The organism is Massilia sp. UMI-21 (genome assembly GCA_015277795.1).
GTDB lineage: Bacteria > Pseudomonadota > Gammaproteobacteria > Burkholderiales > Burkholderiaceae_D > Telluria.
Genome location: CP063848.1, coordinates 2752473 through 2983158, shown reverse-complemented (window position 1 = coordinate 2983158; position 230686 = coordinate 2752473). Strand labels below are relative to the sequence as shown.

At 63.3% G+C, this 230686-nt stretch carries 208 protein-coding genes, 3 tRNA genes and 4 pseudogenes (3 of these 215 cut by a window edge); 106 read left to right on the top strand and 109 right to left on the bottom strand.

The features are described from left to right. On the top strand, positions 1 to 110 hold the 3' end of the coding sequence (locus tag IM543_13355; GenBank protein QOY92602.1) for a phytanoyl-CoA dioxygenase family protein. It extends 733 nt beyond the left edge of the window; only the last 110 of its 843 coding nucleotides appear in the window; its start codon lies beyond the left edge, outside the window; its stop codon occupies positions 108 to 110. Between the two features lie 103 nt (positions 111 to 213). On the opposite strand, the gene IM543_13350 is transcribed toward IM543_13355, so the two are convergent. The 4 genes from IM543_13350 to IM543_13335 form a co-directional block, all read right to left on the bottom strand. Continuing rightward, entirely contained in the window at positions 214 to 486 is a 273-nt protein-coding gene (locus tag IM543_13350; GenBank protein QOY92601.1) for a hypothetical protein, read from the bottom strand. A gap of 66 nt (positions 487 to 552) precedes the next feature. Then, the gene (locus tag IM543_13345) at positions 553 to 819 is read right to left on the bottom strand and encodes a hypothetical protein (protein QOY92600.1); all 267 of its coding nucleotides are present in this window, start codon (positions 817 to 819) and stop codon (positions 553 to 555) included. A gap of 2 nt (positions 820 to 821) precedes the next feature. Beyond that, positions 822 to 1079: a hypothetical protein gene (locus tag IM543_13340; protein ID QOY92599.1), complete on the bottom strand. Its 258-nt coding sequence runs from the start codon at positions 1077 to 1079 to the stop codon at positions 822 to 824. Next, on the bottom strand, positions 1080 to 1472 hold the full coding sequence (locus IM543_13335) for a hypothetical protein (GenBank protein QOY92598.1): 393 nt from the start codon (positions 1470 to 1472) through the stop codon (positions 1080 to 1082). A gap of 177 nt (positions 1473 to 1649) precedes the next feature. On the opposite strand from IM543_13335, the gene IM543_13330 reads away from it, so the two are divergent. From IM543_13330 to IM543_13310, 5 genes and pseudogenes are all read left to right on the top strand, one after another. Beyond that, on the top strand, positions 1650 to 2441 hold the full coding sequence (locus IM543_13330) for a DNA/RNA non-specific endonuclease (GenBank protein ID QOY92597.1): 792 nt from the start codon (positions 1650 to 1652) through the stop codon (positions 2439 to 2441). Between the two features lie 10 nt (positions 2442 to 2451). Next, complete coding sequence (locus IM543_13325) at positions 2452 to 2709, top strand: hypothetical protein (protein QOY92596.1); 258 nt, start codon at positions 2452 to 2454, stop codon at positions 2707 to 2709. A gap of 189 nt (positions 2710 to 2898) precedes the next feature. After that, positions 2899 to 3285: a DUF2382 domain-containing protein gene (locus IM543_13320; protein ID QOY96674.1), complete on the top strand. Its 387-nt coding sequence runs from the start codon at positions 2899 to 2901 to the stop codon at positions 3283 to 3285. A gap of 13 nt (positions 3286 to 3298) precedes the next feature. Further along, positions 3299 to 4420, top strand: coding sequence for a YsnF/AvaK domain-containing protein (locus tag IM543_13315; GenBank protein QOY92595.1), 1122 nt, complete (start codon positions 3299 to 3301; stop codon positions 4418 to 4420). A 765-nt stretch (positions 4421 to 5185) separates the two neighbouring features. Continuing rightward, positions 5186 to 6214 (top strand): annotated as a pseudogene (locus IM543_13310) (YsnF/AvaK domain-containing protein). A gap of 672 nt (positions 6215 to 6886) precedes the next feature. Here the strand turns inward: IM543_13310 and IM543_13305 are convergent. Both IM543_13305 and IM543_13300 read right to left on the bottom strand, forming a co-directional pair. Then, complete coding sequence (locus IM543_13305; GenBank protein QOY92594.1) at positions 6887 to 7891, bottom strand: diguanylate cyclase; 1005 nt, start codon at positions 7889 to 7891, stop codon at positions 6887 to 6889. A 127-nt stretch (positions 7892 to 8018) separates the two neighbouring features. After that, positions 8019 to 8909 (bottom strand): sensor histidine kinase, encoded by an 891-nt coding sequence (locus tag IM543_13300; GenBank protein ID QOY92593.1) that lies wholly within the window; start codon positions 8907 to 8909, stop codon positions 8019 to 8021. Positions 8910 to 9147: 238 nt separating this feature from the next. On the opposite strand from IM543_13300, the gene queE reads away from it, so the two are divergent. The 9 genes from queE (at position 9148) to IM543_13255 (ending at position 16907) form a co-directional block, all read left to right on the top strand. Further along, entirely contained in the window at positions 9148 to 9783 is a 636-nt protein-coding gene (gene queE, locus IM543_13295) for a 7-carboxy-7-deazaguanine synthase (protein QOY92592.1), read from the top strand. 49 nt (positions 9784 to 9832) lie between these two features. Continuing rightward, positions 9833 to 10279 (top strand): 6-carboxytetrahydropterin synthase QueD, encoded by a 447-nt coding sequence (queD, locus tag IM543_13290; GenBank protein QOY92591.1) that lies wholly within the window; start codon positions 9833 to 9835, stop codon positions 10277 to 10279. After that, a complete protein-coding gene (gene tadA, locus IM543_13285; GenBank protein ID QOY92590.1) occupies positions 10272 to 10772 on the top strand; it encodes a tRNA adenosine(34) deaminase TadA in 501 nt (166 codons plus the stop codon). Before queD ends, tadA begins: the two co-directional genes overlap by 8 nt. 149 nt (positions 10773 to 10921) lie before the next feature. Then, positions 10922 to 11848: an alpha/beta hydrolase gene (locus IM543_13280; GenBank protein QOY92589.1), complete on the top strand. Its 927-nt coding sequence runs from the start codon at positions 10922 to 10924 to the stop codon at positions 11846 to 11848. A 10-nt stretch (positions 11849 to 11858) separates the two neighbouring features. Beyond that, a complete protein-coding gene (gene ldcA, locus IM543_13275) occupies positions 11859 to 12788 on the top strand; it encodes a muramoyltetrapeptide carboxypeptidase (protein ID QOY92588.1) in 930 nt (309 codons plus the stop codon). A gap of 112 nt (positions 12789 to 12900) precedes the next feature. Then, positions 12901 to 14502: an ABC-F family ATPase gene (locus IM543_13270; protein ID QOY92587.1), complete on the top strand. Its 1602-nt coding sequence runs from the start codon at positions 12901 to 12903 to the stop codon at positions 14500 to 14502. 16 nt (positions 14503 to 14518) lie between these two features. Further along, positions 14519 to 15694, top strand: a complete 1176-nt coding sequence (gene nadA, locus IM543_13265; protein ID QOY92586.1) for a quinolinate synthase NadA — start codon at positions 14519 to 14521, stop codon at positions 15692 to 15694. Next, a complete protein-coding gene (locus tag IM543_13260; protein QOY92585.1) occupies positions 15691 to 16587 on the top strand; it encodes a carboxylating nicotinate-nucleotide diphosphorylase in 897 nt (298 codons plus the stop codon). The genes nadA and IM543_13260 overlap by 4 nt, the downstream gene beginning before the upstream one ends. Next, positions 16587 to 16907: a hypothetical protein gene (locus IM543_13255; GenBank protein ID QOY96673.1), complete on the top strand. Its 321-nt coding sequence runs from the start codon at positions 16587 to 16589 to the stop codon at positions 16905 to 16907. The genes IM543_13260 and IM543_13255 overlap by 1 nt, the downstream gene beginning before the upstream one ends. Before the next feature lie 85 nt (positions 16908 to 16992). On the opposite strand, the gene IM543_13250 is transcribed toward IM543_13255, so the two are convergent. From IM543_13250 to nadB, 4 genes are all read right to left on the bottom strand, one after another. Further along, positions 16993 to 17976 (bottom strand): alpha/beta hydrolase, encoded by a 984-nt coding sequence (locus IM543_13250; protein ID QOY96672.1) that lies wholly within the window; start codon positions 17974 to 17976, stop codon positions 16993 to 16995. Positions 17977 to 18047: 71 nt separating this feature from the next. Beyond that, entirely contained in the window at positions 18048 to 18941 is an 894-nt protein-coding gene (locus IM543_13245; protein QOY92584.1) for an NAD-dependent protein deacetylase, read from the bottom strand. 112 nt (positions 18942 to 19053) lie between these two features. After that, positions 19054 to 19953 (bottom strand): DMT family transporter, encoded by a 900-nt coding sequence (locus IM543_13240; protein QOY92583.1) that lies wholly within the window; start codon positions 19951 to 19953, stop codon positions 19054 to 19056. A gap of 43 nt (positions 19954 to 19996) precedes the next feature. After that, positions 19997 to 21637 carry an L-aspartate oxidase gene (gene nadB / locus IM543_13235; GenBank protein ID QOY92582.1) on the bottom strand — a complete coding sequence of 547 codons (1641 nt, stop codon included), beginning with the start codon at positions 21635 to 21637 and terminating at the stop codon, positions 19997 to 19999. Between the two features lie 160 nt (positions 21638 to 21797). On the opposite strand from nadB, the gene IM543_13230 reads away from it, so the two are divergent. After that, on the top strand, positions 21798 to 22298 hold the full coding sequence (locus IM543_13230) for a pyridoxamine 5'-phosphate oxidase family protein (GenBank protein ID QOY92581.1): 501 nt from the start codon (positions 21798 to 21800) through the stop codon (positions 22296 to 22298). Between the two features lie 36 nt (positions 22299 to 22334). On the opposite strand, the gene IM543_13225 is transcribed toward IM543_13230, so the two are convergent. Then, the gene (locus tag IM543_13225) at positions 22335 to 22694 is read right to left on the bottom strand and encodes a hypothetical protein (GenBank protein ID QOY92580.1); all 360 of its coding nucleotides are present in this window, start codon (positions 22692 to 22694) and stop codon (positions 22335 to 22337) included. A 134-nt stretch (positions 22695 to 22828) separates the two neighbouring features. On the opposite strand from IM543_13225, the gene IM543_13220 reads away from it, so the two are divergent. After that, complete coding sequence (locus IM543_13220) at positions 22829 to 24001, top strand: tyrosine-type recombinase/integrase (protein QOY92579.1); 1173 nt, start codon at positions 22829 to 22831, stop codon at positions 23999 to 24001. A 22-nt stretch (positions 24002 to 24023) separates the two neighbouring features. Here IM543_13220 and IM543_13215 read toward each other — a convergent pair whose 3' ends face one another. After that, a complete protein-coding gene (locus IM543_13215) occupies positions 24024 to 24302 on the bottom strand; it encodes a hypothetical protein (protein ID QOY92578.1) in 279 nt (92 codons plus the stop codon). Continuing rightward, complete coding sequence (locus IM543_13210) at positions 24287 to 25666, bottom strand: hypothetical protein (GenBank protein QOY92577.1); 1380 nt, start codon at positions 25664 to 25666, stop codon at positions 24287 to 24289. Before IM543_13210 ends, IM543_13215 begins: the two co-directional genes overlap by 16 nt. Positions 25667 to 26097: 431 nt before the next feature. On the opposite strand from IM543_13210, the gene IM543_13205 reads away from it, so the two are divergent. Further along, on the top strand, positions 26098 to 26790 hold the full coding sequence (locus tag IM543_13205; protein QOY92576.1) for a PepSY domain-containing protein: 693 nt from the start codon (positions 26098 to 26100) through the stop codon (positions 26788 to 26790). Positions 26791 to 26798: 8 nt separating this feature from the next. Beyond that, positions 26799 to 28586: a 2Fe-2S iron-sulfur cluster binding domain-containing protein gene (locus IM543_13200; GenBank protein QOY92575.1), complete on the top strand. Its 1788-nt coding sequence runs from the start codon at positions 26799 to 26801 to the stop codon at positions 28584 to 28586. 58 nt (positions 28587 to 28644) lie between these two features. Here IM543_13200 and IM543_13195 read toward each other — a convergent pair whose 3' ends face one another. The 6 genes from IM543_13195 to IM543_13170 all read right to left on the bottom strand — a co-directional run bounded on the left by IM543_13195 (position 28645) and on the right by IM543_13170 (position 33313). Next, the gene (locus tag IM543_13195) at positions 28645 to 28971 is read right to left on the bottom strand and encodes a copper-binding protein (GenBank protein ID QOY92574.1); all 327 of its coding nucleotides are present in this window, start codon (positions 28969 to 28971) and stop codon (positions 28645 to 28647) included. A gap of 59 nt (positions 28972 to 29030) precedes the next feature. Next, positions 29031 to 29474, bottom strand: a complete 444-nt coding sequence (locus IM543_13190) for a DUF411 domain-containing protein (GenBank protein QOY92573.1) — start codon at positions 29472 to 29474, stop codon at positions 29031 to 29033. Between the two features lie 21 nt (positions 29475 to 29495). Continuing rightward, positions 29496 to 30887 carry a copper oxidase gene (locus tag IM543_13185; GenBank protein ID QOY92572.1) on the bottom strand — a complete coding sequence of 464 codons (1392 nt, stop codon included), beginning with the start codon at positions 30885 to 30887 and terminating at the stop codon, positions 29496 to 29498. Between the two features lie 14 nt (positions 30888 to 30901). Continuing rightward, on the bottom strand, positions 30902 to 32335 hold the full coding sequence (locus IM543_13180) for a TolC family protein (protein QOY92571.1): 1434 nt from the start codon (positions 32333 to 32335) through the stop codon (positions 30902 to 30904). A 19-nt stretch (positions 32336 to 32354) separates the two neighbouring features. After that, positions 32355 to 32753: a hypothetical protein gene (locus tag IM543_13175; protein QOY92570.1), complete on the bottom strand. Its 399-nt coding sequence runs from the start codon at positions 32751 to 32753 to the stop codon at positions 32355 to 32357. A gap of 119 nt (positions 32754 to 32872) precedes the next feature. Next, positions 32873 to 33313: a hypothetical protein gene (locus IM543_13170; GenBank protein ID QOY92569.1), complete on the bottom strand. Its 441-nt coding sequence runs from the start codon at positions 33311 to 33313 to the stop codon at positions 32873 to 32875. Between the two features lie 273 nt (positions 33314 to 33586). Here IM543_13170 and IM543_13165 point away from each other — a divergent pair, with 273 nt between their 5' ends. Continuing rightward, on the top strand, positions 33587 to 33742 hold the full coding sequence (locus tag IM543_13165; protein ID QOY96671.1) for a copper chaperone: 156 nt from the start codon (positions 33587 to 33589) through the stop codon (positions 33740 to 33742). Positions 33743 to 33797: 55 nt separating this feature from the next. Further along, on the top strand, positions 33798 to 36188 hold the full coding sequence (locus tag IM543_13160) for a heavy metal translocating P-type ATPase (GenBank protein QOY96670.1): 2391 nt from the start codon (positions 33798 to 33800) through the stop codon (positions 36186 to 36188). A gap of 27 nt (positions 36189 to 36215) precedes the next feature. Here IM543_13160 and IM543_13155 read toward each other — a convergent pair whose 3' ends face one another. After that, a complete protein-coding gene (locus IM543_13155) occupies positions 36216 to 36683 on the bottom strand; it encodes a hypothetical protein (protein ID QOY92568.1) in 468 nt (155 codons plus the stop codon). A 406-nt stretch (positions 36684 to 37089) separates the two neighbouring features. Here IM543_13155 and IM543_13150 point away from each other — a divergent pair, with 406 nt between their 5' ends. From IM543_13150 to IM543_13130, 5 genes are all read left to right on the top strand, one after another. Next, entirely contained in the window at positions 37090 to 37962 is an 873-nt protein-coding gene (locus IM543_13150) for a hypothetical protein (GenBank protein QOY92567.1), read from the top strand. 630 nt (positions 37963 to 38592) lie between these two features. Beyond that, complete coding sequence (locus tag IM543_13145) at positions 38593 to 39240, top strand: hypothetical protein (GenBank protein QOY92566.1); 648 nt, start codon at positions 38593 to 38595, stop codon at positions 39238 to 39240. Further along, complete coding sequence (locus IM543_13140; GenBank protein ID QOY92565.1) at positions 39237 to 41246, top strand: Mu transposase C-terminal domain-containing protein; 2010 nt, start codon at positions 39237 to 39239, stop codon at positions 41244 to 41246. Before IM543_13145 ends, IM543_13140 begins: the two co-directional genes overlap by 4 nt. Before the next feature lie 8 nt (positions 41247 to 41254). Next, positions 41255 to 42274 carry an ATP-binding protein gene (locus IM543_13135; protein ID QOY92564.1) on the top strand — a complete coding sequence of 340 codons (1020 nt, stop codon included), beginning with the start codon at positions 41255 to 41257 and terminating at the stop codon, positions 42272 to 42274. 1640 nt (positions 42275 to 43914) lie between these two features. Next, positions 43915 to 44160: a hypothetical protein gene (locus tag IM543_13130; protein QOY92563.1), complete on the top strand. Its 246-nt coding sequence runs from the start codon at positions 43915 to 43917 to the stop codon at positions 44158 to 44160. 16 nt (positions 44161 to 44176) lie between these two features. Here the strand turns inward: IM543_13130 and IM543_13125 are convergent, their stop codons facing one another. Beyond that, entirely contained in the window at positions 44177 to 44995 is an 819-nt protein-coding gene (locus tag IM543_13125; protein QOY92562.1) for a hypothetical protein, read from the bottom strand. Positions 44996 to 45575: 580 nt separating this feature from the next. On the opposite strand from IM543_13125, the gene IM543_13120 reads away from it, so the two are divergent. After that, positions 45576 to 45803 (top strand): helix-turn-helix transcriptional regulator, encoded by a 228-nt coding sequence (locus tag IM543_13120; protein QOY96669.1) that lies wholly within the window; start codon positions 45576 to 45578, stop codon positions 45801 to 45803. 69 nt (positions 45804 to 45872) lie between these two features. On the opposite strand, the gene IM543_13115 is transcribed toward IM543_13120, so the two are convergent. Continuing rightward, the gene (locus IM543_13115) at positions 45873 to 47069 is read right to left on the bottom strand and encodes a tyrosine-type recombinase/integrase (GenBank protein ID QOY96668.1); all 1197 of its coding nucleotides are present in this window, start codon (positions 47067 to 47069) and stop codon (positions 45873 to 45875) included. Between the two features lie 194 nt (positions 47070 to 47263). Between IM543_13115 and IM543_13110 the strand changes: the two genes are divergently transcribed. Then, complete coding sequence (locus IM543_13110; protein ID QOY92561.1) at positions 47264 to 48421, top strand: acyltransferase; 1158 nt, start codon at positions 47264 to 47266, stop codon at positions 48419 to 48421. Between the two features lie 177 nt (positions 48422 to 48598). Here IM543_13110 and IM543_13105 read toward each other — a convergent pair whose 3' ends face one another. Together IM543_13105 and IM543_13100 are read right to left on the bottom strand one after the other, a co-directional pair. Beyond that, on the bottom strand, positions 48599 to 49600 hold the full coding sequence (locus tag IM543_13105; GenBank protein ID QOY96667.1) for a cation transporter: 1002 nt from the start codon (positions 49598 to 49600) through the stop codon (positions 48599 to 48601). Between the two features lie 160 nt (positions 49601 to 49760). Next, positions 49761 to 50174, bottom strand: coding sequence for a helix-turn-helix domain-containing protein (locus IM543_13100; GenBank protein ID QOY92560.1), 414 nt, complete (start codon positions 50172 to 50174; stop codon positions 49761 to 49763). A gap of 80 nt (positions 50175 to 50254) precedes the next feature. Between IM543_13100 and IM543_13095 the strand changes: the two genes are divergently transcribed. The 8 genes from IM543_13095 (at position 50255) to IM543_13060 (ending at position 60518) form a co-directional block, all read left to right on the top strand. After that, positions 50255 to 51490, top strand: a complete 1236-nt coding sequence (locus IM543_13095) for a TolC family protein (protein ID QOY96666.1) — start codon at positions 50255 to 50257, stop codon at positions 51488 to 51490. 3 nt (positions 51491 to 51493) lie between these two features. Next, entirely contained in the window at positions 51494 to 52753 is a 1260-nt protein-coding gene (locus IM543_13090; protein ID QOY92559.1) for an efflux RND transporter periplasmic adaptor subunit, read from the top strand. Positions 52754 to 52789: 36 nt separating this feature from the next. Beyond that, positions 52790 to 55975, top strand: coding sequence for a CusA/CzcA family heavy metal efflux RND transporter (locus tag IM543_13085; protein ID QOY92558.1), 3186 nt, complete (start codon positions 52790 to 52792; stop codon positions 55973 to 55975). Positions 55976 to 56023: 48 nt separating this feature from the next. Then, positions 56024 to 57460, top strand: coding sequence for a dihydrolipoyl dehydrogenase (lpdA, locus tag IM543_13080; GenBank protein QOY92557.1), 1437 nt, complete (start codon positions 56024 to 56026; stop codon positions 57458 to 57460). A 25-nt stretch (positions 57461 to 57485) separates the two neighbouring features. After that, on the top strand, positions 57486 to 57989 hold the full coding sequence (locus IM543_13075; GenBank protein ID QOY92556.1) for a lipoprotein signal peptidase: 504 nt from the start codon (positions 57486 to 57488) through the stop codon (positions 57987 to 57989). A gap of 200 nt (positions 57990 to 58189) precedes the next feature. Beyond that, entirely contained in the window at positions 58190 to 58510 is a 321-nt protein-coding gene (locus IM543_13070; GenBank protein ID QOY92555.1) for a hypothetical protein, read from the top strand. 182 nt (positions 58511 to 58692) lie between these two features. Next, the gene (locus IM543_13065) at positions 58693 to 59055 is read left to right on the top strand and encodes a CzcE family metal-binding protein (GenBank protein QOY92554.1); all 363 of its coding nucleotides are present in this window, start codon (positions 58693 to 58695) and stop codon (positions 59053 to 59055) included. 218 nt (positions 59056 to 59273) lie between these two features. After that, positions 59274 to 60518 carry a cytochrome P450 gene (locus IM543_13060; GenBank protein QOY92553.1) on the top strand — a complete coding sequence of 415 codons (1245 nt, stop codon included), beginning with the start codon at positions 59274 to 59276 and terminating at the stop codon, positions 60516 to 60518. Positions 60519 to 60674: 156 nt separating this feature from the next. Here IM543_13060 and IM543_13055 read toward each other — a convergent pair whose 3' ends face one another. From IM543_13055 to cadR, 4 genes are all read right to left on the bottom strand, one after another. After that, positions 60675 to 61289, bottom strand: a complete 615-nt coding sequence (locus IM543_13055) for a cation transporter (protein ID QOY92552.1) — start codon at positions 61287 to 61289, stop codon at positions 60675 to 60677. Positions 61290 to 61692: 403 nt separating this feature from the next. Further along, positions 61693 to 62646 (bottom strand): bile acid:sodium symporter, encoded by a 954-nt coding sequence (locus IM543_13050; protein ID QOY92551.1) that lies wholly within the window; start codon positions 62644 to 62646, stop codon positions 61693 to 61695. A gap of 115 nt (positions 62647 to 62761) precedes the next feature. Beyond that, positions 62762 to 64690, bottom strand: coding sequence for an FTR1 family protein (locus IM543_13045; protein QOY92550.1), 1929 nt, complete (start codon positions 64688 to 64690; stop codon positions 62762 to 62764). A 130-nt stretch (positions 64691 to 64820) separates the two neighbouring features. After that, a complete protein-coding gene (gene cadR / locus IM543_13040) occupies positions 64821 to 65249 on the bottom strand; it encodes a Cd(II)/Pb(II)-responsive transcriptional regulator (GenBank protein QOY92549.1) in 429 nt (142 codons plus the stop codon). A gap of 90 nt (positions 65250 to 65339) precedes the next feature. On the opposite strand from cadR, the gene IM543_13035 reads away from it, so the two are divergent. Beyond that, a complete protein-coding gene (locus IM543_13035) occupies positions 65340 to 67769 on the top strand; it encodes a heavy metal translocating P-type ATPase (GenBank protein QOY92548.1) in 2430 nt (809 codons plus the stop codon). An 89-nt stretch (positions 67770 to 67858) separates the two neighbouring features. Here IM543_13035 and IM543_13030 read toward each other — a convergent pair whose 3' ends face one another. The 15 genes from IM543_13030 to IM543_12960 form a co-directional block, all read right to left on the bottom strand. Beyond that, positions 67859 to 68455 (bottom strand): SIS domain-containing protein, encoded by a 597-nt coding sequence (locus IM543_13030; protein QOY92547.1) that lies wholly within the window; start codon positions 68453 to 68455, stop codon positions 67859 to 67861. Beyond that, positions 68452 to 69411, bottom strand: a complete 960-nt coding sequence (locus tag IM543_13025; protein ID QOY92546.1) for a cation transporter — start codon at positions 69409 to 69411, stop codon at positions 68452 to 68454. The genes IM543_13030 and IM543_13025 overlap by 4 nt, the downstream gene beginning before the upstream one ends. Positions 69412 to 69453: 42 nt before the next feature. Continuing rightward, positions 69454 to 69639 carry a hypothetical protein gene (locus IM543_13020; protein QOY92545.1) on the bottom strand — a complete coding sequence of 62 codons (186 nt, stop codon included), beginning with the start codon at positions 69637 to 69639 and terminating at the stop codon, positions 69454 to 69456. Between the two features lie 46 nt (positions 69640 to 69685). Continuing rightward, positions 69686 to 70276, bottom strand: a complete 591-nt coding sequence (locus IM543_13015) for a hypothetical protein (GenBank protein ID QOY92544.1) — start codon at positions 70274 to 70276, stop codon at positions 69686 to 69688. A gap of 48 nt (positions 70277 to 70324) precedes the next feature. Further along, positions 70325 to 73489, bottom strand: a complete 3165-nt coding sequence (locus tag IM543_13010; protein ID QOY92543.1) for a CusA/CzcA family heavy metal efflux RND transporter — start codon at positions 73487 to 73489, stop codon at positions 70325 to 70327. A 14-nt stretch (positions 73490 to 73503) separates the two neighbouring features. Next, positions 73504 to 74727: an efflux RND transporter periplasmic adaptor subunit gene (locus IM543_13005; GenBank protein ID QOY92542.1), complete on the bottom strand. Its 1224-nt coding sequence runs from the start codon at positions 74725 to 74727 to the stop codon at positions 73504 to 73506. After that, the gene (locus IM543_13000; protein QOY92541.1) at positions 74724 to 76028 is read right to left on the bottom strand and encodes a TolC family protein; all 1305 of its coding nucleotides are present in this window, start codon (positions 76026 to 76028) and stop codon (positions 74724 to 74726) included. The genes IM543_13005 and IM543_13000 overlap by 4 nt, the downstream gene beginning before the upstream one ends. 114 nt (positions 76029 to 76142) lie before the next feature. Beyond that, on the bottom strand, positions 76143 to 76469 hold the full coding sequence (locus IM543_12995; protein QOY92540.1) for a cobalt-zinc-cadmium resistance protein: 327 nt from the start codon (positions 76467 to 76469) through the stop codon (positions 76143 to 76145). A gap of 86 nt (positions 76470 to 76555) precedes the next feature. After that, positions 76556 to 77476 (bottom strand): cation transporter, encoded by a 921-nt coding sequence (locus IM543_12990; GenBank protein QOY92539.1) that lies wholly within the window; start codon positions 77474 to 77476, stop codon positions 76556 to 76558. Between the two features lie 231 nt (positions 77477 to 77707). After that, complete coding sequence (locus IM543_12985; GenBank protein ID QOY92538.1) at positions 77708 to 78058, bottom strand: hypothetical protein; 351 nt, start codon at positions 78056 to 78058, stop codon at positions 77708 to 77710. 339 nt (positions 78059 to 78397) lie between these two features. Next, entirely contained in the window at positions 78398 to 78769 is a 372-nt protein-coding gene (locus IM543_12980; GenBank protein QOY92537.1) for a four-helix bundle copper-binding protein, read from the bottom strand. 303 nt (positions 78770 to 79072) lie between these two features. Further along, entirely contained in the window at positions 79073 to 79507 is a 435-nt protein-coding gene (locus IM543_12975; GenBank protein ID QOY96665.1) for a copper-binding protein, read from the bottom strand. A 140-nt stretch (positions 79508 to 79647) separates the two neighbouring features. Further along, on the bottom strand, positions 79648 to 82824 hold the full coding sequence (locus IM543_12970; protein QOY92536.1) for an efflux RND transporter permease subunit: 3177 nt from the start codon (positions 82822 to 82824) through the stop codon (positions 79648 to 79650). Continuing rightward, on the bottom strand, positions 82821 to 84425 hold the full coding sequence (locus tag IM543_12965) for an efflux RND transporter periplasmic adaptor subunit (GenBank protein QOY92535.1): 1605 nt from the start codon (positions 84423 to 84425) through the stop codon (positions 82821 to 82823). Before IM543_12965 ends, IM543_12970 begins: the two co-directional genes overlap by 4 nt. Further along, positions 84426 to 85769 carry a TolC family protein gene (locus tag IM543_12960; protein QOY92534.1) on the bottom strand — a complete coding sequence of 448 codons (1344 nt, stop codon included), beginning with the start codon at positions 85767 to 85769 and terminating at the stop codon, positions 84426 to 84428. A 907-nt stretch (positions 85770 to 86676) separates the two neighbouring features. On the opposite strand from IM543_12960, the gene IM543_12955 reads away from it, so the two are divergent. The 7 genes from IM543_12955 to IM543_12925 all read left to right on the top strand — a co-directional run bounded on the left by IM543_12955 (position 86677) and on the right by IM543_12925 (position 96278). Beyond that, positions 86677 to 87027 (top strand): hypothetical protein, encoded by a 351-nt coding sequence (locus IM543_12955; protein ID QOY92533.1) that lies wholly within the window; start codon positions 86677 to 86679, stop codon positions 87025 to 87027. A 263-nt stretch (positions 87028 to 87290) separates the two neighbouring features. Continuing rightward, complete coding sequence (locus IM543_12950) at positions 87291 to 89057, top strand: copper resistance system multicopper oxidase (GenBank protein QOY92532.1); 1767 nt, start codon at positions 87291 to 87293, stop codon at positions 89055 to 89057. A gap of 491 nt (positions 89058 to 89548) precedes the next feature. Continuing rightward, complete coding sequence (locus IM543_12945; GenBank protein ID QOY96664.1) at positions 89549 to 90283, top strand: copper resistance protein B; 735 nt, start codon at positions 89549 to 89551, stop codon at positions 90281 to 90283. A gap of 85 nt (positions 90284 to 90368) precedes the next feature. Next, on the top strand, positions 90369 to 90698 hold the full coding sequence (locus IM543_12940; GenBank protein QOY92531.1) for a four-helix bundle copper-binding protein: 330 nt from the start codon (positions 90369 to 90371) through the stop codon (positions 90696 to 90698). 294 nt (positions 90699 to 90992) lie between these two features. After that, a complete protein-coding gene (locus IM543_12935; GenBank protein ID QOY92530.1) occupies positions 90993 to 93701 on the top strand; it encodes a TonB-dependent receptor in 2709 nt (902 codons plus the stop codon). A gap of 88 nt (positions 93702 to 93789) precedes the next feature. Then, complete coding sequence (locus IM543_12930) at positions 93790 to 94482, top strand: PepSY domain-containing protein (protein ID QOY92529.1); 693 nt, start codon at positions 93790 to 93792, stop codon at positions 94480 to 94482. Next, positions 94479 to 96278, top strand: coding sequence for a 2Fe-2S iron-sulfur cluster binding domain-containing protein (locus IM543_12925; GenBank protein QOY92528.1), 1800 nt, complete (start codon positions 94479 to 94481; stop codon positions 96276 to 96278). Before IM543_12930 ends, IM543_12925 begins: the two co-directional genes overlap by 4 nt. A 336-nt stretch (positions 96279 to 96614) precedes the next feature. Here the strand turns inward: IM543_12925 and merP are convergent, their stop codons facing one another. Both merP and IM543_12915 read right to left on the bottom strand, forming a co-directional pair. Further along, positions 96615 to 96899, bottom strand: coding sequence for a mercury resistance system periplasmic binding protein MerP (merP, locus tag IM543_12920; GenBank protein ID QOY92527.1), 285 nt, complete (start codon positions 96897 to 96899; stop codon positions 96615 to 96617). 12 nt (positions 96900 to 96911) lie between these two features. After that, the gene (locus tag IM543_12915; protein ID QOY92526.1) at positions 96912 to 97256 is read right to left on the bottom strand and encodes a mercury transporter MerT; all 345 of its coding nucleotides are present in this window, start codon (positions 97254 to 97256) and stop codon (positions 96912 to 96914) included. A gap of 65 nt (positions 97257 to 97321) precedes the next feature. Between IM543_12915 and merR the strand changes: the two genes are divergently transcribed. Then, on the top strand, positions 97322 to 97720 hold the full coding sequence (merR, locus tag IM543_12910) for an Hg(II)-responsive transcriptional regulator (GenBank protein ID QOY92525.1): 399 nt from the start codon (positions 97322 to 97324) through the stop codon (positions 97718 to 97720). Positions 97721 to 97874: 154 nt separating this feature from the next. Here the strand turns inward: merR and IM543_12905 are convergent, their stop codons facing one another. The 3 genes and pseudogenes from IM543_12905 to IM543_12895 form a co-directional block, all read right to left on the bottom strand. Then, positions 97875 to 98204, bottom strand: a complete 330-nt coding sequence (locus IM543_12905) for a winged helix-turn-helix transcriptional regulator (GenBank protein ID QOY92524.1) — start codon at positions 98202 to 98204, stop codon at positions 97875 to 97877. A gap of 28 nt (positions 98205 to 98232) precedes the next feature. Continuing rightward, a pseudogene (locus tag IM543_12900) lies at positions 98233 to 99447 on the bottom strand (MFS transporter). Positions 99448 to 99500: 53 nt separating this feature from the next. Further along, on the bottom strand, positions 99501 to 100907 hold the full coding sequence (locus tag IM543_12895) for an NAD(P)-binding domain-containing protein (GenBank protein ID QOY92523.1): 1407 nt from the start codon (positions 100905 to 100907) through the stop codon (positions 99501 to 99503). 248 nt (positions 100908 to 101155) lie between these two features. On the opposite strand from IM543_12895, the gene IM543_12890 reads away from it, so the two are divergent. The 7 genes from IM543_12890 (at position 101156) to arsH (ending at position 105648) form a co-directional block, all read left to right on the top strand. Then, positions 101156 to 101680 carry an arsenate reductase ArsC gene (locus IM543_12890; protein ID QOY92522.1) on the top strand — a complete coding sequence of 175 codons (525 nt, stop codon included), beginning with the start codon at positions 101156 to 101158 and terminating at the stop codon, positions 101678 to 101680. A gap of 10 nt (positions 101681 to 101690) precedes the next feature. Continuing rightward, positions 101691 to 102200 (top strand): arsenate reductase ArsC, encoded by a 510-nt coding sequence (locus IM543_12885; GenBank protein QOY92521.1) that lies wholly within the window; start codon positions 101691 to 101693, stop codon positions 102198 to 102200. A 91-nt stretch (positions 102201 to 102291) separates the two neighbouring features. Further along, entirely contained in the window at positions 102292 to 102636 is a 345-nt protein-coding gene (locus IM543_12880; GenBank protein ID QOY92520.1) for a helix-turn-helix transcriptional regulator, read from the top strand. A 26-nt stretch (positions 102637 to 102662) separates the two neighbouring features. Further along, on the top strand, positions 102663 to 103142 hold the full coding sequence (locus IM543_12875; protein QOY92519.1) for an arsenate reductase ArsC: 480 nt from the start codon (positions 102663 to 102665) through the stop codon (positions 103140 to 103142). Between the two features lie 77 nt (positions 103143 to 103219). Continuing rightward, a complete protein-coding gene (locus IM543_12870) occupies positions 103220 to 104500 on the top strand; it encodes an arsenic transporter (protein ID QOY92518.1) in 1281 nt (426 codons plus the stop codon). Positions 104501 to 104512: 12 nt separating this feature from the next. Continuing rightward, positions 104513 to 104935 carry an arsenate reductase (glutaredoxin) gene (gene arsC / locus IM543_12865; protein QOY92517.1) on the top strand — a complete coding sequence of 141 codons (423 nt, stop codon included), beginning with the start codon at positions 104513 to 104515 and terminating at the stop codon, positions 104933 to 104935. After that, positions 104932 to 105648 carry an arsenical resistance protein ArsH gene (gene arsH / locus IM543_12860; protein QOY92516.1) on the top strand — a complete coding sequence of 239 codons (717 nt, stop codon included), beginning with the start codon at positions 104932 to 104934 and terminating at the stop codon, positions 105646 to 105648. The genes arsC and arsH overlap by 4 nt, the downstream gene beginning before the upstream one ends. A gap of 102 nt (positions 105649 to 105750) precedes the next feature. Here arsH and IM543_12855 read toward each other — a convergent pair whose 3' ends face one another. From IM543_12855 to IM543_12815, 9 genes are all read right to left on the bottom strand, one after another. Continuing rightward, complete coding sequence (locus tag IM543_12855) at positions 105751 to 106194, bottom strand: nuclear transport factor 2 family protein (GenBank protein QOY92515.1); 444 nt, start codon at positions 106192 to 106194, stop codon at positions 105751 to 105753. A gap of 25 nt (positions 106195 to 106219) precedes the next feature. Further along, the gene (locus IM543_12850) at positions 106220 to 107158 is read right to left on the bottom strand and encodes a CopD family protein (protein ID QOY92514.1); all 939 of its coding nucleotides are present in this window, start codon (positions 107156 to 107158) and stop codon (positions 106220 to 106222) included. Position 107159: 1 nt separating this feature from the next. Then, positions 107160 to 107525, bottom strand: a complete 366-nt coding sequence (gene copC, locus IM543_12845) for a copper homeostasis periplasmic binding protein CopC (GenBank protein ID QOY92513.1) — start codon at positions 107523 to 107525, stop codon at positions 107160 to 107162. Between the two features lie 64 nt (positions 107526 to 107589). Then, positions 107590 to 107946: a copper-binding protein gene (locus IM543_12840; protein ID QOY92512.1), complete on the bottom strand. Its 357-nt coding sequence runs from the start codon at positions 107944 to 107946 to the stop codon at positions 107590 to 107592. Between the two features lie 32 nt (positions 107947 to 107978). Next, positions 107979 to 108422 carry a DUF411 domain-containing protein gene (locus IM543_12835; protein QOY92511.1) on the bottom strand — a complete coding sequence of 148 codons (444 nt, stop codon included), beginning with the start codon at positions 108420 to 108422 and terminating at the stop codon, positions 107979 to 107981. A 23-nt stretch (positions 108423 to 108445) separates the two neighbouring features. Beyond that, a complete protein-coding gene (locus tag IM543_12830; protein ID QOY92510.1) occupies positions 108446 to 109840 on the bottom strand; it encodes a copper oxidase in 1395 nt (464 codons plus the stop codon). A gap of 18 nt (positions 109841 to 109858) precedes the next feature. Further along, positions 109859 to 111226 (bottom strand): TolC family protein, encoded by a 1368-nt coding sequence (locus tag IM543_12825; GenBank protein QOY96663.1) that lies wholly within the window; start codon positions 111224 to 111226, stop codon positions 109859 to 109861. 63 nt (positions 111227 to 111289) lie between these two features. After that, the gene (locus tag IM543_12820) at positions 111290 to 111652 is read right to left on the bottom strand and encodes a hypothetical protein (GenBank protein QOY92509.1); all 363 of its coding nucleotides are present in this window, start codon (positions 111650 to 111652) and stop codon (positions 111290 to 111292) included. A gap of 102 nt (positions 111653 to 111754) precedes the next feature. Then, the gene (locus IM543_12815) at positions 111755 to 112183 is read right to left on the bottom strand and encodes a hypothetical protein (protein QOY92508.1); all 429 of its coding nucleotides are present in this window, start codon (positions 112181 to 112183) and stop codon (positions 111755 to 111757) included. Positions 112184 to 112456: 273 nt separating this feature from the next. On the opposite strand from IM543_12815, the gene IM543_12810 reads away from it, so the two are divergent. From IM543_12810 to IM543_12785, 6 genes are all read left to right on the top strand, one after another. Then, positions 112457 to 112831 (top strand): DUF305 domain-containing protein, encoded by a 375-nt coding sequence (locus tag IM543_12810; GenBank protein ID QOY96662.1) that lies wholly within the window; start codon positions 112457 to 112459, stop codon positions 112829 to 112831. Positions 112832 to 113487: 656 nt separating this feature from the next. Continuing rightward, entirely contained in the window at positions 113488 to 114156 is a 669-nt protein-coding gene (locus IM543_12805; GenBank protein QOY92507.1) for a PEP-CTERM sorting domain-containing protein, read from the top strand. Between the two features lie 29 nt (positions 114157 to 114185). After that, positions 114186 to 114908 (top strand): DUF305 domain-containing protein, encoded by a 723-nt coding sequence (locus IM543_12800; GenBank protein ID QOY92506.1) that lies wholly within the window; start codon positions 114186 to 114188, stop codon positions 114906 to 114908. A 339-nt stretch (positions 114909 to 115247) separates the two neighbouring features. Next, the gene (gene fdx, locus IM543_12795; GenBank protein ID QOY92505.1) at positions 115248 to 115586 is read left to right on the top strand and encodes an ISC system 2Fe-2S type ferredoxin; all 339 of its coding nucleotides are present in this window, start codon (positions 115248 to 115250) and stop codon (positions 115584 to 115586) included. 85 nt (positions 115587 to 115671) lie between these two features. Continuing rightward, a complete protein-coding gene (locus IM543_12790) occupies positions 115672 to 118080 on the top strand; it encodes a heavy metal translocating P-type ATPase (GenBank protein QOY96661.1) in 2409 nt (802 codons plus the stop codon). Beyond that, a complete protein-coding gene (locus IM543_12785) occupies positions 118077 to 118262 on the top strand; it encodes a hypothetical protein (GenBank protein ID QOY92504.1) in 186 nt (61 codons plus the stop codon). The genes IM543_12790 and IM543_12785 overlap by 4 nt, the downstream gene beginning before the upstream one ends. Positions 118263 to 118361: 99 nt before the next feature. On the opposite strand, the gene IM543_12780 is transcribed toward IM543_12785, so the two are convergent. Further along, positions 118362 to 118889 (bottom strand): hypothetical protein, encoded by a 528-nt coding sequence (locus tag IM543_12780; GenBank protein ID QOY92503.1) that lies wholly within the window; start codon positions 118887 to 118889, stop codon positions 118362 to 118364. A 616-nt stretch (positions 118890 to 119505) separates the two neighbouring features. Here IM543_12780 and IM543_12775 point away from each other — a divergent pair. The 8 genes from IM543_12775 to IM543_12740 all read left to right on the top strand — a co-directional run bounded on the left by IM543_12775 (position 119506) and on the right by IM543_12740 (position 132242). Then, complete coding sequence (locus IM543_12775) at positions 119506 to 122346, top strand: type VI secretion system tip protein VgrG (GenBank protein ID QOY92502.1); 2841 nt, start codon at positions 119506 to 119508, stop codon at positions 122344 to 122346. A gap of 16 nt (positions 122347 to 122362) precedes the next feature. Then, entirely contained in the window at positions 122363 to 124636 is a 2274-nt protein-coding gene (locus tag IM543_12770; GenBank protein ID QOY92501.1) for a DUF3274 domain-containing protein, read from the top strand. Continuing rightward, a complete protein-coding gene (locus IM543_12765; GenBank protein QOY92500.1) occupies positions 124633 to 126456 on the top strand; it encodes a DUF2875 family protein in 1824 nt (607 codons plus the stop codon). Before IM543_12770 ends, IM543_12765 begins: the two co-directional genes overlap by 4 nt. After that, complete coding sequence (locus IM543_12760) at positions 126457 to 126726, top strand: PAAR domain-containing protein (GenBank protein ID QOY92499.1); 270 nt, start codon at positions 126457 to 126459, stop codon at positions 126724 to 126726. 552 nt (positions 126727 to 127278) lie between these two features. After that, the gene (locus tag IM543_12755) at positions 127279 to 128826 is read left to right on the top strand and encodes an SAVED domain-containing protein (GenBank protein ID QOY92498.1); all 1548 of its coding nucleotides are present in this window, start codon (positions 127279 to 127281) and stop codon (positions 128824 to 128826) included. 105 nt (positions 128827 to 128931) lie between these two features. Then, a complete protein-coding gene (locus IM543_12750) occupies positions 128932 to 130086 on the top strand; it encodes a nucleotidyltransferase (GenBank protein ID QOY96660.1) in 1155 nt (384 codons plus the stop codon). Between the two features lie 420 nt (positions 130087 to 130506). Then, on the top strand, positions 130507 to 131760 hold the full coding sequence (locus tag IM543_12745; protein QOY96659.1) for a ThiF family adenylyltransferase: 1254 nt from the start codon (positions 130507 to 130509) through the stop codon (positions 131758 to 131760). Next, positions 131757 to 132242: a Mov34/MPN/PAD-1 family protein gene (locus IM543_12740; GenBank protein QOY92497.1), complete on the top strand. Its 486-nt coding sequence runs from the start codon at positions 131757 to 131759 to the stop codon at positions 132240 to 132242. The genes IM543_12745 and IM543_12740 overlap by 4 nt, the downstream gene beginning before the upstream one ends. 3 nt (positions 132243 to 132245) lie before the next feature. On the opposite strand, the gene IM543_12735 is transcribed toward IM543_12740, so the two are convergent. From IM543_12735 to IM543_12725, 3 genes are all read right to left on the bottom strand, one after another. Then, on the bottom strand, positions 132246 to 132992 hold the full coding sequence (locus tag IM543_12735) for a hypothetical protein (protein ID QOY92496.1): 747 nt from the start codon (positions 132990 to 132992) through the stop codon (positions 132246 to 132248). 16 nt (positions 132993 to 133008) lie between these two features. Then, entirely contained in the window at positions 133009 to 133275 is a 267-nt protein-coding gene (locus IM543_12730) for a hypothetical protein (GenBank protein ID QOY92495.1), read from the bottom strand. Positions 133276 to 134545: 1270 nt separating this feature from the next. Next, the gene (locus tag IM543_12725) at positions 134546 to 134782 is read right to left on the bottom strand and encodes a hypothetical protein (protein QOY92494.1); all 237 of its coding nucleotides are present in this window, start codon (positions 134780 to 134782) and stop codon (positions 134546 to 134548) included. Positions 134783 to 135145: 363 nt separating this feature from the next. On the opposite strand from IM543_12725, the gene IM543_12720 reads away from it, so the two are divergent. Both IM543_12720 and IM543_12715 read left to right on the top strand, forming a co-directional pair. After that, positions 135146 to 136213 (top strand): DNA-binding protein, encoded by a 1068-nt coding sequence (locus IM543_12720; GenBank protein QOY92493.1) that lies wholly within the window; start codon positions 135146 to 135148, stop codon positions 136211 to 136213. A gap of 200 nt (positions 136214 to 136413) precedes the next feature. Then, positions 136414 to 137400, top strand: a complete 987-nt coding sequence (locus tag IM543_12715) for an ATP-binding protein (GenBank protein QOY92492.1) — start codon at positions 136414 to 136416, stop codon at positions 137398 to 137400. Between the two features lie 317 nt (positions 137401 to 137717). Here IM543_12715 and IM543_12710 read toward each other — a convergent pair whose 3' ends face one another. From IM543_12710 to IM543_12680, 7 genes and pseudogenes are all read right to left on the bottom strand, one after another. Continuing rightward, positions 137718 to 138503 carry an AAA family ATPase gene (locus IM543_12710; protein QOY92491.1) on the bottom strand — a complete coding sequence of 262 codons (786 nt, stop codon included), beginning with the start codon at positions 138501 to 138503 and terminating at the stop codon, positions 137718 to 137720. Beyond that, positions 138500 to 139579: an IS21 family transposase gene (locus IM543_12705; protein ID QOY92490.1), complete on the bottom strand. Its 1080-nt coding sequence runs from the start codon at positions 139577 to 139579 to the stop codon at positions 138500 to 138502. Before IM543_12705 ends, IM543_12710 begins: the two co-directional genes overlap by 4 nt. 653 nt (positions 139580 to 140232) lie before the next feature. Continuing rightward, positions 140233 to 140769 (bottom strand): hypothetical protein, encoded by a 537-nt coding sequence (locus IM543_12700; protein QOY92489.1) that lies wholly within the window; start codon positions 140767 to 140769, stop codon positions 140233 to 140235. Positions 140770 to 141208: 439 nt separating this feature from the next. Further along, on the bottom strand, positions 141209 to 141583 hold the full coding sequence (locus IM543_12695) for a DUF1311 domain-containing protein (GenBank protein QOY92488.1): 375 nt from the start codon (positions 141581 to 141583) through the stop codon (positions 141209 to 141211). Between the two features lie 115 nt (positions 141584 to 141698). Continuing rightward, a pseudogene (locus tag IM543_12690) lies at positions 141699 to 141893 on the bottom strand (IS3 family transposase). Further along, positions 141874 to 142272, bottom strand: a complete 399-nt coding sequence (locus tag IM543_12685; protein QOY92487.1) for a DNA-binding protein — start codon at positions 142270 to 142272, stop codon at positions 141874 to 141876. The pseudogene IM543_12690 and the gene IM543_12685 overlap by 20 nt, the downstream one beginning before the upstream one ends. 10 nt (positions 142273 to 142282) lie before the next feature. Beyond that, positions 142283 to 142465, bottom strand: coding sequence for a hypothetical protein (locus IM543_12680; protein ID QOY92486.1), 183 nt, complete (start codon positions 142463 to 142465; stop codon positions 142283 to 142285). 301 nt (positions 142466 to 142766) lie between these two features. Between IM543_12680 and IM543_12675 the strand changes: the two genes are divergently transcribed. Next, positions 142767 to 143759 carry a tyrosine-type recombinase/integrase gene (locus IM543_12675; GenBank protein QOY92485.1) on the top strand — a complete coding sequence of 331 codons (993 nt, stop codon included), beginning with the start codon at positions 142767 to 142769 and terminating at the stop codon, positions 143757 to 143759. Between the two features lie 54 nt (positions 143760 to 143813). Here the strand turns inward: IM543_12675 and IM543_12670 are convergent, their stop codons facing one another. Next, a complete protein-coding gene (locus tag IM543_12670; GenBank protein QOY92484.1) occupies positions 143814 to 144377 on the bottom strand; it encodes a DUF305 domain-containing protein in 564 nt (187 codons plus the stop codon). 449 nt (positions 144378 to 144826) lie between these two features. Here IM543_12670 and IM543_12665 point away from each other — a divergent pair, with 449 nt between their 5' ends. The 9 genes from IM543_12665 (at position 144827) to IM543_12625 (ending at position 159050) form a co-directional block, all read left to right on the top strand. Then, positions 144827 to 145684: a Lateral flagellin gene (locus IM543_12665; protein QOY92483.1), complete on the top strand. Its 858-nt coding sequence runs from the start codon at positions 144827 to 144829 to the stop codon at positions 145682 to 145684. 202 nt (positions 145685 to 145886) lie between these two features. Next, a complete protein-coding gene (locus IM543_12660; protein ID QOY92482.1) occupies positions 145887 to 147773 on the top strand; it encodes an AI-2E family transporter in 1887 nt (628 codons plus the stop codon). A 136-nt stretch (positions 147774 to 147909) separates the two neighbouring features. After that, entirely contained in the window at positions 147910 to 148869 is a 960-nt protein-coding gene (locus IM543_12655) for a chemotaxis protein CheV (protein ID QOY92481.1), read from the top strand. A 243-nt stretch (positions 148870 to 149112) separates the two neighbouring features. Further along, positions 149113 to 149310 (top strand): hypothetical protein, encoded by a 198-nt coding sequence (locus tag IM543_12650; GenBank protein ID QOY92480.1) that lies wholly within the window; start codon positions 149113 to 149115, stop codon positions 149308 to 149310. A 124-nt stretch (positions 149311 to 149434) separates the two neighbouring features. Then, entirely contained in the window at positions 149435 to 149986 is a 552-nt protein-coding gene (locus tag IM543_12645) for a putative glycolipid-binding domain-containing protein (protein QOY92479.1), read from the top strand. 471 nt (positions 149987 to 150457) lie between these two features. Continuing rightward, positions 150458 to 150979: a phage tail protein gene (locus IM543_12640; GenBank protein ID QOY92478.1), complete on the top strand. Its 522-nt coding sequence runs from the start codon at positions 150458 to 150460 to the stop codon at positions 150977 to 150979. A gap of 25 nt (positions 150980 to 151004) precedes the next feature. Beyond that, positions 151005 to 151499, top strand: coding sequence for a phage tail protein (locus IM543_12635; GenBank protein ID QOY92477.1), 495 nt, complete (start codon positions 151005 to 151007; stop codon positions 151497 to 151499). Between the two features lie 16 nt (positions 151500 to 151515). Then, complete coding sequence (locus tag IM543_12630; GenBank protein QOY92476.1) at positions 151516 to 152049, top strand: phage tail protein; 534 nt, start codon at positions 151516 to 151518, stop codon at positions 152047 to 152049. 86 nt (positions 152050 to 152135) lie between these two features. Further along, positions 152136 to 159050: a DUF4347 domain-containing protein gene (locus tag IM543_12625; protein QOY92475.1), complete on the top strand. Its 6915-nt coding sequence runs from the start codon at positions 152136 to 152138 to the stop codon at positions 159048 to 159050. A 4-nt stretch (positions 159051 to 159054) separates the two neighbouring features. Here the strand turns inward: IM543_12625 and IM543_12620 are convergent, their stop codons facing one another. After that, positions 159055 to 159555 carry a GNAT family N-acetyltransferase gene (locus tag IM543_12620; protein QOY92474.1) on the bottom strand — a complete coding sequence of 167 codons (501 nt, stop codon included), beginning with the start codon at positions 159553 to 159555 and terminating at the stop codon, positions 159055 to 159057. A 147-nt stretch (positions 159556 to 159702) separates the two neighbouring features. On the opposite strand from IM543_12620, the gene IM543_12615 reads away from it, so the two are divergent. Both IM543_12615 and IM543_12610 read left to right on the top strand, forming a co-directional pair. After that, on the top strand, positions 159703 to 161685 hold the full coding sequence (locus tag IM543_12615; GenBank protein ID QOY92473.1) for a U32 family peptidase: 1983 nt from the start codon (positions 159703 to 159705) through the stop codon (positions 161683 to 161685). 155 nt (positions 161686 to 161840) lie between these two features. Then, positions 161841 to 163097 carry a PEP-CTERM sorting domain-containing protein gene (locus IM543_12610; GenBank protein ID QOY92472.1) on the top strand — a complete coding sequence of 419 codons (1257 nt, stop codon included), beginning with the start codon at positions 161841 to 161843 and terminating at the stop codon, positions 163095 to 163097. A 96-nt stretch (positions 163098 to 163193) separates the two neighbouring features. On the opposite strand, the gene wrbA is transcribed toward IM543_12610, so the two are convergent. The 12 genes from wrbA to mltG all read right to left on the bottom strand — a co-directional run bounded on the left by wrbA (position 163194) and on the right by mltG (position 172018). Continuing rightward, positions 163194 to 163793, bottom strand: coding sequence for an NAD(P)H:quinone oxidoreductase (wrbA, locus tag IM543_12605; protein QOY92471.1), 600 nt, complete (start codon positions 163791 to 163793; stop codon positions 163194 to 163196). A gap of 217 nt (positions 163794 to 164010) precedes the next feature. Next, positions 164011 to 164910 (bottom strand): lipid A hydroxylase LpxO, encoded by a 900-nt coding sequence (gene lpxO / locus IM543_12600; protein QOY92470.1) that lies wholly within the window; start codon positions 164908 to 164910, stop codon positions 164011 to 164013. 186 nt (positions 164911 to 165096) lie between these two features. Further along, positions 165097 to 165324, bottom strand: a complete 228-nt coding sequence (locus tag IM543_12595) for a hypothetical protein (protein ID QOY92469.1) — start codon at positions 165322 to 165324, stop codon at positions 165097 to 165099. 122 nt (positions 165325 to 165446) lie between these two features. Beyond that, positions 165447 to 165647 (bottom strand): hypothetical protein, encoded by a 201-nt coding sequence (locus tag IM543_12590; protein ID QOY92468.1) that lies wholly within the window; start codon positions 165645 to 165647, stop codon positions 165447 to 165449. Positions 165648 to 165839: 192 nt separating this feature from the next. Next, positions 165840 to 166754: a methyltransferase domain-containing protein gene (locus IM543_12585; protein QOY92467.1), complete on the bottom strand. Its 915-nt coding sequence runs from the start codon at positions 166752 to 166754 to the stop codon at positions 165840 to 165842. 134 nt (positions 166755 to 166888) lie between these two features. Next, positions 166889 to 167563, bottom strand: a complete 675-nt coding sequence (locus IM543_12580; protein ID QOY92466.1) for an ankyrin repeat domain-containing protein — start codon at positions 167561 to 167563, stop codon at positions 166889 to 166891. Between the two features lie 3 nt (positions 167564 to 167566). Next, positions 167567 to 168349, bottom strand: coding sequence for a TatD family hydrolase (locus IM543_12575; protein ID QOY92465.1), 783 nt, complete (start codon positions 168347 to 168349; stop codon positions 167567 to 167569). Between the two features lie 62 nt (positions 168350 to 168411). Continuing rightward, on the bottom strand, positions 168412 to 168930 hold the full coding sequence (locus tag IM543_12570) for an N-acetyltransferase (GenBank protein ID QOY92464.1): 519 nt from the start codon (positions 168928 to 168930) through the stop codon (positions 168412 to 168414). 53 nt (positions 168931 to 168983) lie between these two features. Continuing rightward, complete coding sequence (locus IM543_12565; GenBank protein ID QOY92463.1) at positions 168984 to 169361, bottom strand: PilZ domain-containing protein; 378 nt, start codon at positions 169359 to 169361, stop codon at positions 168984 to 168986. A gap of 10 nt (positions 169362 to 169371) precedes the next feature. Continuing rightward, on the bottom strand, positions 169372 to 170397 hold the full coding sequence (locus IM543_12560) for a DNA polymerase III subunit delta' (protein ID QOY92462.1): 1026 nt from the start codon (positions 170395 to 170397) through the stop codon (positions 169372 to 169374). Then, positions 170394 to 171023 (bottom strand): dTMP kinase, encoded by a 630-nt coding sequence (locus tag IM543_12555; GenBank protein QOY92461.1) that lies wholly within the window; start codon positions 171021 to 171023, stop codon positions 170394 to 170396. The genes IM543_12560 and IM543_12555 overlap by 4 nt, the downstream gene beginning before the upstream one ends. After that, positions 171020 to 172018, bottom strand: coding sequence for an endolytic transglycosylase MltG (mltG, locus tag IM543_12550; GenBank protein QOY92460.1), 999 nt, complete (start codon positions 172016 to 172018; stop codon positions 171020 to 171022). Before mltG ends, IM543_12555 begins: the two co-directional genes overlap by 4 nt. Positions 172019 to 172155: 137 nt before the next feature. Between mltG and IM543_12545 the strand changes: the two genes are divergently transcribed. Genes IM543_12545 through IM543_12535 form a run of 3 tightly spaced genes read left to right on the top strand, consistent with a single transcriptional unit; the run spans position 172156 to position 174292 of the window. Next, complete coding sequence (locus tag IM543_12545; protein ID QOY92459.1) at positions 172156 to 173250, top strand: folate-binding protein YgfZ; 1095 nt, start codon at positions 172156 to 172158, stop codon at positions 173248 to 173250. Between the two features lie 2 nt (positions 173251 to 173252). Further along, entirely contained in the window at positions 173253 to 173543 is a 291-nt protein-coding gene (locus tag IM543_12540; GenBank protein ID QOY92458.1) for a DUF4936 family protein, read from the top strand. Then, positions 173534 to 174292: an NRDE family protein gene (locus tag IM543_12535; GenBank protein QOY92457.1), complete on the top strand. Its 759-nt coding sequence runs from the start codon at positions 173534 to 173536 to the stop codon at positions 174290 to 174292. Before IM543_12540 ends, IM543_12535 begins: the two co-directional genes overlap by 10 nt. 82 nt (positions 174293 to 174374) lie before the next feature. Here IM543_12535 and IM543_12530 read toward each other — a convergent pair whose 3' ends face one another. From IM543_12530 to IM543_12520, 3 genes are read right to left on the bottom strand one after another with little or no spacing between them, the layout of a single operon-like run. Continuing rightward, a complete protein-coding gene (locus IM543_12530; protein ID QOY92456.1) occupies positions 174375 to 175283 on the bottom strand; it encodes an SDR family oxidoreductase in 909 nt (302 codons plus the stop codon). Between the two features lie 23 nt (positions 175284 to 175306). Next, a complete protein-coding gene (locus IM543_12525; GenBank protein ID QOY92455.1) occupies positions 175307 to 176089 on the bottom strand; it encodes an SDR family oxidoreductase in 783 nt (260 codons plus the stop codon). A gap of 28 nt (positions 176090 to 176117) precedes the next feature. Next, a complete protein-coding gene (locus IM543_12520) occupies positions 176118 to 176420 on the bottom strand; it encodes a Dabb family protein (protein QOY92454.1) in 303 nt (100 codons plus the stop codon). 342 nt (positions 176421 to 176762) lie between these two features. On the opposite strand from IM543_12520, the gene IM543_12515 reads away from it, so the two are divergent. Beyond that, the gene (locus IM543_12515; GenBank protein QOY96658.1) at positions 176763 to 178445 is read left to right on the top strand and encodes an MHS family MFS transporter; all 1683 of its coding nucleotides are present in this window, start codon (positions 176763 to 176765) and stop codon (positions 178443 to 178445) included. A 101-nt stretch (positions 178446 to 178546) separates the two neighbouring features. On the opposite strand, the gene IM543_12510 is transcribed toward IM543_12515, so the two are convergent. Then, a complete protein-coding gene (locus tag IM543_12510; protein ID QOY92453.1) occupies positions 178547 to 180634 on the bottom strand; it encodes an enoyl-CoA hydratase/isomerase family protein in 2088 nt (695 codons plus the stop codon). 162 nt (positions 180635 to 180796) lie between these two features. Here IM543_12510 and IM543_12505 point away from each other — a divergent pair, with 162 nt between their 5' ends. From IM543_12505 to IM543_12490, 4 genes are all read left to right on the top strand, one after another. Continuing rightward, on the top strand, positions 180797 to 181561 hold the full coding sequence (locus IM543_12505; GenBank protein QOY92452.1) for a hypothetical protein: 765 nt from the start codon (positions 180797 to 180799) through the stop codon (positions 181559 to 181561). 71 nt (positions 181562 to 181632) lie between these two features. After that, the gene (locus IM543_12500; protein QOY92451.1) at positions 181633 to 182259 is read left to right on the top strand and encodes an MEDS domain-containing protein; all 627 of its coding nucleotides are present in this window, start codon (positions 181633 to 181635) and stop codon (positions 182257 to 182259) included. After that, complete coding sequence (locus IM543_12495; protein QOY92450.1) at positions 182237 to 184072, top strand: EAL domain-containing protein; 1836 nt, start codon at positions 182237 to 182239, stop codon at positions 184070 to 184072. The genes IM543_12500 and IM543_12495 overlap by 23 nt, the downstream gene beginning before the upstream one ends. Before the next feature lie 18 nt (positions 184073 to 184090). Continuing rightward, positions 184091 to 185086 carry a 2-hydroxyacid dehydrogenase gene (locus IM543_12490; protein QOY92449.1) on the top strand — a complete coding sequence of 332 codons (996 nt, stop codon included), beginning with the start codon at positions 184091 to 184093 and terminating at the stop codon, positions 185084 to 185086. A 9-nt stretch (positions 185087 to 185095) separates the two neighbouring features. Here IM543_12490 and IM543_12485 read toward each other — a convergent pair whose 3' ends face one another. Next, positions 185096 to 186724, bottom strand: coding sequence for a fatty-acid--CoA ligase (locus IM543_12485; protein QOY96657.1), 1629 nt, complete (start codon positions 186722 to 186724; stop codon positions 185096 to 185098). 196 nt (positions 186725 to 186920) lie between these two features. On the opposite strand from IM543_12485, the gene IM543_12480 reads away from it, so the two are divergent. The 6 genes from IM543_12480 to IM543_12455 all read left to right on the top strand — a co-directional run bounded on the left by IM543_12480 (position 186921) and on the right by IM543_12455 (position 191655). Continuing rightward, positions 186921 to 188450: a YdiU family protein gene (locus tag IM543_12480; GenBank protein QOY92448.1), complete on the top strand. Its 1530-nt coding sequence runs from the start codon at positions 186921 to 186923 to the stop codon at positions 188448 to 188450. 99 nt (positions 188451 to 188549) lie between these two features. After that, positions 188550 to 188945, top strand: coding sequence for a peptide-methionine (R)-S-oxide reductase MsrB (gene msrB / locus IM543_12475; GenBank protein ID QOY92447.1), 396 nt, complete (start codon positions 188550 to 188552; stop codon positions 188943 to 188945). 20 nt (positions 188946 to 188965) lie between these two features. Beyond that, positions 188966 to 189607, top strand: coding sequence for a septation protein A (locus IM543_12470; protein QOY96656.1), 642 nt, complete (start codon positions 188966 to 188968; stop codon positions 189605 to 189607). Further along, the gene (locus tag IM543_12465) at positions 189597 to 189875 is read left to right on the top strand and encodes a BolA family transcriptional regulator (protein QOY92446.1); all 279 of its coding nucleotides are present in this window, start codon (positions 189597 to 189599) and stop codon (positions 189873 to 189875) included. The genes IM543_12470 and IM543_12465 overlap by 11 nt, the downstream gene beginning before the upstream one ends. Before the next feature lie 128 nt (positions 189876 to 190003). Further along, positions 190004 to 190783, top strand: coding sequence for a peptidyl-prolyl cis-trans isomerase (locus tag IM543_12460; protein QOY92445.1), 780 nt, complete (start codon positions 190004 to 190006; stop codon positions 190781 to 190783). Positions 190784 to 190863: 80 nt separating this feature from the next. Then, positions 190864 to 191655, top strand: coding sequence for a peptidyl-prolyl cis-trans isomerase (locus IM543_12455; protein QOY92444.1), 792 nt, complete (start codon positions 190864 to 190866; stop codon positions 191653 to 191655). Positions 191656 to 191722: 67 nt separating this feature from the next. On the opposite strand, the gene IM543_12450 is transcribed toward IM543_12455, so the two are convergent. Continuing rightward, entirely contained in the window at positions 191723 to 192292 is a 570-nt protein-coding gene (locus tag IM543_12450; protein QOY92443.1) for a hypothetical protein, read from the bottom strand. A gap of 239 nt (positions 192293 to 192531) precedes the next feature. On the opposite strand from IM543_12450, the gene IM543_12445 reads away from it, so the two are divergent. Then, the gene (locus IM543_12445) at positions 192532 to 192996 is read left to right on the top strand and encodes a hypothetical protein (protein ID QOY92442.1); all 465 of its coding nucleotides are present in this window, start codon (positions 192532 to 192534) and stop codon (positions 192994 to 192996) included. A 135-nt stretch (positions 192997 to 193131) separates the two neighbouring features. Here the strand turns inward: IM543_12445 and purL are convergent, their stop codons facing one another. Further along, positions 193132 to 197193 (bottom strand): phosphoribosylformylglycinamidine synthase, encoded by a 4062-nt coding sequence (gene purL, locus IM543_12440; protein QOY92441.1) that lies wholly within the window; start codon positions 197191 to 197193, stop codon positions 193132 to 193134. 198 nt (positions 197194 to 197391) lie between these two features. On the opposite strand from purL, the gene IM543_12435 reads away from it, so the two are divergent. Next, positions 197392 to 199020 (top strand): response regulator, encoded by a 1629-nt coding sequence (locus IM543_12435; protein ID QOY92440.1) that lies wholly within the window; start codon positions 197392 to 197394, stop codon positions 199018 to 199020. 186 nt (positions 199021 to 199206) lie between these two features. Here IM543_12435 and IM543_12430 read toward each other — a convergent pair whose 3' ends face one another. Continuing rightward, positions 199207 to 202818 carry a hydantoinase B/oxoprolinase family protein gene (locus IM543_12430; GenBank protein QOY92439.1) on the bottom strand — a complete coding sequence of 1204 codons (3612 nt, stop codon included), beginning with the start codon at positions 202816 to 202818 and terminating at the stop codon, positions 199207 to 199209. A gap of 85 nt (positions 202819 to 202903) precedes the next feature. Here IM543_12430 and IM543_12425 point away from each other — a divergent pair, with 85 nt between their 5' ends. Beyond that, complete coding sequence (locus IM543_12425) at positions 202904 to 204418, top strand: NAD(P)H-hydrate dehydratase (protein ID QOY92438.1); 1515 nt, start codon at positions 202904 to 202906, stop codon at positions 204416 to 204418. A gap of 124 nt (positions 204419 to 204542) precedes the next feature. On the opposite strand, the gene IM543_12420 is transcribed toward IM543_12425, so the two are convergent. Next, positions 204543 to 205181 carry an ABC transporter ATP-binding protein gene (locus IM543_12420; protein QOY96655.1) on the bottom strand — a complete coding sequence of 213 codons (639 nt, stop codon included), beginning with the start codon at positions 205179 to 205181 and terminating at the stop codon, positions 204543 to 204545. Between the two features lie 76 nt (positions 205182 to 205257). On the opposite strand from IM543_12420, the gene IM543_12415 reads away from it, so the two are divergent. Both IM543_12415 and mnmH read left to right on the top strand, forming a co-directional pair. Then, the gene (locus IM543_12415) at positions 205258 to 205896 is read left to right on the top strand and encodes an arylesterase (protein QOY92437.1); all 639 of its coding nucleotides are present in this window, start codon (positions 205258 to 205260) and stop codon (positions 205894 to 205896) included. Further along, positions 205896 to 206951 (top strand): tRNA 2-selenouridine(34) synthase MnmH, encoded by a 1056-nt coding sequence (mnmH, locus tag IM543_12410; protein ID QOY92436.1) that lies wholly within the window; start codon positions 205896 to 205898, stop codon positions 206949 to 206951. The genes IM543_12415 and mnmH overlap by 1 nt, the downstream gene beginning before the upstream one ends. A gap of 178 nt (positions 206952 to 207129) precedes the next feature. Here mnmH and IM543_12405 read toward each other — a convergent pair whose 3' ends face one another. Continuing rightward, entirely contained in the window at positions 207130 to 207465 is a 336-nt protein-coding gene (locus IM543_12405) for a DUF2004 domain-containing protein (protein ID QOY92435.1), read from the bottom strand. 132 nt (positions 207466 to 207597) lie between these two features. Further along, positions 207598 to 208095, bottom strand: a complete 498-nt coding sequence (locus IM543_12400; GenBank protein QOY92434.1) for an ankyrin repeat domain-containing protein — start codon at positions 208093 to 208095, stop codon at positions 207598 to 207600. Between the two features lie 121 nt (positions 208096 to 208216). Here IM543_12400 and IM543_12395 point away from each other — a divergent pair. After that, positions 208217 to 209644: pseudogene (locus IM543_12395) on the top strand (IS1182 family transposase). A gap of 219 nt (positions 209645 to 209863) precedes the next feature. On the opposite strand, the gene IM543_12390 reads toward IM543_12395, so the two are convergent. The 15 genes from IM543_12390 to IM543_12320 all read right to left on the bottom strand — a co-directional run bounded on the left by IM543_12390 (position 209864) and on the right by IM543_12320 (position 225519). Then, complete coding sequence (locus IM543_12390) at positions 209864 to 210280, bottom strand: hypothetical protein (protein QOY92433.1); 417 nt, start codon at positions 210278 to 210280, stop codon at positions 209864 to 209866. Between the two features lie 203 nt (positions 210281 to 210483). Further along, positions 210484 to 211269 carry an AAA family ATPase gene (locus IM543_12385; protein QOY92432.1) on the bottom strand — a complete coding sequence of 262 codons (786 nt, stop codon included), beginning with the start codon at positions 211267 to 211269 and terminating at the stop codon, positions 210484 to 210486. Next, complete coding sequence (locus tag IM543_12380; protein QOY92431.1) at positions 211266 to 212345, bottom strand: IS21 family transposase; 1080 nt, start codon at positions 212343 to 212345, stop codon at positions 211266 to 211268. The genes IM543_12385 and IM543_12380 overlap by 4 nt, the downstream gene beginning before the upstream one ends. A 408-nt stretch (positions 212346 to 212753) precedes the next feature. Further along, on the bottom strand, positions 212754 to 213779 hold the full coding sequence (locus tag IM543_12375; GenBank protein QOY92430.1) for an IS110 family transposase: 1026 nt from the start codon (positions 213777 to 213779) through the stop codon (positions 212754 to 212756). A gap of 127 nt (positions 213780 to 213906) precedes the next feature. After that, on the bottom strand, positions 213907 to 215823 hold the full coding sequence (locus tag IM543_12370) for a SurA N-terminal domain-containing protein (GenBank protein QOY92429.1): 1917 nt from the start codon (positions 215821 to 215823) through the stop codon (positions 213907 to 213909). Between the two features lie 119 nt (positions 215824 to 215942). Next, positions 215943 to 216019, bottom strand: a tRNA-Asp gene (locus IM543_12365). An 18-nt stretch (positions 216020 to 216037) separates the two neighbouring features. Then, positions 216038 to 216114: transfer RNA gene (locus tag IM543_12360), tRNA-Asp, on the bottom strand. 110 nt (positions 216115 to 216224) lie between these two features. Further along, entirely contained in the window at positions 216225 to 216497 is a 273-nt protein-coding gene (locus tag IM543_12355; GenBank protein QOY92428.1) for an HU family DNA-binding protein, read from the bottom strand. A 217-nt stretch (positions 216498 to 216714) separates the two neighbouring features. Beyond that, positions 216715 to 219126 carry an endopeptidase La gene (gene lon, locus IM543_12350; GenBank protein QOY92427.1) on the bottom strand — a complete coding sequence of 804 codons (2412 nt, stop codon included), beginning with the start codon at positions 219124 to 219126 and terminating at the stop codon, positions 216715 to 216717. A 258-nt stretch (positions 219127 to 219384) separates the two neighbouring features. Then, positions 219385 to 220653 (bottom strand): ATP-dependent Clp protease ATP-binding subunit ClpX, encoded by a 1269-nt coding sequence (clpX, locus tag IM543_12345; protein QOY92426.1) that lies wholly within the window; start codon positions 220651 to 220653, stop codon positions 219385 to 219387. Positions 220654 to 220810: 157 nt separating this feature from the next. Continuing rightward, entirely contained in the window at positions 220811 to 221428 is a 618-nt protein-coding gene (gene clpP, locus IM543_12340) for an ATP-dependent Clp endopeptidase proteolytic subunit ClpP (protein ID QOY92425.1), read from the bottom strand. 219 nt (positions 221429 to 221647) lie between these two features. Beyond that, a complete protein-coding gene (locus IM543_12335) occupies positions 221648 to 222988 on the bottom strand; it encodes a trigger factor (GenBank protein ID QOY92424.1) in 1341 nt (446 codons plus the stop codon). Positions 222989 to 223019: 31 nt separating this feature from the next. Further along, positions 223020 to 223106: transfer RNA gene (locus IM543_12330), tRNA-Leu, on the bottom strand. Positions 223107 to 223311: 205 nt separating this feature from the next. Further along, a complete protein-coding gene (locus tag IM543_12325) occupies positions 223312 to 225174 on the bottom strand; it encodes a diguanylate cyclase (protein QOY92423.1) in 1863 nt (620 codons plus the stop codon). Between the two features lie 207 nt (positions 225175 to 225381). Next, positions 225382 to 225519: a hypothetical protein gene (locus IM543_12320; protein QOY92422.1), complete on the bottom strand. Its 138-nt coding sequence runs from the start codon at positions 225517 to 225519 to the stop codon at positions 225382 to 225384. A 148-nt stretch (positions 225520 to 225667) separates the two neighbouring features. Here IM543_12320 and hpnC point away from each other — a divergent pair, with 148 nt between their 5' ends. From hpnC to IM543_12290, 6 genes are all read left to right on the top strand, one after another. Beyond that, positions 225668 to 226477 (top strand): squalene synthase HpnC, encoded by an 810-nt coding sequence (gene hpnC / locus IM543_12315; protein ID QOY92421.1) that lies wholly within the window; start codon positions 225668 to 225670, stop codon positions 226475 to 226477. Between the two features lie 183 nt (positions 226478 to 226660). After that, a complete protein-coding gene (hpnD, locus tag IM543_12310) occupies positions 226661 to 227494 on the top strand; it encodes a presqualene diphosphate synthase HpnD (protein ID QOY92420.1) in 834 nt (277 codons plus the stop codon). Then, positions 227481 to 228899: an FAD-dependent oxidoreductase gene (locus IM543_12305; GenBank protein QOY92419.1), complete on the top strand. Its 1419-nt coding sequence runs from the start codon at positions 227481 to 227483 to the stop codon at positions 228897 to 228899. Before hpnD ends, IM543_12305 begins: the two co-directional genes overlap by 14 nt. A 30-nt stretch (positions 228900 to 228929) precedes the next feature. Further along, positions 228930 to 229082 (top strand): hypothetical protein, encoded by a 153-nt coding sequence (locus IM543_12300; protein ID QOY96836.1) that lies wholly within the window; start codon positions 228930 to 228932, stop codon positions 229080 to 229082. A 12-nt stretch (positions 229083 to 229094) separates the two neighbouring features. Next, positions 229095 to 229892, top strand: coding sequence for a DUF1700 domain-containing protein (locus IM543_12295; protein ID QOY92418.1), 798 nt, complete (start codon positions 229095 to 229097; stop codon positions 229890 to 229892). 3 nt (positions 229893 to 229895) lie between these two features. Beyond that, positions 229896 to 230686 carry the 5' portion of a DUF2807 domain-containing protein gene (locus IM543_12290; GenBank protein ID QOY92417.1) on the top strand. It continues 16 nt past the right edge of the window, so only the first 791 of its 807 coding nucleotides appear in the window; the start codon lies at positions 229896 to 229898; its stop codon lies beyond the right edge, outside the window. After that, a protein-coding gene (locus IM543_12285) for a TIGR03862 family flavoprotein (GenBank protein ID QOY96654.1) crosses the window boundary here: on the bottom strand, position 230686 shows a 1-nt sliver of it. Its footprint extends 1253 nt past the window's final position; a 1-nt sliver of its 1254-nt coding sequence is all that appears in the window; its start codon lies off the right edge, out of view; only part of the stop codon is in view: it crosses the right edge, with 1 base visible at position 230686. The two genes, IM543_12290 and IM543_12285, sit on opposite strands and share 17 nt — an antisense overlap.

Here is a 230686-nt window from a genome sequence, read left to right as displayed (position 1 = left end):
TGCCGGAGCAGGTGCGCCGGCACCTGAACTGCCGGGTGGTCGAGCAACTCGAGCCGATTCGCCAGGCGCACACGATCGAGGGCCTGAAGATGGGTGTGACCATGGGCTGAACGACGGCTGCACGACAGACAAGGCAGCGGGGGAGCGGGGAGCGGGAATGAAGCGCAAGGGGGCGGAATCAGGCACAGGCCGCGCATGGCGGCCTGGCAAGGCTTACTTTTTTTCCGGCACGCCCTGGGAGGGAACCGGGGTTTTCAGCGCATCCGGCACGGCGTCGGCGATGCCGTTTTCCGGCATCTGCCCGACCCGCCGGGCTTCATCGGAGTGCTGGTCGAGGCTGACTTCTTCGGCCACGTCGAAGCGGCCGTCGTCGGCGCCTTCTTCTCCGGGGAGCAGGTTCTCGGAACGCTGGTCCTGGCCGCCGGCCGCGACCGGGTTACCAGTGGGTTGGGCCGGGTCGTTTCCTGCTGGGTGTTGTGGGGCCATGCTGTCCTCCTGTTGACGGTTTTTCATGGTCCCATTATCGCGCCGCGCCCGGCGCTCGGGCGCACGCTAGCCGCGATCCTTGCGCGGCAGGTTCTTCTCGACGATCGCCCACACGATCAGGCCGTAAGCCAGGACCCGGATCAGGTAGTGCATGGGCGAATCCTCGCCAGCCTCGTTCAGCACCGCCGAGTACACCCGGTGCAATCCTTCGATGAAGAACGAGAGCGCGAAATACAGGAAGAAACGGTCACCCGTGTTACGCCAGAAGCGCAGGAAGAACAGGGCGATCGTGAGCGATGCCATCGAGATCGCACCGTACATCATCTGGGTCATCGTCACTCCTTTTCGTAGATCAGGCCGTAGAGCAGCAGCATGCATGCCGCCAGGGCGCTGATCACACGCAGCGGCATGAAATCGACCGTCGGGAACACGACCTTGTCGAAAATCAGGAACAAATTATTGAAGGTCATCACCGCGAAGCACAGCCCGCTCCAGAACAGGAGACGGTAGCGCGTGCGCCGGTAGCTGGCAAGCAGCAGCCAGGTACAGGCCAGTGACGTCAACATGCACAAGGTATAGATGAGTTCGCCCATTTACGAATCCTTTCGCAGGCGGAAGGCGTCGGCGAACTGCTGCGCCTTGCGGTCGAGTGTGGAATGGATGAGGTTGGTAACGTCCACCAGATGTCGAGCGTACACATCGGCCAGGCCGTCGATACGCTCGCGCAATTCGTCGGTGGCCGGCGCATAGCAGTAGCAGTGCTCGTCCGGAGCCGGACAAGACTCGGCCATGCCGGAACGGCAAAGCTCGTCGAGCAGGCCGAGCGCAGTGCGCTCGCTGGTGTACAGCCGGCGCGCGAGCATCTCACCGCTCCATTTCTGGCGGGGACTGGCGCGCAGCAAGAGCAGCGCCTCGAGGAAGGGCACGGAGGGGATGCTCGTCAAGACGAAACGACGCAACTCCTCAGGGATCGGCGGACGATTCATTCGCTTCGGGCTAACTTTCCCAAAAGGAATCTTTTGTTAAGAAAGGCGCAAGTGTAGCGCATTCTCGTGGGAAATGGAGTTTCAATCGTGCGCGAGTTGACGTGCTGCCATTTGCGCCCGCTCAAGCCCGTACGGATACAATGCGCGCTGACGATCCACGAATTGCCGTACACGACCATGCTCCTTTCTTCTCTGGCCCGCATCAAGCGTGCTGCTCTTTTCGCACTCCTGCTTGCCACTGGCGCAGTCCACGCCGCGGAAGCAAGCTGCGCCGACCACTATCTCGACGGCCGCCCCCCGGAGATCCGCAATCCGAAGCTGGGCGCGGCCACCCGCGCGCTGTGCTACCGCGAATTCGGCGTGCTGCATTCGGGTGTGACCCGTACCGCCCTGTGGTCGGCCGAACACCTGGCGCCCGGCCAGCTGGCGGCGGCCCGGGGGCTGGACCGCGACAACGCCTTCCATCCCGAGCCGCGCCTGCCGCGCGGGCAGCGGGCCGAACTGTCCGACTATGCCCGCAGCGGCTTCGACCGGGGCCACCTGGCGCCGAACGGCGACATGCCCGACCGCCGCGCCCAGCGCGAAAGCTTCTCGCTGGCCAACATGGTGCCCCAGGACCGCGACCACAACCGCCACATCTGGGCGCCCATCGAAGGCGCGGTGCGCCAAATGGCGAAGAAGGAGGGTTCGCTGTACGTGATCACCGGTCCGGCCTTCCTCGGCAGCAGCCTGCGCAAGGTCGGCAACGTGATCGTGCCGAGCCACCTGTACAAGGTGGTGTACAGTCCCCGCCAGAAGGCGGCTGCCGCCTGGTTCGTCGAGAACCGCGGCGACGCGCCGATCCAGGTCATCCCGGTGGCCGAACTCGAGCGCATCATCGGCATCGAGCTGCTGCCTTCCCTGACCCGCCAGCAAAAGGAACGCATGCTGGCGCTACCCAGGATTCGCCAAAGGAAGAGCCGGAACTAATGGAGAGCCCATGAGTCGCAACAAGAATTTCACCCCCTTCGCCAACGAAGCCGATGTGCTCGAGATCGGCAACCTGATGCTGGAGAACCGCCTCGACCGCATCAGTATCTCGGGCGATCTCGACCTGACCGCCGACAAGGCCGGACTGGCGGCGGCGCGCCGCCTGCACGAGCAACTCGGCGCCGTGGTCGCCGCCCTCGAAGCGCGCGCGCTTCCGGACCGCCTGCCGCCGCCCGATATCCGGCAGGTCGACAACCCCTTCGCCTGACCCCCGCGGTCCGCTTGCGCGCGGCGCAATCGCGCCGTATGCGCGGCTCATCATTCTAAGTAGCAAGGGTGCGCATGCCCCGTCGGGAAAAGAGTAAGCTCGTTCGCTCTGAAACCAGCGATGCGAGGAGCCCTCCGGATGTCGAGCAATATCTCCGAGAACAAGCAGCAGGAAGGCATGCGCATTCCCGTGATCGAAGAGCAACTGGCCGTCGGGACCCGCGTCGTTGAAACCGGACGCGGCGTACGCATTCACAAGACGGTCTCCGAACAGCCGGTCACCATCGACGAGCGCCTCGCGCGCGACGAGGTGAACGTCCGGCACGTTTCCGTGGACCGTATCGTCGCGCCGGAAGAAGCACCTGCAACCCGCTACGAAGGCGACACGCTGGTGGTGCCGGTTCTCGAAGAAGTGCTGGTGGTCGAACGCCGCCTGCGCATCAAGGAAGAACTGCACATCACCCGCGTGCGGCACGAGGAGCACTACCGCGACACCGTTCCGCTCAAGGCGGAGCGGGTCGAGGTCGAGCGCTTCGACGAAACCGCGCCGCCCCCAGCATCCGATACCCACCAATGATGGAGGAACGACCATGCAACATACTTTGGTAGCCGTATTCGACAACAACGCCGACGCCCAGAGCGCGATGGACGAACTGCTTGCCTCGGGCTTCTCGCGCCAGGAGGTGCGCATGTCCAGCGGCGGCAGCACCGGCAGCACCGGCAGCACCGCCTCCACCCACGCCCACGACAGCGATACCGGCATCGGCAGCAGCATCAAGCACTTCTTCAGCGACCTGTTCGGCAGCGACGACCACGACCGTTCCCACGTCAACCGCTACGAAGGCGCCGTCTCCAGCGGCAAGTGCGTCGTGACCCTGTCGGCCGACTCGCTGCCGGAAGTCGAGCGTGCCGCCGATATCGTCGAGCGTTTCGGCCCGATCGACATCGACGAGCATTCGGACGGCGGCGCGATGTCGGCCGGCGCCATGGGCATGGACAGCGGCCGCCAGCAGTCGGCGCCGATGTCGGCCCAGTCGGCCAACCTGCAGGGCAGCACCGCGCGCACCGATTCGCTGCAGCGCGACACGTCTACCCAGTCCGGCGCGACCCAGTCGATTCCGGTGGTGGAAGAAGAGCTGAAGGTCGGCAAGCGCGAAGTCCAGCGCGGCGGCGTGCGCATCTTCTCGCACGTGGTCGAGACCCCGGTCAACGAAAGCGTCAACCTGCGCGAGGAACACGTGGACGTGCAGCGCCGCACGGTCGACCAGCCGATCAGCCCGACCGACGCCACCGCCTTCAAGGAGCAGACCATCGAGATGCGCGAAACCTCCGAGGAAGCCGTGGTGCAGAAGTCGGCCCGCGTCGTCGAAGAGGTGACCGTCGGCAAGCAGGTCAACCAGCGCCAGGAGCAGATCAAGGACACCGTGCGCCACACCGAAGTCGAGGTCGAGCGCCTGGCCGGCGCCGACGACGACAGCGAGTACCGCAGCCACTACCAGGCCAACTATGCCGCCACCGGCGGTTCGTACGACGACTATGCGCCAGCTTACACCTACGGCTCGCAGATGCGCAGCCAGTACAAGGGCCGCCAATGGGACGACGTCGAAGGCGACCTGCGGTCCGACTGGGACGCGCGCCATACCGGCGGCCCCTCGACCTGGGAAAAGATGAAGGCCGCGGTCCGTCATGGCTGGGACCGCATGACTGACTGAAGCTGTCGACCACCCGGGAAGAACGGCGCTGCGGCGCCGTTTTTTCATTCGTATTCACTGTCGGCCTCGCTCCGCCGGACCGGCCCGGCAGGCGCGCGCGCGCCTGCGGGGGATTGATGTAATCTCAACTCACTAGCCTGACGGCCATGAGGCCTTTGATTTCACCATCACGGAGGAACGACCATGCAACATACCCTTGTAGCCGTGTTCGATAACCGGACCGATGCACAGAATGCGATGAATGAACTCCTGTCGTCGAATTTTTCCCGCCAGGACGTGCGCCTGTCGAACGCCGACCCGACCGGCATGACCGATAGCGTGACCGGTGCGAACTCCGTCAATACCGATGCGGACGACGACGGCAGCGGCATCGGCGCCAGCATCAAGAACTTCTTCACCGACCTGTTCGGTGCCGACAACAGCGTGCATGCCAGCAAATACGAGGGCGCCGTCACGCGCGGCCACCATGTGCTGACCGTCAGCGCCGATTCGCTGCCCGAAGTCGAGCGCGCGGCCGACATCGTCGAGCGCTACGGGCCGACCGACATCGACGAGCAGGCAACGGGCGCAGGCTCGATGAGCGCGGGCGCCATGGCGAGCGGCATGTCGCCGGGCATGTCGGAGTCGATGCGCGCCGGCGGCGCGGGCGGCATGCAACAGACCAGCGGCATGGCGATGCAGTCGGGCGCTGGCGTCGACCGGCAGCTCGACAACCCGGGTGACCGCAAGCTGTTCGCCCAGCAGTCGCTCAACCAGGCCGAGCCCATGGGCCAGACCTACCAGGAACCGCAGGGCAAGAGCGGCCTGAGCGCCACCGGCGGCACCTCGCTGCAAGGATCGTCCCTGCAGCAGAACGCGGTGCAGTCTTCCGCGCTCGAGGGCACCCAGAAGAGCGACACCTCGTTCCTGAGCTCGGCCCAGCAGGGCGGCACGCTGCAGGGCTCGACCCCGACCGGCGCGATCCAGTCGCCCGGTTCGGGCCTGGGCGGCGACCCGGTCGGCAGTCCCACCCATTCGCACCTGGGGTCGCGCCAGCTCGATGGCGGCAGCCAGTCCGCGGCCGGGGCCGCCACCGGCGCCGGTTCGCAACAGCTCGACACCGGCTATCAGGCCGGCACGGGCCGCACCGACACCCTGGGCGCCGACGCGCTGCGCGCCGGCGGCACCCAGAGCATCCCGGTAGTTGAAGAGCAACTGCGGGTCGGCAAGCGCGAAGTCCAGCGCGGCGGCGTGCGCATCTACTCGCGCATGGTCGAAACGCCGGTCAACGAAAGCGTCAGCCTGCGCGAAGAACACGTGGACGTCCAGCGCCGCCCGGTCGACCGTCCCCTGAGCGAGGCCGATACGGCCTTCCGCGAACAGTCGATCGAGATGCGCGAGACCTCCGAGGAAGCGGTGGTCGAGAAATCGGCGCGCATCGTCGAGGAAGTGTCGGTCGGCAAGCAGGTGAGCGAGCGCCAGCAACAGATTCACGACACGGTGCGCCATACCGAGGTCGAGGTGCAGCGCCTGGACGGCGACACGCACGCCATGTCGGACCTGCGCGACGACGACAGCTATTACCGCCAGCACTTCGACAGCACCTATGGCGCGAGCGGCGATGCGTACGACGACTACGCGCCTGCCTACAGCTACGGCTCGGCCATGGCGCGCAGCGGCAAGTACCGCGGCCGCCAGTGGGACCAGGTCGAGCGTGACCTGCAAAGCGACTGGGATACCCGCGCCAGCGGCGGCCCCTCGACCTGGGAAAAGATGAAGGCCGCGGTACGCCACGGCTGGGACCGCATCACGTCCGACCATGACGACGACACCCACTACCGCAAGCACTACGACACCCACCTGAGCGACTCGGGCATGGACTACGAGAGCGTCAAGCCGGCGTATTCGTACGGCGCCGAGATGCGCAAGAGCGAGCTGTACCGCAATCGGCCGTATGACGACATCGAGGGCGACCTGCGCAGGGGCTGGGATTCGCGTATCGCGGCTCCCGCCAGCACCGACCGCAGCGGCGTCACCACCAGCGGCGCCGGCGCCGCGGTCTCCGGCGCCTGGGACAAGATGAAGTCCGCCGTTCGCCACGGCTGGGACCGCATGACCGACGACGACGACAATGAGCGTGAATACCGCTCCCACTGGAACGCGACGTACAGCACGGTGTCCGACGCCGGCAGCTACGACGACTACAAGCCTGCCTATTCCTACGGTGCCTCGATGGCGCAGGATCCGAAGTACCGCGGCCGCCAGTGGGGCGAGGTCGAGAACGACCTGCGCACCGACTGGGATACCCGCTACGGCTATAGCGGCCAGTCGACCTGGGAGAAAATGAAGTCGGCGGTGCGTCATGGCTGGGACCGCATGACCTCGTAAGCTGCAGCGGCGCGCCGGCGAACCCGGCCAGCCGGCGCAGCCATCTGCTTGCAAGGAATCGGCGCCTCGAAGGCGCCGATTCCTTTGTCGGCGCGGGGCTCAGGCTGCTTCGCTGAGGGGCAGGCTGATGCGGTTCCGGCCCAGGTGCTTGGCCCGGTACAGGGCGGCATCGGCGGTGGCCATCAGCTGACTGGCATTGTTGTCCGGGCCGGCGATGGCGGTGGCGGCACCGATCGAGACCGTGACGTGGCGGGTGGGGGCGCTGGAGGGCAGTTGCAGCTGTTCGACACGGCAGCGGATGCGTTCGGCGACGATGGCGGCGCCCTTGAGCGACTGGTTCGGCAGGATCACCGCGAATTCTTCGCCCCCATAGCGCGCCACCAGGTCGTTGGCGCGCATCTCGCTCGCTACCGCCTTGGCGATCCGTTTCAGGCATTCGTCCCCGCCGAGGTGGCCGTTGGCGTCGTTGTAGGCCTTGAAGTTGTCGACATCGACCATCAGGAGCGACAGCGGCTGTTGCTGGCGCAGTGCGCGCGCCCATTCGGCGTGCAGGGTGTCGTCGAAGCAGCGGCGGTTGGCCAGGCCGGTCAAGCCGTCACGGGTTGCCAGTTGCTCGAGCGCCACCTGGGCCATCTTTTCGTCGGTGAGATCGCGCAGCGTCTCCACCACCGCCGCCAGCGTGCCGTCGGCGCCGAAGATCGGGCTGGCGTCGGCCGCCAGGTAACGGCGGCGGCCGGCCCGCGGCATGTCGAACCAGCTCTCGATGCACAGGCTGGCGGGCGAAGCTTCCGGCGCACAGCGGGGCAGGATGCGGCGCACCTCATCGGTCCGGTTCTGCAGGACCAGGTCGGCCAGGGTCGGGCGCGGGTGCTCGTGGAAGCTGCGCCAATGTTCGCTGGTTCCCAGCACTTCGTGGGCCGCGACCCCGGTCAGCTGCTCGCACGCGCGGTTCCAGATCATGACCCGGCCCTCGGTGTCGAGCACGAAAACCGGAATCGACAGGGACGCCACCAGCTGCCCGACGAATGCGCCGTCTCCGACCTGTGCGGCGTGGGCGGGTGTACTGGCGCCGGCACCTGTGCCGGTGATGGATGCGCTGATCATGGTCGTCCTCTGCGGTTCCGGTCGGGCAATCGAATGACTGCCAACAGGAAACGATTCTGCTACCGCGCAGGCTCGACCTTCTTGATTTTCAGCAAGGCAAATTCTCGAGTGAGTAAGTTGGCAAGCACTACGCGGGAGCGGCTGCCGCCATGCGAGCCAAGGGAAGCGTCGCGCACACGATCGTTCCGCCGCGCCGGCCGGCCGACAGCGCCAGGCTTCCGCCGAGCGCCTCGGTGCGTTCGCGCATGCCGTCGATCCCGCAGCTGTGCGCGTCGAGCCGGTCCGGGCCGGGCGGGCCGATACCGTCGTCCTCGACCTTCAGGACCGCTTCGGCGGCCGATTCCACCAGGGTCACGCACACCAGCGTGGCCTGGGCATGACGGGCCACATTCGAGAGCGACTCCTGCAGTACGCGGAACAGCACCGCATCGTGCTCCGGGTCGCGCCGGCTGTCGTCGAGGGAGCTGGCGTCGAAGCGGTAGTCCAGGCCGTTCAGGCGGGCGAACTCGGCCAGGTGGCGTTCGGCGGCCTGGCGCAGGTTCTGGCCCGGCCCGATCGGGCGCAGCCCGGCGACGATCGTACGCACCGACCGGATGACGGCGTCCAGGTTGGCGATCGCGAGACTCAGCTTGTCGTGCGCGGCCGGGGAGGTGCCGCGCATGGCCGCCTGCTGCAGGGCCAGCTCCACCCGCAGCGACAACAGCCGATGCCCCAGTTCGTCGTGCAGGTCGCGGGCGATCCGGGTGCGCTCGGCCTCGCGCACGTGCTCCTGCTGGCGCACCAGCCGGCACAGCACCTCATGACTGCCGGCGAGGGCGTCCTCGACGTCGGCGTGCGCCCCGCGCTCCGCCTCCAAGCGCTGCTCGAGCGCGCGGGTGCGCTCGTGGGCAGCCTGCGCGCGGCGCTGCAGCAGCATTGCCAGGGCGAGGCAGGCCAGGCTGACCATGCCGGCCGCCACCAGCTCGGGGGCCGTGCCGCGCAGCGGCAGGGGCAGGGCGGCAGCGGCGGGCGCGCTCACTGCCATTGCAGCGAACGCGGATACGTAGCTTAGGAATGAAGTGGGCTTGCTCATAGCATCCTTCTGACTAGCATTCGGAAGATTCCGTATGAAGGTACACCGCATTCCGATCAGAAATATTGCTCATTCTCAATGCATGAACAGCGTCCCGGTCGCCCCCGTCCGGCCGGCGCCGGCGGGGGGGCGCCCACGACAGGCGCGGCGCCGGTTATAATGGAAGGTTGACGAGAGGCTTAACGTGACTTACAGCATCAAAGAGATCTTCTACACCCTGCAGGGCGAAGGCGCCCACGCGGGGCGTCCGGCCGTGTTTTGCCGGTTTTCCGGTTGCAACCTCTGGACCGGGCGCGAGGCCGACCGCGCGGCAGCCGTGTGCACCTTCTGCGATACCGATTTCGTCGGCACCGACGGCGAGCGCGGCGGCAAGTTCCGCGATCCCGACGCGCTCGCTGCCGAGATCGACGGCCTGTGGCCATCGGCGCATGCCGCCAGCAAGTACGTGGTGTTCACCGGCGGCGAGCCGCTGCTGCAACTGGACCGCCCGCTGATCGATGCGATGCACGCGCGCGGCTTCACGATCGCGATCGAGACCAATGGCACCCTGCCGGTGCCGGAAGGGGTGGACTGGGTCTGCGTCAGCCCGAAGATGGGCGCGACGCTGGTGGTCGCCAAGGGCAGCGAGATCAAGGTCGTCATCCCGCAGGCGGGCCAGGACCTGGCTGCCTACGAGCAGCTCGATTTCGAGCATTTCTACGTGCAGCCGATGGACGGCCCGCTCGCCGCGCACAACACGCGTCTGGCGATCGAGACCTGCCGCCGCAACCCGAGGTGGAAGCTGAGCCTCCAGACCCATAAACTCCTCCAGATCCCCTGAGGGATTCATCAAGCGATTCACAAGTTCGCCAGAATCTACCGAGCACCCCATGCTGACCATTACCCGCAAGCTGGAATTCGATGCAGGCCATCGCATTCCCGACCACAAGAGCCAGTGCCGCAACCTGCACGGGCACCGCTACACCCTCGAGATCACGCTGACCGGCGATGTCATCGACCTCGAGGGAAATTCCGACAACGGCATGATCATGGATTTTTCCGACGTCAAGACCCTGGCCAAGCAGCACCTGGTCGACGTGTGGGACCATGCCTTCCTGGTCTATGAAAAGGATGACAGCGTGCGCGAGTTCCTGGGCTCGCTGCCCGACCACAAGACCGTGGTGATCGACTGCATCCCGACCGTCGAAAACCTGGCGCGCGTCGCCTTCACTATCCTCAAGACGGTGTTCACCGACCGCTACGGCACCGGCCTGCGCCTGCACAAACTGGTGCTGCACGAGACCCCGAACTGCTGGGCCGAAGTCACGGATGACTGAGTCAGCGATACCCGAGCCCGGCGCCGTCGGGTACATGCAGCTGGCCCTCGATCAGGCCCGGCTGGCCTGGGCCGAGGGCGAGGTGCCGGTCGGCGCGGTGGTGGTCAAGGACGGCGAAGTCATCGCCACCGGCTACAACCGGCCGATCGGGCGCCACGATCCGACCGCGCACGCCGAGATCGTCGCCCTGCGCGCGGCCGCCGAAAAGCTCGGCAACTACCGGCTGCCGGGCTGCGAGCTGTACGTCACCCTGGAACCCTGCATCATGTGTTCGGGCGCGATGATGCATGCGCGCCTGGCGCGCGTGGTGTATGGGGCGGTCGACCCGAAGACCGGCGCCTGCGGGTCGGTGCTCAACCTGTTCGACGAGAACCGGCTCAATCACCACACCGAGGTGGTGGGCGGGCTGTTGGCCGTCGAGGCCAGCAGCCTGCTGAAAGCGTTTTTCGCGGAGCGCCGCGCCGCTGCGCGCAGGCTGCCCGCGGTGGACTGACGCGGCTCCCCCGGCGTAAGACAAATCGTACGCTCGCGCGAGCGCCCGCGTGATGTCGAAAGTGATATGCTGGCCGCATGCCGCTTTCGCGGCGAGCCTAGCCTGCTGTTTCGATGAGCTCACGCCGCCTGAGCGGCCGACACGTTGCCATGCCTACGCTGAACGCCAACGGAATCCGCATCGCCTTCGACACCGCAGGCGACCCCAAAGCCCCGCCGCTGCTGCTGGTGCATGGGCTCGGCATGCAGCTGAGCGCCTGGCCCGACGAGTTCGTCGACGGTCTGGTCGAGCTCGGCTTCTACGTCATCCGTTTCGATCACCGCGATTGCGGCCTGTCCACCAAGTTCGAGCGGGCCGGGGTGCCCAATCTGGGCCTGGCCCGGTTCAAGTCGAAGCTCGGCTGGCCGCTGCGCGCCGCCTACCGCCTCGACGACATGGCCGAAGACGCGATTGGTGTGCTGTCCGCGCTCGGTGTGGCGCGCGCCCACGTGGTCGGGGTCGCGATGGGCGGCATGATCGCCCAGATCCTGGCGGCGCGTTACCCGCAGCGCATCCTCAGCCTGACTTCCATCATGTCGAGCAGTTGCCGGCGCGGCCTTCCGGGTCCGGAGAAAAAAATCAGCAAGCTGCTGGCGCGCCGCCCTGCCGATCCGGCCGACACCGAGAGCATCATCGCGCATGAGCTCAGCGTGGCGCGCGGCATCGGCAGCCCGTCCTACCCGACGCCCGACAAGGTCTTGCGCAAGCGGGTGGCCCGTTCGGTTCACCGGAGCTATTGCCCGGCGGGGGTAGCGCGCCAGACGATGGCCATTGCCGCCTCGGGCGACCGCTGCGCGCTGCTGCGCACCATCACCGCGCCATCCCTCATCATCCACGGCGCCGCCGACCCGCTGGTGCCGCTCGCCTGCGGCGAAGACACCGCCAGTCGCATCCCCGGCGCCCGCCTCGAAATCATCGAGGGCATGGGCCACGACTTGCCGCCGCAACTCGTCGAGCGCCTGCTTGCCTTGATCGACGCCCACGCCAGGGGTAAGATGTTGCCGGACTCAACACCTCGCTTATTCGTCAAACAATAGTCGTCAACCAGTGATCACCCAACAAATCGGCATCGCCATCGTGGCCCCGGCCGGCCAGGCGCTCGAGCCCTGCGCCGTCGACCGCGGCATCGCCCGCCTCGAGCAGCATGGCTGCCTCGTCCATAACTACTACGACCACGCCGGCATCCACGAGCGCTTCGGCGGCACCGACCAGGGACGGCTGGAGCAGCTGCGGGCGGCGGTCGCCGACCCCGACGTGCAGATCATCATGGCGCTGCGCGGCGGCTACGGCAGCACCCGCCTGCTGCCGCACATCGACTTCGAGGCGATCGCCGCCAGCGGCAAGCTGGTGGTCGGCTTTTCGGACATCACGGCCATCCACATGGGCCTGATGGCCCGGACCGGCGCACTGAGCTATGCCGGTCCGATGATCGCCGGCGATTTCGGCGCCAGGGAGCCGGTCCGGTTCACCCTGGACGACTTCTGGCGCTGCCTGGCGGGTCCGGCCCATACCATTACCGAGTGCGCGCGCGGCAACCCGTCCATCCAGGAAGAGGGCACCGTCTGGGGCGGCAACCTGGCGATGATCGTCTCGCTGCTGGGCACGCCGTATTTCCCGCGCATCGACGGCGGCATCCTGTACCTGGAAGACATCGCCGAGCATCCCTACCGGGTCGAGCGCATGCTGCTGCAACTGGACCAGGCCGGTGTGCTGGCGCGCCAGCGCGCGGTCGTGCTGGGCGACTTCTCGGGCTACAAGCTGGCGCCCAACGACAATGGCTACGATTTCGACACCATGCTGGCCCACCTGCGCGCCACGTTGCCGGTGCCGGTCATCCATGGCCTGAGCTTCGGCCACATCCCGCGCCGGGTGACGATCCCGTTCGGGGCGCAGGGCCGGCTGGCCTCGGATGCGGACGGTTTCAGCCTGGCGCTGTCCGATTATCCGACCCTGCGCCTGGCGGGCCACTGCGGCTGAGCTGGCGTCCCGGGGCGCAAACGGGGCAAGGATTTCGCCCTGCGCCCCCAGGATGGTAAAATCGCGGGTTATTCGGCAACATCGTTGCTAACTCGCTTTTAAAGGTCTCCCAGTGCTATCCACAGCCAACATCACGATGCAATTCGGCGCCAAGCCGCTGTTCGAGAACATTTCCGTCAAGTTCGGTGACGGCAACCGTTACGGCCTGATCGGCGCAAACGGCTGCGGCAAGTCGACCTTCATGAAGATCCTGGGCGGCGACCTGGAGCCATCGGCCGGCAACGTCAGCCTCGATCCGGGCGAGCGCCTCGGTAAACTGCGCCAGGACCAGTTCGCCAACGAAGACGTGCGCGTGCTGGACGTCGTCATGATGGGGCACACCGAACTCTGGAACGCCATCTCCGAGCGCGACGCCATCTACGCGAACCCGGACGCGACCGACGAGGACTACATGAAGGCCGCCGAGCTCGAAGGCAAGGTCGCCGAATACGACGGCTACTCGGCCGAAGCGCGCGCCGGCGAACTGCTGCTGGGCCTGGACATCGCCGGCGACCTGCACCAGGGCCCGATGAGCGCCGTGGCGCCGGGCTGGAAACTGCGCGTGCTGCTGGCCCAGGCCCTGTTCTCGAACCCGGACATCCTGCTGCTCGACGAACCGACCAACAACCTGGACATCAACACGATCCGCTGGCTCGAGGACATCCTGAACCAGCGCAACTCGACGATGATCATCATCTCGCACGATCGTCACTTCCTGAACCAGGTCTGCACCCACGTGGCCGACATGGACTACGGCACCCTCAAGGTCTATCCGGGCAACTACGACGACTACATGCTGGCCTCGACCCAGGCCCGCAACCAGCAGCTGGCCAACAATGCCAAGGCCAAGGAAAAGGTCGCCGAACTGCAGGACTTCGTGCGCCGCTTCTCGGCCAACAAGTCCAAGGCGCGCCAGGCGACCTCGCGCGCCAAGATGATCGACAAGATCAAGATCGAGGAATTCAAGCCGTCCTCGCGCGCCTATCCGTTCGTCCGCTTCGAAGGCGAGAAGAAGCTGCACCGCCTGGCGGTGGAAACCGAAGGCCTGTCGAAAGCCTACGACCGCCAGCTGTTCAAGAACTTCTCGATCATGGTCGAGGCCGGCGAGCGCATCGCGATCATCGGCGCCAACGGCGCCGGCAAGACCACGCTGCTGCGCTGCATCGGCGGAGAAGACATCAGCGGTCTCGGCGCCGACCAGGGCCGCGTGAAGTGGGCCGAGAACGCCGACGTCGGCTACATGCCGCAGGATCCGACCGAGGAGTTCGCCAGCGGCGAGAACCTCACCGACTGGATGGGCCAGTGGACCCAGGAAGGCGACGACGACCAGGCGGTGCGCTCGATCCTGGGCCGCCTGCTGTTCGGCGGCGACGAAGTGAAGAAGTCGGTCAAGGTGCTCTCCGGTGGCGAGAAGGGCCGCATGATGTACGGCAAGCTGATGCTGGGCCGTCACAACGTGATGCTGCTCGACGAGCCGACCAACCACATGGACATGGAATCGATCGAGTCGCTCAATATTGCGCTTGATAAATATGCCGGCACCCTGATCTTCGTCTCGCACGACCGCGAGTTCGTCTCCTCGCTGGCGACCCGCATCCTCGAGATCCGTGAAAACGAGGTCATCGACTTCCGCGGCAACTACGAAGAATACCTGACCAGCCAGGGCATCGACTGATAGGAGATCCGTCCGCATGATCACTATTCCCATTACGAACAGCGCGATCAAGACCTACGAATACGACCACCCCCAGGTCGGCGCGGCCTGCACCATCAACCCGGCCACCGCCGAAGCCTGGGCGCGCGTGCCGGCCGTGCCGAGCGCCGCCGAGAAAGCGGAGCTGAAAGAGCGCATCAAGCGCCTGCTGAAGGAGCGCGATGCGGTGCTGGTGGCCCACTACTACGTGGACGCCGACCTGCAGGACCTGGCCGAGGAGACCGGCGGCTGCGTCTCCGATTCGCTCGAGATGGCGCGTTTCGGCCGTGACCACCCGGCCCGGACCCTGGTCGTGGCCGGGGTGCGCTTCATGGGCGAATCGGCCAAGATCCTGAGCCCGGAAAAGACCATCCTGATGCCCGACCTGGACGCGACCTGCTCGCTCGACCTGGGCTGCCCGGCCGACGAATTCGCGGCTTTCTGCGACCAGCATCCGGACCGCACGGTGGTGGTGTACGCCAACACCAGCGCCGCCGTAAAGGCGCGCGCCGACTGGATGGTGACCTCGTCGATCGGCCTGGACATCGTCAGGCACCTGCACGAGCAGGGCAAGAAGATCCTGTGGGCGCCCGACCGCCACCTGGGTGCGTACATCCAGAAGCAGACCGGCGCCGACATGCTGCTGTGGCAGGGCTCCTGCCTGGTGCACGACGAATTCAAGGGCGTCGAACTGGACCTGCTCAAGCTTGAGCACCCGGAGGCCAAGGTGCTGGTGCACCCGGAATCCCCGGCATCGGTGGTGGCCCAGGCCGACGTGGTCGGATCGACCACCCAGCTGATCAACGCGGCGGTGAACCTGCCTGCGACCACCTTCATCGTCGCCACCGACAACGGCATCCTGCACAAGATGCGCGCCGCGGCGCCGGGCAAGCACTTCATCGAAGCGCCGACCGCCGGCAACAGCGCCACCTGCAAGAGCTGCGCGCACTGCCCGTGGATGGCCATGAACGGCTTGAAGAACCTGGCGGAGGCGTTGGAACACAGCGTTGAGAGCGCCGCCAACGAGGTGCACGTCGATCCGGAGATCGGCCGCCAGGCCAAGCGCGCGATCGACCGCATGCTCGATTTCGCCGCCGCCAAGAAGGCGCAAGCCCTGCCGAGCGGTGCGCTCGAGCAAAACACTTCCCTGTTCAACGGAGTAGGCCCGGCATGACGACCCTGCGCAATCCTTTTATTTCGGACGCCAAGCTCGACGAGAAGCTGCAAGCGGCCTTCGAAGCGAATATCCTGGCGGCCCTGCTGGAAGACGTCGGCACCGGCGACCTGACCGGCATGCTGGTGCCGCTCGAACCCCGCGTGCAGGCGCGCGTCATCGTGCGCGAAGCGGCGGTGTTGTGCGGGGCGCCCTGGTTCGAAGGGGTGATGCTGGCGGTCGACCAGGACATCGCCATCGACTGGAAATATGCCGAGGGCGACCTGATGGAAGCCGATAGCGTGGTCTGCACCATCGAGGGCTGCCCGCGCTCGCTGCTCACGGCCGAGCGCGCGGCGCTCAACTTCATGCAGCTGCTGTCGGGCGTGGCCACGGCCACCCGCAAGTACGTCGACCTGGTCCAGGGTACGCATGCGGCCATCCTCGACACCCGCAAGACCCTGCCGGGCCTGCGCCTGGCGCAGAAGTACGCGGTGCGCGTGGGCGGCGGCCAGAACCAGCGCATGGCGCTGTACGACGGCATCCTGATCAAGGAAAACCACATCGCGGCGGCCGGCGGCGTGACCCGGGCCCTGCAGGCAGCCGCCGCGCTGGACTCCGGCGCGCCGGTGCAGATCGAAGTCGAGACCATCGCCCAGCTGGAAGAAGCGCTGGCGGCCGGCGTCAAGTCGGTCCTGCTCGACAACTTCAATCTCGACATGATGCGCGAAGCGGTGCGCGTGAATGTCGGCCGCGCGCTGCTGGAAGCCTCGGGCGGCGTCGGCATGGACACCGTGCGGGCGATCGCCGAGACCGGCGTGGACCGTATCTCGATCGGCAGCCTGACCAAGGACGTGCGTGCGACCGATTACTCGCTGCGCATCGCAGCCGCGCCGGCAGAGGTGGCGGCATGATGGACTGGAGCCGGCTGCGTCTCTCCACGGGCGCGCGCGTCATGTGGCTGGCCCTCGGACTGCTGCTTGGCCTGCCGACGCTGGCGAACGGCCTGAGCACGCACAACACGGCCGACCTGTGCTTCGGCATCGGCATGATCCTGGTGGGCGTGCGCGGCTTCCTGCGCCCGGTCATGTTCGGCAAGGCGGTGCGCATGGAAATGGACCCGCGCACGTCCCAGGTGTCGATCGGCTCGCCGATGCTGCATGGCGGGCTGTCGCTGGTGATCTTCGCGGCGCTGACCGCAGGCATCGTCATCAAGTACGTACTCAAGGGCTGAGCGGCGCGTTCCGCAGCACTCGACAGGCGCCATCCCGGCCATCGGCCGCGATGGCGTTTTTTTCAGCCCGGCGCCCGGGTGAAACTCATACCCCGCTCTCGCTGTTCCTGGCCAGCGCTTCCGCCTCGGGCGTGCGCGGATGCACCGGCTCTCCCACGCGGGCCGCGATCTCGTCGATCGCCGCCAACACCTTCCCGGGATCGGCGTAATGCGTCATGTGGCCCACGCCGGGCTCGAGCTGCAACTGGCTGTCGGGAAGGCGCTCGTGCAGACGCTCCGAGTTATGGCCGGCGTCGACGATCCTGTCGCGGGTACCCGCCACGACGATCGCCGGCACCTTCAGTTCCGCGTAGCGCTTCGACAGCGACAGCGCCGACGGGATCATCAGCGCCGTCTCCGCCGCACTGGCGCGGAGCTGCTTCGGACGCAGCGCCATCCAGATCGGGAAGGCATCGAAACGGCGCGGGACCGGCATCGGGGAGAAGGTCCGTTTCGTGAGGCTCGGCCACATCAGCCGCGTCAGCAGGGGCGACACCGTGTAGCGCATCACATCGCCGATGACCGGAATCGCCGGCGACGAGAACGCCGCCACGTCCAGCCGCACGCTCGGGTAGTAATAACCCGACAGCAGCACCAGCCCGCGCACGACGTCCGGCCGCTGCAGTCCCATCGCCAGCGCGACCATCGTGCCCCAGGAATGACCAAGCACGATGGCAGACTCCACGCCGATCCGCTCGAGCGCGCGATGGAGCAGCGCCGCCTGCTTCTCGGGCGTCCATAGGGTGCCGCGCGGGCGCTCGCTATAGCCGAAACCCGGGCGGTCGAAGGCGATCACGCGGTAGTGCGCGGCAGCCTGCTGCAACAGGCCACTGGTGTCGAAGTCCGCCGAATACACCCCATTGCCGTGCAGCAGGACGAGAGCCGGCCCGGTACCGCGTTCGAGGTAGTGCAGGCGCACGCCGTCGACGTCGACGAACTTCCCTTGCGGCGGATTGTCGCGCTCGGCTTGCCTCGTCTTGTTGCGGACAAAGAAAAAGGACGCGGCCAGGCCGATCCCGGCCAACAGCATGCCGGCCGTGGCGCCCGTGTGCGATCGGCTGGAAGCCGTGCTGCTCTTGATTGTCCTGCGGTAGCTCTTGGTCACGAAATCCCCCTGTGATTGATGATTGGATGTGACTCCTCCGGCTCCTCCGCGTGGAGCAGGTCGGCGACGCGCGGCAACAGCCGCTCGGCCGACTCTTCTATTTTGAGTGCGATCAGGTGGTCGGCGCGCGTGCGCCCGAGGTTGACCGCGGCAATCGGCTTGCCGCTTTCCTGGGCCATGCGGCAAAAGCGAAAGCCCGAATACACCATCAGCGAGGACCCGACCACCAGCAGCGCGTCGGCGTCCTCCATCTGCGCCAGTGCGCGGGCGGTGCGCGGCGGCGGGACGCCGTCGCCAAAGAATACGACATCCGGCTGGAGCGCGCCGCCACATTCGATACAGAAGGGCAGGTGGAAGTCGGTCAGGGCATCCGGCTCGATCGCCGCGTCGCCATCGGGCAGGGGCGCAGCGAGCGTATTCGCCAGTTCCGGATTCGCTTCCTCGAGCAGCGTCTGCACGAACGCCCGTGCAAACTGCGCCTTGCAATGCATGCAGGCGACGCTGTGGACGTTGCCGTGCAGTTCGAGCACGGCAAGGCTGCCGGCCTGCTGGTGCAGGCCGTCGACATTCTGGGTCAGCAGGTGGCCGAATCTGCCGTGCCGTTCGAGCCGGGCCAGGGCGCGGTGGCCATCGTTCGGCCGGGCCTGGGCCATGATCGGCCAGCCGACCATGCTGCGCGCCCAGTAGCGGCGCTGGATGTCGGCCGAGCGCCGGAATTCCGGCCCCTGGATCGGTTGCCGGCCGCGCCGGGTGCCGTCGCGGTCGCGGTAGTCGGGAATGCCGGAAGCGGTGGACAGGCCCGCGCCCGTCAGCACCAGTGCGCGCGGGTACCGTTCGAGGAATTCCGCCAGCGCCTCGGCCTGGTCTTGAACGGTGAAGACTGCTGCCATGTTGGGTGATCCTCCATTGGCTGGGATCGTAGCACCGGCCTTACCCAGACGAAAACACGATTCCCCAGCAAAAGTTCCGGAGCGCCGGCCCGCGAGGCATGGGGGCGCCGCCTCAGCGGGCCGAGACCGCGATGCCGCCGACGATCATGGCAAAGGCCAGCACATGGTAGAGGTGAGGCGCCTCGCCCAGGAACGCCGAGGACAGCAGCGCCGTAAACAAGGGGGTCAGGTTGATGAAGAAGGCCGCGATGCCGGGGCCGGCACGCTCAACGCCGGCGCCCCAGCAGCGCATCGCCAGGATCGCCGGACCGACCGCCACGTACAGCAGCGCGGCCCCCAGCGACCAGCTCCAGCCGATGTGCACGTCACGCAGCGCCCATTCGCCGCCGGAGAGCAGCGCCGACCACAGCACCCCGTAGCCGACCTGCGCCAGCAGGAAAGCCGCCCAGTCGGCGCGCAGGCCGGGCGCATCTTTCTGCTGCATCAGCATCCAGCTGTAGAAGGACCAGGCGATGGTGGCCAGGATCATGTACAGGTCGCCCGCCACCAGGCGCAGCCCCAGCAGGCCTTGCAGGTCGCCCCGGCACAGCACCACCAGCACCCCGGCGATCGACAGGATCGCACCCGCAACCTGCTTGCGCCTGACCGGCACACCATAGAACAGGCGGCCCACCAGCAGCATCCAGACCGGCACCCCGGAGGCCACCAGGGTCACGTTGATCGGCGTGGAGCTCTGCAGGGCAAGGTACTGGAGCGAGTTGTACAGGCCCACGCCGAGCAATCCGAGCATGGCGTAGCGGCGCCAGTTGGCCAGCACCCCGCTGCCCGCCTCGAGCGCCGCCCGTCCGAGCGGCAGCAGGATCAGCAGCGCGATCGACCAGCGGATCAGGTTGAGCGTCATCGGCGGCACCGCGTCGCGCACCAGGCGCCCGACGACCGCGTTGCCGGCCCACAGAATGGGCGGAACGCTCAGGAGCAGGATGGTGGAAGGGGTGAGGGCGGGGCGGTGCATGGCATGGTGACCTGCCCGCGGGAGCAGGCAGGTAGCGAGGCTGTCAGCGGCGTTCCGGCGTCAGTACGCTCGGCAGCGCCTTGGGCAGCGTGTCCGGGAAGTCGCGTGAATAATGCAGGCCGCGGCTTTCGTGGCGCGACAGTGCGCTGTTGACGATCAGGCTCGCCACTTCGACCAGGTTGCGCAGTTCCAGCAGGTCGTGCGTGATGCGGAAATTGCGGTAGTACTCGTCGATCTCTTCCTTGAGCAGCGCGATGCGGTGCTGGGCCCGCTCGAGGCGCTTGGTGGTGCGTACGATGCCGACGTAGTTCCACATGAAGCGGCGCAGTTCGTCCCAGTTGTGGGCGATGACGACTTCTTCGTCGGCATTCGTGACGCGCGACTCGTCCCAGGGCGGCAGGGCCGGGTTCTGGATCGGCGGCGCGGCCGCGATCTGGTGCGCGCAGGCGCGGCCGATCACCACGCACTCGAGCAGCGAATTGCTGGCCAGGCGGTTGGCGCCGTGCAGGCCGGTGCAGGCGGTCTCGCCCACCGCGTACAGGCCCGGGATATCGGTACGGCCGGCCAGGTCGGTGACGATGCCGCCGCAGGTGAAGTGCACCGCCGGCACCACGGGAATCGGCTGCTGGGTAATGTCGATGCCCAGTTCCAGGCAACGCGCATAAATGGTCGGGAAGTGTTCCTTCAGGAATTCGGGATCCTGGTGGCTGATGTCGAGGTGGACGTAATCCAGGCCGCGCTTCTTCATTTCGAAGTCGATGGCGCGCGCCACCACGTCGCGCGGGGCCAGTTCGCCGCGTTCGTCGTGGGCCGGCATGAAGCGCGTTCCCGCCGCGCTGCCCGCCTCGGGCGGCAGCTTCAGCAGGCCGCCTTCGCCGCGGATCGCCTCGGTGATCAGGAAGGATTTCGCATACGGGTGGTACAGGCAGGTCGGGTGGAACTGGATGAATTCCATGTTCGACACGCGGCAGCCGGCGCGCCAGGCCATCGCGATGCCGTCGCCGGTGGCGGTGTCAGGGTTGGTCGTGTACAGGTAGACCTTGCCGGCGCCGCCGGTGGCCAGCACCGTGTGCTCGGCCTCGAAGGTGAGCACCTCGCCGGACTGTTCGTCCTGCACGTACAGCCCGTAGCAGCGCGGCTGGCCCACCAAGTGTGGAGCGCCACCATGCACCGCGCCCTGCGCGCCCTTGCCGGTCAGCTTGTCGGAGGTGATGACGTCGATCGCGCAGTGGTGCTCGAACAGCGAGATGTCCGGATGCGCGCGTACCTTCTGTTCCAGCGTCACCTGCACCGCGTGGCCGGTGGCGTCGGCGGCGTGGATGATGCGGCGCTGGCTGTGGCCGCCCTCGCGGGTCAGGTGAAAGCCGAGTTCGGCCGAGGCGTCGCGGGTAAACGGCACGCCCTGTTCGATCAGCCACTCGATCGCGGCGCGGCCGTTCTCGACGATGTAGCGGGTGGCCGCTTCCTCGCACAGGCCGGCGCCGGCCACCAGCGTATCGGCGATGTGCTGGTCGTGGCTGTCGCTCGAGTCGAGTACCGCGGCGATGCCGCCCTGGGCCCAGTTGCTCGCGCCGTCGAGCAGCGTGCGTTTGGATATGACCGCAACCTTGCGCGTCTGCGCCAGGTGCAGGGCCACCGACAGGCCGGCCAGACCGCTGCCGACAATAGCGACGTCAAATTTCATGGCAATGTGATGTTTGTACAGAGGCATCACTATAGACGATTTGGACATTCTTCGTCAGAACCACGGTGGGGGGACAAGGCCGGGTCAGCGTACGGCGACGCACGGATCGTTTGGCGCGCAGGGGGTAGGATCGTCGTTCTATCAAACTGCGAGGAATGCCATGTCAGACCATCACGCCCAGGCCCACGCGGCCGCCTTGTCCGAGAAAATCGGTTCGATGCGCTTCGCCATGTTCACCACCCGCGATGCGAACGGCCACCTGGTCAGCCAGCCGATGACCAACCAGGAGGTCGATGCGGACGGCGCCCTGTGGTTTTATACCCGCACGACCACCGAACTGTGGGAAAACATCGTGCACCAGCCGGAAGTCAACCTCAGCTTCGCCGACCCCGACAACAGCACCTGGGTGTCGGTCAGCGGCACGGCCGAACGCGTGGTCGAGCGCGCGAAAATCCACGCGCTCTGGAACGCGATGGTGCAGGCCTGGTTCCCGGCCGGCCCCGAGGACGAGCATGTGGTCCTGGTGCGGGTGATGCCGCACGCGGCCGAGTACTGGGATGCGAACGACAGCAAGATGGTGCGCATGTTCGCCATGGCCAAGGCCGCGGTCACGGGCTCGACCCCGGACCTGGACGCCGACCACGGCACCATCCGCATGTAGCACGAACTGCCCGGCGCAGGCCGGGCTCGCCCCCCCCTAGTCGCCGGGAGGCAGGTCGCCGGCGTCCTGGTTGCCGCCGGTCTGGGGCGTCCCGAGCCCGGCGCCGGCCGGGCTGGCGCCGGCCTGCTCGGGACGGGTGTCCTGCGGCCCGCGCCCGATGTTGGTCATCGCGCTGCCTTCGGCCTCGACGTGCGGGGGGCCGCCCGGGGCCGCTCCGCTTGGGGCGTTCGCGGTTTCGCCGGACTGGTTGCGCGTCAGCCCGTCGCCGCCGCTGCCTCCGGTTTCCTGCTGGGTTTCGTGGGCAGGCGTCGCGCCCTGCTGGCCGCTGGTCGTGCCGCCGACGCCGAGCGTCGTCGACGGATCCTGCTGCTGGCCTGGATTGACTGCTTTGTTCATGCTGGGCTCCTCGATGCTGGAAGCCCATTATGCGCACGCCGCCGCGGGCGTGGCGCAGGCCTGATGCGGATGGGCGCTTGGTGGCAGGGGCCGGCGCTGCTATACTGTATATAAACACAGTATCGATTCCGCCCATGCCCACTTTCCTTCCGATCGACCTCGACCCGCTCCCAGACGATTCGCCGCAGCGGCTGGCGGCCAGCGCGCGCGGGGCCGTCTTCCGCGGCGTGGCCGACGAGCCGGTCACCGATGCCCGCAGCGACGCCGAACTGGCGCGCGAATACATCGGCCAGGGCGAGCTGAGCCCGAAATCCATCGCCAACACCCAGAAGGAACTCTACCGCTTCCTTACCTGGTGCCGGGAAGAGGCGCGCAAGCGCTTCCAGCAGCTGACGGTGGCCGACCTGAACGCCTACAAGGAATTCATGCGGCATCCGCCGCCCGAATGGGTGTCCGCCACCAAGTGGCCACGCAACGATCCGCGCTACCGGCCGTTCTCGGGCCCCTTGTCCGACGCCAGCCGGCGCCAGGCCATGATCGCGGTCAAGGGACTGCTCGCCTATGCCGAGCAAACCGGCTACCTGCGGCGCAATCCGGCGCGCCTGGTGCGCAATGTGCGCGCCGCCCACGCCGGCCGCATCACGCGCTACCTGTCGCCGCAGGCGATCGCGCATGCGCTGGACGCGGTCGCGGCGCGTGCGGCCGACACCCCGGCCGCGATCCGCCAGCGCGAACGCGACCGCTTCCTGCTGGTGGCCTTCGCCCAGACCGGCGCGCGCCTGAACGAGATCGTCGGCGCCCACATGGGGGCGATCTACAGCGAAGGCGACGGACGCTGGTGGCTGGACGTGATGGGCAAGGGCGCCAAGCCGCGCCGGCTGCCGGTGCCGCCGGCCATGCTGGCCGCCTTCCGCGACTACCGCCAGGCGTTCGGCTTGCTGCCGCAGGCCAGCCGCGCCGACCGCACCCCGCTGGTGCTGTCCAGCCGCAGCAAGGAAGCGCTGCGCATCACCGACGAAGCGGCGTCCGAAGCACTCAAGGCGGTCTTCGCCGCCGCCGCCGAACGCGCCGCGGCGCAGGGCGACGGCGACAGTGCGGCCGCGCTGCGCCAGGCCTCGACCCACTGGCTGCGGCACACCATGCTGACCAACCATGCCAACAGCGGGGTCCAGCTCAAGACCCTGCAGGACACCGCCGGCCACGCCAACATCGCGACCACCGCGGGCTACCTGCACAAGCGCGACCACGAACGCCACGACGAGATCGTGGGTTCGAACGCGAACCTGCCTCCCGGCCTGCTGCCCTAGGCAGGGCCGGTGGCCACGGGTCTCAGATTGGCAGTTCCGAGCTGCCGCCGGCCGAGCTGCCGAAGTTCTGCAGGTCGTCGAGCGACAGCCGCCCTTCGTTCAGGGCCGCGACGATCGATTTCAGCTGATCCGGGTCCGGATGCAGGTAGACGATGCGTTGCTCGAGCTCGTTGTCCCAGTACCTGGTGTACGGCACGTCGGTCTCCGCCATCACCCTGGCGTCGAAGCTGCCGTCCATCATTTCGCCCACCAGGGTGACCTTGGCCGTATCCGGCGTGGTGTTCTTCACGGTGATGCCCATGCTCTTCCTTTCGAGTGATCAGTTCGCATAGTGCATTCTGACCCACCTCGGTGCGGCGATGCAAACGGCGCGCCGTCAGCCGTGCGCGCCCCGTCAGGGCAGCATTCCAAGGCGTGCACGGCCCTGGGCGCACGAGGGTGCTCCGTCGAGGTAGCGCCAGCCCCCCGGATAGTTGCCGCTGGCGCCGTCCTGCCGCACCTGTCCGCCGGCGCCGCACAGCGCGGCATTGGCGGCCTTGCTGTCGGCGTTGAACAAGACCTTGAGCGGCGCCGCCGCCGACGGGTAGGCCGCGACAAGGTCGTCGTGCATGACACCGTCTTCGTGCAGCGTGCGTTCGGCGAAGATTTCCGGGTCCGGTTCATAGGCCGCCGGGAAGGCGGCCAGCACCAGGCGCGCGGCCGGGCTGAACTCGACGTATGGGGCAGCCAGCGCAGGCGATCCCGGGCCGCCAGTGGCGCCAGCACCAGCAGCATCGCCACCGGCAAACCGACAATCGCCCCCTGGTTCAGGTCGAAGAAGAAGGACAGCAGGCGTGCCGGGGTGATCAGGGCCGGATTGGTTGCGAGCACGGCAATTGCGCTGGGCACGCCGAACTTCGCCAGGTTGAACAGCACCGGCAGCGCCGCCAGGGCCACCAGCAGGACCGAGGCCAGGACGGTGTGGCGGTGCAGGACCCTGCGCAAGGCAGCCCCGAACGGGATGCGTTCGTGCGCGTGGAGATAGCAGATGTGCACCAGGGGCGCGAACACCGAGAACAAGACCAGCGGCGGATTCTGCATCGCCGCCACCCCGGCCAACAGCGCCGCCAGGTAGGGGCGGCCCAGCAGCACGAACAACAGGCCGGACAGCAGGGCGCAGGCGCTGAAGAACTCGGGGCTGCCCCAGTTCGAGTACAGCAGCGCACCGGAGAGCAGGAAGAACAAGGTACCGAACATCGCGCGCCGCGCCGAGCCGGTGGACTGGAACAAGGCGACGCCGAGGATGGCCAGCGCGCCCAGGTTCACCAGCTGGAAGGCCTTGAACGGCTGGCCGCCGGCGGCGTCGATCAGCTTGAACGGCAGCGCGGCCAGCGCCGGATAGGCGAAAAAGTGGATCGCGTAATAGCCGTCGTCGCCGGCGCGGATGAAACCGGGGAAGGGATGGTCCACGCCCTGGCGCATGCCGGCGCGCAGCCGCTCGTGCATGTCGACGAAACCGGGTTCAGGCGAGAGCCTGGCGGCCACCGCGATATCGGACGGGCGGATATCCGGCGTCCCGTGCCCGGCCAGCGCGATCGTCATCAGCGCATATTCCTGGAAGTCGCCGCTCTTGGACGGACGGGTCAGCAGCAGCCAGCGACAGCAGGACGATGAACAGGGCAACACGGGCGGCGGGGCGGGCAGGGAGCAGACGCTGCATGGAATGCGGGGACATGGGCCGGCGCCGCATCTGCATGCGGCCGGCGCTGCCACGAATCCTTTGTGAAGGTCAGTGAACGGACATGATTCTAGCTTGCAACTCCTGCAAGTGGAACTCCTCCCTTGGCCCCAGGCGCACCGGCCTGCCTTGGCGCTGGGTATGCCTTCGGCAAGGCCATGGCGCTTTCGTCCGGGGGCGACCAGCTGTTCGACAAGCGCCAGCCATCTATCCGAAGCTGGTCCGCAGGCAACACGGACACGATGAGCCAGGACCCGCTCGGCCACCGCCGGCACCTGCGCCCGGGCTCCAGGTTCTGACGGGGCGCCGTGGTATAACACCGGCTTTGCGTGTTTCCGGCCCCGCACGCGGGCCGGGATAACCCATCCGACGACAAGATATGCAATCAGCTTTCTGGGTGCGCCGCGCACATCAATGGATCGGACTCGTCATCGGGGTACAGGCCCTGCTATGGATGATCAGCGGCCTCTACATGGTGGTGGTGCCGCTGGAGGTGATCCACGGCGACCATCTCGCCCAGGTACCGAGCGAGCCGCTGGCGCCGTCCGCCATTCGCATCACGCAGGCACGGCTGCATGCGCAGCACCCCGGCATCGTCGCGCTGCGTCTCAAGCGCCTGCTTGGCAGGGAGGTATACGAAATCAGGCAGGGCAAGCAGACCAGCCTGGTCGATGCGGCGAGCGGCAAGACCATCAGTCCGCTCGGCCGCGAGGCCATCGTCGCGCTGGCCGACGCCGCCTACGTGGGAGAGGGCCGCATCCGCGGCGTCGAGTGGATCACCAGGGCGCCGCAGGAGATCGGCGGCCGGCCGGTGCCCCTGTGGGCCGTGCACTACGACGAGCCGGGCAAAAGCACCTTGTACTTCTCGCCGTATTCGGGCGAACTGGTGGCGCGCCGACACGCACTGTGGCGCTGGTTCGACTTCCTCTGGATGTTCCACATCATGGACTACGCCGAGCGCGAGAACGTCAACAATACCCTGCTGCGTGTCGCCTCGCTCAGCGGCCTGGCCTTTGCCCTGAGCGGGATCTGGCTGCTGTTCTACAGCTTCCGGCGGAGGAAGGCGGCATGAGCCACTGGATGAAGAAGCTACACAAATGGATTGGACTGCTGATCGGGATCCAGTTCCTGCTGTGGATGTCGAGTGGCGTGGTGATGAGCCTGCTCGACGCGGACAAGGTCGCGGGCCGCACGCTGCGCACCGCCCTGCCGCTGCCCGCGGCGTGGCCGGCCGATGTGCTGGCGCCGGAAGCGGTGCTGGCCGCGAACGGCGCCCAGGTCATGACGCTCAGCTCCGCCTGGCTGCTCGGCCGCCCGGTGTACATGCTGCAGAACGACCAGCGCAGCTGGCTGGTCGGGGCCACCGACGGCCGTCCCGTGGCGATCGACGCGCCGCTTGCGCTGGCCATCGCGCGCGCCTCGTATGCCGGCCGCGCGGCGCCGGCCGCGCCACGCCTGTTGACTTACTCGCTGGAGACGCGCGCCCACAAGGACGCGGTATGGCGCGTCGATTTCGCCGATGCCGACGAGACGACGGTGTACGTGTCCAGCGTGTCCGGCAAGGTGCTCGAGCACCGCAACAGCAGCTGGCGCCTGTTCGACTTTTTCTGGATGCTGCACATCATGGACTACAGCGAGCGCACCGATTTCAACCATCCGCTGCTGGTTTCGAGCGCAGCGGCCGGCCTGTGGATGGCCTTGAGCGGCGTGTGGCTGCTGTTGACGAGCCTGCGCCTGGCAGAGTTCGTGCCGGCTTCCTGGCGCCGCCGGCGCAGCGTCAAGCTGCGCGGCTGCGATGGCGAGACGGTGCGTTTGGTCGATGCGGCCGAGGGCGATACCGTGTTCCGCGCGCTGGCGCGTGCCGGCCTGGCCTTGCCGTCGACTTGCGGTGGCGGCCAAAGCTGCGGCCTGTGCGAGGTCCGTTGCCTCGGCCAGGCGCCTGCGCCCACGGCGGCTGATCGGGCCTTGCTGTCGCCGCGGAAGCTGGCGGCAGGCTACCGGCTTGCCTGCAACCTGCCGGTGCGCGGCAGCGTCGACATCGCGGTGGAGGCGTCGGCCGCACTGCAGACCGAACATACCGCCACGGTCACCGGCACACAGGCGCTCACGCCCTTCCTGCGCGAGATCACGATCCGTGCCCGGCAGCCGCTGGCCTGCCGTCCCGGCTGCTACGTGCAGATCCACGTGCCGGCCTACGCCCGCGACGCCGGCGACATCGAGCTTCCCGAACATCACCGCGCGGACTGGCGTGCCGCGGGCAATCCGGCGCGCCTGGTCAACCACGCACCGCTGCGCCGCGCGTATTCGGTCTGCGTTCCGGTCGAGCAGCTCGACGGCCAGTTGTCCTTCCTGGTACGCTTCATGCCCGGCGCCAGTCCTGGGCGCGGCTCGGGCTACATGTACACGCTGAAGGCAGGTGAAGAGGTGAGATTCAGCGGCCCGTTCGGCGACTTCGCACTCAAGACCGGCGGCCGCGAGAAGGTGTTCATCGGCGGCGGCGCAGGCATGGCGCCACTGCGCGCCATGATCCATGCGCTGCTCGCCAAGGGCAGCGGCGAGCCGCTGCATTTCTGGTACGGCGCGCGCAGCCTGCGCGATGCCCCCTACGTCGAGGAAATGCAAGCCTTCGCCGAGCGCCACCCCAACTTCCGCTGGCGCCTGGTGCTGTCGGAGCAGGCCGCCGATGGCTGGATGCATGGGCTGGTGGACGACGCGGTGGTCGACGGCTTGTTGCGCTGCCATCCCGATCTGGCTTCGCTCGAGTTCTATGTATGCGGCCCGCCGGCCATGCTGGAGGCCACCCGCAGGACGCTGCGCCACCTGGGCGTGGACGACGCCCAGGTGGCCTTCGAGGACTTCAAGGTCTGAAGGGCGGCGCAGCGCACCGGCTGCAGTGAGGGCGCCTTACTACGTCCTCACTGCGTCCTTACTGCTGCTTCTCCAGCTGCACGACGGTGATCGCGCCGTTCACGCGATCGGCCGCGAAGCGCACCTTGTCGCCCACCTTGACCTGCTCCAGCATCGCCGCATCCTTCACGCGCAGGACCATGGTCATCCCGTTCATGTCCAGGTTCTTGATGGGGCCGTGCTTCATCGTGATCTTTCCGGCATCGGTGTCGATCTTCTTCACTTCGCCCTCGGTCAGTTCCACGGGCGCGGGCGCGGCGTGCGCGCCATGCGAGTCCTGTGCGAATGCGACAGTGCCGCAGGTGGCCATGGCGATTGCCAGGGCCAGCATCGGGAATGCGTTCATGGTGTTTCCTTCCGTTTTTCGATGCAGTGGCCGGTTCAGTGGCCAGTTTAGTGGCCGGTTCAGTTGTAATGCTTGAAGACGCTGGCCTTGCCCTTGCCCTGCACCAGCAGGACGTCGAACGGGTCCTTGCGCGGGCCTTCCATGCCGGGCGAGCCGAGCGGCATGCCGGGAACGGCCAGTCCCTTCGCCTTCGGCCTGGCCGCCAGCAAGCGCTTGATGTCGCTGGCCGGGACGTGCCCTTCGATGGCATAGCCCTCTGCCGTCGCCGTGTGGCAGGAGCCCAGTTCGTCGGGGATGCCGCCGCGTGCGCGGTAGTCCGCCGGGTTGGCGACGTTGTGCACCTTGGGTGCGAAGCCATTGGCCTTCAGGTGTTCCACCCAGGCCGCGCAGCAGCCGCAGGATTCGCTCTTGAAGACCTCGATGACCGGGGCGGCCGCCATTGCCAGCACCGGCATGGCCAGGGCGGCTGCAAAAGCAGACCGCAGGATGAATCGATTCAGCATGATGCAGCTCCTTGAAATGTGTCAGTGATGGCCCTGGTGGCCAGTGGGTTTGCGCACCGTGACTTCCACCTCGGGCGCGTTTGCCGCGGGCATCGACTGGCCGCCCGCGTCCTGCTTGCGAAGCGCCGCCGGCGGCTCGCCTTTCCACTCGTAGGCGAGGGTGCCGGGCGGATGCCTGTACCAGCCCGGGTCGCTGTAGTCGCCGGGCTTCTGGTCCTTGCGCACTTTCAGCACGGTGAACATGCCGCCCATTTCCACGCCGCCGAACGGCCCCTGGCCGGTCATCATCGGCAGCGTGTTGTCGGGCAGCGGCATTTCCATGTCGCCCATCGAGCCGCCCTTGTCGCCCATGACCATGTAGTCGGGCACCAGCCTGGCGATCTTCTCGGCGACCCCGCGGTGGTCCACCCCGATCAGGTTCGGGACGTCGTGGCCCATGGCGTTCATGGTGTGGTGCGACTTGTGGCAGTGGAAGGCCCAGTCGCCCGGTTCGTCCGCGATGAATTCGATCGCGCGCATCTGTCCCACCGCGACATCGGTGGTCACCTCGGGCCAGCGCGACTCGGGACGGGTCCAGCCGCCGTCGGTGCCGGTGACCTCGAACTCGTGACCGTGCACGTGGATCGGATGGTTGGTCATGGTCAGGTTGCCCACCCGGATACGCACCCGGTCGTTGCGGCGCACGTTCATTGTGTCGATGCCGGGGAAGGCGCGGCTATTGAAGGTCCAGAGATTGAAGTTGAGCATCTCGTTGACGCGCGGGGTGTAGCTGCCAGGGTCGATGTCGTAGGCATTGAGCAGGAACACGAAGTCGCGGTCGACCCGGTGCTGGGCCGGATTCCTCGGGTGCGTGACCCAGAAGCCCATCATGCCCATCGCCATCTGGACCATCTCGTCCGCATGCGGGTGGTACATGAAGGTTCCCGGACGGCGCGCGACGAATTCGTAGACGAAGGTCTTGCCCGGCTGGATGCCGGGCTGGGTCAGGCCGGTGACCCCGTCCATGCCGTTGGGCAGGCGCTGTCCGTGCCAGTGGATACTGGTGTGCTCGGGCAGCCTGTTGGTCACGAAGATGCGCACGCGGTCGCCCTCGACCACCTCGATGGTCGGTCCGGGGCTCTGGCCGTTGTAGCCCCACAGGTTGGCCTTCATGCCGGGCGCGATCTCGCGCACGACCGGCTCGGCGATCAGGTGAAACTCCTTGACGCCATTGTTCATGCGCCAGGGGAGCGACCACCCATTCAGGGTCACCACCGGGTTGTAGGGGCGGCCGTTCGGGGGCGGCGGCGGCGGTTGGGTCGCCGCGCTACTCATGATCGGTGCTTCGGGCAGGGTGGCGGCGCCGGCCCGGCTTACCAGGCCCGCGCCCACCAGTGCTGCTGCGCCGGTAAAGAAATCTCGACGAGAACGCATTGCTCTATTCCTTATTAATGTTCAGGCGCTGCTGCATCCACAGAACCGGCGGCGGAGCTGACCACCGATGCCGCTGCGGCGGCGCTCCCGCCGCTGCCGTTGATCGCGGCTTGCAGCGCTGTCTCGGCAATCCAGAAATCGCGCTGCGCCTCGATCGACGCGGTCACGCGGGTGATCTGGGCGCGCGCGTCGGCCAGCAGCTCGAACACGCCGATCAGCATGCCGTTGTAGCGCAACAGGGTTTCTTCCGAAATCTTCTTCTGGAGGGGCACGATCTCGTCGCGATAGTGGCGGGCCAGGTCGTAGTTGGTGCGATAGGCCGAGTAGGCTTCGCGCACCTGCGAGCGGGCGCTCGTGGCGGCATGGGCGGTGCGGTGGACCGACTGCATGTACAGGGCCTCGGCCTTGGCGACGCGCGCGCCGCCCCAGTCGAAGATCGGCAAGACCAGCTCGATCTCGTAACCCTGTTCGCGCGGCGCGCCGGTCTTGCTGGTGTTGACGTAGCCGGCATCCAGCACGTTGACGAAACCGGTGGCCTTGCTCAGGCCCAGCGCGCGTGCCGTGGCTTGCGCATCCAGCTTCGCGAGCTGGACGTCGAGCCGCTGCCGCATCGCCAGCGACTCGACATTATCGCCGTCGCGCGGCGCGGCCGGCAGGTCGGGGAGCCGCTCCAGCAGGGTAAACGCGGTCTGCGCGCCCCACACGCCCATCAGGCGGGCAAGCTGTTCGCGCGCCGCGGTCGCCTGGTGACGCGCCCGCGCCAGCTGCGCCGTGGCCTCGGCCGAGAACACCTGTTCGCGCGCCCCGTCGAGGGCGCTGAGGTTACCGGCCCTGGCCATCCGCCGGGCCAGCTCGGCGCTGGCCTGGGCGGCTTCGCGCACCTGTTCCGCGTATTGCGCGGACTGGGCCGCGGCAACCGCGTTGAACCAGGCCTTGCGCGTGTCGGCGGCCAGGCGCACCGCGTCCATTGCGGCAGCCAGCTTGGCGCCCTGGAAGCGACGCGCTTCGATATCGCGCCGGATGGGGATGGTCAGCAGGCCGACCAGGTCGAACATCACGCCGCGTTCGATTTCGGTTTCGCCGCCGCCGGACATGCGGCTGAAGCTCAAGCCCGGGTTGCGCATCCGTCCAGCCTGCACCAGGTCGGCTTCGGCCACGCCCAGGCCGGCCAGCGAAGCGCGCAGACCGCGGTTATTCAGCAGCGCCACCCGCACGGCGCCGTCGGCCGTGAGCGGTGCGCCCAACAGGCGCGCGACTTCGGCCTGGGTTGCGCCGCTGTCGTGCTTGGCCTGCGTCAGCTGCAGGTCCTGGCCGGTGCGCGCCGAGGTCATTGCCGATACGGCGTCGAGGCCGCCGTCCGGCGAAAAGCTGGCGCAGCCGCCCAGGAGCGCCGCGAGCGCGCCGGTGGCGACGGCGCGCAGCATGGGAGACGAGGTGTATCTTGTCATTGTTGTGCCTTGGCTTGTCTCAGTGGTGTTGACGACCCGAGTGCGCGGACGAAGCCGCAGGTGTGGCTGGCTGGGCCGGCGCCGGCGCCTTCCGGGCGTGCGCGTGGCCGCCGGCCTGCGCCGGGGCGGCGTAGGTCGTCTGCGACGCATGCGCCGCATGGGTAGCCTCTGCCGGCTTCTCCGTGAGCGCATCGTTCATCCGGCGCCAGGTCTTGTCCGGCGTGGCGCCGCTGTCCTGCTGCAAGGGGGCATGGTCCGCGAAGGCGGGCGCGAAGGCGGACACATATTCGGGCCGGGGAACTGCAAGCGTCGGATCGGCGGGGTCGCCCGGGTCGGACGGGCGGGACGCTTGCTGGGCATGCGCGAACGGCGCCGCCGCCAGCACGCCGAGGACGGCGGCCAATTGCATGGGTTTCATCGTGACTCCTCAAAATCGGTAGCAGCTCGTGCGTCGGACGCACGCTTGCCAGGGATGCATGCGCATCGGCGCCGGATGGCTGAAGTCAGCTTCCGGTGCGCGCGCTGCGCGGGGCCTGATTAAGCGGAGCGATGCCGGGGAGGTCGCTGTAGACCGTCCGGGATGAAGCCGGCGGCGAAGTCCGCGGGCGACACGACGCGGGCGTCGGAGCCGTCGAAGGAGGGGAGGGACAGGATGGCCGATGGTGGCGCCACCGCGCCGGCACAGAGCGCCGAGCAGGCGCTGCAGGACGAGTGCGCCTTTTTCGCAATGTCGCTTGCCGAGCCATGATGGCCGGCATCCGGCGCCGCGCCGTGATCCGCCTGCACCGCATGGTCGCCGTGCGCGCCGCCGTGGTGCGCATGGGCTGGCGCCGCCGGCTGGTGGTGCGGCATGCCGACCTCGGCCGTCACATGCTGGCGAACCGGCGCGCAGGACATCCCGACGCTCGCAGCGGCCGCATGGAGCGGCAGCATGAGCATCAATAGCCAAACGAGGAATGTCTTGACAGTGCGGTTCATGGGCAGGCGGAGTATATCACGGCGGTTTTCAAGTGATAACCGACTCGAGGCTGACCAAAGTCACGACCTGCGAGCGCCGATCGGATGAAAGTGCGCGGCAGGAAGCAGGTCGAAAGCGCTTGACCTTGCCGTAACTGGAAGGGCGTGCGCCTTCTGTCGGTGGCATCGTCGGCCCCCCAGCCTGAGCTTAATCTTCCTGCGATGGGAAAGTTCAAGCTGCAAGCATATCGATCGTGCAGGAGCAAATCCGTGCGTACACTCAAAGTGGAAAAGATGGTCACGCGTGCCGTGCGGGCACTGGACCCGCAGGCAAGGGTCGATGTATCGTTGAAGGACCGACTGGCCCAGGTGGAGCGCGCGGAAGCGCCGGCCGCGCTCGCCCATGCGACCGCCGCCGCCGGCTATCCGGCAAGTGAGGCGGCGGACTGAACGGCGGTGCCGGCGCACACCGGCGCCCATGGACGACACCGGAAAAGCTGTCGACATGAACGAGCTGACGCCTGACGACCACCCCGGCCACCACGGCCCTCAAGCGGATCGAGGGCCGGGAAGTGGCCACGGCATCGGCCACGGGCAGGCGACCGGTGGCGCGTGCTTCACCGACCCGGTGTGCGGGATGACAGTCGCCGCCGAGCCTTCGAGAGAAGTCCGGCACGGGGGGCAGGCCTATTACTTCTGCAGTACCGGATGCATGGACAAATTCCGTGCGGCGCCCCAGCGGCACCTGGGCGGGTCCGGAGCCGGACCGGCGCCCGCCGCGCCGGAAGGCAGTCTCTACACCTGCCCGATGCATCCCGAGATCCGCCAGCCCGAGCCCGGCAATTGTCCGATCTGCGGCATGGCGCTCGAGCCGATGCTGCCCTCGCTCGAACAAGAGGACAACCCGGAACTGCTGGATTTCAAGCGCCGCTTCTGGTGGACCCTGCCGATGACGGTGGTCGTGACGGTGCTGGCGATGGCGGGGCATCGCCTGTTCGGGGGCGGGCTGCCCGGGCAAAGCTGGATCGAGCTCTTGCTGAGCACCCCGGTCGTGCTGTGGGCCGGCAGGCCGTTCTTCACGCGCGGGGTGCAATCCATCCGCAACCGCAAACCGAACATGTGGACGCTGATCGGACTGGGCGTGGCCGCAGCCTACGGCTACAGCGTGGTCGCGACCGTTGCCCCCGGCATCTTCCCGCGCAACTTCGCCATGCACGGGCGCATCGGCGTGTACTACGAGGCGGCGGCGGTCATCATTTCACTGACCCTGCTGGGGCAGATCCTGGAACTGCGGGCACGTTCGCAGACCTCGGCTGCGATCAAGTCGCTGCTCGGCCTGGCGCCGAAGACGGCGCGGCGCGTCCATGCCGATGGCAGCGAGGAAGACATTCCCTTGACACATGTTCACCCCGGCGACGCGTTGCGAGTGCGTCCCGGTGAGAAAGTTCCCGTGGACGGTGTCGTCCTCGAGGGCGAAAGCGCAGTCGACCAGTCCATGCTGACCGGTGAGCCGGTGCCGGTGACCAAGCGGCCGGGCGACAAGGTAATCGGCGCCACGATCAACGCCAGCGGCAGCCTGGTCGTGCGCTCGGACAAGGTGGGCGCGCAGACTATGCTGTCGCAGATCGTCCAGATGGTGGCGCAGGCCCAGCGCTCACGCGCGCTGATGCAACGCCTGGCCGACGTCGTGGCCGGCTATTTCGTGGCGACCGTGGTGTCGGTCGCCGTGCTCACGCTCTTCGCTTGGGGCTTGTTCGGACCGCAGGCAAGCTGGGTGTACGGCTTCGTCAATGCCGTCTCGGTGCTGATCATTGCCTGTCCCTGCGCGCTGGGGCTGGCGACGCCGATGTCGATCATGGCGGCCACCGGCCGTGGCGCCACCGAGGGCATCCTGTTCCGCGACGCGGCGGCCATCGAGGACCTGCGCAAGATCGATACCCTGATCGTCGACAAGACCGGCACGCTCACCGAAGGCAAGCCGGCCTTCCACGCGGCGGCCGCGCTGTCGGGCGGCGGCGACCACGCGGCGGAGGAAGTCTTGCGGGTGGCCGCCAGCATCGACCAGGGCAGCGAGCATCCGCTGGCCCATGCGATCGTCGCCGAGGCCCGGCGCCGCGGCCTGGCCATGGCCAAGCCCGAGCACTTCGAGTCGTCCAGCGGCATCGGCGTGCACGGCGTGGTCGAAGGCAGGCAGATCGCACTCGGGAATACCGCGCTCATGGACGTCGAGGGGGTCGACTGGAAACCACTGGCTGCGCAGGCGGAAAGCTGGCGTCTCCAGGGCGCGAGCGTGATGTACCTGGCGGCCGACCGGCAGCTCCTGGGGCTGGTGGCGGTCTCCGACCCGGTCAAGCAGAGCACCCCGGAGGCCCTGGCGGCGCTCAGGGAAGCAGGCATCACGGTGGTCATGGCCACCGGCGACGGCGTCAGCACCGCCAGGTCGGTGGCGGCGGCGCTCGGCATTTCCGCATTCCACGGCGAGGTCAAGCCGCAGGACAAGCTGGCCCTGGTGGAGAAGCTGCAGGCCGAGGGAAAGACGGTCGCGATGGCGGGCGACGGCATCAACGACTCCCCGGCGCTGGCCAAGGCCGATGTCGGCATCGCCATGGGGACCGGTACCGACGTCGCGATTCATTCGGCGCACGTGACCCTGGTAAAAGGGGACCTGCGCGGCATCGCACGGGCGCGCCTGCTGTCCTTCGAGACGGTACGCAACATGCGGCAGAACCTGGCCTTTGCCTTCCTGTACAACGCGCTCGGCATCCCGCTGGCTGCCGGCCTGCTGTATCCATTTACCGGCCGCCTGCTGTCGCCGATGGTCGCGGCGCTGGCGATGAGTCTGAGTTCGGTGTCCGTGATCAGCAACGCGCTGCGCCTGCGCGGCCGCGCGAAGTAGGGCGCTGCACGCCGGATTGCGCCGATGCTATTGGCACTGCTGTTGCATCATCTCCATGTGCCGTTGACGCATCTCGGGTGACATGGCCGGCATATATTGTTCCATCATGCCTTGCCGGGCCTGTTCGTTGGGGGCATCCCGCATTCCGCGGTACATCGAGCACATTTGCTCCCGGTTTGTCTGTTGCATCGCACCGGCGCCGCTCGCCTGGCTGCCGCCCGCCATGGGGCAGCCGGCCCGGGTTCCTGCGCCGGCGCCGCCCGTCATCGCGCAAGCGCCGTGGCTGCCGGTCATGCCCGGCCCCATCATCCCGCCCTGGGCGGAGGAGGTCCCCCAGGAAGTCCCGGAGGTGCCCGCGGCGCCCGGGTTCGCCGACCGGGTCGACGCTTGTCCGGCAGCATCCTGGCTGGCGGGGGGAGTGGCACAGGCGACCAGTCCGGTTGCCACCAACAGCGCGGCCAGGCTGCGCATTGAAAGGATCGGTTTGATGGGCATGTCGGGCTCCTGAGCTAAGTTCCTTCGCGCGTTCGATCGGGAATTCCAGGGGTCGCACTCCGCAGGGCGCGATCTGCGTCGAGCGGGGCAGTGTGGAGCGGTGGAACGGCGGCCACTGCAGGCGCACGGCCGCGACAGCGACGCACGCCTGCGTCATCCCGACCAAAGGGTAGACCGCGCAATTCCTGGAAAAGTTCGCGCGCCAGCTTACGCGGATCCTGGTGCCGACAAGGGTTTGCCGCTCAGGCAGGCGCCTCCGTGTCGCCGATTCCTGTAGCATATTCATGCTAAATCTCAGTCGACATTAGCATATATAATGTCGAGTTCGATAACCCGGCGCGGACATGTGCCTTCGTGCTCTGTCGAAGAGGCCGCCGTTCAGCGTCGTTTCAAAAGGAAACCAGATATGTCCATCGCCGTGCTCTCGTCCGGCGCGCAAGCGCATCACAACGAAGACTGGGCCGGACATGTTCGTGGCCCTCGGGGTACCGATCTTTTCATCATCGACGGTGCCAGCCCGGTTGCCGACCGCGATTATATCGATCCGCTCGATGGCGACGTCGTCTGGTTCGTACGGCGGGTGGCAGCCGCACTATGCGCCGGCAGCGCGTCCGCCCAGGACCAGGCGGCGGCCGTGCACGCCGCCGCCGACGCCGCCTACCGCGAGTTTTGCGAACGCAGCGCAGGCCGATCGATTCCGCTGCATGCCTGGCCGATCGCGGCCCTGACATGGGTGCGTGCGCGCCAACTCGGCGACGGCCACCGGCTCGACCTGTACTGCCTGGGCGATTGCAAGGTGCTGATGCGCACGCCGGACGGTGCGGTACACGATCTCGACCCGTTCGTGAATCCGCAGGAAGCGATCCTGCGCGCGGAAATCGCCATTCTGCAGGCCGCTGGCCTCGACGACGACGCCACCCGCCAGGCCCGGCTGATGCCGATCCTGCGCGCGCGGCGCGAATTCCAGAACACGGTCGCCGGCACGAATGCGCTGTGCCTGCGCCCGAACGGCCCGTTCGGCGCACGCAGCGTCGCCGTGGATGCGCCGGCCGGCGCGACGCTGCTGTGCATGACGGACGGGTTCTATCGCCTGGTCGACACCTATGAACTGCTGACGCCGGAAAGCCTGTTCACGCTGTGCATGGAACACGGGCTACCGGCGGCGCTCGATGTGCTGCGGCGTCACGAGGCGCACATGCAGGACGCTGCGGCGACCACGGTGAAACGGGCGGACGACGCGTCGGCGATCCTGTGGCGCGCAGGCTCCGTGCAGGACTGATTCCAGCCCGCGGGCAGCGCAGCGGGCCGGGCCTGAGTGGACGCCTGTGACGCGGCCAGCACGGAGGTCCTGCCGGCGCCGGCATCATCGGTGGCGAGTGCTTGTCTTCGACGCGAGGGGACGGCGGTTCAGGCAGTCGTCCGGCGAACTAAATTCGACCTGTCTCGTTCGCATGTAACTATTTGATTCTACGCGATTTCTTTACTCTGCTATCTCAAAGTTAGTTCGCTTTATCGCGAACTAACTTTGAAACTCGGCGAACGCGCGAACTAATTCTGAAACTTCGCGATGACTCTGGCCTGGGGTGCGCTGCCACCTAGAGCGGTTTCGCCCATGCGAGTCAATTGGAAGGTCTTCATACTCTATTCAATGGAGTTCACTCGGCACCCTTCATGAAGGTCCCTGTAGATCTCGCAGACATGCCGGCAAAGACTTCATCATAGCCTTCTTGCGCGGCCTCAATGTCGCGAATCGCAGGCTTCTCAACCAAAAACTGGATCCAACGATCTTAGACTCAAACGCCTAACAGCACATCAGAGGGTAGAGCAGGGCCGCGGAAAAATGTTATGGCACAAAAAGATTCTCTAAGTTAAGATTGCCTAATCGCTAACGTTGGGTTCAGGAGGTGTCATGTCTGTTCCACTGAGGTTCGCAAGTCCCACTGACAATAGTCGTCCGCACGGAAGCCATCGCTATGATGTGTTCGGTCCCAAGATACAACGGCAGTTGGCACTCTTCGGACGTGACGCGCTCGATGCATGGACTCTGCTTGAGGCCGATCCAGACGTCGTAGCCTATTGCGAGCGTCCGCTTAGCCTCCCCGACCTTAAGCGCAAGCGGGTAGTGGATTTCTGGGTCTGCCGGAAGGAACGCGAAGAATTCATTTTTCTACTGCGCCCCAGCGAACTTGCATCCAGATTAGATCATCCTTCTTCGATCCCAGCGTTCAGGGCCTGGGCTGCTAGTTCGAACGTCGAGCCTGCCTTCGTGGATCCTGATGACATTGCGCGGCAAAAATTGTTGTTGTCGAATTGGGAGTCTTTCCTCTGCGACCTCTCTGCTTTTGGAAGATATGTTCCAAAGGCATTATCGGACCAGGTACTAAAAGCGCTTCCTTCCTTTAAAACCCTGACCGAACTCGAGCAACATTTCGCTGAAGAGGATCCCGTACTGTTACGTGTTGCGGTCGTGTCCTTACTTCACCAGGGGCGTGCAATATGCAGCACCCTTGGAAGCGAAACGTTCTCGTCCCGAACTGTGATCGAGGCTAAATCATGAAAGAGCTAGTCTTTGGGGCGCTGAAGTTTGACAGATTCTCGATACCTGAGCACCTGGCCGACCTCATAAGCTGGCCTGCCGTCGATCCAATGGCACTTTCAGAGGAGTCGCGATCCTCCTTCAAGCAGCTTTGCGAAGCTATCACAATCTTCCTGACAGACCCACACACACCTGTCTCCATCATCCTCGAGACCACTGGAGTGACCAGGGCCTCACTATATCGTGCGCTCGCTCGTTGCTGGAAAAAACACCCTGATGGGCGCATCTACGGATTCCGAGGGGCCATTCCCTATAGTCGACTGAAGTCCTACGAACGATCCGCAGCGATACGTGAGGAAATGTTGGGGCACGGCGGTTCATCGGGGGCATTCCAGCGCTTGTTGCGCAACTATCCGAATATCGAGAAGCTTCTGAACAAGCATGCAAGGAAACGCAACGAGAAGATAAAGTCGGCGCGCGAAGTGCGCAAGCCACTTCGAGAGGTGCACGATCTATTCCTCAAAGCGTGCCGTACGGAAGGGATCAAGCCAAACGAATACCCGTTCACCGAGAGTCGACTCGGCTTTCGAACGCTGCAAAAGTATTTCAAAACCATGGCAGAGAAGGAATACGGGACAGCAGTGACCAATGCAGGCGGCCTGAAGGCGGGTGCGGCGGTAAGTGGTAAAGAACAGGCGCCTGCTGCCACGCGTGCGTTCGAAGTCGTTGAGTTTGACGGGCACAAGATCGACCTACGTTTGACGGTAAAACTGAAGGATCCCTTCGGGTTCGAGCAGTGTCTCGAACTTCACCGCATCTGGATTCTTGTGCTTCTCGATGTCTATTCGAGAAGCGTGATTGGGTATTCGCTCGCCCTTGGAAAAGAATATAACAAGGACGACGTGGCAACCGCATTGCAGTCAGCGCTCAGCCCATTCGCGCCACGCTCGTATACGATTCCTGGTCTCCAAATAAAGGCTGGTGGAGGTTTTCCATCGTCATCGGTTCCAGGCGCCGCGTACGCGTGCTGGAACTGGTTGCGTGTCGACGGCGCAAAGTCGCATCTCGCCGTGGATACGCAGATCAGGTTAAACCAGATTATCGGCTGTTGGTCGGACAATGGGCCGGCTGGTGAGCCAAACGAGCGACCCTTCATCGAACGTTTTTTTCACCTTATCTCACTTCACTTCGCGCACCGACTGCCGGGAAATCTGGGGAGTGATCCGTCGTCAATAGAGAGGGCCCTCAGCGATCCTGGCTCTGATATCTCTCTGCTAGTGGAGTATCACGAATTGGAAGAACTGATCGAAGTTCTTCTCGGAAATTATAACGGTGAACCTCACGGCGGCATTGGCGGGCGCACTCCGTTGGAGGCGGTCGCATATTCAGTGAATCGACCTGGATATTTACGAAAGCTTCCAGTATTCCTGCGCTCAAGTCTTTGCCTGTTACAGGAGGCTCGCGTCGTTACAGTGAAAGGTTCACTTCGAAACGGCGTCCGTCCCCACATCAACTTCTCCAACGCTCGGTATACCAACGAAGTCTTGGCTAGTAATGCTGGATTAATTGGAAAAAAATTGCGAATCTATTATGACGTTCGGGACATCCGAGTTGTGAAGGCGTTCTTCGAAGATGGATCGGAACTCGGCATTTTAACCGCAGCGCGGCCATGGTGCTTTACGCCGCATTCGCTTCGCGTTCGACAAGAGATACATCGCCTGATAGCAGAGAAAAAGCTGCTCGTCCGAGAAGGTGAAAACCCGATCGAACTGTGGGAAAAATACAAGTGGAGCCAAGCTCAAACAAACAAGAAGGCGGCAAATGATTTAGCGAAAGCACATGTGAACGTTTCGTTGCTTCCCCCGGCAAGCGCCCCAGCTCCACGCGTACCGGAGAACAGTTTAGCTAGCCGAACTCTCCGTGCAAGCAGCGAGGAGCAGAAAGAAAACACCGCTGAACCAAATTCCTCCGATCTGACTCCAGCGCAGCCACGGGTTCTTAAAATCCGTCGTACTGTTACATTCTAGGAGTTGCTTTGATAACGTATCTCCGGCCCGTCACATTTGCTGAGCATCCGGTAACACAGCAAACCTACATTGTTCCGACGCCTTCGATCGATGCTCTGACTGAACGTGTCAAACGCCTGATTCGCCTACGAACTCCTGGTGCGATTATCTACGCGTATCCCCGTTTCGGCAAAACCTACAGTATTCGCTACGTCATCAATGTCCTCCAGGCAGACTTCCCTGAATCGGTTTTTATTAGTTTCGGCTGTGAGTTTAAGAAAGCGCCATCGGAAGATGGCTTCTTCGCAAACCTTCTTGAAGCAGTAGGACATAAGGGAGCAGCGCCAGGGTCTGTAACGAAGAAACGCATACGACTGATTGAGCGAATATGTGAGCTTGTCGACAGATCGGGGCACAACTGGGTTGTTTTTTTCGGGGACGAGGCGCAGAAGCTCGGGGTGACGGAGTACGAATGGTTGCGCGATGTGCACGATAAGCTTGAAAGGAGAGGGATTCGAATGATCACTTTTTTGGTGGGGCAGCCACAATTGCTTCATCAGAAGACAGCATTACGGCAAAGTAACCACACCCAGATCGTATTACGCTTCATGATTGTAGAAATGCGCTTCGACGGGCTTTGCAGCGCCGAAGACATAGCTACTTGTTTAGCAGCATACGACGAAGCTTATTTTCCTCAAGGGTCCGATTGGTCCTACACAAGGTTCTTCTATCCGAATGCTTATGACAGTGGCCTAAGGCTGCTTGATCAGGCAAACGTCCTGTGGGAGGCATTTTGTACGGCGCATGCTAATGCCGGCTTTACCTTTGACATCGAGATTCCTATGCAGTACTTCGCCCATACCGTAGAGATCGCGCTGTCAGAGAATAAGCATCTTGACGCGCCTGATTTTCGATTTAGTCGGGATATCTGGAACAAGGCGATCAAGGATGCCATGTATGTAGAAGCGCAGGAGGAGCTGCGCTTAGGGTTGCCAGCGACGGATTTAGCCGCGAAGAAGCGTAATGAAGAGCGCGCGAATAATTCTTGATACTGTTCGGCCACCAGTCGCTGGATGGACCTGGCGCGACGACTGGTACAGCGGCATCGACTCAAGCTTCGGCCTGCTTATGAAGTTTGCTATGCTCAACGCGCTGTCCGCTCGCGAGCTTGCAAAAATATTCGTGAGCGCAAATTGCCGGAGGAGGGCTGCGATATGTGGTCGACCCGATGTCGACCTCCGCAGCGCCGACGTATTCGATCTTGAAGAGATGAGCAATATTTTTCGAGTTGGTCAAACTCAAGTGCGCTCGGCATTTCTCCAAGAAATTCTTCCCGAGGGGAGGCTCAGATCAAGCGACAATCTGCGTTGGTGCGAATTATGCCTTCAGCGCGGGTTTCATCCGGCTATATTCCAAGTCTCGATGGCAGCTTATTGCCCTATTCATCGGACTGCTATTCGCTCCACATGCCCTCAATGTAATTCTGAGATGCCTTACAGGTTGAGGTCGGATATATTCTCAAAACCTTTTGCATGCATCCATTGCGGAATGGACTGGGCTCCCAGGTTGCGCGCGCCGCGTGCGAACATGCTGATACCTCGGTTAAAAGAGCATGGTTTCTTAACCAGGCTTCAACGGTTTTTTCAGTTCGAGGATCGTGTGCTTACCTCGAAACTCGAACTCGGCAAAAAGACCCTTCAGCTCGCACAGGGGGAAATTTCATTCTCGCCGATCGAGCGCTCCGGCTACATCTCAAGATACCTCGGATTCGTTTCGCATGTACTTGAGGAAACTGGATACGGCAGAGGTAGTCAGCAGCTGCATCTTACAATGGAACGCGTTGAACATTGTGAGCGAGGTGTATCACGTACCATTCTATTTGAAGACGATGACCCTTTAGCAGATGATTCCGCCGACGTTGACCTCTCGGTTGCACGGACAGTCGCATCAAAGAGCGATGCCGAGTTGGCGAGCTTAAAGGCTGTGTATCGAGCCCTGCGTCGGCGATTATGGCGGCACGTGGTAGGTCCCCATCGCCGTTGTGTTTTCACCGCCGCCCAGCATCTCTGGTGGCGGGTTGAAGGAGAGATCACCAGCAGTTTCTGTCCAGTCGCCGAGGCTTTTATCCGCTGGAGGATGATCTGGGAAGGCTGCGGCACTCCACGATATCTTTTTAGCGAAACCGATCTAGAAATGTACGGTATTGTCGGCTGGCTGTCAGCTCGGGCTTCTCCTTGCCCTGGGCACTGGTCGCCAGCGACACAAGTTTGGGTGCTCGCCCATATATTTTCTAGTGCTTGCATTGAAAGTTTCCGGGAACTACTAGCGGTAGCACAAAAAAACTCAGAGCGAGGCAAAACATACTGGCTCCGCCAGCGCACTGCTTCCCGGTACGACACATACTGGGCAGTCGGAGGCGCCGACTGTGCCGACCGCCCAACCTATGTATATGTGCGATCGCCGATGCCGGCGTTTCGCCCTCGAATAGCTGAAGCTACTCGGCAGGCTCACTTTAAGAACCACATCACACGTCTTTCGACAATCTATCGATAGCTTCCTGCTGTCCGGTCCAGGAAAGTGCCGCAACGAGCGCCCACACAACAGGACCTCGTCGACGTGTGATGCGTCAAGATATTGCTCTCAGCGCTGAGTACACTCGTCGTTCGGCTATTGCACGCCTAAACACAGCATGGGTATCGACGAGTCCTCAGAAGAATCCGACGCGCCAGCGTCCGTCGCCCAAGTCATCGCGAAGGCTTGGCACACCAATTCCGCACTCAGTCTGGACAGGGAAGAGTCAGCCTTTCTTGCTGGAATTCATGCGTACTTGCTCGACGCCCGTGAGCCGAGCGCGGATGACAAGACTCTCCGCCGCATTTTCGAACCCGTGTATGAATTAGCCCAGTCAGGCACCGACAGCGAGGCGCAACTTTGATGGGTCAGGCCAGTAGTTAGCCGATCTGCTCGGGCAACCGGTGGTTGAACTCCACGTGCGCCCCCACCGACTGCCCGGTTAGCATTTCAAACGACACATTTCCATCTCCTAGAACCTTGTCAAAAAGGATACTGGTCATCCATGATTCCGTTATCGGTGCCGGACGGTTCCACGGCCGTATCGTTTTGTTGTTGCTTAAGCGGTAGTCGAGGTAGCGCCGTATGCTTCCAGGAATCATGTTGTAAACGTGTTGGCGGGCGTAACTCCTCTCTTGCGATAGCGCAGCGATGTCCTTTAATACGTAGTAGATTACGTTCCACATCTGTCCAATGGAATAGTGGGGCAGGAAGTCACGTATCGCGGCCGCGACCTTTGCGGAATAGATCTCCGGCTGAAAAAAGCGATACCGCTCACACTGCTTGACGAAGTACCGGCGGCATTCGCTTTCTGCGACCATGAACCACAGCTGCTCAACGGCTTCCGGCTCCGGGTCGTCGAGACGCGTGAGCAGTAGGGAAAAGACCTCTTTCATGGTGCGCCCGGATGCATCAGGAGCCAGTACCCACGCGACGCTGCCTAAGGAGAAGTCAATGTCTCCGTCCCCATCAGGAAGTTTGAACGCCCGAGTATCGGACGCGGGATCAGGAGAAATGATCTTGTCTTCGTAGAGCGCCCTATAGACATGCTCCGACAAGTCTGGCGTTGGACCGAGGTCCCCTGGTTGCGAGTCCAGCGGCGCGATCCGATTACCTTCCCATCCGCCATTGGCTGCGACCAGTACGGAGTAAAGGAAGAACGACTGTATATAGCTTAATTCCGAGTAATCAATGGACAAGGCCTCCCCTCGGGCACGCGACAGTGCCTGCGTTACGCGAGCTCTGTGTTGCACCAACGCGAGTTCAATGGCCCTCTTGTCGGCGGCGAGGGCTGCAGCCGAACAGGATCCACACCGGTTCACTCTCCGATAGTACGCGGAGCCAACTGGCCGCCCGCTCAGCGGCGCATACTGGCTTCTATTTCGTATCTCCAGTGGAGCACCGCAATCGACACAGGGAAAGTGACGCAAGTATGCGCGGCAACTGGACTTCAGTATCTCAAGCAGTTTGGGTTTGCTGATTCCTGAATCGTGCAGTATTGCGTCAAATTTTTCGACCCATGCTCCGTCGTTCACAGCCCAGTACCTTAGGCAGAAGGCTTGATGGAGAGGGTCATCGGTAAGAAAGCAGAGAAAAGGAAAGCTGGTTGACATCGTTGAAGAATGAGGCAGGGAGGCGTGCAGCACCCAATAGCCCGGAAGCTGCGTAAGGCGACTCCGGTTCTGTGCCGCCAAAATGATGACTATAGTCCGAAGACGAAATGATACAGCAGAGACATGATTTCTCCTATGCAATCGGGAGAATTCTTTGGATCCAGGACTGGCGTTCGGTAAAGTTTTGCGGGTAGTGCGGAAGGAAGTCGGTATGACGCAGGAGGAGCTGGGCCACGCTGCAGAGATAGACCGGACATTTGTCAGCCTCATGGAGCGCGGCGAGCGGCAGCCGACTGTGCGTGTACTCTTCAGGCTCGCAGCTGCCTTAAAGCTGGAGCCAGTGCGATTGATTCAACTCACCCAGGAACTGGTCGAACAAGACCCTGACGCATAGTTCAGTACCTCAACCAGCTGAAGCTGGGCCTCGCGTTCATCGGATCGCCAGGATCACGATGAACCACAGTTACCATCCGATCTTGTGCTTGCTCTCTGTCTCGGCATGGCGAGCGTCGTCCGACGAATGCAAGTAGGTATTCGTCGTGCTGATCGACTCGTGCCCGAGGTTATCGCGCACGTGCCGAAGATCGACATCATTGTTCGCCATATGGGAACCTGCTGTATGTCGCAACCAGTGGGCTGACGCCTGCGTCATCCGGGCGGCAGCCGCCGCGTACTCGGGACCACGCTGACTAAGTCGATCGGCGGTTTGGGCAAAAATCACTTTGAAAATTTCGTGCACGCCGCCACGTGTCATCGCCCGCAGTTGGCCCCCGATCGGCAACAGCAGAGGCATCGACTCCCCGGGTACAGGGTACGGTGAATGTCCGAGCTCACGTCTGTAACGACCGAGCTCTACCATCAGCTCGTCGGTTGCCGGCACGATGCGCAACTTGTCGCCCTTTCCGACCACTTCCAGCCACCACCGCTCTTCGCCGTCGCGGTCGCGTCGGCGAAAAAATCCGCCCATGCTGTTGCTGGTAATCTCAGAAATGCGCAACCCGCAAACATACGAGAGCGAAACAAGCCAACGCAACCTTAAATAGCGTTCGCGTTCCCGCGGTGTTTCTCGCGGCATCGTGTCGACCGTCATCTTGACCTCGTGCCACATTTCGTCATCGAGATATCGGGTAACCCTTGCTTGGGGCCGGCGCCGACGCTCACGCGAGAGCGCGAGTGGATTCCCGGCCAAATAACCCGCGTTGACAAGCCAGGAGAACATGGTATTCAGGATAACCGCAGCCTGACGCTGGCTTGATGCCGACAGCGGCCCGGCGAAAGGTCGCCACCCGGGGTGGCTTCGCGGATACTTGCGGCCCTCGGCGCTAATCCATCGGCCAACAGGTTTGGGATCACGAAGGAATCCTTGATAAACGAGCCAATCCTCGTGGGTCAGCGATGAAAGCGGCTTACCGAGTTGCAGCGTGGACCACAGTAGCAACCGCTCGGCTTCCTTGCGATAGTTGTCGAACGTGGTCTGCTTATCCAGGAAACGTGCTAGCCAGGCCTTGATCGCATCGATATCGTTATCGGCACGAATCTGGCGCGTGCCGCCGTGTGCCCGGTTGCTTCCGTTTGAACCATCGATATGTGCTGGTACCACAACCAATTCAAGGGGCGCAACGGAATGTGAGGTGGCAATGATGCTGTTCGAGTCAGGCATGAGCAGGGGAGGGTTAAAGGATTGTCTGCCGATTATAGGAAACCAGGGCGAATTAAACGAGTGAATCACTGTGCCGCCGGCGCCGGGGGGGCACTCCCATTGCTGAAGCGCGAATCCAAAGCGCTTGTCCATTATCAGATCGTTAAGTTTGGCTGGCCCTAGGATTGGTAAACCTCGACATCCGGACTTCAGCCATGCCAAAGATCACAGTACTTCAGCGCGCGAACCTGTCCGAAGACCAATGGCATTCGATGCTCATCTCGCTTCTGCGCGGCCTGGCTGCGCTACAGGTTGCTGCAGCTCACCTGCGCGCCCAGGTATACCCAGGCTTCGACACCGTCCAGGACCCCTCGCTTGCATTCCAGGGACTGGCCTTCGCTACAGGATTCGCCTACCTTGCTGTCATCGTATTTTTCGTGCTCAGTGGTTGGCTGGTCGGAGGCAGTCTGCTGAACCGCCTAGACACCGACCGTGCGATCGCGAATTACGCTATCGACCGTGTGACCAGGTTGTGGATCGTGTTGATACCGACGTTCGGCGCAATGCTCTTGTTGGGAATGGCCACATCCACGCTCGATCCTGCGCGCCCCTCGTTTGCGCTCGACAATGCGTACTCGGCGCCGGCGTTTATCGGCAACCTCGTCGGACTGCAAAATATTGTCGTGCCCGAGTTCGGCGGAAATTTCCCGTTGTGGAGCCTGTCGAACGAGACCTGGTATTACGTGCTGTTCCCACTGCTGGTGATGTTGTTTCGCACGCGGTCCACTTCATATCGGCTCGTGATACTGGTAGCAGTCGTGGCAATCGTGCATTTGCTGAACGAAGCAATCCTGCTGTACTTCTCGATCTGGCTCTTGGGGGCAGCATTCTCACGCGTGCGCATTGAATGTGGCCCGCTCCTGCGCTGGGCATTATTCCTTGGTGTCGTCGCTGCCGCAGTCATTATTCGACTGAAAGGAAAGAGCCATATCGCCGTCGACAGTTTTGCCCAGTACCTGTTGTTCAGCCTGGTCTTCGTGCTCTTTCTCTCGAGCATGCAGTTCCGGCGTACGCGAGGGCACGCAACCGAGTGGCTGAACCGGATTGGCCGATTCTTCTCGGAGTTTTCGTTCACGCTGTATGTGCTGCACATCCCGCTGATCGCGGCGCTACTGCGGCTTGCCGCGCCAGTCCTCGGAGATGGCAAGCTGAACCCGAACCAGCCGCTGGACATGCTTGTGTACCTGATCTTGTATCTCGGGCTGGTCGCCGGGGCTTACCTGTTCCACCTGCCGTTCGAAGCCAAGACCTACCGTGTTCGGGAATGGCTGAAAACAGTGCTTTATGCCCGCGGACGTGCTGTCCGAGCGTAATCACGTGGGGTTGCACAGTCGGCTCAGTGGTCGGCACTCCCACAGCCGACGTGGGAATATGCGCAGCCGATGCCCCGTTGTACTGGTGCAGCTACTGTGAGTGGATGATGTAGCAGAAGAAGTTCTTTCGCCGGGCTGCGCCCCCGCTGTCAAGGCAGGGGGCGCTCGGCAGCAACGTCACTTCAGCTTGAGAATCCGACGCGCGCCAGTAAGAACGATGACGGCGATGACAGTGCCAACGATCAGATCCGGATAAGGCGATCCAGTCCAGGTGACGAGCGCCCCGGCGGCGATCACGCCGAGGTTTGCGATGACGTCGTTCGCAGAGAAAATATAACTTGCCTTCATATGCGCTCCGCGATCGCGCTTCTTGGCGATCAACACCAGGCAAGCAACGTTCGCAACGAGGGCCACCGCGCCGACACCCATCATCAACGCCGATTCGGGTTCGCTGCCGAAGAAGGCGCGGCGAACCACTTCACTCAGGGCGCCCAAGGCCAATACGAGCTGCAGCCACCCAGCCACGTGGGCTGCACGGGTCTTCAGCGCAGCCGCACGGCCAACCGCGTACAAGGCCAGGCCGTAGACGGCAGCGTCGGCGAACATGTCCAGCGAATCAGCCACCAACCCGGCTGATTGTGCAATCAATCCCCACACCAGCTCGACCACGAACATCACGGCATTGATGGCAAGCAGCAGTCGAAGCGTCTTCGCCTCCGATGCGTCACCGGCCTTGTCGCTATCAGGGGCCGCTTGAGACAAGTCAGGTCGGGATCCAATCAAATGGGTGCCGAAGTTTAGCGGGGCAAGCTTCGCCAATATGGGATTGACATCTGCCGTGTGCGAGACGTGGAGCTGCCGCTGGGAGAGATCGAAGTTGAGCGATTGGATGCCATCGACATCAGCGAGTGCCATGCGGATCATGTTTTCCTCGGATGGGCAGTCCATCTTCGGAATTCCAAGTGTGCTGATCGTACGCTGGCTGGCTGGCTTGGCCGGGCGCGATCCGCGCAGTTCGACGCCGAGTCGCAAGGGTTGCAGCACCTCGACAATGGCATCTGCGTTCCCATGGTGCAGCACAGTGACAGTGCGGGTATTGAGGTCGAAGGCGATGTGATCGACGTCGTCGACTTTGCCCAAAGCCATCCTGATCAGGTTTTCCTCGGACGGACAGTCCATTTTCGAAACGAACAGTTCGGTTTCAAGGCGGGTTCCCGCTGTGGTTTGATCTTGTGTCATGACAATGAACCTATGGTGACTGATTATCGGAGGATAAACCTTCAACCAGCTTTAAGGTCAAGTGTGTTCAGGACCTGCGATCGGCGCCAGGCTGAGTGAGCTACCCGGCTTGTCCCGGCGGCGTGAGGGCATCAATGATCCGACAATCGGCAAATCGACCGCCCCGGCATGAAACCAGCAGACGGGAAAGGTGTTCTTTCAATACGTTGAGGTCTCTGATCTTTTGCTCGACCTCGGCAAGGTGTTGTTCTGTCAGCGCTGTCACGGCGCAGCAGTCGCCGTCTCGCTGGTCGGAGAAGGCCAACAGGCTTCGAACTTGGTCGACCGTGAACCCGATCTCCCGTGCACGGCGAACAAAGCTCAGGCGGGCTACATCCTCGTTCCCATACAGCCGGTAGTTGCTGCCCGAGCGGGATGGAGAGTCGAGCAACCCAATTTTCTCGTAATAGCGAATCGTCGCTGGGGGCATCTGCGCCGCAGCGGACAGCTGTCCTATCGTAAATGTGCGTGACATGTGCTTGACATTAAAGTGGCTTCAAGGTTTATAAAGCTCATTTATTAATCCGTCAAGCAAATCCAATCATGCGCATCAAGATGAACGCTTCCGTTGCCACGGCCCTGCTGGTCATGTGTATGACCGCAGGCTCTGCCTTTGCTGAGGGCACTCCACTGACGCTTGGCGAGGCCGTCGCTCGGGCACGTAGCCAAGCACCGCAATTGCAGGGCGCTGAAGCAGCCCTGCGCATCGCCGATGCGAATGTGCGGCAGTCTGGACTTCGACCGAACCCGACACTTTCCCTTGAGGCCGAAAATGTCATGGGATCGGGACGCTACTCCGGTTTTGGTGGGGGAGAAAAGACAGTCGCGCTGTCGATGCCCCTGGAGCTCGGTGGGAAGCGGGGCGCGAGGATGCGCGTGGCACAGGCCGAACGGGCCGCCGCGGGTATTGGAGCGCGCTCCGCTGAAGCGGAGCTGACATTCCTGATTACCGAGGCGTTCGTTACCCTTGCTGCCAGCGAACGCCATGTCGCGATCGCAAAAGCTGGTCATGAACTGGCTGCGCGTGCTCACCATGCAGCACGTGAACGGGTACGCGTCGGAAAAGCATCTCCGATAGAAGAGCAAAGGGCGGACGTGCTGCGAATCAATGCCGAGGTTCGGCTGGGCAAAGCACTACGCGCCGTCGAACTGGCGCAGAAAACGATCGCACGACTGACAGGTATGGCGATGCCGCTCACGATCGCTTCCACGTGGTTCGAGCAGATCGAACGCAGCGAGACGCCGCCGCCGGCAGGGCAGGGGCTGGCGATCGCGACAGCAGAGGCCGAGGTGGCCGCTGCGGAAGCCCGCGTCGATGCGGCCAGGCGCGACCGGATACCGGACGTAACGCTGACCGCAGGCATGCGCCGTTACGGCGAATCGTCCGACAAGGCCGCTGTGCTCGGCCTCTCGGTCCCGCTGCCATTGTTCAATCAGGGTACGGCCGCGCTGGCGCGCTTGCGGGCGGAATTTGATCGGGCTTCCGCCGCGCGCCGCGCCGTCGCACTGGAATTCGAGCAATCCAGCGCGCAGGCGGAAGGCGAGGTGGCCGACGCATTGGCAGCCGCACGGGCCGCCAATGGCCCCGCGCTCGCCGCCGCAGAAGAAGCGGCGCGCATCGCCAGAATCGGCTATGCGGAAGGGAAATTCCCGCAACTCGAATTAATCGAGGCCGAGCGCTCTTTGGCCGAAACCCGCGAAAGCTCGGTCGACGCGCTCGCAGCACTCCATACTGCCCGGGCACGTCTGGCTCGGCTCCAAGGTTCCAACTCTCCAATTTATAAGGATTGACCCATGCAAGCGGTATTCCGATCGGGCCTGTGCGCCGCGATGATCCTGTTGGGCGCATGCTCCCCCAAACCAGAAACAGCCCCAAAAGAAGCTGCCGAACAGGGTGAAAAAACGGCGAACGCCTCAGGCGAGAAAGCCGAAAATTCCGAAAAGGGCGAGAAAGCCGAGAAGGCCGAGAAGAGCGGCGAAGCCGGCGAGCGGGGCGAAGCCGCGGAGAGGGAAGGCGAAGCCGAAGGCAAGGAAGACTTTGTTGCGCTATCGGACCAGCAAATCAAAGCCGCGGGTATCGAGATCATGTCGGTTCGACAGTCCTTCGCTGGGGCGGTCGAGGCGCCTGCAGTCATCGCGGCAGACCCGAAGCATGCAGCCGTCGTCTCGAGCGCCGTTGGCGGCCGGGTTGTCGAGGTCCGGCGCAACCTGGGCGACCCGGTCGCTCGGGGCGACGTGCTGGCTGTAATCGAAAGCCGTGACGTAGCCCAGCTCAGGGCCGACGTCGAAATCGCCAAGCGGCAATACGAACTCTCGCAAGCCACGTTCGCGCGCGAAGAACGTCTGTTTGGCGAAAAAGTCACCTCGCGACAGGAATTCGAGATTGCGCGCAATGCCGCGCAAGAAGCACGCACCCGCCTTCGCCTGGCCGAGCAACAACTTGCCGCCGCCGGGGGAACGGGCGGAGGGCAGCTTAACCGCCTGATGCTGCGCTCCCCGATCAAGGGTAACGTCACGGCGCGGCAGATCGCACTGGGCGACATCGTCGCGCCGGACGCACATCTGTTCGAAGTGGCCGACCTCAACGAACTGGCCGTCGAGCTTTCGCTGTCGCCGAACGACGCTGCCCGCGTCACGGTTGGTACGGCGGTGGACGTGTCGACTGACGGCCGAACCGGTGCAGGCCGCATCACCCACGTATCGCGCGTCCTCGATCCCGCCACCCGCCAGGTACGCGCCATTGCACGGCTGTCGAACGGGCAGGGCAGCTGGCGCATCGGCGAAACGGTCAGGGCGTCGATCGCGCTCGAGGGCGGTACCAGCGGCACTCAGCTGGCCATTCCACGGACCGCCGTGCAGACGGTGGAGGACAAGCCGAGCGTGTTCGTCCGGGAGAAAGAAGGGTTCGCGATCAAGCACGTTGTCCTCGGCGGTAACGCTGCCGGCTACGTCAAGGTGATGTCCGGCCTAGACGGCAAGGAACAGATTGCGGTCAGCAATACTTATCTGCTGAAGGCGGAGCATGGCAAGGGAGAGGCAGGGGACGATGACTGATTTCCTCATTCAACGGCTCCTGAAGGATACCCAACCATGATTGCTCGCATCGTCAACTTTTCCGTTGCGCGGCGGTGGCACGTCCTCATCGCCACCATCCTGCTGTCGATCCTCGGCGCATTCGCACTGACGCGCCTGCCGATCGACGCGGTACCGGACATCACCAACACGCAGGTGCAGATCAACGTCGTCGCACCAGCGCTCGCGCCGGCCGACGTCGAACGGCAGGTCACCTATCCGATCGAAACGGCGTTTGCCGGCATTCCCGGACTGGAATCCACGCGCTCGCTGACCAGGCATGGATTTGCACAGGTCACGACGGTCTTCAAGGACGGCACGGATATCTATTTTGCTCGCCAGCAGATGGCGGAGCGGCTGCGCGCCGTCGAGCGCAACTTGCCCCCGGGTGCTACCGCGAGCCTGGGCCCGATCGCGACCGGGCTTGGCGACGTCTACATGTGGACGGTGGAGTATGCCTCCAAGCCGGCCCAGAAAGCCGGCACGTCGGCGGGCTTGCAGGCGGACGGCAGCTATATCACCCCGGAAGGGGAAGTGCTGCGCAGCGCTGCCGAGAAGGCGACCTACCTGCGCACGGTGCAGGACTGGATCGTCGCACCGCAGCTCAAAAATACCGAAGGGCTGGCGGGCGTCGACGTCATCGGGGGCTACGTCAAGCAGTATGTGGTCACACCGGATCCGCAACGACTCGCGGCCCTGGGCATCAGCCTGACGATGCTGGGCGAGGCACTGGAGCGCAATAACACGAGCGCCGGCGCCGGCGTCGTCGTCCAGAACGGCGAGGCCCTCACCGTCAAGGCCGATGCGCGCATCACCTCGTCGGAAGAACTGGCGAAGACCGTCATCACCACCCGTAACGGCACGCCCGTGCTGGTGTCGCACGTCGCTAGCGTCGGCCTGGGGCAGGAGCTGCGTTTCGGCTCGGCGTCCGAAGGCGGCCAGGAGGTCGTCGTCGGTACGGCTGTGATGCGCATTGGCGAGAACAGCCGGACCGTTGCCGCCGCCGTCGACGTCCGACTGAAGGAAATCGCACGTTCCCTGCCGCCCGACTTGCTGATCCGGCCAGTCCTCGACCGGACACGCCTGGTCGATGCCACGATCAAGACCGTGGCAACCAACCTCACCGAGGGCGCGCTCCTGGTCATTGCGGTGCTGTTTGCACTTCTCGGAAACCTGCGCGCGGCGCTGATTGCCGCGGCAGTCATCCCGGTCACCATGCTCCTGACCTCGGCCGGCATGCTCGAAGCGGGACTCTCCGCAAACCTGATGAGCCTTGGTGCGCTGGACTTCGGCCTGATCGTCGATGGCGCCGTGATCATCGTGGAGAACGCGCTGCGCCGCATCGCCGAACGCCAGCACGCCACCGGCAGGATACTCACCAGGGCGGAGCGTCTCGATACCGTTGCCGCCGCCGCGCGCGAGATGATCCGGCCGAGCGTCTATGGCCAGGCGATCATCATTCTCGTCTACGTCCCCCTGTTGACGTTCCAGGGAGTGGAAGGCCGGATGTTCGCACCGATGGCGGTAACGGTGATTCTGGCCCTGGTCTTCGCTTTCATCCTCTCGCTCACCTTTGTGCCGGCTGCGATCGCGCTGTGGCTTTCGCGCCATGTCAACGAAAAGGAGAACAAGCTGGTTAAGGCTGCCTCGTCGTCTTACGCGCCCTGGCTGGACCGCGCGCTCGCGAAACCCAAGCTGGTCGGCGTGCTGGCGGCTGCCGGTTTCGCAGGCGCGCTCGGCCTGTTCACGACGCTTGGACAGGAGTTTCTTCCGACACTCGACGAGCAGGACGTGCTGCTGCAGGTAGCCCGCATTCCCGGCACCTCCCTGGACCAGAGCCAGGCGATGCAGTTCGCTGTCGAGAAAGCGGTCGGCAAGCTGCCTGAGGTAAAGCTGGTGTTCTCCCGAACAGGTACGGCTGAACTGGCCGCCGACCCGATGCCGCCGAATATCACGGACACTTTTGTCATCGTTAAAGACCGTTCGGAATGGCCGGAACCCGGGATGAGCAAGGCCGAGCTGGTTGAGAAGATCGAGAAGGCGGTTGCAGGCATCCCGGGCCAGAACTACGAGCTGACCCAGCCGATCCAGATGCGCTTCAACGAACTGCTGGCCGGCGTACGGGGCGACATCGCGGTCAAGGTCTACGGCGACGATTTCGACGCCATGATCCGCACCGCCGAGCAGGTTGCCGAAAAACTGCGTGCGGTCGAGGGCGCGGAAGACGTCCGGGTAGAGCAGGTGCAGGGGCTTCCGCTGCTCGATGTCCGCCTGGACCGCGACGCCATGGCCAGGGTCGGGCTGACCGCCCAGGACGTGCACGACACCCTGGCGGCAGCCGTCGCGGGACGTGAGGCCGGCTCGATCTACGAGGGGGATAGGCGCTTTGACGTCGTGGTGAAACTGGGCGAGAAGACCAGGAACGATGTCGAAGCCTTGCGCCTGTTGCCGGTGCTGACGCCGGGCGGCAGCTTCGTGCCGCTGGGGTCGGTGGCCGCGCTGGAGACGGCCAAGGGACCGAACCAGATCAGCCGCGAGAACGGCAAGCGCCGGGTCGTCGTTCAGGCCAACGTGCGCGGACGCGACATCGCCGGCGTGGTCGGCGAAGCGCGCGCAAGCATCAACGCGGACGTGCGGGTGCCCGCCGGCGTATGGCTCGCCTGGGGCGGGCAGTTCGAGAACCTCGAGCGTGCGCGGATGCGCCTGGCGGTCGTGGTACCGGCCTGCTTCGCGCTCATCGTCCTGTTGCTGTACTCGGCCGTCGGTTCCTGGCGCGCTGCCGCGGTCGTGTTCACGGGTGTGCCTCTCGCCCTGATCGGGGGTATCGCCGCACTCTGGCTGCGTGGCCTGCCATTTTCGATTTCGGCAGCCGTCGGATTCATCGCACTGTCCGGCGTTGCCGTCCTCAATGGGCTGGTGATGGCGGGTTCGATCGACGACCTGGCGAAACAGCTTCCGTGGGCGCAGGCGGTGCGCGAAGGTGCGCTGCGGCGCCTGCGCCCCGTTTTGATGACGGCACTGGTCGCGTCGCTGGGCTTCGTCCCGATGGCATTGGCAACCGGCGCCGGCGCCGAGGTGCAGCGCCCGTTGGCCACCGTCGTGATCGGCGGCCTGATCTCCGCCACGATCCTGACGCTGTTCGTGCTGCCGACGCTTTACCAGCGCTTCGCCCGTCCGCCGGAGAACGTGGCGGAGGGAATTTGAACAATCCAGTAGAGTGAACGCAACGACTCGGACATTAAAAGGAATCACATGAAAGCGCAATACGACCTGGTCATCGTTGGCGCGGGTTCAGGCGGTTACATCGCCGCAATCCGCGCCGGACAACTCGGCTTGTCCGTGGCCTGCATCGAATCGAATCCTTACGCCGCACCCGACGGCCAGGCGCGCCCCGGAGGAACCTGTCTGAATGTGGGATGCATCCCATCCAAGGCATTGCTTGCGTCGAGCCACCTGTACGAACAGGTCCTGCACCACACTGCCGAGCACGGTATCACCACCGGCGGCGCGGCGATCGACGTCGACAAGGTGATCGACCGGAAGGACGGGGTGGTCTCGAAGATGGCCAAAGGGATCGAATACCTGTTCAAGAAGAACAAGGTCGACTTTATCAAGGCGCGCGCGCGCTTCGTCGGGATGCAGGACGGGGTGTATTCCCTGGAAGTCTCGGCCGGGGATTCCGTGCAGCAGATCAGCGCGCGTAACGTGATTATCGCCACCGGGTCGAAGCCGCGCCAGCTGCCGGGCACCCGGATCGACAATGCGATCATCTGCGACAACGCCGGAGCACTCGATTTCCGCGAGGTGCCGAAACGCCTGTGCGTGGTTGGTGCCGGCGTGATCGGTCTCGAGCTCGGGTCAGTGTGGCGGCGCCTGGGTGCGGATGTCACCCTGCTCGACGCCATGCCGGACTTCCTGCCGGGCTGCGACACCGCCGTGTCCAGGGAAATGCTCAAGCTGCTGTCTGGACAGGGGCTGAAATTCGACCTTGGCGTGGCGATCGACAGCATTGCACTCAGCGTCGGCGGGGCGCACATTTCGTATCGCGACCGCGCCGGCGCCGCCAAGGAGCTCGCCTGCGACAAGGTGATCGTGGCGATCGGGCGCGTGCCGAATACGGATGGCTTGGGAATCGAGGCAATTGGCCTGGAGCTCGACCAGCGCGGCTATGTTCCGGTCGATGAACACTGCCGGACGAAATTGCCGAACCTGTTCGCCATCGGTGACGTCGTGCGCGGGCCAATGCTTGCGCACAAGGCCGAGGAAGAGGGAATCATGGTCGCCGAGATCGTCGCAGGGCAATCCGGGCACGTGAATTACGCCGCCATCCCCTTCATCATCTATACGAGTCCGGAAGCCGCGTGGGTTGGCAAGACGGAGCAGGAACTGGCCCGCGAAGGACGCGCATTCAAGTCGGGACAGTTTCCTTTCTCGGCCAACGGGCGCGCACTCGGCCACGGCGACGCACAGGGGTTTGTCAAGGTCCTGGCCGATGCCCAGTCGGACCTTGTGCTGGGCGTGCATATCGTCAGCTCGCTCGCGTCGGAAATGATCGGTGAAGCGGCAATGGCGCTCGAGTTTTCGGCGTCTTCGGAGGACATTGCCCGGATCTGCCACGCGCACCCGACATTGTATGAAGCAATCAGGGAAGCGGCGCTCGCTGTCGACAAGCGTGCGCTGAACATCTGACCGGCAACTGCACAGGAAACGAATAGTGGCCAAACCCTTTTCACCGCTCGCTGCCGTATTGGTCGCCGGGCTGATCGCCCTTGCCGACCTGGTCACCAAGGCCGCAATCGTGGAACATCTGGCCTACGGCCAGCAGATCGAGTTGTTACCCTTGTTGAACATCGTCCATGTGATCAACCAGGGAGCGGCGTTCGGTCTTCTGGCCACGGCTGGCGGATGGCAACGCTACCTTTTCATCGTTGTAGCCGTACTCGCGTCGATCCTGATCGTCCGGATGATCCGGAAACCGGAAACAGGCTCCGCGGAAAGGATCGCTCTGGCCATGATCCTTGGCGGAGCGCTTGGCAATCTCGTTGACCGAACTGCGCGGATGGGCGTCGTTGACTGGATCGATGTGCATGTAGGAGCGCATCACTGGCCAGCTTTCAACATCGCCGATATCGGGATCACGGTCGGCGCCGCGGTCATCGTGTTGCACGCACTGTTCGGCGACCGCGCAGCGCCTTCGGTAACCGACAAGACAAGGTAGTCATCGCCTCCCTGGGCGCGCACTGCCGCCGGAAGCATGGGCAGTTGCGCCGGGCGGTCTGAGCAGGGCGACGATCCGGGCCCACAGAACAAAGATAATCAGATCTACAACAATTCGAGACCCATGTTTTTGCCCAGCGGGCGTTGTAAAATTTGCCATACTCCAGTGTTCTCTTCCGTGACCAAGCAGTCAACGACTCCATGAAGCGCCTGTTTCTGATCATATTGCTCGCGCTTTTGCCCTTACAGACCGGCTGGGCGGCAGGATGGTGCGTGATTTCCGACGAAGCGTCGGCCACCGAAGCGGTGTCCGACGTCACCGGTTCTAAGAATCCAACAGAAGTGCTGTTCGAAGCTGGCTGCAGCGCGACTTGTGTATCGGCATGCGACTTGCAGCCCCTCGGCAGCGGTTCTTCCGCAATCGGATGGTCAGGACAGTCACGCTCCTGCCCCGCCAGTCTTAGTCAACTGAATTACCAGTCTCCAATACTGGACGGCCCGATTCGGCCGAAATGGTTCTGATCATCGAAGCCGGCAACTACCGCCTGCGCTTGATGGGTAATCGTGCACAAGCACTGCACGACTCCATCCGTCTCTACAAATAAAGCAGTCGCATCTGACTTACTCCCGACCATGGCGGTCCACAATCGGCCACGTCGAGAGTCAGTGCGCTTGAAAAATCAAATGTTCAACAGGAAAATTCAATGAAAACTCACATCAACTTCTTATCCGCGGTACTTCTCGCGTGCATGTTCATTCCACTCGACTCGCGGGCCAATGAGGGGGGCATACCCGCAAGGAGCGCTGCAGAAGCGAAGACTGGTCGAGAAGCACCGTTCGGATACTCCTCCAATGCAGCGCCTGACCGCGTTATCACGATAGTGGCAGGCAAGACCAGATCGATTCACGTCAAGCGACTCGAGACTATCCGTATTGTAGACGGTCCAAGAAGCGTTACCTGGACCTTCGATACGCTCGGCCTGTTGCCGATCTCCTTGGCGAACATCCTTCCAAACGCAACGAATGTAACAATCTATGTTGAGGAAAGTCCAATGTACGCCAACTAAGCTTCGCCATTTGGCGTTCTGGTAGGGCGCTATCACTAGTTCGAAGCCGCCCGCGGCATCGAACTAGTGTGAAGCCTGATATGCAAGCTACCGGGCGACAACAAGCGGGGTGCGCGTACCCCGCGTGCGACGCTATTGATATAAGCAGTGCTGAAACAAGCGCCGCTGAACTATGTACTCGGGCAGTATGAAGACGGCTCAATTTGACGGAGACGCTCATGCATGAGATACCGCGAGATGGTGTTCCGGACAGTACTCTTTCGTTCGCCTGGGACGGCTATCTTTTCATCACTAAACGCTGTACGCGCCTGGGGACCGACCTGTTCCGCTCACGACTGATGCTTCAATCGACAGTTTGTATGCGCGGCGAAGAATTGGCCAGACTCTTTTATGACAATGAGAGGTTCGAACGCGCCGGTGTTGCTCCATCGAGACTCCAGCAAACACTGTTTGGCCGAGGAGGCGTGCAAGGACTGGACGGTAATCCCCATCGGTGCCGAAAGGAGATGTTTCTCTCCTTGATGAGCGCCGAGCGTATTGCGGAACTGGCGGAGCTCAGTGCCGCGCAATGGCACAGGTCCGCGGCAAATTGGGAGCGCCGCAGTCAGGTGGTTTTATTCGACGAAGCGTGTGAAAGCTTGTGCCGGGCCGTCTGTGCCTGGACAGGAATCCCGCTGGTTGAGTCCGAAGTCAGGCGTAGAACGGATGACTTCGTAGCGATGATCGACGCTGGCGCGGCGATCGGCCCGAGACACTGGCGTGGAAGATGGGCGAGAAACCGCGCTGAGCGCTGGATCGAGGGTCTGGTAGAAGATGTGCGTCATCATCGGCTAACGGTGGATGAAGACTGCGCACTATATGCGATCTCCTGGCATCGCGATTTGTCTGGGGAATTGCTCGACAAGCGGACTGCGGCGGTGGAACTCATCAATGTTGCAAGGCCAACCGTCGCGGTCGCCTGGTATATCATGTTCGCAGCCATGGCTTTGCATCAGCACCCGCAATGCCGGGAGCGTCTGCTGGCTGCTGAAGCGTACTACCTCGATTATTTCGTTGAAGAAGTCCGCAGGTTTTATCCGTTTTTCCCGGTGGTAGCTGCACGCACGCGGCGGGAGTTCGAATCGAAGGGCTATCGTTTTCCGAAAGGCGAAAGAGTCCTGCTCGACTTGTATGGGACGAATCACGATCCGAGGCTTTGGGACGATCCCCATACATTCATGCCCGAGCGTTTTCGTCAATGGAAGCGTAGCCCTTTCAGCTTCATTCCACAGGGAGGGGGGGAATATCTCGATGGTCACCGTTGCCCTGGTGAGTGGATCACCATCGAACTGATGAAAGTTGCCGTTATGTTTCTCAGCACAAGCTTACGGTACAGCGTGCCTCAGCAGGATTTGCGGATGAGCCTCTCACGCATACCGGCGTTGCCGCCCAGCCGTTTTGTGATTGGTAATGTACAAATCTGATCACCTGAGGGAAGGGAAATACCTGCCTGATGAGAATGTCCAGGGTCCCGCGCCAGGCTTCCCTGATTTGCGTCGCCATTCATGCTCCGACCAGACAGAGAACCACACTGGATGTATTTCTGTTGCGCGTGCAGAATTCGGATGGCAGACCTCGTATCACGACTGATGTCCTTTTGCCTCTGAGAGGATTTCATAACCTCCCTTGGCGGCGATGAACGAAACCACTGTTCCAAGCAACAGATCAGGAAGGTTTGAATTTGTCCACATTACTAACGCGCCCGAAAGCACGATCGCGCCATTTACAAGCGAATCGTTATTCGTGAATATAGTCGAGGCCTTGAAATTGATGTCCTGGCCGCGATGCTGCTTCAGCACGCGAATGCAATAGATATTCAGTAGGGCATTTGTTGCAGCTATGGCCATCATGGCTGGTCCCAGTGGTGCCTCACCGCCAAGAAAGCGACGGACAACTTCAACTAACAACAGGCAAGCGAAACCAATGAGGAGCCAGCCAGATAATTGCGCCGCACGCTTCTTGATTGTGCTGGATCTGCCGACCGCGTACAGACTGACGCCATAGACTGCAGCGTCACCCAAGTTGTCAAGGCCAGCGCCAACTACGGCAGTTGAAGATGCCCATGTTCCGACAGCCACCCCGGCCAAACACTGGCCCAGATTGATTAGCAAGACCTTCCATAAAATGCCACGATCACGCTCGTTGGAAGCGTCCAGACCTGATTCGTCATCGCTGTCCTTGCCAATATCCGACATCGGATCTCCAAAAGATTGCAGGAAGAATGCGCCCTGCGCTTTTCTCGACCGGACGCGCTTGGATGAACACAGAATACGTCAGTTACCAAAGCGAGCGCGCACATATCAAACAAGATCCAGGTAAGAGGCTTGGATTAGGGCTGCCGAGCACTTGCAGTAAACTGCCAGGACAACGCAAGCATGGAGGTTTTCGGGAGGCTTGAAGAACGAATTGATCCATCGCCAGAGGTATGCGACCAGGGCCAACGCTGAATCGGCAATTACAAAATAAATCAAGATTTTCTGGAACCGCCAGCGGCGCCATTCGCGTCTCGACTATCTATCGCCAGCATCGTTTGCCGAAAAGATCAGCAGACGGCAGCTGGCTGCTTGAAACGGACGTGTCCACGATTGACAGTACACCTCACTTGACCAGGGCAGGAATTGCACGGACGTAGACCAGTTCACTGCCCAGTTCGCTCAGGGTTTGTGTGATCACAGCCGCCGCCGCAATTCCACGCAAATCTTCGGGTAACGCGAGCGCGAGTGGCAGCACTACCAGGGAATTGCGCGTCGACGCGCTGAAGGTCACGGCGCGAGCCGCTGCTACCGGCAGTTTAAACATGCGCGACGTAAAGGCTCCTATCAGTGGGGCGAGCACCATGAAGCCAATATAAACCGGAATGACCGGCACCAATTGCTCGATCTCCCTGATGATCGCCCCGATCTGCGAACCGATGACGACGACCAGCACTGCGGCCATGGCAGGGACCGGAAGCCAGGCCCATCCGGCATTCCATTTCTCGACGATGGACGATCGCTTCGCCAGCCCGGCAGTAGCCACTGCAAGCAACAGCGGAGCCACGATCAGCAGCAGGAATGCGTCGACAAACGGCGCGACAGCGATGACGACCCCGGATTCTCCGCCAGTCATTACGCTGAGGTAGATGGGCAGAAGGAGCAGCTGAAGCAGAAGCAGGATTGGCGTAGCGGCCAGGGTCAGGCGCGAGTCGCCCTTCCCGAGATGGGTGAATACGACCACGTAGTCAATACATGGGGTCAGCAGGACCAGGAGAGCGCCGATGAGGAGCGCGGGATGATCGCTCAGTCCACGCGTCAAGACCCATACCAGAAGCGGTATCAGCACAAAATTGGCGACCAAAACTGCAGATATGTACGCTCTATTACCCAACCCCTGCTTTAGCTCGAGAAAGGGAATCTGCAGAAACATCGCATACATCAGGACCGCAATGGCAGGTGTCACCAACAGGTCAAGCTTGGCCGCAGCGTCAGGCGCAAGGATCCCCCCAAGCACGGCCAAGGCGGCGCTTACAACATAGACTGGAATCTGATTCCGCTCCAAGCTTTCGCGGTTCAAGCTGTTTACCTCCCGGCGATAACGTGATGATTGCATGCGTCAAGCCAGGTAAGGCTCAAGCCGAAGATTGCTCCGGCTGGCATCGGTCGCGATGCCAGCTGCGAGCGTCCGCTTGTTATTTGCGGACCTTCATCAGATTGAAGCCGAAGCCAAGACCAGCCGCCAGGAGCAGGGCCAGTTGCGCCGCATAAGTCTGTATCGTCGGGTAGAGGCCCAGAACAGGCATGCGCGGTCCCGAGACTGGCGTGGCCGTCAGCCATCCGGCTTCCTGCAGCCCTGCAATCCCTTTTCCGACCAGGACAACTGCCAGGGCGGCCACCAGCACGGAGCTGAACGAGAAGAATTTGCCGATCGGCATGCGTGCACTGGTACGCAGGAAAATCACGGCAATCACCGACAGCAGGACCAGGCCTGTAACGAATCCTGCCAGCAGGGCGGGGCCGTTGCCGTCGGCGGCGAGCGCCGAGTAGAACAGGACCGTTTCGAAGACTTCCCGGTATACCGCGATGAATGCCAGGGCAAACAGGGCCCATGCGGAGCGTTTTTCCATTGCCGCCGTCAGATGCTGCTTGAGGTAGGCTTGCCATTGTCCAGCCTGGCCTTTCTGGTGCATCCATAGCCCGACCGACAGCAGCACCGCTGCGGCGAAGAGCGACGACAGGCCTTCGGTCACTTCACGGCTTGCGCCACTGATGCTGACCACATAGGTGGCTACCACCCAGGTCAAGGCGCCGGCGGCCAGCGCCGAGATCCAGCCTGCGTGCACGTAGTGCAAGGCCTGTGGACGCTCCGCTTTGCGGAGGAACGCGACCATCGCGATCACGATCAACAGGGCTTCGACACCTTCGCGCAGGAGAATGGTCAACGCGCCCACGAACACCGTCGTCGCGTCGGTCTTGTTCGCGCCGGTAAGCTCCTCGACACGTACGAAATACGCGTCCAGCTGCCCGGCATATTCGGTCGCACGCAACACATTGCCTTGTGCAACCGCGCCCCGGTACAGCTGCATGGTTCGCTCCACGTCCACCAGGAGCTGGCGGTCCGTCGCGTCGAGCCTGGCCTCGAGCGGCTCGAAGCCGTCCAGGTAAGCCGATAAAGCAAGCTCGGTGGCCTTCGCCCGCTGGTTATTCTTCAAGGCATCCAGGCTGTCCTGCAGCAGTTTGCGCGCAAGGACGATGCCCTTGCGTTCCTGCTGCTCCTGTACGGCCTCGGGGTGGATGCGTGCGTAGGCCAGAACCGCCCGCGCGGTCGACGGTGAGCCTGCCTTCGCCAGTTCTTCTTCGGTTGCCGTCACTAGCGTGTTCATGTCGGGAATCGTTGCGGACGCGGCGTTGTTCTGTGCGAATGCAGACTCTCCGGCTGCGATGTCCGTGTCCTTGAACGCCAGGCTGCCGACATAGAACGCCAGAGACCAGCGGTCATGCTCGGACAAGCCTGCAAAGGCCGGCATCGATGTGCCCTCGACACCCTGGCTGATGACCTGATACAGGGCCATGAGAGAGCGCGAGCGGGCTCTTTCCTCATCGGTAAATGCGATTGGTTTGGGTTCGAGCTTGGCCGCGAGTGCCCCATCGCCGGCGCCGGCCGCTCCATGGCATGAAGCGCATTGCGCCTGGTACAGCGCCGCACCGCGGGCCAGATCGGGCAGGGCGCGCGGCGCAACAGGGAAGGGGTAGGCCTGCAGCAGCAAACGGTTTGCCTCGCGCGCAAGCTGGGCAACCTGTTGCGGCGACTCCTTACGCTCGACCGCCTGCTTTAGTTTGATGGTGGCAGCTGCCAGTTCTGCATGCAGGGGATGCGGAGGCAATGCCTTCACCTGGTTCTGCGCGCGCGTCGAGAACTCCTGCATTTCGCCGTATTCGAGTTCGCTGACAATCGCTCCGTTCTGGACCGCGCCGGCGTAATCGACGGCGACATAATCGAGCAACTGCCAGAGCTGTCGGACTTCTGCTTCCGATGATGTGGGATTAGCGTGTGTCGTACCGATCACGCAGCAGCAGAACATTACGAAGGCGATTAGCCGACGCCAAATGGGGTACGTCATATCGGGATACTTGTCTTCAGGTTCGAGAACCTGATATTAAACACCTTCTAGCTACTTGAAGGTCAAGCGCATTGTTCCGGCTGTTCGCTGATTCGGCAATGCAGTGATGGCGCGGAAAGTCCAGGGCTGGTCAATGGCGCCCAAGCCTTGCTGGCTCGTCGCAAGCGTCGGCAGTGCCGAGCGCCTGCAGGATTTCACATGGGTTTGTGCTGTTGGTGGCGACGCAACGGCTTCTGAGGTCTCTGAGCTGCGCTTCCAGTACTGACAGGTTTGCTATACGGTCGACGATGTGCCCGATGTGCTTGTCGAGCAGCGCGTTGACGCTCTCGCAATTTTTTCCCGGCGCCTCGCGAAAATCGAGCAGCGTCCGGATCTCATCGAGTGTCATGTCCAAGGCGCGGCAATGCCGGATGAACAGCAAGCGCTCAGCGTGAAGCTCGTTATAGGCTCGATAATTGTTTGCCGACCGCTCTGGCGGGGCAAGCAACCCGATGCGCTCATAGTAGCGGATGGTTTCAACCAAGCAGCCCGAGCGGTCTGCCAATTCGCCAATTTTCAAGAGAAATCCCGGTACGTTAACTTAATGCTTGACCCCGTACCCGCTACAGGGTGTTCAATGGGAACTATACACAGTTCTCAAGGAGTCGTCATGTCGGAATGCCAGACCAAATCATGTTGCGAAAAATCTGCACCGATCGAGACCGCGGGTGCCTCATCTGCAGCCCTGGACCGTTCCCTTGTCATTCGCATCGACCAGATGGACTGCCCGACAGAAGAGGGACTGCTGCGGCAAGCGCTCGGGCGCGTCGCAGGCGTCGGAAAGCTCGAGTTCAATCTTGTCCAGCGCCGCTTGCGGGTGGAGCATAGCCTCGGCGATCCACATGCGATCCTTGCAGCAGTACGGGCGGTCGGCATGGACCCGGTGGTTGAACAGACCGATGAGCAAAGCGGCTCAGCAGCCGGTACCATTTTCCGCATCGACAACATGGATTGCCCAACCGAGGAGACGCTCATCCGTAACAAGCTGTCCGGCCTGGCTCAGGTTGAACAGCTCGACTTCAATCTCGTCCAGCGTCGTTTGGTCGTCAGGCATAGTGGGCCGGCAGCGGCGATCCAGGATGCACTGACGTCCATCGGTATGCAGGCGGTGCTCGTTGCAGCGGGACAAGGACGAGCCGAGACGGTCCCACCTGCCTCCCGAAAGCGGCAGTATGCAGTCCTTGCCCTGGGCCTGGCCGCAGCAGTCGGTGCCGAAATCGTCGCATGGACGACGGGCGATGAAAACTGGTGGCCAGTCATCCTGCTATCGCTGCTTGCGATCGCGACGACGGGCTTGAACGTATACAAGAAAGGCTGGATCGCGCTCAAGAACCGCAACCTGAATATCAATGCCCTGATGTCGATCGCCGTGACCGGCGCGGTACTGATCGGGCAGTGGCCGGAAGCGGCAATGGTGATGGTCCTTTTCGCCATCGCCGAGATGATCGAGGCCCGCTCGCTCGACCGTGCGAGAAACGCCATCCAGGGCCTGATGGCACTGACACCCGAGCGGGTCAGCGTGCGCCTTGACGACGGTAGCTGGAGTGAACAGGACGCCACCACGGTCGCGATCGGCGCCCTGGCCCGTGTCGCGCCGGGCGAGCGGATCGCCCTGGACGGGGAAGTGACCACCGGTCAGTCGTCCGTCAACCAGGCGCCGATCACGGGTGAGAGCATGCCGGTACCAAAGACAGTCGGCGACAAGGTGTTTGCCGGCACGATCAATGAAACCGGCTCTTTCGAATACCGTGTCACCGCGGGCCACAGCAACTCGACCCTGTCGCGCATCATCCGCGCGGTCGAGGACGCGCAGGGCAGCCGCGCGCCCACGCAGCGTTTCGTCGACCGCTTCTCCAGCATCTACACGCCCATCGTGTTCGCCATCGCGCTCGGAGTCGCCCTCGTACCGCCGCTCATGCTGGGCGCCGAATGGATGCCATGGATTTACAAGGCGCTCGTCCTGCTGGTGATCGCGTGCCCCTGCGCCCTGGTGATCTCGACCCCGGTCACCGTCGTCAGCGGCCTGGCTGCCGCGGCGCGGGCCGGCATCCTCGTCAAAGGCGGCGTCTACCTGGAGCAGGGTGGCAAGCTGCGCTCGCTCGCACTGGACAAGACCGGCACGATCACCCAGGGTAAGCCCGAGGTGACGGATGTGTTGCCCCTGCAAGGCGATGCACAGACTCATCTGCAGCTCGCAGCCGCGCTCGCGGACCGGTCCGACCATCCGGTATCGACCGCGGTGAGCCGCTACTGGCAAAACTCGGGCCTGGACCTTCCCCTCGCATCCGTGACCGCGTTCGAGGCCTTGACCGGCCGTGGCACGAAAGGGCGGATCGACGGGAAATGGTACTACCTCGGCAATCACCGCCTGGTCGAGGAGCTCGGCATCTGCAGCACCGCGACGGAAAGCGTCCTGTCGACACTGGAGGGTGAAGGCAAGACTGCGATTGTTCTCTGCGATGAAACGTCGCCACTGCTGGTGATCGGGGTGGCCGATACCATTCGTGAAACCAGTCGCGAAGCTGTGGCCCAGCTTCACGGGTTGGGAATCCGGACGATCATGCTCACCGGCGACAATGCAGTGACGGCCAAGGCGATCGCACGGCAGGTCGGCATCGATGACGCCCGCGGGAACATGCTGCCCGAGGATAAGCTCTCTGCCATCAATGACGAAGTGGCGCGATTCGGTACCGTCGGCATGGTGGGGGATGGCATCAACGATGCTCCGGCGCTGGCCAAGGCCGATATCGGGTTCGCGATGGGCGCAGCGGGCACCGACACCGCCATTGAAACAGCCGACGTCGCGCTGATGGATGACGACCTTCGCAAGATCCCGCAGTTCATCCGCTTGAGCAGGCAGGCCGCTGCCATCCTCAAGCAGAACATCGTCGCCGCCTTGCTGATCAAGGCTGTGTTCCTGGTGCTCGCTATTGCAGGATCGGCTACCTTGTGGATGGCCGTGTTCGCGGACATGGGCGCGAGCCTGCTCGTGGTGTTCAACGGACTGCGGCTGCTCAAGAGCCGGGAGAAACGCGGCTAGGCATGGCGGCCGTGCGATGCCGGCTCGCCTTGTACCCGGCAGCCGCCCCCCATGGGGGAGGGGCCATTCTTGCGACCGTTATCCTGATCTTATGGTTTTACGACATAGTTGGCTGGTTGAAGGGTGCGCTCCACCAATTCGATCAGGATGTGAATCACCTTGATGTGGAGTTCCTGCACCCGGTCGGCATAGCGTCCCGCACTCGTGCAGATGCAGACATCGGAACTTTCCGCGAGCGCCGCGCCGGGACGCCCGGTCAAGCCAATCACCTTCATGCCCTTCGCACGGGCGGCTTGCGCGGCGAGGATCACGGACCGGCTGCTGCCGCTCGTGCTGATCGCAAACAGGACGTCGCCGGCGGCGCCATTGCCCTCGACGAAGCGAGCGAACACCTGCTCGTAACCATAGTCGTTGGCGACGCAGCTGATGTAGCTTGGGTCGCTGATGGCTACCGCTGCCATGGCAGGGCGGTCCTCGCGGAACCGCCCCGACAGCTCTTCCGCCAAGTGCATGGCATCGCACATAGAGCCGCCGTTACCGCACGAGATAACGCGGTGCCCGCTTCCCAATGCGTCGACGAGCAGGTTTGCACCGGCCTGGATATTGCCCAGCTGGGCATCGTCGCTGATGAGGCGATCAAGTGCATCGCGCGCTTCAACAAGATTGTTCCTGATATGGTCGATCATCGCTTTTCTCCCTCATGTTCATCGTGACCGGCATGGTCGTGGGATGCAGCCGGGCCGAAGCTGTGTTCCTCGACAGCCTGCTCGCACGGCGTTGTCTCGATCTGAATGGTGCAGTGGTGGATATCGTACTTGCTCGCGATGAGCTGGCGTATGCTGGTCAGGAGCGCTTGCGCGTCAGTGACGTCTTCACGTTGCACGACGTGTGCCGTCAAACTGGCCTTGCCGCTTGTGATCGACCAGACGTGCAGGTCGTGCACGCTGTCCACGCCCGGTATGCGCGTGATCGCGTCCTTGACTTCAGCAATGCCGAGACCCTCGGGGACGCCTTCGAGCAGCACGTTCATGCTTGCCTTGAGCAGCGTCCAGGTGCGGGGAAGCACCCATAAGCCGATGGCAACGGCGATCGCCGAGTCGACCCAACTCCAACCGGTATAGCGGATGACGAGGGCGCCGATGATGACGCCGATCGAACCGAGCATGTCGCTCCATACCTCGAGGTATGCGCCCTTGACGTTCAGGCTGCTGTCCTTGCCGCTCGATAGCAGCTTCATGCTGATGAGATTGACGACCAGGCCAAAGGCAGCAACCAGGAGCATCGTTCCTGACTGGATTTCCGGCGGGTTGTTCAGACGCTGGTACGCCTCATACAGGATGTAGATGGCCACCAGGAACAGCAGTATGGCATTGAAAGCCGCGGCCAGGATCTCGAAGCGGTAGTATCCGAAGGTTCGTTCGCTGTCGGCCGGCCGCTTGCCGATGCGGATCGCCGCAAGCGAGATCGCCAGCGCCGCGGTGTCGGTGAACATGTGCGCCGCATCCGAAATCAGCGCAAGACTGTTAGTGAGAATACCTCCGATGATTTCGGCTACAAGAAAAGTCGTCGTGAGAATGAGCGCTATCCAGAGCGGACGCTCATTCTGACCCGGCTGCGCTGCATGAGAATGTCCTGAACCCATCGTGCTCCCCTCACGTTGTGATGATCGTGTTGCTGCCTTCTCCTACTTTTTCTTGCCATTTTCCTTTGCACGCTTCCGAGGTTTCGGCCCGGGGCGCTTGTAACGGTCTCTGTACTTCAGCCAGCCGAGAAAAACCATAATCACCCCGACCAATGCAAGGCCGATAATGCCGAAAACTTCAAAGAGGTTTTCGTGCAATGGCTCTGGTGCCTGTTGTGGCAGTCTCATGTCACCTCCATTCGATGTTGTCCTTCACTTGCTTGCTTCCAGCCATTCAATCCAGCGTCTGGCCGAGATTGATCACGGTGCGCACACACAGGACCAGTACAGCTGCAAGTCCGGCGAGCGCGTCCAACCTTCCTGCAGCGATGCCCAAATCGCAAAAAGCGACGCCGAGCGCGAGTGCGGTCGGTACCGCGGAAAGAATTGCATCGACTCTGCTGGGGGCCTCGCCGGCGCTAGCCCGCCCACATGCCAATCCAGCCGTCGTGGCAATGGCGACCGATCCAGGCAGGGCAAACGCAGCAACGGCCACGGCATCGAAAGATTCTCCGTGAAAGATGCCATGCGTCCCCAGCGCGATCACGACCAAGACCATGACAACGCAACACATGCATAGAGCGATCTGCAGGACCGAGAACGCGACCTCGGTTTTGGGTCTCGTTTGCATCGTCAGCTTTTCGATCGATAACAGCCGGAACGCAATCGTTGCGGCGTGATGCGTAGCGGCTGCCACCAGGATAACGCTTTCAACAATGATTCCTCCCGCCGCGCAACTGGCGAAGGCCGCTCCATGCGCAGCGAGGTCCAGCCTGACAAGCCGGCGCCCGACCGGGAAACGCCGACCCGGATTGTCTCGACCCATATCGTCCTCTCTGAGTTGGGCCGCAAACGGCAGCTGCGGCCCATACGCTTACTGGACGACCACTTTCGCCGGCTTTACCGGTTCGTCATCAGGATCCTTGCGATGCGCGAGCCGATAGAGCAGGGGAAGAACGAGCAGCGTCAGTGCGGTCGAGGACAGGATCCCGCCGATGACGACGGTTGCCAGCGGCCGCTGGACTTCGGCGCCCGTCCCGGTCGCTATCGCCATTGGCACGAAGCCCAGCGATGCGACCAGGGCAGTCATCAGGACCGGCCGCAGTCGTGTGAGCGCGCCATGCGTGATTGCCGTGTCCAGGTCCATTCCCTCTTCACGCAAGGTCCGGATATAGGAAATCATCACGAGGCCGTTCAGGACGGCCACGCCGGACAAGGCGATGAATCCCACTGCCGCGGAAATCGACAGCGGAATTCCCCGCAGGGCCAGGGCGATGACGCCGCCGGTGAGCGCGAACGGGATGCCGGTAAAGACGAGCAAGCCATCCTTCACGTTGCCGAACATCGCGAATAGCAAGGTGAACACGATGAAGAGGGCAAGCGGCACGACGATCTGCAGGCGCTGGGTCGCCGACTCTAGCTGCTGGAAGGTGCCGCCCCAGCTGGTCCAATACCCCGGTGGGACCTTGACCTTGCCTGCGATGGCAGCCTGCGCTTCAGGAACGAAGGTGCCGATATCCCGGCCTCGCACGTTCGCACTCACGACGATGCGCCGCTTGCCGTTCTCCCGGCTGATCTGGTTGGGCCCTGGCGTGAAGTTCAGGGTGGCGACTTCGGCGAGGGGAATGTAGGTCGTTGCGCTACCTTCCTTGGCTGGCAGGGGAATTGGCAGCTGCCGCAATGCGTCCAGGTCGGTGCGCATCGCTTCGGGCAGGCGAACCACGATGTCAAAGCGGCGGTCACCCTCGAACATGGTGCCGGCTTCGCGCCCACCAGTGGCGATTGCCAGTGCTTCCTGCACGTCGCCGATGTTCAGGCCGTACCTGGCCGTCTTTTCGCGGTCGATATCGACGGTCAGCATCGGCAGGCCGCCGGTCTGCTCCACCTTGACCTCAGCCGCACCAGGCACCCGTTGGAGGACCTCGGCAATTTCCTTGCCAGTGGTTTCCAGCACGGCCATGTCGTCACCGAAGACCTTCACGGCGACGTCGCTGCGTACACCCGAAATGAGCTCGTTGAACCGCAGCTGAATCGGCTGCGAAAGTTCATATGCATTGCCGGCATACTTTTCCGCTTCCTCCTCGATCGCCTCGATCAGCTCGGCACGGGTCTTCCTTGGTGCCGGCCACGCGGACTCGGGCTTGAGCATGATGTAACCGTCCGAGATGTTGGGTGGCATCGGATCCGAAGCAATCTCGGCGGTACCGGTGCGGGCGAATACGCGATCGATCTCCGGGAACTTCGCCTTCAGGCCGGCCTCGAGCTTCTGCTGCATCTCCACCGACTGGCTCAGGCTCGTGGCAGGGATGCGAATCGCCTGCAGCGCGAGGTCGCCTTCGTTCAGGTTCGGGATAAATTCGCTGCCCAGCCGTGTGGCCAGCAGTCCCGACAGGAGCACCAGCACGACGGCGCTGGTAATCACTAAGGCGCCGTTACGGAGGACCTTTTCGAGGGCCGGTGCATAGGCTCGCTTGGCCGCAACCATGATGCGGTTTTCCTTTTCCGTGACGCGCTTGCCGATGAACAGGGCGACGGCTGCGGGAATGAAGGTGATCGACAGGATCATCGCCCCGAGCAGCGCGACGACAACGGCAAAAGCCATGGGATGGAACATCTTGCCTTCGACGCCTGAAAGAGCAAAGATCGGCAGGTACACCACCATGATGATGAGCTGGCCGAACAGCAGAGGGCGACGCGCTTCTTTTGCAGCCGCGAACACCTCGTGGAAGCGTTCGGTAAGGGTCAACTGGCGCCGGTGGTGTTCCTGCGCGTGCGCGAGGCGCCGTACGCAGTTCTCGACAATGACGACCGCGCCGTCGATGATGATGCCGAAGTCGAGCGCACCAAGACTCATCAGGTTCGCGCTAACCCGGTAAGTCACCATCCCGGTAAAGGTGAAGAGCATCGAGAGCGGGATGACCAGGGCCGTAATAATTGCAGCGCGGATATTGCCGAGGAAGAGGAACAGGATCACGATCACGAGAACCGCGCCCTCGAGCAGGTTCTTCTTGACCGTATTGATCGCCTTGTCCACCAGTGTCGTGCGGTCGTACACGGGAATCGCCACTACGCCCTTCGGCAGCGAACGGTTCACCTCGACCATCTTGCTGGCCACTGCCTGGGAGACGGCCCGGCTGTTTTCGCCGATGAGCATGAAGACCGTTCCCAGCACGACTTCGCGGCCGTTCTCCGTTGCCGCCCCGGTACGCAGCTCGCGTCCGACGTCGACCGTCGCGACGTCACGCACGCGGATGGGAACGCCGTCGACGTTGCTGAGGATGGTGTTGCGGATGTCGTCCAGTGTGCGCACCTGGCCGGGCGCCCGGACGAGGAACTGCTCGCCGCGGCGCTCGATGTATCCCATGCCGACGTTGCTGTTGTTGCGGTCAATCGCATTGACGACGTCCGACAAGGACAGCCTATAGGAACTGAGTTTTGCCGGATCCGGGGCAATCAGGTATTCCTTTGCGAAGCCGCCGATCGAATTGATCTCGGTGACCCCGGGAACCTGGCGCAGCTGCGGCTTGATGATCCAGTCCTGGATCTCGCGCAGGTCGGTGGGCGTGTAGGGCGTGCCGTCAGGCTTTTTGGCCCCTGGCTCGCTTTCGACCGTCCATAGGTAGATTTCACCCAGGCCCGTCGAGATCGGCCCCATCATGGGCGTCACGCCGGGAGGCAGGTTTTCCCTGGCTTCCTGGATCCTCTGGTTGACGAGCTGGCGTGCGAAATAGATGTCGGTGCTGTCCTTGAAGATGACGGTCACCTGCGACAGGCCATAGCGCGACAGCGAGCGGGTCTCTTCGAGTCCAGGCAGGCCGGCCATCACGGTCTCGATGGGAAAGGTGACACGCTGTTCGACTTCGAGCGGCGAATAGCCGGCCGCCGAGGTGTTGATCTGCACCTGGACGTTGGTGATGTCGGGTACCGCGTCGATGGGCAGCTTCTGGTAGTTGTAGATGCCGACGGCGGCCATCGCAATGACGGCCAGCATGACTAGCCATCGGTGTTCGATGGCAAAGCGAATGATGCGTTCAAACATGTCCGGATCCTCGCTCAGTGTTCATGCTCGGCACTGCCCTTGCCCTGCTGGGCCTTCACGACGAAGCTACCGGTCGTGACATAGGGTGCGCCCGAGGCCAGGCCGGAGACGATCTCCGTCAGCTTTCCGTCGCTGACGCCGGTGGTCACCGGCTGGGCCTGGAACCCCTTGGCGGTTTTGACGAACACGACGTTCTTGCCTTCCAGTGTCTGCAGGGCGTCGGAAGCAACGGCAACCGCAGCGTCCTTCTGCCCACTGACCACGGAAACGTTGACGAACAGGCCGGGGCGCCATGCGAGTCCCGGATTGTCGATCACGACCCGTGCGCTTGCGGTCCGGGTCTCTTCGCCGAGAAGGTTGCCCACGTAACTGACCTTGCCTGCTACGGACGGGCCACCGGCTGCCGACCTGACTGTGACCGCTTGGCCGACGCGGACCGAGGCCAGGTCTTTCGGCGCGACCGCGATGTTCACCCACACGGTCGACAGATCCGAGACGAGGAAGACGTTCGCGTCCTCCTTCACTGCTTCACCCTGGGCGAGGTGTTTTTCGACGACGACACCGGTAAACGGAGCTCGCAGGACAAAGCGGTTGACCGCGCCGGCCGATACGTCCGCGCCGAGTGCGGTCAGTTTCGAGCGAGCCGCCTGCGACTCGATCTCGGCTTCGCGATAGGCCTGTTGGGCCTGGAGGTAATCCTGCTCAGCGGAGACCTTTTGTTCCCACAGCTTCTTTTCGCGCTCGTAGGTGATGCGCGCCAGCTCGAGCCTCTTGCCGGCAGCGAGCGCGGCACTGCGCAGGTCCGCCAGTTCGGCGCTGGCGATGACGGCCAGGGGTTGTCCCTTTTTCACATCCTGGCCAAGCGAGGCGGCAACCGATTCGATCACGCCCGCAACGCGCGGCACGACGTGTGCCGTCCGGTCTTCGTTGAAGCGCACCTCGCCGGGGAGGACAAGTTCGGTGCGAATGGCTGCCGGACCGGCCGTTGCAGTGGCGATGCCGGCGGTCTGGATCTGCTGCGGGCTCATTTCGATGAGGCCGGGCTCTTCGGCATGACCTTCTTCCTTCTCGTCGCCGTGTTCGGCCTTCGTCTCGGCGGTTTCCTCCGCGTGCTCGCCGCCTTCCGGTGCCGGAGTGCTATCGCTTTTCCAGAACACGATCAGCAGGGCCAGTACGATGCCGACTGCGATCACAGCCGCGATGGAAAGCGCCGATTTTTTGTCGATATTGAACTTCATGGGGTAATCCTGTTGGTATTGGTGGCGCCGGTGCCAGCGTCGGCAAATCGGCCAAGCTCCGCGCTGAATCGGTAGCTGTCGTAGAGTGCCTGTACGTACTGCGCGCGGCTTTGCAGCAGAGTGCGCTGGGCATCGAGAACATCCAGGAAGTTGAACTTGCCAGCCTCGAAACCGATGACGGCGGCATCGAAAACACGTTGCGCTTCCGGCAGAATTTCCTGCCGCATGGTGCGCACTTGGTCCCTCGCCAGCTGGGCGCGCTGATAGGTACTGGTCAAGGTCTGGTCGAGCCTCAGCTGCTGCGCATCGCTTTCGGCGCGCGCCTTGTCCGCACGGGCGAGCGAAGCTTGCAGATTGCCCTGGTTCCGGTTGAACAAGGGGAGCGGGAGCGAGACGCCGAGCACGGTTTGCGTTCGCCCCATCTCCTCATCCTTCTGGCGGCCGACGACAAGGGTGACGTCGGGCATGCGCTGCGCGCGGTCGACCGACACCTGCGCCTCTTCGCGCTCGACCTGCAGGCGTGCGCGCTGCAGCTGCGGCGAGCCCGCCAGGCGTGTTCGCAAGTCTTCAAGGGAAGGAACAGCCGCGAGCTCGTCTACTGGCTCGACCAGGGCCAGAGTTCCCGGCTGTGCCTGGCCCCAATACGCCGTCAGCAAGCCGCGCGCGATAAGCAGTTCGCCGTCGGCCTGGGAAAGGTCGAGGCGTGCAGTCGACTCGGCTACCTTTGCACGCGACAGTTCGACAGGCGAGACACGCCCGGCGGCAACACGCTTCTCAGCCGCCGCCCTTGCTTTTGACGCAATGTCGAGCGAGGTTTGCGCAAGGCGTACCTGTTCCTGGGCGCCCAGCGCGTTGAAATAGGCGGCAGTGACGTCAGCGCGTAGTTCGGCCCGAGCCACGCTTGCGGCCGCAAGTGCAAGCCGGCTGTCGCGCTCGGCGAGCTCCACGCGGGCGCGCCGCTTGCCGCCAAGCTCGACCAGCTGGCTCAGCTCGAAGGTACGGGTTCTCGTACCGCGCTGCGTTCCCTCGGTCGTGTAGGAGATTGTGGGATTTGGCAGTAATCCCGCCTGGCGGCGCCCGGCGCCGGCGATGACGATGTCCAGGGCGCTGGCGCGCAGGCTCGGGTTGGCGGCCATGGCCATGTCGACCGCCTTTTCGAGGGTCAATAGCGTGCCGGCGGCGGGTACGGTGGGAACAGCGGCCGCGCGCCCGACTGGCGGATCGCCAGCCAGTTGTGCGGCCGCAGGGAGCGCCCATGCCAATAGCACGAGCGACCCAACAACAATACGTTTGGGGTGCATGAATAAACTCCGAAAACAATAGGCGAAGGATATTCAGCGACGATCCGCATCAGGAGTGCCGTGACGACACTCCTGAGAGACATTAAGACTGACTAGTTACGAGTCGCCGCCGAATCAGACGACGGCAACCCATTGGGGCCGCTCGGGCGGGGCCACATCGATAGAGGAGAGGCGAAGCAGGGGGGAGATGGGTGCAATGCGCAGAGGTTCGGAAACCGCGGCCATGACAGGCAGCGCCTCGAACGTCAGGGGCGTGTGGGTACAGGAAGTGCAGTGCGAATGCAGCGTCCCTGTTTTCGACTTGGATGGCTGGTCGAGCGAACTGAAAGCCTCTTGAGCAGGCTCGTCGTGCGACGCATGGTGGCCAAGATGCTGTGCAGCGCGGCCGGTTTCGTGCTCGCAATACTCTGCCACGACGCTCCAGCTAAGCTGAAGCATCATGATTGTAAGCACAAGGTAAATAAACCGGCGGGTCATAGGAAAAGTATAGCATGGCCTCATGCAATGGACTGCGCTCTTGTCATTCTTCAGTCCTGCCGCCTTTGTCGAATCTCGGACCCTGTACGTGTTTTCTCTTCAATATGGTCCATAGGCGTTCCGATGTCGATTGCAATGTGTTCAAAGGCCTTGTCGCCAATGAGGGTTGTCACGTGCGACTTGATCGACATGACTTTGTCTGGAAACGCTTTCTGCGAGACGATGACGTGGGTTGTCAGTACGTGCTTCTCGCCGTCGATCGACCAACTGTGGGTATCGTGTACATCGATGACCTCGGGAATAGCCCTCACCGCAGTTTCGAAGGCAGGAAGGTCAAAGGTGGACGGAGTCCGCTGCAGAAAAACTTCGAAGAACTTCCGGAGATTGCGGAAAACGTTCCACAACACGAAGAGCGAAATACAGATCGATAGGGCCGGGTCGATCCAGGGGAGGTCCCAGACTGCCATCACCGCTGCGCCGATCAGCACCGCAATCCAGCCGAGGGTGTCCTCCAGCAGGTGCCAACTGACGACTTTCTCGGTCAGCGACTCCCCCTTGCGAACACGCAGAACCGCTGCGCCATTGAAGATGACGCCAACCACCGCCAGAACGATCATACCCGTCGCGTTGACTTCCTCCGGATCGAGAAGGCGCTGCGCTGCGTTCCACAGGATAAAGCCGATGCCGGCAATCAATACGATAGCGGTGATCAGGCCGCCAAGCAGTGAGTATCGAGCGTAGCCGTAGGTGTCTTTCGGGGTGCTGCCGTGCTTTGAAAGACGATCGAAGTACCAGGCGAGTCCGAGCGAGATCGAGTCACCGAGGTCATGCACGGCATCGCTGAGAATGGCCACGCTATTCGTCCACAGTCCGCCGGCGAATTCGATCAGCGTAAACGTAAAGTTCAGTAGAAATGCAACCTTGAGGTTGCCGCTGCCGTTGTGGACGTTGTGGCGGTGCTGGTCTCCCATCCATCATTCCTCATCGGTAAATGCCAGTCGAATGGCTTATCAGACTCTTTAAAGTACTGTTGAGCATCCTACAGTTATGCGAATAAAAACGACGCCCGTAAGAGGAGGCTAGTCAAACTGTCTGCGATCGGCGGCCTCCTGCCAAGCGCCCGAAGATCGGAAGGTTGGTGTTCGCGGCCTTTTCGAATCGTAATGCGAAGCACGCCTTCATGGACGTCCGGCGCCTTGAAGCTAGGTCACTTCGTTCTGACGCTTACCTATACGCCGCTCTTGTAGTAGCCGCCAGGCGGCAGGGATCACAAACAGCGAAAGTAGCGGTGCGGTGACCATTCCGCCAATCATCGGTGCATCGATGCGCTGCAAGATTTTGGAGCCGGCCGCGCTTCCGAGATATTCGAACTGCCCCGACCAGCCGATGGCATAAGCTGGCGGCAGCGAGACGTTGTCGCGGACACGCTCCGGCATCGCACGAACCGCAGTGAGCAGGCCAACACCGCGGGCATCGACGTATACCCAACCTGACAGGCGCGCTTCCTCGCTTCGGATCGTTAGAGAACTGTCCATCACGACGACCGTCGTCACGTCGCCAAGACGAATCTGCGGGCCCAGCGGTGACGATCGGCAGCTAGCGCAGGACCTGGAATGAGTCGCGGTGGTCCTGCGGGTAGCGCAAGCTGATCGGGAAGCGCCGGCGCCCGTCGACGACTTCGCGGGCGTTGTCGCCACCGATCGCCGGACACCACTGTCTGGATGTCGGCCACGCTCATCCCATAGCGCGAAGCGCGCAGCCGGTCTATGCTGGCGCCGATATGAATTGGGTCGTGGGTTCGAAGGTCGCAAGTAGCAGCAATTCGACGGGATCACCCGCATAACGGCAGAGTCAACTTCGGGATCCGCGCCGCAGATCCCGAAAAAGGTACTTTAGTGGGCGTGAGTGCCTACGGAAGTTCCTTGACCACTGGTCGGCTGCATCATCCTGCGGCACTCGTCCGCACAGCGGCGGCAGGCGGCGGCGCAATCTTGGCAATGCTGGATCTGGTGGCTTGCGCATTCCTGGGCGCAGGCGTCGCAAATGTCGGCGCACAGCTGGCATAGCTGATGAGCATGCTCGGTTGCGCGGCTCATCAGCTGCGCGGCAAGACGGCAGATTGCCGCGCACTCGTCATCGAGCATAATGCAGCGCGCCATCATCCTGGGGTCCGTCTCCCGCAGGCACGCCGCGGCGCAGGTATCGCACGCCTCGGCGCATTCGTAACACGCCTTGATACACGACTGGAATTGACTTTGCACCATGATATTCTCCTTGAATGTACTCAGGGTTATGGGAGCCTCTTTGGGAACCCCGTCACGCTCTGCTGGCGAGTCAATCAGGTCAGGACGACAGCTCGTTGTGCCATTTCTCGGTTCTATTTACGCCACTTTCCAAAAGCGTTTGAACAAAACCCAAAACTGACACGTGACGCGTCTTCCTGAAGATGTAGTGCGCAAGATCATATTCAATCAACCTCAGCGCAATGGCATGTCGGAGGCTAGGAATGCCTTGGCCTGCCACCGCACTGAACAGCTCGGATACGAGCATGAACGCTCGCGTCCGCCTTATTTGACGGATGAGATGACGTAGTCCGACCCTTGCTGGGTGAACTCCACCTCAACTTTTTTGCCGACTACCAGCTTGTCAAGCAATGACTTGTCCTTAACGCCGAAGCTCATCGTCATTGGTGGCCACTTAAGCGTTTTCACCTGGTCATGTGCAAGCGTCACTTTGTCGTTTGCTCGATCGACCCCCTTCACTACAGCTGAGGTTTTGTGTACCACTCCATTCTTGGATGCACCTTGGGCTTTGCTATCGGCCGCTTTCTCCTTCATCATGTCCTTGCATGCCGACATATCCATACCCTTCATGTCCTTCATGTCCTTCATATCCATACAGGCTTGTTTCATGCCCATCCCCTTCATATCGGCAGCTTGACCGAAGGCCGCGCCGGAACTGGCCAATGCAGCGAGAAGGGACAGGGGGGCAAAACGTTTCATGAGATTTCTCCTCAAAGTGGGTAAAGTAATTTTCGTCCGTGAGCAGACGACATCCCAAATATCTTCTTCATGATCGTCTCCTTTAATGATTGAGTAATCCACGGAGACCTGGTCGACTCGTGCTATCCCGTCGTTGTAACTCATGTATTTTCATAGATGGCCTCCTTGGCTCCGGATTGACGGACGTTCTCTTGTTGTACCTCCCGACGGCGCATCAACATGTAGACCACTGGCACCACAAACATCGACAGCAATGGCGCGGACAACATCCCACCGACCATTGGCGCTGCAATACGCTGCATGATTTCCGAACCCGTGCCATGGGCGATCATGATCGGCACTAAACCGGCAATGATGACCGCGACGGTCATTGCCTTTGGCCTCACACGTTGAACCGCGCCCTCGCGAATAGCGTCTAACAGATCAGCTTCCGACGCCTTTCCTGCCGCCAGGCGGGCTTCCCAGGCATGTTTCAGGTAGAGCAGCATGATCACCCCGAATTCTGCCGCAACGCCTGCAAGTGCAATGAAGCCCACCGCGCTGGCGACCGAAATGTGGTGCCCAAGTATCCAGAGCAACCAGATACCGCCGGCCAGTGCGAACGGCAAGGTCGCCATGATGAGGATGGCCTCGTCAAAGCGCTTAAATGTCATGTAGAGAAGGATGAAGATTACCAATAGCGTTGCCGGCACCACGAACTTGAGCTTCGCACTGGCGCGTTCCAGGTATTCGAACTGACCTGACCAGGAAATCGAATACCCCGGTTGCAGCTTGACCTCCTTCGCGACAACCTGCTGCATGTCGCGCACCACCGAATTCATGTCGCGTCCTCGAATGTCGACGTACACCCAACCGGACAGGCGCGCGTTTTCACTCCTGAGCATGGGTGGGCCGTCATTGATGCGGATCTCTGCCACATCACCCAGGCGAATCTGTGCCCCGCGCGGCGTCAGGACGGGCAATTGCCGCAGGTTTTCGATGGAATCCCGGACCTCGCGCGGATAGCGGACGTTGATCGGGAAGCGCTGCAGGCCTTCCACGGTCTCACCAATGTTGTCACCGCCAATTGCCGCCGAGACGACGCTCTGCACATCGGCGATATTCAGGCCGTACCGGGCTGCCTGGTCGCGGCTGATGTTGACGTCGATATAGCGTCCTCCATTGAGACGTTCAGCCAATGCCGATGACACGCCCGGAACCTTCTTGACGATCCTTTCGATTTCACTGGCAACGCGATCGATTTCCTGCAGGCTGCTACCGGCCACCTTGACGCCGACCGGACTCTTTATGCCCGTAGCCAGCATGTCGATGCGGTTCCGGATCGGCGGTACCCAGATATTGGAAAGTCCAGGCACCTTGACTACGCTGTCCAGTTCCTCCACCAGCTTGTCCGTGGTCATTCCTGAGCGCCATTGATCCCTGGGCTTGAATTGAATCGTGGTCTCGAACATCTCCAGGGGCGCAGGGTCGGTTGCCGTCTCGGCCCGCCCTGCTTTGCCAAACACGCTTTGCACTTCGGGTACGGTTTTGATCAAGCGGTCAGTCTGCTGGAGCAGCTGCGACACTTTGCCTGCCGACAGTCCTGGCAGCGCCGAAGGCATGTACAGGAGGTCGCCTTCATCAAGAGGCGGCATGAATTCCCCGCCGAGCCGCGTCATCGGCCACACGGTCACAAGGGCAATCGCAGCGGCCGCGATCAGCGTCGCCTTGGGGAAGCGCAGCACCCCATCGAGCAAGGGGCGGTACACGGCAATCAAGAAGCGATTCAGTGGGTTCTTGTGCTCCTCGGGAATGCGTCCGCGGATCAGGTAGCCCATCAGTACCGGGATCAAGGTCACAGCCAGCCCTGCCGCCGCTGCCATTGAGTAGGTCTTCGTGAACGCAAGCGGCGAGAACAGGCGGCCTTCTTGCGCCTCCAGCGTGAACACTGGAATAAACGACAGCACGATGATCAACAGCGAGAAGAACAGCGCCGGCCCGACTTCGGCCGCTGCATCTCCAATGACCCGCCAGCGATCTTCTCCTTCCAGCTTCGTCCCCGGATGAGCGTGGTTCCACACTTCGATATGCTTGTGCGCGTTCTCGATCATGACCACGGCGGCGTCCACCATCGCGCCCACCGCAATCGCGATACCGCCGAGCGACATGATGTTCGCGTTTACCCCCTGGTAGTGCATGACGATGAAGGCGATTAAGATACCGATCGGCAGTGTGACAATCGCAACTAGCGCCGAGCGCAAATGGAACAGGAAGATTGCGCACACAATTGCAACGACGACGAATTCCTCGACCAGCTTGTCGCGCAGATTGTCTACCGCCCGTCTGATCAGGTGCGATCGGTCGTAGGTCGGAACGATCTCAACTCCAGGGGGCAGACTTGGCTTGAGAGCCGCCAGTTTCGCTTTCACCGCATCGATAGTCTCCAGCGCATTTTTCCCTGAGCGCATGACGATGACGCCACCTGCAACCTCGCCTTCGCCGTTGAGCTCGGAGATGCCGCGTCGCATTTCCGGACCCAGCTGGATTCGCGCGACGTCACCCAGCAGGACGGGAACACCGGCCTCCGAAGTCATCAGGGGAATCTTGCGGAAGTCGTCGAGCGACTGCAGGTAACCGCTCGCACGTACCATATATTCGGCTTCGCCCAGCTCGAGCACTGAACCGCCGGCCTCCTGGTTGGCCTTCTGCACCGCGTCGATGACCATGCCATGCGCAATGTTGTAGCCGCGAAGCTTCGCGGGATCGAGTACGATCTGATATTGCCGCACCATGCCGCCCAGGCTTGCGACTTCCGACACATTGGCGACCGTCTTGAGCTCGTACTTGAGGAACCAGTCCTGAAACGCGCGCAATTGCGACAGGTCCATCCTGCCACTGCGGTCGACGAGTGCGTATTCGTAGACCCAACCAACTCCCGTAGCGTCGGGGCCGAGCGAGGTCTTCGCCTGCGGCGGCAAGCGCGACTGCACCTGATTCAAGTATTCCAGTACACGCGAGCGCGCCCAATACGGGTCGGTGCCGTCCTCGAACAGGATGTAGACGAAGGAATCGCCAAAGAAGGAATAGCCGCGTACCGTTTTCGCGCCCGGCACCGACAGCATTGTCGTAGTGAGCGGATAGGTGACCTGGTTCTCGACTAGTTGAGGCGCCTGGCCCGGGTAGGATGTGCGGATGATCACCTGCACGTCGGATAAATCAGGCAGGGCGTCGAGCGGAGTACGCTGCAACGCGTAGATGCCCCACGCCGTGATCCCCACTGTTGCCAGAAGTACCAGGAAGCGATTCAGGATCGACCAGCGAATGAGTTTGGCGATCATTTCTTTGCGTCTCCCATAGCGGCAGGAGTGTGGGCGCCATGCTTGATAGCGGCGGCGCCCATGTCACCCATGCCCTGCATCGACGGTCCAGCAGGGGAAATGCTGGTGATCTGGAACGAGCCGTCCTTGGTTTGCTGGAACTCGAAGTTCACCGTATCGCCGATTGCCAGATTTTTCGGTGCGCCCGCCACCGGCACCTTGAATCCCATCGTCATTGCCGGCCATTGCATGCTTGGGATCGGATCGTGCGAAAGCGTAATTTCATCCTTGTCGATATCCTCGACTTTGCCTTGAGCGCGATGCGTCGTCGGGCCAGCGGTTTGCTGATTGCCTTCGGTTGGCACGGGGCCGCTTAGCCGGTTCGTGGTACCTCTCAGGCTGGCTTCCGAATCGATCAGGAACTGACCCGAGACAATGATTTTTTGCCCAAGGTCGAGACCTTTGAGAATTTGAGTCTGGCCATTGCTCTCGCGGCCGGTTTGGACGTCGACAGGGCTGAATTTGCCCTGACCTTGAGCGACCATCACAACACTGCGTGTACCTGTCTGGATCACCGCTTCCGTCGGGACCATCAAGGTTTCCGCGCTGGCTGCCGGCGTGAAGCTTACGGTCGCGAACATACCCGGCACCAGGCGTTGCTGTGGATTGGCGAGTTCGACACGCGCCGTCAATGTGCGTGTAGTCGCTTCAACTTCAGGCAAGATTGCGCTGACCTTGCCATGTAAGACAGTGCCTGGCAGCGCGGGGGTACGGGCTTCGACTCTGGTGCCAGGACGTACTTCAGCCGCCGCCGCTTCGGGCACCTCGGCGTTGACCCAGATTGTACTGAGCCCATTGATTCGGAACATCGGAGCGCCGGAGGCGAAGGTCATCCCTTCACGAACTGCGAGCTCTGCAACGACACCACTGATGGGCGCGCTGATGGTTACCCGAGGCTGCACCTTGCCGCTGGATTCGACACCTCGGATCTGCGCGTCCGTCATCCCGGCGAGGCGCATACGCTGCCGCGCGCCCTCCACCAGGCCGTCCGTCCCTGGACCTTTCATCTGCTTGGCCGTCAGATATTCTTCCTGCACTGCGACCCAGTCAGGCACATACAAAGCCGCCAGGGGCTGCCCCTTTTTCACCTGGTCGAGGGGTGCGCGCACGAAGAGCTGCTCGACGTAGCCGTTACTGCGCGCCTGCACGACGGCGACGTCACGCTCGTTGTAAGCCACGTTGCCGACAGCCTCCACGCTGGAGGCAAGCCTGCCCTTCGTGACTTCGGCGGTACGGATACCCAGGTTCTGTTCCACTCGTGGGCTGATGCTGACACTGCCCTCATCGCCAGCCTCGTCGGCATACACAGGAACGAGTTGCATATCCATGAACGGCGACTTGCCCGGCTTGTCGAATTTCTGGCCCGGGACCATCGGGTCATGCCAATAAAGCACCTTGCGTCCAGTAGCTTGATCTGCACCTGCTTCTTGGGCGGAGGGCGCCGATTGTGGAGCAGGGGACATCCCCATCCCGCGATTCATACCAAACTTGTAGAGGCCGTACCCGGCGGCGCTCAGTGCCGCAGCCACTAGCAGTACAGTTGTTAATTTTCTAGCATTCATTTAAAAATCCTTGTTCGCCCTGCTTCTCAATGGCTGGGTATGGCCGTATTGCGGGAAAAGAAAATTAAGTTGCGCCCACAGGCGATCGGTTTCCTGCCCGAGCTGTAAAGCCTGCAAGCGCACATCGATTTCACTGCGCCGCGCCACGAGGACGTCTGCCAGCGTGGCCTTGCCGCCACGGTAAGAGGCAAGCGACGCTTCTGTCCTGGAGCGAGCAAAAGGGATCAGTTCTTGCTCGTAGCGGATCTGTCGCTGCCTGTTTGTATGCCACTCGTTCAACATGGCCCGCACTTCAGCGACATGGGCGCGCAGCGCGTCCTCGCGTTCCGCCCTTGCTTGTTCGACCTGGGCCAGCTTCGACGACAGTTCGCGGTCCTGGCGGTTTTTCCGGTCCCACTGCAGGGGCACCGAAAGGCCGACCGATGCCATGTCCGAATACCCTGGACCGCGTTTTTGGACTGCGACCTCGATGCTCCAGTCCGCCTTCTTGTTCGCCTTTGCAAGCTGCGCTTCTGTCGTTGCGATGTCTTCCTGTTTGGCAAGCACGGCAAGTTCCGGATGGTGTCCGAGTTGGGCCTCGAGTGTAGCCTCGTCGAGGCGGATGGAGTCGACTGCCGGCTTGTCGCCGAGCGGCAACTGAGCCGCGTCGCCAATCCATCGGGCCAACACGATGTTGGCATTGCCGATGCGGCGCCTGATATCGCTTGCCTTGTCTTCCAGGAAAGCGAATGCGCTTCGTGAGTTGAAGATGTCTGCCTGGTTGCCCCGGCCGGCCCGATACGCCGACTCCGCCGCCTGGATCTCGAGCTTCGCCTGATCTAGCTGTTCGGCTATTGCGGTCGACATTGCTTCGGCGTAGTAACGGTCCAGCCAGGCCAGTGCGGTCTCGCGTTCGATTGTCGCGGTCGTGGCAGATTTTTCCGCCACCGACTTTTCCGCTTCGCGTTCAAATCGTTGCGCACGCAGGCGACGTTTGTCGGTACGCGTCAGCTCTTGCATCACGCCGATGCGTCGCATCGTCATGAAGTCGCGCGTCATGCTGAAGCGATCTTGTCCATTGATCGGTAGATTGTCGACACCGAGCTTCAGGACCGCATCGGGGAGCTGACCGGCAGCGACTGACATCTCCCGTGCAGACTGGACAGCATGGTCCTTCGCCGCCAACAATCGGGATCGCTCGACTGCCTGCTGCTGGGCTTCAACCAGCGACAGTACCCGTTCGCTGGCAACGGTGGCGTTGGTAACGACGACCGATACTGTGAATACAACAAAGAGGACTGCTCGGAGAGGCCGAACAGCCGGACGAGGCGCGGGGTGGCGCGCTTTGATATCTCGGGAAAGCATGAAACCTCCAGAATGCATTGAGTAACATCGCTCGCGCCGACGCGTAGCGATGAGGAATCAAGCAGACTGAAGGATCAAATTCGGAAGCAGCAGTTGCGAATGGCTATAGGCGGAGCCGTCGCGCGCGCGAGGAAAGCAGGAGCTGACCTGCCGAGAAAGCGCTCGAATGAAATTACTTCCAGGTTTATCGGAAGACCGTAGCCGACAGCAACGAAAGCTGCCAAAGGTGGCGTCGCAGGCTTGTCGAGCGATTGCTTAGCTGTCTGGTGGGACGCATGGCACAGATTCGGCTGTTCCTTATCCATGTCTTCGCATGGGACCATATCGGCTGGCATTGTCTGCACAGACGAGGTCATCTGACGGTCATGCCCCAGACCCAGCGCTGGGCACGCATAAGCCGACACAGCGAGTTGCATAAACAATATGCTGAACAGCACTATTGTCGCGGCAATTAGTCGAGATGTGCGTGGAAGTCTCATGGTCAGTTCGAAGTCTAGGCTCGCCCTATGTCTTTGTCAATTGAATGGGCCTTCATGGAAACGCCGTATCTGCCCCAGGCATGCAGGGTGTGACGAGGAATTATTGATCGTGTCTTGTCGGAAGGAGCAAACTCAAGAACTCGAAGACATACCTGCCGGATTTCTGGGCCGAGGCGGTGAAGCTGCTGGAGCAAGGATTGTTCAGGAGGAAGCGGCCCAGCGGATCGGGATCCCGAAAGGGACGCTGGCGAACTGGGTGAGTGCGGCGAAGAGCCGCGCGGGCAGCGCCACGGAATTGTGTGCACGCTATGCCGGGAGCATGCTACATTGACCATATGCGCGCCAGGCTTCGAACATTTTTCTTGTGCCTACTCATCGTCTCCCTCCCTTTGCAGAGCATTGCGGGAGTGGCGAGGTTCGAGTGCGGCATGGCGCATCATCCCTTGGCCGCCCACGCTGACCATGCCGCTGGCATGCCGATGGAGGCGACGGTGGCCGGTGAGGGACAAGATGGCGGGCACGATCATGCCGCCGCGCCGGCGCAGAGAGTCGCAGCGCAGGATGAAGACTGCGACGATGACGGCGCGCACGCGCGATCTGGCTGCGGCACCTGTGCAAATTGCTCCATCGGCGCCTATGCGCCACCGCCTGTAATGGCCGTGACTGCGGTCGAGGAAGCGGTCAGCACTGCCCTGCAATTTTCCTTGCCTTCGTTCCCCGGGCATATTCCTGCCCGGATCGAACGCCCCCCACGCACTGCCGCGTCAATCGCGGCGTAATCCTTCACGGCTAACGCCGGCGATGCGTTCCTGATTTGCGGAAGACCGGCCCGTGCCTGCGCTCGCGCCTGCGCGAATGAGTCAACCTGACCGGGCACGCGTTCAAACAAATCAGATCAAACAATCGAGTCGTGCCCTGTTGGCTATCCGCCGCGGGGCAGGTGTGTCCGCGTCCCTGGTTACCGGCATGGGGAACGTTTGGGCCGAATCGAGCAGATTACTGTGTACTGTGCCAGAAGTCGCATGTCGAATCGGAGAACCTTATGAAACGTTCAGTAGTTACTCACGGCTGCGCAAGCAGCTGGCGCCGCCGCTTCCTGCAAGGGATCGGCGCAGCGATAGGCCTCGCGGGCTTCAGCCCTGGCGCGTTGTTTGCCGCGCAGGACAGGCGCCATCTTCGCGGTACCAGTTTCGATCTCGAGATCGGACCGATGCGCGTCAACTTCACCGGAGCGGACCGCATCGCCATTGCGGTCAATGGCCAGGTGCCGGCGCCCACCCTCTACTGGAACGAGGGCGATACCGTCACGATTCGGGTGACCAACCGGTTGTCGGCAGTCAGTTCGATTCATTGGCACGGCATCCTTCTCCCCGCCGACATGGATGGGGTGCCGGGTCTGAGTTTCGCCGGGATCCAGCCAGGGCAGACATTTACCTACCGGTTTGAGGTCAAGCAGAGCGGTACGTACTGGTACCACAGCCATTCTGGACTTCAGGAGCAGCTCGGCTTGTACGGCCCGATCGTCGTACTCCCGAAAGCCGGCGAGTGGGTCGAGGCCGAGCGCGACTATGTCGTGATGCTGTCGGACTGGACGGACGAGAAGCCGGAGCGGGTGCTGGCCAACCTGAAGAAGATGAGCGACTTCTTCAACAACAAACAGCCCACCTTCGGCGAGTTCATCCGGGACGTGCGGAGCATGGGATTCGCTGCGGCCGTGGACAAGCGCAAGATGTGGAACCAGATGCGCATGATGCCGACCGACTTCAGCGATGTGACGGCCAGCCGGAATATCAGCGGGGCACTGCGTTACCTCATCAACGGCTCCACAGCAGAGATGAACTGGACCGGCCTGTTCCGCGTCGGCGAACGAGTGCGCCTGCGCTTCATCAACGGCGCCGCGACGACCATCTTCGACGTGCGCATCCCGGGTTTGAAAATGATCGTCGTCTCCGCGGACGGACAGGAAGTCGAACCTGTCACTGTGGATGAATTCCGGATTTCGGTCGCCGAAACCTATGATGTCATCGTCGAGCCACGAGACGACATGGCGTACACCATCTTTGCACAGTCGATCGGCCGCTCGGGCTTCGTCCGCGCCACGCTGGCACCACGGCCGGGAATGCAGGCTCCAGTGCCCGAGATGGACGAGGCCCAGTGGCTCAGCATGACCGACATGATGGGTGCGATGGCCATGTCAGGCATGCATGGTTCGGGGGCCGCGGGCGGCCATGCGATGGGTGGGCATGCGCAGATGCCAGCGGCCGGCGCGCCGGCAGCGGGCCATCCGCCGAAGGTGACGCATGCGCGCACCGAATACGGGCCGGGCGTCGACATGCACGTCGATATGCCGCGCACCAACCTCGACGACCCTGGCGTCAACCTGCGCGACAACGGCCGGCGCGTCCTGACTTATGCCGATCTGCGCACGATCGGCGGGCCGGTCGATCCACGGGAACCGAGCCGCGAGATCGAGCTTCACCTGACCGGAAACATGGAACGCTTCATGTGGTCGTTCGATGGCCAGAAATTCTCGGAATCCTTGCCGATCCGCTTCCGGTTCGGGGAGCGGCTGCGCATCGTGCTCGTGAACGACACGATGATGAACCATCCGATCCACTTGCATGGCATGTGGAGCGAGCTGGAGTCTCCCGACGGGAAATTCCAGGTTCGTAAGCACACGATCAATGTACAGCCGGCGCAAAGGATCACCTACCGGGTCACGGCCGATGCGCCCGGCCATTGGGCTTACCACTGCCATCTGTTGTACCACATGGAAGCCGGGATGTTCAGGGAGGTGGTCGTATCATGAAAAACCCATCGATCAAGCCTGCGCCTTGCGCGCTCGTGCTGGCGTGCCTGGTTGCGGCGCACGCTGCAGCACAGACGGCAGCTCCAACCCAGCCGCCCCAGTCTACCGGCAGTCACGACATGTCGACCATGGACCACTCGAAGATGGGACACGGGACACCCGCGCCGGCCAGCAAGAAGTCGCCGCAGCAGACACCGCCCAATCCGGCTGCGTCGAATGCTGCTGGCCATGCCGTGCATGCGAACACTCCAGTCGCAGCGCAGAAGGCCCCGCCAGCGCAGGCGGCGGAACACCAGGGTCACGCTACCGGCCATACGGGTCACGCAGCACAAGCAGCAACTCCCGCGAAGCCGCAGGCCCAGCCGGCAACCAGGGCCATGCCCGGCATGGATCATGCAGCCATGCGACACGGCGCAGTTCCCGCAGCAGGAAGCGGTGGCCAGGAACGCGCGGCAGGCCCGGAGGGCGTCATGGCAGGTCATGCCATGCGAATGGGACCCATGCAGGGAGGCGACCCTCCGCCGGACTCCCGGGATCCGAACGCCTATAACGAGGGGACTCGCCACGCCAACTTCGGCAACCACGAAATGAACGACAACGCTCCGTTCGGGAAGGTACTGGTCGACAAGCTCGAAGCAGCCAGGGGCGATGGCGAACACGGTCAGAACCTCGAAGCCGAGGCGTGGTATGGCAATGACTACAACAAGGCCTGGCTCAAGGTAGAGGGAGAGCGCCGGGGCGGCTCGCTCGATTCGTCCCGCACCGAGCTACTGTGGGACCGGGCATTCGCACCGTTCTGGAGTACCCAGTTGGGTGTGCGGCACGACAGCGGTGAGGGTGGCGGAAGGAACTGGCTTGCCGTCGGGGTGCAGGGGTTGGCCCCTTACTGGTTCGAGACCGAGGCCACCGCGTACTGGCGGCCCGGAAGCGGCCTCGCCGCGCGCCTGAATGTGAAGTACGAAATCCTGTTCACGCCCCGTTTGATCCTCGAGCCCGAGCTGGGCGCGAACCTGTACAGCCGCGCGGATCCCGAGCGGGCCACTGGGAAAGGCCTATCCGACATCAACATGGGCCTGCGGCTGCGCTACGAAATCACGCGCAAGTTCGCGCCATACATCGGCGTCACCTGGAACCGCCAGTTCGGCGGAACCGCTGATTACACGCGACAGCGTGGCGGCGACCGGAGCGAAGTCCAGGCGGTGGTGGGAGTGCGCCTTTGGTTTTGATTGACCCGCGGCGCGGCATCGTTCTGCGGCGCGCAAAAGTTTTGTCCTGATAGAGACCGAGACCAACCGTTTTTAGGAGATCACCATGAACCAGCAACACGAAACCTGTATCGAGGCCTGCAATGACTGTGCGGATGCGTGCGACATGTGTGCCGCCGCCTGCCTGCAGGAGGAGGACGTAAAGATGATGGCCCGCTGCATCGCACTCGACATCGATTGCGCTCAGCTCTGCCGGGTCGCTGCCGCCATGATGGCACGGGGCAGCGAAGCGGCCAAGCTCGTCTGCGAGGCATGCGCCGCGCTGTGTGACATGTGTGCCGAAGAGTGCGGAAAGCATCAGATGCAGCATTGCCAGGAGTGCGCTGCGGCCTGCCGCCGGTGTGCCGAAGAGTGCCGCCGGATGCTTGCAGCATGATCGTGACCTGAGCAGGGACAGGCGGCAGGGCAGGACACCTAACTCCCTCCGCCACCAAGTAAGCTCATGCCGGCGCGAATTTGCGCCGGCGCATTCGCTCATTCTGAAATTTTATTCGGAAAGTTTTTGTAAAAATGCGTGTTTATTGCTTATCGGCAGAAAGCGCGCTACATTAAAAATGCTGCGCAATTGTATATACAAGAAGTAATCGATTGCTTCACCCACCATATGCCGCGACCGAAGCTGTAAGCTTTGCGGTCTTATTGCTCTTACAAAAATAGCCCCGGAGGGTAAATGGTTCACAAATTCGTCCCAAGAACGACAGCCGCGCTCGCAATGCTGGTCCTGCAGCAAGGCGCCCATGCACAGCAACCCGCTACCACCGAGAACACCCAGGCGACCGGGATGGAACGGGTCCAGATCACGGGCAGCCGGATCAATCTGCGACAGGAGCAGCTGTCCGGTGTCGGCCCGGTGACCGTGATCGACGCGGAAACCATCCAGCGCTCGGGCGCGATCTCGGTCGAGACGCTGCTACAGCGTATGCCGTCTTCCGCGGGCACCGCGGGGAGCCAGACCAGTGCCTATTGGACCAGTAACGGTTATGGTACCACTCAGGTCAACCTGCGCGGCCTCGGCATCGACCGCACCCTGGTCCTCCTGAACGGACGCCGCGTCGTGTCGGGAGGGACGGGCGCCAACAGCTCGGTCGACCTGAACATGATCCCGGTCGCGATGATCGAGCGGATCGAGGTGCTGAAGGACGGCGCATCCGCGATCTATGGCGCGGACGCTGTCGCCGGCGTCGTCAACATCATCACCAAGAAGGCAATCGACGGTGCCGAGGCCTCTGTCCGGTACGGCAAGACGGAGCGCGGCGACGGCGACGAGAAGTCCGCTGATCTCGTATGGGGTACGCGGAGCGAGCGCGGATCGCTGATGGCGTCGTTGAACTACTCCGAGAGCGGCGCTGTCAACCTGGCGTCGCGTGCGCCTTGTTCACTATTCGAAGAGAATGGCGAACTGGTCTGCTCCGGCAGCTCGTCCACCATCGGCGGCCGTGCCCGCCTCGCGGATGGTCGCCGCGTCAACTTCAACCAGGATCCGAACGGGAATCCACGTGGATTCGAAACCTACAGCGCGGCCAAGCACGCCTACAACAGCAATCCGTTCCTGAACGCGGTCAACCCGATCAAGCGTGTCGGCGTCAGTGCCTTCGGCAATATGCGCCTGACCGATCGGGTGGACATGTTCAGCGAGCTCATGTTCACGAACCGCAAATCGAAGCAGCTGGCGACGCCCGGCGCGATCGGGGTCTACCGTCCGATCGAGATCGCCGCGAACCATCCGACCAACCCGACGGGTCAGAACTTGACCCTAGAGCGGCGCAGGGTGGCCGAGGTGGGGCCACGCTACTTTTTCCAAGAAACGAACACCTTCCGCATCGTCGCCGGCCTCAAAGGCGCGCTTGGAGACAAGTGGGATTGGTCGGCGTCCCTCAACTGGGGCCGCAACACAGGCGTGGATGGGATGACGAACATCATCAACCTGGACCGTGTCGATGCGACCCTGAACGCTGCGACCTGCGGCAGGACACCGACCGCCGCTCCCTGCGGCAATTACCTTGGTTACGGCAACCTGAGCCCGGCGGTGCTGGAGTACATCCACTTCACGACGCGCGACCATGGCGGAAACGACCAGAAGAGCTTCAATGCCAGCATCAGCGGCGAGCTGTTCTCGATGCCGGCAGGTCCGGTGGGATTTGCTTCCGGCTTCGAATACCGGCGTGAGAAAGGCTGGCGGGACCCGGACAGCCTGATCGTGTCGGGCGCGGCAAATACACCTGCCATGGACCCGATTGCCGGCCAGTACAGCGCGCGTGAAGTGTTTGCCGAACTGTCCGTTCCCTTGCTGGCCAAGCTGCCGCTGGTGCAGTCGCTGACCATGAATGCGGCGGCCCGCTATTCCGACTACAGCCTGTTCGGTTCCCAGGGAACCTATAAGCTGGGCCTGGACTGGCAGGTGATGCCGGCGCTGAAAATGCGCGCGAACAGGTCGACGGCCTTCCGGGTGCCGAACGTGCCGGAACTGTTCGGCGGTGTTTCCGAGGGCAACCTGACGACGACCGACCCATGCAACAACTGGAACACGCTCGATCCGAACTCCGCGGTCTACAAGAACTGCCAGGCGTCCGGCGTACCTGCCGGCTACAGGCAGTTCGGCCCGTCGATCCTGACGACCGGCGGCGGCAACCAGAACCTGAAGCCGGAAGAGGCGGATACCTTCACGGTCGGGATGGTGTGGACGCCGTCCAGGGCGCTGACCCTGACCCTCGACTATTTCAACATCGAGATCGACAACGCCATCGAGACGGTCCCGGGATCGACCAAACTGTCGGTGTGCTATAACTCGCCAGGACTGTCCCACATCTTCTGCCGGCCTTCGAGTTTCACCCGCGATCCGCGCACAGGCGAGATCAACTTCCTGTCGTCCCAGCCGGAGAACGCGGCGCAGCAGAAGGTTGCTGGCCTGGACTTCGGCGCCATGTATGATTTCAGCCTCTTCGGCTGGGCCTCGTCCGTCACGGCCGACGTCTCGCGCCTCAACCGCTACGACGTGACGCCATTCCCTGGCGGCGAGGTCATCGAGTACGCCGGCAAGATCACGGGTGGACGAGGAAGCTACGCCAAGTGGCGGTCGACGGCATCCCTGACGGCGTCCAACGGGCCGTGGTCGGGTTCCTATACGGTCCAGTATATCGGCAAGGCGGACGACATTAACGCCGCACCGGAGGACATCGGCTCGCACGCACCGAGCATCTCGTATCACAACGCTAGCGTGAAGTACGCATTCAACAAAGCGATGGCACTCTCGTTCGGGGTCGACAACCTGTTCGACAAGCGTGCCCCGTATATCCAGAGCTGGACGGACGGGAACACCGATACGATGACCTACGACCTGCTGGGTCGCCGCTGGCACGTTCGCCTGGGCTACAAGTTCTAGCCATTCAATGATGCCGGGCGGTCCGCGAGCATGTATGCTTCGCTCCGGTCCGCCCAACTGACCGGGTAACTTTACTATTACAACAACTATGCAATTAGCTTTCTGGGTGCGACGCGCCCACAAATGGATCGGGCTTGTCATCGGCGTGCAGGCGCTGCTCTGGATGATCAGTGGTCTCTACATGGTCGTCGTCCCGCTGGAGGTGATCCACGGCGACCACCTTGCCCACGTCCCGACTGAGAGGCTCAACCCGTCAGCCACCCGTATCAGCCAGTCTCGCCTGCACGAGGCCTACCCAGGCCTCACCGCCGTTCGCATGAAAAGCCTGCTTGGCAAGGAAGTCTACGAGATCAAGCATGGCAAACAAGCAAGCCTCGTGGACGCCGCCAGTGGCAAGAAGATCAGCCCGCTCGATCGCGACCAGATCGTTGCCCTCGCGGATGCGGCCTACGCGGGGGAGGGCAGCATCAAGGGCGTCGAATGGGTGACGAAGGCGCCGCAGGAAGTCGGTTCACGGCCTGTACCGCTGTGGGCCGTCCATTACGACGAGCCAGGCCAGACGACGCTGTACTTTTCCCCGCATACCGGGGACCTGGTGGCCAGAAGGCATGAGCTCTGGAGGTGGTTCGATTTCCTGTGGATGTTCCACATCATGGACTACGAGGAGCGTGAGAACGTGAACAACACGCTGCTGCGCACGGCCTCGATTACCGGCCTGCTGTTTGCCCTCATCGGAGCATGGCTGCTCTTCTACAGCTTCAACCGGAGGAAGCAGGCATGAGCCATTGGATGAGACGATTGCACAAGTGGGTCGGGGTGATCCTGGCGATCCAGTTCCTGCTGTGGATGTCGAGTGGGGTTGTCATGAGCCTGCTCGACGCGAACAAGGTTCAGGGACGCGAATTCCGCATCAAGCCGCCGGCGCCGCCGGCATGGCCGCGCGACGTGCTCAGTACGGACGCCGTGCTTGCGGCCAGCCGCGACAAGGTCATGGCGATTACTTCCGGCTGGCTGCTCGACCGGCCGGTATATCGGCTGCAGAACGACAAGCGCAGCTGGCTCGTCAGCGCCGCAGACGGGAAGGCCGTGGCGGTGGACGCCAGCTTGGCAAGGGAGATTGCCCGTGCATCCTACTCCGGAAGCGGCAAGGCCGGCACGCCCCGCCTGCTGAACTTCACGCTGGAGGCCCGCGCCCACAAGGAGCCCGTCTGGCGCGTCGACTTCGACGATGCGGACGAGACCTCGGTCTATGTCTCCAGCCGGTCGGGAGCCGTGCTCGAACACAGGAACAGTACCTGGCGCCTGTTTGACCTGTTCTGGATGCTTCACATCATGGACTACGGCGAGCGGACCAACTTCAACAATCCCTTGCTCGTCTCCAGTGCAATCGGCGGATTGTGGATGGCACTGACGGGTGTCTGGCTGCTGTTCGTCAGCGTCCGACTTGCGGAATTCGTCCCGAGCCGCTGGCGCCGGCGCCGTACCGTGAATCTGGTCGACGGCAGCGGCACGACGCAGCGCTCGGTCGAGGCGGTGCAGGGCGATACCGTACTCCAGGCGCTTTGCCGCTCGGGCCTGCAGCTGCCGTCGAACTGCGGTGGCGGCCAAAGCTGCGGCCTGTGCGAAGTGAGATGCGTTGGCCAGGCGCCCGAACCTACGAGCGCAGACCGTGCGCTGCTGTCGCCCCGGAAGCTCGAGGCGGGATACAGGTTGGCCTGCAACCTTCCCGTGAAGCGCAGCCTCGATGTCGATATCGGAAATGCCCTGGCAATGCCGGCCGAGCGGATTGGAATAGTCACCAGCGTGAGACCGGTTACGCCCTTCCTGCGAGAGATCACCTTAAGCCCCCAAGGCCGTGTCGATTGCCGTCCAGGTGCCTACGTACAGATTCATGTTCCTCCGTATGAGCGGGACGCCAGCCAAGTGGAAGTCCCGGAGCATCATCAGGACGACTGGCGCGCGATCGGTACGCTGGCTAGTCTCGCAAATGATACGCCAGTACGCAGGTCGTACTCGGTATCGGTGCCGGTCGAATGCGCAGGCTGGCAACTGACTTTTCTGGTTCGCTTCATGCCTGGAGAACGGCCGGGCAGGGGATCAGGCTACATGTACACCCTGAAGGTGGGCGACGAAGTTCGCTTCAGCGGCCCCTTCGGCGATTTCGCACTGAAGCCGGGATCGCGCGAGAAAGTATTCATCGGTGGCGGCGCCGGGATGGCGCCCTTGCGCGCCATGATCCATGAGCTCCTGACAAAGGGGGAGACCGAACCACTGCACTTCTGGTACGGGGCGCGCAGCCGGCGCGATGCGCCGTATGTGGACGAAATGCAGGCGTTCGCAGCGAAACACCCGAATTTCGAATGGCACCTGGTGCTGTCCGAGGAAAAGGCAGGGGACGGGGCGCCAGCGGGACTGGTACACGAAGCCGCGCTGGAGAGTTTGCGCACGCACCCGGACATCGCATCGCTCGAGTTCTACGTGTGCGGTCCCCCGGCCATGCTGACGGCGACACAGGCAATGCTGCGCGGCCTTGGTGTAAAGGAAGAAAACGTTGCCTTTGACGATTTCAAGATCTGATCGTAGGCTTGGTATGTAACGGCCAAGTCCTCCGTCGAGCAGAGCCGCGGGTCTCTTACGCGGCTCTGTCAACATGCCATGCCATCACTATAACCAGCTACAGGATGCATTTCGGCGACAGCCCAGCTTAACCACAGCAGGGGCGCTCAAGCTGGATAGGCGGGCACTTCACTGTGCCGTAAGAGCAAAAAACGCAGCAGTCTCCGGCCTTTGGGCGCAGCACGTTGGCGCAGCCCTCGCATGCATAGTAAAACTGACAAGCGTCAGTCGGCATGATTTCCTGTTTGCTGTGTCCGCAATGCGGACAGGTCAGGACCGACTCGAGGGTTGCATCGCTCATTGCACTTTCCTGGCCGTCGAAGGGAAGCCTGCGTCGGTCGTCGCCTTGGTCAGTATTGTTACGCTAGCCTTGTCGGAGTCGAGTTGCACAGTGGCCGTCTTGCGCTCGTAATCGATTTTTACGTCAATCACGCCCGGAACTCGCTGTAACGCTTTTTTAACGGTGATTGGGCAAGTCGCACAGCTCATGTTCTGCACGTCGAGGGTCAGGGTTTGCGACGTACCGGCGATGGCTGGACTGGCAAGCAATATCCCGGCGATAGCGATGTTAAAGAAGTGCATCGAAGAATCCTTTCAGTAGAAGAGCGCGGCGTACAAGGGGAAGGTCAGTAGCAGTATGACTGGCAAGGAAATGAGCCAAAACAGAATGCGTTGGTTCCTCAAGACATGGTCATCGGAACAGGCGTCATCAGGGGGGCACGCGGGCCGGCGCAGATACAAGTTATGGAATGCAGTACCGAGGAACAGTACCGTAAGCGCGGTGAGATAGGGGCTGTAGGGCTCCAGCGCGATAAGCCGGGATGCCCAACCGCCGCCGACGCCCAGCAATAGCAGGACGAGCGGGCCCGCACAACAAGCCGATGCTCCCAGCGCAGCCAGCACACCCGCGACTAGCGGTCCTTTCGTTCCCATCTTCATGTTTATCCTGATCGGTTTAAGACAGAGATAGGATAAACTCCGTATATAGATACGGAGTCAAGCGCATGCCTGAGAAAATGACCATCAGCCGCTTGGCTGACGCCGCCGGTGTGAACGTCGAGACCGTTCGCTTCTATCAACGAAGTGGATTGATCGATGAGCCGGAACGGCCAAGTTCCGGCTACCGCACCTATGGCAACGAAGATGTACGCCGAATTCGCTTCATCAAGCGCGCACAGCTTCTGGGCTTTACGCTTGAGGAAATTTCGAGCCTGCTCAAGCTGGAAGGTTCGGGGACATGTTCGAGCACGCGCGCTTTGGCGGCGAAAAAGCTCGCCATGGTAGAGGCCAAGATAGGCGACCTTCTGGCGATGAAGTCAGCACTCGCCGGAATGGTTGCGCGCTGCGACAGTGGGGCTCCGGATACAAGCTGTCCAGTCATTCAGGCATTGATCGACGACTGACTGTGCGGCAGGCCACTGAATATAAAACCAGAGTCAGTGCTGCGATAACTCCGTATATCACCGCGTAATGGCAGCGAAATGAAGCTTCATTCTCGGCGATAGCAGACCTACCCAAATGCACTTCAGACGATGATGCCGATCGCTCGTCTTCATTCTAAAAATCTTGTACTACTGCTTTGAACTGTAGAAGCCGTTCGTGATTGACACAATAGCAAACCCGTTGCACATCCGATGACCCTTCGATCAAGCCCGCATCCTTCAGGATCGAGACGTGCTTGGAGATTGTCGATGGCGCCAAAGGCAGCACGTCCGCCAGGCTGCCGAAATAGCACTCGCCGTAATCGATAAGATGCCTGAGCAACTGCACTCGCGCGGGGTGTGACAGTGCCTTGCACATGCGTGCGAGGTCATCGACATCAATTTCTTTTCCCGGGGTGTTGCGGGCGTCCGGGGAGCAGCAGGATTTAGACATGGAAACGCTCATTCGTTATTCGGCGAACGCAGCTTAGTGGTCAGGCTGTGTTCTTGTCAAAGGCTTTCGCGATCGATGGCGAGCTGCCGATACTCACGGCACGCAGGTAGAAGACGAGGGAGGCGATGGAAACGGCCAGAAGCACGATGAGCAGCATTGTGGTCCCACCCTCCGGGCGCAGTAATGCTGCAGCTGCGAGCGGCCCTGCAGCCTTCGATAGTAGCGATGGCCCTGCCAACGCACCGGAGATCGCCCCGTAATGCTGGCGGCCAAACAAGGCTTGCGGGATCGAGCCGCGTACGATCGTCAGGATGCCATTGCTCACGCCGTACAGCATGCAGAACAGGGCAACAATCCATGCATTGGCTCCAAACAATACGAGCACGAGCAGCGCAGCAGGCAGCATTGCGAAGGTCAAAATTCCTACGATTTGCAGAGACGTATTGCGGCCGAGCGTCATCTCCCCGATACGTCCGGCTACTTGCATTGGACCGATCAGCGAGGCCAACAAGACAGCCGTGGACAGTGACAGTCCCAGGCGCTCGAGCAGTGGGATCAGGTGCACCGACATCGCCGAAAAGACGAACGTGTTAGCCGAAATGGCCAATGCCAGCGTCCAGAACGCGGGGTGACGCAATGCATGTTTCAAAGTGTGCCCCTGGTCTTCGGCACTGAGATGATGTCGAGGCTGCCGCACAGGGGCCGCGCCAAGCCATAAGTGCAAAGGCATGCAGAGAGGCAGCTGCATGACAGCGAAGCACGAATTGGTATCACGCCAGCCAAAGACCGTATCCAGCTTGGCGGTGAGCGGCCAGAGCAGCGTACTGGCAAAGCCGCCAAACAGCGTCAGGGTCGAAATCGCTTGCCTTGAGCCGGTCTCGTACTTGCGGTTAATCGTTGCGAAAGCTGCCTCGTACAGTGTGAGGGCCATCGCGATGTCGATCAGCGTCCACGCGATGTACAAGGAAACGACACCGCCAGCACGGCTTAGTACGGCCAGGCCAATGGCGCAAACAAACGAACCTAGGGCCATTACGTAGCGGCCCCCTTAGCGGTCGAGCAGGATGCCGGCAGGGGGCGCCGCCAGGCCAGCCGCAAGAAGATTCCAGGAGAAAGCGCCGAAGACGAGCTCAGGCGAGAGGCCAAGCTCAGGCTGCACACCGGCGGCCAGGATCGTAAAGGCGTAGTACAGCGTTCCCCAGGAGACGATTTGGGTAATCGCCAGTATGCCGATGGTTTTCGAAGGCTGGGACATGGAATGTTCCGATTGGGCGCTGCCGGCATCTGCCGGCAGCGGGTTCAGTCAGCTCAAGCGCAGCAGGTGGATTCGGCTGGCTTGCTGCAGCCGCAGGCGCCGGTCGGCGACGGCGCGGGAACGCAGCAGGCAGCGGCTGCTGCCGGCGCAACATTGCAGCACGAGCCCGTCGGCTCAGGTGCTGCCTCGTATGCCAGCCGCGTGTTGCACACTCCGGTTTCCGGCAAGTCCAGCTGGACGTCATCCGCCGCAGCCATGTCTCCTACCAGGGCTGCTGCCACCGAGCGAACCTGCTCGTAGCCCGTCGCCAAAAGGAAGTTGGGGGCGCGGCCATAGCTCTTGGCACCGACGGCGTAATAACCAGATTCCGGATGTGCCAGTTCCCGGTGACCGTGTGGACGCACGGTACCGCAGCTATGCTCGTTCGGATCGATCAGCGGTGCCAGCGCATCCGTGCTCTCAAGCCACGGATCATGACGGACCCGAAGCTCCCGCGTGAGTGCGAGATCGGGCCGTGCGCCGGCAGCACAAATGATCCGGTCGATTCCCTCGATGACCGGGGCCGGACCGTCGATCGGCTCGGCGGTCACGGCGATCTTGCCATCGGTCTCGGCCAGCTCCAGGATCCGGAAGTTCTGCCGCATCTCGAGGCCGCCCGAATCGCGTAATGCCTTCAAACGCAGCCCAAGCTGCCCACGCGCCTTGAGAGCGTCGGCTTCACCGCCGCCAAAAAACCGTGCCAGCTGGCTGCCGCGCGTCACCCACACGATACGCGTGTCCGGATGTTCCTGGGTAAGCTGGGCGAGGGCGAGCAAGGTGCCTGCTGCAGAATGGCCCGCTCCCACTACCATGACCTTTTTCCCGGCGTAGGTTTCGCGGGCTGAACCAAGAACGTCCGGCATGCCATAGTCGATCCGGTCGGACAGCGCCTGTTCGCCGAGCGCTGGGATGCCGTCCGCACCCAGAGGATTTTGGTGTGACCAGGTACCGGTAGCATCGATCACGGCACTGGCCAAGAACTGGCACGAGCCATCCGGCGTGTTAGCACGAATGAGGAATGGCGCGCTTTCACGCCCCTTTGTCTTGACCTTGTCGAACCCCGGGCGCGTGATGGCCGTGACGCGGTAGCCGAGCAGCAGATTCGAGTTCACCTCGCGAATCGAAGCCAGTGGGGCAAGATAATGGTCGACCAGTTCGCCAGCGGTCGGCAATTCTTCGCCTGCCGGCTCACTCCATCCTTGTCCAAGCAGAAGGCGGCGGGCAGCCTTGTCGATGTTGTACTGCCACGGCGAGAACAAGCGAACGTGGCGATAAGTCGCAAGGTTCGCACCGATGGCAGCACCTGCTTCGAAGATCAGGGGCGTTAGACCGCGTTCGATCAGATGGGCCGCTGCGGCGAGCCCGACTGGACCTGCGCCGAGCACTGCGACTGGCAAGTTTTGTGCGTTCTCATTTTTCATGTTTGCTCTCCTTAAGTGGCTTGACTGTAGTCGACCCGCATGGAAACTATTCGTTATTCGACAAAATACGAATTGCGTGCCGCTTGAAGACGCATGCAGACGTGCTGTTTGTCAGCACCGCGCGAGGCTGGCAATAGCCGTTATTCGCCATTCGACGAATAAAGAATATATCGGTGTCATCAAACGGTCAAGAAACTTCGATATATTTCGAATAGTCGTATGAACAACCCGTCTGCCTGGAGGCCGCGATGACTGACCACGAAACATTCAATGTGCTTTTCCTTTGTACCGGTAACTCGTCGCGCAGCATCATCGCCGAGGCCATCCTTAATGCGATCGGCGCCGGCCGCTTCAGTGCTTACAGCGCAGGGAGCCATCCGACCGGTTCTGTTCACCCGCTGGCAATGGAGGCGATCGAACATCTTCGTTTTCCGTATGCTGATCTGCGCAGCAAGAGCTGGAATGAATTCGCCGCTGCCGATGCACCCTACATGCACTTTGTAATTACGGTATGCGACAGGGCAGCTGGCGAGGTTTGCCCGCGCTGGCCCGGGCATCCAATCACGGCCCACTGGAGCTTCGAAGATCCCGCGACATTTGTAGGCAGTGCGCAGGAGCATCGGCAGCTGTTTAGCAAGGTGTGCCGTGAGATCAAGAACCGCTTGGATATCTTCGCGATGCTGCCTTTCGCGAAACTTTCACGCATGGCCATCGAGGAAGAGCTGAGCGCCATTGCCCGCCCAGATGCGAGCCTTGAAAACGCCTCGCGTTAACGGACAGACGATGGCAGGCAAGAGCTACAGCGTTCTCTTTCTTTGTACCGGCAACTCGTCGCGCAGCATCATGTCGGAAGCACTGTTGACTGTGCTGGGCAGGGGGCGCTTCATGGCATATTCCGCGGGAAGCCGCCCGGCAGGTGTCGTCAATCCATTGGCAATCGAACAGATAAAACGGTTCGATTCCAGCTTCCCGGTAGCGGCGATGCACAGCAAGGGCTGGCTCGAATTCGGGCAGCCTGATGCGCCGCACATGGACTTCATCATCACCGTATGCGACAGCGCGGCCGGAGAGGTGTGCCCCCATTGGCCGGGACACCCGACGACGGCGCATTGGGGCTACCCGGACCCGGCGCAGGTTTCTGGTAACGACAGGGACAAGCAAGAAGCCTTCAGGCAGGTCTTCTTGCAGATCAAAAAGCGGGTCGAACAGTTCGTTTCGCTGCCCTTGGAGTGGCTGGAGGACGACTCGGTACGCCGCGAAGCCGTCCGGGCAATCGCCGAGAGGAAGCTGTAAGGCGCTGTTCCCGACCGTCACGCATATGACTCCTTGCTGTAATGGCTTCAATTCCAATATACTAGAAATATCAAATAGAAGGGTACATGTCATGGACACTAAACCGGCAATCGCTGCCCTGGCTGCACTAGCCCAGGAATCGCGGCTCGCCACATATCGCCTGCTGGTCCAGGCGGGCCCGGCCGGGCTGCCAGCGACCAGGATCGCCGAGGCGCTCAACGTGCCGCCGTCCTCGCTTTCTTTCCACCTCAAGGAACTGTCGCACGCTGGCCTGGTGGTTCCGCGCCAGGACGGGCGCTTCATTATCTACTCCGCGAACTTCGACACGATGAATGCCTTGCTGGGCTTCCTCACCGAGAACTGCTGCGGCGGCAATCCCTGTACGCCGGTCGGCAATGCCTCCTGCGACAGCGCTGACGCCGCTGCAACAAACTGATCTATTTTTTCTACGAAAGGCTTTCCGTGAACGTACTTTTCCTCTGCACTGGTAACTCCTGCCGCTCGCTCATCAGTGAAGCAGTCTTCAACCATATCGCCCCTGAAGGCCTGCATGCCATCAGTGCAGGCAGCCAGCCAATTGGCAAACTGAACGAAAAAGCGGTTGCACTGCTGGCAAGCAAAGGCATCTCCACGGAAGCTTATTACAGCAAATCGTGGAATGACCTGCCGGTTACGCCAGACGTCGTCGTCACCGTGTGTGCCAGTGCCGCTGGCGACACATGCCCGGTTTATCTCGGCCCCATTCTGCGCACGCACTGGGGCGTCGAAGACCCTGGCCACGTGGTCGGCACGGAAGAGGAAATCAACACCGCATTCGAAAAAGCCTACGCCACGCTGCGCGCACGGATCGAGGCCTTTCTTGCATTGCCGCTGGAAGAACTGAAGGGCGACCGGGAACTATTCAAGGCGGAGCTCGACCGAATCGGCCTTATCGGCGCCTGAACACGCCGGGTCTCATGATGGCCGGGCATGCCCCCGGCCTTTTTTCGTGGTGAACCACCACCGTCCAAAGGATTTTTGTGCTGATCGCTTTTCTCATCTTTCTGGCAACCTTGATCTTCGTTATCTGGCAACCGCGCGGCCTCGGCATCGGCTGGAGCGCGTCCACCGGTGCGGTCGTAGCCCTACTTGCAGGGGTCATCCAGATCAGCGACATCCCTGTCGTCTGGAACATCGTCTGGAATGCCACTGGGGCCTTTGTGGCCGTCATCATCATCAGCCTGTTGCTGGACAAGGCCGGTTTCTTCGAATGGGCAGCCTTGCACGTGGCGCGCTGGGGCAAGGGCAATGGCCGGCGCCTGTTCGTCCTGCTCGTCCTGCTGGGTGCGGCAGTGGCCGCGCTGTTTGCCAATGACGGCGCCGCGCTGATCCTGACGCCTATCGTCATCGCCATGCTGGTTGCCCTGCGCTTCTCCGCACGCGCAACGCTTGCCTTCGTCATGGCTGCAGGCTTCATCGCCGATACCGCCAGCCTGCCGCTGGTGGTCTCGAACCTCGTCAACATCGTATCGGCCGACTACTTCGACATTACTTTTGCGCGCTACGCTGCGGTCATGGTGCCGGTCAACCTGGTGTCGGTCGCAGCCACGCTCGCCGCTCTGGTCTGGTTCTTCCGCAAGGACATCCCGGCCGACTATGACCTGGCCCAGCTCAAGCGTCCAGAAGAGGCGATCCATGACCGCGCCACCTTCGTTACGGGCTGGTGGGTGCTGACGATGCTGCTGGTTGGATTCTTCTGGCTGGACGATGTCGGCATCCCGATCAGCGCTGTCGCCGCGGTGGGAGCAGTGGTGTTGCTGGCCGTCGCCGCACGTGGCCACCGGATCTCGACGCGCGAAGTGCTGCGCGGTGCGCCATGGCAGGTGGTCGTGTTCTCGCTGGGTATGTACCTGGTGGTCTACGGACTGCGCAACGCTGGCCTCACCGATTACCTGACGGCGCTGCTGGACCGCTGCGCCGAATATGGCGTGTGGGGTGCGGCGCTCGGTACCGGCTTCATCACCGCTATCCTGTCGTCCATCATGAACAACATGCCGACCGTGCTCGTGGGCGCACTGGCGATCGATGCCACTGCCACTACCGGCGTGGTACGTGAAGCGATGGTGTATGCCAACGTGATCGGCGCTGACCTGGGACCGAAGATTACCCCGATCGGCAGCCTGGCGACGCTGCTGTGGCTGCACGTGCTGTCGGCGAAGAATATCCAGATTTCGTGGGGATACTACTTCCGCGTGGGTATTCTGCTGACGCTGCCGATCCTCTTCGTCACCCTGTGTGCGCTCGCCGTTCGCCTGAGCTGAAAAGGAGTCACCATGGACGTCACGATTTTCCATAACCCTGCATGCGGCACCTCGCGCAACACGCTCGGCCTGATCCGCAATGCGGGGATCGAACCGACCGTGATCGAGTACCTGAACAATCCGCCTGATCGTGTGACCTTGGCCGACCTGATCCAGCGCGCCGGGGTGACGGTGCGGGGCGCAGTTCGCGAGAAGGGTACGCCCTTCCTCGAGCTCGGCCTGGACAATCCGGCCATGACGGACGAGCAGCTGCTCGATGCGATGCTCGCCCATCCGATCCTGATCAATCGCCCGTTCGTCGTTACGCCGCTCGGCGTGCGGCTGTGCCGGCCGTCGGAAGCCGTGCTCGACATTTTTCCTGCCCAGCAGCAGGGCGCATTCACGAAAGAAGACGGCGAGCCAGTTGTGAACGCCGAAGGAAAGCGAATCAAATGAACAAGATCCCGAATCTCCCCAACATCAAGCCGGAGTTGCTGGACCAGCCGACGCTGGAGAAGCTCGCGCAGGTCGGCGACATGAGCCATCCGCCGCGCATTCTCATGCTGTATGGCTCCTTGCGCGAGCGCTCGTTCAGCCGCTTCCTCACCTACGAGGCCGCCCGGATCCTGGAACACTTCGGCGCCGAGGTGAAGATTTTCGATCCGATGGAACTGCCGATGGTGGGAAGCGTGCCTGAGACACATCCGAAGGTGGTCGAGCTGCGCGAGTTGTGCATGTGGTCGGAAGGCCAGGTGTGGTGCAGCCCCGAACGTCACGGTGCGATTACGGCCGTGATGAAAAACCAGATCGACTGGATTCCGCTGGAAATGGGGGCGGTACGCCCCAGCCAGGGACGTACCCTGGCGGTGATGCAGGTGTGCGGCGGGTCGCAGTCGTTCAATGTCGTGAATACCCTGCGCCTGCTGGGACGCTGGATGCGCATGTTCACGATCCCGAACCAGTCTTCGGTGCCGATGGCGTACAAGGAGTTCGACGACGAAGGACGCATGCGCCCATCGGCTTATTACGACCGCATCGTCGATGTGATGGAAGAGCTATTCAAGATCACGCTGTTGATGCGTGGCCGGACCGATTACCTGACCGACCGGTACAGCGAGCGAAACGAGCATGCGCAAAAGGCAATCGACCAGCAGATCAACAGACTTTGACCGGAGGATGGATGTCCGCCGCGCTGCATGCGGACATTCCGATCTGCTCGCAGGTACCATGTTCCTCGCACCGCGAGCTGTGTTTGCACAGCCCTGCGGTGATCACTTCGCTTTCTTGGAAGACCAGTGCACGTGAACGATGGACCAGGAATCGCCTTTTTTTTCAAGGACTGCCGTGCCGGTTCCAAAAACGTGCACCGGTTTTCCCCGAGACGTACCCGTGGTTTCGGATTCTTCCCACACGACAGCGGTATTCCCATCGATGCGCTCGGTCTGCTTCAGCACTTTCCGGGTCGAGTTCTTGGCAAATTCCATGTCGCCGCCTAGATGATGGCTGGCGTATTCATCTCGGGATCGCTCGACGTAGCCTGATTCGTAGATCGCAATCTCCGGGGAAAGCAGGCTGAGCGCCTTCGCCTTGTCGCCGCTGGTGAGGGCTTCATGGAAGGATGCGAGCGTCTCTTTCGGTGACGCCGCCTGGCTTGCCGAAGAAACCGCAATGAGGAGGGCGCTCAGGACGAGAGCCGGAATGGTTTTGCTTTTCATTATTATCCCTTGGACGAAGAAGTGCTCACGACGCCGTTGGCGGTGAGGTGGAACTCAGGACGGCAGCTGCGATGAGCACGGCCACCAGGATGACAGCTTCGAGCTGAAGGATCAGGGCGAACTTCCCATTGGCCCCGCCTTCCGGCTTCGGTTTGCGCAGTTGTGCCAGCAGCTTCGGCATCACGACGAACCGGTTCAGGCCACCCAGCGCGGCTGCGCACAGCACCAGTCCGACCTTGATGAGCAGGGTCGTTCCGTATGGATTGCCGAGGACGTTCTCGAAGCTTCCCAGCCCGCGCCAGGCGCTCAGGACACCCGTGATGAAGATGCCGACCAGGGCGACAGTGGCCGATGTCGACAGCGATGTGATGAAGCGGGCGCATTCGCCCCGGTTCTTCGACTCCCATTCAGGCGGGGAGCGCAGCGTGACCAGGCCGGCGACGATGACTTCGCCTACCCAAAGGCTGACTAGGACAAGATGGACCCAGTCGACCAGCACAGACCAGGTGAAATCACCTGCGGCGCCGGCGTGGCTCACCATACTGCGGGCATATAGCAGTACGCCGAGCGCCGCTGCACGGATGAGCGGCGCTGCAGCACTCGGCCGGACACCATTGCGTGTGCGAAGGGTGAAGGAGACGACCAGCAGCGCTGCTGCGCCGATCATCCAGGCGAGGCCGTAATGAGTGGCGGTGATAACGGACCGCACTGCAGGGAAGGCCTCGCTTACCGGTACCTCCGCCATCGATGCCGCTTCGAGCCACAGCACTGCGACATACGCCATCGCTGCCGCCGCGACGGCGAAGACCAAGACCTTGCGCAAGCGCGGGACCAGGCCGATTCCCCATGCCGACCGTGCGCTGCGCAGCCAGACATGGGCTGCGCTGGCGCCGACAAGGATGGCCAGCGACAGGTTCAGGACGACCGTGACGAAGCGTTGAGCCAGTGTGAGGTCGGACTCCATGTCACTTTACCCGAAAGTCGAACTGGCCTTTGACCTTGTGGCCGTCCCGGGTGACGGTGGACCATTGGACACGCCAGGCCCCGGAATGCAGGGTCGGAACCGTCGCCACCAACACCTTGGGATTGGCATCGTCCAGGGCGGTCTTGCTTGGCTCGACGACGGCACCTTTCTCGTCGATCAGTTTGACCTTGCTGAACGGCAGCTCAAGCTGCTCGCTGAACTGGAGGCGAACCTGCGAAGGCGCCGGACTCACCACTGCATTGGCCAGTGGCGCAGAAGACTCGAGTTTGGCGTGAGCGGATGCCGCGGAAGTGGCCACCAGTCCGAGAACTGCTACTGCCGCTGCAAAGAAGGATTTGGTTTTCATGCTATCTCCTGGAAGGCTCGAAAAACGCGATCAGGCGTATCGAGCCCTGGTTCGCGGATGCTGCTTACTTGGCAGCCTGGAGCTGGACGATCGTGACTGCACCGTTGACGCGGTCGGCTGCGAACTTGACCTTGTCGCCCGCCTTCACCTGGTCAAGCATGGCCGGATCCTTGACGCGGAACACCATCGTCATGGCGGACATGTTCAGGTTCTTCAGTTCGCCATGGCGCAGCGTGATCTTGCCTGCCTCCTTGTCGATCTTCTTGACTTCGCCTTCGGTGAGTTCGGCCGTCGCCGGTGCCGCATGGCCAGCATGTGCGTCATGAGCGCCATGGCCGCTGTGGGCGCCGTTCTGGGCGGCGGCAACGGAAGCTGCGGCGGCCAGGGTGATAGCAAGAGTCAGTTTCGAAAATGCGTTCATGTTCATTCCTTTCGTTGGTGAAGAAATAGCGTTCAGTTGTAGTGCTTGAATACTTTGGTGCTGCCGTTGACCTGTACCAGCAGGACGTCGAACGGATCCTTGCGCGGGCCTTCCATGCCCGGTGAGCCGAGCGGCATCGCCGGAACGGCCAGTCCTTTCGCTTTGGGCTTCTCGGCAAGCAGGCGCTTGATGTCGCTCGCCGGAATGTGGCCCTCGATGGCGTAGCCGCCCACCATTCCGGTATGGCAGGAGCCGAGTTCGTTCGGGATTCCACCGCGTTCGCGGTAGTCCGAAGGGTTGTCGACGTTGACCACCCTGGTCTTGAAGCCATTCGATTTCAGGTGCTCCACCCAGGCGGTGCAGCACCCGCACGAGGCGCTCTTGAAGACGTCGATGACCGGTGCGGCCGCCATTGCGAGCACCGGAGCGCACAAGGCGGCGGCGAGTGCTGTTTTGCTTGCTAGTCGTCGGATCATGAGTTCGTCCTTTCCCGTTACGATTAGTGATGGCCCTTGTGGCCCGTCGGCTTGCGCACGGTGACTTCCACATCGGGTGTCTTCTTCGCAGCCGGCATCGCCTGACCGCCGGCGCTCTGGCTGCGCACTGCTGCCGGGGCCTCGCCCTTCCATTCGTAGGCAACGGTGCCGGCCGGATGCTTGTACCAGCCCGGATCCTTGTAGTCGCCCGGCTTCTGGTCCTTGCGTACCTTCAGCACGGTGAACATGCCGCCCATCTCGACGCCGCCGAAAGGGCCCTGGCCGGTCATCATCGGCAGGGTATTTTCCGGGAGCGGCATCTCCATGTCGCCCATCGAGCCGCCTTTCTCGCCCATGACCATGTAATCGGGCACGAGCTTCGTGATCTTCTCGGCGACCCCACGGTGGTCGACGCCGATCAGGGTCGGGACGTCGTGGCCCATCGCATTCATGGTGTGGTGCGACTTGTGGCAGTGGAAGGCCCAGTCGCCAGGCTCGTCCGCGATGAACTCGATGGCGCGCATCTGGCCCACGGCGACGTCGGTGGTGACTTCTGGCCAACGCGACTCCGGCCGGGTCCAGCCGCCGTCGGTGCCGGTCACCTCGAATTCGTGCCCGTGCAGGTGGATCGGGTGGTTCGTCATCGTCAGGTTGCCGGCGCGGATGCGCACACGGTCGCCCTGGCGTACGTTCATCGTGTCGATGCCCGGGAAGGCGCGGCTGTTGAAGGTCCAGATGTTAAAGTCGAGCATCTCGTTGACGCGCGGCGTGTAGCTGCCCGGCTCGATGTCGTAGGCGTTCAGCAGGAACACGAAATCGCGGTCGACCTTGTGATGGGCCGGGTTCTTCGGGTGGGTGACCCAGAAGCCCATCATGCCCATCGCCATCTGCACCATCTCGTCGGCATGCGGGTGGTACATGAAGGTACCCGGGCGGCGAGCGACGAACTCGTAGACGAAGGTCTTACCCGGCTGGATGCCCGGCTGGTTCAGACCCGTGACGCCGTCCATGCCGTTCGGCAGGCGCTGGCCGTGCCAATGGATGCTGGTGTGCTCCGGCAGTTTGTTGGTGACGAAGATGCGCACCCGGTCGCCTTCCACCACCTCGATGGTCGGCCCCGGGCTCTGGCCGTTGTAGCCCCACAGGTTCGCCTTCATGCCAGGCGCGATCTCGCGCACCACCGGTTCGGCGATCAGGTGGAACTCCTTGACGCCGTTGTTCATGCGCCAGGGCAGCGACCAGCCGTTCAGGGTGACGACCGGATTGTACGGCCGGCCGTTCGGCGGCGGTGGCGGCGGCTGGGTGGCCGCGCTGGTCATGATCGGGGCTTCGGGGAGGGTGGCCGCGCCGGCGCGGCTCACCAGTCCGGCGCCGACCAGGGCGGCTGCGCCAGTGAAGAAATCTCGACGAGAACTCATTGCTGATTCATTCCTTGTTTAGTGTTCCGCCGCACCTTCGGCGGGCGCGGCGGTTGAAGCCATGGAGATCGACGAACCGCCGCTGCCGCTGATGGCGGCCTGCAGATCCGTTTCGGCGATCCAGAATTCGCGCTGCGCGTCGATGGCCGCATTCACGCCCGCGATCTGTGCGCGTGCGTCGGCCAGCAATTCGAACACGCTCATGAGCATGCCGTTGTAGCGAAGCAGGCTCTCTTCGGAGATTTTCTTCCGCAGTGGTACCAGCTCGTCCCGATGCTGCCTGGCGACGTCGTAGGTGGTCCGGTAGGCGGAGTACGCTTCGCGGACCTGCGAGCGGGCATTGATGGCGGTGTCGGCCGTGCGGTGCACCGATTGCATGTAGAGCGCCTCGGCCTTCGCCACACGTGCGCCTCCCCAGTCGAAGATCGGCAGGGCGAGTTCGATCTCGTATCCGTTTTCCCGGGGTGCGCCGGACTTGCTCGAGTTGACGTATCCCGCGTCGAGGACGTTGATGACGCCGGTTGCCTTCGTCAGGCCCAATGCGCGCGCAGTCGACTCGGTGCCGAGCTTTGCCAGGCGCACATCGAGGCGCTGCTGCATCGCGAGCGACTCGATATTGCCTGCCTCTCGCGGAACCGCCGGCAGCTCGGGCAGCTTGTCCGGAAGCTGGAATGCCGTGTTTTCTCCCCACACACCCATCAGCCGGGCAAGCTGCTCGCGCGCGGCCGTCGCACTGTGTCGTGCACGTGCCAGCTGGGTCGAGGCTTCGCTCGAGAATGCCTGTTCGCGCGCCTGGTCGAGGGCGCTCAGGTTCCCGACCTTTGCCATGCGCTGCGCCAGTTCGGCACTCGCGCCGGCCGCTTCACGCACTTGCGCCGCATAGTGCGCCGACTGCACTGCCGCGACGGCATTGAAGTAGGCCTTGCGCGTGTCTGCCGCGAGCCGGACCGCTTCGGTTGCCGCGACCAGCTTGGCACTCTCGAAGCGGCGCGACTCGATATCGCGACGGATCGGGATGGTCACGAGTCCGACGAGATCGAACATGACGCTGCGTTCGATCTCCGTCTCGCCGCCACCGGACATGCGGCTGAAGCTGAAGCCAGGGTTGGCCATGCGGCCCGCTTGCACCAGGTCGGCCTCGGCGACACCCAGTTCGGCGAGCGAGGCCCGCAGGCCGCGGTTGTTGAGCAGGGCGATGCGGACGGCGCTGTCGGCGGAAAGCGGCTGTTTCAGCAGCTGGTTCAGTTCGTCCTGGATGGCCGCGCCATCGGCATTTGTCTTGGGCAGGCGGACGTCCTGGCCGGTGCGTTCAGCGGTCAAGGATGAGACTGCGTCCAGGCCGCCGTCCTTGGAAATCGTGGCGCAACCGCTCAACGCGACGAGCATGGCGCCTGCCGCGACGGCGCGCAGTGTGGGAATAGAAAGCTTTGTTGTCATTATGTGTTCGGCTTAATGGTGTTTGCTGTGGTCGACAGGCACAGGATTGGCCGGTTTTCCAGGCGCCACGGGCGTTGTCGGAGCCGGCGCTGCACCATGACCGTTGTGGTTCTGCTCACTGGCAGGCGCACCATGTCCGGCGTGGCCCGGCACGCCGGCGACCGCATCGTTTGCGGCACGCCAGGATTTGTCAGGCGTCGTCTGGACGTCTTGCGGACCCGGCGAAGGTCTGGCGATGACCGATTCGTATACGGTCGGCGGCACGGCCACAGTGGGGTCGGCAGGGTCTGCCGACGGACGGGATTGCTGGGCCTGCGCGTAGATCGGCAGGGCCAGCAGGGCGCCGACAACGGCGGCCAAAAGCTTGGAGGTCATGGTCAATCCTCGAAATCGGTGACAGGGCGTGCACAGGCACGCGCGAGTGCTCAAGAGCGATGACGACAGCGCTGGAGGACAGCGGGTCAGCTCTTCCTACGATTAAGCGGATTGGTGCCGGGGAGGGCGCTGGGGGCCGTCCTGGATGAAGCCTACGGCGAAGGCCGCAGGCGCGACGATAACGGCATTGGAGCCATCGAAAGCCGGGACCGCGAGATGGGTGGAGGGTGGCGCAACGGCGCCCAGGCAGAACGCGGAACAGGCGCTGCAGGTGGAGTGTGGCTTTTTTCCGGCCTTGGAGTCTGCCGAATCGGCATCGGCCAAGGTGTCATCCGGCTGGCTTGCATGCTCGCCGCCGTGATGGGCGTGCGCATCGGCCATGTGCTCGTGGGATTGTGAGCCAACATCGATCAGGTTCTGGCTGGACTGCGGGTGAACCGGTCCGCACGACATACGGCTAGCCGCAACCGCGTGCAGCGGAAGCACGGCCAACAGTAGCCAAACCAGAAATGTCTTGATCGAGCGGTTCATAGATGCCGTGAGTATAGCACGACAATTTTGGCCGGGCGCAGGCTTAAGGCTGACTAAACACAGGCGTGGAATAGCGGCGAAATGACGTGTCGAGGGGGCCGGGCATGGCCAACTTGCAGAGATGTACAGACAGGGTGCGTTAGCGCACAGCATGTGTCATCGGACTCCTTCCAGAATCCCACTGGACGTGCCGCGTTCGTTTGCCGGCGCCGCACACTGATCAATTAGTTCAAGGAGACGAGCATGAAGACAGTACAAACCCGTATCGCTCTCATGGCCGGTGCATGTGCACTTGTCTTTGGTGTGTCCGCAAATTCCTTTGCGCAGTCAGGGCAACATGCGCAACACGGCGCCGCGTCGGGCCAGGCGGGGCAGCACCATGACATGGCTGGTCACGAAATGATGCAGTCGATGGAGGCCATGCACCAGAAAATGTCGAGCATGCAGATGACCGGCGATCACGATCATGACTTCGCAATGATGATGCGTTCGCACCACCAGGCCGGCATCGACATGGCAAAGGCTCAGCTCAAGAATGGCAAGGATCCGCAGATGCAGGCAATGGCCAAGAAGGTCATTTCGGATCAGACCAAGGAAATCAAGAAGCTCGACCAGTGGCTGGCGAAGCACAAGGCGTCAAGCAAGTAAGCTGCTGCAGGCATGGCGCCGCGAGCATGCGCAGCGGCGCCGCAATGCTCGCTTCCTCACGCATTTCCATAGAAATGGTTTGCCGATCTGTATCGTACAACGGTACATCGAGGCTGATGCTACAGTTTTTGCATGACTGCCATCTTCCGCAAAATCGCCTGGTGTTTGCTGTGTCTGATGGTCGGGTACCATGGGTATGCGACCGCGGCTGTCACATGCCACAACTTGAAGGCGGAATTGCAGGTAGTGCAGTTCGATTCCCAGGCTGAGAAAGATGATTGCCCGGACATGCGCTCCGGCACGGCAGAAAGTAGCGACGGAAGCTGTTGCAAATCGAAGTCGCTCTGCTATTCGAACTTCGTCGTCCCCTACGCCCCGATTCCATCATTCGCGCCGCTGAGCGCACCTTCTAGTTCTCCCGAACGGTCGCATTCCTTGCCGACTGACTTTTCCAGTTTCATTCCTCCCGTCGTCGATCCGCCTCCGCGTTTTTAGCTCAGCAGGCCGTTCCATCCTTGTGTCTCGCCCTCGCGTCGCAGTTATCCAAGCGGTGCAGGGCCGCAAGGTGTTTCAGCTTAATTACGAAGCTGCAGGTCCGCGCGTATCCGCGCGGGCACGGTGGCGTTCGCATCAACAACTGAGCAATGAGGTAGAACATGAAAAGCAATAACGCATTGCCTAAGCCGGCTCTGCTGGCAGCGCTTCTATTATCAGTCGTGATGCCAGCACGTGCTGACATCACTATCTTCACCAGCGAGGCGTCGTTCCTTTCGGCAGTGTCGGCGACCGGGACCGATCGCTTTGACGACCTTCCAGCCTCCGCACTGGAAGCCCAGCTCTCGCGTACCGCAGGTGCACACGGGTATCGGATCAATGCGGGGCCAGCAGGCGGCGGCTTTTTCCCAGTGATGAATGAAGGCGACGTCTATCTGGCGCCGACGCTTGCCGCGGATGTCGTGCGCTTCAACGCGTTTTCACCTGGGGTGTTCGGCTTTGGCGGCAGCTTCTTTGCGACCGATGCCTATGGCAGCTATGTACCCGGGCGCACGATCGAGCTCACGGCAATGGATGGATCAAGTATCGCGAGCTATACGCTCGATGGATCGTCGCCAACCTCGTTCCTCGGATTCCTGTCGACCGCGCCTTTGACCGAGGTCTCGCTGAGCACGATTGGCGAACAAGGAAATGTCTACTGGGCGACTTCGAACAATGTTGTCCTTGCAGTGCCGGAACCATCGTCATACGCGATGTTCCTAGTGGGGGCAGGAGTCGCAGCCTGCTCTTTACGGCGCCGGCGATGCGCTGCCTTCACGTCGTCCAAATGAGTTGTTCTCAATCATTCAAAGGAGCAAACATGGAAACCGCAACCAAGCAGATTACTAGTTCTTCCGGTGTCGGCAACATTCGTGTGCTCGGCCGTAGTCTCGCACTGGGCTTGAGCCTGCTCGTGCCCGGCATGGGCGTGGCGCATGCCGAGGGGCCAGGCAGGGGAGCGACCGCTCAGTTCGAAAAGAACTACCTCGTCTTTATTATTAATCACCATTACTCCGCCCTGCGGATGACGGAGCTGGCGGCCGGCACGGACCTGACCCGGGACGCGCAGGTCGTCGCTCCCCAGGAAGGGACATCGCCGACCCCTGGCTTCAATGCGACACCGCCCAAGGCGAGCGATGACGAGATCAAGTCGATGGCGCGCATGGGCAACCGGGAGCAGCGCGAAGAGATTGGCCGTGCCCAGCGCTTCCTGAGGGAGTGGTACGGCATCCAATATCAGCCGCAGCTCACGGCCGATGGAAGACGAATGATCGCCATGCTCGAGGCGACGCCGGCTGGGGCACAGTTCAACCAGGTCTTCCTGAGATCGTTCAGTAACCACCACCTGGGTGCGCTTGCACCGAGCCTGCACTGTACAGTGAAGAGCGACCTGAACCATGACGGTTTACGGCGTTACTGCGAAAACATCGTGGTCGTTCAGAAGAACGGAATCAACGATATGCGCGAGATGCTGTGCAAGCGCTACTCAGACTGTGGTTTTGTGCCGATGACAGGCGACAAACGGAAGGACAATGAGTTCTGACCGAGGAAAGGGTTGAAGCGGCTGCAAAGCCGTTTCAACCTGGATGGTGTGCACCCCAACCTGCGCTTCGTTCAGCGGAAAATTCGCTTGACCTTTCCATCATTGGAAGGTTTACAGTGGAATGGTCCACTTTCCGGAGGCGTCTTATGTATGAGTCCATTGGCCGCGAGGCCCACCGTTCCGCCGATCGCGTAACAGCAATGTCCAGCACAGGCCTGCACGATCCGGTGGGGTCGAAACAGGTAACGAGCGCGGTGTCCGGTTCGGAGACGGCGACAGCGACCTCGCGCTGTCTCTTCTGCCGATACCGAAGCCCAAGTGCCGGGAAGGAGTTGGCACATGCCTAGAATTACCGTACTGCCGCATCCGGATTGCGTACCATCCGGGGCGTCGATCGAAGCCACTCCCGGCACCAGCATTTGCGATGCGCTGCTCGAAAACGACATCGACATCGAGCATGCCTGCGGCAAGGTTGGTGCCTGCACGACATGTCACGTCATCGTACGGGAGGGTTTCCCATCTCTCGCGCAAGCCAGCGACAATGAGGAAGACATGCTTGACCGGGCTTGGGGCGTGGAGCACTTGTCCCGTCTGTCGTGCCAGGCGATTGTCGCGGAGGCGGATCTTACGGTCGAGATTCCACGGTATTCGCTGAATCACGCCAAGGAAAACGGATAGGCATAACAGGCCGCGCACCGCTTGCGACAAGTGGGCCGCGCGAGAACCTCAGTCGCTTTTTACTGGAGCTGCCATGAAAAATGAAATGCATGATCACGCCGGTCACCAGCATAAGAATCAGGAATGTCACCACTCGCATGAGCATCATGCCGGCAACGCCAACTCTGGCGAAGGTATGCCCGGTGGATCCCAGCATTATCCGTCCACTTCGTCGGATAAGCCCTATACCGATCCGGTATGCGGGATGAGCGTTGCAGACCGGCCGGATCGACGCATCGAGCACGAAGGAACTCCCTATCACTTCTGCAGCGTGAAATGCATGGACAAGTTTCGCGCCAATCCCACCAGCTATACAGAGAAAGCTGCCTCTGCCGCCATGCCGGAGGCGCCGCCGGGGACGATTTACACCTGCCCGATGCATCCGGAAATCCAGCAATCCACGCCAGGCAACTGCCCGATTTGCGGAATGTCGCTGGAGCCGATGCTGCCATCGCTGGAGGAGGAAGAGAATCCGGAGTTGGTGGACTTCCGCCGTCGCTTCCGGTGGACGCTGCCGCTGACCATCGTTGTCACCGTCCTGGCGATGGCAGGGCACCGGATCTTCAGCGGAGGGCTTGCATACCAGAGCTGGATTGAGCTCGCTCTCAGCACGCCTGTCGTCCTGTGGGCCGGCTGGCCCTTCTTCGTCCGTGGGGCGCAGTCGCTCAAGAATCGCAGTCCCAACATGTGGACCCTGATCAGTATCGGGGTCGCCGCAGCGTACGGCTACAGCGTGGTCGCGACTCTGTTTCCAGGCCTGTTTCCGCCGAGCTTTGCGATGCATGGCCGCATTGGCGTGTACTACGAGGCCGCCGCCGTCATCATTTCGCTGACCCTGCTCGGCCAGATCCTTGAGTTGCGCGCACGTTCGCAAACTTCGGCGGCGATCAAATCCTTGCTCGGCCTGACGCCGAAAACGGCCAGGCGGATTCGTGCGGACGGAACCGAAGAAGACGTCGAACTTTCGCACGTCCACATCGGCGACTCGCTGCGGGTCAGGCCTGGCGAGAAGGTACCGGTTGATGGGGTGGTCCTGGAGGGCGAAAGCGCAGTGGACGAAGCCATGCTCACCGGCGAACCGCTGCCGGTGACAAAGCGGCCGGGCGACAAGGTGATCGGCGCGACCATCAATACGAGCGGCAGTCTCGTCATCCGTTCCGAGCGCGTGGGGTCGCAGACCATGTTGTCGCAGATCGTGCAGATGGTCGCGCAGGCGCAGCGTTCGCGGGCGCCCATGCAGCGCCTGGCTGACGTGGTCGCCGGCTATTTTGTCACGGTCGTCGTCGTCGTCGCGCTCCTCACCCTGCTGGGGTGGGGCCTGTTCGGGCCGGAACCCAGCTGGGTCTATGGGTTCGTGAATGCCGTCGCGGTCCTGATCATCGCCTGTCCCTGTGCATTGGGACTGGCGACGCCGATGTCGATCATGGCCGCGACAGGCCGCGCGGCCACCCAGGGCGTGCTGTTCCGCGACGCTGCGGCAATCGAAGCAATGCGAAAGGTCGACACGATCATTGTCGACAAGACCGGTACGCTCACAGAAGGAAAGCCTGCGTTCGACCGCGCGATCGCCGCATCCGGATTCCAGGAAGAGGATGTGCTTCGGATCGCCGCCAGCATCGACCAGGGTAGCGAGCATCCGCTGGCACATGCCATCGTCGCTGAGGCACGCAGGCGGAATCTGCCGCTGCACAAGCCTGAGAACTTCGAATCGTCCAGCGGGATCGGTGTCCGCGGGACCGTGCAGGGTGAGTGGGTTGCATTGGGCAACACCGCGCTCATGGACATTGAGAAGGTTGACTGGACGCCGCTACAAAAGGCCGCGGAAGAGCTTCGACATGTCGGTGCAAGCGTGATGTACCTGGCACTACAAGGAAAGCTCGTGGGCCTGATCGCAGTGTCGGACCCCGTCAAGGAGACGACGCCGGAAGCCCTGGCAACCCTGCGCGACGCTGGCATGACCGTGGTGATGGCGACCGGCGATGGCGTCACCACGGCAAAGGCGGTCGCTGCAAAGCTCGGCATTTCGGACGTCTACGGCGAGGTCAAACCGCAGGACAAGCTGGCCCTGGTCGAACGGCTGCAGCAACAGGGCAAGATTGTCGCGATGGCCGGCGATGGCATCAACGATGCGCCGGCGCTGGCGAAGGCGGACGTCGGGATTGCGATGGGTACTGGTACCGACGTCGCGATCAACTCCGCTCACGTTACCCTCATCAAAGGCGACTTGCGTGCGATTGCGCGATCGCGACTCCTTTCGCTGGAGACTGTACGCAACATGAGGCAGAATCTCGGCTTTGCCTTTATTTACAACGCCATGGGAATTCCGCTAGCTGCAGGCCTTCTTTATCCCTTTACCGGGCAACTCCTTTCGCCGATGATCGCGGCGCTGGCCATGAGCTTAAGCTCGGTGTCGGTGATCGGCAATGCACTACGCTTGAGGGGAAGCACCGCATGAACTTCGTTGTTACCGACGAGATGGTCGGCCTGACGGTACTGGTCGGGGTCATCTTCGGCATCATCGCCGCCGGGTTCATTGCTTACGGCGAGATCCAGCGACGTCGTGGTCGCAAAGGCCGGGCGAAAGAAGCCAATACGCGCGGCAGAAGAAAGCCTGGCAGGGCTGGCAAGAGCAGGTAGGGCGCAATTTCGCACATTGGCCGGCTGCGGGCGGGCTCACAACGTGCTCTGGCGCATGAGGAGTATTCGCCCGGTCGCAAGGTCGCTGGAAGCTAGGCGCTAGCGCACAGTCAGGATCGACTTCCGGATACTTTCAGCACTAGACGGCATTGCGCCGCACTCAAGCGCTAACTTGTGGAACTCTTCCGCCGCCTCATGAGGAATAAGCCGAGCTGATCGCACAGCGGCACGTGCAGCAGGAGCCAGGTCATTGATGTCCCCAGCGGTCAAATACCCGGAGAACGACATGGCCTCCGTGAATTTCGCAACGATATTCGGCGGAAGGGCTGGACCATAAATGAAATATTCGAGAAACTTCAGGAAATTCCCATGAGCATAGATTTCAGTGCCTGAGGTGCCGTTATTCTCGAAAACCTGCTGACGGGATTTCCCGCGCCCTCCTGGATTTCGCTCGGGATCGGTGAAATATAAAAGCCGCACCTCGGGAATGGCTCCGCGTTCCAATAAAGACTCCGTCAGGCCGGCCATCGGCATAAGGGACGCGCGGAGCTCATCATGCGATGAATAGCGGAACCTGATTTGGTTCAAGAGCGCGGTCTCGCGCTCGGTCAATTCGATGTCGGGCACTCGCAAACCAGAACCTCCTTACCAAGGTTAAAAAGCGACTAGCTCGACCGGCAGTCCATTATTGCTGACTAGTAGTGTAGCAAAGACCAATTTCTAACGGTAGCTGAGAGAAGGGCCGCTGCTCTGGCAAGTTCGGTGCGTACTTGTTGAAAGTGGTGAGTATTGGCTAGTTTGTGGCGGGGAGTTCTTAGCTAATCATATCGCTCGCCCTGGCGAATGATTCGGCGTCCGCTGCTATCCAGTGTTGTTCGTAGGTAGCACTATCTGTCCTAGCTCCTGTCCCTAACTGCGGCTGAGCAATGCGTGTATGGTTGCTTGACGGATACTACTACCAGATAAGTCAGTTCAGGATGTCCTCCAGTTGGACTTCCGATGGCTCGACGGTACTAACTGTCGCCACCGTCTGGCCTGGGACTCGATACCTTGAGGTGCCCGAGACCCCGTTTCCCATGCAACTTGCGGCGCCACAGCATACAGGGGCATTGCCACACTAATAATCCTGCTTTCGTGCTTACGAACCGTAGAGCGAAGTTGGCAGTATTTCCTTAGTAGAAGAATAAACATAATCCCTTTCCTGTCAGTAAATGGACGGGAACCCCGTAAAGGGAAACAACATATGGCAGAGTTTGACACCGCGCGAATTGCCGACCTGGCCCAGTATCTCCTTTCGACACAGAACAGGCCGATCCGGCTCATGCTGGATCATGCTGGCGACAAGCCGGATGGACAGCTGCTAGCCCAGAAAATCACCGGTCACGAAGCAATATGTGGCGGCTTCGAGTTTCGGATCCTGTGCCTCGCCGAGAGTGCATCCCTCGCTCTCAAGAACTTCATCGGGATGCCTGCGGAGCTGCAAATCGTCACAGACAGAGGGCAGTTGCGTCGCCTGTGCGGCATCGTTACCGGCGCCTTGTCAGGCCAGAGCGACGGTGGACTGGCAACCTATCAGCTGGTCATGCGCGACGCGCTGTCAGTGATGGAAAACCGCGTGAATACGCGAATATTCCGAAACATGAGCGAGCTGGACATCGTCGAGACCCTCATCGCGGAGTGGCGTTCCAACAATCCGCTTCTTGCGGCCACGTTCGACCTCGACATCCATGCGAGCCTATTGAACGGAAGGCTGCCGCAGCGCGAATTCACCATGCAGCACAACGAATCGGATGCAGTGTTCCTTCGGCGCCTGATGCAGCGGCGCGGAATCGCCTGGTTCTTTCGCCCCGGGCTTCCCGAACGGGAGGTCGCCGCCGGCAGTCAACCAAAGAGTGCGATCGGACACACTCTTGTGCTCTTCGACGACCCAGCTTGCCTTCGCCAGAACGAAGCGGGGAGCGTGCGCTTCCACCGGGATGCCGCGACCGAAGAGCGTGACGCCATCACAGACTGGAGTGCCGAGCGCAATCTGCAGCCCGGCAGATTCTCTGTGTACAGCCCCGATTACAGGAGTCCCGCCGCGACGCCAATCACAACGGCGCAATCCCAGTCCCGGGCGGATCAGGGCGAGCTTGGCAACCGATTGGCGGCAGGCATCGAAGAGTACTATGTCGCGGCGCCACACCTGGGCGACACGGCGCTGGATTTGACCGCGCTAGGCGACGTCCAGATGGCGCGCTTCGAGTACGTCTCGAAGTCCTTTCACGGCGAAGGAGGTGTGCGTGATCTGGCTGTCGGTGAGTGGTTCTGTCTCGCGGGGCATCCGGAGATCGACATGCATCCGCAGAAAGAACGGGAATTTGTCATCACTGAGCAGCGAATAGTGGCTCACAACAACCTGCCGGTCGACATTAGCGCCCGAGTCGAGCGCCTGTTCAACCGGAATGGCTGGAAGCAGGCCGACGACGGCACTCCGGCAGCAGGCAGCGGGGAGCGATCCGGCTACAAGACGCGCTTTTCCTGCGTCCGGCGGGGAGTGCGCATCGTTCCGCCGCGTCGCGTCCTGAGGCGTCCTCAAATTCAAACCGCCATCGTGGTTGGCCCGCCCGGCGAGGACGTATGGTGCGACGACATGGGTCGGGTGAAGGTGCGCTTTCCAGCCGCAAGGCCGCAGGACCATACCCATGCAGGTGGCGCCGGCGCTTCCGGTTCCGACCGTGACTCGGCGTGGGTCCGCGTGGCCTCGAATTGGGCCGGCAACGGTCCCGGTAGCGGCACGCAATGCGGGGCCAGATTGTTGCCGCCGGTCGGCACCGAGGTACTGGTCGACTGGGCGGGGGGCGACCCGGACAAACCCATCATCGTTGGCCAGCTTTACAACGCCGTTGCGCCTCCCCCGGCGTTTCGGCACGAAGCTGCACTGCCCGCCACACGGTATCAATCGGGCCTGCGCAGCCGTGAAGTGCACGGCCACCGCGGAAACCAGTTACGGTTCGACGACACGCCACGAGAAATCAGCGCCCAGCTCGCGAGCGACCACGCGACGACTGAGCTGAATCTCGGTTTCCTCACCGAGTTGCGGCAGGACGGCCAGGCCGCACCGAGGGGCGAGGGGGCCGAGCTGCGCACCAGTGAAGCGATCGCCTTGCACGCTGCGCGTGGGATCTTCCTGAGCGCCTGGAAGCTGTTGGGCGCCGCAACTTCCAAGGGCGGCCAATTGGAACGGGGCGAGTTCCTCGGCATGATGCGCGAGTGCGGCGAGCTTTTCGCGTCTCTCGGGAGCTATGCGGCCGAACACAACGGCCTGCAGGCTGACGCCAAGGAACAGGACGAACTGCTGGCACGCTTCAAGAACTGGGAAGACAGCAGCAACACCGCGCCGAACGCGCCTGCGCCGCGCGAGCCGGTGATCGGCGTGACGTCGCCGGCGGGCATCGGCTTTGCCAGCTCCAAGGCGATCGTCAGCTACTCGGCGAGGAACATCGACACGGTCGCGCAGCAGCACGTGCAGCTAGCAGCTGGCCAGCGCTTCACCGTGAATGCCGGCAAGGGCATATCGCTCTTCGCACAGCACGGCGGGCTGAACGCAATCGCCCATAACGGCAAGCTGGTCATCCAGAGCCAGCACGATGACACCAGTATCGACTCGGGCAAGAACATGCAGCTGACCGCCAGCGACGGGGTGGTAACCGTCTCGGCGAAGGCACTGCACCTGGTGGTGGGCGACGGCTCCTTCATTCGGATGGGTGATGGTGTGTTTGTCATCGGCAGCAAGCATCCCATCCAGTTCCATGCACCGGACTACCTCTACGATGGACCGGAAACGATGACGCCTCTGCGTCCGACCTTCAACAGCGAAGGAGCGGACCAGAAGTTCGAGCTGCGCTATCCGTCTTCAACCCGGGTGGAAGACGGCGAGCCGGTCATGGGCGGAATCGTCCGGGACACGAGCATGGATATATCGCTGAGTGACGGGTCGAGTATGAAGGCGCGTAGCGGCGCCGATGGCAAGTCCGAACTGATTGCGCGTGAAGCGATGCACCTGGCCGACATTGGTTTGCTGCGTGGCGGTAGCGACAAGTAGCCCTCCAGGAGAAGACATGGCGGAGAAGCCCTATCCGAAGATCGAGTATGTCGTCAAACGCGAGAGCGCTGTTCTCCAGTGCAGCCGCGTCAGGGACAAAGTGATTGAAGTACCGCGTGAACTGCCCGGCAACATCATCCTTGTTCATGGCGTCAACGATGTTGGCATGGGCTACAGCGCGGCGGAGAAGGGCATCTGCGCCGGCCTGCAAGACCGACTGTTCCGCTACTTCAAGCCCGCTGAATACAGGCTCCCGACCAAGACGGACAAGCAGAAACTGGAACAAGATCCCGACGACGTATTCTTCAAGCGCAAACCGACACCGGACACCGATAGCCCAGTGATCCCGTTTTACTGGGGCTACAGGGAACTTCACCTCGAGACAAGGACTGTCAACGGCCAGAAGACTGACCGCTACGGTACCCGTCTCGACAAGGACCTGACCAAGGGAGGCGGCCCATTCGGCAACGCGACCGCGACCTTGCCGGACATGTGGAACCGCGGCGTCTACGCCGCCGGCGACCCGGTAGGGGACGCGCTCAGGCCAATCAAGACCGGGCCAGGGCGCATGTACATGGTACTGGCCGCAATGCGCCTTGCAGCCCTGATCAGCATGATCCGCAAGTTCGAGCTGAAGGACACGGTCAGCATCGTCGCACACAGTCAAGGCTGCCTGCTGAGCCTTCTCGCGCAAGCTCTTCTGATGGAGCGAGGCGAACGTACGGCCGACACCTTGATCCTGACCCATCCGCCTTACAGTCTGGAAGAGGAAATGAGCCTCATGATGAAGGGCTTGACCTTCTTCCGTGGCGGGAAGGATGCGGCGATGACTGAGGCCGACTATGAGTTGCTCGATGGTCGCCAGAGCATGCACGCCAGGCTGCAGACGCTGGTGAACATCGTGGCCGGCGTGGCGAAATCCAAGGCGGGCGCTCCAGCCTTTTCGAAGATCAACGAGAGTGACAACGGTGGCATGGTTGCCAGTTGCTGGCAACCTGAAGGGGACCGTGACAACCGCGGGAAGGTGTACCTCTACTTCTGCCCCGAAGACATGACGGTCGCCCTGGATAACATGCGCGGCATCGGTTGGCAGGGGGTGCCCGACTATCTCCACACCGTCTCATTGAAGCCGCAGGTTCAATCCGGCTACGCGGTGAGCAAGGCCGGCTATCAGCCCCGGCACACAATCGTGACCCGCAAGCCTATGGACGAAATTGGGACCAGCTTCTTTCAAAGGGTGTTTACTGCGAAACTTCGGCTTGATCCACACACCGGGAAAACCGTTCCGGTACTGATAGGACAATCACCGCACGATTTCGCGCTATGCGTCAAGGACGAAGACGGCCATGCACACGTCGCAGCGAGCGCGCGGAGTTTGCGCGAAAAGCTCCCGGTCGCCACGTGGCCAATCAACCAGACAGACAAACCCGAGGCGCAGAGGTGGGGTATCCGCCGGATCAACGGCGAGCCGCTGCATCCACCGTACAAGGCCGACCTGCGGGGCAACCAGATAGCACCGGACATGATTCCGGCCAGCTCGCGTCTGGCCCAGGCTCCGTTGAACAAGAGGGGGCCGAGCGAGGAAGTCGATCCGATAACCGCCGCCATCGCCGTTACCGCGACCGGCGGCATGGACACCAACCTGGAAGAGCTGTCGCCCGCCGTGGCCGCTGCATGCGTTGATACCAAGCCTGGAAGGTTATCGAAGCTGGAGTGCCAACGGATGCAAGCAGTCTACAACGAAGCGAAGCATCCAAATGACGCTAGTCCGGATAACAGCTACACCATTCTCAGTGCCAGCCGCAGGAAGGACGGTACCGTGGTGGCATATGTGATGGAAAGTCCCAACGCCGCGCGCAAGCGTTGGCAGCACGAGCTGGGCGAGAAGTCATTCCATAGCGCGATTTACGACAGCCCGGCGAACCACCGCAATGTGACCGCTTATGACGTCGCAATCGGCAGTGGCAAGGCGTCCAGTCATCCGCAGTTCCATGCCTATCTGTGCGCCGTGGCGGACTGGCGGCTGAAGAAGCCAGCAAAGACAAAATATGACAAAGGCCGCATAGGAGTCCTCACCTGGGACAAGTTCATGGCGAAATATGGCGCTTACTACGAATGCGAGTCCGACTGGCGCCTGCAGATCATCAAGGGCAACGTCGACTACTACAGCGACGGCACGCTTCCGAAATGTCTGCCGGTCCTGACGGGCGGGTTGTGGGAGATAGTGGTTTCGGAAACGACCACGGGCATGCGCGTGGGCCAGGCGATTCCCCGGAAGGGACAAGCATGAACAGCTACGCGCTCCCGGATCCAGGGGAACTTAGACGACCGAAAGCTTGGAAGTACGTCTTTGGCGCAGTGGTAATGTTTCCGTTTCTATTTGTACTGTGGGTTGCGTTTGATTACTTCGTGCTGCATCCGGAGCTTGCTAATGTTGAGGTGGAGACGACGATGGACAGAATACGCTGGTTCGGCGTGCCCTTGCTGCTAATCGTTGTCCTATTCGGAGGCAAATGGATCAAGGACTCATTCGCCGCGAACGCGCGCGAGCATGACTGGCACCAAAAGACGCAGCAGCTAAAGGAGCAGGAAGCTGCCGCGCGCACCGAGAAGGCTAGCCGCGAATATGTGCTCGAGGTGCTGGGCTTGGGGGTCACCTACGAGAAGTACCGGCAGGGCAAGTTGTGGGATGCACTTCAACAAGGGAGTCCGTACACCAGCATTCGGGAAAGCGACCCGAAGAAGTATGAGTGGGCAGATACCGAAAAAATGGGCAATTCGGGGAGCCGCGCATTGGACGCGCTGGAGAACGGCGTCGAACCGTCTCCGATGTTCTGGGGTGTCCCGAGCATGTATGCAGGCGGCCCGATTGACAACCCGGCTCAGCAGCCAAGCGAAATCGAGCCAATGGCGGGATTGGCTGCCAGCGCTATAGGCACGGGCATGGCTTGGCACCTGTTCGTGACCGGACCCTGGCAGCTTAGCGAACGTCCGGACCAGCTGCTGGAGCAGGCATTCGCGCTCTTCGACAAATACCCCGATCTGCCCTACGTTGTCTTGCTGTCTAACGATGACATGGATTCGCGCGACAGCACTCGCCCCCCTGGCACCCCGACGCTAATCAAGGACGGCTACTACATTCCCGAGCGGCCGGATGCGACCGCCGTGTTCGTGCTGGCGCGGCGCGAGCGGGTGGAGCCGCTGCGGCCCTACGTGTGGGACGATCCGGACAGCGCCTACCTGCAAGAGAATCTGCGACGTATGTACTTCAAACTTCAGGGGGACGTCCCTAGGCCCGAGAAACCGGACGATGTCGAGAAGTTCAACGACGACCGCCAACCATTGATATCGGAATGGCTACAAGCGGCGGCAGCCTTCGCCACGCGCCCGGTCTTCGAAAAAAAGGACGGCAGTCCGCTGCTCGACGCATTCAAGCGCTGGGCCAACCATCCCCCGAAGGACTGGAAGCCCACGCCATGGTTTCCGCTTCCGTGGAACCGCGAGCAAATGAAGGCGTTCGACAACCTGCCGTCGCTGGGCTTCATCCACCGCCCGGTTTTCGTCAAGTTTGAGGATGAGCACGGCCAGCCAGTGTCGCGGCGCGACGCTCGCCAGAAGCTGCTGGAAAACGGCTGGCACAAGGCCTTGCAAACCCTGTCGGACGATGAGCGCGCGAAAGGACCGGCGAGGATTATCGCCGCCTTCGACAACATCGTCGACCACCTGGTGGCGATGGAAGGCGTATTGCATCAGTACGCGGCGCAGGGCGGACCGGAAATCGACACCGGCAAGACTGCCCAGTTCATCAACACGGACAGAAGACTGGGCAACACGGGGGCGGCAAGCTTCTTCATGCAGATGGCGATCGGCGTCATGGGCAGTTACATCGACGGTGGACCGTCGGCCGCCATCAACTTGCGTGACCCGACCGGGGCCACCATTGTCTTCATCAGCCCGCCGACCGTGCAACGGCGCAAGGCCCAGGAGCACTGGAACGTGTTCAAGCACCAAGTCAAGCCCTCGATCGATCCCGAGAACTACAGATCGCCAACGGTTGGTGAAGTCTTGGGGAACGACGAAGCACGAGCCACGCAACAGAGAGAACAATGAATGCGCAACGTTATCCGGTTAGGCGACGCCACCTCACACGGCGGTAAGGTAGTCAGCAGCAGTGCCACCCACTTCAAGATCCACGGCGTACCGGTAGCGTGCGTGGGAGACGCCTGCAGTTGCCCGATCCCTGGACACAGCGAATGTACGATTGCGACTGGATCGCCTCATCACCTCATCAACGGCAAGCAACTCGCCTTCGACGGCGACAGGCTTAGCTGCGGTGCGAAGCTCATTTCCAGTTTCAGGGTCTTCAGTACGGCGAAATAGAGGCCGCACGAGAAGCAGCGTAGGGACGATAAGTCTCGTAGCCGCCAAAGGACCTCCGCGACCCCGCGGCCTTTCATCTCAGACCAACGCAGGGCTCGCGTCGTTCTCTACATGGATGCAGCCTTCCCGGCCGTTCTCGGTCCACACCCACCGCGCCGTCGCCGTCCGCCAGTCACAAGGCTGAACGAAAGGCAGCACTGCGTCGTGTCTTTAAACTGTACAACCATACAGTTTTTCTTTGTCTCCGGTAGAAATTAAGTTAAAGTAGCGCATAATCAATACGTACTAGATCTAGTGTCGTTGCAAATTGCGGCACTAGATATGGCACTTCCGCGTGCTGAGTCCCTTCCTGCGTAGCGGTTTGCTAGTTTCAAAATGGCAAGACAGAGGTACGCTTGGCGTAGGGATTTCGGAGGGTTTTTTGTTAAGCATCACACGTCCGCTAAATGCGTTGGAGAAATGATGAGGTTAGCAACTCCCTCTTTCCAGAACAATTTTACGAACACGACTGTTGCCGCCGAACCAAGTCGGCCGTCGAGTGTGACGGCGAGAATGCTTAGCGATAGCGATGCAAATGAATGGCTGAAGCGCAGCCATAGGGAACAGCACGTTGTTACGATGGTGTATGCGAAGCACCGGTGTGCGTTTTATAGCGACGGCTCCCCCTTCGAGCTGTATCCGGCAGACCCAGAGGGAGACTCCAAGAAAACACTTCAACTTATTGCACGGGCAGGGCGTTTGCGCCGGCTGGAACTGTCCGAAGCCGTCTTGCGAGACGCAATCAAGCCTGAGGCTGGCTGGAGTCACGCAGCATTCAGTGCAGACGAGGCCGACATCAAGCACTGGCTGAAGGCACGGGCAGCAATGTTCGACATTGGGCGAGGTAAGCCACTTTCTGCCCCCGGCAGCCGACGGGTCTGGCATGATGCTGCCGGACGATGTATGTTCCGTGGATGTGGGATGGACCTGGGCAGAACATCGTTGACGACAGCATCTGCCGCTGTCGGGTATTTGGCCCATATTGTCGCAGCTGATCCAGATGGGCCGCGTGGCTGCAATACCGATTCGTACCGTTTATCGGACGACCCGGAGAACGTCATGCTCATGTGCGATGAGCACCATCGCCTGATCGACCGGATCGATCCGGATGGATTTTCGGTTTCGCTGCTACGCGAGATGCGCCGGGAACACGTGGATATGGTCCGGCGGTCTCTTGATTGCCTGACGTACCCGCGCTCGAAGGCGATGGCGATATTGGCCAATGTCGCAGGCGTGTGGTCACAGGCCTCGGAACGAGACATTCGCCAAGCCATGTTGGAACGTGGTCTTGCTTCCCTGCCGTCAGTCCGTTATCCATTAAGGCGCACGCAGCGAGATGATCGCACTCAGCCGGATTTCTGGCGGCATTTACTGCATGAGCATGCGCTGGAACTGGACGCGTTCATGCGAGAACTTATCGCTCACCGCGAGCAGGACGATTACGCCGAGGTACTGTCCGTCTTCCCGCTGCACTCGATGCCCCTGCTGTTGCTGACAGGCCGGATGGTCGGCGAGGCCAGGAAGGTCGAGGTGTTCCAGTATCACCGTCATCGTGGTACGTGGGGTTGGGATAGCGCTGTGAGGCCCAAGCCAGCAGGCGAATTCTATTTGGAGGGGGAGAGCCGTGTCGGCTCGACGGAAGCATTGCTCTCGATTGAGTTGACCGCTTCGCTGGATGAGCAGGCGCTTCCTTCGCACCTGCAGGAGGCGGTGCGCCAGAACACCGTTCCCTGGATCCGTTTGCGTGCCACAGCTCCGAATAACGCGTGCATTGGCCATCCTGACGATCTCGAGCAGTTTACCGCGATTGCCCGTCAAGCGGTTGCTGTCCTCCAGGACAGTATGCGCGTCGCAAAAGTACACCTGATTCCGGTAGCTCCGGCCAGTACGCTCTTTCGCTTCGGCCAGCTTCTACAGCCCGGACATCACTGCAAATACATCATCCATGACCGGCCGCACCACGCCGCATCGTTCATGCCGGCTCTGATCATCGAAGGCCAACAGGCCACCGATGCTTTGGCGCCCGGCAGTGGTCGAACTACCAGCATTCAGTTGCGCTAACAGGAGAACTCAATGTCCACAACTAAGTTTAGCCTGCTCGTCGAGTCGGCATCACAGTCCCGCAACGATTCGCTTGAGAAGGCATTCCGCCAGTACGGTACAGATGTGTTCGATGTCTGGGCCAGGGAGCTCGATGTCGTGAACAAGCACATTACGGTCGATCCGGCCCTGGTGGGGGAAGCGGCAACGAGTTACGAAGATCTGGGGAAGCTCCTTGTCGATCGCCTGCGCTGGCCAGCGGACGCTATCATAATCGCGCCTCAAGGATCCACGAACACAAAGACCTTAGTACGGGCTCCGACGGCAGAGCGATTTGACGTGGACGCAGTTTGCGAAGTTGACCTGTCGCGGGTAGAGGCACAGGACCCAATGCAGTTCTTTGAAGACGTTGGAGCTGCGCTCGAAGGTCATGAGCCGCAAGAGAAGAGCCGGTGCTGGCGTATCAACTTCCCGAACAAGGGATATTACATCGACTTTGCTCCCTCGGTGCCCCTGGCAAAGATACCACTTGGCCAGCGTGGTGATGTTCAGTACCGGCCCGAAACCGGCTACGAAGCGACCGCGTTGGCAGTAGTTGATCGGCCTTCTGGAAAGTGGAAAACCTCGAATCCGGCCGGCTTCGCGGCATGGGTGAACGAACAGGCACGACGTCAGCTTCTCGTTCAGCCTCTCCAAAAGGCAGAGGCCATGGCCCAGCGCGCGGACATCCGGCCTGTCCCATCCCAGGAGGTGCCGCTGTCGGATACCTTGCGTGTAGCGATCCGTCTGTTCAAACGTCACCGCTGCATGGCTGTTCGCCGCGGGCATATCACGGCCGAATTCAAACCTATCTCGGTCATCATCGTGACGCTCCTGACGCAGTGTTACGCCGGCCTCGCCGACCGGCATCGCCTCTACAACCATCCAGTCGAGCTTCTTGCGGACCTTGCGGTGCTGCTGCCTGCGATGGTCGAATGCCATAACGGTCAGTATGTCGTCGCCAACCCGACAGTTCACGGCGAGAACTTCGCCGAGCGCTGGAATACCGATGAAGGGCAACGTGCACAAGCATTCAAGAACTGGTGCAGATTGCTGGTCACGGACTTGACATACATTCTCGGAGCATCCGAACCAGCAGAGGTCCGCAAGCGAGTCCAGAAGACTTTTGGGTGCGAAGGGGCGTCCTTTCCAAATGCGGCAACGCAGGGAATATTCACTGGGCTTGCGCCCGCACAGCCGCGACAGGTTCAACCGATTCGCCCAGGTCGGGGCCTCGCCTAAATTGAGTTGTACGTGACCAGTCCCTTCGATCATTTCTTGAAAAGCCATCCGCTTCTGCTGGCGGAGACGAGGACGGCGGGCACACGTAGCGAGCGTAAATTTGCGCTCGCGCTGCCTGCGATGCCGGCCGACCGTGCTTTCGCAGGTGCATGGTTAGTATTGCCCGCAAATTTTCCTGAGGCCCGAGCGCGCATTCAGCTTTCGAAAGACGCCGTCTTACGTGTTCCTCACATCGATTCTGCTGCAGACTTGTGCTTTTCCGGCGATGCCGGTCCAGCTAGCGGCGCGTCTCCGGAAGAGCGGGTGGGCGCCATGCTGTATCTTTTTGAGCAGGAATTTCTGATCCCTTGGCTGTCTGGAAGGCTCGACGGGGATTTTGAAAAGGAGACAGCAAATTATTGGTCAATACACGTCAGCCGGATGGCGTCGGACGTCGATGCAGTAAGGCGGGTTTATACCTTTGCAGTGCGCCATAGTGAGCCCCGCGTTCTCATTGCGCGGTTGGTGCAACCTTCGCGCGCGCTCATTGTGAATGACGACGAGGCGCTGGCATCGCGTTTCGTGGCATCGCTCGGCCCGCGTGCCACTGAAGTGTCGAACGCTGTCGTTGCGGACGTGCCGATCGACTACCCGTACACCCCAGCGACATGGCCCGCAACTCTGGCCGACGTTAACCTTTTGCTCGAGAGCCGCCTGACCCCGGCCCAGTATCACCAGTTCGAGAAGATAAGCAAGCGCCGCACCTTGCACCGTGTCGTCCTTTTAAGGGCTCTGACATGCACATACGCGTTTCTGCTACCTGGCGGGCCGCCAACGCGTGTTGTCAAGCACAAGACGAAGCGTGCCTATCCTACACTCCGTCTTCTGCCTTTGGGGGTGGAGCGGATGGATCCCTCCTGGACTTGCGGACGCGCGCAGCATCCGCAAGTATCAAATCGACAGCAATCCCACGTACTTGTCCTTGGGGCTGGTTCTCTTGGCAGCGCTGTTATCGACCTGCTCGCTCGCAGTGGAGTAGGAAAAATCACGATAGTTGACCCGGACTACCTTTCCTCTCCCAATATCGGACGACATCTGCTTGGCGCCGACATGTTGGGCTGCCCAAAGGCCAAAAGCGTGGCCACGCACGTCGGCCGCTCGGTTCCATCGTGCCAGTTGAGTGGAACGAGCGACTCTGCGGAAGCATGGCTTCAACGTTCCACACTCGCTGAAGTCAGTGTGGTCCTGGACTTTACCGGCGAGCCAGAAGTGAGGTCAGCTCTTGAGTCCGCGAGACTGGTGCATCCTCGCCATCTGCTGATCGGTTGGTTCGAGCCGTACGTCGCTGCCGCACATGCATGCGTGCTGAAGGACACTGACTACTGGCTCAACGGCCTGCCAGATCGTCTGTTGGGGTATCAGGCCGTCGACTGGCCCGATACCGTCATACAGAATGAACCAGGTTGCAGCAGCCAGTTCCAGAGCTATACGCCTGTGCAAGCCAACTATGGCATTGCTCTCGTTGCAGAGACAGCACTGCAGCTAATCGATGGCACTGTATCGAGGTCCCATGTGCGCAGTTGGGTACGAGGACAGCGCTTCCTCGACGCACAACTTCCCAGCTTGAAGCTCCGTGATTGGGCGCAGTCTGCAGCAGAACACGATGGCGTGCTGATCGAGAGAACATGGTCATGAGCAGCCGACTGTTTTATCTTCCGGATAATCACGGTTATGTCTTGTTCGACGGGCCTGTGCTTGCGCACATGTACGAGCATGCCCAAACGCGCTGGTTCCAACGTGAAGCAGGGGGACAACTGTTCAGTCCGACACCACAGGACACGGCCGTGATCATCTCGCATGCTACCGGGCCTTACACAAGCGATATGCGGCGTCGGCACGCATTCGTGCCCGATGCAAGACAGGCAACGGATGACAGGCATCGACATTTTCTGGAGCACCGTCACGCCGTGGGACTATGGCATACCCATCCAGAGGCCAATCCTACGCCCTCGGCACAAGACCGCGCGACGGCACAAGACTTCCTGAGCGAATTCGATGGCCATATGACCGGTTTCCTGCTTGTCATTCTTGGAAACAAGGGGCAACCATTCAACCTTGCTGTGTGGTTGGCGCAGATGAACAATCACTCGAACTGGGTCAGATTGCGCGAAGCCTGATCGTTAAACCTGCTCGATCAGCCCCAACTCGTCAAGAGCCCGCAGAGTGTTTTTCTTCGGCATGAAATGAACGTACTCTACGGCGAGAGCGAACAGGTACGGCGTCTTGTGCGCAAATTGCTCGTAGCACCTGGCTACGATGTCCTGGTTCGTGCCTGGAGCTGGACTTGCCTTGTATGCGGCCAGGCGCGAAGCAACGGTTGCTTTGTCCTTGAGCCACTGCCATCGAAGCACTGCTCGGCCTTCGTACGCGGCCACCGATGGATCATCGAAAACGTACACGAAGCTCGGTGGATCGAACCCAGCCTTACCGACTGGGCTCCGTTGACGAGAGGAGGGGTCTTCGCCGCCGGTAGCCGCTGGCGGAACCTCGTCATGCACTGCCGGACGATCGGCCTTGTTCTGGACCAGAGCTGGCCTGGTTTCGGCTAACGCCTCGAGTTCGAGCCTCCTGGCTTCCAACCGCCCGACAAACTCTGCGGTGTTCGTTGCAAGCAGCAGTCTCATGTCCTCATCCAGCCGGGTTGGCGAGCCCACGGAGCCGCCATAGTACGACTTCGCATCTTGCAGAACCCGGCCATACAGGCGCTGGAAACAGTTGCCTCCCAATACCTGGAACTGTGCACCGACCAGCAAGATGTGAATGCGGGCATAGACCGAATGCCCACATCCCTCGGCTTGGCAACGGACACGCCTGTCACGGTCGACCTCAACGACGTCAACGAGGTATGCGGACTTTGCTTCACCCATATTCAGTAGTGCCAGCTTAGGTCAGAACATTTCTTTCGACGCCCACCTTGTCGGATTCCATCTCAAGTTGTGCGCCGGCGGCCTTGTCAGCGGGGTCGCATGTGACCTCGACATCGATGTAGTCATCCTCGTCGACGAGCCTCACAAAATCTCGCCCAGAGGAACCGGCCTTCCAACGGAGTAGCGCAGTGAGTGCGTCTGTGCTCGCGCGGTTGCTACTCAGGAAAGCAGCGACCGAATTATTGGCTCTCGTGAAGCGGTACTTCACCTTAATCTTGTCCATGATTCGAACTATTCGTTACTGGCTTATCGGTCGGCCACAGCTGGCTGTGCGGCTGGCCCCATCAAAATATTACTCTACCATGGGTAACACGGACCTAAGACAACCTCTGGGCGCAGAATCTTTACTAGTGTACTTCGAGGCGTTGCCAGATGCGCGCGATCCGCCCCGCCGCGCGCCCGAACTTGCTGGTCTCCCATCAAATATCCGTCATTTGGGAGTGCGAAGATGGGTGGGAAAGACGACGCGATATTGCGATGCAACGACAGGGGAGGGAGGTCGCCACCGTGAGAGCTAATACGGTTACACGAGCGGCTAGAACCGTTGTCGAGCGAACTCCAGTAGTCGAAGAGCTGCCGCCAGATCGGTTCAATTAATGGTCGAGAACGACATGGGCCGTGCACTCCTATTCTGGCTCGTCAATCGGATCGGTGAAGCCAAGCTGCGAAAGAGCGTCGACAAGTCCCAAAACCGTTGGCCCGGACAACAGCCGTTCGTCTCGACACTATTGAAGTGGTACAACCTCAGAGTTCCGGTCGCCGTTTTCGCCCCGGTCCGCATTCCCGTGTACTGTTTCTATGTACTGTGCCGGCTGGACGGGACCGAGGTCAAGATCGGAATGACCGGTGGCCGACCCGCGTCTCGGCATTCACCTTGCCGTACCGTGCAGTCGCGGAGGTGTTCGACTTGGAGCGCAGCCGGGCATTCCTTGTGGGCGGCAGCAAGTCCGAAGCGTTGCGCAGGGAGAGTGTAATCAAAAAGCAGTTTGCCGCTTGGCGCGTAGACGTGCGATCGCGGGAGTGGTTCGATGGTGCCGTGACGGACGATGTACTGGCAACAGCCGCGTCATTTGATAACCGAAGCGCACTTGTACTGCAGACCCTCCGTGCTGCCATGGAGATCCAGGCAAGGGCAGGGCTGGAGAACCCGTGCAGGCCGGTACTGAGCTCTGTGAGACCAGTTGACAGGAGCGACCTGCAGTGATGCTTCGGCCTCACATTAGCAATAGGGCGCTGGTTTTGACCCGAGGCTTGGAGTCGCCAGCGAGCCTCGAGAATAACTGCGGCAGCCCACTCTAGCTTAATGCTCAAAACGGTTTGTCTAAGGCATAGCAGCCCGCCGGTACGACCTTTCTTCCGCGACGAATTCGACAGACTTGGAAGGTCGTTGTATGGACCTGGTGACCGATCTATCGACTGGGCGGTAGGGAATTTTCGGAAAGCTGCGCCGACTAAGTCTGTCGGCACAGCTCATGAAGCATGCCCCAGGCTACTTACTTCTGCTGAACGGGATAAACGAGCAACTGCCAACGGATGTCGCCGCTTTGCGGATTATGCTGCCTATGATTTTGGGGCGGCAAGATGTGGCCGCCCGCGATAGCAATCTCGTCGCCGCACGAGGTGCAGCGATAGATCCCTGGATGAGGCGCAGCGGTTCCGGGGGTATGCGTACCGTCGAAGGCCGCATCGTTAGTTTGCGTCAACCGTTGACCAAATTTGTACAGCGCCATACACATTCTCCACATCAAGTTAATGTTATTTAGAAACACATGAGCTGCGGAGCGACTCGTAGGAATCGTCCTACTTGATTATAGATCAGCGAACAGTCCTTAGCATAACCACCAGCTAAATAGGTATAGAGCTACCTTTCGCATTGTCAATTTGGACTCTACGTTGACTGCGCATACAACTAAGCACTTCCACATGAGAGCTGAGATTTGCGCTGCTGCCGGACGGAGAACAAACGGCGGGGCGAACCTCCCCCGCGTGGCAGCCGCCAGGTTTGACATTATAAGAATAATGTCATATTTCCGAGGTAGGGGATCGTAAATCTAATGTAATACGTAGTAATATTAGAACATACGGAGGGCCTTATGCCGGAGCAAAACGATCTAGACGCCGCATTGCAGGCGGATGTGGAAAAGCTGCGCGCGGAGCATCCGCGGACCCCTGACCTCTACAGGGAGGTATGCATCGTCATGTTTTTCCGGTACGGCGTTACACCGACCGCCAATAAGCTGTATCAGCTAGTTCGTAAAGGGAGCATGTCGGCCCCGACCGAGGCGCTGCGCGCTTTCTGGGCCGATCTACGCCGGTCGGGCAAGGTGGATCTGGGTCAACCTGATCTGCCTGTCGACTTGGCGCAGGCCGCCGGCGATCTGGTGTCAAAGCTCTGGAGCTCGGCCCGGACCGCGGCTGACCAGTCTCTTGACCAGTTTCGGCAGGCAGCAGTGCAAGAACGTGACTCGGCACTACAAGATAGACAGACTGTCCAGGATCAACTCGATAACGCCAATCGAGAACGGCAGATCCTCACCGCAAAACTGGAGACCGCTTTCCGAGAAAACGCGAACTTGCGTGAAGAGGCGGCCGTCAGTTTGGCGGCAACTGCCGAGATGAACGCAAGGCTTTCGGATGCTCGTCACGCTGTTTCGGAAGCGGAGCGGCGGCTTGAGGTAACGCGTATCCAACACGCTGAGGAGATCGAGCGGGTTACGGCGCGGATTGCGCACGCCGAGGAGCGCTTCGCTGCGTTGGAACACCGCGCCCTGGTCGAAATCGATCGCGAACGTACGACCGCAAACAAACTGGAGAAGGCTCTCGAGTCAGAGCGAAGCCTGTCTGCGACGTCAACGCAGCGACTCCAGTCCGAGCTGACGAATGCTCGGATCGAAGCGGCGAAGCAGGCCAGAGACTTTGCCGCGCTAGAAGAGAAGCTGAAAGCCGCAATCAATGAGAGGGACATTGCTCGAGACAAGGCCGAGCAATTGCAGGTCGCCATATCGGATTTGACTGGGCAGATCGCGGTCGAGCGGGCACGCGCGGAGATCCTTCGTGAACAGCTAAACCGCCGTCCCTCTGCGTCGGCACGCGCAGCAAAACCAAGTTCGGAGGGGAAAATTCGCATCACGCGCCGGGCTAAAGCAAAGCCAGCTGTATGACTGCGTCGTGGCAGGGTAAGAAGTAAGTAAGCTTCAAGCACTGTCCGCCTATCCTCATTGGAGGGCCGACCCGTCGCTCCGCTAAGAATCGTTGGTTTAACGCTGTCGAAGCGGCCACCTAACTGCAAGTCCAGGTTATCATCTGGTCAAGACCAGGCAGCTTTGTATTCGCTTCGCTTAGACATCTGAAAGGAAAGCGTATGACTGTTCTACAAGACAGCAACGGCCAAGGTGCCCCCCAGACGAATTCTTCAGTGCCGGAAGCGGATTCGACAACTCGCCCGATCGATTTCGAAAAACATCCTGTCCGCCTTCGCACGTACAGTTGTTCAACGCTGCAGGCGGAGGAATTGGCGGACCGTGTTGCCGCGTGGATTAACCAAGGTGTACAGCAGGCAGTCATATTTGGACCGCCCGGCATCGGCAAAACATATGCCATACGATATGTCACCGAACACCTACCTGCTAAATTTCCAGATGTTAGATTTTTGGAAGTGCACGCTGGGGCCGTCAGTGGCGCACCTGGGCGTGAGCGTCTTTTCCTAGAAAAACACGTTATGGAGCTGATCGAGCGGGCAGGCCAGCGCTCATTGGTCCTCTGGATTGACGAATCACAGTTATTGGATCCGACCACGGAAAATACGCTGCGCAACCTGCAGGACCGACTCAAGAACAACGGGATTCGATTACTTAGTGTCCTTGTTGGTCATCCGCGCGTACGAACTCTTAAACAAAAGCGTGTTGCATACGCAAGCGACTTCCCCACGTTCGTTCCCAGCGTACCAACGGAAGCGTTTGAGCTACACGGCATGCGTTCGATAACGGAAATCGAGCACTGCCTCAAGGCTTTCGACAACGACTGCTTTCCGCGCGATAGCGGCTGGTCTCATACCCGTTTTTTCTTACCTCAGGCTTATCTGAACGGCTTCCGTCTGGCAGCATACGCAGGCGACCTATGGCAGGAATTCGTCGAGGCAGATCGGACCACCGGCGCGGATACCAGGACAGAAGTGCCGATGTCCTATTTCGCTAAAACGATCGAACACGCCCTGAAGGAAGGCGCTGCGCGCGATGGCGAAAACATAATTATGGATCGCGAATTTTGGAAAAGAGCGGTGCACCAATCAGGTTGGGGCGAAAGATATGAGCTGCGCCATTTGGTAGGCGAATCTTACGCCCTTTGCTAGTGGCGATTGGTATCAATCCAGCGTCGAGTAGTGGACCTCAAAGTGACTCGACATTAGGTTTTATAATGTCGAGTTCGTCTTTTTTGACAGGTTGCTTATGCCAGGACAGGGATTCTTTTCGTAGACGATGTGTGGTGTCGCCATCCCCACGCGAGCCGTGCGAAAGGCACTAAATCAGGTAATGGCTGGCCAAGCAATGAAGGCACCCAGACGACGACCTGATCGACGCGTGTCAACGGCGATTGAAAACTGATACAGATTTCGTCGTGCCAGCGATTTAAAACTGATACACCGCCGTTGCCGAACACCGTCCGCGTTCAGCCAACTTCTGCAACATCGCTCCCCCTCATCATCCCGGCCTGGCGCTGGTGCTTCAGCCGGTAGCTTTCCCCTGCAATCGGCACGATGTGCGCGTGGTGCAGCAGCCGGTCGAGCAGGGCCGCGGTCAGCGTCGTGTCCTGCGCGAAGGTCGTGTCCCACTGCCCGAACGGCAGGTTGCTGGTCACGATCAGGCTGCTACGCTCATACAGGGCCGCGATCACCTGGAAGAACAGGTTGGCCTGTTCCCGGTTCATCGGTAAATAGCCGATCTCGTCGATGATCAAGAGCCGATACGCCTTGATCGCGCGGTGCATCACCGCTTTCAGATTGTTCTGCGTATGCGCCGTCGACAACGCCAACATCAAGTCGGCCGCCGTCGTGAAGCGCGTCTTGATGCCTGCCTGCGTGGCCTTGTAGCCCAGTGCCATTGCCAGGTGCGTCTTGCCTACGCCGCTGGGCCCGACCAGCACCACGTTTTCATGCCGTTCAACGAAGCCCAGGCCGGCCAGTTCCTCGACCTGGCTGCGCTTGACGCCTTTGGCGAAGTCATAGTTGAACTCGTCCAGCGTCTTCACTGCCGGGAACCCGGCCAGCCTGGTCATCATGCTCTGCTTGCGTACGTTGCGTCCGGCGGCTTCTTCCCTCAAGAGCCCCTCCAGGAAGTCGCTGTAGGCCATCTCCTGCTTCGCCGCCTTCTGGGTTGCGGCGCCATAGCCCTGTGCCACGAACGGCAGGTTCAGGCTCTCGCACAACGCCGCGATACGCTCATGCTGCAGGTTCATGCCGCCACCCCTTCAGTAACCCGCACCAGCAGCGCGTCGTACACCTGTAGCGGATGCTGTACTGGAGACGGTTGCGCGATCCGCTCCACCACCGCCGCCGGCCGCGGCGCCGCAGGTGCTGCAGTACTCGTTTGCGGCCTGGCTGCCGCGATGTCCGCCCGCCACGGTGCCGGTAGCGCTTGCAGGTGCTCCACCTCCCGCTTCAATGCTTCGGCTGGCGGCTCTCCGGTTGTTCCGTGGATGCGCGCATTGGCCACGTCGCGCAACCAGTGGGCCACTTCCACGTTGGCCGTCACGACGTCGAGCTTCTGGCCGCTCTGCGCGAGCCGGCTCGCCAGCGGCACGTAGAACGAACGACGCAGGTAGCCGTTGAATCGTTCGACCTTGCCCTTGGTCTTGGCCCGGTACGGCTGGCACAGCTTGATCACGAAACCGCTATGCCTGGCGTAGTCCAGGAAGCCGGCGTGGAAGCGGTGCTCGCCTTCGCCGTACGCATCGCGTTCCAGCACCACCGTCTTCATGTTGTCGTACAGGACCCGCCGCGTCACGCCACCGAACGCCGCAAAGGCGCGCTCGTGGCAAGCGATCAGGGTCTCCACCTTCATGTTGCTGACGAACTCCACGTAGCTCGCCCGGCTAAAGCCGAGCGTCGCGCAGAACGCGTGCAAGGGTGCGCTGCCTTTACGGAATTCGACCCAGTCCACCTGCAGCTGCTCGCCCATCGCCGTCTCGAAACGCACCACCGGGTCGGCTGGAGGCGCCGGGCGCAAGGTGCGCAGAAAGGCCCTCAACTGGCTCATGCCGCCCTCGTAGCCGCGAGCGGCGATCTCGCGGTACAGCACGGTGGCCGGAATCACGTCGGGCTGAGCGGCTTGCTGCCGATCTCTCAGGTACTGCTCGAATTGCGCCAGCTTCGTCTGGCGTTTGACCTTGCGTTCGTACTTCGGCACGGCCTCCAGGGCCAGATGCCGGCGTACCGTGTTCACTGCGCAGCCTACCTCGGCGGCGATCTGCCGAAGGCTTAACCCATGCCTCTTCAGGAGTTGAATTTCCACGTACACCTCTTTGGGTTTCAAGGCCGCTCCGCAAAGCGGCCATCTTCTCAAAATGGTGTATCAGTTTTCAATCGCTGCCTGTATCAGTTTACAACCGCTGCTGACAACGCGCGGGTACGGTATAAACAACGCGAAGTAACCGGAAAAACCGAAGGAACCACCCGTTTGCCCGATCCGCTCTAGCACTTCGCTAATCGTTTCAACTGCAGCGTGGCACCGCTTGAACACCACGCCGCTGCATAAGCAAAACCGTGACCTAGAACGCACGCGACCCCACCGTAGCTCGGCCCATGCCCGAGCAGGCGCCAGCCCCATTTATGCTCGGAGCAGGATGCTTACGCGGCAATGCTCAGCCAAAGATAGTCTACAACCTGGTGGGATCTCTCAATAAACGTTCCCGCCATACGTCCAGCAGTGGTGAACCACGGCTACGCGTCCTGCATATGAGCATAGCTTGCAGTATCACGCGCAGGCCCGTCCGTCATGCCAACTGGATTTCACAGCGGCGAGACAATGTCATGTCGCAGAAGACAACCTCCAAAGAGCTGAGGAGGCTAGCTGTACTCGGTGAATGTCTCAAAATTAGTTCGCAGCCTTCGGGGAGTCTCACATTTAGTTCGTCTAAATGTACACTTTTAGTTCGCCGGATGGCAGTACTGCCGGTGTTCGCGTGTTCAAACAAGATCGGATTTGACATAATATAGATTATGCGACGTCTTGCATGCTGGGTTGGGGCACGCTGTAGCTGCAGATCTCAGAAGCAAAGCTGTTAGATCTTTGGAAGTAAAACTGTTAGATTGCGCTGCCCGTATATCTCTCACAAATTTGCATCCAACCGCTACCGCTTTGTCCAGCTTCGCCAAGCGTTCTTCCAACGCGATTGCACTTTTCGCCGCAGACAGTTCCACTTCGAGCGCGGAGATTTGCCGCCGCACTTCGCCGGACGCGATGTCCGCGCGCGCGGCCGTTTCCCCAGCTCCAGCCAACCGCGTCCTGCTGTCGACCAGTTGTGCCTCGAGCACGGCAGCCCGCGCCTCGACGGCCTGCAGTTGCTCGATCTTCTTCGCTTGGTTGCGGCTGGCTTCACGTTCAAGATGCAGAGCCTGCTTGACCGAACCGAGTTCGGACGCGAGCGCGGCCGCCACCTTGTTCAATCGCGTCAACTCTTCCTGCTTGAGCGAAAACGCAAGCTGCGCCTGCTTCAGTTCCATTTGCAGCCCATGGACCTGATGCTCGTGCCGGCGTTGCTCCTGTTCGCGCTGTTCCTTGGCCGCCGTACGAAATGTTCCAGGGCGTCCCGCGAATGTCTACGCTTTTCTTCCAGCGACGCTTGGTGCCGTTCGGCGTCGGCCAGCCTGCCATTCACATCAAGCACGCGCTGCTCCGCGGTATGCCGCGATTATCTCGTGTGAGTCCCTGATCTGCCTTTGAAATGCTCGATGGTCAATCCTGTTTGTTGTCACTGTCAATCGCATAAGTCACTTCATTCAGAAAGCTGGGCATACTGTCGTCCTCTCAATTCATCGTAACCTGCACCGTGCCGACCTTCTCAGTGCCGCTGCCCGCTCGTGGCGGGCATTGGATACTGCTGGGGCTCTTCCGTGACGACGCCACAGCTGCGTGATATAGCTGGCTGTGGCGTTTACGAACTTACATTGCTGCCTCTTCCAGCATCGCTTTCAGGTCTTTGGTACGTTCCCTCGTCATCTGAGACAAGCAGCTAGAGCGGACCAACGAGTACATCGTGCCGCCTTCATAGCCCGCCGAATCGAAGTCGCATTGCAGATCCCTGTACTTGATCCATGCGATTTGAATTTCTTTAATCTTCTCGCGGCGGTCCTTTTCCAGCTTGGTTACAAGTTCCTTATAGGTCTTGTTCAAGCGAGCATCCTCACGCTCATAGTCTTTTGCGGCGCAAGTATTCATCGCCAACTGAGATTGCGGATTCTTGCAGTTTTCGGCAGCAAGCGCACTTTCTGCGAAGGCGGATGCAGCTACCAGGGTAAAGATGAACAGTTTTTTCATGTGTCTTACATTCTCCCTTTTATGGGCTAGCGACAGGATATCGCCTACCTCAACGGCTAAGCCCCGACCTGCAGGGTGAAACGCCCCGGCTTTCGTAGACGCCGATTAGTATGCGTCAGGCCGGGATGGCCTCACCGCTCAACTGCTTGTCATTGTTTGCCTCAGCTTCGGCCGGCGGTATATAGCCGAGCGGTTCGAGCGAGCGATAGTGGGTGAACCAGGAAACCCATTCCGGCGTGGCCAGTTCAACCGCTTCACGTGTTTTCCAGGGAGCGCGGCGGTGGATCAGTTCAGCCTTGCAGAGCCCGTCGCGCTTCGCCGCGCCGTACTTTCAGTTCAGACCGGGCACCTTCGTCAGCGCCGCGCCGATCGTCCATCCGCGCCCTCAGCTCGGTGAGCTCAGCCGTAGCATTCCGTTTCAGCTGCTCCGCCAGCAGCGGCGCCAGGGCGAGGATCGCATCACTGACAGCCTGTGTCGCGCCGCCCTCCTCGACCTCGGTTTTGCGCACGTGTTTAAGGATCGTCGTCCTGGACCCCGTCTCGCCCAACACCGCCCTGACCGCGTCGATCGATGGGTGTCGGCCCCGAGCGGCCACCTCGTCACGGACGCGATTGACACCTGAAAAATACATGCCTGAGCGAACTCCATCCTTGAACAGCCTGCCAGCTGGGAGCAAGCTGCATGTCATGATTTTTCCGTTACTCCTCGACCCCGCATGCACGAAGCACGTCACCGATGCGCCCGGCAATGATCGAGTAACTGCCAGGTGTCGAAATCGGTGACGGCGAAGCTGCATCGCGGAGCAAACGTGCCGCATCCTGCGACAAGGTTGTGATGATCTCGGCCTGCTCGTCATTCAAGTTTTTAGGAATACTGTTCATCTTTTTTCGTTCCTTTCAGCTGTCTACGTTATCCTGCGCTTTCGCCTGCTTGGCGTACTGTGCTGAAATGCCTCGCAGTCTCTGCCACTGCAAGCTCGGCGCCTGCTTTCGGCCAGCACCTTGCCGCAGATAGCGCTGCCGGCGTCACTGCCTGGCTGGTTTGCCCTGACCACTCTTTACCGCCCCCTGGAGTATCCACCCACCCGCAGCCCTGATGGCGGGTTTTTAGGTTTATTGAGGAATCTAGTTGGTTAGTTACTTTTTTGGGTTATAGTGCTCTACACCTCACTCCATTCAGATCATGACCAAGCGCACTACCTGGGACGCCAATCCGGTCATGGCCTTCGATGCCTTCATCGTCAGCCTCGACTTTGCCGAAACCGCCAAGCGCCTGCCGGCCGACAACAAGTTCAAGACGCTCTCGGCGCACTCCGTCGCGACCTATCGCTTCATGTTCGGGAATTTTTGCAACTGGATGAGCGAACAAGGAAAGACCTTCTCCGCCGTCGACAAGTCCGACATCAGGCGCTTCATCAATCGCAGCGACGAGAACGGCCCGGTCATCAATAGCAAGATCGCCTACCGTTACCTGCGCCTGCTCGAGCGCTGCTACCAGCATCTCGAAATGAATCCGAACCCGGCGCGCGAGGCCATCCTGGCCACCGGTCCGGCCGAATTCATGCGCAATGCCCCTACCCGGGCGTTGTCGGACGACCAGTTGCGCCGCTTCTTCGACGCCCTGCCTGCCGCGCCGGCACGCGTGCGCCGCACTTCCGCCTTCGACGGCTGGAAGCGCCGGCGCGACCGGGCCATGCAGCTGGTGATGGCGCTGGCGGGGCTGCGGGTGTCCGAGGCGATCGGCCTGCTGCTCGGCGAGATCGGGCAGCAGGCCGACCTCGACGGCGCCATCGAACTGACCGTCACCCCGAGGGAAAAGCACGATACGAGCCACGAACACGTGACCCTCCTCCCGCGCGAGGGCGCGGTCGAGCTGCAGGCCTGGCTGGGCGAGCGCGCCAGGATGGGTATTCCGGGCGACTTGGTGTTCCCTGCCAATACCGAGGGCCGCAAGATGATCAAGAAAACCGTCTACATGCAGGTCCGGGCCACGTTCGAACGCGCCGGCATCGACCTGTCGCGGGCCGGCGGTCGCACTCTGCGCAACACCTTCGCCCAGCGCAAACTGGCCGAGGGTGCAGCGCCCGATGCGCTCAAGGACACGCTCGGCCTGGCGCTCGAGCGCTCCGCTGCCGACTACCGGTTTGCGCGCGTCAAACCGGACCCCGAGGACTGAAACCGCCCACCAGCTGGCGGTGCCGGTTGGATTCCGGCGTAGACCGATGGCGCCCTAACGCACAGCGTCGCGCACTTGCTGCGCCATCTCCGGTGTCAGCGCGGTGGAACGTGGCGGCAGCGGCGTGTCGCCGCGTTCGCCCTTGTCCTCGATATCCTGGATGAGCGCTTTCATCTCGGCGATTTCCTTGACCTGGGAAGCAATGATCCCGTCAGCCAGCTTGCGCACGCGCGGGTCGCTGATGCTCGCCTTGCGCGCATTGTTGATGGCAATCGAATGGTGCGGGATCATCGACTTCATGAACCGGAGGTCGTCGATGAACGTCTGCGCGCGGTTAGCGGCGAGCAAGGCAATGGCGGCGATGGCGGCGACCACCACGACTGCGATCTTGGTCCCGGTGCCCTTGTACATCGACCACATGAAGCCCAGCATCACGACGGTCATGACGCATCCCATCACCAGGGATGCCACCAGCCGGTTGACGGCGAAAAAGACATGGTCGGCGCTGTACACCAACTGATACATCAGGAAGCACATGATGACGACCGAGGTCACGATCATCGCTGCGAACTTCCCCCAGCCCATTCCCATATGCTTGCCATGCGCTTGCTCGTCCATGATGCCTCCTGAGTTGGTGTGTTGCCTGGATTGACATGTCCCCGACAGCCCGCTGCCGTGCCAGCGTTTGCCTCGAATACGCGTGTTCGCGCGCAGTGCATGGTCGCTGTGCGCCCCCTTCACGACGAGCCTCTTCTCGTCTGGGGTCGGCCCGCCGATGTCATCGGAGCGCACCGGCACCGAGCGCTCGCGGGCGGCAGCCGGCGCGTGGCGCGGCCACGCTCGTGGCAGCCGTGTTACCGTAACAGAATGGCAAGACACCAGTCGCATCCTTCAAGCGCGGCGGGCAATAGGTGTCTGGACGTGCGAACTTGCACTGTTGGCAATAAAAAACAGCCATGAAAAAATATTTCCGTAAAGAACTTAATGCCCTGGAGAAACCGGTCGCCTTGTACTGGTGAGAGCGAGTGACGCACTCGACCACGAACCGAATTCCCTAGGAGCTAACCATGCTGAGCCTTCACACCAACAACGCCGCACTGTCCGCACAAAACTCGATCAGCCGCACCCAGAGCTCGCTGTCGACCTCGATGACCCGCCTGTCGACCGGCTACCGCATCAACTCGGCAATGGACGACGCCGCCGGCCTGCAGATCGCCTCGCGCCTGAAAGCCCAGACCTCGGGCATGGCTGTCGCCATGCGCAACACCCAGAACTCGACCTCGATGCTGCAGACCGCCGAAGGCGCGCTGGACGAAGTCAGCAACATGCTGGTCCGCATGAAAGACCTGGCAACCCAGGCCGCCGACGCCTCGTCGACCGACGACGACAAGACCGCCATGCAGTCGGAATACGATGCGCTGGGCCTGGAACTGGCGAACGTCCTGGACAACACCAGCTTCGGCGGCACCAAGCTGCTGGTGGGCGGCACCGTCGCGTCGTCGATGACCTTCCAGATCGGCGCATCGGCAAGCGAAACCATGAGCGTCGACCTGAGCGCCGACGTGAGCTCGATCGTCACCGACGTCAGCGCTGCCACCGCGAACTACTCGGCCGCCACCACCGGCGCCGAACTGACCGGCGCCGGCGCCGCCAACGGCACCATCACCAAGCTGGAAACCGCACTGGCATCGGTCAACAAGGTCCGTTCGGGCCTGGGCGCCGCCGCCAACCGCCTCGAGCACGTGTACAACAACCTGTCGAACATCAGCACCAACAGCAAGGCCGCGGCCGGCCTGATCATGGACGTGGACTTCGCGACCGAAAGCGCGAACATGACCTCGAACCAGATGCTGCTGCAAGCCGGTACCGCCATGCTGAAGCAGTCGAACAGCATGTCCTCGATGGTCATGTCGCTGCTGCAGTAATCCTTCACGGCCATCCACCGGCCGGGTACGCACGAGCCAGCCTTCGGGCTGGCTTTTTTTTCGTCGTCCGGCGCCGTCGATCCGCACTGCCCGGACGCCGCGCGGTGACGGCGGAATCGGTCAATGCCGAAATACTTGGCTAAAGAGACATTTTCCTTTATACATAATCGGTTTTCATTTCCACCCAGCGAGCAGGTTCCGCATGAATGTCCAGCCACCATCCCTGCGCCTGACGGCGAATACCGTCGTCAGCGCCACCTGCGTCGTCGCCCTGCTCTATTTCGGACGTGAAGTGCTCGAGCCGCTGGCGCTGGCGCTGATCCTGAGCCTGGTCCTGGCGCCGCTGGTGCGCAGCATGACGCGGATCGGCCTGGCGCGCATGCCGGCGGTCCTGCTGTCGGTGGCCGTGGTCGGCACCTGCGTCGGCGGGGTCGGCGCGGTGCTGTTCGACCAGCTGGTGACGATCACGCGCGACCTTCCGCAGTACCGCAAGGCGATCAAGACCAAGGTGGCCAATGTGCGCGAGCTCATCGAGCGCCCGATCACCCGCATCGAGGCCGAGCTGAGCGCGGTGGCGCCGGTCCCGGCGGCCGAGGCGGCGCGCGTGCGCCGCGGCAACCTGGTGGTCACGCCCAACCAGCCGCTCCCGGTCGAGGTGCGCACGCCGCGCACCATGAAGGACACCCTGGGACGCGTCATCAACCTGGTGTGGGGGCCGATCGGCGAGGCCGGCGTGGTCCTGATCCTGCTGGTCTTCATCCTGCTCGAGCAGGGCTCGCTGCGCGACCGCCTGGTGCGCCTGGCCGGCCAGGCCGAGGTGAGCCGAACCATCCGCACGCTGGGCGACGCCGCCCAGGGCGTGTCGCGCTTCTTCTTTTCGCAATTCATCGTGAATGCCACCTTCGGCACCCTGATCGGCGTGTCGCTTTGGCTGGCCGGGGTGCCGCATGCCATCCTGTGGGGCGTGCTCAGCGGCGTGCTGCGCTTCGTACCTTACCTGGGCGTCCTGCTGGCAGGCGCCATCATCGCCGTGTTCGTGGCCGCCATCGACCCGGGCTGGTCGCTGGCGCTCACCTGCATGGCGATCTTCCTGGCTTTCGAGCTGGTGCTGGCGAACTTCATCGAGCCGAAGGTCTACGGACACAGTTCGGGACTGTCGCCGCTGGCGGTGATCGTCTCGGCACTGTTCTGGGGCGCGCTGTGGGGGCCGGTCGGCCTGCTGCTGTCGACCCCGCTCACCCTGTGCCTGGTGGTGGCCGGGCGCCACGTGCGGGCGCTGGCGCCGATCACCATCCTGCTGGGCGACGCGCCGAACATGTCCGACGCCGAACGCTTCCACCAGCGCGTGCTGGCCGGCGAAGCCGACGAACTGACCAAGGACGCGCGCGCCTACGTGCGCCGCTACAGTTTCGCCCGCTACTGCGACCATGTGCTGCTGCCGGGCCTGCGCATGGCGGTCTCCGACCTCGGCACCGGCTCCATCGACAAGGCCCAGGAAGCCCGCATGCGGGCGGTGATCGCCAACATTGCCGACACCGTGGCCTCGGCCGCGGACGGCGGCGCGCGCGGCCGCCGCAAGCCGGTTCCCTTGCTGGACGCGAACATCGGCGCCCACCTGCGCCAGATGCGCGAGGCACGCTTCGGCCGCTGGCAGGGTTCGCTCGACGTGCCGCACGGCTCGATCGTCCTGTGCGCCGGCCTGCCATCCGAGCGCGACGAGTTCCTGACCGAACTGCTGGTGCGGGCCTTGCGCGAGGGCGATGTCGACGCGCGCAGCGTGGTGGTCGGCTCGCCGTCGGCACACCCCGAGGGCGGCGCGCCGCAACTGGTCTCGACCGTGTTCATCACCTATCCGCGCCAGGACAACTTCGAGGCCTGGCGCACCGCGGTCGCCGAGCTGCGCGCCGACCTGCCCGAAGCGCTGATGGTGACGGTGCTGCTGCCCTACGACGAGCAGTTGCCCAAGCGCGCGCTGGTCGAGGCCTATGTCGACATGATCCTGCGCTCTTTCGAGGAGGGCCTGGCCTTCGTCGCGCCGGACCGCGGGACGCCGGCCCGGACTGCGGGCATCCCGGAACTGGCGCGCTGAGCAGTCGGAACCGGCGATGTGTTGTTTTCCGGAAGCGGGATGTGAAAAATCACCGGGAACTTGCGTCAGTCTTTACGCACAGCTATGTTTCGCACGTAAAATGCTTGCCTATCGGCACTATTTTTAACGGCGAAATATGAAATCGGTTCAACAGGAAGTCGACGAGCGCAGCAATCTGACGGGCACCAACAAGTTCGAACTGCTTCTGTTCCGCCTCGGCGGCGACGAGAACGGCGAACGTAGCGAATTGTTCGGCATCAACGTGTTCAAGATCCGCGAGATCGTGGCGATGCCCGAGATTACCGCCGTGGCCGGCGCGATGCCGCACGTGCTGGGCGTGGTCAACCTGCGCGGCCAGATCATCCAGGTGCTGGACCTGCCGGCGATCGCCGGGGTCAAGCCGAAGACCGGCCTGAACATCATGCTGGTCACGGAATTTGCCCGAACCACCCAGGCCTTTGCCGTCGAAAGCGTAGAGGAAATCGTCCGCCTGGACTGGAACCAGGTGATGTCGGCCGAGCACGCCGCGGGCAGCGGCATGGTCACCAGCATCGCCCGCCTGCCCGACGAGAGCGGCCAGGCCGGGCGCCTGGCGCAGGTGCTCGACGTCGAGACCATCCTGCGCAGCATGAACCCCGATTCCGCACCCGAGATCAACCAGCAGACGGTCGGCGCGAAGATCAGGATCAAGCCAGGCTCGGTCGTGCTCGCCGCCGACGATTCGGTGGTGGCGCGCGCCCTGATCGAACAGGGCCTGGAAGCGATGGGCCTGCCCTTCATCATGGCCAAGAGCGGCAAGGAAGCCTGGGACCAGCTCCATAGCATCGCCGCCAGCGCCGAAGCCGAAGGGGCGAGCGTGCACGACAAGGTCGCCCTGGTGCTGACCGACCTCGAGATGCCGGAAATGGATGGCTTCACCCTGACCCGCAACATCAAGAAGAGCGCGCGTTTTTCCAGCTTGCCGGTGGTGATCCATTCTTCGCTGTCGGGCACCACCAATGAGGAGCACGTCAAGAACGTGCAGGCCGATGCCTACGTGGCCAAGTTCTCGGCCGAAGACCTGGCGGGCACGATCCGCCGCCTGCTGCGCCAGTAAATACCGTCGCCGCGCCAGCCGGCGCCGCCAGGTTCGGATCGTGTCAACGCATGGGCGGCGGCAATCGTTAAATGTAACAATCGCTAACAAGATCAAGCGTGTGGACCCCGGCAGTCGATATACTATTGACAACAAGCCGGTATGAGATCGGACTACTGTGCGGATTACTGGCCAGGCAAGCGCAAGCTCTGCCGACCGGACAAGCGGGATGCAGCTCCAGGGCGTCTCCCGCAGAAAGCGAACATGCCGCAACGACGACGAGACGAAGAGACCGCAGTAACAGCCGAGTACGCCTTGTTTCTGGCGGAAACACGGGGCCTGCGCTTTGCCCTCGACTACCTGGACAACTGCCACATCCCGCGCGAAATCCTGCTGCGCGCCATCGAGCAACCCGAGCGGCGGCGCCGCACGGAACGCCGCCGCTACCCACGCAACGACTGAGCGCCCTCGTTGCGGGCCATTGCGGGCCGCAGCGTGCGCAAACGCCAGCAAGCGAACGCCCGCAAGTCGAATCCTGCAGCGGAACCCGCAGCGTGCTACCGTAGCTCCTGATGGAGGAGCGGACATGCTGCGCGCATACCGTTGGCGATCCGAGGACGGCGCCGGACTGGAACACCTGAGCTTGCACCACCGGGACGAGGTGATCGTCGCCGACGGGGTCGTCATTGGCGATTGCGGCGACGGGCCGTTCGGCTGCAGCTACCGCATTTGCTGCGACAGCGGCTGGCGCGTGCGCTCGCTCGAGGTGCATGCGGCCGGGGGCGAGTCCCTGGTCCTGACCAGCGACGGCAGCGGCCGCTGGCGCGACGGCGACGGCGCCGACCAGCCTCAACTGACCGGCTGCATCGACGTCGACATCGCCGCCACTCCCTTCACCAACACCCTGCCGATCCGGCGCCTGGGCAGCAGGCTGCTGGGACGCACCGGCATCGCGGTGGTCTACATCCCGGTTCCCGCGCTCGCGCCAAGCCGCCTGGAGCAGGCCTATACGCCGCTGCCGGACGGCCGCTACCTGTACGAAGGGCCGATCGGCGCTTTCGAGGCCGTGCTCGAACTGGACGCCGACGGCCTGGTGCTACGCTATCCCGCGCTGTTCGCCCGGCTCGATGCCCCCTGAGCGGCCGCATGCTGGCTGCCCTGCGACAGGGCGTCTCCGACCACGAGCATCTCGACTGAGCGCGCCCGACGATTCCCCCCGAAAGTAGCATCGCAGCGTCTCGCCGCGATAAAACCTGTTCTGGCGGAAGGCGCCAGATTAGCGGATGGCCGACAGCAGCGCTCCAATGATTCTGGCCTGAATCCACGGCATCGCGCGAGCGATTTTCTACGCGCATTATCCCCTACACATAAATAACGTTTTGCGGCCTTGTTCCCTGACTAATGGAAGAGGCCAAACCCCTGTGTATTCAGCGCATTTCTCCACAATCCCACAAAACGACAATATTCGGTGTCCTTACGCCACATATTGCCAATTCGCATTACATTCCCCATGGAAAAATGGTTAGAATTTTGTTCGCAGCGCTCGATTTGGTTCATGACTGAATCGGTTCATATGTTGCATTCGTTACTTCTATAAAAAGGAAAAGAAATGGCCGATTGCTATGTGGGGGAAATCCGCATGTTCGCCGGAACGTACGCTCCCGAAGGATGGGAGATGTGTAACGGACAACTTCTTCCGATTTCGGGTTACGAGGCGCTGTACACGCTGATCGGCGTTACCTATGGCGGCGACGGCCAGACAAATTTCGCCCTGCCCGACCTGCGCGGCAGGGTCCCCGTCAGCACTGGCGTGAGCAAGCAAGGCATCAACTATAACCTCGGCCAGGCCGGCGGCACCGAAACCGTGACCCTGACGACTGCCGAAATGGGCGCCCATACCCATTCCGTGAATGCAAATTCGGCGCCCGGCACCGACGCCAACGCCGAGAACAGATTCTGGGCCGCCCCGATCGTGACCGCCTATGAAAAGCCCGGAGCCGCCGCCCTGGTCGCAATGAAGCCGAACGCCATCGGCGTTGCCGGTGGAAATCAGCCGCACGAGAACATGATGCCCTTCATGGCGCTGACCTTCATCATCGCGACGAACGGGATCTTCCCGTCCTTCAATTAAGCAGCGCACGAGAGGAGAATTATCCATGTCCGATTTCTTTCTGGGTGAAATTCGCGCATTCGCATTCGGCCAGGTCCCGCGCGGCTGGATGCCGTGTCAGGGCCAGACCCTGCCAATCATGCAAAACCAGGCGCTGTTCGCCATCATCGGGACGACCTATGGCGGCGACGGCCGCAGCACTTTCAATCTTCCTGACCTGCGCGGCCAGGCGCCGCTGTGCTTCGGTCCGGGCTATCCGCAGGGCGCGGCCGGCGGCAGCGCCACGCACGCGCTGATCGACAAGGAAATCCCGGCGCACACCCACCAGGCGCTTGCCTCCGGCCAGCCGCCTTCCCAGCCTTCGCCTTCCGGCAACGCCTGGGCCGCACTGGCCAGCGAATACGCGGCAACGACCGACGTCCAGATGGCCCCGCAGGCACTGGGCACCGCGGGCGGCAGCCAGCCGCACAACAATATGCAGCCTTACCTGGCAATCAATCTGTGCATTGCCATCTCGGGTATTTTCCCGCCACGACAATAAGAAGGAGAGCCGGAGCATGGATTCATACATCGGAGAAGTACGCATTTTCACCGGCCAGTACGCGCCGAACGGCTGGGCAGACTGCAACGGGCAATTGCTGAGCATTGCGCAGCACTCGGTGCTGTACGCCGTCATCGGCGCCATCTACGGCGGCGACGGCCGGACGACCTTCGCGCTGCCGAACCTGAACGGCCGCGTGCCACTGCACCAGGGAAGCGGCAACGGCTTGACGCCGCGGATCGTCGGCCAGGTGGGCGGCAGCGCCGCCGTCGCTTTGGACCAGACCCAGATGCCTGCCCACACCCACCTGCCGCAGGCATTCGACGACCAGGGGTCGACCACCGACCCGACCGCCGCCGTCTGGGCCAAGACGCCCAAGGCCGGCCGGGCCAAAACCGATACGCCGGCCTACGATCCGACGCCCGATACGGCCATGCACGCGCAGGCGCTGGGGCTGGCAGGCAGCGGCCAGCCGCACAACAACATGCAACCCTACCTGCCAGTGCGTTTCATCATCTCCCTGGAAGGCACGTTCCCCAGCAGGCCTTGACCGCCGGACGTACCAGCTCCCGGCAGCGCCAGCGCCGCCGGGGATGATCTCCATCTACATTCGACCTCCCCGCCATGACCGAGCCAATGTCGCCCCTCCTCTTCCCAGCCGATCCGCAAGTCCTGCCGCAGAGTACGGCGCCGCGGGCGATCGTATTTATCGAGGCTGACGTTCACGACTATCAAACCCTGCTGGCCGGGCTGGCGCCGGACACCGAAGTCCACCTCCTGGGCGCCGGTGAAGATGGCCTGGCCCGAATGGCCCAGGTGCTCGAGGGGCGCAGTGGCATCGATGCCCTGCACATCGTGTCTCATGGCAGCGAAGGTATGGTTTCCCTCGGCACGCTGCAGCTGAATACGGAGGTGCTGGCGGCCCGCGCCGGCGAGCTGGCGACGATCCGCGCCGCGCTCGCGCCGGACGCCGATATCCTGCTCTACGGCTGCGCCGTCGGCGCCGGCACGGACGGTGCCGCCTTCGTCGCCGAACTGGCGCGGGCCAGCGGCGCCGACGTCGCGGCATCGACCGATGCAACGGGCTCCGTCGTCTTGGGCGGCAACTGGGTGCTCGAGCGGACGACCGGGAGCATCGGATCCTACGGCCCGTTTTCAAGCAGCGCGCTGCGCGATTACAGCAACTTGCTGGCCCCGAGCGGCACCGCGAACGGCACCTATGATTTCAGTGACACCATCGGCGCATTCAATTCCGGTGGCTCCGGCTTCGTGAAGATCGGCGACAAATTCGTCATCTCCAACGGCATCGCACGCGATCCGGGGGACACAGCGATCTGGTTCGACTCAGGTCCAGGCGTCGCTAGCGCCAGCATGGTCATCAAGGCCGAGGGAGGCGCGGTCGCCAAGACCTTCAGCTTCCAGGACCTGACGCTATCCTTGTACGAGTGGCAAAACAACGTATCAAGCTCCGCGCTCAATGCACTGCAGATCATTACCAAGGATACCCTAGGCATCCCGATTTCCACGTACACGATGCCAGGCCCCTATTCGCCCGGGACCACCACGCCGTTCAAGGCGAGTATGCTGCTGAACGGGGGGGCTGCCTTCTCCGACAACAACGTAGCCTCCATTACGATCAATTGGACCATCGGCGTCAACCCGGACTATTCGAACAACCCCGGCAGCGCTGAAGCATGGAACCTGCTGTTCGAGAGCATCACGATCGCCAACGTCAGCGCCACGCTGCCACCTGCTCCACCAAGCGCGCCCGACCTGGCGCCCCTCGACGACAGCGGCACCCTCACAAGCGACAACATCACCAACGCCACCCTGTTGTCCTTCAGCGGCACCAGCGCGCCGGCCGACAACGGCGGCACGGTGCGCGTCTTCCTCGACAAGAACAACAATGGCGTCTACGATGCCGGCACCGACCCCACCGGTTCCGCCACCACCGGCAACGGCGCCTGGACCGTGAGCGGCATCGATGCCGCGAGCCTCAGCGACGGCGTGTACCAGGCCTACGCCCAGGTCAGCAACGGCGGACAAACCAGCGCGGTCGGCACTGCGCTCAACGTCACGATCGACCGCAGCTCGCCTGCCGTGGCCATCACCAGCGACAAGAGCACCCTCAAGGCCGGCGAAACCGCGACCATCACCTTCACCTTCAGCGAAGACCCGGGCGCGACCTTCACCTGGAACGGCGGCAGCGGCGACGTGATCGTCAGCGGCGGCACGCTGAGCGCCATCTCGGGCACCGGCCTGACGCGCAGCGCCACCTTCACGCCCACCAACGGCGTCAACGGCGGCACGGCCAGCATCGGCGTCTCGGCCGGCAGCTACGCCGACCTGGCCGGTAACATCGGCGGCTCCGGCAGCGCGCCGTCGATCGGTTTCGACACCCTGGCGCCGGCAGTCAACTCGATCGTCCGCGCCAACGCCACGCCGAGCAAGGCCAGCGCTGTGCAGTACACCGTCACCTTCGACAGCAGCGTCAGCGGCGTGGACGCCGGCGACTTCCAGCTGACTACCACCGGAACCGCGGCCGGCAGCATTGGCTCGGTCAGCGGCAGCGGCAGCACCTACACCGTCACGGTCAACGGGATCTCCGGCGACGGCACCATGAGACTCGACCTGAAGAGCAGCGCCACCGGTATCGTCGACGCGGGCGGCAACGCCGCGGGCGGGTATACCGGCGGCCAAGCCTACACCTTCGACCATACTGCCCCGGCCGTCAATTCGGTGGCGGTGCCGGCATCGGCCACCTACCGGACCGGCCAGAACCTGGACTTCACGGTCAACTTCAACGAGACGGTGGTGGTCGACACGGCTGGCGGGACGCCGGCGCTCGCGCTCACACTCGACACCGGCGGGACGGTACAGGCGTTCTACGTGGGTGGCTCGGGCAGCACCGCGCTGAGCTTCCGCTATACGGTCGCGAGCGGCCAGGCGGACAACAACGGTGTCGCCCTCGGCGCCAGCATCGCGCTGGGCGGCGCCACCATCAGGGACGCAGCGGGCAACGACGTCGCGACGGCGCTCAACAACGTCGGCTCGACGTCGGGAGTGCTGGTTGCTGCGCTGGCGCCGACAGTCAGCGCCATCGAGCGGGCCGGACAGGCGCTCACCCAGGCCACCAGCGTCGACTACACCGTCACCTTCTCGGAAAGCGTCACCGGCGTCGATGCGAGCGACTTTACCCTCACGGGCAGCGGCGTAAGCGGCTCGATCGCCGGCGTCAGCGGCAGCGGCAGCACCTATACCGTCACCGTCGACAACATCAGCGGCGACGGCCCCCTGCGCCTCGACCTGAATCCCAGCGGCACCGGTATCGTCAACGCCAGCAGCCAGGGCGTCTCCGGCGGCTTCACGGCCGGCCAGTCGTACACGATCGACCAAACCGCCCCGCTGCTCGCCACTGCGATCTCGATCTCCGACACGGGCCTCAAGATCGGCGACGGCGCCACCCTCACCTTCGTCTTCACCGAGGCGGTGACCGGCTTCACCAGCGCCGACGTCACCGTTCCCAACGGCACGCTGTCGAACCTGGCGTCAAACGACGGCGGCATCACCTGGACCGCGACCCTGACGCCTGCGGCCGGCGTGAATGACAGCAGCAACCTGCTGACCCTGAACTACGGCGGCATCGCCGACCTGGCCGGCAATGCAGGCAGCGGCACGGCCGACAGCGGCAACTACGCCGTCGACACCGTGCGCCCGAGCCTGGCCTCGAGCATCGCGATCTCCGACACCGTGCTCGCCATCGGCGGCAGCGCCACCGTGAGTTTCCACTTCACCGAGGCGGTGACCGGCTTCACCGCCGCCGACGTCAGCGTGGCCAACGGCACGCTTTCAAGCCTGGCCTCGAGCGACGGCGGCGTCACCTGGACCGCGACCCTGACGCCCGCCGCCGGCACCAGCGACACCAGCAATGTCCTGACCCTGAACTATGGCGGCATCGCCGACCTGGCGGGCAACACCGGCAGCGGCAGCGTCGACAGCGGCAGCTACAGCGTCGACACCGTGCGCCCGAGCCTGGCATCGCCCATTGCGATCTCCGACACCACGCTGACCATCGGCGAGAGCGCCACCGTCAGCTTCAGCTTCACCGAAGCAGTGAGCGGCTTCACGGTCGACGACGTGAGCGTCCCCAACGGCAGCCTGTCCAACCTGGCCTCGAGCGACGGTGGCCGCAACTGGACCGCTACTTTGCAGCCCGCCTCCGGCGCCAGCAGCGCCAGCAACGTACTGACCCTGGACTATGCCGGCATCGCCGACCTGGCCGGCAATGCCGGCAGCGGCAGCGCCAGCAGCGGCAACTACGCGGTCCAGACCACGGTGCCGGTGCTGGCCGCGCCGATCACGATCTCCGACACTGCGCTCAAGGCCGGCGACAGCGCCACCGTCAGCTTCGTCTTCAACGAAGCGGTCACCGGATTCACGGTCGCCGACGTCAGCGTGCCGAGCGGCGCCCTGAGCGGTCTGAGTTCGATCGATGGCGGCGTCACCTGGACCGCGACCCTGAGCCCGGCGGCCGCTACCACCGCCGCCAGCAACGTACTGACCCTGGACACCAGCGGCATCGCCAACCTGGCCGGCAATGCCGGCAGCGGCACGGTCGACAGCGGCAATTACGCGGTCGACACCGTCCGCCCAAGCCTGGCCTCGTCCATCGCCACCTCCGACACCGCGCTCAAGCTCGGCGACACCGCCGCCGTCACCTTCACCTTCACGGAAGCGGTGACGGGCTTCACCGTGGACGACGTGAGCGTCCCCAACGGCACCCTGTCGAACCTGAGCTCGATCGATGGCGGCCTGACCTGGACCGCGACCCTGCTGCCCACCGCCGGCGCCAGCGGCGCCGCCAACGCGCTTACCCTCGACTACGCGGGCATTGCCGATCTGGCCGGCAATGCCGGCATGGGCACGGCCGACAGCGCCAACTACAGCGTCGACACCGTGCGCCCGGCCCTGGGTTCCGGCATCACGATCTCCGACACCGCCCTGCGGATCGGCGAGAGCGCCACCGTCACTTTCAGCTTCACCGAAGCGGTCGCCGGCTTCACCACGGACGACGTGAGCGTCCCCAACGGCAGCCTCTCGAACCTGGCCTCGAACGACGGCGGCATCACCTGGACCGCGACCCTGCTGCCCACCGCCGGCGCCAGCAGTGCCGCCGACATGCTGACCCTGGACTACGCCGGCATCGCCGATCTGGCCGGCAATGCCGGCAGCGGCAGCGTCGATAGCGCCACCTACGCGGTCGACACGCTCGCCCCGACCGCGACGGTGACGCTGTCGGACAACGACCTGCGCGCCGGCGAAACCGCGCTGGTCACCGTGCGTTTCAACGAGGCCGTGAGCGGATTCGGCAACGCGGCGGTGAGCGCCGGCAACGGCAGCCTGGACGCCTTCGCCAGCAGCGATGGGGGCCTCAGCTGGAGCGCGCGCTTCACCCCGGCCGCCGACACCACGGCCCCCGCCAACGTCGTCACGGTCAGCCTGGCGGGCGTCGTGGACGCGGCCGGCAACCCCGGCGCCGGCAGCGTGGCGTCGGCCTCGTACGCGGTCAGGACCGCGCCGCCGCAGAAACCGCCCACCTCCAGCACCGTCGACGGTGTGATGGTGGTGTCCCAGCCCGGACCGGTCGATCCGGCCACGGGGGTGGCCGGCAGCACGCTGACGGTACCGGTGATTACCGCGAACCGCCCGGACGACCCGAACTCCGCCCACGGCAACCTGGCCGACATCCCGCTGGGGCTGGGCGGCCCCGACGGGGCGCGCACCGAGCTGCTGGTGAGCCTGCCGACCGGCACCGGCATGCAGGTCGAGGGGCCGGCCGCCCTGCTCGACAACAGCCAGGCGCTGATCGACCTGATCCACCGCATCGAGAGCAAGACCGCGGTGGGGTCGAGCGTGCAGGCCGAGATGAGCGGTCAGGGAAGCGGTTTCCTGCGCAGCCTGGCCCCGAACACCCTGCTGGAGAGCAAGACCGTGGTGCTCATGGCGCAGGCCGGGTCGGGCACGCCGCACACCATCCTCATCAACGGTGGTTCCACCACGCCCGTGGACGGCGGCAGCAATGCCACCGCCATCGGCCTGGTGCTCGACGCCAGTGCGCTGCCCGGCGGCAGCGTGCTGCAACTGAACAACGTCGACTTTGCCGCCGTCATCGGCGCCGCCACCCTGCGCGGCGGCGCCGGCCGAAACTACGTGGTTGGCGACGACGCCCGCCAGAACATCCTGCTGGGCGCGGATGACGACGTGCTCATGGGCGGCGGCGGTGACGACCTCATCGGCAGCGCCGGCGGCAACGACCGGCTCGACGGCGGCGACGGCGCCGACATCGTGGTCGGCGGCATCGGCGGCGACAGCCTGGCCGGCGGCGCCGGCGACGACCTGCTGCAAGGCGGGCGCAGCAGCCAGGGGGGCTGGCAGTTCTACCTCGACGCCACCGGCACCCTGAAGGCGCAGCACGACACCGCGCTGTTCGCGCCGGGACAGACAGAGTCGGTGACGCTCGCCGAGCTCGACGGCTCGGCCGAAGGCCTGTCCTTCCTGGCGGCCGACAAGGCGATGCTGTCCTCGCTGTCGCTGCTGTACCATGCCGCCTTCGGCCGCGCGCCGGACCTGGCCGGCCTGGCCTACTGGGCCGGCGGCAGCGCCGACCTCGGCGTCATTGCGCAGCTGCTCCTGCAATCGGCCGAATGGCGCAACACCAGCGGCGCCGCGTTGAGCGATGCGGCCTTCGTCGAGGCCCTGTACCAGAACGCCTTCGGGCGCGCACCGGACAGCGCCGGCCAGGACTACTGGAGCGCGCAACTGGCCGGCGGCGCCGCTGCTGCGGCCATGAGCCGTGCCGAGGTGATGCAGGCCTTCGCCCAGAGCGCCGAGCACGCGCTGGCATGGAATACGGCGGACGGCTACCTGATCGGCACCGGCTCGGTGGGGCTGGAGAACGGCTGGATCGCCGGCAGCGGCGACGACCGGCTCGAGGGCGGGGCCGGCAGCGACGTGCTGGTGGGCGGCGACGGCGTCGATACCGCCGTCTATGCGGGCACGATGTCCGACTACCGTTTCATCATCGACAGCGCCGGCCATCTGAAAGTGGACAGCAAGGCCAACGGCGACGTGGACGCGTTGTTCGGCATCGAGCGCGGCGCTTTCGGCGACGGCGAACTGGACCTGGGTTTCCTGCAGGGCAACCTGGCCCAGCTCACCCGGCTCGGCCTGCTGTACCAGGCGGTGCTCGACCGCGCGGGCGACCTCGGCGGTTTCCAGTGGTGGCTGGCCAGGGACCTCGGCGGCGACCAACTGGTGCACGACTTCACCCAGACGGCCGAGTTCAAGTCGCGCTACGACGGCGTCGACGATGCCGCCTTCGTCAAGGCGCTGTACGACAACTCGGGGCTGGGCGCGGGGGCCGCCGGCGGCCAGGCTTACTGGGAAGCCTACCTGGCATCGCACACCCGCGCCGAGCTGATCGGACAGTGGCTGCAAACCGGCGAGGTGGCCAACGCCCAGTTCGCGGGCCATGGCCTGTGGCTGGTCTGAGCGCCTACACCGCCCGGCCCGCGGCCGGCGCCCGCCAGCGCAGCTGCAGGCTGAAGGCGTCTTCGGTGTCGACGCCGAAGCCCAGCGCCGCATACAGCCGGCGCGCGCCGGCATTGTCCTTGCGCACCGCGAGCGTCAGGTCGCGGCCGTCCTGCGCCGCCTGCCGCTGCAGCCGGCGCAGCGCCTCGCCCGCCACGCCGCGCCCGCGCGCCGGCGGCAGCACCGCGATATCGACCACCCGCAGCGCGCCGGCCACGGCCGCCGTCACCAGGCGGCCGACCGGCTCGCCGTCCAGGGCCAGCACCTGGTAGCGGGCCTCGGGATAGCTGTTGCGATAGCCGGCCGCCTGCATCTGCTGCTGCATTGCAATCAATCCATCGATATAGCGCGGGTCGGCGACCAGACCCAGCAGGTCGTCGCGGGTGGAGCGGTACAACGCCAGGAAGAAAGCCTGGTCGGCCGGCTCGGCGGGACGCAGTTGCAGCGGAACGGCAGAAGGGTTCATGGCGGAACGATCGATGATGTTGTCGGACAGTATATCCGCACAGTCCATCCGCACACCCGCCCGCCGGGCCGGCCCTGTCTTGCGATCGCGAATGACTTAACGCCTTGATTTGGCTATAATTTCGCCCTTCGCATCCAGGAAATCGCCATGTCTCTGCTCGCCCACCAGCTCGAACTGCTGTCGCCCGCCAAAACCGCCGAGATCGGCCGCGAGGCGATCCTCCATGGGGCCGACGCGGTCTATATCGGTGGCCCGGCCTTCGGCGCGCGCCACAATGCCAGCAACCCGCTGGAAGACATTGCGTCCCTGGTGGAATTTGCCCACCGCTATCGTGCGCGCATCTTCGTGACCATGAACACGATCATGCACGACAGCGAACTCGAACTGGCGCGGGAGCAGATCTGGCAGCTGTACGAGGCCGGCGTGGACGCGCTGATCATCCAGGACATGGGCCTGCTGGAGATGGACCTGCCGCCGATCCAGCTGCATGCCAGTACCCAATGCGACATCCGCACCGCGGAGAAGGCGAAGTTCCTGGGCGATGTCGGCTTTTCGCAACTGGTGCTGGCGCGCGAACTCACGGTCGAGCAGATTCGCAAGATCAAGAGCGAAGTGGACACCCCGCTCGAATACTTCGTGCACGGCGCGCTGTGCGTGGCCTTCTCGGGCCAGTGCTTCATCTCGCACGCCGACACCGGCCGCAGCGCCAACCGCGGCGACTGCTCGCAGGCCTGCCGCCTGCCCTACACCCTGAGCGACGGCCAGGGCCGCGTGGTCGCCTACGAAAAGCACCTGCTGTCGATGAAGGACAACGACCAGAGCCGCAACCTGGAAGCCCTGGTCGATGCCGGCATCCGCTCGTTCAAGATCGAAGGCCGCTACAAGGACATGGGCTACGTGAAGAACATCACCGCCCACTACCGCCTGCTGCTGGACGAACTGCTCGAGCGCCGCCCGGAATTCGCGCGCGCCTCGAGCGGCGCCACCCGCGTGCTGTTCACGCCGGACGTGGACAAGAACTTCCACCGCGGCCACACCGACTATTTCGCGCTCGGCCGCCAGGACGACATCGGCGCCTTCGACTCGCCCAAGTACATCGGCGTCGAACTGGGTACGGTGACCCGCATCGGCCCGGACTTCATCGAACTCGCCACCAATGCCGCCATGGCCAACGGCGACGGCCTGAACTACATGAACAAGCGCGAGACGGTCGGCATCCAGGCCAACACCGCCGAGAAGCTGGGCGACGACCAGCATGACCCGGAGCGTGGCCAGCGCTGGCGCGTGTTCCCCAACGAGATGATCAAGACCCTGGCCGGCCTGAAGGTCGGCACCATCGTCCACCGCAACCGCGACCACCACTGGGAATCGGCGCTGAACAAGAAGTCCTCGGAGCGCAGGGTACGCGTCGACCTGCTGCTGGCCGAACAGCCGGACGGCCTGGTTCTTGGCATGCGCGACGAGGACGGCATCGAGACGTCCACCTGCGCCGCGATCGCCCTGCAGCCGGCCCAGCAGGGGGCCCAGGCGGAAAGCGCGCTGCGCACCAGCATCGCCAAGCTCGGCAACACCATGTTCGAGGCCGGCAGCGTGGAACTGCAGCTGTCCCAGCCGTGGTTCGTGCCGTCGAGCGCGGTCAACGCGCTGCGCCGCGATGCCGTCGCCGCCCACGAGGCGGCGCGTCTGGCGAGCTGGGAACGCCCCGGCCGCAAGCCGCCGAGCACACCGCCGGCGCTCTACCCGGAGCAGCAGCTGAGCTACCTGGCCAACGTCTACAACGAGCAGGCCCGCGCCTTCTATCACAAGCACGGCGTCCAGCTGATCGACGCGGCCTACGAGGCCCACGAAGAAGCGGGCGAGGTGTCGCTGATGATCACCAAGCATTGCCTGCGCTTCTCGTTCAACCTGTGCCCGAAGCAGGCCAAGGGGGTACAGGGCGTGCAGGGCCAGGTCAAGGCCGAGCCGATGACCCTGGTCAGCGGCAACGAGCGTTATACCCTGCGCTTCGACTGCAAGCCATGCGAGATGCACGTGGTGGGCGCAATGAAGGAAAACATCCTCAAGCAGCCGCCGCCCTCGGCGGTGCCGTACAGCCCGCTGGTCTTCCACAAGCAGCGCCCGCGTGCCTGAAATGTGACCAAACGCTTGGGGGTGGCAAGCCGGATTCATCGCCGGCGCGCGTCGATTAGCGTGTCTGCAACACTTGGGCCATTTTCCGCTAAAGAAATATAGATTTATTATTGGAAATGGCCTAGTCTGTAGGACTTATCCTACCAAACTGATCCATGGACCGCAGCTACCCTTACAGCCGGCGAATCGCCTCGCGCGCGCGCCAACGCAAGCGCATGGCCATCATGGCGCTCGTCGCGCTGGCCGCTGCGAGTACGCTGTCGCTGTCCCTGTGGACACCGGATCCGGTGTCCGCCGCGGCCTCGCTGTCGGCCACCCCTTCGGCGTCCGATGTCCAGTCCAATGACGGGGCCAATGCAGGCCGGCCGGGCGCCCTGCGCCGCATCTATCCCTACTCGGTGATCCCCGGCGGCGTCACCGGCGGCACCGACCTGGCGCGGGTGATGCGAAGCGACCGTGTGGTCGCCATGCACTACGCCGGCTTCGATGTCGCCAGGGCCCGTCCGGTCGTGGTGGCGAAGCCGCGCGCGGTGCATGTCTCCTACCGCAAGGGCGACCAGGTCTACTGGACCGCCCGCAAGCACATGCTGGCCGAAGGCGAGACCCTGTTGACCGACGGCCGCAACGAAATGCGGACCCGCTGCGCCAACCGCATCTCGGACGTGCCGCGGTATCCGGTGGAAGCACACCAGCCCACGATGGAAGAGCTCGACAACCCGGTCGAGGTGGACGAGGCGGCGCAATACGCGCTGGTCTCGGACTGGCTTCCAGACAACGACGAACTTCCCGGCGATGCCGGCGCGCGGGTCGCGGTGCTCGGCAACGGCGGGGGCGCCAGCGCAGCGCGCGCCGACACGCCGGCGCCACGCACGGCCGACCTGGGCCGCTTGCGCACTGCCGGACTGATCGCCTCGACGAGCAGCCTGGGCACGCGCCCGTCGCCGCCCGCATCGTCTGCGACGCCGCCGACGTCCCCTGGGGAGTCCGCCGCGGCGCCCGAGGGCGCGCCTGGGCCGCAGGGCAGCGGCAGCGCTTCCGGCTCAACTGCGCCGGAGGCCGGCCTGGCCGACCCCGCGGTCGTTCCCGCCGAGGGCAGCGACGGCCCGCCCGCCACCGCGCCGCTGGAGCCGGACCCGGCGCTGTTGCCGACCACGTCGCCAGGCGATGCACAGCAATCCGGCGGCGGCGGCACCGAGGCGCCCCCGCCCGTTGATGCGGCTCCGCCGGCTCCCCTGCCTGGGCCCGACACGCAAGCCTTGACCCCGCCGCCGCCGCTGCTCCCGGTGCCGCCGCAGGGCGGTACCGAAGCGAGCGACGCGCCGGCCGCGCCCATCCCCGAGCCGGGCAGCATCTGGCTGGCCGGCACCGGGCTGGCGCTGTTGGCCGCCCTGCGCCGCCGGCGCTTGCCCTAGGGGCTGTCTGACTCTTGCCGGGCACGGCACCGCGAATGTTCGTCGGGCCATGCCGGGAATGTCCTTGTCACGACAATGTAGTCAGGCAGATTGGCCCTAGCCGAACAACTTGTTGGCGGTGCGTGCGATCAGCTCGCCCTGGTGGCGCGCGCCGCCCAGTTCGATCTCGCTGGGCTGGCGCTGGCCCTGGCCGCCGGCGATGGTGGAAGCGCCGTAGGGGCTGCCGCCCACGATCTCGTCGAGCGTCATCTGGCCCGCATAGCTGTACGGCAGACCGACCACGGTCATGCCGAAGTGCAGCAGGTTGGTGATGATCGAGAACAGGGTCGTCTCCTGGCCGCCGTGCTGGGTCGCGGAGGACGTGAAGGCGCCGCCGACCTTGCCGTTGAGGGCGCCGCGCGCCCACAGCCCGCCGGTCTGGTCGAGGAAGGCCGCCATCTGGGCCGGCACCCGGCCGTAGCGGGTGGGCGCGCCGATGATGATGGCGTCGTAGTCCGGCAATTCGTCCACCGTGGCGATCGGCGCGTCCTGCTGCAGCTTGTAGTGGGCGTTCTTCGCGACTTCTTCGGGCACCGTTTCCGGCACCCGCTTCAGGTCCACCGTCGCGCCGGCCGCACGCGCGCCTTCGGCGACCGCCTTGGCCATCTGTTCGATATGGCCGTAGCTCGAGTAGTACAACACCAGGACTTTCGACATGCCTTCCTCCCTGTAATGATGGTTGAAGGCCCTATTCTGCTGCGATCCGCGAACAGGCGGCACGCGCCAGCCGCGCGGCGCCGTGAACCGGGTCTGCGCCCTGCGGCCAGGTCAGGAAGAATGGAGTATGCGCCGCTGGACTGAGCATGGCGCAAACAAGGGACGGCCTGCGGCGCCGGCGTCCGCGCCGAGGTGCTCGCGCTGCGCTATCGCCCGCTCAGATCCAGTAGATGAAGGCGGCCAGCCCGATCACCAGGGCCACCCGGGTGATGTTATAGGCGGTCTTGTTCCAGGCCTTGAAGCGGCGGCGGTACTGGCCCAAGTAGTAGGAGATGCGGAACAGCTTGCTGACCAGTCCGACCTGGTCGCCGCTCTCGTTGGGCGAGGCGGCGGCGGTCATCACGGTGCGGCCGAACCAGCGGTTGAACGCACCCATCCAGCGGTAGCGCATCGGCCGTTCGACGTCGCAGAACAGGATCACGCGGTCGCTCTCGCTGCCGTTGATGGCCCAGTGGATGAAGGTTTCGTCGAAGATCACGCCCTGGCCGTCGCGCCAACTGTGGCGCTCGCCGTCGACCTCGATGAAGCAGCGGTCGTCGTTGGGCGTGGCCAGGCCCAGGTGGTAACGCATCGAACCGGCGAAGGGATCGCGGTGCGGGTTCAGCTTGCCGCCCGGCGGCAGTTCGGCGAACATCGCGGCCTTGACCGAGGGAATCGACTGCAGCAGCGCATAGGTCTGCGGGCACAGGCGCTCGGCCGAAGGATGGCTGGCGTCATACCACTTCAGGTAGAAGCGCTTCCAGCCGTTCTTGAAGAAGGAATTGAAGCCGGCATCGTCGTTCTGCTCGGCCGCCTTGATCTTCTTGAGGGCCAGCAGGTTCTCTGCCTCGGCGCGGATGATCGGCCAGTTCTCTTGCAGGCGCGCCAGTTCGGGGAACTCGCTTACTGGAATGAAGGGCGTCGCCGGCACCCGCGAGAACTTGTGCATGAAGATATTAATCGGCGCCATGAACGACGAGTGGTCGAACAACTGGCGACGGAAAGGCAGGCGCACGCGGCCGCGGAAGTGAATGTGCAGGATCGACAGGAAATAAAAACCGACCACGACCCATTTCATTGCGACCTCCGTCCTTGCTGGCTTGCCTGATAAGGGACGCAGGATACCACAAGGACCTCGCGGCCGTGACGGGCCGGGTCGTAATTCTGGGAAACTATGTTGCGCCGGCAACTTCAAGGCGAAGCGCCGGCGCTGGACTACTCAGGGAGCCGGGCCAGCGGCCGGGCTGTCGGGAAACGCAAACGCTCAGTGCTGGACCGACGTGATCGCATACCCCTTTTCGCTGATCTGCCCGGCCACGTTCTCGAGGTCGTAATCCTCGATCTGGTCGGCGTCGTCCGCCACCTCGATGGCGCGGACTTCGATTTCCCAGTCGGTGTTGGTGGCTTCTTCAGGGATGTTGCGTGCTTCCGGCACGGCCAGGTAGGACAGCTTGCCGTCGTTTTCTGGTCTGCGGTAAATATCCAGGCGCATAGTCGTTTCCTCAAAGTCAAAACCCGCTTTCCCGATGAAAGCGGGCAGTTCCACAGTAGAAGATCGAAACGCTGCCGTCTGTTAATTGGCCCACACTGAGCCAGACACTGCGGCCGCTGGACTCAGCGTCCGGGCGATGCCCCGAGCACCCGCGCCGGCAGCATCACGATGGCGCGCAGCAGCTCGAACACGGCCTCGACGCCGACGCCGAGCAGCCGGAAAGGCAGCAGCAGCAGCCAGACCAGCGGGTACAGCACCAGGGCCAGCAGGGCAATGGGCCAGCACAGGAACAGCAGCAGCAACCATAGCAGGAAACCTAACATTGTTCTCGCTCCTTTGGGTTGGACGGGGCAGGAGCACTGTAGGGGAACGGGAGCGACGCGACAATCCGTCTGCGACAGACGGGGTAAACGGCGGGCTGGATGGGGAAATACGGCAGCTGAATGGCGAGCCGGAGCGTGGCCGCCGAGCGGGCCGCAGCCGGCCGACGAGGCGTCGGCCGGCTGTGTCATGGATCAGGCGAAGGCAGCCACCTGCTCCGTCACGCGCTGCTTGACGGCTTGCGCGCGCAGCGCGGCCTGCAGCGAGGGAATCGACCCGCCGGCACGGTACTGGAAGGCCACATGCACCAGGTCGCCTGCTTCCACCTTGAGCGGCTGGGCCAGCGGCAGCGTCATGTAGTGGTTGAGCCAGTCGATGGTGTTCGACTCTTCCTGCACGATGGCCAGGACATTCTTGGTGATGAAACGCATCGCATTGAGGGTGCCGCTCTTCTCCATCACGATGCCGCCTTCCCAGGCGAACACATTGTCGACCGGTTGGCTGAAATCGATCAGGCTGTACACCGCCGGCTGGCCCAGCTCGACCGTCCCCGGATAGACCACGCCGGTCTCCTGGAACTGCACGATCGGCGCATGGAAGCCTTCGAAATCGTATTCCTGCTCGATCGGCTGGGCCGCCATGATCACCGCCTCGGGCAGGAACACCGGCAGCGGGCCGCCGAACCTGGCCAGGTAGCGGCGCTTGAAGGATTCGATCACCTCGACCTGCTTTTCGCGCAGCATGGCAACGTGGATCATCTCGCAGATGACCACGTCGACCGGCTCCGGCGGCAGGTAGTCGAACGCGTCGGCATGGATCACCTCGACCTTGTGGCCGTTTGGATTGATCGCCAGGAACTTGCGCGCCTCGCGCACCATGTCGGGGTTGAACTCGACGCAATACACCTTGGCGGCCTGTTGCGCCGCGAAGAAGGACAGGACGCCGGTGCCGCCGCCCAGCTCGAGGACCTTGGCGCCGGGCTTGACCGCGTAATGGATGGCGGACTTGAAGCTGTGCATCCGGTTCTGGTCCATCAGCATGTTGTGATGGTAGTGCACTGGGATGAACTGCCCCAGGTAGCAGCTTTCGATTTCGCGTTCGTTCAGCATGGGTGGCCTGTCTTTCTTCATGGTCGTTGTACCGTGAAGGCATTATGGCCAAACACGCATGCCGGCGATGCGCCGAGCTGCGGGGTGTTTACCGGTTAGTTCTCAACGGAAATGCAACATGACGCGGGAACAGCTCAGCGTTTGAATCCGGCAATCGCCGCCGCGATGTCGGCGCGGCCGGCGCGCTCCGCCACCTGGGCCGCGGTGAGCCCCTCGGTGTTCCTGGGCGCCGGGTCGGCGCCCGCCTCCAGCAGCAGGCGCACCATGGCCGGCTGGCCCTCGCGCGCCGCCATCATCAGCGGCGTGTAGGCGCCGCTGGCGCGCGGCGAGGCGGCGTCCAGCCTGGCCTGGCGCGCGATCAGCAGGCGCGCGATGTCTTCGCTGCCGCCGGCGGCGGCATAGTGCAGCGGCGTCCAGCCGGCGCGATTCACCTGCGCGCCCTTGGCCAGCAGGGCCTCGGCCGCGCGCCGGTTGTTCTTGAAGGCCGCCATCATCAGGGCCGTATTGCCGTTCATGGCCTGCGCGTCGAGCGCGATGCCGGGCTGGGCCAGCAAGACGTCGAACACGCGCATTGCGCCTTCGCGCACCGCCAGCACCAGCGCCGGCTCGCCGCCGACCGGATTGACCGCGTTGGCGTCGACCTCCTTGCCGACCATGTCCCGCACCGCCGCGACGTTATCGAGCTGCACCGCGCGGAAGAAGGACGCGATCTGTGCGGGCGTCGCCGCTGCCGCTGCCGCTGCCATTGTGCAGCTGAGTGCTGCTGCCAGCAGACAAGTCTTGATGACGGCGCGGCGCGATCGGATCATGGCTCAGGCCCTGGCGGTATTGAAGAGCGTGAAGAAATTCTCGCTGGTCTGCGCCGCGACCTCGCGCAGCGACACGCCCTTGAGCTTGGCGATGAATTCCCCCACGTGGGCGACGTAGCCCGGCTCGTTCATCCTGCCGCGGAAGGGCACCGGCGCCAGGTAGGGCGAATCGGTCTCGATCAGCATGCGCTCCAGCGGCACCGCCCTGGCCACTTCCTGCAGTTCCTTGGCGCTCTTGAAGGTCACGATCCCCGAGAAGGAAATATAGAAGCCCTGCGCCATGGCGGCCTGGGCCACCTCCAGCGATTCGGTGAAACAGTGCATCACCCCGGCCACGCCGCCCTGCTCGGGGCCGGCGCCCTCTTCCCGCATGATGCGGATGGTGTCGGCGCTGGCGGCGCGGGTGTGGATGATCAGGGGTTTGCGGGTCTCGCGCGAGGCGCGGATATGGGTGCGGAAGCGCTCGCGCTGCCATTCGAGGTCGCCCTCGAGGCGGTAGTAGTCCAGGCCGGTCTCGCCGATGGCGACGATCTTCGGATGATTGGCCAGCTCGACCAGCTGCTGCACGCTCGGTTCAGGCGTGTCTTCGTAGTCGGGATGGACGCCGACCGAAGCGAAGATGTGCGGATGCTGTTCGGCCAGCGCCAGCACCTGGGGAAAGTCGGGCAGGTCGACCGAGACGCACAGCGCGTGCGTCACCTTGTTCTCGGCCATCTTGGCCAGGATCTCGGGCATCCGGGCAGCCAGCTCCGGGAAATTAATGTGGCAGTGGGAATCGATAAACATGCCGCTATTGTACCCGCAGGGCGGTATTCCGATTGCCGGCGCCCCGCCACCGGCGCCTGGCCTCAGGCCACCCGCCTGCCCAGGATAATCAGATCCCGCTCGATCCCGTCCAGGTTCGCCACCCGCGGGAAATGCGCCCATTTTTCGAAGCCGTACTTGCCGAACAGCGCCAGGCTGGGCGCGTTATGGCCGAAGATGAAGCCCAGCAGCGTGTGCACGTCCACCTTGGGCGCGTGCGCCATCGCCAGCTCCAGGCAGTAGCGGCCGAGGCCCTGGCCGCGCGCGCTTTCCGCGATATAGATCGACACCTCGGCCGTGCCGGAATAGGCCGGGCGGCCGTAGAAATTGGAATAGGACAGCCAGCCCAGCACTGCCGGTTGCGCGCTGCCGTCCTCGGCGGCGTGGATCACCCACAGCGGCCGGCGCTCCGGCGTATGGTCGGCAAACCATTGCTCGCGCGATTCCACCGTGATCGGCGTGGTGTCGGCGGTGACTTCGCGCGAGGCGATGGTGGAATTATAGATGTCGACAATGACGGGCAGATCGGCGCGGGTGGCCAGGCGGTGGACGTAGGACGGCATAGGAATGTAAGCGCTGCTGCTGGTCGACACCAGCGAAAAGTGAAAAGAGGGTATTACAGGGTGTGCGTGGCGCGTGCCGAGCGCAGCGCCGCGCCGAGGATTTCCTCGATGCGCAGCTTGGCGCGCTGCCCGGTTTCGTCCGCCGGAAAATGCACGCCGATGCCCTGCGCCTTGTTGTTGTTGGCGCCGGCCGGGGTGATCCAGGCCACCTTGCCGGCGATCGGGTATTTATTGGGGTCGTCCATCAGCGACAGGATCAGGTAGATCTCGTCGCCGATCTTGTAGGGCTTGGCGGTCGGCACGAACATGCCGCCGTTCTTCAGGAAAGGCATGTAGGCCGCGTACAGCGCGGCCTTTTCCTTGATCGCCAGCGACAGTACGGATGGCCGCGGCGCCTGCGGGGCGTTCGGCTCGACGGGGGTGGCGTTCATCGGATTCCTTTCATGCACAGCATGAAGTGTACTCAAGCAACATATCTTCGACAAACAATTTTGCCGACAAGGGGTGGTCCGCCACGGCGCGGCGTTCGCTGGCGGCCTTGACGGCCCGGTTCAGGCTGCCGGTAGCTACCCGGGCGGCCAGGGCCGCCAGCTGCTTCTGGTAGCGCGGGTAATAGCGTATCTTGCCAGACAATTTCATCGAAAACAGGTCGTACAGCCAGCGCTGCTGCCAGGCGACCAGGGCCGGCAGCGAGGCCTTGGCCAGCTTTTCCGCCGTGCGCAGGGCGCCGTCGACGCTGGGCGTGGACAGGAACTGCAGCAGCAGCTCCATGTCGTCGCGGCTGCCGGATTCCGCCTCGGCCAGCGCCGCCAGCGGGGCGCCGCCCTGCTCGCGCAGCCAGCTGTCGGCGTCGTGCACGCCTTGCGCCGCGAGCCAGGCCAGGGCCTCGTCGTGGGCCGGCATCGGCAGCGGAAACTTGCGGCAGCGCGACAGGATCGTCGGCAGCAGGCGGTCCAGGCTGTTCGAAGCCAGCAGGAACACAGTGCCCGGCGGCGGCTCTTCCAGGGTCTTGAGCAGCGCGTTCGAGGCCGGCATGTTGAGACTTTCCGCCGGATACAGCAGCACCACGCGCAGGCCCTGGCGGTGGGTCGAGATGTTCATGAAGTCGGCCAGCGCACGGACCTGTTCGATCTTGATCTCTTTCGACGGCGCCTTGCTCGACTTGCCCTTGGCGGCGGTCTCGCCACCGTCCTCGCCGTCTCCGCCCGGCTCGTCCTCCAGGACTTCCGGCCGCACGCGGCGGTAGTCCGGGTGGTTGTGCTGGACGAACCAGCCGCAGGAGGCGCAGGCGCCGCAGGCGTGGCCGTCGGGGCGCACGTTCTCGCACAGCAGTGCCTGGGCGAAGGCTTCCATGAAGCCGGCCTTGCCGATGCCGGCCGGGCCGTGGAACAGGATCGCGTGGGGCAGGCGCGCACGCATCCCCTGCAGGCGCTCCCAGGCGCCTTGCTGCCAGGGGTAGATCGTCACGACAAGGTCTCCAGCACGTCGGCCAGGTGGGCCTGGATGGCTTCGATGGTCCGGGTGGAATCGACCACCACGATCCGTTCAGGGAACTGCGCGGCGCGGCGCAGGTATTCGCGCCGGCATTTCTCGAAAAAGTCGGCCTGCTCGCGCTCGAACTTGTCGAGCGTGCGGGTGGCGTCCAGGCGCTGGCGCGCCACTTCCAGGGGGACGTCGAACAGCAGGGTCAGGTCCGGCTGCAGCCGCGGGTGCACCCACTGCTCGAGCGCTTCCAGCTTGGCGCGGTCGAGGCCGCGCCCACCGCTCTGGTAGGCGAAGCTGGCATCGGTGAAGCGGTCCGACAGCACCCAGTCGCCGCGCGCCAGGGCCGGCGCGATGCGCTGGGCGATGTGCTCGCGCCGGCTGGCGAACATCAGGAGGGCCTCGGTCTCCAGGTGCATCTTCTCGTGCAGCAACAGCTCGCGCAGCTTCTCGCCCAGCGGCGTGCCGCCCGGTTCGCGCGAGGACACCACGGTCTTGCCGCGCGCGGACAGGAAGTCGGCGACGAAGCCGATGTGGGTGGACTTGCCGGCGCCGTCGATGCCTTCGAAGGTGATGAATTTGCCCCTCACTTCAGTGCTGCCTTGCGTCATTGCTTGATCCGTCGCTGGTACTGGTTGACGGCCCGGTTGTGCTCGTTCAAGTTGTCGGAGAAATGGCTGCTGCCGTCGCCGCGCGAGACAAAATACAGGGCCTGGGTCTTGGCCGGCGCCAGCGCGGCCGACAACGACTGGATGCCCGGCAGCGAGATCGGGGTCGGCGGCAGGCCGGCGCGCATATAGGTGTTGTACGGCGTATCGGTCTGCAAGTCCTTCTTGCGGATGTCGCCGGCGAAGCGCTCGCCCATCCCGTAGATGACGGCCGGGTCGGTCTGCAGCATCATGCCGGTGCGCAGGCGGTTGACGAACACCCCGGCGATCATGTTGCGCTCGCTCTTCTGGCCGGTTTCCTTCTCGATGATCGAGGCCATGATCAGGGCTTCGTACGGCGTCTTGTAGGGCAGGCTCGGGTCGCGTCCTTCCCATGCGGCCTTCAGGTGGTTCAGCATGGCCTGGTGGGCCTGCTTGTAGATGGCCAGTTCCGACGAGCCCTTGGCGAACAGGTAGGTGTCCGGGAAGAACAGGCCTTCGGGCCTGGTGTACTCGGACGAGATCTTCTTCATCAGTTCTTCGTCCGACAGCTTCACGGTATCGTGACGCAGGCGATCGTGGGCGGCCAGGGCCGCGCGCATCTGGCGGAAGGTCCAGCCTTCGACGATGGTCACCGCTTCCTGGGCGAATTCGCCGCGCACCAGTTGGCTCAGCAGGCGGCGCGGCGAGGTATTCGGCTTGAGCTCGTAACTGCCGGCCTTGATCCGCGCGGCTTCGCCGGTCACGCGCGCCAGGATGTTGAACAGCTGCGGATTGAGCGGCACGCCGGCCTTGGTCATCTGCTGGGCGGCCGCGGCGACGCCGCTGCCCGGGTTGATGCTGAACTCGATCGGCGGGCCGTCGGTCGTCAGCGGGCGCTTGGCCCAATACGAGAAGCCGGCGACCGCGGTCACCGAAACGATGACGCCGGTGACCAGGAGTTTCTTGATGATTGCCATAGGTTGTTCTTTTGGTTTTCGCCGAGGGGTGGACCGTGGGTTTGCGCGCCCTCGGCGCGATTTTGCCGACATCTTTATAATGAGCCCGTAATGATAAAGCTTATTTGCAAGTTCAATTGCTAATACTAACTGGATTTATGCTTAACTGGACAGACACCCTTGCCTCGCTAGGCGCCCGCTTTCATGTCGACGAGGCCGCGCAGCTCAGTGGCGATGTCATGGACTTCGGCCGCGCCCTGAGCGCCGCCGAACTGACCGAGGGCTTCGTGGCCCCGGTCACCGACCTCGGCATCATTGCCGCCGAAGGCCCGGATGCCGCCGGTTTCCTGCACAATCAGCTGACCAACGACGTCGAGCATCTCGGCCGCAACGAGGCCCGGCTGGCCGGCTACTGCACCCCGAAGGGGCGCCTGCAGGCAACTTTCCTGGTCTGGCGCAGCGCCCAGGCCGAACCCGACACCGTCTACCTGCAACTGCCGCGCGCCATCCAGGCCCCGCTGCAGAAGCGCCTGAGCATGTTCGTCCTGCGCGCCAAGGCCAGGCTGCGCGACGCCACCGCCGAAGCACCGTTCGCGGCCGTGCTCGGACTGGGCGGCGCCAGGGCGGAAGCCGCGCTGCGCCGCCATGTCGCCACGCTGCCGGATACACCCTACGGCAAGGTCGAGTGCACGGTCGACGGCAAGACCGGCACGGTGATCCGTTTGTCGGACGTCTTCGGCGCCCCGCGCTACCTGTGGCTGACCGCGCCGGAAACCGCCGCGGCCGCCCTGCCCGTCCTGGCCGGCGAGCTGGCCCTGGGTGGCAACCAGGCCTGGCAGCTGGCGGCGATCCACGCCGGCGTGCCGCAGGTGACGGCCGCTACCCAGGAACAGTTCGTGCCGCAGATGATCAACCTCGAACTGCTGGGCGGCGTCAATTTCAAGAAGGGCTGCTACCCGGGCCAGGAAATCGTGGCGCGCAGCCAGTACCTGGGCAAGCTCAAGCGCCGCACGGCGCTGGCCACGGTCGCCAACCCGGCCGCCCGCGCCGGCGACGAGGTGTTTTCGATGCGCGATCCGGGGCAACCCTGCGGCATGGTGGTGAATGCCGCGGCAAACGGCCTCGGCGGCGCCGACCTGCTGGTCGAACTCAAGCTCGACGCCCTGGGCGACGACGTGCGCCATGGCGCCGCCGACGGCCCGGCCCTGGGCTTCCAGCACATGCCCTACCACCTCGACGCGATCGACGTCTGAGCATGATCGACCTGTACGTCTATTACAAGGTGCGCGACGGCGACGCCGCCCACCTCGCTGCCCGGGTGCGCGCCATGCAGGCGCAACTGCGGCTGCCTGCGCAACTCAAGCGCCGTCCGGAAGCACGCGAGGGCCTGCAGACCTGGATGGAAGTCTATCCGTCCGTCCCGGACGGCTTCGAGCGACTGGTCGAGCAGGCCGCGCTTGAAGCCGGCCTGGCCGAGCATATCGCGGGACCGCGCCGGTCCGAAGTGTTCACGGACCTGCCTACTGGACCCGACCTATGTGCCTGATCGTATTTGCCTGGCAAGTGCTGCCGGGCGTGCCCGTCATCGCCGCGGCCAACCGCGACGAATTCTACGACCGCCCGGCCATGCCGGCCGCCCCCTGGCCCGAACACCCGCACGTGATCGCCGGGCGTGACCTGCAGGGCGGCGGCAGCTGGATGGGCGTGAGCACCACTGGCCCGAACGGCCCGAGATTCGCGGCCCTGACGAATATCCGCGGCCCGGCCGAGCGGCGCGAAAACGCTCCCTCGCGCGGCGAGCTGGTGGCCGGCTTCCTCCTGGGCGCCTTCTGCGCCGACGACTACCTGCAAGAGGTGATCGCGCGCGGCGACGTCTACAACGGCTACAACCTGGTGCTGGGCGATCGCGATGCCCTGTACTGGTATTCGAACCGCGGCGGCGAGGATCCGCGCAACGGCCAGCCGCTCGAACCGGGCCGCATCTACGGCATCTCGAACGGCCTGCTCGACGCGCCCTGGCCCAAGGTGCTGCGCACCAAGGCCCAGTTCGCCAGCCTGCTGTGCCAGGGCGCACCGGAAGACGCCTACTTCGAAATGCTGGCCGACACCACCCGCGCGCCCGACCTGCGCCTGCCGGAAACCGGCATGCCGATCGAGGTCGAGCGCATGCTCTCGCCGGTCTGCATCGAGATGGAAGGCTACGGCACCCGCACCTCGACGGTGGTCAAGCTGTACAGCCAGGGCGAGCCGGAACTGCACGAGCGGGTGGTGCAGCCGGACAACAAGGCGGCCTGAGCACAAGCATCGGGACCGCCTTCCTTTGTACGGGAATCACATTCGCGCGCATCGGCCCGGGCGGCCCCGCGCTGGGGCGCAGCTACCTGCGTCCCTTGACCCCGGCCTTGAGCATCTCGGTCACCTGGGGCGTCGCCGCATACGGATCGGCCGGCGGATCGCCCTGCAGGATCGCGTCGAAGCGCTCGCCGACCGCGCCCAGCGCCTGCGGATGCGAATACAGGTAGAAGCGTCCTTCGCGGATGCCGTCGAAGGTGATCCGGGCCACGTCCCGTGCCGTTACCTTGCCCGACTCGACCGCCTTTTCGGACAGCATCTGCGCCGCCACCTGGCTCGGCGTCGTGCGCTCGTGGCTGGCCAGTTCGTCGGGGCGGTTGCGGTGCGACTGGGCGATCGCGGTCGGCACGAAATACGGGCACAGCACCGAGGCCGCGATCGGCGCGTCGACCAGCTTCAGGTCGTGGTACAGGGTTTCGGTGAGCGCCACCACCGCATGCTTGGAGACGTTGTAGACCCCCATCGCCGGCGGCGTGAGCAAGCCCGCCATCGAGGCCGTGTTGACGATATGGCCCTCGAAATCGGCATCGCGCCGGGCGCAGTCGAGCATCACGCGGGTGAACACCCGCACCCCATGGATCACGCCCCACAGGTTCACGCCGAGCACCCATTCCCAGTCCTGCTCCGAGTTCTCCCAGACCAGGCCGCCGCTGCCGACGCCGGCGTTGTTGAAGACCAGGTGCACGTGGCCGAAACGGGCGATCGCCGCATCGGCCAGCTCCTGCACGTGCGCGCCCTTGCTCACGTCGCACACCATGGCCAGCACCTCGGCGCCTTCGGCCAGCAACTCCTCGGCCGCGTGTTCGAGCGCCTTCGGCTGCACGTCGGCCAGCACCAGCTTCATGCCCAGGCCCGCCGCCGTGTTGGCGAACTCACGCCCCAGGCCACTGGCGGCGCCGGTGATGACGGCCACCTTGTCGCGAAAATCCTTCATCGATCTTTCTCCCCGTTCGTGGCTCAGACTGCCGACACGCCTCCGTCGACGGCCAGCGTCTGTCCTGTGATGTGCTTGCCGGCGCTCGATGCGAACAGCACCACCGCGCCCTTCAGGTCCTCGTCGTCGCCCAGGCGGTTCAGCGGCGCATCCTTGGCCAGGTTCTCGGCCCCGAACGCGCTGAGCACGCCCTTGGTCATCTTCGACGGGAAGAAGCCGGGCGCGATCGAGTTGACCGTGATGCCGTAACGGCCCCATTCGCCGGCCAGCGCGCGCGTGAAGTTCACGACCGCGCCCTTGGAGGTGTTGTAGGCGATGGTCTGCATGGTGCCCGGCGGATTGCCGGCCAGCCCCGCGATCGACGAGATGTTGATGATACGCCCATAGCGGCGCGGAATCATGGACAGTTTGCCGACCGCCTGGGCCACCAGGAAGATGCTGCGCACGTTCAGGTCCATCACCTTGTCCCAGGCTTCGAGCGGGTAGTCCTCGGCCGGAGCGCCCCAGCTGGCGCCGGCATTGTTGACCAGGATGTCCACCTGGCCCAGGCGCGCGATGGCCTCCTGCACGAAGGCCTGCACCTGCGCTTCGTCGGACAGGTCGGCGGCGATGCTGGACGCGTCGATGCCGCGCCCCCGCAGGTGGGCCACGGCCTCGTCGAGTTCTTCCTGCTTGCGCGAGGTGACGAGGACGCGGGCGCCCTGCTCGCCGAGCGCTTCGGCCATCTGCAGGCCGAGGCCGCGCGAGCCGCCGGTGACGATGGCGGTCCTGTCCTTGAGAGAAAAGAGTTCCTGGGTAGTGCGCATGCTGTGTCTCCGTATTGGGTGAAGCTTTTCAGATCTCGTAATCCATGCACTGGCGCCCTTCGCGCACCGCGCCGATGAAGGGCACCACCGCCTGGTGGGTCGGATGGTCGATATACGCCTGCAGCGCCGCCCGGTCCGCGAATTCGGCGTACAGCACCACGTCGTAGGTCGCTTCCAGCCCCGGCTGGGCCAGCATGACTTCGAAGCACAACTGGCCCGGCACGATCCGCGCGCACGCGTCCAGCCGGCGCTTCATCTCGCGCGCGTTGGTCGACTTGTCCGCGCCCTCGGCTTCCTCCTTGAGCTTCCACATCACGATATGCTTGATCATTGCGCTTCCCTTTCCTTGCCAAATAGACGACGTCGATCCTGTCCCCGGCGGGGGCCCGAGCGAGCATAGCACGATAAGTACGGTCGTTCGTAAATAATCTGACAAGCCCCCATGAAAGCGCTTGCGCAGCGCAGCAGGCGCGCCGCCAGAGTGACAACCCACCCGGCGCACGAGCGGCCGCGTGCCGGTGCGGCCTTGGGACGCTCATCTGTCAGCTCGGTGTAAGTTCCGAGTAATTATCGTGTAAGGAAAGCGGAACACACTCCGCGACAGCTGACAAACAATCAGCATTTCCGGACACACCAAAACTATACGGAGACCCACATGGCAATCACACCCGGCATGACCGCCGGAGGGAGCGCTGCACCTTCCTCCGCCGGCATCACCAAGGAAGAACGGAAAGTCATCTTCGCTTCTTCCCTCGGCACGGTATTCGAGTGGTACGACTTCTACCTGTACGGCTCGCTGGCCGCCATCATCGCCAAGCAGTTCTTCATCGGCGACCCCACCACCACCTTCATCTTCGCCCTGCTGGCCTTCGCCGCCGGCTTCATCGTGCGCCCCTTCGGCGCGCTGGTATTCGGCCGCCTGGGCGACATGATCGGCCGCAAGTACACCTTCCTGGTGACCATCCTGATCATGGGCGCCTCGACCTTCCTGGTCGGCCTGCTGCCGGGTCACGCGACCATCGGCATCGCGGCGCCCATCATCCTGGTGACACTGCGCATCCTGCAGGGCCTGGCGCTGGGCGGCGAGTACGGCGGCGCCGCGACCTACGTGGCCGAGCACGCGCCGCACGGCAAGCGCGGCTACTTCACGGCCTACATCCAGACCACCGCCACGCTCGGCCTGTTCCTGTCGCTGCTGGTGATCCTGGGCACCCGCACCGCCGTCGGCGAAGAAGAATTCCAGGCCTGGGGCTGGCGCATTCCCTTCCTGATCTCGGTGGTCCTGCTGGGCATCTCGGTCTGGATCCGGATGTCGATGAGCGAGTCGCCCGCTTTTGCCAAGATGAAGGCCGAGGGCAAGACCTCAAAGGCGCCGCTCACCGAATCCTTCCTGAAACCGCAGAACGCCAAGATCGTGTTGCTGGCGCTGATCGGCCTGACCATGGGCCAGGCCGTGGTGTGGTACACCGGCCAGTTCTATGCCCTGTTCTTCCTGACCCAGACCCTCAAGATCGACGGCGCCACCGCCAACATCCTGATTGCCATCGCGCTGGCGCTGGCGACCCCGTTCTTCCTGTTCTTCGGTGCGCTGTCCGACCGGATCGGCCGCAAGTGGATCATCCTGGGCGGCTGCATCATTGCGGCGGCGACCTACTTCCCGATCTTCAAGGCCATCACCCACTACGGCAACCCGGCCCTCGAGCGCGCCATCCAGACCGCGCCGGTCGTCGTGGTGGCCGACCCGGCCACCTGCCACTTCCAGGTGGACCCGACCGGCACCAGGAAATTCCCGTCCTCGTGCGACATCGCGACGCGCATGCTGACCGGCGCCTCGGTCAGCTATACCGTCCAGGAGGCGCCCGCCGGCACCCTCGCCACGGTCAAGGTCGGTGACCAGAGCTTCCAGTCCTTCAACGCCGCCATGACCGCGGACGGATTGAATTTCGATGCCGATTCCAAGGCGCGCGAGGAAGCACTGAAGAAGGACGTGGTCGGCTCGCTGAAGGCCGCCGGCTATCCGGAGAAGGCCGACCCGACAGCCATCAACAAGCCGATGCTGGTGCTCCTGCTGTTCATCCTGGTGCTCTACGTGACCATGGTGTACGGACCGATCGCCGCCATGCTGGTCGAGATGTTCCCGACCCGCATCCGCTACACCTCGATGTCGCTGCCCTACCATATCGGCAACGGCTGGTTCGGCGGCATGCTGCCGACGATCAGCTTCGCCCTGGTGGCCTTCAAGGGCGACATCTACTACGGCCTCTGGTATCCGATCATCATCGCCCTGGTCACGGCGGTCATCGGCGCCCTGTTCGTTCGTGAGACCAAGGACAACAACATCTACGCACACGATTGAGCATCGTTCGCCCCAATGAAAAATGCCGCTGGGAACAGCGGCATTTTTTTAGCGCCTAGAAGCGCGGCCGGCCAGGTCGGGCTGGCTGCTCGACGGGGCGATCAGCCGTTGAATCCTTTGCCCTCGGCCGCCAGGCGCTCGAGCAGCGGCGCCGGGGTCCAGGCTTCGCCATGGCGGCCGCGGGCATACCCGCGGATGGTTTCCAGCACCTTCGGCAGGCCGACCGAGTCGGCGTAGAACATCGGGCCGCCGCGGTGCAGCGGGAAGCCGTAGCCGCTCAGGTAGACCATGTCGATGTCGGACGCGCGCAGGGCGACGCCCTCTTCCAGGATCTTCGCGCCCTCGTTGACCAGCGCGTACACCAGGCGATCGACGATCTCGGCGTCGTCGATCGTGCGGCGCGCCAGGCCGATGTCCTGCGAGTGCCGAATGATCATGTCCGCCACCTGCTGCGAAGGATGGGCCTTGCGCTCGCCCGCCTGGTAGTCGTACCAGCCGGCGCCGGTCTTCTGGCCGAAGCGGCCCTGCTCGCACAGCAGGTCGGCGGTCTTCGAATAGGCGATGTGCGGCGACTCGACCGCGCGGCGCTTGCGGATGTACCAGCCGATGTCGTTGCCGGCCAGGTCGCTCATGCGGAAGGGCCCCATCGCGAAGCCGAAGCGCTCGATGGCGCCGTCCACCTGTTCCGGCAGCGCGCCTTCCTCGAGCAGGAAGAAGGCCTGCCGCAGGTACTGCTCCAGCATGCGGTTGCCGATGAAGCCGTCGCACACGCCCGAGACCACGCCCAGCTTCTTGATCTTCTTCGACAGCGCCAGCGCGGTGGCCAACACGTCCTTGCCCGTGGCCTTGCCGCGCACGATCTCCAGCAGCTTCATGACATTGGCCGGGCTGAAGAAATGCAGCCCGATCACGTCCTGAGGCCGGCCGGTGAAGGCGGCGATGCGGTCCAGGTCGAGGGTCGAGGTGTTCGAGGCCAGGATCGCGCCCGGTTTCATGACCTCGTCGAGCTGGCGGAACACCGACTCCTTGACGCCCATGTCCTCGAACACCGCTTCGATCACGATGTCGGCCTGGGCGATATCGGCATAGGCCAGCGTGCCCGAGATCAGGCCCATGCGCTGTTCGCACTTCTCCGGGGTCAGCTTGCCCTTCCTGACCGTGTTCTCGTAATTCTTGCGGATCGTGCCCAAGCCCTTGTCCAGCGCTTCCTGCTGCGTTTCCAGGATCGTGACCGGAATGCCGGCGTTGGCGAAATTCATGGCGATGCCGCCGCCCATGGTGCCGGCGCCGACCACGGCCGCGCGTTCGATCTTGCGCACCGGGGTATCCGACGGCACGTCGGGCACCTTGCTCGCGGCGCGCTCGGCCATGAAGGCGTGACGCAAGGCCTTCGATTCCGGCGTCTGCATCAGCTTGAGAAAACTGTCGCGCTCGAACTTGAGGCCTTCCTCGAAGGGCATGCCGACCGAGGCGGCCACCGTCTCGACGCAGGCCAGCGGCGCCGGGAACGGACCGGCCATCGCCTTCACCGATGCGCGCGCGGATTCAATGAAAGCGTCCGGGTTCGGGTAGTCGACCTGGCGCTCGCGCACTTTCGGCAGAGGTCGCAGGTCGGCGACCTTGTTCGCGAATGCGACGGCGGCTGTCAGCAGCTCGGTGCCGGCCGGGAACACGCTATCGAACAGCGCGGTGCCGGCCAGCTTCTCGGACGGCACCGGGGTGCCCGAGACCACCATGTTCAGGGCCATCTCGAGGCCGACCACGCGCGGCATGCGCTGGGTGCCGCCGGCGCCCGGCAGCAGGCCGAGCTTGACTTCCGGCAGCGCGATCTGGGCGCCCGGCAGGGCGACGCGGTAATGGCAGCCCAGCGCCAGCTCGAGGCCGCCACCCATGCAGACCGCGTGGATCGCGGCCACGATCGGCTTGCTGCAGTCTTCCACCACGCGGATCAGGCTGTGCAGGGTCGGCTCGGTAAGGGCCTTGGGCGAATTGAATTCGCGGATGTCGGCACCGCCCGAGAAGGCCTTGCCGGCGCCGATCAGGACGATGGCCTTGACCGCCTCGTCGCTTTCGGCGCGGCGGACGGCGTCGACGGCGGCGCTGCGCGTCGCCAGCCCGAGGCCGTTGACCGGCGGATTGTTGAGGGTCACTACGGCAACGCTGCCCTGGACGGTGTAGTCGGCGCTCATGTCTCTTGCTTCTCCTTGTTCGTCGTGTGGATGGCCGGGCCGCCGGCCCGACAGATCCTTTTCACTATACCTCAACTAAAAGTACGTTCGTATTATTTTATGGCCCGCGCTTTTGCCGGCGTGTGCCAGAATACCGGGATACCGTCCTCGCTCCCTACGTACATGGAAAAACTGATCAAACAACTGACTCGCCTCTATCTGATGCCGGATGCCGCCTCCTTGGCCGACCTGGCGCAGCATCCGCTCGTGTCCCTGGTGTCGGGCGACGGCATGACGCGCGCGCTGGTCCTCGACTTCCCGAAGCTGCGCAAGGGCGCGCAGGATGCGCACTGGACCAATCTGTGCGCGGTGGCCAACACGCTCCAGGAAAGCTTCGGCTTTCCCGCGCCCGCCGTGAGCATTACCGGCGACAGCGGTTACCGGCTGTGGCTATCCCTGGCCGAACCGGTGCCGGAAGGCGACGTCCGCCGTTTCGTCTCGATGCTGCGCGAGGCGCAGTTCCCCGAACTCGAGCTGCAGCCCTGCGGACAGGTCCCGCTGCCGCCCAGCCTGAATCCGGCGTCCGGCAAGTGGGCCGCCTTCATCCACCCGGGCATGGGCGCCTCGTTCGCCGAGGAGGCCGGCCTGGAGATGGCGCCGCCCAAGGCCGCCCAACTGGCCTTCCTGGAAAGCCTGGCCAGCATCGACAAGCAGCAGTTCATGGACGCGCTGGTGTCGCTCAAGCAGGAGGCCCTGCCCACGCTGCCCTCGCCGCCGGCCGAGCAGCCAGCGCCCGCCGACAGCGCCCCCGACCGCCCCGCCAGCCCGCCCGGGGCGGCGACCGACGGCTTGCTGCTGAAGGACGCGACGCTGGAAGACATCGTGCGCCACCTGCACGCGCACGGCATCGAACCGACCTTCCGCCACGTCCTGCCGGCCTCGGTCTAGGGTTCCGGCAACAGGGCACCCCTTGCACGCCTGGCGATGTATGCTTTGCGAACAGGACACTGGAGCTGCCCATGAGCGACGAACGACGCCACATCTGCCTGGGGTTCACGGATGAGCGCTACCCCGAGGGGACGCATATCTGTTACCTCTACAACGACGACGAGGAGCGGCGCCGCATCCTGCCGCTGTTCGCGCGTCACGCGCTGCTCGAAGACGAACGGCTCGAGTACCTGGCCGACGTGTCAGGCGCGGAAGACTTCCCGCGCATACTGGCCGAGCTCGGACTGGTGCATGGCCGCCGCGACCTGGCCGACCAGGTCGCGCTCACCACGACCCGCGAGGGCTATTATCCGGAGGGCGAATTCAGGCCGCACACGACCCTTGCCCTGATCCGCGAAAGCTACCGGAAAGCCATTTCTGCCGGCCTGAGCGGTGCGCGCATCACGGGAGAGATGGAATGGGTGCTGCGCGGCATTCCTGGTGCCGAGCGGATCATCGAGTTCGAAGCCCGCATCAACGACCTGGTGGAAGAAACGCCGATCACCGTCATGTGCCAGTACGACCTGCGCCAGTTCGACGGCGCCACCATGTTCGACATCATGAGCGTCCATCCGGTGATGGTGGTGGGCGGACACATCCTGCACAATCCTTTCTACCGGCATCCGCCAGCGCCACATGGCCACCCGCCCGGCCCCTGACGCCAGCGGCCCGAGCGCGGTCGTGCTGGGGCGCCTGCTGGTCATCCAGCAGGCCATCGACGCCCTGCCCGACGACAGGCGCCTGGCCGATTTCGTCCGGCGCGCGCTGGCCGGCGTGCCCGGCATCGCCGATGCCCACGTCCACCTGGAGGGAAGCACGACGCCGCCCACGGCGGCGATCACGGCGCTGCTCGCACGCTGCAAGGGTGGCGCCACGAAGTCGCCGGCGCGCCCCCTCTCGCAACACGTCGGAGCCGACGGGCTTTGCTTCCCGATCCAGGCATCCGCCCAGCATTTCGGCTGCCTGGTGGTGCAGGTGAACGACGAGTACGCCCTGCGTCCCTACCGCGACTTCCTGGCGAATATCTCGGGCGCGATCAGCCGCGTGGTGGCCTCGCGCCACTACCAGGCGCGCCTGGTACAGCTCAACGACGAGTTGCGCCAGGCCCGCGACAGCCTGGAACAGCGGGTCGCCGAACGCACCCGCGAGCTCGAATACCGCGCGACCCACGACCTCCTGACCGGCCTGGCCAACCGACCACTGCTGATCGACCGCCTGCAGGCAGCGATCTCCCATGCGCGGCGCGACGGTCGCCTGGTGGTGGTGGCCTACCTCGACCTCGACAGCTTCAGCTTCATGAACACCGGCCTCGGCAACGCCTGCGGCGACGCCTTCCTGAGCGAAACGGCGCGCCGGCTGTGCCGGGCAGCGCCCGATTGCGACGCCGTGGCCCGCATCGGCTCGGACGAATTCGTCATCCTGCTCCCCGACCTGGACTGTGTCGAGCGCAGCGGCTCGCTGCTCCAGGCGCTGATGGCGGCGGTGCGCGAACCGGTTCGGCTGGCCGGCAAGGATGTCGTGCTCAGCTGCAGTATCGGCGCCAGCGTGTATCCGCACGACGGCGAAGCGCCCGAAACGCTCCTGCAGCGCGCCAACTCGGCCATGCACCGCGCCAAACGTTCGGGCAAGGACGGCGTCCAGTTCTACGCCCCCACCCGCGATGCCGCCGTGGCCGAGCGCATGGAGCTGGAAGCCGCGCTGCGGCGGGCCATCCCCGAAGGCCAGCTGGTGGTCCACTACCAGCCCAAGCTGGACCTCGCCTCCGGCGCCTGGCGCGGCGCCGAAGCCCTGCTGCGCTGGGAACATCCCGAGCGCGGCCTGCTTGCTCCCGGCGCCTTCATCCCGCTGGCCGAGGAATCGGCGCTGATCGTCTCCCTCGGCGAGCATGTGCTGGCCGAGGCCTGCCGCCAGGCCATGCGCTGGCACGCGGCGGGCCTGCCGGGCAAGTCGGTGGCGGTCAATGTCGCGGCCCGCCAGTTGCGCGACAGGGGCATCGTCGATGCGGTGAGCGCCGTGCTGCGCGAGACCGGCCTCGATCCAGGCTGTCTCGAACTCGAGATCACCGAAAGTTCGATCATGCACGACCTCGATCACGCTTCGCAGCTGATGAGCGAGCTCAAGGCGCTGGGCGTGACGATCTCGATCGACGACTTCGGTACCGGCTATTCGAGCCTGAGCGCGCTGCGCAACTTCCCGGTCGACAAGCTCAAGATCGACCGCTCATTCGTGCACGAGATCGACACCAGCCAGAGCGCCGCCGCGGTCGCGCTGGCGGTGATCTCCTTCGCCCGCACGCTCGGGATGCGCGTCAACGCGGAAGGCGTGGAAAGCGCGGGCCAGCTGCGCTTCCTGAAGCAGCACGGCTGCGACGAAGTCCAGGGCTACCTGCTGTCCCACCCGCTCCCCGCCGCGGCGCTGGAAGCCCTGTACCGCGCGGGAGATCCGCCCGGCCGGGAGCCCGACGGGGCTTGAATCAAGGAGGAACGCAACATGAAGACCGCCGTGTTCAGCGCACGCCGCTACGACAAGACCATGCTGGCCCGCGCCAACGACGGCGCCGGCCACGAACTGCACTTCTTCGAGGACCGCCTGACGGCGTCGACGGCCAGCCTGGCGCAGGGATGCGAAGCCGTCTGCGTGTTCGTCAACGACGGCGTCGACGCCGAGGTGCTGGCGACGCTGGCGCGCCAGGGAACCCGGCTGGTGGCCACCCGCTCCACCGGCTACAACCAGATCGACGTGGTGGCGGCGGCCCGGCATGGCATCGCCGTGGTGCGCGTCACCGACTATTCGCCCCATTCGGTGGCCGAGTTCGCGGTGGGCCTGCTGCTGGCCGTGAACCGCAAGATCGCGCGCGCCAGCGCCCGCACCCGCGACGGCAATTTTGACCTGGAAGGCCTGATGGGCTTCGACCTGCACGGCAAGACCGTCGGCGTGGTCGGCACCGGCAAGATCGGCGCGATTTTCGCGCGCATCATGGCCGGCTTCGGCTGCACCATCCTCGGCCACGACCCGCACCCGGACCCGGCCTTCGCCGAGTGCGGCGGCAGCTATGTCGAGGTGGACGAGCTACTCGCGCGCAGCGACGTGGTCTCTCTGCACTGCCCGCTATTGGAATCGACCCGCTACATCATCAACGCGCACAACCTGGCACGGGTCAAGCGCGGCGGCATCCTGGTCAACACCAGCCGGGGCGGCCTGGTCGATACCGACGCCGCCATCGATGCGCTCAAGAGCGGACAGCTCGGCGGCCTGGCGATCGACGTCTATGAACAGGAGGCGAACCTGTTCTTCCAGGACCTGTCCTCGACCATCATCTGCGACGACACCATCCAGCGCCTGGTGTCCTTCCCGAACGTGATCGTCACCGGTCACCAGGCCTTCTTCACCGTCGAGGCGGTCGGGCAGATCATGCAGACCACGATCGACAGCATCAGCGCCTTCGAACGCGGCGAGCCGCTGGTCAACCGGGTGCCGCAGGCCTGAGCTCACTACTCAGGCGCCCGGCAAGCGGTGCGCCCCGTAGGTGTCGCGCAGCTTGTTCTTCTGGATCTTGCCGGTGCCGCCCACCGGCAGCGCCTCGGCGAACACCACGTCGTCCGGGATCCACCACTTCGCCACCTTCCCTTCGAAGAAAGCCAGCAGTTCCTCGCGCGCCAGCGCGGCGCCGGGACGCCGGACCACCACCAGCAGCGGCCGCTCCCCCCACTTCGGATGGGTCACGCCGATGCAGGCCGCCTGCAGCACCGCCGGATGCGCCATGGCGATGTTCTCCAGGTCGATCGAGCCGATCCACTCGCCGCCGGACTTGATCACGTCCTTGCTGCGATCGGTGATCTGCAGGTAGCCGTCCGGGTCGATGGTGGCCACGTCGCCGGTCGGGAACCAGCCGTCTTGCAGTACCTCGCCGCCTTCGCCGCGAAAATAGCCGGACACCACCCAGGGCCCCTTCACCAGGAGATGGCCGTAGGTGGCGCCGTCCCAGGGCAGCTCGGCGCCGTCGTCGTCGACGATCTTCAGATCGACGCCATAGATCGCATGGCCCTGCTTGCGCAGGATGGCGCGCTGCTGTTCCCGCGGCAGCGCGAGGTGCTTGGCCCCAAGGGTGCAGGCGGTGCCGAGCGGCGACATTTCGGTCATGCCCCAGGCGTGCACCACCTCGACGCCCAGCGCGTCGATCAGGGTATCCATCATCGCCGGCGGGCAGGCCGAGCCGCCGATGACGGTGCGCCGGAAACTCGAGAAGCGCAGCCCGTTCTGCAGCACGTGGTTCACCAGGCCCAGCCAGACGGTGGGCACGCCGGCCGAGAAGCTGACGCCCTCGGCCTCGAACAGCTCGTACAGCGACTTGCCATCCAGCGCCGGCCCCGGAAACACCATTTTCGCGCCCGACAGCGGCACCGAGTACGGCAGGCCCCAGGCGTTCACGTGGAACATCGGCACCACCGGCAGCACGGTGTCCTTGCTGGACACATTGAGCGCATTCGGCATGGCCGAGGCATAGGCATGCAGGACGGTCGAGCGGTGCGAGTACAGCGCGCCCTTCGGGTTGCCGGTGGTGCCCGAGGTGTAGCACAGGCTTGCCGCCGCGCGCTCGTCGAACTGCGGCCAGGCGTAGTCGTCGGATGCGGACGCGATCAGGTCCTCGTAGCACAGCAGGTTCGGGATAGTGCTGTCCTGCGGCATGGCGGCGCGCTCGCACATCGCCACATAGCCCTTGACCGTCTTGCAGTGCTGCGCCATCGCGTCGATCGCGGGCAGGAAGCTCATGTCGAAGAACAGGTAGCGGCCTTCGGCATGGTTGATGATGTAGGCGATCTGCTCGGGATGCAGGCGCGGGTTGATGGTGTGCAGCACCGCGCCCGAACCCGACACCGCGTAGTACAGCTCCATGTGGCGGTAGCCGTTCCAGGCCAGGGTCGCGACCCGGTCGCCCATGCCCACCCCGAGCCCCTGCAGCGCCTGGGCCATGCGGCGCGCGCGCGCCTCGCAGTCGCGGTAAGTATAACGGTGGATGTCGCCCTCCACCCGGCGCGAGACGATTTCGCCGGCGCCGTAGTGGCGCGCCGCGAATGCGATGATGCCCGAGATCAGCAAGGGCTGGTCCATCATCTGGCCCATCAGGGGGCTGGTCGGATAGCTGTTGACGGCGTCGTTCATTGCAACTCCCATGGTCGGATCGGCAACTTCAGGGACGAGTGTCGACCGAGGCTCGAGCTTTCGTCAACGCAATTCGATGACGCGCCGCAGCAAGCGCCGGCCCGCCGGCGAAAGCACCCGTGCGCCATTCGAATCGGCCCGGTACGGTAGAATCCTGCCAATGCCGCACGCATCGCGCTGCGGTTCAACCAGCGCACGACCACCGACGACCGAAGGAGCTGCCATCACTGCCGACGAACTCCCCTTCAGCAACGCGTTCGCCGAGTTGCCGCCGGCCTTTTATACCCGGCTCATGCCGACGCCCTTGCCGTCGCCCTATTTCATCGCCGCCAGCGCACCCGCGGCGGCGCTGGCCGGGCTCGATCCGCAGGCGCTGGCCCAGGAAGACTTCGTCGCCGTCTTCACCGGCAACAAGGTGGCGGTGCGCTCCCAGCCGCTGTCGGCCGTGTATTCCGGCCACCAGTTCGGCGTCTGGGCCGGCCAGCTCGGCGATGGCCGCGCCATCGTGCTGGGCGATCTGCCCGGCCCCGCCGGCCCGATGGAAGTCCAGCTCAAGGGCGCCGGCCTGACGCCCTACTCGCGCATGGGCGACGGGCGCGCAGTGCTGCGCTCGTCGATTCGCGAATTCCTGTGCTCCGAGGCCATGGCCGCGCTCGGCATCCCGACCACGCGCGCCCTGATGCTGACCGGCTCGCACCAGCGGGTCATGCGCGAGACCGTCGAGACCGCCGCCGTGGTCACCCGCATGGCGCCCTCGTTCGTGCGCTTCGGCTCCTTCGAGCACTGGCACTACCGCAACAAGCCCGACGAACTCAAGGTCCTGGCCGATTACGTCATCGCGCACTGGTACCCGGAATGCGCGGACGCGGCCAATCCCTATCAGGCCCTGCTGCGCGAGGTCACGCGCCGCACCGCCACCATGATCGCGGGGTGGCAGGCGGTCGGCTTCATGCATGGCGTGATGAACACCGACAACATGTCGATCCTGGGACTGACGCTCGACTACGGCCCGTTCGGCTTCATGGAAGCCTTCGACGCCAAGCACATCTGCAACCACACCGATGGGGGCGGGCGCTATTCCTATGCCAACCAGGTGCCGGTCGGGCACTGGAACTGCTACGCCCTCGGCAATGCCCTGCTGCCGCTGATCGGCACGCTTGAGGACACCGAGGAAGCGCTCGACGCCTACCGCCCGGCCTTCGGCGCCAGGCTGGACGAGCTGCTGCACGCCAAGCTCGGCCTGTTCGACGCGCGCGAGGACGACAGCGCCCTGTTCGACGCCACCTTCGGGCTGCTGCAGGCCAACCATGCCGACTTCACGTTGTTCTTCCGGCGCCTGGGCGACTTGCGCCTGGACGGCAGCCTGGAAGACGATGCGCCGCTGCGCGAGCTGTTCATCGACCGCGAAGCGTTTGATGCCTGGGCCGGCCGCTACCGCGCCCGCCTGCGCCAGGAAAACAGCCGGGACGAGGTGCGGCGCAGCGCCATGCACCGCGCCAATCCCAAATACGTGCTGCGCAACTACCTGGCGCAGAACGCGATCGAACAGGCCCAGAACGGCGACTTCGACGGCGTGCACAAGCTGCTGGCCGTCCTCGAGCACCCCTTCGACGAGCAGCCCGAGAACGAGGCCTACGCGGCGCTGCCGCCCGACTGGGCAGCCCACCTCGAGGTGAGCTGCTCTTCCTGACACCAGGCAAAACAAGCACCAACCGAGCACCAACCGAGCACCAACGCAGTACCAACGCAGCAACAACCCAGTAACAACCCAGCGACAAGCGAGACCGACATGAACGACAAAGTAAGCAGGACCGACGCCGAATGGCGTGCCCAGCTCGACCCGATGGAATACCAGGTGACGCGCCACGCCGCCACCGAGCGCGCCTTCACCGGCAAGTACTGGGACCACCACGAGCACGGCATCTACCGCTGCGTCTGCTGCGACACCGCGCTGTTCGAATCCGACGCCAAGTTCGACTCCGGCTGCGGCTGGCCGAGTTACTTCCGCGCGCTCGACCCCGCCAATGTGATCGAAAAGCAGGACCGGACCCACGGCATGCTGCGCACCGAGATCATCTGCGCCGTGTGCGACGCCCACCTCGGCCACGTATTCCCGGACGGCCCGCCCCCGACCGGCCTGCGCTACTGCATCAACTCGGCCGCCCTGCGCTTCGAGCCCGCTTGAGACGCTGAAGGAAAGACATGATCAAGTTTTTATTCGACATGCTGCCGGTCATCCTGTTCTTCGGCATCTACAAGTATGGCGAAAGCAACCAGGACTGGGCCCACGGCCTGGTCACCGACTACCTGGGTTTCCTGATCTCGGGCGGGGCCGTGCCGGCCGCGCAGTCGCCGATCCTGCTGGCGACCGCGGTGACGATCCTGGCCACGGTGCTGCAGATCCTCTACCTGCTGGCGCGCCGCAAGAAAGTGGACGGCATGTTGTGGCTGTCGCTGGGCGTGGTGGTGGTGGCCGGCGGCGCCACCATCTACTTCCACGACGACACCTTCATCAAGTGGAAGCCGACCATCCTGTACTGGGCCTTCGGCGCCGCTTTGCTGCTGGCGCATCTGCTGTACCGCAAGAACCTGATGCGCTCGGCGCTCGGGGGCGCCATGAACCTGCCGCAGGCGATCTGGAACCGCGTCCTGTATGCGTGGATCGCCTTCTTCGTCGGGCTCGGCCTGCTGAACCTGTTGATGGCCTTCGTGGTGTTCCGCAGCGATACCGGCGCCTGGGTCAGCTTCAAGCTGTTCGGGATCACCGGCATCCTGTTCGCCTTCATCATCATCCAATCGCTGTTCCTATCCAAACATATTCAGGAGGATCCACAAAATGGAAGCTAACCGTACCGAACGCCTGCGCGAGCGCCTGCAGGCCGAACTGGCCCCGAGCTTGCTGGAGATCAGCGACGACTCGCACCTGCACGCCGGCCACGCCGGCGCGGCTTCCGGCGGCAGCCACTACAGCGTGAAAATCGTATCAAGCAAGTTCCAGGGCCTCACGCTGGTCATGCGTCATCGTCTTGTGTATGATGCCGTTCACGAAATGATCAACAAGGCGGAAATCCATGCGCTGGCCATCACGGCACTCGCACCGTCGGAACCGGCTTGAACCCATCATTTCAGCCTACTTTAAGAATAGTGGCAGACAATCAGTAACGCGAAATACCGGAACTTGAAGTACAAGAACACATCAAATAATCTCGTCCAAGCACATCTCTTCCCACAGGAATTCCAGAAATGACTTTTAAGCCAGCACGCCTGCTGTTAGCGCTGATCGCCGTCGCCGCGGCCCCTGCCTTCGCACAGAACCTCGCCGTCGTGAACGGCAAAGCCATCCCGACGTCGCGTGTCGAGGAAGCCGTCAAGCAGCTGGTCGCTGCCGGCCAGGGCCAGGATTCGCCGCAGCTGCGCCTGGCGATCAAGGAAGAGATGATCGCCCGCGAAGTCCTGATGCAGGAAGCGATCAAGCAAGGCTACGACAAGAAGCCCGACGTCAAGCAGGCGCTCGACAATGCCCGCCAGGCGATCGTCGTCAACCAGCTGGCCCGCGACTACATCAAGAAGAACCCGGTGACCGACGCCGAAATCAAGGCCGAGTACGACCGCTTCAAGGCCCAGACCGGCGACAAGGAATACCACGTGCGCCACATCCTGCTGGAAACCGAAGCCGAGGCCAATGCCGTGATCGCCAAGCTCAAGGGCGGCGCCAAGTTCGAAGAGCTGGCCAAGGAGTCGAAGGATACCGGCACCGCCAACAATGGCGGCGACCTGGACTGGGCTGCCCCGTCCTCGTTCCCGCCTGAGTTCGCCGCCGGCTTCACCGGCCTGCAGAAAGGCGCCGTCACCGACAAGCCGGTCAAGACCGCCAACGGCTACCACGTCATCAAGCTGGACGACACCCGCGCGGCCAAGCTGCCCTCGCTGGAAGAAGTGAAGCCGCAGATCCAGGACGCGCTGGCCCAGAAGAAGCTTGCGGACTACCGTGACCAAATGGTCAAAAAGGCAAAGGTGCAGTAAGATGTGCTACCGCCGGTGCTCGACAGCACCGGTTCTTGCCGCACGCGGCGAACTTTTCGTGTTTAGATAGGACCTCAACAATGATTTTGAAGCAAGCCCGCCTGTCCTTGGCTATCAGCTTAGCCGCGACCGCGATGATCGCCGCGCCTGCATTCGCGCAGAACGCCGCCACCGTCAACGGCAAGCCTATCCCGGCGGCAAAAGTCGACCAGCTGGTCAAGCAAGTCGTCGCACAAGGCCGTGCCACCGATTCGCAGCAACTGCGCGAAGCCATCAAGAAAGACCTGATCGGCCGCGAAGTCCTGATCCAGGAAGCCGACAAGCAAGGCATCGGCGCCCGCGCCGACGTCAAGGCGGCAATCGACAATGCACGCCAGAGCATCATCATCAATGCGATGCTGGCCGACTACGTCAAGAAGCACCCGATCACCGACGCCCAGATCAAGGCCGAGTACGACAAGTACAAGGCACAGGTCGGCGACAAGGAATACCACGCACGCCACATCCTGGTGCCGACCGAAGAGGAAGCCAAGGCCATCATCGCCAAGCTCAAGGGCGGCGCCAAGTTCGAAGAACTGGCCAAGGCCCAGTCGAAAGACGGCTCGGCGGCCAACGGCGGCGACTTGGACTGGGCAAGCCCGGCCAACTACGTGCCCGAGTTCTCGAAAGCCATGGTTGCCCTGCAAAAAGGCGCCATCACCGACACCCCGGTCAAGAGCCAGTTCGGTTACCACGTGATCAAGCTCGAAGACGTGCGCCCGGCCAAGATCCCGGCCCTGAACGACGTCAAGCAGCAGGTCGCGGAACAGCTGCAGCAGCGCCAGCTGGCGCAGTACCGCGAAAGCCTGGTCAAGAAGGCCAAGATCCAGTAAGCACCGCTTGCCGGATACCGGAAGCGCTCCCGAGGGAGCGCTTTTTTATTGTGCGCCGGTTCTGCGCTCAGTCTTCGCCGCAGTGCTGCGGCGCGCCCGGATAGTCGCCGTTGTTGTACTCGTCGAGCACGCTTGCCCAGGCGCGCTGCAGCTGGCAGGCGCCCTTGATGCACACGCCGGGCTGCGCTGTGTTGAACCAGATATTGGCAGCCACCACCACCGAGCGCAGGCTGTTCGGGGCCGAGGCGCCGCTCGCGAGATTCAGCACGGCGGCGATATACTGGTGCGCGAGAATGTAGTAGGCATCGCCCCGGGGCGGGCTATCGAACACCTGTTGCCAGCTCAGGCCGCTGGCGTAGAACACTGCATTCCGGTCATATTTTGGCCACAGCACATCCGGCTTGTTCCCCCAATAGCCTTGCGTGCGCACGCAGCCTTTCGGCGCACAAGTACAATCTGCCAACAGGGCGTCCGGCGTCCCGTCCTCGGTCGCGACCAGGCTGCCGCAGGCGCTTGCGTCGGCCTGGGGCAGGCCCGCTTCCTGGGCCGACGCAGGGGCCGCGCCGAAGCCGAGCAGGAGTCCTGCGGCAAGGATGAATCGACGTGCGCGCTGCGTCGAGCCGGTACGCAAGTTCATGGTATTCCTCCGTGAAAGATGGCGACGGAATGGACCGTCGTGTTCCCATGATGCGCGCGGGGCTGGCATGTGATTTTGCGACAACTCACGACCTTAAGTTCTTGATTTTAGGACATATTTCCAGCTGGGCATGCGTTGCCCGCGTCCTGCTCCTACGCCTCCCCGCTCGCCTGTCCTATTGCGATGCGGGCGCGGACGGCTACCATCGACAAGGTGGTATCCATGCATAGGAGAAGACGATGAACAAGGATAAATCGAAAGGCGCGGGCAGCGCCGGTACGGCGCAAGCGGAGGACGGCCTCTGGCACTACGAAGTACCGCAGCAGGACAGTGCCGCGGGTGCGGTGCAGTCGAACGCAGGCCACTACACGGGTGGCGCCCATGGCGGCGACAGCCAGGAGGGCGACTTCCTGTCTTCGCCGCCAGACGCGAACGCCATGCCGGCCGGAGCCCCGCAGACCAGCCGCGGCAGCGCCGGCATGCCGGGCGCCGATCCGCAGACCGGCCTGGCGCCTGGGGCTGCCGGCGGCAAGGGCGCGGGAGGCGCTGGTGAGATCGCCAGCGGTGACAGCATCGGCGGCGCCGATACCTCCGGCGATGCGGGGGCGCCGGGTGCTGGCGCTGGCGCAGGTGGTGGCGCGGGCGGTGGCCAGCCGGCGCCGGTCGGCAACGGCACCAAAAACGAGCCGATCTGGGGCAGCTGAGGGGATAGCGTAAGGCGGGCGGCTTGCCTGCCCACGCGTGCAAGCGTCGTCCGGGTCGACGCACGCTTGGCGGCTGCGTTACCGCCGCTTGCACGCGTGGGCGGGAGGCCCGCCCACGCTACAGGGTGCGGCTGGTCAGCCGATCCACTTGCGCGCGTTGCGGAACATGCGCATCCATGGCGATTCGTCCGTCCAGTCGCTCGGGGCCCACGAATGCACGGCGGTGCGGAACACGCGTTCGGCGTGCGGCATCATCGCGGTGAAGCGGCCGTCCTCGGTGGTCACCGCGGTCAGGCCGCCCGGCGAACCGTTCGGGTTGAACGGATAGCGTTCGGTGGCCTGGCCGCGGTTGTCGACGTAGCGCAGCGACTGCACCACCGCGCCGATGTCGCCGGTCAGCGAGAAATCGGCAAATCCCTCGCCGTGGGCGATCGCCAGCGGAGCCTGGGTGCCGGCCATGCCGTCGAAGAAGATCGACGGCGAATCCAGCACCTCGACCATGCCGAAGCGCGCCTCGAACTGTTCCGATTTGTTGCGGGTAAACTTCGGCCACGCATGCGCGCCCGGGATGATCGACTTCAGGTTGCTCAGCATCTGGCAGCCGTTGCACACGCCCAGGCCGAAGGTGTCCTGGCGCGCGAAGAAGGCCGCGAACTGATCCAGCAGCTGCGCGTTGAACAGGATGGTCTTGGCCCAGCCCTCGCCCGCGCCCAGCACGTCGCCGTAGGAGAAGCCGCCGACGGCGATCACGCCGTGGAAGTCCGCCAGGCTGGCGCGGCCGGCGATCAGGTCGCTCATGTGCACGTCGACCGCGGCAAAGCCGGCCTGGTGCATGACCCAGGCGGTCTCGATGTGCGAGTTCACGCCCTGCTCGCGCAGGATCGCCACGCGCGGACGCACGCCTGTCGCAATGAAGGGCGCCGCCACGTTGTCGCCCAGGTCGAACGTGAGCTTCGGCGAGATGCCCGGATCGCTCTCGTCCAGCAGGCGCTCGTATTCCTGGTCGGCGCAGTCCGGGTTGTCGCGCAGGCGCGCGATGCGCCAGCTGGTCTCGCTCCACAGGCGGTGCAGTTCGCTGCGCTTTTCGCTGTAGACCAGCTTGGCGTCGCGGGTGAATTCGATCACGCCGCGCTCGTTCGGCTTGCCGATGATGTGGCTGCAGGCGCCCAGGCCCCCTTCGCGCAGCACCGCCATCACGGCCTGCTTGTCGGCTTGACGCACCTGCAGCACCGCGCCCAGCTCTTCGCTGAACAGCGCGCGCAGGCTCATCTCGTTGCGTCGCTCGCCCACCTGCGTGGCCCAGTTCTTGGCGTCGCCCCAGTCGGAAGCGTGCTCGCCTTCCATGGTCAGGATGTCGAGGTTGACCGACACGCCGGCGCGGCCGGCGAAGGCCATCTCGCACAGGGCGGCGTACAGGCCGCCATCCGAACGGTCGTGGTAGGCCAGCAGCTTGCCTTCGCGGTTCAAGCGCTGGATGGCGTCGAAGAAGGCCTTCAGGTCTTGCGCCGAATCGACGTCCGGCACGCTGTCGCCGAGCTGCTGGGTCACCTGCGCCAACACCGAGGCGCCCAGGCGGTTCTTGCCGCGGCCCAGGTCAACCAGCACCAGGGCGGTGTCGCCTTGATCCATGCGCAGTTGCGGGGTCAGGGTGCGCCGCACATCCTGTACCGGGGCGAAGCCGGAGACGATCAGCGACACCGGCGAGGTGACCGATTTTTGCGGTACCGAGGCGTCCGCGCCCTCGTCCTTCCAGGTGGTGCGCATCGACAGCGAATCCTTGCCGACCGGGATCGAGATGCCCAGCGCCGGGCACAGCTCCATGCCGACCGCCTTGACGGTGTCGAACAGCGCGGCGTCCTGGCCCGGCTGGCCGCAGGCCGCCATCCAGTTGGCCGACAGCTTGATGTCGCCGATTTGCGCGATCGCGGCAGCCGCGATGTTGGTGATCGCCTCGCCCACGGCCATGCGGCCCGAGGCGGCGGCGTCGATCACGGCCAGCGGGGTGCGCTCGCCCATCGCCATCGCTTCGCCCAGGAAGCCCTCGTAGGACATGGTGGTGACGGCGCAGTCGGCTACTGGCACCTGCCACGGGCCGACCATCTGGTCGCGCGCGGTCATGCCGCCCACGCTGCGGTCGCCGATGGTGATCAGGAAGGACTTGTCGGCCACGGTCGGATTGAGCAGCACCCGGCGCGCGGCGTCGGCCAGTTCGATGCCGGTCAGGTCGATGGCCGGGAAACTGTACTGCACATGCTCGACCTCGCGCAGCATCTTGGGCGGCTTGCCGAGCAGGACGTCCATCGGCATGTCGACCGGATAGTTGTTCGCCTCCGGATCGACCACGCGCAGCTGGCGCTCCTCGGTCGCGGTGCCGACCACGGCATACGGGCAGCGCTCGCGCTCGCACAGGGATGCAAATTTATCAAGGTCCATTGGCGCAATCGCCAACACATATCGCTCTTGCGACTCATTTGACCAAATTTCCTTCGGCGCCATGCCGGACTCTTCGAGCGGCACCTTGCGCAGGTCGAACAGCGCGCCGCGCTTGGCGTCGTTGACGATTTCCGGGAAGGCATTCGACAGGCCACCCGCGCCCACGTCGTGGATCGAGATGATCGGATTGTCCGCGCCCATCTGCCAGCAGCCGTTGATCACTTCCTGGGCCCGGCGTTCCATTTCCGGGTTGCCGCGCTGGACCGAGTCGAAGTCGAGGTCGGCGGTGTTGGTACCGGTCGCCATCGACGAAGCGGCCGAACCGCCCATGCCGATGCGCATGCCCGGACCGCCCAGCTGGATCAGCAGGCTGCCCACCGGGATCTCGTCCTTGTGGGTGTGCGCGGCCGAGATGCTGCCGATGCCGCCGGCGATCATGATCGGCTTGTGGTAGCCATACACGCTACCCTCGCCGCCGGCCGCGCCGACGTTCTGCTCGTAGGTACGGAAGTAACCGCCCAGCACCGGGCGCCCGAATTCGTTGCTGAAGGCGGCGCCGCCGATCGGGCCGTCGATCATGATCTGCAGCGGCGAGGCGATGCGCTCCGGCTTGCCGTACACGGCATCCGTGCGGCCCGCCTCACCCTTGGTGACATCGCTGGCGTTCTCCCACGGACGCCGGGCGTCCGGCAACAGCAGGTTCGAGACCGTGAAGCCGGTCAGGCCGGCCTTCGGCTTGGCGCCGCGGCCGGTCGCACCCTCGTCGCGGATCTCGCCGCCGGCGCCGGTCGAGGCGCCCGGGAACGGCGAAATCGCGGTCGGGTGGTTGTGGGTCTCGACCTTCATCAGGGTGTGCACCAGTTCCGTCGAGGTGCCGTATTCATGCGCATGTTCACCAGCCTGGCGCGGGAAGAAGCGGGTCACCGTCGCACCCTCGATGATCGAGGAGTTGTCGCTGTAGGCGACCACGGTGCCGCGCGGGTTCAGCTGGTGGGTGTTCTTGATCATGCCGAACAGCGACTTGTCCTGCCTGACGCCGTCGATGATCCAGTCGGCGTTGAAGATCTTGTGGCGGCAGTGTTCGCTGTTGGCCTGCGCGAACATCATCAGTTCGACGTCGGTCGGGTTGCGCTGCGCCTTGGTGAATGCCTCGTGCAGGTAGTCGATCTCGTCGGCCGACATCGCCAGGCCCAGTTCAAGGTTGGCGCGCACCAGGGCCTCGCGGCCCTGCTTGAGCACATCCACCGTTTCCAGCGAACGCCCTTCGAGTTCGTCGAACAGGCGCTGGGCGTCGTCGGCGCTGCGCAGCACCGACTCGGTCATGCGGTCGTGCAGCAGCGCGGCGACCAGCTGCAGCTCCTGCTCGCCCAGCTTCCTGGGGGCGCCGATGCCGGTGCCGAGCAGGCCGCCCTTGAGCACCACGGTGTAACCCACGCCGCGCTCGATGCGGTGCACATGCGCCATGCCGCAGTTGTGCGCGATGTCGGTGGCCTTCGAGGCCCACGGCGAGATCGTGCCCAGGCGCGGCAGGACGAAGAACTGCTCCGCCACGCCTTCGAACACCGTTTCCGGCGCAGGCTCGCCATAGGTGAGCATGGCGGACAGGCGCTCGGTGTCGTCAACGCTCAAGGCTGCGCTGCTGTCGATGAAGTGATAGAAGCGTGCCTGGACTGCAGCAATCGATGGTGCGACGGCTTGGAGTTGCGACAGGAGGCGTTGGCTACGGAAGGCGGAAAGGGCGTTGGAACCCGGCAGAATCAACATGGCTGAGAAGTTGGTTGATGCAGCGTCGCTGCTTGGGTGGAAGATAGCCCGCCATTATACAGTGTTGCAATGCAGCGTTGCATTCCCGGCAGGCTTGATCTTGTAGAACCAACATTTCTTGATCCTGGGGGTAGTTATCGGTATTGTTAGCAGACCATAATCACAAGGTGCGCGGCACCTAGCGGAGACCGAATCGAGATGCAAGACAACGCCAAGCTGACGGTGCTGATCGTCGATCCCAACCAGGGCATGCGCGGCAGCCTGCAGACCATGCTGAACCAGGCCGGGATCACCAGGGTGGAGTCGGCCATCAATGCCGGCGCCGCGGTCAAGCAGCTCGCCAAGCGCAGCTACGACATCATCCTCTGCGAGTACGACCTGGGCGGTCCCGCGGGCGACGGCCAGGACGGCCAGCAGCTGCTGGAAGACCTGCGCCACCATCGCCTGATCACCGCGTCGACCATCTTCATCATGCTCACTTCCGAAGGCGTGTACGACAAGGTGGTCAGCGCCGCCGAGCTGACCCCGACCGACTACGTGCTCAAGCCGTTCACGGTCGAGACGCTGAGCACCCGCATCAAGCGCGCGCTGGAGCGCCGCGGCGCCCTGCTCCCGGTCTGGCAGCTGGCCGCGCAGGGCAAGCCGGTGGATGCGATTCGCGCCTGCGCCGGCGCCGCCCTGGCCAACCCGCGCTATGCGCTCGACTTCCTGCGCCTGCAGGCCGAGCTGCATGTATCGGTGGGAGAACACGCGCGCGCCGGCGCCATCTACCGCGAAGTGCTGGCCGAGCGACCGCTGGGCTGGGCCGGCCTGGGCCTGGCGCGCACCATGGTCGCGCAAGGCCGGCTCGAGGAAGCGCGCGACTGCCTGGCGGCGCTGGTGCAGGGCAATCCGCGCCTGATGGCCGCCTACGACCTGCTGGCGCGCTGCCACGAGCAGCTGGGCGCCGTGGACGCGGCGCAGACGGTGCTGGAAGAAGCCGTGTCGATCTCGCCGCACATGGTACGCCGCCTGCGCAAGCTGGGCGAAGTCGCGCTCGAGAACGGCGACGCCGAGGCTGCCGAAAAGTCCTTCAAGCAGGTCGTGAACAAGGCCCGCTATTCGGAATTCCGCAATCCCGAGGACCACGTCAACCTGGTCAAGGCGATGGTCACGCGCGGCGACGTGCTCGGCGCCGGCGGCGTGATCCGCGACCTCGAGCGTTCGCTGCGCGGCAATCCCGACGTCGATGCCTGCAAGGCCTATTCGAATGCCCTGCTGCAGGAAAAGATGGGCAATATCAGCGCCGCCGTGGCCGAGCTGCACATGGCGGTCAGCGCCACGCGCACCAGCAGCGGCCTGTCGCCGAACCTGCGGATCGGCCTGGCCCAGGCCTGCCTCGAACACCGGATGGACGAACAGGCCTCGACCGTCATGCTGAGCGTGATGGGCGACGCATCAAGCCACGTGAGCGCCGACCAGGCGATGAACGTCTTCGTGCGCGCCGGCCGCCCCGACCTGGCCGACGGCATGGGCCAGCAGCTGCGCGCCCAGGCCCAGATCCTGCTGGGCGTGGCCGACGAGAAACGCAACATGGGCGACGTGCGCGGCGCGGTGCAGACCCTGCTGGAGGCGCTGCATATGGCGCCGGGCAACCAGCAGGTGATGGTGGCCGTGGCCGGCGGCATCCTGCGCCAGATCAACGAGCTCGGATGGGACCATGCGCTGGGCGAAGTGGCCGGCGAACAGATCGAGCGGCTGCGCGCGATCGACCCCGGGCATCCGCGCCTGGGCGCGCTGGACGAGGAATTCGTACAGGCCAGGCGCAAGTACGGTATTTCAACTTGAGCCCGGATTAGGTCGGGCCGACTCCCCTGAAGTCTGGTGGCGCTCCCCGTTCACATCTGTCGCCGCGAATGCGGGCAGCGACGCGGTCCTGCCGACGAACTGTTTCAGTTGCGCAGGCGTGCCCGACGCATGGGCCCGCGTTCCCAGCGCAGCATCCGACCAGCAGCAGTGGCGATAGCGGCACGATCAGCGCGCCCCGTAGCCACCACCACCCGGCGTCTCGATCACGAACACGTCGCCCGGCGCCATCCCCACCTTGCCGATGTGGCCCAGGGTCTCCACGGTCCCATCGGCCCGCAGCACCGTGTTACGCCCACGCTCGCCCGGCCCGCCGCCCGCCATCCCGAACGGCGCGTGAATCCGATTGTTGGACAGGATGGCCGCCGTCATCGGTTCCAGGAAGCGCACTTTGCGCACCCCGCCATTGCCGCCGTGCCAGCGCCCCGCACCGCCCGAGCCGTGGCGGATGGCGTAGCTCTCCAGCCGCACCGGGAAGCGGAACTCCAGGATCTCCGGATCGGTCAGGCGCGAGTTGGTCATGTTGGTCTGGACCACGTCGGTGCCGTCGAAACCTTCGCCCGCACCCGAGCCGCCCGAGATGGTCTCGTAGTACTGGTAGCGCGCATTGCCGAAGGTGAAGTTGTTCATGGTGCCCTGGCTGGCCGCCATCACGCCCAGCGCGCCATACAGCGCATTGGTGATGCAGGTCGAGGTCTCGACGTTGCCCGACACCACCGAGGCCGGATAGTGCGGGTTGAGCATCGAGCCGGGCGGGATGATCACCCTCAAGGGCTTGAGGCAGCCGCCGTTGAGCGGAATCTCGTCATCGACCAGGGTGCGGAACACGTACAGCACCGCCGCCATGCACACGCTGGACGGGGCATTGAAATTGTTTGGCAACTGGCCCGAGGTGCCGGTGAAGTCGACCTCGGCGCTGCGGCTGGCGCGGTCGACCCGGATCGCCACCTCGATCCGCGCGCCGTTGTCGAGTTCGTAGCGGTAGTGGCCGTCCTTCAGCGCCGAGATCACGCGGCGCACCGCTTCCTCGGCGTTGTCCTGCACGTGGCCCATGTAGGCGCGCACCACGTCCAGGCCGAAGTGCGCGACCATCTTGTGCAGTTCCTCGACGCCCTTCTGGTTGGCCGCCACCTGGGCGCGCAGGTCGGCCATGTTCTGGTCCGGGTTGCGCGCCGGGTAGCGCGCCCCGGTCAACAGGGCGCGCGCCTCGGGTTCGCGCAGGACACCATCCAGGCCATCGACCAGCTTGAAATTGTCGATCAGGACGCCCTCCTGCTCGATGTGCTGCGAATCCGGCGGCATCGAACCCGGCGTGGTGCCGCCGATGTCGGCGTGGTGGCCGCGCGAGCCGACATAGAACAGGATCTCCTCTCCCGCTTCGTCGAACACCGGCGAGATCACGGTCACGTCGGGCAAGTGGGTGCCGCCGTTGTAGGGGTCGTTGAGCGCGTAGACGTCGCCCGCTTTCATGTGCCCCGCGTTCTTGCGCATCACGGTCTTGATGCTCTCGCCCATCGAGCCCAGGTGCACCGGCATGTGCGGCGCGTTGGCCACCAGGTTGCCGTCGGCGTCGAAAATCGCGCAGCTGAAGTCGAGACGCTCCTTGATGTTCACCGAATAGGCCGTGTTCTGCAGGCGCAGGCCCATCTGCTCGGCGATCGACATGAACAGCTTGTTGAAGATCTCGAGCATGACCGGGTCGGCCGTGGTGCCGATCGCGCGCCGCTCGGGCAAGGCCTCGACCCGCCTGAGCACCAGGTGATTGTGCGGCGTGACCTCGGCCTGCCAGCCCGGTTCGACCACCGTGGTGGCATTCGCTTCGGCGATGATGGCCGGCCCGCGTACCTGGTCGCCCGGCTTGACGGCCTCGCGCAGGAACACGCCGGTGTCAACCCAGGCGCCGCCGCTGAACATGCGCACCGTTTCATCCGGCGCCGGCTGCGCGCCGCCCGAGCCGGCCAGTGCCGCCGACTCCTGCGGTACGTCCGAGCGGCCGATGGCTTCCACCGACACCGCCTCCACCACCAGCGCGCGCGCGGGCATCAGGAAGGAATAGCGGCGCTTGTATGCCTGTTCGAACGCGGCCTGCATGACCTCCACCGCGTTGAACGGCACCACGATGGCCGAATCGGTACCCTCGTAGCGCAGGTGCACGCGTTGCACCAGTTCGATGCGGCCAGGGTCGACGCCCTGCTCCAGCAACTGGCCGCGCGCCTGGGCGCCGAGCGTGTCCAGGCGCACGGCCAGCGCCTCGCTGCCGGCCTCCTGCAGGCGCAGCTCGACCGCCTGCTCGCGCATCGCGGTCTGGTCGGCCAGGCCCATGCCGTAGGCCGACAAGACGCCGGCCAGCGCGTGGATGAACACCGTCTTCATGCCGAGTGCGTCGGCCACCAGGCAGGCGTGCTGGCCGCCGGCGCCGCCGAAGCTGGTGAGCGCGTAGTCGGTCACGTCGTGGCCGCGCTGCACCGAGATCTGCTTGATCGCATTGGCCATGTTGCCGACCGCGATCTCGATGAAGCCCTCGGCCACTTCCTCGGGCGCGGGCGTGCTGGCGGTGGCCGCGCCGATCTGTTCGGCCATCGCGGCGAAGCCGGCGCGCACCGCCTCCAGGTCGAGTGGCTGGTCGCCGCCTGCGCCGAACAGGCGCGGAAAATGCCGGGGCTGGATCTTGCCCAGCATGAGGTTGCAGTCGGTGACCGCCAGCGGACCGCCGCGGCGGTAGCTGGCCGGGCCAGGGTTGGCGCCGGCGCTGTCCGGCCCGACGCGGTAGCGGGCGCCGTCGAAGTGCAGGATCGAGCCGCCGCCCGCCGCCACCGTATGGATGCTCATCATCGGCGCGCGCATGCGCACGCCGGCCACCTGGGTTTCGAACACCCGCTCATAATCCGAGTCATGCTCGCCCGCGAAATGCGACACGTCGGTCGAGGTGCCGCCCATGTCGAAGCCGATCACGCGCTCGAAGCCGGCCAGGCGGCTGGCGCGCACCATGCCGACGATGCCGCCGGCCGGCCCGGACAGGATGCTGTCCTTGCCCTGGAAGGCGCGCGCATCGGTCAGCCCGCCGCTGGACTGCATGAACTGCAGGTTCACGCCCGGCAGCTCGCCGGCGACCTGGTCGACGTAGCGGCGCAAGATCGGCGACAGGTAGGCGTCGACCACGGTGGTGTCGCCGCGCGCCACCAGCTTCATGAGCGGGCTGACCTCGTGCGAGCTGGACACCTGGGTGAAGCCGATCTCGCGTGCGATGCGGGCGACCGCGGCCTCGTGCGCCGTGTAGCGGTAGCCGTGCATGAAGACGATGGCGATCGAACGCAGGCCGCCCGTGTAGGCCTGCTGAAGCTGCGCGCGGGCGGCGGCTTCGTCGAGCGGCTGCACGATGTCGCCGTGCGCGCCGATGCGCTCGTCGATCTCGACCACTTCCGCGTACAGCAGTTCCGGCAGCACGATGTGGCGGTCGAACAGGCGCGGACGGTTCTGGTAGGCGATGCGCAGCGCGTCGCGGAAACCCCGGGTGATCGCCAGCAGGGTCGCCTCGCCCTTGCGTTCGAGCAGCGCATTGGTGGCGACCGTGGTACCCATCTTGACCGCCTCTACCCGTCCCGCAGGAACCGGCGCGCCGCTCGCCACGCCGAGCAGGTGGCGGATGCCGGCCACGGCCGCGTCACGGTACTGCTCGGGGTTCTCGGAGAGCAGCTTGTGGGTGACCAGTTGCCCGTCGGGCCTGCGCGCCACGATGTCGGTGAAGGTGCCGCCTCGATCGATCCAGAACTGCCAGTCCATGCATGACTCCCTGCCGCGTGACTCGAAACGCCTATTGTAGTCCGGGCGCGCACCGGCTTTCGCAAAAATGGATGACAATACGATCATGGACACCAAGCGAACCCCACCACAGCAGGCCCTGTACACCGTCGCGCAACTGCGCGAGATCGACGCCGGGGCCTGTGCCGGGCTGCCGCCCGGCACCCTGATGCGGCGCGCCGGCGAAGCCGCGGCCCGCTTCGCGCTCGAACTGCTGGGCGAGAAGCGCGACCTGCCGGTGCTGCTGCTGGCCGGCCCGGGCAACAATGGCGGCGACGCGCTGGAGATGGCGGCCGTGCTGGCCGATGCCGGCGTCGACGCCACCGTGCTCTACCCGCCGGGCCAGCACGAGACCACCGACGAAGCCGCGAGCGCCCACGAACGCGCGCGTGCCGGCACGGTCGGCTTCATCGACATGCTGCCGCCGGACGCGCAATGGGGCCTGGTGGTGGACGGCCTGTTCGGCATCGGGCTGACCCGCCCCCTGGCGGGCGAGTACCGCGAGCTGGTGGCCGCGCTCGACAGCCTGCGCTGCCCGGTGCTGGCGCTGGACGTACCCAGCGGCCTGGATGCCGACACCGGCGCCGTCGTCGGCCCCGACGGCGTCGCGGTGCGCGCCACCCACACCATCAGCTTCCTGGGCGACAAACCCGGGCTGCACACGGCCGATGGGCGCGACCATGCGGGCCAGGTGCGGGTCGAGCCGCTCGGCGTCGACCCCGCGCTGCTGCCCGCCCCCGCGGCCCGCCTCGGCACGGCCGAGGCGTTCGCGCAGCACCTGCGCGCGCGCCGCCAGAACACCCACAAGGGCAGTTTCGGCGACGTCGCCATCATCGGCGGCGCCCACGGCATGGCCGGCGCGCCGGTGCTGGCCGCGCGCGGCGCCATGCATGCGGGCGCGGGGCGCACTTTCGTCGCCATGCTGGACGCCGGGCCGGCCTACGACAGCGTCCAGCCCGAGATCATGTTCCGCCTTGCCGCCAACCTTGACTTCGCGCGCCGCACCCTGGTGATCGGCCCCGGCATGGGCGGCTCGGCCGCCGCGATGCGCCTGCTGGCGAAGGCGCTGGACAGCGACAGCCCGCTGGTGATCGATGCCGACGCCATCAACCTGATCGGCGCCAGTCCGGAGCTGCTGGGGCGGCTGGCCGCGCGCAAGGCGCCGTCGGTACTCACCCCGCATCCGCTCGAAGCCGCGCGCCTGCTGGGCATGACGGCCGCGGTGATCCAGTCTGACCGCCTGGCAGCCGCGCGCGAACTGGCGCTGCGCAGCAATGCCGTGGTCATCCTGAAAGGATCGGGATCGATCGTCGCCCGCCCGGACGGCGCCCTCCTGGTCAACCCGACCGGCAATGCGGGCCTGGCCACGGCGGGCAGCGGCGACGTGCTGTCGGGGATTTGCGGGGCACTCCTGGGACAAGGCTGGCCGGCCTGGGAAGCGGCCGCCGGCGGCGCCTGGATCCATGGCGCCGCGGCCGACCTGCTGGTGGCCCACGGCGTCGGCCCGATCGGCATGACGGCCGGCGAACTGCCGGCGGCGGCGCGCGCGGTGGTGAACAAGCTAGTTAATGAAAAGGTTTGACGTAGGGTGGGCGGCTTCGCCGCCCGCGCGTTCAAATACACGGTGAACAGACGCGACTCGTCCACTCACACGCTGCTTGAACGCGCAGCCGGCTACGCGCTCCGAACCACCTTAGCGAATTCGCTCAGGCCAGGCGCCCGGCAGCGATGGTGAGCGTGCGCCCACAGCGAGCCGCCATCGCCGGGTCGTGCGTCACCAGCACCAGGGTCGACCCGCGCTCGCGGTTCAGCTCGAACATCAACTGAATAATCGATTCGCCGGTAGCGGCATCGAGGCTGCCGGTCGGCTCGTCCGCGAACAGCAGCGGCGGCTCGGTGACAAAAGCGCGCGCCAGTGCGACGCGCTGCTGCTCGCCGCCGGACAGGTATTTGGGATAGTGACGCAGGCGGCTCGACAGGCCTACCCGGCCCAGCATGGCCTCGGCTTTTGCCCGTGCCTCCTTGTCGCCGCGCAGTTCCAGCGGCAACATCACGTTTTCCAGCGCATTCAGGTGGGCCAGCAACTGGAAAGACTGGAACACGAAGCCCAGTTTCGCCTTGCGGAAAGCGGCGCGGCCGTCCTCGTCGAGCGCGAAGATATCGGTGCCATCGAGCACCACGGTGCCGCTCGAGGGCGTGTCGAGGCCGGCAAGCAGGCCCAGCAGTGTCGACTTGCCGGAGCCGGAAGCGCCGACAAGCGCGAGCGTCTCGGCCGGTTGCACGGTAAAATCGATGTTTTGCAGGATGGTGAGCTCGCCACTGGCGTCCGCCACCCGCTTCGACAGGCCGCTGACGGCAATCGCCGGCGTCCTGACCGTTTCATTGGCTGGACCGTTCTTGTACGCCTCGGGGTGATCACGCATGCTAAATTTTCTTAAGAAGTTGACTGTCCTTGCTTCGATCCTGACCTGCTGGATGCTGGCCGCATCGGCGAACGCCTATTCTGCACCAAAAACCGTGCTCGTGGTGGGCGACAGCCTATCGGCGGAATACGGCATCACGCGCGGCAGCGGCTGGGTCGCCCTGCTCGAACAGAAACTCGCATCGAAGAAGCTGCCGGCCAAGGTGGTCAATGCCAGCATCAGCGGCGAGACCACCATCGGCGGGCGCACCCGCCTCCCCGCCCTGCTGGAGCAGCACCGGCCCGACGTCGTCGTGCTTGCACTCGGCGCCAACGACGGCCTGCGCGGCCTGCCGGTGGCGGCGGCCGAAGGCAACCTGCGCGCGATGGTGAACATGGCGCAGCAGAAGCACGCCAAGGTGGTGCTGGTGGGAATGCGCATGCCGCCCAACTACGGCCGCGCCTATACCGAAAGCTTCTTCAACATGTACAAGAAGCTTGCCAGCGACACCAAGTCGCCCCTGGTGCCCTTCATGCTGGAAGGCGTGGCGGACAAGCCGGCGCTGTTCCAGCAGGACCGCCTGCATCCGCTGGCCGCCGCCCATCCCATCATCCTCAACAATATCTGGCCGAAATTCGCGCCGCTCGTGAAAGAATAATGAAATACCCTGCCGTCCAGAGCTTCGCCGAGATCCTTCCGGAACTCGATACCTTCGACACCATCATCGACGCGCGCAGCGAGTCGGAATACGCGCTCGACCGCATCCCCGGCGCCATCAACGCGCCGGTGCTGGACGATGCGCAGCGCGTGCGCGTGGGCACCCTGTACAAGCAGGTCGGCGCCTTCGAAGCGAAGAAGGTCGGCGCGCCGCTGGTGGCGGCCAACATCGCACGCCATATCGAGACCCTGTGGGCGGACAAGCCGCGCGACTGGAAGCCGCTGGTCTACTGCTGGCGCGGCGGCAACCGAAGCGGCTCGATGGCGCACATCCTGGCCAAGATCGGCTGGCCGGCCATCCAGCTCGACGGCGGCTACAAGGCCTACCGCGCGCACGTGGCAAGCGCGCTGGAAAACCCGCCGGCGCTGGACCTGCGCGTGGTGTGCGGCACCACCGGCAGCGGCAAGAGCCGGCTGCTGGAAACGCTCGAGCGCATCGGCGCGCAGGTGCTCGACCTGGAGCGCCTGGCCGCGCACCGCGGCTCGGTGCTGGGCCACCTGCCGGACGAGCCGCAACCGACCCAAAAGATGTTCGAAAGCCGCATCTGGAACAAGCTGCGCCACTTCGACCCCTCGCGGCCGGTGTTCGTCGAATCGGAGAGCAAGAAGGTGGGCAACCTGCGCGTGCCGGACGCGGTAATGGAGCGCATGCGCGCCGCCAGCTGCATCTCGGTTTCGCTGTCGCACGAGAACCGGGTGCGGCTGCTGATGGAAGACTACGCGCACTTCTGCCGGAACCCGGAGGCGCTCACCGGCCAGCTGGCGCACCTGGCGCAGCTGCACGGCAACGAGAAGATCAAGTCCTGGCGCGACATGGCCAACAGCGGCGCCATGCCGGAGCTGGTGGGCCAGCTGCTGCAGGAGCACTACGACCCGGCCTACCTGCGTTCGATCGACCGCAATTTCGTGCAGTTCCCGAAGGCGGAGGTGCTGGAGTTGCGGGATATCGCGGAAGCGGATTTCGTGGCGGCGGCGCGCCGTCTGCATGCGGCTTGAGTCCTATCGGAGGCGTGATGGACCGGCGGGTGGGCTGCTATCAGCGGCCGCAGGTGTGCAGACGTGGTGCCAGGGCCATGGCATCGGTCTGTCTACGGAACCGGCCGCCATCCAGATGCTCGGACTGAGTCTGCGAGCCTGGCCTGTCTAACCCAGAGCAGACATTGCTCGAATGGCACTAACTTTCCATCGATATCTCTTCAACTTCTCCAGTCTCATCGAAGCGAACGCTGATCACGTAGTCCGTGACGTCATCCGGAAGAGTAAAGTCGAAGATATCCAAACCATCATCATCGTCTGCTCCCCAGTGCGAGCGCAACTCGAGGATGTCGAGGATTCGAATCGGTTCCGGACTGCTTGTGCCAAGATGCTTCTGCCAATACTCGCCCTCCAGCTCTTTCAGGTGGTGGGATGCGAACAGGCCCGCACTTGATTCATCTTTACCTGTTCCAAGAGACTGCTTGATAGCAGCACGGGCCGTGGTTTCTCGCCTAAACACTTCGTTTTTACTCATAAAGCTGCTCCGCTTATTTCGACTGCCGCTATCAAAGCGACTCCTCGCTTAGTCTGCTTTTAACCGATCTGCGCCGTCCAGTGTACGGCGAATTTCGACCCAAAGCGGACGTGCCCACCAATTCTATGTATGTCAGACACCTAGTAGGCGAGTGCGCAAGAAATAGGCGATCTTCATTTGCCCCATCTCGAGTGCAAACGCGAGGGCATCCATATTCTTCATCGATTTGCCTGTGTATGCGACCGTGGCATCAATGCCGTGTTCAATCAGCAGTTTAGCAATATCCAGGCTGCCGCTTTGAACGGCGCTAAAAAGTGGGTTCCGCTCAGGCTCACTTACATCCATTTGTGCGCCTCGCCTCAGCAGGAAGCGTACTGCTCCGAGTTGAGCTTTAGACGCAGCATAGTTCAATGCTGTGCCACCGAAAGTACCACCGCGAGACTCAAGATCAGCTCCACGTTTGACGAGAAGATCGAGCATTAACTCGTTACCTACCCCGGCAGCGACGTGCATGATTGAGCCAAACGGCGTCATTGCCTGGACCAGTTCTGGCTCGCTATCGAGCAAGACGGTTAATGTTCTAATGTCATCGTTCTTGATAGCGTCGTAGGCTGCTTTCAAGGTGGTCATTGACGCCTCACTCAAAATTTCCAAGGTCCGCTTCTGGCCCAGCCTGTGTAAAAACACAGGACCGTGTAAACGAACCCGGCTGGGTTAACGTTGAGGGAGTATCTCATCACCGGGGTGTTAAATGAAGCGCTTTATCGAAGGCGAAGACCGTGGGCAAGGCACGCTACTGCCAGAGCACCTGGATGACTACGTCACCGAAAACAACCCGGTTCGGGTGGTCGACGTATTCGTCGATGAGCTTGACCTGGCCAGTCTGGGTTTTGCGCGGGTGATACCTGCAAAGACTGGCAGGCCAGCGTACCACCCGGCTGTACTACTCAAGCTCTACATCTACGGCTACCTGAACCGCATCCAGTCGAGCCGCAGGCTCGAGCGCGAAGCGCAGCGCAACGTCGAGCTGATGTGGCTGACCAGGCGCCTGACCCCGGACTTCAAGACGATAGCGAACTTCCGCAAGGACAACGGCAAAGCCATTCGTAATGTCTGCAGGCAGTTCGTCGTCTTGTGCCAGCAGCTGGATCTGTTCTCGGATGCAGTGGTGGCGATCGACGGCAGCAAGTTCAAGGCCGTCAACAGCAGCGACCGCAACTTCACTGACGCCAAGCTCAAGCGCAGGATGACGGAGATCGAAGCGAACATCAGCCGCTACCTGACAGAACTCGACACGGCAGACCGGCAGGAGCCGGCTACTGCACAAGCGAAAAGCGTTCGCCTGAACGACAAGATCGCAGCGTTGAAATCACAAATGGCTACGCTCAAGGAAATCGAAGCGAAGCTGGAAAAGACTGGAGAAACGCAGATCTCGCTCACCGATCCGGATTCTCGCTCGATGATGACGCGCGGCTCAGGCATCGTTGGCTATAACGTGCAAACAGCGGTCGATGCCAAACACCATTTGATTGTCGAGCACGAGGTCACTAACAATGGCAGCGACCGCGATCAATTGTCCGGCATGGCCAAGAAGGCCCGCGCAGCGATCGGTACGGCGACGTTGACAGCGATTGCCGACCGAGGCTACTTCAAGGGCGAGGAAATCCTGGCCTGTCATGAGGCGGGCATACGTGCTTTGGTGCCGCCTACGAAAACTTCCGGGGCCAAGGCCGATGGCCGGTTCGACAAGGCCGACTTCATCTACGATTCCGAAAAGAACGAGTACCGCTGCCCGGCTGGCGAAGCCTTGATATGGCGATTTTCCAGCGTCGAAAAAGGCATGACGAATCACCGCTACTGGAGCTCGAACTGCAAGGGCTGCCCGCTCAAGGACAAGTGCACGCCGAGCACTCAGCGGCGCGTGACGCGCTGGGAACATCAGGATGTGCTCGACGACATGCAGGCACGTCTTGAACAGACGCCCGACGCCATGCGCATCCGGCGTTCAACCGTCGAGCATCCCTATGCCACGATCAAGGCATGGATGGGATCCACACACTTTCTAACGAAAGGCCTGGAACGTGTGAAGATCGAAATGAGCTTGCATGTGCTGGCTTACAACTTTAGTCGTTTGCTCGCGCTGCTTGGCATGCAGGGAATGCTGGCGGCGATTAGGGCGTATGCCCGTTTTCTGCCGCCAATCGGGCTGTTTGGAGCGTTCTTGCTGCTGGTCTTGCCGAGGACTGGAAAACGGGGCGGCCAAGGCTATGGCGCTTCTATAAGCTTTTGGATAGGCCGTGAGCCGTACTATCCGGCTTACGGATCCAGTTAATGAGTTTTTACACAGGCTGGACCCATAGCGGACCTGGACAAGCTGCTCTGTCAACGGCCACCTCGGCTAGAGCTGGCCTGTAAATCGTCGGCTAAGCCCCGCAGGAATGCCCGATGCCCCGTTACGCTTAGTTATTTTCCAGCGCTCTAAGTCCTGGCTTTCAAAGTCAATTTTGTAGTTGAATTCACTGTCTACAACTACAAGAAAAACAAGGACTTCTCTCTCAGGCGTGGACGCGGCCTGTCGTAGCCTAGGCCCTAGGTCGTTAACAGCCGCAAAAAGGTCTCTGCCATCGTCAACTGGGTCAAACAACAGCACCCCAACAGGCGTCTCGTAGGAACCGTTGCATCCCCAGTTACTTGAGCTAGTCATTTCGAAGCGCACGAAGGCACGCAGCCATGGCTTCTCCATTGACTGCATCGTTTTGATGAGCACTGATGCAAGTTCGATTACCAGCTGGGACGCTTCGTCAGCATCTCTCATGGGTAGGTCCATTTCGCCTCAATTTTAATGTGTAGACGTCCGCTCTTGGCCGAACCCGGCCGTCCAACTCAGCATAGCAGTTTGTCGCCGAGGAAACCGTCATGAACCATCGCGCGTGTCAACGGCGATTGAAAACTGATACAGATTTCGTCGTGCCAGCGATTTAAAACTGATACACCGCCGTTGCCGAACACCGTCCGCGTTCAGCCAACTTCTGCAACATCGCTCCCCCTCATCATCCCGGCCTGGCGCTGGTGCTTCAGCCGGTAGCTTTCCCCTGCAATCGGCACGATGTGCGCGTGGTGCAGCAGCCGGTCGAGCAGGGCCGCGGTCAGCGTCGTGTCCTGCGCGAAGGTCGTGTCCCACTGCCCGAACGGCAGGTTGCTGGTCACGATCAGGCTGCTACGCTCATACAGGGCCGCGATCACCTGGAAGAACAGGTTGGCCTGTTCCCGGTTCATCGGTAAATAGCCGATCTCGTCGATGATCAAGAGCCGATACGCCTTGATCGCGCGGTGCATCACCGCTTTCAGATTGTTCTGCGTATGCGCCGTCGACAACGCCAACATCAAGTCGGCCGCCGTCGTGAAGCGCGTCTTGATGCCTGCCTGCGTGGCCTTGTAGCCCAGTGCCATTGCCAGGTGCGTCTTGCCTACGCCGCTGGGCCCGACCAGCACCACGTTTTCATGCCGTTCAACGAAGCCCAGGCCGGCCAGTTCCTCGACCTGGCTGCGCTTGACGCCTTTGGCGAAGTCATAGTTGAACTCGTCCAGCGTCTTCACTGCCGGGAACCCGGCCAGCCTGGTCATCATGCTCTGCTTGCGTACGTTGCGTCCGGCGGCTTCTTCCCTCAAGAGCCCCTCCAGGAAGTCGCTGTAGGCCATCTCCTGCTTCGCCGCCTTCTGGGTTGCGGCGCCATAGCCCTGTGCCACGAACGGCAGGTTCAGGCTCTCGCACAACGCCGCGATACGCTCATGCTGCAGGTTCATGCCGCCACCCCTTCAGTAACCCGCACCAGCAGCGCGTCGTACACCTGTAGCGGATGCTGTACTGGAGACGGTTGCGCGATCCGCTCCACCACCGCCGCCGGCCGCGGCGCCGCAGGTGCTGCAGTACTCGTTTGCGGCCTGGCTGCCGCGATGTCCGCCCGCCACGGTGCCGGTAGCGCTTGCAGGTGCTCCACCTCCCGCTTCAATGCTTCGGCTGGCGGCTCTCCGGTTGTTCCGTGGATGCGCGCATTGGCCACGTCGCGCAACCAGTGGGCCACTTCCACGTTGGCCGTCACGACGTCGAGCTTCTGGCCGCTCTGCGCGAGCCGGCTCGCCAGCGGCACGTAGAACGAACGACGCAGGTAGCCGTTGAATCGTTCGACCTTGCCCTTGGTCTTGGCCCGGTACGGCTGGCACAGCTTGATCACGAAACCGCTATGCCTGGCGTAGTCCAGGAAGCCGGCGTGGAAGCGGTGCTCGCCTTCGCCGTACGCATCGCGTTCCAGCACCACCGTCTTCATGTTGTCGTACAGGACCCGCCGCGTCACGCCACCGAACGCCGCAAAGGCGCGCTCGTGGCAAGCGATCAGGGTCTCCACCTTCATGTTGCTGACGAACTCCACGTAGCTCGCCCGGCTAAAGCCGAGCGTCGCGCAGAACGCGTGCAAGGGTGCGCTGCCTTTACGGAATTCGACCCAGTCCACCTGCAGCTGCTCGCCCATCGCCGTCTCGAAACGCACCACCGGGTCGGCTGGAGGCGCCGGGCGCAAGGTGCGCAGAAAGGCCCTCAACTGGCTCATGCCGCCCTCGTAGCCGCGAGCGGCGATCTCGCGGTACAGCACGGTGGCCGGAATCACGTCGGGCTGAGCGGCTTGCTGCCGATCTCTCAGGTACTGCTCGAATTGCGCCAGCTTCGTCTGGCGTTTGACCTTGCGTTCGTACTTCGGCACGGCCTCCAGGGCCAGATGCCGGCGTACCGTGTTCACTGCGCAGCCTACCTCGGCGGCGATCTGCCGAAGGCTTAACCCATGCCTCTTCAGGAGTTGAATTTCCACGTACACCTCTTTGGGTTTCAAGGCCGCTCCGCAAAGCGGCCATCTTCTCAAAATGGTGTATCAGTTTTCAATCGCTGCCTGTATCAGTTTACAACCGCTGCTGACAGCGCGCCCCGATCGACTCCCCTGGACCGGACGGGCCAGAACAGGGAAACACACTCCACACAGCAAAATCTATGGTCCCCCTCCTTTTTGCAAGCTGATTTTTGTATGATGTAGTTGGCTTGCTCAAATCTATCCGGCGTCATGTTGGAGACTTGCTCCGCGCCACGATGAGAGTTCGCGCCTGATGGGTCCTAAAAAAACCCGCGGCTTCAGGAGCCGATTTTTATGCCAGGTTATCCGTCAGGCCGGTGTGCCGTTCACGTCATCCAGTATCAGCGTCGCAAAACCAGGTAGGTCCTTAGGTACAGCAAGCTCGGGAGGCCGTCACAGCGATGTGACGGCCTCTTGCATTTTGTATTCGGTATGGTGTGCCGCCATGGCCCATGCTGTGCGGGCGAGCTTGTTCGCCAGCGCGCAGGCTACGACATTGGAATGGCGTCGCCCCAGCATGGAACGCGCCCACTGCGCCAGGCGGTCGGTGTGCCGGTCCAAGCCGCGCATGTAAGACCGCGCGCACTGTACCAGCAGGCGCCGGATATTCTTGTCGCCGCGTTTGCTGATGCCCAGCAGATTCGCTCGCCCGCCGGTACTGTGCTGCTGAGGCACCAAACCAAGCGATGCAGCGAAATCGCGTCCACAGCTGTATTGCTTGCCGTCGCCCATTTCGGCCGACAAAGCACTCGCCGTAATCGGTCCGACGCCAGGAATCGCCATCAAGCGCTGTCCAAGATCGTCTTCCTGCAGTTGCCTGCCCAGATCCTTCTCGAGCTCGTCGATCTGCTCGTCCAGATACTGAATATGGGCACGCAGTCTTTCAATCAGGCTCACCAGCCGTGCTGGCAGAGCGCGCTCTGCCAGCACGGAAGGCAGCCGCTTGATAATGCCCGCGCCCTTGGGCAGGCCGATACCGAATTCGAGCAGGAATCCATGGATCTGATTGATTGCCTTGACCCGAGCGCGCACCAACGACTCGCGCGTCCGATGCAGGGCCGACAGGCATTGCTGGGCTTCGGTCTTGGGTGTCACGAAACGCATCGATGGACGGCTGGCTGCTTCGCAGATCGCCTCGGCATCGATGAAGTCGTTTTTGTTGCCCTTGACGAAAGGCCTGACGAACTGCGGAGAGATGAGTTTGGCCTTGTGGCCGAGTGCGGACAGCTGCCGCGCCATCCAGTGCGCGCCGGCGCAGGCTTCCATCACGATCGTACAGGGTGGGAAGTTGGCGAGAAAGGTGATCAGGTGCTTGCGGTCGAACTTCCTGCGCAGCAGCGCCTTACCGTGTCGATCCTGTCCGTGCAGGTGAAAACCGTGCTTACCGAGATCGATGCCGATGAGCGTAACGTCTTGCATGATGGCCTCCATTCAGAAAGAACTCACCCCACAAGATTAGTATCTTGCAGGGTGGAGGGGGACCATCTCATTAAGCCCGGCTGCTCACACAGCCGGGCTTGCTCTGACCTTAACGTTCAGCCTGGAATCACTCGCTCTTGCCGCCGAGCTGGGACGGCTGCACCGTGATCTTCGCCTTGGCCTTGGCCTTCAGCGCCTCGACGAAGTTATACAACTCGGCCTGGCCGACGATGCCCGAGATCTGCTGCGCTTCCTGCTTGCGGCGCTCGGCGTCCGGGGCGGCCGGCTGCGAGACCTTGCTGATGCGGTACACGCCATAGCCCTGGCCCGGCACATCCACGCCGACGTAGGCCGGCAGCTTGCTCACGTCCGCCTTCAGCACCGCGATCGCCGCGGTGGTGTTGATACCCGGTTCCTTGGTGCGGGTCACGACCGTCGCTGCACCGAAACCGGTGGCGTCGCCGGATGCCTTGGCGGCGGCCAGCTTCTGCTCGCCGGCGGCGCGCGCCAGGCGGGCCGCTTCTTCCAGCGTGACGCGCTGGCGGATCTGGGCGTCGACTTCCGCCAGCGGGCGCTTGGTGGCCGGCTTGAACTCGAGCACGCGGCCCGAGACCAGCACGCTCGGCGACACTTCGACCGCTTCGGTGTTGCGCTTGTTCTTGACGGCGTCGACGCCGAAGATCGCGGCCAGGAACTTCTCGTTGTTGAACGGCGCCTGGCCCAGCTGCGGGTTCGGCTTGCGGGTCAGGCCGTCGACGGTCTCGATCTTCAGGCCCAGCTTGTCGGCCACCGGCTTCAGGCTTTCCGACTGCTCGTAGACCATGTTGGTGAAGGTCTCGGCCATCTCCGAGTACTTCTTCGACAGCTTCTGCCGCTTCAGGTCGGCAGCGATCTCGTCCTTTGCGGCGGCCAGGGGCTTCTGCTCGGCGGCTTTCAGCGAAGTGAGCTTGATGATGTGGTAGCCGTATTCCGACTGCACCACGCCGCTGACCTCGCCTTCCTTGAGCGCATAGATCGCGTCTTCCATCGCCTTGCCGTAGGTGCCCTTCTCGACGACGCCGAGGTCGCCGCCGGACGGGGCCGAGCCCGGATCCTGCGATTGGGCCTTGGCGATCTCGGCGAAGTTGCCGGGATTCTTGCGCACCTCGGCGAGCACTGCCTCGGCCTTGGCCTTGGCGGCAGCCTGCTCGGCCGGCTTGGCATCGCGCGCGGCGGTGATCAGGATGTGGCTGGCGGTGCGCTGCTCCGGCGTGGTGTAGGCCTTGAGGTTCTTGTTGTAGTAGTCGGTGACCTCGGCGTCGCTCACCTGCACCTGGCTGGCGACGGCGTCCGCGTCGAACACGACGTATTCGGCCTTGACCTGCTCGGGAATGGTGAACAGCGCGGCATTCTTGTCGTAATACGCCTTGACCATCGCGTCGGTGACCTTCACCTGCGGCAGGAATTGCGCGATCGGGAACAGCAGTTCCTGCACTTCGCGTTCCTGGTCATTGATGTCCGACAGGCGCTGGGTGACGCTGCGCGGCGCGAAAGCGGTGCCCTGGATCGCGCCGGTCAGCTGCTGCACCGTCAGGTCGCGGCGCAGGCGCTGGTCGAACATCGCCGGGGTCATGCCCTGCGCGGCCAGGGCCGCCTTGTACTGCTCGATGTCGAAGCTGCCGTCCGGCTTGCGGAAGGCCTGCAGTTCGCCGATGGTCTTGGCCAGCGCGGCGTCGCCCACGGTCATGTTGGTGCGGGCGATCTCGGCGTTGATGGCGCGTTCGGCCACCAGGTTGTTGAGGATCGCCTGCTTGGCTTCCGGCGTCTCGAACATCTTCTGGTCGAACTGCGCGCCCATCATCTGGCGCGCCTGGTCGATCTGGCGGCGCTGGGCTTCTTCCCATTCCTGCTGGGTGACCTTCTGGCCGGCCACGGTCGCCACGCCGGCGGCGGCATCGCCGCGGCTCTGGTAGCTTTCGACACCGACGAACACGAACGACGGCACGATCAGCACGAGCAGCAGCCCCTGCATCACACGCTTGTTGTTACGGACAAAATCAAACATGGTCAGCCATTCAAGGTTGAAAATGCTTTAACAGCACAGGTTAAAAAAAAAGGCGAACTCGCGTTCGCCCCTTCTTCTCGAGACAGCCCTGATCGAACTGCCCAAGTACTACCGAATTCTGGCGGAGCGGACGGGGCTCGAACCCGCGACCCCCGGCGTGACAGGCCGGTATTCTAACCAACTGAACTACCGCTCCAGACTATGAGGTGGATGTTGGCGGAGCGGACGGGGCTCGAACCCGCGACCCCCGGCGTGACAGGCCGGTATTCTAACCAACTGAACTACCGCTCCAACAATAACCACTTCAGCGCTTACCCGGCAGGCTGGATTGCGAGAGGCCCGCAACACCGAACCGCATCCTTTCCGGGTAGTGCTCCCTGCATGTCACTGCAGAGAAGGCATTAGTTTACAGCATCTTTCAGAGCTTTACCAGCCTTAAATTTCGGAACCTTTGCAGCTGCAATCTTGATCGGTTCCTTGGTACGCGGATCGCGGCCGGTACGGGCCGCACGCTCGCCCACGGTGAAGGTGCCAAAACCCACCAGCGTGACGCTGTCGTTCTTCTTCAGGGACTCGGTCACCGCCGTGATCATCGCGTCGAGAGCACGCGTGGCCGAAGCCTTGGTAATGTCCGCGGACTTCGCGATTTCTTCGATCAGTTCTGTCTTGTTCACTCTAACCCTCGTGTATTCGTTGGACGCCGCGGCGCCTTACTGCAAAAGTGCAAGGGCGTATTAAACAAGGGCAACATTGGTCTGTCAAGCAACATCCTTGGAGGCTGCGGTCGGTTGTGGGCAAATGCCACGCTCGCCGCGTGCGATCCGCGGCCGCGGCGGGCGCCGAAAACAAAACAGGCGCCGCGGCGCCTGTTTCATCGATCACGCGAAGCGGTCAGTGCTTGACCACATCGGACGACCCTTCCGCAGCCGGGGTCGGGTTGACGGCCACGGGTGCCGCCGCCACGTCCGCCACCGGTTCCGGCTGACGCTCCAGCGCAACCTCGAGCACCTTCTCGATCCAGCGCACCGGCACGATCTCGAGCTTGTTCTTGACGTTGTCCGGGATGTCGGCCAGGTCCTTCACGTTCTGCTCCGGGATCAGCACCGTCTTGATGCCGCCGCGATGCGCCGCCAGCAGCTTCTCTTTCAGGCCGCCGATCGGCAGCACTTCGCCGCGCAGCGTGATCTCGCCGGTCATCGCCACGTCGGCGCGCACCGGGATGCCGGTGAAGGCCGACACCAGCGCCGTCGTCATGCCGATGCCGGCGGACGGACCATCCTTGGGCGTGGCGCCTTCCGGCACGTGGATGTGGATGTCGGTCTTCTCGAAGGCTTCCGCCTTGATGCCGAAGCGCTGGGCGCGCGAGCGCACCACGGTGCGGGCCGCCTCGATCGATTCCTTCATCACGTCGCCCAGGGTGCCGGTGCGGATGATGGCGCCCTTGCCCGGCACGTTGACGGCTTCGATCGTGAGCAGGTCGCCGCCCACCTCGGTCCAGGCCAGGCCGACCACCTGGCCGATCTGGTTTTCCTTCTCGGCCACGCCGAAGTCGTAGCGGCGCACGCCCAGGAACTTGTCCAGGTTCTTGCCGTTGACGGTGATCCGTTTCTCGGCCTTGGTCAGCAGCAGCATCTTGACGACCTTGCGGCAGATCTTGGAGATCTCGCGCTCGAGCGAACGCACGCCCGCTTCGCGGGTGTAGTAGCGGATGATGTCGCGGATCGCCGATTCCTCGACCTTGATCTCGCCTTCCTTCAGGCCGTTGTTCTTGATCTGCTTCGGCAGCAGGTAGCGCTGCGCGATGCTGGTCTTCTCGTCTTCGGTGTAACCCGACAGGCGGATCACTTCCATCCGGTCGAGCAGCGCCGGCGGAATGTTGAACGAGTTCGAGGTGGCCACGAACATCACGTCCGACAGGTCGAAATCGACTTCGACGTAGTGGTCGCTGAAGGTGTGGTTCTGCGCCGGGTCGAGCACCTCCAGCAGGGCCGAGGACGGATCGCCGCGGAAGTCGGCGCCCATCTTGTCGATCTCGTCGAGCAGGAACAGCGGGTTGCGCACGCCGACCTTGGCCAGCGACTGCAGCACCTTGCCCGGCATCGAGCCGATGTAGGTACGGCGGTGACCGCGGATCTCGGCCTCGTCGCGCACGCCGCCCAGTGCCATGCGCACGTACTTGCGGTTGGTGGCGCGGGCGATCGACTCGCCCAGCGAGGTCTTGCCCACGCCCGGAGGACCGACGAAGCACAGGATCGGGGCCTTGAGCTTGTCGACGCGCTGCTGCACCGCGAGGTACTCCAGGATGCGTTCCTTGATCTTGTCGAGGCCGTAGTGGTCGGCTTCCAGCACCTGCTGGGCCTTCTCGAGGTCGATGGTGACCTTCGATTTCTTCTTCCACGGCAGCGACACCAGGGTGTCGATGTAGTTGCGCACGACGGTGGCTTCGGCCGACATCGGCGACATCAGCTTGAGCTTCTTGATCTCGGCCTGCGCCTTTTCCATGGCCTCTTTCGGCATCTTGGCGGCGATGACCTTCTTCTCCAGCTCCTCGATGTCGGCGCCCTCTTCGCCTTCGCCGAGCTCCTTCTGGATGGCCTTGACCTGTTCGTTCAGGTAGTACTCGCGCTGCGACTTCTCCATCTGGCGCTTGACGCGGCCACGGATGCGCTTCTCGACCTGCAGGATGTCCAGTTCGCCTTCCAGCTGGCCGAGCAGGTGCTCGAGGCGCTTGGCGACGTTGAAGATCTCCAGGATCACCTGCTTCTGCTCGAGCTTGAGCGGCAGGTGCGCGGCAACGGTGTCGGCCAGGCGGCCGGCGTCGTCGATGCCCGCCAGCGAAGCGAGGATCTCGGGCGGGATCTTTTTATTGAGTTTGACGTACTGGTCGAACTGCTGGACGATGGCGCGGCGCATCGCCTCGACTTCGGAGTCGTCGCCGATTTCCGAGGCGACCGGGGTCAGCTCGGCGGTAAAGTGGGTGGCGCCATCGGTAATCTGATCGATGCGCGCACGCTGGGCGCCCTCGACCAGCACCTTCACGGTGCCGTCCGGGAGCTTGAGCATTTGCAAGATATTGGCCACGCAGCCGATCTCGTAGATGTCCGCGGCGGACGGCTCGTCCTTGGCGGCGGCTTTTTGGGCGGCCAGCATGATGCTCTTGCCTTGCTCCATGGCGGCTTCGAGCGCCTTGATGGATTTAGGACGGCCGACGAACAGAGGTATCACCATATGCGGGAACACGACCACGTCGCGCAACGGCAAGAGAGGCAGCGTCGTTTGCTCGGTTAATTTCGAAGTTGTCATGGCATACCTTATAAAGAGCGTGTTGCAGAACTTGGGCCTTGCAACGCTAAATCTCAAGAGCGCCGCAGTAAATATTTTCCACAAGTAAAAAGAATATCAATGGCCGTTCCAATAAAACCCCGGATTTAAAATGAAAAAGCCACCGCAGGGATACCCCGGCGAGTGGCTTTTCGATTGAAGCCGGCTTCTTATTATGAAGTAGTGTACCTTCAAGAATCCGTAGGGCAAGACTTTTGTGGCAAGAGTGCGCGCCTTTTTTTAGTTTTCGCCGGATGCTTTCGGCGATTCGCTGTAAATAAGCAAAGGTTTTGCTGCATTCGTGATCGTATTTTCATCGATCACGACTTTTACCACGTTCTGCTGGCTCGGCAATTCATACATCACGTCCAGCAGCGCATGCTCGAGGATCGAACGCAGGCCGCGGGCGCCAGTCTTGCGCGCCAGGGCCTTGCGGGCGATCGCGTGCAAGGCCGCAGGACGTATTTCGAGTTCGGCGCCTTCCATTTCAAGCAGCTTCGTGTACTGTTTAATCAAAGCATTCTTCGGCTCGATCAGGATCTGGATCAGGGCTTCTTCGGTCAGCTCGTTCAGGGTGGCGACCACCGGCAGACGGCCGACCAGTTCCGGAATCAGGCCGAACTTGATCAGGTCTTCGGGTTCGGCGTCCATCATGATCTCGCTTGCCGCACGCTGGGTCTGGCTCTTGACCGTGGCCGCGAAACCGATGCCGCTCTTCTCGGAACGGTTCTGGATGATCTTGGCCAGGCCGTCGAACGCGCCGCCGCAGATGAACATGATGTTGGTCGTGTCGATCTGGACGAAATCCTGGTTCGGATGCTTGCGGCCACCCTGCGGCGGAACCGACGCCATCGTGCCTTCGATGAGCTTGAGCAGCGCCTGCTGCACGCCTTCGCCCGAGACATCGCGGGTGATCGACGGATTGTCGGACTTGCGCGAGATCTTGTCGATTTCGTCGATGTAGACGATGCCGCGCTGGGCCTTCTCGACTTCGTAGTTGCAACTTTGCAACAGCTTCTGGATGATGTTCTCGACGTCTTCGCCGACATAGCCGGCTTCGGTCAGCGTGGTCGCGTCGGCGATCACGAACGGGACGTTGAGCATGCGCGCCAGGGTCTGGGCCAGCAGGGTCTTGCCGGAACCGGTCGGGCCCACGAGCAGGATGTTGCTCTTGGCCAGTTCGACGTCGTCCTTCTTGCCCAGGTGTTTGAGGCGCTTGTAGTGGTTGTACACCGCCACCGACAGAATGCGCTTGGCCGTCTGCTGGCCGATCACGTACTGGTCGAGCAGCTCGGTGATTTCGTGAGGCGTCGGCAGGTCGGACTTGGCGCCCGCCACCGCTTCGACGTTGGAAGTCTCGTCGCGGATGATGTCGTTGCACAGGTCGATGCATTCATCGCAGATGAACACCGACGGTCCCGCGATCAGCTTCTTGACTTCGTGCTGGCTCTTTCCGCAGAACGAGCAGTACAGAAGTTTTTCGCCGCTGGAGGATTTTTTGTCAGACATGGGCAGGTAATTTAATTAATTGCAATGAATATATCGCCAATACGGGTACGCAACAAGTGCGCACACGAACATGCTACCTGAAATAAAAACGAAACGCCCGAACGTGCATCCGCCCGGGCGTTTTTTGGCAACACCTTGTTGGCTTGGTGTTGGCGATTTATGCGCGGTTGGTCAGAACACGGTCAATCATACCGTACTCGACCGCCTCTTCCGCCGACATGAAGCGGTCGCGGTCGGTGTCCCTGTGGATCTGCTCGATACTCTGGCCGGTGTTATCGGCCATGATGCGCGCCAGGCGCTCGCGCAGGTACAGGATTTCCTTGGCCTGGATCTCGATGTCCGAGGCCATGCCCTGCGAACCGCCGGACGGCTGGTGGATCATCACGCGCGAGTTCGGCAGCGAGAACCGCTTGCCCTTGGCGCCGGCGGCCAGCAGGAAGGCGCCCATCGAGGCGGCCAGGCCGGTGCACAGGGTCGAGACGTCCGGCTTGATGAAGTTCATCGTGTCGAAGATCGCCAGGCCCGCCGAGACCGAACCGCCCGGCGAGTTGATGTAGAGCGAAATGTCCTTGTCCGGATTCTCGCTTTCCAGGAACAGCATCTGGGCCACGATCAGGTTGGCCATCTGGTCATTGACAGGGCCGACCAGGAAAATGACGCGCTCCTTGAGGAGGCGCGAGTAGATGTCATAGGCGCGCTCGCCGCGGCCGCTTTGTTCGACCACCATCGGCACGAGGCCGAGTGCTTGGGTATCCAATGCCGGATTACGAATCATACCTGTCTCGTTCCTTGTAAATAGGGGTTCAGAAATCCAATCTTAGCAGGTGCGTGCGGTTCTCACAGACACGTAGGGTGGGCGGCTTCGCCGCCCACGCGTTCAAGCAGCCCCATGAAACAGCCGCGCGGGCAGTTTCAACACGGTGTGAACGCGTGGGCAGGAGACCTGCCCACCCTACGATTGAACCACATTCCACCCTTTCGGGTTGGAAATTGCTTAACCCTGTGGGTTGCCGCCCATCAGTTCATCGAAAGCGATGGTCTTGCTGCCGACCTTGGCCTTGCCGAGGACATAGTTAACGACGTTTTCTTCCAATACAAGCGCTTCCACTTCGGCCAGGCGGCGGCGGTCGCTGTAGTAGTACTTCAGGACTTCTTTCGGATCTTCGTAGCTCTGCGAGAAGTCTTCGATCTGGGCCTTGACCTGCTCTTGCGTTGCCTGCAGGTTGTTATCCGAGACCAGTTGCGAGAGGATCAGGCCCAGGCGCACGCGGCGCTCGGCCTTGTCGGCGAACATCTCGGCCGGGAATGGCATCGCCTTGACGTCCATGCCACGCTGCATCATGTCCTGGCGGGTCATCTCGGCCAGGCGCTCCGAATCCTGCTGGATCATGGCCTTCGGCACTTCCAGGTCGGTGGCTGCGACCAGCGCATCCATCACGGCTTCCTTGTTGCGCGCCTTGATGCGGGCGTTGACTTCACGCTGCAGGTTGGTCTTGATGTCTTCGCGCATTTTCTCGATCGAGCCGTCTTCGATACCGAGCGACTTGGCGAATTCCGCGTCGACTTCCGGCATGTGGGCCCACTCGAGCTTGTTCAGGGTGATGGTGAACTCGGCGGTCTTGCCTGCCACGTCCTTGCCGTGGTAATCCTCAGGGAAAGGCAGCGGGAAGGTCTTGCTCTCGCCGACCTTCAGGCCCACGGTCGCGGCTTCGAATTCCGGCAGCATGCGGCCTTCGCCCAGCACGAAAGCGTAGTTCTCGGCCTTGCCGCCGGCGAACTCTTCGCCGTCGATCTTGCCGACGAAGTCGACGGTGACGCGGTCGCCGTTGGCTGCCACGGCTTCGCCGCCGGTGCCGTGCTCGCCCGCTTCGCCCTTGGTGTGGTAGTGCACGCGCTGCTTGCGCAGGATGTCGATGGTCTTGTCGATTTCGGCGTCGCTCACGTCGGCGGTCACGGTCTCGACGTCGACATTGGCCAGGTCGCCGATCACGACGTCCGGATAGACTTCGAAAGTCGCGTCAAAAGCCAGCATGCCTTCCGGCGCGTCCTCTTTCGGCTCGATTTTCGGGAAGCCGGCAACGCGCAGCTGGTTCTCGTTGGCGGCTTCGTTGAACGCACGGCCGACCTTGTCGTTCAGCACGTCCGATTCGATCTGGTAACCGTATTGCGCAGCGACCATCTTGAGCGGCACCTTACCTGGGCGGAAGCCCGGGGCCTTTGCCGTCTTGGCCTGCTTCTTGAGGCGCTTTTCGACCTCCGTACGGACGTCAGCTACCGGAAAAGTGATCGTCAAGCGACGCTCGAGTTTACCCAGGGTTTCGACTGCAGTTGCCATTATAAAAATCGTCCAAAAAAATAATTATTCGTGGTGCGAGGAGGGGGACTCGAACCCCCACACCATTGCTGGCGTCAGGACCTAAACCTGGTGCGTCTACCAATTTCGCCATCCTCGCGCAGGATTGCATTTTTTGCCACAAAAACAAAGGGCGCCCGACAGTGAAACCGGCCGCCCTGCACTCCTCTGTTTAGGGGCTACAACTTCAATCGATTATTTTACTGGATTTTCTGACACTATTGGGCGTTTTTTGCTAGGCGTGCGAGGAGTGCAACTCAGCCATACGGGCACGGGCATCTCATCCATATCGGCGCGACCGGGGTTCACGCCGCGTCCGCGAAGGCGATGCGGCCGGGGCCGCAGCGCTTGGCGCTGTACATCGCGGCATCCGCGCGCCTGAGCAGCGTCTCGCCATCGGCCCCGTGCGTACCGTAGAGACTGACGCCGATGCTGCAGCTCGGCATCACGGTCGTCCCGGCCACCGCCAGCGGCTGGGCGATGCCGTCCATGACCTTGCCCAGGAATTCGCGCACCTCGTCCGGACTGCAGACGCCGCCGCCGTGCAGGGAGACCAGCACGAACTCGTCGCCACCGAGACGTGCAATCATGTCGGACTTGCGAATCCGGCGCGATATCCGGTCGGCAACCGCGCGCAGCAGGACATCGCCGGCCTCATGGCCGTGCTCGTCGTTCAGGCGCTTGAGACCGTCCAGGTCGATGAACGCCACCGCCAGCCCAGGCTTTCCGGCCGCGCCGGCATGGAGTTCGGAGTCCAGCCGCGCCATCAGCATGCGCCGGTTGGGCAGGCCGGTGAGCGCGTCATGGCCGGCCAATTGAATCAGTTCCGCCTCGGCGGCGTGGGCGGCCGTCACGTCGATGAACGTGAACACGTGGTGGGTGGCGCGACCGTCGGGCGCACAGATGGTGGCCAGCCGCACTTCGCACCAGAACGCCGAGCCGTCCCTGCGTACGCAGCGCAACACCCGCTGCTGGCCGTGGCCGGCAATCAGCGCGCCGCGCTCGGCCGGCTGCTGCCCACCGCCGGCCGGGCCGGCCTGCATGGGCTCGCGCAGGAAGCGTTCGATGCCGCAGCGCCTGGCCTCGGCCGTCCCGAAGCCGGTCAGGCGCTCGAAGGCAGGGTTGCTGTAGATCACCGGATGATCCTCGCCGGCAGCGCTGGTAATCAGGATCCCGTCCTGGCTGGATTCGACGGCACGATCGCGGATCCGGGCGACTTCGTCGGCGCCGACCCGCGCGCTGATGTCGCGCGAGATCCCCACGATACCCGCCGCTGCGCCGTCTTGATTGTAGAACGGTAATTTGGTGGTCGAAAAATAACGCAGCGTGCCGTCCTTGCTCAGGTTCTCCTCGACCTGGTCGATGATCGGCTGGCCGGAGCGGATGATCGTCTGCTCGTCCGTGAAGAAGCGCTGGCCGCAGGCAAGCGGATAGAAATCCAGGTCGGACTTGCCGATCAGGGCCGGCAGGTCGTAGCTGCCCAGGATACCGATCGCGGCGGCGCGATTCGCGAAAACGAAGCGCCCGTTACGGTCCTTGGCGTAGATATAGTCGGGCATGTTGTCGACCAGCGTACGCAGCAAGCCCAGCTCGGTGCCGGCCTCGGGCAGGCGCCACGGGTCGCGGGAGTCGCGGGCTCCGGCAGCCTGCCCTGCCGACCGCCCTGCCCGCGCTTGCGCCGCCAGCCGCAGTGCGCCCTGCTCCGCCAGCCGCAGCAGGGCCGCGGTGTCGAACGCGGCGTCGACCGCACTGCCGTCGCGCACGGCAAAGCACAGCGCGCCCAGCACTTCGATCCCGTCTGCCGTCAGGGCGGCGGCAAGAAAGCGCGTGCCCCGCACCGTCCGGGTGGCGATGGTCCCCGGCCCCAGGCGCTCCAGCAGGCGTTCGGCCGCGTCGGCCAGGTCGCCGGCACCGAAGGGCGGCACGGCACGATGCAGGTAGGCGCACGCCTCGGGAGGGCCGCTGGTGCGCAGCGCCACGAAGCTGTGTTCGGCATGCGTCAGTTCGTGCAGCAGCGCGCCGATACGTTCGCAGAGCGGGCGGCCGCCGCCTGCGCCGAGCCGCTGCGACAGGGCCGCACTCGCAGCCAGTCCGGCTTGCAGTTGTTGCAGGCCGTACGCGTCATCGCGTGGGGCGCCGCCGGCGCCGTGGTACGGTGAAATTGACAAAACGCTTACGCTCCCTGCAGATATGCCGCGTCAGATTCCGCCGCATTTTGGTGCAAGCAGGGTAGCACCGCCCCGTCATCCATTCAATTTGCGATTTCTCAGGGGGCGCAAAAAGCCGGGATATGTTGCCGAACGACAACACTGCAGATTGGACATGCCTCGCAAGGCCGGGAAAAGCCGGGTAAAGCAGTGCGCCGCCGGCGCCGCTCAGGGCGTGCCCCTCCCGGCCGCCACCAGCAGCCCGCCCATGATCGCCACCGCCATCGGTCCCCGGAACACCGAGCGCGACAGGGGAATCACGGCCAGCGCCGCGCCCGCGACGCCCAGCGGCCCGGTGAGAAACACCAGCAGCGAGCGCGAACGTCGAAAAAGCGAACACGTGGATCCCTTGTGCGTGATGTGCCAAACCAGTTGCCAAGTTAGGGCATTTGTAAACAAGCAATTATAATCAGCGAAACAGACGAGAACCTGATAGTAGAGTCATCAGTCAACTATGCCAGTCGAGCATTACGAGAACTTCCCGGTTGCCTCCTTCCTGCTGCCGCGCCGCCTGGTGCCGGCCGTGGAGGCCATCTATGCCTTTGCGCGCAGCGCCGACGATATCGCCGACGAAGGCGATGCCGCGCCGCCCGCGCGGCTGGCCGAGCTGGAGCGCTACGGGCAGGAACTGGCGGCGATCGAGCGCGGCCTGGTGCCGGCCGACCCGCTGTTTGCGCGCCTGGCCGGCGTGGTGCGCGATTTCCGGCTGCCGGTCGGCCCGATGCACGACCTGCTGTCGGCCTTCCGCCAGGACGTGGTGACCAGCCGTTATGCCGACTACACGCGCCTGCTCGACTATTGCCGCCGTTCGGCCAATCCGGTCGGGCGCCTGATGCTGGAACTCTACGATGCCGTGGACGAGCGCAACCTGCGCGATTCGGATGCGATCTGCACCGCGCTGCAGCTCATCAACTTCTGGCAGGACGTGGCGATCGACCTGGCCAAGGGTCGCATCTACCTTCCGCTCGAAGACCTCGAGCGCCATGGCCTGAGCGAGGCCGAACTGGCGGCGAGCCCCGCGACCCCGGCCTGGCGCGCGCTGATGCGCTTCGAGGTCGACCGGGCGCGCGCCCTGATGCTGGGCGGCGCCCCGCTGGCATACCGCCTGCCCGGCCGGATCGGCTGGGAGCTGCGCCTCATGGTGCAGGGCGGCCTGCGCATCCTGGAAGCGATCGAGCGCGCCGACTACGACGTGTTCCGCCGCCGCCCGACCCTGGCGCCGCCCGACTGGCTCGTGGTCGGCTGGCGCGCCCTGCGGATGTGACGCATCGTGATCCGTTTTTCGTAGGGCGGGCGGGTTCAGCCAACAGAAGAATAATCGATCCGTCCAAACGAGCGGGAATTGAACGCGCGGTCGGCAGAGCCGACCACCCTACGCCGTGGCCGCATCGGCTAAGATAGCGGATTCGCAGCGCATACCACGCCATCAGCAACGAAGAATAAATACATGTCCCCCGACGAATACTGCCAGCAAAAGACGGTCCAAAGCGGCTCCAGTTTCTACTACAGCTTCCTGTTCCTGCCGCCCGAGCGCCGCCGCGCGATCACCGCGCTGTACGCCTTCTGCCGCGAGGTCGACGATACCGTCGACGACACCTCCGACGCTTCGGTCGCCCGCATCAAGCTGGCCTGGTGGCGCACCGAGGTGTCGACCATGTACAAGGGCAGCCCGACCCACCCGGTGACCCAGGCGCTGCAGCCCCACGTCGCCGCCTACCGGCTCGAAGAACAGCACCTGCAGGCGATCATCGACGGCATGGAGATGGACCTGGACCAGAGCCGCTACCTCGACTTCCCCGGCCTGCAGAAGTATTGCTGGCGGGCGGCGGGCGTGGTCGGCATCCTGTCGGCCAGCATCTTCGGCTACAGCAACCCGCAGACCCTGGCCTATGCCGAGAAGCTCGGCCTGGCCTTCCAGCTCACCAACATCATCCGCGACGTCGGCGACGACGCGCGCAAGGGCCGCATCTACATCCCGGTCAACGAACTGCAGCAGTTCAACGTGACGGCGGCCGACATCCTGAATTTCCGCCACGGCGAGAAGTTCGAGGCGCTGATGCGTTTCCAGAACGAGCGCGCCCAGCGCACCTACGACGAAGCGCTGGCCCTGTTGCCGAAGGAAGACCGGCGCGCCCAGCGCCCGGGGCTGATGATGGCGGCGATCTACCGCACCCTGCTCGATGAAATCGCGCGAGAGAACTTCCAGGTGCTGAACCAGCGCATCTCGCTCACGCCGCTGCGCAAGCTGTGGCTGGCCTGGAAAACCTATGTCCGCACCTAGTGGCGGGTTCGAGGTCGCCGTCGTCGGCGGCGGCTGGGCCGGCTGCGCCGCCGCCGTCGCGCTGGCCGCCGCCGGCGTCCGGGTCGGCCTGGTGGAAAGCGCGCGCAGTCTCGGCGGGCGGGCCCGCGCGGTCGAGCTGGGGGGCGAACTGAAGGGCACCACCCTCGACAACGGCCAGCACATCCTGCTGGGCGCCTATGGCGAGACCCTGGGCCTGCTGCGCCAGGTCGGGATCGACCCCGAGACCGCCCTGTTGCGCCTGCCGGTGCAGATGCGCTATCCCGAGGGCAGCGGCGGCATGGACTTCCTCGCCCCCCACTGGCCCGCGCCGCTGCACCTGTTCGGCGCCCTGCTGCGCGCCAAGGGCCTGGCGCGCGAGGACAAGCTCGCACTGGCGCGCTTCACCACCACCGCGCGCTGGATGGGCTGGGTGCTGTACCAGGACTGCACGGTCGCCGAACTGCTGGCCCGTTTCGACCAGACCCCGCGCCTGAACCGCCTGCTCTGGCATCCGCTGTGCATCGCGGCGCTGAACACCCCGCCGGAACGCGCGTCGGCCAAGGTGTTCCTGGCCGTCCTGCGCGACAGCCTCGGCGCCAAGCGCCGCGCCGCCTCGGACATGCTGCTGCCGCGCATGGACATGGGCGCCCTGTTCCCACAGGCCGCCGCGCGCTACGTCGAAGCACATGGCGGCCAGGTGCTGACCGGGGTCAAGGCCACCGGCATCACCGCCACCGCAGGCGGCTGGCAGCTCACGCTCTCGAACGGCGCGCGGCACGTCGACGCCGTGGTGCTGGCCACCCCGGCGACACAATCGGCCGACCTGATCGCACCGCTCGCGCCGGCGCTCGCGCAGCAGCTGGCGGCCCTGGCCTACGAACCGATCGCCACCTGCTACCTGCAATACGATCCGGCCGTGCGCCTCGACCTGCCCTTCCATGCGCTGCTGGACGATCCGGCCGGCGGGCGCTGGGGCCAGTTCGTCTTCGATCGGGGCCAGCTCGACGCCGCCCAGCCGGGGCTGCTCGCGGTGGTGGTCAGCGCCGCCGGCGAGGCCGCCGCACTCGAGCAGGATGCGCTCGCATCCGCCATCGCGGCCCAGCTGGCGCAGGACCTGCGCCGGCCGGAGCTGGCGGCGCCGCGCTGGTCGCGGGTGATCACGGAAAAGCGCGCGACCTTCTCCTGCACCCCGGACCTGGCGCGGCCGGCGGGCGCTACCCCCCTGCCGGGGCTGGTGCTGGCGGGCGACTACACCGCCAGCGACTACCCGGCCACGCTGGAAACCGCGGTACGCAGCGGCCTGGCGGCGGCGAAGCTTATCGGCGCCTACCGCGCCCTGCCCCGCGAAAAACGCAGCCTGTCGCACGGTGATGGCGCGGCTGCGTCCCCTTCCGTAAGCTCATAGCATCGAAACAGGTCTGACGGATTGAATAACATGCGTAACTTCCGACTCGGCGTGCGCGCCCTGGCCCTGGTCATGCTGGTGGCGGCCAGCACGGCCGTGCTGGTCCAGCCCGAACTCATCGGCGGCTCGGCGCCGGCCACCGCGCTGGCGATCGGTGCGATTCCCGTCCTCGCACATCACTAGGAACCGCACAACATGGGCAAACTGGAATATCTCGATGCGCTCAAGCGCGCCATGGGCGGCCTGCCGCCGGCCACCCAGGCCAAGACCCTGGCCTGGTACGAGCAGCGTTTCGTGGACGGCATGGCGGCCGGACGCACCGAGAGGAGCATCGCCGAGGAGCTGGGCGACCCGCGCAAGGTGGCGGTGAGCTTGCGCGCCAGCGCCCACCTGAGTGCGTTCAACGACAAGAAGTCGCCCGCGAATGCGCTGCGCATGGTCGTGGCCGGCGCCGGCCTGCTGGTCTTCAACCTGTTCATGGCGATTCCCGCCGCCGTGTACGCCTCGCTGCTGGTGGCCGTTTACGGCACCGCGCTCGGCTTCTACGTGTCGGGCATCGCCATCACGGCCAGCGGCCTGGCCGGCGCCAACGAGCTGATCCTGAACAATCCGCTGCACCGGATCGAGGTCCTCGAATCCGGCGAGCGCCGCGAACGGATCGAGAACGGGCGCACCCGCGTCTCGATCGGCCAGCAGGGCATCCATATCGAGGAGGATCGCCTGCCCGACGCCGACGCCGACGCCCAGGACGACCCGGACGAGGCGGCCGCTTCCTCGGTGGTGATCCGGCGCGCCGAGAAGGTCGCCGATGCCGGCATCCAGATCACCACCGACATGGACGGCGAGTCGCGTACCACCCAGACCCTGTTCGGCCTGGCCATGCTGCTGGGCGGGATCCTGCTGTTCCTGGTGTCGCTGGTGATTACCAGGTACACCTTGGTCGGACTGCGGCGCTACCTCAACATGAACCTGTCGCTGCTGAAGGGAGCCTGAACCATGCGGGCATTGCTGAAAGTCGGGTTCAGCCTGCTGTTGCTGGCGTTTGTCCTGATCGGCCTGAGCTACGCCGCGCTGCGCGCCAATGGCGTGACCGCGGCCGCCGAGGGCCGCCGGGTGGCGAGCGAGACGCGCGAAGTGCCGGCCGGCGTCAAGGCCGTCGACCTCGAGGGCCCGATCAACCTGACACTGCGCTATGGCGCCACGCCTTCGCTCAAGGTGCGCGGCGAAACCCGCCTGCTCGACAATGTCGACATCAGCGCGGACGGCGCCGTCCTGCACATCGGCATCCGCGGCATGGTGCTGAGCCGCCGCCACCCGCTCCAGGTCGACCTGGTCCTGCCCGGCCTGGACAGCGTCACGGTGGACGGCAGCGGCGACAGCACGGTCAACGGTTTTTCGGGCGAACGCATCGAAGTGCGCATGGAAGGCCGCGGCAGCCTGCGCTTCAACGGGCGTTTTCGCGAGGTGGACGCGGCCCTCAGCGGCAATGGCGAACTCGACCTGAACGGCGGCGCCGGCATCGCGCGCTTCGACGCGCTGCTCACCGGGTCGGGACACATGACCATCGTCGGCAGCACCCACGAACTGCACGCCAACGCCAGCGGCTCGGGCGAACTCGATGCGCGCCACCTGCGCGCCGAGACCGTCCAGGTCAGCCAGACCGGTTCCGGCCGGAGCACGGTGCATGCGCGCGAGAAGGTCGCGGCCTCGATCTCGGGCAGCGGCGATATCGAAGTGGTCGGCAATCCGGCCGAGCGCAGCGTCAGCCGCACCGGCAGCGGCGCGGT

What these genes read in the sequence shown, in the direction of transcription:
- IM543_13350 (QOY92601.1), bottom strand. Translation starts at nt 486, where the DNA reads ATGGCCCCACAACACCCAGCAGGAAACGACCCGGCCCAACCCACTGGT.
- IM543_13345 (QOY92600.1), bottom strand. Translation starts at nt 819, where the DNA reads ATGACCCAGATGATGTACGGTGCGATCTCGATGGCATCGCTCACGATC.
- IM543_13340 (QOY92599.1), bottom strand. Translation starts at nt 1,079, where the DNA reads ATGGGCGAACTCATCTATACCTTGTGCATGTTGACGTCACTGGCCTGT.
- IM543_13335 (QOY92598.1), bottom strand. Translation starts at nt 1,472, where the DNA reads ATGAATCGTCCGCCGATCCCTGAGGAGTTGCGTCGTTTCGTCTTGACG.
- IM543_13330 (QOY92597.1), top strand. Translation starts at nt 1,650, where the DNA reads ATGCTCCTTTCTTCTCTGGCCCGCATCAAGCGTGCTGCTCTTTTCGCA.
- IM543_13325 (QOY92596.1), top strand. Translation starts at nt 2,452, where the DNA reads ATGAGTCGCAACAAGAATTTCACCCCCTTCGCCAACGAAGCCGATGTG.
- IM543_13315 (QOY92595.1), top strand. Translation starts at nt 3,299, where the DNA reads ATGCAACATACTTTGGTAGCCGTATTCGACAACAACGCCGACGCCCAG.
- IM543_13305 (QOY92594.1), bottom strand. Translation starts at nt 7,891, where the DNA reads ATGATCAGCGCATCCATCACCGGCACAGGTGCCGGCGCCAGTACACCC.
- queD (QOY92591.1), top strand. Translation starts at nt 9,833, where the DNA reads ATGCTGACCATTACCCGCAAGCTGGAATTCGATGCAGGCCATCGCATT.
- tadA (QOY92590.1), top strand. Translation starts at nt 10,272, where the DNA reads ATGACTGAGTCAGCGATACCCGAGCCCGGCGCCGTCGGGTACATGCAG.
- IM543_13280 (QOY92589.1), top strand. Translation starts at nt 10,922, where the DNA reads ATGCCTACGCTGAACGCCAACGGAATCCGCATCGCCTTCGACACCGCA.
- nadA (QOY92586.1), top strand. Translation starts at nt 14,519, where the DNA reads ATGATCACTATTCCCATTACGAACAGCGCGATCAAGACCTACGAATAC.
- IM543_13260 (QOY92585.1), top strand. Translation starts at nt 15,691, where the DNA reads ATGACGACCCTGCGCAATCCTTTTATTTCGGACGCCAAGCTCGACGAG.
- IM543_13255 (QOY96673.1), top strand. Translation starts at nt 16,587, where the DNA reads ATGGACTGGAGCCGGCTGCGTCTCTCCACGGGCGCGCGCGTCATGTGG.
- IM543_13250 (QOY96672.1), bottom strand. Translation starts at nt 17,976, where the DNA reads ATGCTGTTGGCCGGGATCGGCCTGGCCGCGTCCTTTTTCTTTGTCCGC.
- IM543_13245 (QOY92584.1), bottom strand. Translation starts at nt 18,941, where the DNA reads ATGGCAGCAGTCTTCACCGTTCAAGACCAGGCCGAGGCGCTGGCGGAA.
- IM543_13240 (QOY92583.1), bottom strand. Translation starts at nt 19,953, where the DNA reads ATGCACCGCCCCGCCCTCACCCCTTCCACCATCCTGCTCCTGAGCGTT.
- nadB (QOY92582.1), bottom strand. Translation starts at nt 21,637, where the DNA reads ATGAAATTTGACGTCGCTATTGTCGGCAGCGGTCTGGCCGGCCTGTCG.
- IM543_13230 (QOY92581.1), top strand. Translation starts at nt 21,798, where the DNA reads ATGTCAGACCATCACGCCCAGGCCCACGCGGCCGCCTTGTCCGAGAAA.
- IM543_13225 (QOY92580.1), bottom strand. Translation starts at nt 22,694, where the DNA reads ATGAACAAAGCAGTCAATCCAGGCCAGCAGCAGGATCCGTCGACGACG.
- IM543_13220 (QOY92579.1), top strand. Translation starts at nt 22,829, where the DNA reads ATGCCCACTTTCCTTCCGATCGACCTCGACCCGCTCCCAGACGATTCG.
- IM543_13215 (QOY92578.1), bottom strand. Translation starts at nt 24,302, where the DNA reads ATGGGCATCACCGTGAAGAACACCACGCCGGATACGGCCAAGGTCACC.
- IM543_13205 (QOY92576.1), top strand. Translation starts at nt 26,098, where the DNA reads ATGCAATCAGCTTTCTGGGTGCGCCGCGCACATCAATGGATCGGACTC.
- IM543_13200 (QOY92575.1), top strand. Translation starts at nt 26,799, where the DNA reads ATGAAGAAGCTACACAAATGGATTGGACTGCTGATCGGGATCCAGTTC.
- IM543_13195 (QOY92574.1), bottom strand. Translation starts at nt 28,971, where the DNA reads ATGAACGCATTCCCGATGCTGGCCCTGGCAATCGCCATGGCCACCTGC.
- IM543_13190 (QOY92573.1), bottom strand. Translation starts at nt 29,474, where the DNA reads ATGCTGAATCGATTCATCCTGCGGTCTGCTTTTGCAGCCGCCCTGGCC.
- IM543_13185 (QOY92572.1), bottom strand. Translation starts at nt 30,887, where the DNA reads ATGCGTTCTCGTCGAGATTTCTTTACCGGCGCAGCAGCACTGGTGGGC.
- IM543_13180 (QOY92571.1), bottom strand. Translation starts at nt 32,335, where the DNA reads ATGACAAGATACACCTCGTCTCCCATGCTGCGCGCCGTCGCCACCGGC.
- IM543_13175 (QOY92570.1), bottom strand. Translation starts at nt 32,753, where the DNA reads ATGAAACCCATGCAATTGGCCGCCGTCCTCGGCGTGCTGGCGGCGGCG.
- IM543_13170 (QOY92569.1), bottom strand. Translation starts at nt 33,313, where the DNA reads ATGAACCGCACTGTCAAGACATTCCTCGTTTGGCTATTGATGCTCATG.
- IM543_13165 (QOY96671.1), top strand. Translation starts at nt 33,587, where the DNA reads ATGGTCACGCGTGCCGTGCGGGCACTGGACCCGCAGGCAAGGGTCGAT.
- IM543_13160 (QOY96670.1), top strand. Translation starts at nt 33,798, where the DNA reads ATGAACGAGCTGACGCCTGACGACCACCCCGGCCACCACGGCCCTCAA.
- IM543_13155 (QOY92568.1), bottom strand. Translation starts at nt 36,683, where the DNA reads ATGCCCATCAAACCGATCCTTTCAATGCGCAGCCTGGCCGCGCTGTTG.
- IM543_13150 (QOY92567.1), top strand. Translation starts at nt 37,090, where the DNA reads ATGTCCATCGCCGTGCTCTCGTCCGGCGCGCAAGCGCATCACAACGAA.
- IM543_13145 (QOY92566.1), top strand. Translation starts at nt 38,593, where the DNA reads ATGTCTGTTCCACTGAGGTTCGCAAGTCCCACTGACAATAGTCGTCCG.
- IM543_13140 (QOY92565.1), top strand. Translation starts at nt 39,237, where the DNA reads ATGAAAGAGCTAGTCTTTGGGGCGCTGAAGTTTGACAGATTCTCGATA.
- IM543_13130 (QOY92563.1), top strand. Translation starts at nt 43,915, where the DNA reads ATGGGTATCGACGAGTCCTCAGAAGAATCCGACGCGCCAGCGTCCGTC.
- IM543_13115 (QOY96668.1), bottom strand. Translation starts at nt 47,069, where the DNA reads ATGCCTGACTCGAACAGCATCATTGCCACCTCACATTCCGTTGCGCCC.
- IM543_13110 (QOY92561.1), top strand. Translation starts at nt 47,264, where the DNA reads ATGCCAAAGATCACAGTACTTCAGCGCGCGAACCTGTCCGAAGACCAA.
- IM543_13105 (QOY96667.1), bottom strand. Translation starts at nt 49,600, where the DNA reads ATGGACTGTCCGTCCGAGGAAAACCTGATCAGGATGGCTTTGGGCAAA.
- IM543_13100 (QOY92560.1), bottom strand. Translation starts at nt 50,174, where the DNA reads ATGTCACGCACATTTACGATAGGACAGCTGTCCGCTGCGGCGCAGATG.
- IM543_13095 (QOY96666.1), top strand. Translation starts at nt 50,255, where the DNA reads ATGAACGCTTCCGTTGCCACGGCCCTGCTGGTCATGTGTATGACCGCA.
- IM543_13090 (QOY92559.1), top strand. Translation starts at nt 51,494, where the DNA reads ATGCAAGCGGTATTCCGATCGGGCCTGTGCGCCGCGATGATCCTGTTG.
- IM543_13085 (QOY92558.1), top strand. Translation starts at nt 52,790, where the DNA reads ATGATTGCTCGCATCGTCAACTTTTCCGTTGCGCGGCGGTGGCACGTC.
- lpdA (QOY92557.1), top strand. Translation starts at nt 56,024, where the DNA reads ATGAAAGCGCAATACGACCTGGTCATCGTTGGCGCGGGTTCAGGCGGT.
- IM543_13070 (QOY92555.1), top strand. Translation starts at nt 58,190, where the DNA reads ATGAAGCGCCTGTTTCTGATCATATTGCTCGCGCTTTTGCCCTTACAG.
- IM543_13065 (QOY92554.1), top strand. Translation starts at nt 58,693, where the DNA reads ATGAAAACTCACATCAACTTCTTATCCGCGGTACTTCTCGCGTGCATG.
- IM543_13060 (QOY92553.1), top strand. Translation starts at nt 59,274, where the DNA reads ATGCATGAGATACCGCGAGATGGTGTTCCGGACAGTACTCTTTCGTTC.
- IM543_13055 (QOY92552.1), bottom strand. Translation starts at nt 61,289, where the DNA reads ATGTCGGATATTGGCAAGGACAGCGATGACGAATCAGGTCTGGACGCT.
- IM543_13045 (QOY92550.1), bottom strand. Translation starts at nt 64,690, where the DNA reads ATGACGTACCCCATTTGGCGTCGGCTAATCGCCTTCGTAATGTTCTGC.
- IM543_13035 (QOY92548.1), top strand. Translation starts at nt 65,340, where the DNA reads ATGTCGGAATGCCAGACCAAATCATGTTGCGAAAAATCTGCACCGATC.
- IM543_13030 (QOY92547.1), bottom strand. Translation starts at nt 68,455, where the DNA reads ATGATCGACCATATCAGGAACAATCTTGTTGAAGCGCGCGATGCACTT.
- IM543_13025 (QOY92546.1), bottom strand. Translation starts at nt 69,411, where the DNA reads ATGGGTTCAGGACATTCTCATGCAGCGCAGCCGGGTCAGAATGAGCGT.
- IM543_13020 (QOY92545.1), bottom strand. Translation starts at nt 69,639, where the DNA reads ATGAGACTGCCACAACAGGCACCAGAGCCATTGCACGAAAACCTCTTT.
- IM543_13015 (QOY92544.1), bottom strand. Translation starts at nt 70,276, where the DNA reads ATGGGTCGAGACAATCCGGGTCGGCGTTTCCCGGTCGGGCGCCGGCTT.
- IM543_13010 (QOY92543.1), bottom strand. Translation starts at nt 73,489, where the DNA reads ATGTTTGAACGCATCATTCGCTTTGCCATCGAACACCGATGGCTAGTC.
- IM543_13005 (QOY92542.1), bottom strand. Translation starts at nt 74,727, where the DNA reads ATGAAGTTCAATATCGACAAAAAATCGGCGCTTTCCATCGCGGCTGTG.
- IM543_13000 (QOY92541.1), bottom strand. Translation starts at nt 76,028, where the DNA reads ATGCACCCCAAACGTATTGTTGTTGGGTCGCTCGTGCTATTGGCATGG.
- IM543_12995 (QOY92540.1), bottom strand. Translation starts at nt 76,469, where the DNA reads ATGATGCTTCAGCTTAGCTGGAGCGTCGTGGCAGAGTATTGCGAGCAC.
- IM543_12990 (QOY92539.1), bottom strand. Translation starts at nt 77,476, where the DNA reads ATGGGAGACCAGCACCGCCACAACGTCCACAACGGCAGCGGCAACCTC.
- IM543_12980 (QOY92537.1), bottom strand. Translation starts at nt 78,769, where the DNA reads ATGGTGCAAAGTCAATTCCAGTCGTGTATCAAGGCGTGTTACGAATGC.
- IM543_12975 (QOY96665.1), bottom strand. Translation starts at nt 79,507, where the DNA reads ATGAAACGTTTTGCCCCCCTGTCCCTTCTCGCTGCATTGGCCAGTTCC.
- IM543_12970 (QOY92536.1), bottom strand. Translation starts at nt 82,824, where the DNA reads ATGATCGCCAAACTCATTCGCTGGTCGATCCTGAATCGCTTCCTGGTA.
- IM543_12965 (QOY92535.1), bottom strand. Translation starts at nt 84,425, where the DNA reads ATGAATGCTAGAAAATTAACAACTGTACTGCTAGTGGCTGCGGCACTG.
- IM543_12960 (QOY92534.1), bottom strand. Translation starts at nt 85,769, where the DNA reads ATGCTTTCCCGAGATATCAAAGCGCGCCACCCCGCGCCTCGTCCGGCT.
- IM543_12955 (QOY92533.1), top strand. Translation starts at nt 86,677, where the DNA reads ATGGCGCATCATCCCTTGGCCGCCCACGCTGACCATGCCGCTGGCATG.
- IM543_12950 (QOY92532.1), top strand. Translation starts at nt 87,291, where the DNA reads ATGAAACGTTCAGTAGTTACTCACGGCTGCGCAAGCAGCTGGCGCCGC.
- IM543_12945 (QOY96664.1), top strand. Translation starts at nt 89,549, where the DNA reads ATGGGACCCATGCAGGGAGGCGACCCTCCGCCGGACTCCCGGGATCCG.
- IM543_12940 (QOY92531.1), top strand. Translation starts at nt 90,369, where the DNA reads ATGAACCAGCAACACGAAACCTGTATCGAGGCCTGCAATGACTGTGCG.
- IM543_12935 (QOY92530.1), top strand. Translation starts at nt 90,993, where the DNA reads ATGGTTCACAAATTCGTCCCAAGAACGACAGCCGCGCTCGCAATGCTG.
- IM543_12930 (QOY92529.1), top strand. Translation starts at nt 93,790, where the DNA reads ATGCAATTAGCTTTCTGGGTGCGACGCGCCCACAAATGGATCGGGCTT.
- IM543_12925 (QOY92528.1), top strand. Translation starts at nt 94,479, where the DNA reads ATGAGCCATTGGATGAGACGATTGCACAAGTGGGTCGGGGTGATCCTG.
- merP (QOY92527.1), bottom strand. Translation starts at nt 96,899, where the DNA reads ATGCACTTCTTTAACATCGCTATCGCCGGGATATTGCTTGCCAGTCCA.
- IM543_12915 (QOY92526.1), bottom strand. Translation starts at nt 97,256, where the DNA reads ATGAAGATGGGAACGAAAGGACCGCTAGTCGCGGGTGTGCTGGCTGCG.
- merR (QOY92525.1), top strand. Translation starts at nt 97,322, where the DNA reads ATGCCTGAGAAAATGACCATCAGCCGCTTGGCTGACGCCGCCGGTGTG.
- IM543_12905 (QOY92524.1), bottom strand. Translation starts at nt 98,204, where the DNA reads ATGAGCGTTTCCATGTCTAAATCCTGCTGCTCCCCGGACGCCCGCAAC.
- IM543_12895 (QOY92523.1), bottom strand. Translation starts at nt 100,907, where the DNA reads ATGAAAAATGAGAACGCACAAAACTTGCCAGTCGCAGTGCTCGGCGCA.
- IM543_12890 (QOY92522.1), top strand. Translation starts at nt 101,156, where the DNA reads ATGACTGACCACGAAACATTCAATGTGCTTTTCCTTTGTACCGGTAAC.
- IM543_12885 (QOY92521.1), top strand. Translation starts at nt 101,691, where the DNA reads ATGGCAGGCAAGAGCTACAGCGTTCTCTTTCTTTGTACCGGCAACTCG.
- IM543_12880 (QOY92520.1), top strand. Translation starts at nt 102,292, where the DNA reads ATGGACACTAAACCGGCAATCGCTGCCCTGGCTGCACTAGCCCAGGAA.
- arsC (QOY92517.1), top strand. Translation starts at nt 104,513, where the DNA reads ATGGACGTCACGATTTTCCATAACCCTGCATGCGGCACCTCGCGCAAC.
- arsH (QOY92516.1), top strand. Translation starts at nt 104,932, where the DNA reads ATGAACAAGATCCCGAATCTCCCCAACATCAAGCCGGAGTTGCTGGAC.
- IM543_12855 (QOY92515.1), bottom strand. Translation starts at nt 106,194, where the DNA reads ATGAAAAGCAAAACCATTCCGGCTCTCGTCCTGAGCGCCCTCCTCATT.
- IM543_12850 (QOY92514.1), bottom strand. Translation starts at nt 107,158, where the DNA reads ATGGAGTCCGACCTCACACTGGCTCAACGCTTCGTCACGGTCGTCCTG.
- copC (QOY92513.1), bottom strand. Translation starts at nt 107,525, where the DNA reads ATGAAAACCAAATCCTTCTTTGCAGCGGCAGTAGCAGTTCTCGGACTG.
- IM543_12840 (QOY92512.1), bottom strand. Translation starts at nt 107,946, where the DNA reads ATGAACGCATTTTCGAAACTGACTCTTGCTATCACCCTGGCCGCCGCA.
- IM543_12835 (QOY92511.1), bottom strand. Translation starts at nt 108,422, where the DNA reads ATGATCCGACGACTAGCAAGCAAAACAGCACTCGCCGCCGCCTTGTGC.
- IM543_12830 (QOY92510.1), bottom strand. Translation starts at nt 109,840, where the DNA reads ATGAGTTCTCGTCGAGATTTCTTCACTGGCGCAGCCGCCCTGGTCGGC.
- IM543_12825 (QOY96663.1), bottom strand. Translation starts at nt 111,226, where the DNA reads ATGCTCGTCGCGTTGAGCGGTTGCGCCACGATTTCCAAGGACGGCGGC.
- IM543_12820 (QOY92509.1), bottom strand. Translation starts at nt 111,652, where the DNA reads ATGACCTCCAAGCTTTTGGCCGCCGTTGTCGGCGCCCTGCTGGCCCTG.
- IM543_12815 (QOY92508.1), bottom strand. Translation starts at nt 112,183, where the DNA reads ATGAACCGCTCGATCAAGACATTTCTGGTTTGGCTACTGTTGGCCGTG.
- IM543_12810 (QOY96662.1), top strand. Translation starts at nt 112,457, where the DNA reads ATGGCCGGTGCATGTGCACTTGTCTTTGGTGTGTCCGCAAATTCCTTT.
- IM543_12805 (QOY92507.1), top strand. Translation starts at nt 113,488, where the DNA reads ATGAAAAGCAATAACGCATTGCCTAAGCCGGCTCTGCTGGCAGCGCTT.
- IM543_12800 (QOY92506.1), top strand. Translation starts at nt 114,186, where the DNA reads ATGGAAACCGCAACCAAGCAGATTACTAGTTCTTCCGGTGTCGGCAAC.
- fdx (QOY92505.1), top strand. Translation starts at nt 115,248, where the DNA reads ATGCCTAGAATTACCGTACTGCCGCATCCGGATTGCGTACCATCCGGG.
- IM543_12790 (QOY96661.1), top strand. Translation starts at nt 115,672, where the DNA reads ATGCATGATCACGCCGGTCACCAGCATAAGAATCAGGAATGTCACCAC.
- IM543_12785 (QOY92504.1), top strand. Translation starts at nt 118,077, where the DNA reads ATGAACTTCGTTGTTACCGACGAGATGGTCGGCCTGACGGTACTGGTC.
- IM543_12775 (QOY92502.1), top strand. Translation starts at nt 119,506, where the DNA reads ATGGCAGAGTTTGACACCGCGCGAATTGCCGACCTGGCCCAGTATCTC.
- IM543_12770 (QOY92501.1), top strand. Translation starts at nt 122,363, where the DNA reads ATGGCGGAGAAGCCCTATCCGAAGATCGAGTATGTCGTCAAACGCGAG.
- IM543_12765 (QOY92500.1), top strand. Translation starts at nt 124,633, where the DNA reads ATGAACAGCTACGCGCTCCCGGATCCAGGGGAACTTAGACGACCGAAA.
- IM543_12760 (QOY92499.1), top strand. Translation starts at nt 126,457, where the DNA reads ATGCGCAACGTTATCCGGTTAGGCGACGCCACCTCACACGGCGGTAAG.
- IM543_12755 (QOY92498.1), top strand. Translation starts at nt 127,279, where the DNA reads ATGCTTAGCGATAGCGATGCAAATGAATGGCTGAAGCGCAGCCATAGG.
- IM543_12745 (QOY96659.1), top strand. Translation starts at nt 130,507, where the DNA reads ATGGCGTCGGACGTCGATGCAGTAAGGCGGGTTTATACCTTTGCAGTG.
- IM543_12740 (QOY92497.1), top strand. Translation starts at nt 131,757, where the DNA reads ATGAGCAGCCGACTGTTTTATCTTCCGGATAATCACGGTTATGTCTTG.
- IM543_12735 (QOY92496.1), bottom strand. Translation starts at nt 132,992, where the DNA reads ATGGGTGAAGCAAAGTCCGCATACCTCGTTGACGTCGTTGAGGTCGAC.
- IM543_12730 (QOY92495.1), bottom strand. Translation starts at nt 133,275, where the DNA reads ATGGACAAGATTAAGGTGAAGTACCGCTTCACGAGAGCCAATAATTCG.
- IM543_12725 (QOY92494.1), bottom strand. Translation starts at nt 134,782, where the DNA reads ATGGCGCTGTACAAATTTGGTCAACGGTTGACGCAAACTAACGATGCG.
- IM543_12720 (QOY92493.1), top strand. Translation starts at nt 135,146, where the DNA reads ATGCCGGAGCAAAACGATCTAGACGCCGCATTGCAGGCGGATGTGGAA.
- IM543_12715 (QOY92492.1), top strand. Translation starts at nt 136,414, where the DNA reads ATGACTGTTCTACAAGACAGCAACGGCCAAGGTGCCCCCCAGACGAAT.
- IM543_12710 (QOY92491.1), bottom strand. Translation starts at nt 138,503, where the DNA reads ATGAACCTGCAGCATGAGCGTATCGCGGCGTTGTGCGAGAGCCTGAAC.
- IM543_12700 (QOY92489.1), bottom strand. Translation starts at nt 140,769, where the DNA reads ATGGAACTGAAGCAGGCGCAGCTTGCGTTTTCGCTCAAGCAGGAAGAG.
- IM543_12695 (QOY92488.1), bottom strand. Translation starts at nt 141,583, where the DNA reads ATGAAAAAACTGTTCATCTTTACCCTGGTAGCTGCATCCGCCTTCGCA.
- IM543_12685 (QOY92487.1), bottom strand. Translation starts at nt 142,272, where the DNA reads ATGACATGCAGCTTGCTCCCAGCTGGCAGGCTGTTCAAGGATGGAGTT.
- IM543_12680 (QOY92486.1), bottom strand. Translation starts at nt 142,465, where the DNA reads ATGAACAGTATTCCTAAAAACTTGAATGACGAGCAGGCCGAGATCATC.
- IM543_12675 (QOY92485.1), top strand. Translation starts at nt 142,767, where the DNA reads ATGACCAAGCGCACTACCTGGGACGCCAATCCGGTCATGGCCTTCGAT.
- IM543_12670 (QOY92484.1), bottom strand. Translation starts at nt 144,377, where the DNA reads ATGGACGAGCAAGCGCATGGCAAGCATATGGGAATGGGCTGGGGGAAG.
- IM543_12665 (QOY92483.1), top strand. Translation starts at nt 144,827, where the DNA reads ATGCTGAGCCTTCACACCAACAACGCCGCACTGTCCGCACAAAACTCG.
- IM543_12660 (QOY92482.1), top strand. Translation starts at nt 145,887, where the DNA reads ATGAATGTCCAGCCACCATCCCTGCGCCTGACGGCGAATACCGTCGTC.
- IM543_12655 (QOY92481.1), top strand. Translation starts at nt 147,910, where the DNA reads ATGAAATCGGTTCAACAGGAAGTCGACGAGCGCAGCAATCTGACGGGC.
- IM543_12650 (QOY92480.1), top strand. Translation starts at nt 149,113, where the DNA reads ATGCCGCAACGACGACGAGACGAAGAGACCGCAGTAACAGCCGAGTAC.
- IM543_12645 (QOY92479.1), top strand. Translation starts at nt 149,435, where the DNA reads ATGCTGCGCGCATACCGTTGGCGATCCGAGGACGGCGCCGGACTGGAA.
- IM543_12640 (QOY92478.1), top strand. Translation starts at nt 150,458, where the DNA reads ATGGCCGATTGCTATGTGGGGGAAATCCGCATGTTCGCCGGAACGTAC.
- IM543_12635 (QOY92477.1), top strand. Translation starts at nt 151,005, where the DNA reads ATGTCCGATTTCTTTCTGGGTGAAATTCGCGCATTCGCATTCGGCCAG.
- IM543_12630 (QOY92476.1), top strand. Translation starts at nt 151,516, where the DNA reads ATGGATTCATACATCGGAGAAGTACGCATTTTCACCGGCCAGTACGCG.
- IM543_12625 (QOY92475.1), top strand. Translation starts at nt 152,136, where the DNA reads ATGTCGCCCCTCCTCTTCCCAGCCGATCCGCAAGTCCTGCCGCAGAGT.
- IM543_12620 (QOY92474.1), bottom strand. Translation starts at nt 159,555, where the DNA reads ATGAACCCTTCTGCCGTTCCGCTGCAACTGCGTCCCGCCGAGCCGGCC.
- IM543_12615 (QOY92473.1), top strand. Translation starts at nt 159,703, where the DNA reads ATGTCTCTGCTCGCCCACCAGCTCGAACTGCTGTCGCCCGCCAAAACC.
- IM543_12610 (QOY92472.1), top strand. Translation starts at nt 161,841, where the DNA reads ATGGACCGCAGCTACCCTTACAGCCGGCGAATCGCCTCGCGCGCGCGC.
- wrbA (QOY92471.1), bottom strand. Translation starts at nt 163,793, where the DNA reads ATGTCGAAAGTCCTGGTGTTGTACTACTCGAGCTACGGCCATATCGAA.
- lpxO (QOY92470.1), bottom strand. Translation starts at nt 164,910, where the DNA reads ATGAAATGGGTCGTGGTCGGTTTTTATTTCCTGTCGATCCTGCACATT.
- IM543_12595 (QOY92469.1), bottom strand. Translation starts at nt 165,324, where the DNA reads ATGCGCCTGGATATTTACCGCAGACCAGAAAACGACGGCAAGCTGTCC.
- IM543_12590 (QOY92468.1), bottom strand. Translation starts at nt 165,647, where the DNA reads ATGTTAGGTTTCCTGCTATGGTTGCTGCTGCTGTTCCTGTGCTGGCCC.
- IM543_12585 (QOY92467.1), bottom strand. Translation starts at nt 166,754, where the DNA reads ATGCTGAACGAACGCGAAATCGAAAGCTGCTACCTGGGGCAGTTCATC.
- IM543_12580 (QOY92466.1), bottom strand. Translation starts at nt 167,563, where the DNA reads ATGATCCGATCGCGCCGCGCCGTCATCAAGACTTGTCTGCTGGCAGCA.
- IM543_12575 (QOY92465.1), bottom strand. Translation starts at nt 168,349, where the DNA reads ATGTTTATCGATTCCCACTGCCACATTAATTTCCCGGAGCTGGCTGCC.
- IM543_12570 (QOY92464.1), bottom strand. Translation starts at nt 168,930, where the DNA reads ATGCCGTCCTACGTCCACCGCCTGGCCACCCGCGCCGATCTGCCCGTC.
- IM543_12565 (QOY92463.1), bottom strand. Translation starts at nt 169,361, where the DNA reads ATGAACGCCACCCCCGTCGAGCCGAACGCCCCGCAGGCGCCGCGGCCA.
- IM543_12555 (QOY92461.1), bottom strand. Translation starts at nt 171,023, where the DNA reads ATGACGCAAGGCAGCACTGAAGTGAGGGGCAAATTCATCACCTTCGAA.
- mltG (QOY92460.1), bottom strand. Translation starts at nt 172,018, where the DNA reads ATGGCAATCATCAAGAAACTCCTGGTCACCGGCGTCATCGTTTCGGTG.
- IM543_12545 (QOY92459.1), top strand. Translation starts at nt 172,156, where the DNA reads ATGCTTAACTGGACAGACACCCTTGCCTCGCTAGGCGCCCGCTTTCAT.
- IM543_12540 (QOY92458.1), top strand. Translation starts at nt 173,253, where the DNA reads ATGATCGACCTGTACGTCTATTACAAGGTGCGCGACGGCGACGCCGCC.
- IM543_12535 (QOY92457.1), top strand. Translation starts at nt 173,534, where the DNA reads ATGTGCCTGATCGTATTTGCCTGGCAAGTGCTGCCGGGCGTGCCCGTC.
- IM543_12530 (QOY92456.1), bottom strand. Translation starts at nt 175,283, where the DNA reads ATGAAGGATTTTCGCGACAAGGTGGCCGTCATCACCGGCGCCGCCAGT.
- IM543_12525 (QOY92455.1), bottom strand. Translation starts at nt 176,089, where the DNA reads ATGCGCACTACCCAGGAACTCTTTTCTCTCAAGGACAGGACCGCCATC.
- IM543_12520 (QOY92454.1), bottom strand. Translation starts at nt 176,420, where the DNA reads ATGATCAAGCATATCGTGATGTGGAAGCTCAAGGAGGAAGCCGAGGGC.
- IM543_12515 (QOY96658.1), top strand. Translation starts at nt 176,763, where the DNA reads ATGACCGCCGGAGGGAGCGCTGCACCTTCCTCCGCCGGCATCACCAAG.
- IM543_12510 (QOY92453.1), bottom strand. Translation starts at nt 180,634, where the DNA reads ATGAGCGCCGACTACACCGTCCAGGGCAGCGTTGCCGTAGTGACCCTC.
- IM543_12505 (QOY92452.1), top strand. Translation starts at nt 180,797, where the DNA reads ATGGAAAAACTGATCAAACAACTGACTCGCCTCTATCTGATGCCGGAT.
- IM543_12500 (QOY92451.1), top strand. Translation starts at nt 181,633, where the DNA reads ATGAGCGACGAACGACGCCACATCTGCCTGGGGTTCACGGATGAGCGC.
- IM543_12495 (QOY92450.1), top strand. Translation starts at nt 182,237, where the DNA reads ATGGCCACCCGCCCGGCCCCTGACGCCAGCGGCCCGAGCGCGGTCGTG.
- IM543_12490 (QOY92449.1), top strand. Translation starts at nt 184,091, where the DNA reads ATGAAGACCGCCGTGTTCAGCGCACGCCGCTACGACAAGACCATGCTG.
- IM543_12480 (QOY92448.1), top strand. Translation starts at nt 186,921, where the DNA reads ATGCCGCACGCATCGCGCTGCGGTTCAACCAGCGCACGACCACCGACG.
- msrB (QOY92447.1), top strand. Translation starts at nt 188,550, where the DNA reads ATGAACGACAAAGTAAGCAGGACCGACGCCGAATGGCGTGCCCAGCTC.
- IM543_12465 (QOY92446.1), top strand. Translation starts at nt 189,597, where the DNA reads ATGGAAGCTAACCGTACCGAACGCCTGCGCGAGCGCCTGCAGGCCGAA.
- IM543_12460 (QOY92445.1), top strand. Translation starts at nt 190,004, where the DNA reads ATGACTTTTAAGCCAGCACGCCTGCTGTTAGCGCTGATCGCCGTCGCC.
- IM543_12455 (QOY92444.1), top strand. Translation starts at nt 190,864, where the DNA reads ATGATTTTGAAGCAAGCCCGCCTGTCCTTGGCTATCAGCTTAGCCGCG.
- IM543_12450 (QOY92443.1), bottom strand. Translation starts at nt 192,292, where the DNA reads ATGAACTTGCGTACCGGCTCGACGCAGCGCGCACGTCGATTCATCCTT.
- IM543_12445 (QOY92442.1), top strand. Translation starts at nt 192,532, where the DNA reads ATGAACAAGGATAAATCGAAAGGCGCGGGCAGCGCCGGTACGGCGCAA.
- purL (QOY92441.1), bottom strand. Translation starts at nt 197,193, where the DNA reads ATGTTGATTCTGCCGGGTTCCAACGCCCTTTCCGCCTTCCGTAGCCAA.
- IM543_12435 (QOY92440.1), top strand. Translation starts at nt 197,392, where the DNA reads ATGCAAGACAACGCCAAGCTGACGGTGCTGATCGTCGATCCCAACCAG.
- IM543_12430 (QOY92439.1), bottom strand. Translation starts at nt 202,818, where the DNA reads ATGGACTGGCAGTTCTGGATCGATCGAGGCGGCACCTTCACCGACATC.
- IM543_12425 (QOY92438.1), top strand. Translation starts at nt 202,904, where the DNA reads ATGGACACCAAGCGAACCCCACCACAGCAGGCCCTGTACACCGTCGCG.
- IM543_12415 (QOY92437.1), top strand. Translation starts at nt 205,258, where the DNA reads ATGCTAAATTTTCTTAAGAAGTTGACTGTCCTTGCTTCGATCCTGACC.
- mnmH (QOY92436.1), top strand. Translation starts at nt 205,896, where the DNA reads ATGAAATACCCTGCCGTCCAGAGCTTCGCCGAGATCCTTCCGGAACTC.
- IM543_12405 (QOY92435.1), bottom strand. Translation starts at nt 207,465, where the DNA reads ATGAGTAAAAACGAAGTGTTTAGGCGAGAAACCACGGCCCGTGCTGCT.
- IM543_12400 (QOY92434.1), bottom strand. Translation starts at nt 208,095, where the DNA reads ATGACCACCTTGAAAGCAGCCTACGACGCTATCAAGAACGATGACATT.
- IM543_12390 (QOY92433.1), bottom strand. Translation starts at nt 210,280, where the DNA reads ATGAGAGATGCTGACGAAGCGTCCCAGCTGGTAATCGAACTTGCATCA.
- IM543_12385 (QOY92432.1), bottom strand. Translation starts at nt 211,269, where the DNA reads ATGAACCTGCAGCATGAGCGTATCGCGGCGTTGTGCGAGAGCCTGAAC.
- IM543_12375 (QOY92430.1), bottom strand. Translation starts at nt 213,779, where the DNA reads ATGCAAGACGTTACGCTCATCGGCATCGATCTCGGTAAGCACGGTTTT.
- IM543_12370 (QOY92429.1), bottom strand. Translation starts at nt 215,823, where the DNA reads ATGTTTGATTTTGTCCGTAACAACAAGCGTGTGATGCAGGGGCTGCTG.
- lon (QOY92427.1), bottom strand. Translation starts at nt 219,126, where the DNA reads ATGACAACTTCGAAATTAACCGAGCAAACGACGCTGCCTCTCTTGCCG.
- clpX (QOY92426.1), bottom strand. Translation starts at nt 220,653, where the DNA reads ATGTCTGACAAAAAATCCTCCAGCGGCGAAAAACTTCTGTACTGCTCG.
- clpP (QOY92425.1), bottom strand. Translation starts at nt 221,428, where the DNA reads ATGATTCGTAATCCGGCATTGGATACCCAAGCACTCGGCCTCGTGCCG.
- IM543_12335 (QOY92424.1), bottom strand. Translation starts at nt 222,988, where the DNA reads ATGGCAACTGCAGTCGAAACCCTGGGTAAACTCGAGCGTCGCTTGACG.
- hpnC (QOY92421.1), top strand. Translation starts at nt 225,668, where the DNA reads ATGCCAGTCGAGCATTACGAGAACTTCCCGGTTGCCTCCTTCCTGCTG.
- hpnD (QOY92420.1), top strand. Translation starts at nt 226,661, where the DNA reads ATGTCCCCCGACGAATACTGCCAGCAAAAGACGGTCCAAAGCGGCTCC.
- IM543_12305 (QOY92419.1), top strand. Translation starts at nt 227,481, where the DNA reads ATGTCCGCACCTAGTGGCGGGTTCGAGGTCGCCGTCGTCGGCGGCGGC.
- IM543_12300 (QOY96836.1), top strand. Translation starts at nt 228,930, where the DNA reads ATGCGTAACTTCCGACTCGGCGTGCGCGCCCTGGCCCTGGTCATGCTG.
- IM543_12295 (QOY92418.1), top strand. Translation starts at nt 229,095, where the DNA reads ATGGGCAAACTGGAATATCTCGATGCGCTCAAGCGCGCCATGGGCGGC.